The sequence below is a fragment of the Desulfobacter sp. genome (assembly GCA_028768525.1).
Taxonomy (GTDB): domain Bacteria; phylum Desulfobacterota; class Desulfobacteria; order Desulfobacterales; family Desulfobacteraceae; genus Desulfobacter.
Genome location: CP054837.1, coordinates 2,611,029 through 2,841,714, shown reverse-complemented (window position 1 = coordinate 2,841,714; position 230,686 = coordinate 2,611,029). Strand labels below are relative to the sequence as shown.

Sequence of the window (230,686 nt, the reverse complement as noted above, 5' to 3'; positions counted from 1 at the left end):
TTCTTTGTGCTAGGGGGAGTTCCCTTCTGGTTTGTTATGTGGTCTCTATGCTAATCAGATCCAAGCTAATTGTCTCCCTCCACTCTGATTTATCTGTAGGAAGGAGATTTGATAGGCTATTTGAGTTATTGATATTAAAAAGGTGCCATTTTGTTGTTGCCCACGGTCCCTTTCTATACAGACAATTATGTAAGATTAGAAGAAAAGGCATGATAGAGTATATAGCATCGTTCGACGACTTCTCTAAAATTAACTGTTTCGAAGAATCTGTTCAATCCGGGCTACCTTCTTGCATCAATGACAAAGAAAAGAAGCTACTTTTTTACGTTGGCAGAATGGAGCCTGGCAAAGGTGTATACGATCTTTACGATGCCTTTAAAGCCGTCAATAGACAAATAAAAAGTCTTGTGATGGTTTATGCTGGTGGAGGAAGTTGCTGTAAACCTCTTCAAAAAGCCATAGAGGCTGATGGTTTGAAAGGCGAGGTTTTTATCCTTGGTGAGAAATCTAGGGTAGAAGTTGCTTATCTGTTTAAAAAATCATGGGTTGCTATCAATCCCACACGAATTGCAATGTCTGAAGGTTTGTGTAAATCGGCAATTGAGGCGTTCATCCTTGGTGTCCCGGTTATTGCACCTGAAGTTGGCGCTTTCAGATATGTCATCGATGATGATAAAAATGGATTGCTATACAAGCCTGATTCTATTGTAGATCTGGAGCACAAAATAAGACATGTCATGAATCCAGAAATCAGAGCGAAACTTGCTGCCAATGCCTTGGCAAAAGGGCGGATACTTTGTTCGGACAAGCTTTCTTTCGAAGAGGCTGTGAAGCAGGGGTTTTATTCCCATAAGGTAAAATATGAATAAAGAAAGGCTCCTTTTTATTACGGGGTATTTTCCTTTTGCTCAGGGTGGGGCAGAGCTTCAGGCGTATTATTTGGCACAGAAATGCCGGGATTTTGCTAAGGTTGCATTTATATACAGGAACCACGCTATTAAAAAAAAGGGAAAAGTCGCGGATGATGGCTTCTTGCTTTATCCCATTAATCCAGTGAAAGTCTTTTTACTCAGAAGAACCTTTTTTTTCGAAGGAGCGCAGCTATGGAAAAGGGGGTTGATGAAGTTTCGTCCGACAATTATCTACTATCGTGGGATGAATGCCTATCTATATTTTGTAGCGGTCCATGCAAAATACTACAAGTCTAAGCTAATCATACATATTGCCAGTGATCCAGATTTATTACGACCGGCAAGAGTGAAAAAGAGCCCCGGATATCTGCTCAAACGCTTTTGTTTTAATATAGCACATGCAATCATCGTTCAAACTGAATATCAGGCTCACCTGCTTGAAAAAAATTTTAATCGAAGGGCTATGGTTATACCCAATGGTCATCCCATACCGCCCGGATGTTTTAAGAAATCCAATAAAGAGATATCCATACTTTGGATTGCCAACTGGAAACCCATAAAACGGCCTGAAATGTTTGTTAAGCTTGTTGAACAGATGAGCAATGTGGAAAATGTTCGTTTCATCATGGTTGGTCGAAATGAAGGCTATCCGAACTTGATTGATAGGGCTCTGAGAAATGGGATCGAAGTTATGGGTGAAATATCAAATGGCAGAGTGAATGATTTGCTGGCGAAAAGTCATCTTTTAGTGAATACCAGTCGGCATGAAGGTTTCAGCAATACTTTTGTCCAGGCCTGGATGAGGAAGGTTCCGGTTGTAAGCCTCAGTGTAGACCCTGACGGGATTATTGAAAAAAGGGGCTTGGGGTTATATTCCGGCAGTTTTACGCAATTGATCAAAGATATTAAATCTCTTATCAGCGATTCTCACCGTTTACAGCAAATTGGAGAGAATGCTCGGAAATATGCCACCCAGTATCACTCTATTGATAATTTTAACCGAATACGCAGAATTATGAACGATTCTGGGGCACCACGGGACCGCAATACTTAACGATGATTTGATGACCGTGAAATGAAGAAAAAACTTCTCATAATCAACGCCAAACAATTTGGTTACCATATTGATACTTTTTCCTATTGCAAGTATGCGAATAAGCATTTCAATATATCATATCTCGGGTTTGACTCTGGAGAGCCTAAACTTAATGTTGATGGTGTAGAGTGTATTTATATCTTGAGAAAAGGGAATGTTTTAGTTAGATATTTTAGATTCTTATTTGCATGTCTTAAAATCTGTAAGAGAAATTATGATGCAATTTTCATCAAGTATTTTATTGGATGCGCCTTGGTTAAGCTTTACCACAAGCAAAAGGTCTTTGTGTTCGACATCAGAAGTGGTTATATATCAGGCAACAAAACTATTAATAAGACAAACGATTTTATTCTAAAATTTGAAAGCAGGTTCTTTAGATATATTTCTGTCATTTCAAAATCCCTGGCAGAGAAAATGCGCTTGGCAAAGTATAAATGCCATATATTGCCCCTCGGAGCCGATCCAATAAATGCAAGATTTTCTGCTTCTGATGCCCTAAATCTATTGTACGTGGGTACTTTCGATGGTCGACAAATAGAAGATACCATCCAGGGGTTCTCTAAATTTTTTAAAAAGTATGGCGGATCTATAGAGATGACCTATGATATTGTGGGTGATGGGCATAATGGTGAACTGGAAAATTTAAAACAGTTGGTGAATAAAAAAGGGCTCAATGGGATTGTCCGTTTGCCGGGTTATATTCATCAAAACAGACTTAGCAGCTATTTTAATCGGTGCAATGTAGGCGTTTCTTATATACCGATTACAGAAATGTATGACTGCCAGCCTCCGACAAAAACGTTTGAGTACATAATAGCGGGCATGCCAGTGATTGCAACAAACACCAAAGAGAATGCTGTAATCATTAATGAGGAAAACGGAATCTTAATAAAGGATTCTGCAGAAGGCTTTTATCAAGGGTTAAAGAAACTCGTGAGGCTCAAAGCAGAATATGATCCACCATCAATACGGAAAAAAGCTTTGAAGAATAGCTGGCATCGTATTGTTCAGGATAATTTTATCCCTTTCATTGATGATATAACAGATGCAAAATTGAGTGGATAAATAGCAAAAAATGATGTGATTAAGGGCGGATGAATACTTGAATCCTGAATTGATAAAAAGTTTAAGATAATTATGGTCCCAATAATTTACATATTGTTTATTATCGCTTTCTTCAGCAACAATCTTATTCAGTTGAACATCGTTCCCCCATACGTGGCATGGGTAACCGAGCCCCTGATATATATTTTTTTCTGTATCTCCATGATCAAATCCAAGGGGAAAATTCGCCTTCCGTATTTCGGAATTTTTGCGTTGTTCTTTATTGTAGGTATTGCGTCGGCAGTTTTTAATAATAATTTAGGGGTCGCCACCATCCTCGGCATGCGTTTGGTCTTTCGCTTTTATGTCTTTTTTCTGGCTCTGGCTAATGCAGGGTTAAGCTATAGCCAGCTAAAAAAAGTAAATACGCTGATTATAGTCATTTTTTTAATTCAGATTCCTGCATCCATCGTAAAACTAGTAATTTATGGACAAGGTGAACAAGCCGTGGGTACATATGCGATGAATGATGGGGCCGCACCGGTTATCATCACCTTGGTTAGTATCGGGTTCGCCATGGCCTTTTATTTTTATTACAAACCACGCTGGAGATACATTTTAGCGGCCTTCGCTTTTATTTCTTTATCCCTGATAGGTGAAAAGCGGGCAATCATATTTTTCTTACCCCTTTTGGTTATGTTTACAATATTCTGTGGCCTGATGGATGCTCAGACAATCAAAAGAACGGTTCCGAATTTTAAATTTAAACTTGTTTTGGTCTCGGTACTTATGGTTGTGCTGACAACCATAGGGGCTGCGAGGCTCATGCGCACCTTGAACCCGGAAAGCAAGGTCGGGGGATCTATAGACTTCAACCATATTATTATCTATGCAAAAGATTATACTACATATCGGGATCCAAATAGTAAAAGGTACACCGCCGGCAGGTTTTCATCAACAAAACAGGTCATCAGTGTTTTGTACCAAAAAGGGCCTGGGCGCTTAGTTTTCGGCTATGGACCTGGGTCATATGGAAAGTCGAGGTTTGCCGACAAACGGAAAAGACTAAATTCCCCTGTTTTCAAGGATATTTTTATAAAATATGGGTTGACGTGCTTTAATTTTACTCTCATTGAGTACGGTTATGCTGGTGGATTCATCTACTTCTTATTTCTTATCTTTATAAATGCACATTTGTATAAAAACTGGCGGCTTTCACATGAGCCCTATTGGAAAGCGGTCTCTTTTGGAACTTTTCTAAGTGGATTTGTCTATGCGAGCATATGGTTAATATATTCGCCGACGATCTATTTAGGCGATTATTTGCCATTGTTGTTTTTCTACTTGTTTGGACAAAGCATAATTCAGCGAAAGATATTATACCCTTCCAGTTAGCTGTCAAAAGGAAAGATGGACGCCTATACTTTTAATCGGCAAGATCGTGATATTTTGATTCAAATTCTTTTTCCATGGATTTAAATGCTTTGGTAAGACCCTGAAGAAAATGTGAGGATCATTTAATGAAAAAAGCTAAGGCAAATTTACCTTATTATCTATACAAAACAGCGCATTTTTGTCAATGCAATAAAATACCGCTTATCCCGTTAACAATTCGACTATTTTTAAGGATCGTCTTTTGCGCAGTCATTCCCCCTGAAACTATAATTGGGAAAAATGTTCATTTTGGGTTTAATGGTTTAGGAATAATCATCCATAAAAACTGCATCATAGGAGACAATGTTCATTTCTACCAACAGGTAACATTGGGTGGAGGCAGAGGTCATGGTGTTCCTGTAATTGGCAATAGTGTCATCATCGGAGCCGGAGCCAAGGTTCTTGGAAATGTAACCATAGGAGACAATGTGAAAATCGGAGCAAATGCAGTTGTGATTAAAGATATCCCTTCAGGTTGTACGGCAGTTGGAATTCCTGCAGAGATATTAGATTGTCCTGCCATGGAGGAAAAAACAAATTGAAACCGGATACCATTAAGGTTCTTACCACAATTCCATACCTTAAGGGTAAAGGAGGAGTAACAAGCTATTTTAATGCAATTTTACCATATTTGACATCGGCGATTCCTTTAGAGATAGGTGGCCTGAGGAAAAAAGGGGCATTTTTGCACCCCCTAACCGATCAGTTCCGTTTCTGGAATAGGATGAGGCATTTAAATCCTAATCTGGTTCACATCAATCCTTCATTAGGGGTGAAAAGTTTTTTCCGGGATGGTCTTTTATCGTGGCAAGCCAAAAGAAGGGGGGCCAAGCTTCTCATTTTTTGGCATGGGTGGAGTAACAGTTTTTCAGAGAAGGTAGGGGAAAAGTATTTATCTTTTTTTAAACATACGTTTGGCAAGGCTGATGGATTTATTGTACTTGCATCTGAGTTTGAACAGAAACTGAGGGATTGGGGTGTGAAGGTGCCCATCTATATTGAGACAACTACTGTAGAGGATAGTTTGGTCAATGGAATTGATATTCGACAAAGATGGCATCAGTTAAAGCATGACTCTGTTATTAAAATACTGTTCCTTTCACGACTCGAGCGTACCAAAGGCGTTTTTGAAACGATAGACGCGGTTAAAATTCTGTTGGAAAAGGATATACGGGTTGAACTTACGATTGCGGGCGATGGCCCTATACTTGAGGAGCTTAGGAGTCATACTCGTACTATAGGTTTGACTCCGGAACAGGTTAAATTCACTGGCTTTGTTCGAGATGATGAAAAAAGAAGGGTTTTTATGCAGAATCATATTTATTGTTTCCCTACTTTCTATGGTGAGGGATTACCAATTTCAGTATTGGAAGCTATGAGTGTTGGAATGCCAGTACTGACTCGCCCAATGGGGGGGCTATCGGATATGTTTGAACACGGGAAAATGGGAGCCCTTGTCCATGGCAAAAGCGCTGCAGAAATAGCATTGTCTTTGGAAAACATATTATCGAGCAAAGACAAGATGATGGAAATCGGATGCTATAATGCTGAATATGCCAACCGTCACTTTATCGCTCCGGTCGTCGCCAAAAGACTGAACAAGATATATAGTAAGATATGAAATCCATTTGCATAGTTACAATGAATTAAAATCAGATACGTTGCATAGTAAAAATGAATACATATTGAGACTAAAAAGTGCTTCTCCGATTGAACTATTATACAGGTTGAATCGCTGGTTACAGTTAAAATACTTTAGATATGTCTTCAAAAGACGGGGAATGTTCTTTCGGGTGCCCAAAGTTGATATTGGTGTAATTAAAGATATACATCAACCCAATATCAAGCTATTGGATCTTTGTACAGAATCTACTGATCTGAATGATGATGTCGATTTCAAACCGTTTGAAAAAAGATACTGCAAAACATTTTTCTCGGAAATAAAATTTGGAGACTCCGATCCCGATATCCGGTCGGTATGGGAACCGGCAAGGTTAACATCTGTCACCCAAGCTCTTGTTTCAATAGATCCTCAGACAGATAAGGATGAATTTTATAGGCTTACGCAGAAAGTAATCTCTTGGATTAAAGAGAACCCTTTTCTTTTCGGAGTGCATTATTTATCGCCTATGGAACTGGGTCTGAGGATTCAAGTCTTTTTTCTAATTTTGAAAAGAATAGACCCTGAAGAGCATATAGATGAAATTGAGATGATTCTATCTGCGATTTATCAACATGCATGGTGGATTTCGAGGAATATGGCCCTATATTCTTCTCTCGGCAATCATACGGTCTGCGAATGTGTAGGATTACTCTTTTCAGGAGCTGTGTTCAGAGGTCATAAAGAGGGGCAAATATGGCTGAGGAAAGGATGCCGGCTGCTTGAACAGGAGCTCTATCACCAAATTCTGGACGATGGTGGGGGGGCCGAGCAGTCTATTGATTATCACCGATTTGTTTTGGACCTATACTGGCTCTCGGTAGATTTCCTTGAAACTAATAAATACTATGACTGTTCAAAATGGAAAGAGCGCTTAAAAAAAGGTGAAATATTTTGGCAGTCGTTTTTATTTAATGGATGTGCCCCCCCTATGATCGGAGACAGCGACAGTGGATACGCCTTAGGAGGGGGGATTTGCCCAAAAAGACAGCTTCCAGGAAACGTAAAAAAGAACCATCAAGGTATAGCTTACCAACAATTCAATGATTCTGGATACTCAATCATAAAAACACAAAGCGGCGTTTTTATAACTTTTGATCATGGGCCTTTGGGTATGGCACCGTTGTATAATCATGGTCATGCCGATGCCTTATCGATAACTCTTTCCAAAAATAAGTTGCCGTTTCTTATTGATCCAGGAACATACAGATATAATGGAGTTCCGGAACATAGGGCCTATTTTAAAGGAACAAAATCTCATAACACCATTTGTATTGACAATACAGATCAGGCGGAACAGCTTTCTGGTTTTATCTGGGACAAACCATATACAGCAGAACTGGTTAGAACTAATGAAAATGCTGAAAGCATTTTTCTTCGAGCACAACATGATGGTTATACTCGATTAAAAAATAAAGTTATCCATGAAAGAGACGTGTGTTTTTATGATGGGACTTGTTGCGTTATTAAAGATTTCTTTTCTGGTTTCGGAACACATGTCTTTGAGCAAAATTTTCATCTTCATCCTGATGTTGAAGTGATAAAAGAAAAGAATTGGTTGTGTCTTGATAATAATGGGGTAAGCATTTTTATATACGATCCTGGAAATTTGTTTACCCTCGTTCGAGGCCAGGAGAATCCTCTTTTGGGTTGGTATTCATCAGAATATGGAGTTTTAGAAGAAACAAGTACTCTACATGCCGTTAAGTCAGGAGTGCCAAATGAGATCCGTTTTGTGACTTTGATAGGGTTCGGTGAAGCGCAATTGGAAAAGGCCGTTAAGATTTATAGGAGTATTGATTAGTATAATGCAAAGATATCCGGTGTTAAACCTGTGGGTTGATGATTGTGATATGGACCGGGCATTGAACCGCGTTGGTGAATTTGTAGATAAAGGAGACCGGGTGCATACGATATTCGCCTCCAATCCGGAAAAGAATTATTCAGTACCCAAGAATCCGTTTTTATACAAAATGTTTCAAGAAGCCGACCTGTTGATTCCTGACGGTATCGGTATGGTGATGGCCGCTAATTGGATTCACGGAGCTTCGATAAAACGGGTTCCCGGGTGTGAGCTCATGCAGAACATCTGCAGCTTGGCCGAGAGAAGGGGATATCGGATATTCATTTACGGTGCCAGGGAAGAGGTTAATGACGCAGCTGTCGGTGAACTGATGCGAAGGCATCCTAAACTGAAAATTGCTGGCCGACAGAACGGATATCTGGATGATGACAAAACAGATGAATTGGTCCGGAGAATCAATGAGTCAAAGGCACAGATTTTATTTTTGGCTCTGGGCTCTCCTAAACAGGAATTCTGGATTGCCAAAAACCGGAATCGGCTACACCATGTTCGAGTCTGCCAAGGCATCGGCGGGACTCTTGACGTTTTGGCCGGTACGGTGAACCGGGCCCCGGAGTTCTACTGCAAAACAGGTCTGGAATGGTTTTACAGATTGATGGCGGAGCCCTCAAGAATAGGACGGCAGATTAAATTACCCATATTTGCGGCCCAAGTGGTCATGAAAAAGTTGATGTAATGAGTGCGACTAAAGAGAATAGAGTATTGAATACGGGAGCGATTCAGATTGTCCTATTGGGACTGTTGGTCGCGGGCATTTATTATTCCACATTTGAATGGCTGGTTGTTAAGGACTGGGCCAGGGATGATTATTCCCACGGTATGCTTATGCCGTTTATTGTTTTGTATCTGCTGTGGGAAAAGAAAAATTGGTTCTTTGATGTTCCTGCCAAAATCAACTGGCAGGGTTTCCTGATACTGGTGCCGGGGTTGTGCCTTTTCTGGATGGGGGATCTGGCAGGTGAATATTTCATGCTGTATTTTTCATGCTGGCTGGTGGTTATGGGGTTGTGTTGGATTCACATGGGGCTGTACCGTATAAAAAACATCTGGTTCCCACTTTGTATCTCCTTGGCCATGTTTCCTTTGCCCAATTTTTTGAATGTTAAGCTGACATTTCAGCTGAGGCTGATTTCCTCTAAACTGGGCGTCGCCATGATGCGGCTTTACGGCATGAGTGCCTACCGGGAGGGCAATGTCATTGATCTTGGATTTACAAAGCTTCAGGTGGTGGATGCCTGTTCAGGGCTGCGGTATTTGTTTCCCATGCTCATTTTGAGCATTCTGATGGCCTATTTTTATAAATCCAGGCTGTGGAAGAAAGCTGTCCTTGTGCTGTCTTCCATCCCTTTGACCATTGTTACCAATGCCTTTCGGATCGCTTTAACTGGGATATTGTCCGAGAAATTCGGCTCTGCGGTGGTGGAAGGGTTCTTCCACGATTTTGAAGGCTGGCTGATTTTCATGGTGACCCTTGGGGTGCTCATGGGCGAGATGTGGATATTGAACCGGTTGTTTCCTGAGCCCGGGGGGGCGGATAACGAGGACCAGGATGATGAGGAAGATGCGGTACCGGTAGAGGTCGAGCCCGTCAAATCAGGCCTGCTGCAGCCGCAGTTCCTGGTTTCGGTTGTATTGCTGGGGTTGACACTGATCCTTTCCCGGGGCGTTGAGTTTAGGCCGGCCATTCCCATGGTCCGGCCGTTTGCCGAGTTCCCCATGGCCATAGACGGCTGGCGGGGCGCGCCGACAACCATGGAAGAGCAATTTGTCGAGGCCCTGGATTTCAGCGATTATATCATGGCCGACTACACCGACGGCAAAGGCGCTCCCATTGATTTTTATGTGGCCTATTATGAGAACCAGCAGAAGGGTGAGTCCATCCATTCTCCGGCCACCTGCCTGCGGGGCGGGGGCTGGGTGTTCAAGGAGAGCGGCAAAGCTCTTGTGCCGCTGGGGGACGGCCGGGTGCTGCCGGTGAGCCGGGCCCTGATCCAGAACGGGCCTTATCAGCAGATTTCCTATTACTGGTTCCCCATGCGGGGCAGGATGCTCACCAATGCCTTTGAGATGAAGTGGTTTAATTTTTGGGATGCTCTGACCCGGCAGCGGACGGATGGCGCCCTGGTGCGGGTGATTGTACCCGTGGGCCAGGGGGAAAGTGCGGAAGCGGCGGAAAAGCGGCTTCAAGGGTTTTTAAGGGCGGTTGTGCCTGTTCTGGACGAATATTTACCGAAATAAATTCTCATGTATCTGTTTACCACATTCATCCTGTCGCTGTTTCTGACCATCGCCCTGGTGCCGGTGTTTAAGCGGATGGCCTTTCGCATGCACCTGGTGGATGAACCCGATGCACGGAAGGTTCATTTGCTGCCCATGCCCAGGAGCGGGGGGATTTCCATGGCCATCGGCGCCCTTGCGCCGGTGCTGGTGTGGGCCCCCATTGACGGGGCGATAAAGGCGGTGCTTCTGGGCTGTGGGGTGATTGTGGCATTCGGGATACTGGATGATGTCAAGGACCTGAAGTACTGGCAGAAGCTGGGGGCCCAGGTGGCCGGGGCCGTGATCGTGATGGTGTACGGCGGGGTGCGGATCAAGTGCCTTGGAGATATGTTGCCCGGGGGCATGGATCTGCCCTATGTATTTTCTTTGGGGCTGACCCTGTTCTTTGTGGTGGGCGTGACCAATGCCATCAATCTTTCCGACGGGCTGGACGGGCTGGCCGGCGGGGTGTCCATGCTCAGTTTTGTGTCCATCGCTTTTTTTGCATTCCAGTCAGGCAATATGGCCCTCTCCCTGATGTGCATTGCCGTGGCCGGGGCCATTCTTGGGTTCCTGCGGTACAATACCCATCCGGCCGTGGTCTTCATGGGGGATGCGGGCAGCCAGATGCTGGGGTTTCTATGCGTGGTCTTTACCCTGATGCTGACCCAGGCCAATACCCCTTATAGCGAAATTCTCCCCTTGTTTCTCATCGGTTTTCCCATTATCGATACCTTGACAGTGATGATTGAACGCATGGCCAAAGGGAATTCGCCCTTTAAACCGGATAAGAATCATTTCCACCACAGGCTGATGAAGCTGGGGCTCTACCATTCCGAGTCAGTGACCGTCATTTATCTGCTCCAGGCGATGTTTCTTTGCTGCGCCTTCCTGCTCAGGTTCTATTCCAATTGGTTGAACCTGGGCATTTTCCTGGGCCTGGCCGCTTTTATTGTTCTTTTTTTCGCCCTGGCCAGGCAGACCGGATTCAAGTTTAGGAACGGCGAGGACAGCCTGCTGGGTGCCAAAAGTTTTCTGGCCAGGTTCGGCGGGGATAAGTTTTCCATCAAGTTTTTCTTCGCCATGCTCCGCTGGGGCCTGGCGATTGTCTTTGTTCTGCAGTGTTTGATACCCAAGGCAATGCCCTGGTATATGTCGGCGGGCGGTGCGGTGTTCATTGCTCTGATTCTGGGGGCTAAATACTTTCGGCCCCAGAGCAAAAAAGCGGTGATCCGGGTCTGCCTTTATTGCAGTATCCCTTTTTTGATGTATGAATCAACGGTGAACCCGGGGAACTGGGTAACCGATAATGTACAATTGGTTAATTATGCGGCCCTGGTGGGGCTGATTCTGGCGGTGATCGGCACCTTGAACCTGACCAAGCGTCAGAAGGGGTTTAAATTCAATCCCCTGGATTTTTTAATATTTATCGTGATTATTGTGTTCCCGAACCTGCCCAGCATTCATCTGGAAATACCGGAACTCAAGGTGGCGGTGGCGTCGGCCTTGATTTTGTTTTTCAGTTATGATGTGCTGCTGGGGGAGCTGCGGCCGGAAAATCATTTCCTGGACCGGAGCCTGGTGGCGGCATTTACCATTATGGCAATCAGAGGGTTTATTTAACGGAGTTGATGCGATGCGGATGAGAGTATGGGTAGTCCTGGCGGGTTTGGCGCTTTTGCTTGCGGCCTGCGGTACGCCGGAAGAAAAGAAGATGGCTTTTTACGATAAGGGTATGGCCTTTTTTGAGTCCGGGGACCTGGTAAAGGCGCGGCTTGAGTTGAAAAATGCGGTCCAGATTGATCCTGAATTTGCAAAGGCCCACCATTTGCTGGGAAAGATTGCATTGAAGCAGAAAAACGGCAAGGCGGCCTTCCAGTCATTTTCCACGGCGGTGAAATTTGATCCCGACCTGATTGACGCCCGGCTGGATCTGGGGAAACTATTTTTTGCGGCTAAGGCCTGGGACAGGGCCAATGCCCAGGTGGCCGAGATTCTGGGGCGGCAGCCCGATCATCCTGGCGCCTTGTTTCTGCAGGCCTCGATCCTTTTGACCCAGAAAAAGGCCGATGAAGCCAGGGCGGTTCTGGACAGCCTGGGGGATGAGGCAAAGCAGGGGGCGGAGTACCATTTATTGATGGCCTCTTACTGGCGGAGCAGCGGGAATCCCCAGAAGGCCGGTGAAGTGATTCAAAATGGGCTGGCGCTGAACCCCGACTCCCTTCCCCTGATTTTGGCCCTGACCAATTATTACGGCAGCCAAGGGGATCTGGAGAAGGTTGAAGTTTATCTGAAAAAGGCGGTTGAACTGTCTCCCGGGTCCTCGGGGTTCAAGTTCAACCTGGCCGGGCTCTATCTGAGACAAAAGGAATCGGCCAAAGCATTGGCAATCGTGAATGAGGTCCTGGCGGATAATCCCGATAATGACAGGCTCCGGGTTGCCGGGGCGGTGTTGCTGTTGAGGGGCGGGCTCAAGGATGAAGGCATTGGCCTGATTAAAGAGGGGATGGCTGAAAAACCCCAGATATATGCTTACTCCGGTGTGCTCAGCGAGATTTATCTCAAAACCAATAAGATCGGGGACGCGGAATCCGTGCTAAAGGATTTCCTGGCCCTGGAGGACAAGGCGGCACGTACAGACCTGATCAAGGCCAAATTGAGCTTGAGCAAGATCATGCTGCTCCAAAAAAGGGTGGATGAGGCCGGCAGCCTCATTGACCAGGTGATTGAGGAAGATCCCAAAAGCGTGGATGCCCATTATCTTAAGGGACGGATTTACCTGGCCAAGGGAGACGGGGCCGGGGCCGTGTCCAAGTTCAGGGCGGTGATAACGGATTATCCGGATCATCTGGACGGCTACCTTGGCCTGGCCAATGCCCATGTCCTGAACAAGGATTATGACCTGGCAATGGACGTATTGAAGACGGCCCAGAAAAAGGCCCCGGATTCCACCGGGATTCTCAAGGCCATGGTCCGGATCAACCTCTTTAAAAAGGATACGGCGGCCGCCGAGAAAAATCTGAAAAAGATCGTCAGCCTGGATCCCTACAATCTGGGTGCCATTGCGGGCCTCGGGGATTTTTACCTGGCCATGAACCGGTATGACGAAGCCATTGAGCAGTATAAGCAGTTAAAAGAGAGTAAGAAAGGGGCTCCCCTGGGATACTTGAAAACGGCCAATGCCCTTGCCCGGCAGAATAAGATGGACAAGGCCCTTGACGAGATGAATACAGGGTATGAGGAGAATAAGCAGTCTTCGGTGTTTATTACCTCTCTGGCACGGCTGTATATCAAGGAAGGCCGGTACCTGGATGCCATTGAAAAACTTAAGGAAGCCATTGAAGCCGATGCCAATAACCGGTTTGCATGGTTCAGCCTGGCCAATGCCTATGAGGTCGTCAAGGATTACAAGGCGGCCATGGGGGTTTATGAACAGATCTTTGCCAACCATCCGGAATCCTGGATGGCGGCCAACAATCTGGCCTTTTACCTGACCGAACTGGGGACCTCGGAACAGGATTATAACCGGGCGCTGGACCTGGCCCAAAAGGCCGATACGCTCAATCCCGGTTCGCCCCTGGTGCAGGATACCCTTGGATGGGCACTGTATCTGAAAGGGGATATTGACAGGGCCAGGGCGAAGATTGAACAGGCATATGAGCAGATGCCGGAGAATGAATCCATTGCCGCCCACTTGGGTGAGCTATACCATCGCCTGGGTAAAAGCGAAAAGGCAAAAAGCACCCTGGAAAAGGTGGCGGCCACGGATAAAGATTTCCTGGGCCGTGACCGGGCTGTAACCTTGTACAAGAAGTTTTATGAGGGACGTTGAAGATAGGTTTTGGGAAAATAATTACATATATTGAGTATATAAATGCTCAATATATGTAATTAGAGTTATATTAACGTAGGTATTAAGGTAAAAATTCCCCTATTTTTTTTGTATTGAACCTGCAGCAGAGTATTGTTGCAGGTTTTTGCATTGCTTTGGTATACTAATTGCTTAAAAAGTTTGCTTTGTGTGCTGGTAATTGTTTGATGCTGATTATCCGAATGGAGGTAAAAGATGCTTAAAAAAATGATAAGCGGTTTGATACTGGCGATAGGTGTTTTTATACTGGCAGGACCGGCTACTGCAGCCAAGGTCGAAATCGACCTGCTCTCTGTTTTTGATGATGAAGGGGACCGCATTGTTCGATTTGGAGACAACGATGTAGACCATGAGAACCTGTTCACAGATAAAAGTATTGATTTTGATTCTTCAGATCCCATTGCAAGGCAGTTCCAGACTGGGGGGACGCCGACCGGAACCCTGACATTTGAAATGACCTATTTTGATGTGGACTATACCAATGAAAGCGGATTTTTTTGGCACTCACAGGGAAGCTTTTTATCGGTCAACGGGGTTACCGAGGATTTGGTTCCTTCAAGCAAAAAGGGAAATATCCTGACCTGGACTGCTGACGCAGATATCCTAAAATCCGAAGGAGAGTGGAATGATATCACTTTCTTTATAGGATATAGGTGGGGATTTCTTTCCGGTACTGATATCGATGACTTTGAAGTTTCGGCCTTTACTCTCTCCTGGGAGACTGAAACCAACACCGGCGGAGCAGATCCTGTACCCATCCCCACTGCGGCTGTCCTGCTGGGATGCGGCCTGATCGGAGTGGTCGGTATCCGGCGCCGCCGGGAATAAAGGAGAATTTTGATACGCCTGGAATAAATTTTGCTTTATTTCTGATGGTATGATGCCGAATAGTAAGTAATGTCATCAACATACCATTAAGAACCGGAGCAGGGCGTAATGAGCACAGAGATAGTCCAAACAGCGGTAACGACAGGGAAAACCGGCGAGGATGCTGCCCAGGGCAGGCAACCCGCCGGTTTTTTTGCGTCTGCCCAATTTGACCCCTATGCAGAGGATCTTGCGGCTGAGGCAGGGGTTGTTAAACAGGACAAGTGGTCGGTGTCCTGGGCCGATCTTATGATGACCATGTTTGTGCTGTTCACAGTACTCTATGCATACCAGGCCGGAAACCGCCGGCTGGTACTGGACGACGGGCCGGGCGTGCATTCCATTTCCGAGTCCGGCGCCGGCAGGGTCGCCGATCTCAACGCCCTTCATAATCCAACCGATATCTACGACAGGGCCAGGGAAGCGTTTCTGGATGAGTTCGTCAACGATTCCGTAGGGGTGGATATGGTGTCGGATAGAGCCGTGCGCATCTCCATCGCAGGGGACATCCTCTTTGATACTGGAATGTCGGAACTCCGGCCCCAGGCCAGGGAGCGGCTGCGCCAGATTGCCCCGGTGCTGAGGGATAGTAATTATATCATTAATGTTTCCGGGCACACCGATGCCATGCCCAATTATTCGGAAAAATATCCCACCAACTGGGAACTTTCTGCCGCAAGGGCGACGGAAACGGCCCGTTTCCTCATTGAAAAGGAAGGGATTCCGGAGGAACGGTTTTTTATCAGCGCACATTCCTGGCACCAGCCGGTGCAGCCCAACAACAGCATGATGAACCGGAGGCAGAACCGGCGGGTGGAGATTATATTGATGAAAGAAAGGCCTTATTTAAAAAGCGCACCGCAATAAATTTTAAGGGGAGGCAAATGGATACCAACACAACGGGGAAAAACAGCATTTGGAACCATGGCAAACTGAATATCATCGGGGTCTGCTTTTGCTTTCTTCTGTTCTGCACCGGTTTTGCCTTTAGCGGAAATGTCGGGCTCTATGCCAATCTGGCCGGAGCGGTTATTGTGGTGGGAGGAACGCTTACGGCGGTCTTTTTAGGGTACAGAATGGAGCGGATCGTCATTCTGTTAAAGGTGATCGCCGCATCTTACACCCGGCCTTCGGTAAGTGCAGATACCATTGTCAAGGTCCTGGTGGATCTGTCAATAAAGCGCAAGATCAAGGGCATCCTTTCCCTTGAAAAAGAGGAAGAGGAGACCACCATTGTCTTTTTGCGCCGGGCCATCGGGCTCATGGTGGACAATTACAGCCCGGAACAGATCCGGGAGGCCCTGAATGCGGAGATGTTCTTTTTCCGGAAACGGCGGGATGAGAATTTGAGGCTGCTGAGGGCCATGGGGGATGTGGCCCCGGCTTTCGGCCTGGTGGGGTCAGTGGTCGGTCTCATCGGCATGCTGGGGGGAATCGGGGATTCTGCCACCCTTATGGCGACCATCCCCATTGCCCTGACCTCCACCCTTTATGGGATTATTCTGGCCAATATGGTCTGCTATCCCATAGGTGCCAATATACGGGAGCGGACCAGCCAGGAACTGCTCCTCCAGCGGATCATCACCGAAGGGATCGTGGCCATTGCCGAGGATATCCATCCCAGGGCCCTGGATAAAAAACTTAAATCCTTTCTCACCCCTGCGGCCCGGCAAGAAAAGGTGATCTCCATCGCCAGGATCAAGGAAATTCTGGAAAAAGAGCGGCTGGAGCGGCTGCCTCCCGTGGAATAGTTTCGATTCGACGATAATACAAACGCCCCGGTGCAGAAGGCTGCACCGGGGCGTTTGTATTTTTGCGGGCGGTTGGTTTAACTGCCCTGGGTGACACCCACCTCTTCAAAGGTTTTGATGTCGGCCAGGATACGGGTGGACAGGTCCAGCAGTTCCATGCAGACGGCGGCACCGGTGCCTTCGCCCAGGCGGAAGCGCAGGTCGATGAGGGGGTCCAGCCCCAGGCGGTCGTGCATGTATTTATGGCCGATTTCCACGGATTTGTGGGAGGCGAAGAGATACTGCTTTGCCGCCGGGGCCAGTTCACAGGCGATGAGCGCCCCGGCCGTGGAGATAAGGCCGTCGCAGATCACGGGGATGGACCGGGCGGCCGCGCCCAGCACCAGGCCGGCCAGGCCGCCGATTTCCAGGCCCCCGACCTTGGAGAGGATGTCCAGGGGATCGTTGGGGTCGGGCCTGTGCAGGTCCAGGCCCTTCTGGATCACGGCGATCTTGTTGGCCAGGCCTGCATCGTCGATGCCGGTGCCCCGGCCGGTAAGGCTTTCCACGGGAATCCCTGAGAAGGCAGCGATGACGGCTGTGGAGGGGGTGGTGTTGGCAATGCCCATGTCTCCTGTGCCCAGCAGATCCACCGGCGTTTCAGCATGGAGTTCTTCCACAATCTCAATGCCGGCTTCGATGGCGGCGATGGCCTCCTCCCGGGTCATGGCCGGCTCCTTGGTAAAATTGGCCGTGCCCTTGCGCACCTTTTTGTGGAAAATGGGCAGTTCCGGGTCAAAGTCAAAATTGACGCCGATGTCAGCGGCCTTGACAACGGCGCCGGCATGGTTGCCGATGACGTTTACCGATGCCCCTCCTCCGGCAAAGTTGAGCACCATCTGGGGGGTGACTTCGGCGGGAAAGGCACTGACCCCTTCCTCGGCCACGCCGTGGTCCCCGGCACAGGTGATGATGCGTTTGTTGGTCAGGTGTACGTCAATGGTGCCTTTAATGGCGGCCAGGCGGGCACCGATTTCCTCCATGACCCCGAGGCTGCCGGCGGGTTTGGCCTGGTCGGCCAGCCGCTGTTTTGCCTGGGCCAGCACCGCTTCGTTAAGGGTGGGGCTGATGGCATTGATGGTCTGTTCCAGCAGTGACATAGGTTTACCTCTATTTTTTGTGGGTTATATCCTTTTCAAAGACTTCCATGCCTTTTTTCATGGCGCAGAAGTCCCCGCACATGGTGCAGGTCTCTTTTTGTTCCGGCGTCCTTTCCCGGCGGATGGCATTGGCCACTTCCGGGAAGAGCAGGTATTTTTCAAGATCGTCCCAGCGCATGTCCCGGCGGGCCAGGGCGGCCTGTTTTTCATTTTCCCGGCGGTCGGGGTATTTGGAAATATCCCCGATGCGGGCGGCCAGGCGGGTGGCCCTCACCCCTTCCCGGACATCGGCCACGCCCGGCAGGGCCAGGTGCTCCGCCGGGGTGATGTAGCAGATGAGGTCGGCACCGTAACGGGCCGATGAAGCGGCGCCGATGGCGGCGGTGATATGGTCGTACCCGGCGCCGGTGTCGCAGGGGATTGGGCCCAGAACGTAATAGGGAGCGTTGCCGGACATCCGTTTCTCCAGCATGATATTGCCTTCAATCTCGTCCAGGGGCACATGGCCCGGGCCTTCCACCATCATCTGGCAGCCCATCTCCCGGCCAAGTTCGGCCAGTTCGCAGTTGATGATCATTTCCGCCATCTGGGCCCGGTCGTGGCTGTCATGGATGGCCCCGGCCCGGATGCCGTTGCCCAGGGAGAGTACCGCATCATATTTCTTCATCAGGGCGCAGACCCGGTCGAACTGCTCGTACAGTGGGTTTTCCTTTTTGTTGATGTCCATCCATGCCACCATGTAGGTGCCGCCTTTGGAGGCCAGTCCTCCGTATCTAAACCCCTGTTTGCGCAGCCGCTCGATGGTGTACAGGTTGATGCCGCAGTGAATGGCCATGAAGGAAAGCCCGTCTTCCAATTGTTTTTCAATGAGGTCGAAAAGGTATTCGGGGTCCAGCTTGGCCGGGTTCCGGTATTTTTTGATGGTTTCCTTAAAGGCCTGGTAAAGGGGCACGTTGCCCACGGGCAAATTGGTGTTGGCCAGAACCGCCCGGCGGATGGCATCCATGTCCCCGGCTGCGGACAGCTCCATCAGGGTGTCCGCCCCCTCTTCTTCGGCGGCCTTTGCCTTGGCAATTTCCTGATCGATGTCGCAGATGTCAGATGAGGTGCCGATGGAGGCGTTGATCTTGGTGCGAAGGCCGGTGCCGATGCCCCTGACGATCTGGCCGGGGCGGTTGGGGTTGCAGGGAATGACGATTTCTCCCCTGGCCACTTTGTCCAGGATGAAATCGGTTGAAAGGCCTTCGGTTTCGGCCACCATTGTCATTTCTTTGGTGAGTTCGCCGCGGCGGGCGTATTCGAGCTGGGTTGTCATGATTTAGTCTCCTCGCTAAACATGCTGCCCTGCAGGCCTGAATGTAAAAAAAGGCTCTGCAAGACATACAGTCTTACAAAACCCTTTACCATCAGGTTCCACTGCTAAGGATATCCGGCTCGTCTTCTGACTTAGGGCATTAGATCCGTTCTGCGCCTTCCCGGGGATACGTCCAGTGGCATTGCAGAACCGATATTTCCCATCACAGCGGCGGGACCGTCACGGAATTTCACCGTGTTCCGTTGGCCGGAGATCCGCTATAATTTCAGTGAAAAGATCTACACCCGATGAGACCCGAGGTCAATAATTTTGTGCTAAAATGCTTTACAAATCATGGGAGTTGATCAATATTTCTGAAGCTATGGATCAAAACAGGTTTATCAAAAATAAATTTTACAAGATCTATGTGGCCAATGAGGTGCTCCTGGGCAATGCCCTGGCCTTGCTTGTGGGCGACTGGATGACCAATGTGTTTTTTAAAAACCGGGCCGGGGATGCCTCTGAGGAACTGCTGGCCAGGGTGCTTTATCTTGATTTGTCCTACGGGGCGGCCTGTGCGATTATCCTTTCCGCCCTGACTGTCTGGTATGAACAGTCCATTCGCAAATGCCTCGCCGGTTTTCACACCGGTACGCCCGTGGAACCGGCCTTGCTCGACCGCGCCCGGAGAATGGTGCTCAACGAACCATTTTTTATTGTCATGATTGATGCGGTGGCCTGGGGCATCGGGTCCTTCCTGTTCTGGAAGGCCGGATCGCCTGGCGGTATCCGGCTGGGCCTGGGGAGCGGGCTGATAACCGTTGCCCTGGCATTTTTCTGGGTGGAGCATGTCTCCCAGCATACCCGGGTGCCTTTGTTTTTCCCCAAGGGGGACCTGTCCAAGGTGGACGGCGTGGTCTCCATCAGCCTGAGGGTAAGGTTTATTGCCCTGCTGTTTGCCGTTTCCCTGGTGCCCCTGACCTTTGTCCATCTGACCATACAGCGGCTGGGCAATGTGTCCGGCCTGGATAAGGCCGGTATGGCGGCCATGGTTCAGCAACTGGAAAAGACTATTGTCATGGAAAGTTCCATTTTTATGGTGGTCTCCATTCTGCTTTCCCTGCTGGTGCTCCACCACCTCAAGCGGCCGGTGGCTGAGATTATCCGTGTCATGGGACATGCGAAAAAAGGGGATTTCTCCCAAAAGGCCAAGGTATACACCAACGATGAGATCGGATTTGCAGGAGAAATGCTCAATTCCATGAACCGCGGGCTCATGGAGCGGGAATTGATCAAGGATACCTTCGGCAAGTATGTGGACCGGCGGATAAGGGATGAAATCCTGTCCGGCCGGGTTTCCCTTGACGGGGAGCGCAAAGAGGCAACGATTCTGTTTGCGGATCTGAGGAATTTTACCCCCCTGGTGGCGGTGACCCCGGCCAAGGATCTCATCTACATGCTTAACTCTTATTTTAATGAAATTTCCAGGGTGATTGATAGGAACGGGGGCTTGATTCTGCAGTTCATCGGGGATGAGGTGGAGGCGGTCTTCGGCGCGCCGGTCGCCGGAGAGGGACATGAAGCCGCCGCCGTAAAGACGGCACTGGAAATGCGCAGCCGGATGGACCTGCTCAATAAGCGGTTTAAGGACAAAGGGATGCCACCCATCGCCCACGGGGTGGGCATTCATACCGGGTCGGTGCTGGCGGCCAATATCGGCAGTGCATACCGGTCAACCTATTCCCTCATCGGCGATACCGTGAACATGGCCTCCCGGATTCAGGACCTGAACAAGCGGTTTGGAACAGATATACTGGTTTCCCAAGCCGTGAAGGAGGCGCTGGAAGGCCGGTATGAATTTTCAGCCATGCCCGAAGCCCGGGTCCGGGGCAAAAAAGAGCCGGTGCAGGTCTATTCCTTGGGCCTTCATACATGATTCCTTTTAGATCAGGCCACATCCAGGCGGCAGGGCCCAAGAAAGCGGATGATGGACCGGATCTTATCCTGAACCCTTAGAAAGGCGGTGACCACCCTGGGGTCGAACTGGGTGCCGCTGCAGTTGATGATTTCCTCAACCGCCTCATCAAAGACCCGTGCCGGGCGGTAGGGGCGGTTCTGGAGAATGGCTGACAGGGAATCCGCCAGGGAGATGATTCTGGCCCCCAGGGGAATCTCCTTTCCTTTCAGCCCGGCCGGATAGCCGGCGCCGTCAAACCGTTCATGGTGGTGGCGGACCATGTCCACAATCCCGCTTTGGGACAGGGCTTCCACCGGACGGAGAATATCCGCCCCCATATCCGGGTGGCGCCGGATGAATGCCCATTCCCCGTCGGTGAGGGGGCCTTTTTTCTGGAGAATGTGATCGGGCACACCGATTTTTCCGATGTCGTGGAGGTGGCCGGCCACATGAATAAGGTCGGCATCTGCGGGATCAAGCCCCATGGCCAGGGCAATGGCATGGGCAACTTCGGCCACCTCTTCGGAGTGGAGGCGGGTAAAGGGGTCTTTGGCGTCTATGGCATTGCCCAAAGATTCTGAGAACTGGTGAAGCACCCGGGCGGCAATATTCTTTTTGGACTGGCCGGCTTCGTTGTCTTTCATTGGTTTTGAATTCCTTCATTATAGTTAATCAGGTTGGGGTTATACGGGTTAAAAAATATAATGTCAATAAATATTAGGCTTGACTGACATTTTATGCGTGATTATATTCTTGCCCATGCAGCCGAATGCAACCGGCGGAAAATTCAAATAAAAGAGGTAAATAAAATGTCAAGTATACCTTCAAGAGATATAAGCGGAACGTGTGACGGTGAATGCCGTAATCTGGTCAGGGAAGGCGAAGAGAGCCGCCAGGCCTGTATTGAGTCTGTGGCCTACAGTATCGAAGAGGCCGTGCCCAGTGTGTCCTGGGCCAGTTCCAGAAATGTGGCTCCAGGATTTTTCGGGGGGCATGTGTAGCGTCTGATAACGTCAATCGTTCTTTCAAAGCCGCGGCAGATCATTCTTGGAGATGCCGCGGTTTTTTATGTTTTCCCTGATATCTGATATTTCAGTTTGCGTTTGACATTCATTTTCCTTTGGTTTATGGTGTGCGGCAGTTCACTGGGGGTGCATCCTTGCTGAGAGAAGGAAAACGGTCCTTCAACCCTTGGAACCTGATGCGGTTAGTACCGACGTAGGGAAAGTGTGATCTGATTGAATTAAAATTCACCCATCTACTTCGTTGCGGCCATAACCCGAAATCCTCACGTACACATGTACGCTCCGGTTTCGAATTGTGTCCGCGCCTTGTATCTGGCCAAATTTTAATCAAATCAGGAACGCCGAGCATTGAATTTATAAATTCAATTCCGCGTTCCATCCGATACTCGATCTTCTTGATCGCCTGCCTGTGTGAATCCATCAGAGCATCCCCGGTTGATAATCATTAACTGCCGGAGGTGTTATGAAAATTACCCTGAACGGATCCGTTGTCGAGACGGATCAGACGGATCTTCTGGCCCTGGTTCATGAGCGGGGCGTTGATCCTTCGTCCCTGGTCATTGAACATAATCTGTCTGTAATCAAGCAGGACAATTGGCCCCTTACCCCCCTGCGGGAAGGGGACACCATTGAACTGCTTAATTTTGTGGGAGGAGGATGATGGAAGATCTGCTGACACTTGGACCCAAGACCTTTTCCAGCCGTCTGTTGACGGGGACTGGAAAGTTTGCTTCAAAAACCCTGATTGCACCCATGCTGGAGGCCTCTGGCTCCCAGATGATCACCGTGGCCCTGCGGCGGGTGGACCCCGGGGCGGACCAGGAGAATATCCTTTCCCATATCCCGGATACCGTGACCCTGCTGCCCAATACCTCGGGCGCCAGGACCGCCGAGGAGGCCGTGCGCATCGCAAGAATCGCCCGGGCGGCCGGCTGCGGGGATTTCATCAAGATAGAGGTGATCCAGGATATGCAATACCTGCTGCCGGAGAATTATGAAACCTTAAAGGCCACAGAGATCCTTGCCAGGGAAGGCTTCACGGTGCTTCCCTATGTAATGGCGGACATCAATATCGCAAGGCAGCTCCACGATGCCGGCGCCGCAGCCGTTATGCCCCTGGGGGCACCCATCGGATCAAACGCCGGGCTTGAGATGAAGGCCATGATCCGCCGGATCATTGATACCTCAAAACTGCCGGTGATTGTGGATGCGGGCATCGGGAAGCCTTCCCAGGCGGCCGAGGCCATGGAAATGGGAGCCGATGCCGTCCTGGTGAATACGGCCATTGCCACGGCCCAGGATCCGGCCCTTGCCGGGCGGGCCTTTGCCAAGGCGGTGGCGGCCGGGCGCATGGCCTGCCTTTGCGGGCTGGCCGGCGCCCAGGCCGGGGCCAGCGCCTCCTCTCCCTTAACCGGGTTTCTGCGGAACTGATCACAGGGAGATAGGCCATGTCTTTTTTTGAAATTGCGAACCAATACCAGGACTTTGATTTTGCGGGGTATTTTGACGGGGTGACGGACCGGGATGTGGGGGCAAGTCTGGCAAAGGCCGGTGAAATCAACCGCCTGAACGAGTATGACCTGCTTAATCTGCTTTCTCCTGCCGCCGCAGGATTCCTGGAGCCCATGGCCCAGAAGGCCAGGACGCTGACCCTCCAGTATTTCGGCCGGACCATCGGGCTTTATGCCCCCATGTATATTTCTGATTTTTGTTCCAACCACTGCACCTATTGCGGGTTCAACGCCAAAACCGGCTTCCCCCGGACGAAACTGAGCCTGGAAGAGATTGAAGCCGAGGCAAAGGCCATCGCGGATCTGGGCATCCGCCATATCCTGGTGCTCACCGGCGAGGCCCCGGCCAAGACCCCCATGGATTACCTTGAGGATACCGTATCCCTGCTGACCCGGTATTTTTCATCGGTGGCCCTGGAGATGTTCCCCATGGAAGAAGAGGCCTACCGCCGGCTGTGCCGGGCCGGGGCCGATTCCCTCACCGTCTACCAGGAGGTCTACGAGCAGGGGCTTTATAAATCGGTCCATCCCAAGGGCCCCAAGTCGGATTATGCCTTCAGGCTGCTCACCCCTGAGCGGGGGGCCAGGGCCGGGTTCAGGGCATTGAATATCGGCCCCCTTTTCGGCATTGGAGAGCCAAAGGCCGAGGCCTTTATGGCAGGGATCCACGCCCGGTATCTGGAGCGGGAGTTTCCCGATGTGGAGGTCTCCCTTTCCCTGCCCAGGATGAATCCGGTGGACGGGGGAATGGCACCGGCCCATTTGCTGGATGATGCGGGATTTGTCCAGACCATGCTGGCCTGGCGGCTCTTTATGCCCCGGCTGGGGATCAATATTTCCACCCGGGAATCGGCGCAGTTCCGGGACCGGCTCATCCATCTGGGGGCCACTAGGTATTCCGCCGGGTCCAAAACCGATGTGGGGGGCTATACGGTGCGTAATCCGGAACGCACAAATTGTGATACGACGGTGCAGTTTGACATCACCGATACAAGGAGTGTGGACCAGGTGACCCAAATGATCCGGGAGAGCGGATACCAGCCCGTATTTAAAGATTGGGAGATCTTTTAGGATGAAGGATTTCAATTTGACCATCGGCATCGCAGGGGCCGGTGGCATCGGCTCCAACGTGGCCCGGCACCTGGTTCAGTCGGGGATGACCCGGTTTAAAATCGTGGATTTTGACCGGGTGGAGGATGCCAACCTGGACCGCCAGTTTTATTTCACGGACCAGGTGGGGCGGCCCAAGGTCCTTTGCCTGGAGGAAAATTTAAGGCGCATCTCTCCCGGGATTGAGGTAGAGGCCGTGGTGCAACGGATCATGCCCGGAGACTGCCCGTCCCTGTTCCGGGGCTGCGGCCTGGTGGTGGAAGGCTTTGACCATGCCCGGGCCAAAAAAGACCTGGTGGAGGAACTGGCCGGCCAGGGCATCCCCGTGGTTTCCGCCTCGGGTATTGCCGGAAGGGAGATAAGCGGGATCCTGATCCGGAAGATAGGGAACTGCACCATTGTGGGCGATTTTGCCACGGATGTTGACGACGCCCCGCTCTTTCCGCCCAAGGTGGCGGTGATTGCGGCCATGATGGCCGGGGCGGCAATGGATGAAATCAATAAGGGAGATAATCATGACAAAAACAGGTAAACCCGTTTTCCCAAAGGGGATTTACGGCATCCTGGGGGAGGCCTTTTCCCTGGGGCGGTCCAATGTGGAAACGGCCCGCCTCCTGGTGGAAGGCGGCATCGATATCCTTCAATACAGGGAAAAGGCCCATAAAAAGGACCGGCGGGATATGCTGGCCGAGTGCATGGAAATCCGGAAAATCACCTCAGCGGCTGGTGTCCCCTTTATTGTGAATGACTTTCTGGACATCGCCATGATGGTGGGGGCCGACGGGGTCCATCTGGGCCAGGAGGATCTGCCGGTAAGGGCGGTGAAAGAGCTGGCGCCCCATCTCATGGTGGGATGCTCCACCCATTCCCCGGAGCAGGCGGCCCGGGCCGTCAGGGACGGCGCCGATTACATCGGGGTGGGGCCGATCTTTTCTACCCGGACCAAGGAAGATGTCTGCGACCCGGTGGGCTTTGACTACCTGGCCCATGTGGCGGAAAATCACAGTATTCCCTTTGTGGCCATCGGCGGCATCAAGCGGCACAATATTAAATCCGTTGCCGGCCGGGGGGCCGGGACCATCTGTCTGGTGACGGAAATCATCGGGGCCCGGGACATTCAGGCAAGAATCAAGGAAATTAGAGAAATTTTAGGAGCATAGGCGAAATGACTGAAACAAGAACATATACCACCCAGATGGATGCGGCCAGAAAGGGAATTCTCACCCCCCGGATGGCAGAGGTGCTGGAAGACGAGAATATTTCAAAACAAGACCTCATGGCCGGGGTGGCCGACGGGTCCATTGCCATTCCGGCCAACAAGAACCATTTTTCCATCCGGGCGGCCGGGGTGGGCCGGGGGATGAAAACCAAGATCAACGTGAATCTCGGGGTGTCCAAGGATGTCTGTTCCTTTGACGGGGAGATGAATAAGGCAAAGCTGGCCCTGAAATATAAGGCCGATTCCATCATGGACCTCAGTGTGTCCGGGGATACCGAAGCCTTCAGGAAACGGCTGGTGGCGGAGGTGCCGGTGATGATCGGCAGCGTGCCCATTTACGATACCCTTACCCGTACGGGAAAGAATGTGGAGGCGCTCACCGTCGACGACTGGTTTAAAACCGTGGAGATCCACGGGGAAAACGGCATTGATTTTGTGACCATCCATGCCGGCCTCAACCTCAAGGCGGCGAGGATCATTAAGGACAACCCCAGGCTCTGCGGGATTGTCAGCCGGGGCGGGGCCATTCTATACGAATGGATGGTCAAAACCGGCTCGGAAAATCCCTTTTATGAATATTTTGACCGCCTCCTGGACATCTGCGAAACCCATGATATCTGCATCAGCCTGGGCGACGGCCTGCGGCCCGGTGCCGTTAAAGACAGCACCGACGCCCCCCAGATCCAGGAATTGATCACCCTGGGGGAACTGACCAAACGGGCCTGGGCCCGGAATGTCCAGGTCATGATCGAAGGGCCGGGCCATGTGCCCCTCCACGAGGTGGAGATGAACATGAAACTCCAGAAAAAACTTTGCCACAACGCCCCCTTTTATGTGTTGGGCCCCCTGGTCACGGACATCGCCCCGGGCTACGACCATATCACTTCGGCCATCGGCGGGGCCCTGGCCGCCATGCACGGGGCCGACTTTCTCTGCTATGTCACCCCGGCCGAGCACCTGCGCCTGCCTTCGGCCGATGATGTGAAGGAAGGGATCATGGCCTCCAGGATTGCCGCCCATGCCGGGGACCTGGCCAAGGGGCTTCCCGGTGCCATGGACAGGGACCTTGCCATGAGCCGGGCCAGGAAGGACCTGGACTGGGAGGGGCAGTTTGCCGCTTCCCTGGATCCTGAAAAGGCCCGGGCCTACAAGGAAAGCTCCCAGCCGTCCAAGGAGGGCGTCTGCACCATGTGCGGGGATTTCTGTGCGGTGAAGCGGGTGGAAGGTATTCTCTAATGATATGTTAGGATTATATTAGAATTATGTTAGTATTTTCTGATTGACCTTCCCCTTAAGGGAAAGGATATAGTCTCTCTTCGGCGGCCCGGGACAGGCCCCGGGCCGCCGAAAAATTAAAAAAGAATAGGGAGACAAATCACATGTTCAATCCAAACGGCAAGAAAATGCTTAAAGCTGCGCTGCTGTCTGCCAGCTTTATTCTCGTCGCATCGGCTGCCATGGCCGCTGCTGCACCCAAGTATGTCTTTTATTTCATCGGTGACGGCATGGGGCCGGCCCAGCGTCAGTCCGCCCAGTATTTCCATAAAATCCAGACCAAGAATCCCGATGCCAAACTGGTGATGAACAGCCTGCCGGTGTCGGCCCTTGTCACCACCCATTCCGACAATACCATGATCACCGATTCCGCAGCCGGCGGCACCGCCCTGGCCTGCGGGTTTAAAACCACCAACGGGATAGTGGGCAAGCTGCCCGACGGCACCAACATCAAGTCCGTTGCCGAAGCGGCCCGGGATGCCGGCTATGCCGTGGGCCTGGCCACCACCACCCGGATCACCCATGCCACCCCGGCGGCCTTTTCCGCCCACAATATGAGCCGGGGCAATGAAAATGAAATTGCCGTGGATCAGCTTAACTCCGGGTTCGACTACCTGGCCGGCGGCGGTTTCCGCCACTTTGTGGCCAAGGGCAATGCCCAGGGTCTGAAATCCAAGCGGAAAGACGGCCGGGACCTGGTGGCGGAATTCAAGGCCAAGGGGTATAAAACCTTCATCGGCGACAAGGCCCGGGATGAATTCCGCGCCTACCAGCCCAAAAAAGGCGACAGGATCCTGGCGCCCCTCTCCTACAGCGCCCTGGGCATGGAGATCGACCGGATCAATTCCACGGAAAAGACCAACCCCATGCCGGCCCTCTCCGAGCTGACCGCCAAGGGTATTGAACTGCTTGCCGCCCAGGAGAAGCCCTTTTTCCTCATGGTTGAAGGCGGCCGTATCGACTATGCCGCCCACTGCAACGACGCCTCGGGCACCATCTACGACACCCTGGCCCTGGACGCCGCCGTTGCCAAAGCCTATGAATTTTATAAAGCCCACCCCGAAGAGACCCTCATCGTTGTGGCCGCCGACCACGAAACCGGCGGCATGGCCATGGGCATCAGCCTGGATTCCAAAGGTTATTTCCTGAACCTGGATGAACTGCTGAAGGTCAAGGCCTCCGCGGAAGATGTGCTCATGTATGTCTATCCCAAGATGATCAAGGACTACCCCGAAGTGGAAAAACGCCGGGCCGCCTACCTGTCCTATGTGGCTGAGAATTTTGGTCTCACCGGTCTCAATGAAAGAGAGCTGGCCAAGCTCACCGCTGCCATGGAAACCGAAGACCGGAACCAGACCCTTGAGGCGGACAAACAGATCACTTACGGGTATGCCTATACCCCCACCATGATCGCCGTGGCCCACCTGGTCTCCGAGCGGGCCCGGATTTCCTGGACCTCCTATGTCCACACCTCCTCCGTCATCGCTCTGTCCGCCATCGGCCCGGGTGCCGACGATTTCATGGGATTCCGGGACAATACGGACGTTCCCCGGATCATGGCAAAAGCCATGGGAGCGGCACTTTCCTCCGTTGAGACCGGGGCTTCCAAGGCGCTGCTGGGCGAGACCTTCGGCCCCAATGAAAAATACTCCAAAATTCCCTACGGGCTGACTGAAAACGTCGCCGGTAAAAACTAGGGAATCCTGAAAACGGGGGGCGGTTTTCCGCCCTCCGTCTTTTCTCCCAATGAAACAATTCAAAAGAATCGCGGAGACCGGCTTCATCCTGGCACTCCTGGCACTATTGGTATTTGCCTGGTGGCCGGGCCGGCCCCAAGCCGGCAGGGGCGGTAATGTCCAGGAGCTTTCCGGGACGGTCCTCTCCGTTGATAATTCCGAAATCCTCCAGGCCGGTGCCGGTGCCGTGGGCATACAGCGGGCGGTGGTGGTCATCCATTCCGGTCCATTCAAAGGCCTTCAGGTTGAGGCCGTCAACCATCTGAACGGGCAGCTTGAAATGGATGAAATTTATGTGCCCGGGGACAGGATTCTAACCGCCATCCATGTAAAAGAAGGAGAGATCATTGATGCCCGGGCCGTAAATACCTTTCGACAGGGATGGGAGTTTGCCCTTTTTGTCCTTTTTGCCCTGGCCCTGGTGGCCTATTCCGGGGGCATAGGGATCAAGGCCCTGGTTTCTTTTCTGGCCGCCCTGGGGGTGCTCTGGTGGTTCTATATTCCAAGTCTTTTAAAGGGGGCGGCGCCCCTGCCTTTGAGCCTGGCCGTTCTGGTACTTTTGTCCATGGTGATTGTGTTCTCCGTGGCAGGCCTTACCCGTCATGCCGTGGCTGCGTTTTTGGGAACGGTGTGCGGCCTTGGCATCACCCTTGTGTTTACCCTCTTTTTCGGGGACAAGCTGAATCTGGGGGGGATGACCCAGCCCTTTGCCGCCACCATGCTGGTCCAGGGGGGGTATGGCTTGAACTTTAGGCATATCTTTTACGCGGCCGTAATGCTGGGGGCCTCGGGCGCTGCCATGGATATTGCCATGGATGTGAGTGTCTCCATGAAGGAGATCAAGGTCAAGCGGCCGGACATGACTCTGGGGGAACTCATCCGTTCGGGCTTTACCGTGGGGCGGGCCGTGATCGGCACCATGGCCACCACCCTGCTTTTAGCCTATTCCGGGGGCTGCCTGACCATGCTCATGGTCTTTGTCTCCCAGGGGACGAGTTTTACCCGGATTCTGAATATGAAACTGGTGGCCGCCGAGATCTTCAGGGTTTTGATCGGCAGTATGGGGCTGCTGATGGTTGCACCGGTTACAGCCTGTATTGCAGGGGTGCTGCTGTGCGGAATCAACGGCGTTGAATTTAAGAAAATTTTCACAAAGAATAAGAAAATTGTTAAATCCGCCGGGCAGATAGATCCGCCGGAATGAAAAAGTGCATTAAACTTTCTTTATCTTTCGCCTTTTAGGTGGTAATGTGGCTGCCTTTTAATATCGGTATAGTAATTGCAGGACCAATGGTCTGAGATGTAACCAGGAACCGCTGCAAAAAGGGATGTCCCAGGCATCCTGATCAATACGGTTGAACCGAATAGAATAAGGAAAGTATGCAATGACAGATTTTAATGCAATGATAGACGCCCTGGTGTCCTGTGATGCCGCCAAACTCACCGGCCTGGTAAACCAGGCCCTGGCCGCCGACGTCCCTGCCAACGATATCCTTAACAAGGGCCTGATTGCCGGTATGGACATTGTCGGCGAGAAAATGGAATCCGGAGATATGTTCATTCCCGAGGTGCTCATGGCGGCCCAGGCCATGGGCGGCTGCGTGGAAATCCTCAAACCCCTTCTGGGCGACGAAGACGGCGCATCCGGGGGGGCCGTCATCATTGGTACCGTCAAAGGCGACCTCCACGATATCGGCAAGAATCTGGTGGCCATGATGATGGAAAGCGCCGGCCTTGAAGTCCACAATCTGGGGGTTGATATTCCGCCTGAAGATTTTGTTGCCGAGATCCAGAAGAAAAATGCCCAGATCGTCTGCCTTTCCGCCCTGCTGACCACCACCATGCCGGCCATGAAACAGACCGTGGATGCCATCGTTGAATCCGGCCTCCGGGATCAGGTCAAGATAATGGTGGGCGGTGCCCCGGTTACCCAGGCCTTTGCCGATGAAATCGGTGCAGACGGGTTTGCCGCCGATGCCGGCTCCGCCTCCAAGCTGGCCAAATCTTTCATGAATTAATCGTATAATCTGAGCCGGATAACTGGGCCTTGAAAAGATTATTATCAAAGGAGAACACATGTTTGAAGTCATCGGAGAGAGGATCAATACCTCCAGAAAATTAGTGCAGGCGGCCGTGACCGACCGGGATGCAGACTATATCATTGAGGATGTGAAAAAACAGCAGGATGCCGGGGCCAACTACATCGACGTCAATGCCGGTGCCCGCATCGGCCATGAGGAAGAAGACATGAAATGGCTGCTGGAGATCATTCAGCCCATCGCCACCGTGCCCCTGACCCTGGACAGCCCGGATCCCGCCATCCTGGAAATGGCGTTCAATATGGTGGAAAAGACCCCCATGATCAACTCCATTTCCCTGGAAAAAGAGCGGTTTGACGCCATGATGCCCTTCCTGAGCGGAAAGGAGTGCAAGGTGATTGCCCTGTGCATGGACGATGCCGGCATGCCCAACTCCAGCGATGACATCCTGGGCCGGGCCAGGACCCTGGTAAAGGAGTTGAACGGCATTGGCATCCCCACTGGCAACATCTATGTGGACCCCCTTGTACAGCCCATTTCCACCGACTCCAACAAAGGGGTGATGGTTCTGGATGCCGTACGGTCCATCAAGGCTGAATTTCCCGAGGTTCACATCACCGGCGGCCTGTCCAATATTTCCTACGGCCTGCCCCAGCGCCACATCATCAACCGGACCTTTGTCACCCTGATGATGGATGCGGGTATGGATTCCGCCATTATCGATCCTCTGGACAAAAAGATCATGGCCGCCATCCGTACCGCCGACATGCTGCTGGGCCAGGATCAGTTCTGCATGGAATACCTCAAGGGTGTCCGCTCGGGCGCCATTGAAAGCTGATCCTCAGATCCTTCGGTGCCGGCCGTATAAAACAGCCGTCCTTACGGCCGGTACCTTAACCTTTACGGGAAAACCGCTTGACTTGGGGCGTTTCAGGAAGCCAGGGGCGGGTTGTTTGCGCTTCGGTACTGCTGTGAGGCGCTGAACGGTCAGTTAAAATATTTTTGTGCAATCTTTTCAATCACACCTTCTTTTTTGAGTTCCCGGATTACCCGGTTTAATTGGGAGGCCAGATTTGTAATGTCGGATTTTTTGGACAAGCCCAGATACAGATCAACCGTATTATTCGGTTTATACGCCGCTTTTTCGAAATTCCCCTGGAATCCTCCTATTTTAATATGGTGATCAACCTGGCAGTTGGTGCCGATAATGACTTCCAGGCGGCCTGAATTAAGCATTCTAAGGAGTTGCAGTTCATGGGTTACGCCTTGCTTGTTCAGTTTCTCATCGTTGTCAAAGGGTGAGAAATAGGCCGAGTTGACGACATAACCGATCTTATACCTGTAAAGGTCGTCATAGGTTTTGATCCAACTGCCGTTTCCCTTTTTCAGATAGAATTCCGAAGAGCATTTGGAATAGTACGGGGGAGCGGTGTACAGGATATAGACTTCCCTTTCCTTGCGTTTGGCAAGACCGGTGATGGCGTCAATTTTTCCGATTTCCATAAAATGGAGGGCCCTGACCCAGGGAATTTTCTTGAACCTGAAGCTGACCCCGGGCAGTTTTTTCTCAATTTCCCGACACAGATCGACATCAATCCCTGAAAACATTCCGTTTTTGGTGATGGTGAAGGGGGGCCATGGATCCGTTCCAATGACAAATTCCCGGGAATCAGACTGGTGGGGTGAAAATAGACCCAATGCCAGCACAATAACCAGTACTCCTGCCATACGGTTGATCGTCATGGTATTTTTCCTCCTGCCGGGATTTATATAGAAGCGTCATGTGGTTGAATTGCGGTATATGGCTGTCATATGGCATTTCCCTGGCCAAAGTCAAGGCGTGTCCCCGGGACAGGGATTCGCTATGCGCCGGTTCAACGTCCATCACAGATATGCCGGTGATGTTCAGTACTGGTCCTTTGTGCAGACACCGGCCCCTGATGCATGGGAAATAGGGCACTTGATATCAGCCTGGCGTCTGCGCCGGTGATACGCTTCCGGCCGGTTTCGGGCCGGCCGGAAGATAAACCGCCTATCCAGCTTCGTAGGTGCAGGAGGTGAAGTCAATTTCCTCGCCGCATTTATCGCATTTATGATTCTTGTCGAATTCGTCGGAAAAAATTTCTTTTTCCGCATTACATTTCGGGCATTTGCAGGTAAATGATTTGAGTTCTTTAAAATGTTCGAAACCGGGGCAGTGCTGGGGAGTACTCATGGGATTCTCCTTTTATTTTTTGGGGTTATTTCTGCCTTGGCCTGGTTTCAGACGGCTGTCAGATCCACCAGGGTCCGGCCCTTGATCTTTCCCTTTAGGATCTGGTCGATGTATGGGTCAAGATCGGTTAAGCTGATTTTTTTTGTGAAGTCGGAAGGCAGTTCCGGCTTCCAGCCGGCGGCCAGGTTGTTCCACAGGTCCCGGCGCAGGGGCATGGGGCAATGCTGGGAATCAATGCCGAACAATGCCACTCCCCTGAGTATAAATGGAAATACCGTAATGGGCAGGTCCGGGGAGGCAACCAGGCCGCAGCAGGTGACAATGCCGCTTTCCATGGTGGATTTGATGGCCGTTGCCAGGATATCCCCCCCCACAGTATCCACTACGCCCCCCCATCGTGTTTTGAGCATGGGCGGCTTTGTGTTTTCCGTAAATTCCTGTCTGGGGATGATCTCTGTGACGCCCAGTGAACTGAGAAAACCGTCGTCGGGTTTGCCGGATACGGCTGCCACTTCATATCCCAGGCGGGACAGGACGGCGCAGGCCAGTGACCCCACGCCGCCGGTGGCGCCGGTGACCAGGACCGGCCCCATTGATTTGTCCACACCTGAGGCGATACGGTCGATGGACATGGCCGCTGTGAAGCCGGCCGTACCGAAAACCATGCTCTCAGCCAGGGTGAGGCCGTGGGGCAGATGCACCACCCAGTCCCCCGGTACCCGGATGTATTTGCCGAACCCGCCTGATGTGTTCATGCCCAGATCATAGGAGGTGACAATGACCTGGTCGCCCGGCGCAAATTTCGGACTGCTGCTTTCTGCGACGATCCCTGCCGCATCAATGCCAGGGGTATGCGGGAAGCAGCGGGTCACCCCTTTGTTTCCCGTTGCGGAAAGGGCATCCTTGTAGTTCAGGGACGAATAATGGACCCGGATCAGGACATCGCCGGCAGGCAGATCGTCAATGGAGCGCTCCTCAATGGCGCGGGTAAAGGTTTTGGGTCCGGCTTCCCGAACCACCATGGCCTGAAATTTCGTATCCGTCATGAATTGCCTCCTGTTTGAAATCAGTGAAGCGATTTTGGGAACTATAGTAAATCCATAATACCCAAACGGATATAAGTCAATATCAGGGCAGTGATTTTCCTTTTTGGCCCTCAGTTGACCGGTAAAGATTTTCAAGGGCGGAGGGAGAAAGGGAAGACCTCAATGCCATGGCTTTTTCCCGGACCCTGGGCAGCAGTGCCCCGGCGGTTTTCGTATTGATGTGAATCCCTCGTTGTGCAAGGACATGCTTGAGGGCTGCGGTTCCGGAGTGGCTGCCAATGACATAGTGTCTGGAACGGCTGCCCACCTGGCAGGGGGAAAATAATTCATAGGATGCCGGATCCTTTAGAAGCCCGGCGCAGTGGATACCGGACTCGTGGGAAAATATCCGGCCGCCCACAATGGGTTTGTCTGCCGGGATGGGCCTGTTTGAAAAACGGGAGACCATTGTGCAAAGGTCCGTGAGTCCTGAAAGCCGGATATTGCCTTTCCGGGCGCCGATCCCGAACAATGCCATGGCCGTTTCCTCCAGGGGGGCGTTGCCGGCACGCTCCCCAAGCCCGTTGACAGTGACGCTCAGGGCTGCGGCACCGGCATCCACAGCGGAAACGGCATTGGCCGTGGCCATGCCCAGGTCGTTGTGGCCGTGGAATTCAACATCCAGCCCGGGCACACCGGCCTTTAGGCCCGCAACCAGATCCATGACCGCTGCGGGGCTGGCCATGCCCACGGTGTCGGCAATTCGGAGTCGGTGGACCTTAAGCTCCCGGGCAAAGGTGGCGAACCGGTGGAGAAACAGGGCATCGGTCCGGGTGGCGTCCTGTGCCCCCACCGACACCTGGTCAAAATATTTTCGGGCATATCCCACCAGATCCTCCAGGGTATCCAGCACCCAGATCTCGTCCTTTTCAAATGTCTTGAGCAGGATGGAGGAGGTGGGAAAACTGATGTGGACACCGGGGGTGTTGCAGCCTGCGGCAAGGGCGATGTCGCTCTTCACTGCCCGGCACCAAGAGGAGAGTATGGGGGGTAGATTTAACCGGGCAAGGGCGGCGATCTCCCGGCGGGCGGTTTCGCCCATGGCCGGAATTCCCGCCTCGATTTCGTCTATGCCGCAGTCTGCAAGCTGTGATGCAATGGCTATTTTTTCCAGGGGGCGGAACACCACCCCAGGGGCCTGTTCTCCGTCCCTGAGGGTGGTATCCACCATCCATATTTTTTTGGATGTGCGGGCCTTCACAACAGATAGTCCAATGCCACGGTGCCGTCTTCCAGGGCATCCAAAATGTCGTCTATGGCCTCTTCGCTGTCCACATGGCCGTACCAGGTGTTGTCCGGGTAGACGATCATCACCGGGCCTTCGTCGCAGTACTTGAGGCAGCAGGTGGAGGATACCAGAACATCTTCCATGCCCCGGTCCAGGATTTCATTCTCAATATAAGGCAGGTAGCCCCCGGATCCTTTTCTGTGGCATTTCCCTTTGGGTTCTCCGTTGGGGCGGAAACTGGCGCAGACCATGATGTGTTTTTTGGGCTTTTTCATTTTTTTACTCCGTTTCAAGTTCTTTGATTTCAGTTTACATGCATCCTGTACCTGTCCCGCGGCATTGGCCGCCGGTATTTTCTCTGACAAGAAGGTGGTTAAGCCCCTCTCCGTTTTTCAGGGCGGTGAGCACCAGGTCGATCATCCCGTTGATTTCAAAAACGGTCAGGCCTTCCTTGGTTAGAATTTTCCTGGGATTGGCCCCGATGCCGCTGACAAGCAGACTGTGGCAGTCCCGGATGGTGTTGGCCAGGCCGTACCATCTGAAGTCTTTTCCCCCGGGGCTGGGCAGGGGCCGTTTCTCTATCATGGCCGGGGTGCCTTTACTGATGTCATAAATGTTCAGGGTACGGGCCTCCCCCAGGTGCTGGTTGACCAATACCCCTTCCCGGGTGGCCACGGCCACGTAGGGCCTGGCAGGTGTGAGTTTTTCCCTGATCGCTGCTTTTCCGGGGGCATTGGCCGTGGACCCGGGAAAGGGGATGGGGGCGTTGGCATGGTATTGAAGCCGTTCCATGAGCCGGGTGCTCATGGGATCGTCCAGGCGCCCCACCGCATCTGCCCGGCACCGTTTGCAATGGGTCATCTGGGGGATATGCTGCTGGGCTGCCTTCCTCAGTTTTTTGATGAGTTTCGGGGCCGGCTCTTTGATGTGGGAAAAATTGGCCCCTTCATTGGGAAAGTAGGGCATGCAGTTGAATATATCCGCCTTGAGTTCAGCCATTTTCTCTGCAATGGCTTCGATATGGTGATCGTTGACCCCGGGCAGGACAATGGTGTTTACCTTAACCAGGATGTTCTTTTCCTTGAGGGCGGCAATGGCTTCCAGCTGGCGTTCCAGCAGCAGTCCTGCCCCCCGTCCGGGGCCCAGGGTCCGTTTATTGTGCCGGACCCAGGCATATACCTTTTCCCCGATGCTGGGATCCACGGCATTGACCGTGATGCTGACATGGGTGACCTTGAGGGTGGCCAGTTCGTCGATATAGGGGGCGATGTTTAAACCATTGGACGCCACACAGAGCAGCATCTCTGGATATTCGGCCCTGACCCGGCGCAGGGTTTCCATGGTCTGGACCGGGTTGGCAAAGGGATCTCCCGGGCCGGCAATGCCCACCACCGATGTCTCGGGCTTGGCTTCCATGACTTCCGCCAGATAGGCCATGGCCTGGTCCGGAGAAAGGATGGATGAAGAGACGCCGGGGCGGCTTTCGTTGACACAGTCGAATTTCCTGTTGCAGAAGTTGCACTGGATATTGCAGGCCGGGGCAACGGGCAGATGGACCCGGCCGAAATCTTTACAGGCTTTTTTATTAAAGCAGGGGTGGTTTTCTATATTCATTTTTCTGTCCTTTTTTACATGTATGAGTAGCCGACCTCGGACGCTGTCTGCCGGGTCCTTAGCAGGGTGTTGACAATGGTGTCGTAGAGCTGCTGGGCGCCTTTGTAACCGATGTGCAGGATTCGCGCACCGCCGATCCGGTCATGGATGGGAAACCCCACCCGCACCAGGGGCACGGACAGCCGTCTGGCCATGGCATAACCCTTGGAATTGCCCACAACCAGGTCGGGTGACAGCGCCCTGGCCGTTTTTTCCATGCGGGCGAAATCCATGTCATCCTGGATGATCACATGGGGCAGGACGGTTTCAGGCAGGTGCTCCGCCAGGGCCTGTTTGAAGTATCCGCTTCTGCCCCCCGATGCGCAGAGCACCGGGATGATGCCGATTTCTGCGAGAAATCCGGCCATGCTGACCACGAAATCCTCTTCGCCGTAGATGACGGCCCGCTTCCGGGAGACATATTTGTTGCCGTCCACATAGGCGTCCACCAGCCGCCATTTTTGTTTTTGGTACCGCTTGGGAACCGGTTTGCCCGTGATTTCGGACAGGGCCTCAAAGAACCGGTCGCTGGCTTTCACCCCCATGGGGATGGGCAGACGGGTGCAGGGCACCTGGAACCGTTGGGCCAGCAGGGCGCCGGCGCTGGAAAATCCTTTTTCGGCTGACAGGGCCAGGACCGACCCCAACTCCAGGCTGTGGGTGCCCATGTCCATTTTTTTGATGGCGGAAATAGGGGTGCCCCCTTCCTGGATGGCCTGGTACTCCTGCCATGACGGGCCCTCCAGCCGATCGGAATAATCCGGCAGAATGGATACCGGTATACCGAAGGCCGCAAAAATTTCCTTGAGGTGGCGGATGTCCGAATTGGAGAGCATGCCCGGAAAAAGATTGATGCACTTTTTTTTCTTGGGCTTGTACGGGGCCTTTTTATGGGCCGGGTTGAACCGGTCCACAACCGCTGCCACTGCCTGGTGGAATCCGTCCATGTGGGTCCCTGTGTAGGAAGGGGTGGAAACATGGACCAGGGCCGGTCCTTTGAAATTGTTCCGCAGTTCCGACAGGATCATGGGCACATCGTCTCCGATGGTTTCCGAAAGGCAGGTGGTGGCAATGCCGATCATATCAGGGCTGTACTGCCGTGCCACATTTTCCACGGCCAGCTTGAGGTTGGCCCCGCCCCCGAATACGGCCGTCTCTTCGGTAAAGTTTGAAGACGCAATATCCACGGGCTCTTTGAAGTGGGAAATGAGATACCGCCGCATGTAGGTGGAGCACCCCTGGGAGCCGTGGAGCAGGGGGACGCAGCGTTCAATGCCCTGGAAGGCCAGGGCCGCCCCCAGTGGCGTACACATTTTGCAGGCATTCTGGGTGGCGGTATAGGGTTTGTCGTGTCTGTTGCTGTCAGGGCTGTTTTTATCGGGTCTATGGGGTGTCATATGCCTTCTCCTTTCCTGCCGGCGGGCTACTTTTTTTTGCGGCCCGCCTGGGCACCAGGTCCCAGACCGGGCTGGTCACGGTTTCATGGACTTCCCTTGCAAAGTTTTCCATGCCTTCGAATCCCACCAGGGGGATCTTGCGTTCATGGTTGTGGTCGCAGAATCCGATGCCCAGCTTATATGCAATGGGACGTTCCTTGACCCCGCCGATGAAAAGATCGGCATCCTTTTCCATGACGTATTTGGCCAGTTCCAGGGGATTGGCGTCGTCCAGGATCACCGTGCCTTGGTTGCACATCTCTTTGAGAATTTCATAGTCTTCCCTGGTGCCGGTCTGGGAACCGGCCAGGATGACTTCCATGCCGATGGTTTTAAGCGCCTTGATCAGGGAAAAGGCTTTGAAGGCCCCCCCCACGTATAGTGCCGCCTTTTTCCCTTCAAGGTCTTTTTTTACGGTTTCAAGGTAGGGAATCACTTTGTTTACCTCGTTTTTTACCAGGTCCCGGGTTTTTTCCATGATCCTTGGACTGTCCTTGAAGAATTCCGCCACCCGGTAAAGGGCGTCCGAGGTGTCTTCGATGCCGAAATAGGAGACCCGGATAAAGGGGATGCCGTATTCTTCCTCCATTTTCTGGGCCAGGTGGGTGACCGAGCCCGAACACTGAACCACGTTGAGGGCGGCATTGCCCGCTTGCATGACCTCATCCACCCGGCCGTCGCCGGTGATCACCGAGACGACATTGATGCCCATGGCCTCGTAATATTTCTTGATGATCCAGGTCTCGCCCCCGATGTTGAATTCCCCCAGGATATTGATGGACCGGGGGAGGGGGGCCGGGGCCGGGTTCCTGCGGATCAAATTGAACAGGGCGTCGCAGGCAGCCCTGTATCCGTCTTTTTTGGTCCCCTTGAACCCTTCGGAATGGACGGGGATCACCGGAATTCCGGTTTCTTCTTCCACCTGCCTGCACACCGCATCCACATCATCGCCGATGATGCCCACGATGCAGGTGCAGTAGATAAAGGCGGCCTTGGGGGTGTACTGGTCAATGAGTTCCAACAGGGCCTGCTGCAGCTTTTGCTCGCCCCCGTAAATAATATCGGTTTCAGACAGATCCGTTGAAAAGCTCATGCGGTGGAGCTGGGGCCCCGATGACAGGGCGCCGCGGATATCCCAGGTATAGGAGGCGCAGCCGATGGGGCCGTGGATGAGATGCAGGGCGTCGGCAATGGGATAGAGCACCACCCTGGAACCGCAGAATACACAGGCCCGCTGACTCACGGCCCCGGCCAGGCTCTTGGTGTCGCAGCTCATCTCAAAGGGTGCTTCCTCTCCCTTGGTGAAAATCTGTTTTTCACGGGCTTTTAATACCGATATGGAACTCATTTCTCGTATCCTTTCTACATGACTAATTCGAATTTTTCCTCGGGGGCATCCCGGTCCATCCTATCCATGAGGGCATTGAGGATTTGTTCCAGAAGCCGGATGCCGCCCCGGTATCCCACGGTGGGGAAGTAGGTATGGCCGATGCGGTCAAGGATGGGGAAGCCGAAGCGGACATAGGGGATGTCGTCGTCCCGGGCGATGTATTTACCGTAGGTGTTGGCGATGAGCAGGTCCACCGGTTCATTTTTAATCCACTGGTGTAGGGTGTACATGTCCCCGGGGCCTTTGACTTTCACCTCGTCTCCCAGACGGGCGGTGATCTCCTTGATCCTTTTTGCAAAGGCCTTGCCCGGAGTGCCCGTGACAATGTGCACCGGCTTCATGCCCAGGGTCATGAGGAATTCGGTGAGGGGAATGAGCTGGTCCGGGTCCCCGGCCAGGGCCACCCGCTTGCCGTAAAGGTGGTGGTGCATGTCCGATATGACATCCAGAAGCCGTCCCCGTTCCCGGGTGATGCTGTCCGGCACGGAGACTCCTGCCGCGCTGCGCAGGGCATCGATGAACCGGTCCGTGGCAAGAAGCCCGATGGGCAGGTCCAGTACCTGGCAGGGGACTTTGAATTGCGAATCCAGGGCCCGGACCGCATCGGCCGAGGCCAGGGGGCCAAGGCCGATACTTCCGATGCTGTCGGCGGTGCTTTTCAGTTCTTCAATGGAAACACCGCCCTTGGGGTACATGGTATATTTCCCCGTAAGCGGGCCGTTGAGGATATTCGAGGTGTCCGGGAACATGATGGGGGAAATCCCCAGGGTTTTGACCATTTCTTTGATCGCGGCCATGTCCGAGGGTTCCACAAAGCCGGGAACGATATTGAATTTCCCGTTGGATGTCCCCGACTTTTTTGCAAACTGGAGCGCCATGGACTTTGCCATATTGGCAAATCCCGTGACATGGGAGCCCACATAGGAGGGGGTTGAGGCATGGATCACGTACTTGCCTTCGGGAATTTTCCCGTCTTTCTTAGCCTTGTTCACAATCTGGTTGACGTCGTCGCCGATGGTTTCGGACAGGCAGGTGGTATGGACGGCAATGAGATCCGGGTCATAGGTGGTGAATATATTGTCAATGGCCTGGACGAGGTTGGCCTGGCCGCCGAACACCGAGGCGCCTTCTGTAAATGAGGAGGTGGCCGCCATCACCGGTTCCCGGTAATGCCGGGTGAGGGTGGAGCGGTGGTAGGCGCAGCAGCCCTGGGATCCATGGCTGTGAGGCAGGCAGCCGTGGATGCCCAGAGCCGCATACATGGCGCCGATGGGCTGGCAGGTTTTGGCCGGATTAACGGTGAGGGATTTTCGTTCTTTGATTTCTTTGGTTGTATGTCGAAGCAGCATGGCTTTTTCCTTGTGTTCTTAGTTCATGGTGAGGGCTGTTGTATCTATTCCCAAACGTATTTTGCGGATAACTGGGGACTGCTTTGCCAGGGCGCTTCAACATATTCCCAGATATTGGCGTTGAGCATCCGGTCGATTTCCTCGTAAAAGTTGACAGCGCCTTTGAATGCCGCATAGGGGCCGCCCGAGTCATAGGAGTGGAGCTGCTTCATGGGAATGCCGTGCTTCTGGATGGCGTATTTTTCTTTGATGCCGGCGCAGAAAATGTCAGGCTTGTAAATTTCCAGCAGGGTTTCGGTTTCAAACTGGCTGATGTCGTCGACAACCAGGGTGCCTTTTTCCATTTCAGGCATCATCCCGTCGTATTCCTTGAAGGGGTGGCCGGCGGCTTCAAGGTCCGCCATCTGGTCTGCGGTTTTCCGGGGGGCAAATTTGTCCGGGTCTTTTTCCACGGTCAGCTCTTCGATGTTCCGTGAATCTGCGTCGATTTTAATATCCGGGATGACCCGGCGCCCCTCGTAGTCGTCCCTGTGGGCAAATTCATAGCCTGCAGATACCACGGTCATGCCGATTTCCTTGAACAGTTCCTGGTAGTGGTGGGCCCGGGAGCCGCCCACAAAAAGCATGGCGGTTTTGCCCTCGCAGCGTTTTTTTACCTCTTTGCGTTTGGCTTCAATGTCCGGCATCTCTTCTGCAATGACCGCTTCCACCCGGTCCATGAGGGCCTGGTCTTCAAAGTAGGCGGCGATTTTCCGCAGTGATTTTGCCGTGGACTTGGCCCCGATGAAATTGATTTTTATCCAGGGGATACCGTATTTTTCCTCCATCATATCGGCCACGTAATTGATGGACCGATGGCACATCACCGTATTCAGGTCGGCGGTGTGGGAATTGGCAAACTGGCCGTAGGTGGAGTTGCCGCTGAAGGTGGAAACCACGGATATCCCGCACTTGTTGAGCACCCGGTCGATCTCGAAACCGTCGCCGCCGATGTTGTACTCCCCCAATAGATTGATTTTGTATTCCGCCTCCATGACATGATCGTCCTCTCCCACAACATGGGTGAAAATCCCGTTGTTGGCGATGTGGTGGCCGGCGGACTGGCTCACCCCCCTGTAACCTTCGCATGAAAAACCGAAAATATTGATGCCCAGTTTTTCTTTCATTTCCCGGGCAACGGCATGGACATCATCCCCGATCAGCCCCACCGGGCAGGTGGAGAAGATGGAGATGGCCTTGGGTTTGAAGTTGTCATAGGCTTCCTGGATGGCCGCCTTCAGCTTTTTCTCCCCGCCGAATACGATGTCTTCGTCCTGCATGTCCGTAGAAAAGCAGTAGGTCATGAAATTATCGTCCTGGTCCGTGGCCGGCTTGGTCTGGTTCCGGCGGGTGAGCCAGGAGTAGAATCCGCAGCCGATGGGACCGTGGGTGATGTTGACAATGTCCCTTGTGGGGCCCAATATAACGCCCTTGCATCCGGCGTAGGAACAGCCCCGCTGGGTGATGATGCCGGGCACGGTCCTGACGTTGGCGGATATCTCGGGTACATTCCCCGTTTCATCCACCGCGTTGGGCATGATCTGTTTGGCGCGTTTCCGGGCCACTTTGGCCGGGTACTTTGCCAGAATCTCTTTTTTTATCTCTTCCGGGTCAACGGAGTGGGTGCGTTCACCTGTCATATTTTTTTACCCCTATCTTCATTTGCAATATTAAAGTGTTAAAAGTCGTCGAGAACGGCGTCCCCGTGTTCGGCGGTCCTGACGGATACGGCGTCGAGGTTGGGCATGACCCAGATCACCCCATCCCCGGATTTTCCGGTTTTGTTGGCCGAGATGATGGTGTCCACGGTCTTTTTGACCAGCTTGTCCGGCACCACCAGGAAAAGGGCCCGCTTGGGGATGAGGCGGTCGGACTGGCCCAGCTGGGCAATGGCCTCTTCGTATCCCTGTTCCGCTCCTTTGAGCAGGTCCATGTTCACCAGGCCCTTCCCCCGGCCCAGAGCCTCCATTGCAGTCATGGAGGAGATGCCGGCATCCAGCAGGGCTTTTTTGGTGGGATTGATCTTATTCATGCGGATCACGGCCATTATCTCCTTCATGACGCCACCTCCGCCGCTTCGACCGACTCTTCATCGGGGTCTTTGACACCGGAACTGATGGTATAGGTCTCGGTAACCGGGCTGATAAAAATTTTACCGTCGCCAAAGGCCCCTTTTTCCCCGGTTTTGGCTGTGGACATGATGGTCTTTAAGACAAATTCCCTGTCCTTTTCATCCACCACAGTCAGCAGCATTTCCTTGGGGATTTCATCATAGGTGATTTCGCCGATTTTGATCCCCCGCTGCTTTCCCCTGCCGGCCACGCTCATCCGGGTGACCGCCGGGAACCCCGCTTCCATGAGGGCGGCCATGACGTCGTTAACTTTTTCGGGTCGGATAATGGATTTGATCATGATTTTCATATTGGCTTTCCTTTTAAGCTGTCTGTGGGTTAAGCGGCGATGCCGTATTCGATGAGAAGGGACTCCAGTTCCTCAATTTCCAGGGGCGTCGGGATGACGAACATTTCGTTTTCGTCGATCTTTTTTGCCAGTATTCTGTACTCGTCCGCCTGGGGATGGTCCGGGGCATGGTCGATGACGGTTTTACGATTAATTTCGGCATGCTGTACCATGTTGTCCCTGGGGACGAAATGGATCATCTGGGTGCCCAGTTTTTCGGCCAGGACCTCGATCATGGCCTGTTCATTGTCCACCTTCCTGGAGTTACAGATCAGGCCCCCTAAGCGAACCCCACCGGACTGGGCAAATTTCACGATGCCCTTGCAGATATTGTTGGCCGCATACATGGCCATCATTTCGCCGGAAACCACGATGTATATCTCCTGGGCCTTGCCCTCACGGATGGGCATGGCAAACCCGCCGCAGACAACGTCTCCGAGAACGTCGTAAAACACATAGTCCAGTTCCTGGTCCTCGGCGTAGGCCCCCAGCTGTTCCAGCAGGTTGATTGAGGTGATGATGCCCCGGCCGGCACACCCCACCCCCGGTTCCGGGCCCCCGGATTCCGTGCAGAGGGTGCCCCCGTATCCGATTTTTCTCACATCTTCCAGCAGCACATCCTCCCCTTCGTCCCTCAGGGTGTCCAATACGGTTTTCTGGGCCAGGCCGTTGAGCAGCAGGCGGGTGGAGTCCGCCTTGGGATCGCAGCCCACGACCATTATTTTTTTTCCGGCTTCAACAAGCCCTGCGACCGTGTTCTGGGTGGTGGTGGATTTGCCGATACCGCCTTTTCCGTAAATGGCAATTTTTCTCATTTTTTAAATCCTTTTTTATTGGGTTGTTTTATCGGAGGACTGCCGGTTTGCCGGTTTACCCCGCACTCGCCCCCTTAAGATTGCAACGGGCAGGCCAGACGGGTTTACAAGCAGCAGTTAAGTTTTAAGCGCTTTTAATTGCAGGGAAATTGGTGTGCAAAAAAAAATGGGTCGGGAGTGATGGCGTGAAAACTTCAGGTGAAAGGGATTGTTTATTACAAATATGGATTAAATTGATTACAAAAATGAAATAAATAAATTATGGTATCAAAATTATGCACAAGAATGGGATTTGGAAAGAACGGCAAAAGATGGGATGTGAAAAGGCCCCTGTTTTCATGTAGGGGCGGGCAATCCTCTTGTAAAATTACAGAATTGTAAAAAGAATAGTGCGGCCGGTTAAAGCGGCTTGACCAGACAGACCAGTGACGATGTCTGCCAGCCTCGGGCTGCGTAAAATGCGAGTCCGTTGGTGTTGTCTTTGTCGGCCAGGAGGGAAAGGGATGAAATCCCCCTTTTTTGGGCCCAGGCTTCAATGGCTTTAATCAGGCGGCTGCCCACCCCCTGCCCCCGGAAGGCATCATCCACCACCAGGTCTTCAACCACGGCGGAGATTCTGCCCTGGGCCGTGGAGATCCGGGTCTGGGCCGTGCACATGCCGATGACCCTGTCATTGGCGCAGGCCACCTTGACGGCCCGGTGCTTTCCGCAGCCGTCCAGCATCAGCCGCAGCCCCCTGGCCTGGACGGTCGGATCAAAGGTGAAATCCGCCTCAATGGAAAAGAGTTTTTCCAGCAGAGGCAGCATGGCGTCGATGTCGTTGGGTTCGGCGTCTCTAAAAATGATGGTCATGATATCTCTCCCTTTGTTCTTTAAGGTCCGGGAAAGATTTTTCCCGGGTTGAGCAGGTATTTAGGGTCCAGCATGGCTTTGAGCTGCCGGGCAAAATCCAAGGTGTCATCGTCCAGATTCAGCCCGATGAAATTCTTCTTTGCAATACCGATGCCGTGCTCGGCGGCAATCCGGCCGCCCAGGCCAACGGCAAGGGAGAAAATCTGACCGCGGATGTCGGTTTCACGGGACGGGGAGAGCGGCGCATTCGTGCCTGTGGCACTGAGGTGGATGTTGCCGTCGCCGTAATGGCCGAAGCAGGGAATGATGAGCCCCTCTTTTTCGGCCAGCCGGTTCAGTGACGCCAGCATCTCAGGTATGGCGGCGGGGGGGACGGATATGTCCTCTTCCATCCAGTGGTTGCTGATAAAGGCAAGGGCGCCGTGGATGGAACGGCGGACATGCCAGAGGTTGTCCCTGTCCCCACGGCGATGGGCCCGGCCCAGGCTGAGCATGCCCATTGATTCACAGATGTTGCTGATACTCCCGGCATCTTCTTCCACCTGGGATGCTTTACCGTCAACTTCCACCAGGAGCATGGCCCGGGTCTTTTCATGGATGAACTCCCGGCTCGCTTCCATGAGCCCGGCTTTTTTAACCGCCTCAAGGCAGGTGCCGTCAATGAATTCCAGGGTGCTTGGGATGACTCCGGCCTTGAAAATTTCGGGTACGGCCCGGCCGGCCGCTTCCATACTGTCAAAGCAGGCGGCCAGGGTGCGGACGGTTTCTGGCCGCGGAACCAGCTTGACAATGGCCTTGGTGATGACGCCCAGAGTGCCTTCCGAGCCGATGAACAGTTCGGTCATGGAGTAGCCGGCCACGTCCTTGATACATTTTGACCCCAGATTGAGGATACGGCCGTCGGGGAGGACCACTTCAAGTCCCATGACATAGGCTTTGGTCACGCCGTATTTGACGGCCCGCATGCCCCCGGCGTTTTCCGCTATATTGCCCCCTATAGTGGAGATGTCCTGGCTGGCCGGGTCCGGGGGATAGAAAAGACCCTGTTCCCCGGCAGCGGCCTGGAGTTCTGCGGTGACCACGCCGGTTTCCACCACGGCGCAGAGGTTCTGGGTGTCCAGTTCCAGGATGCGGTTCATCCGGGCCAGGGAGAGGATGATGCTGCCTGTGGCGGGCACTGCCCCGCCGGTGAGGCCGGAACCTGCCCCCCTGGGGACGACTGGGATTTCATTGGCCCGGGCATAGGCCATGACCCGGGAGACCTCCTGTGTTGATTCCGGGAATACCACGGCCAGGGGGCACCCGCCCCTGTCGTGGCCGGCATCAAATGAATAGCAGGCCGTGTCCTCGGGGGCGGTCAGGCATTTATCCGCGCCCAGAAGCGTTTCCAGTTCTTTTACCATGGCAGCGGGCCTAGTGGACCTCTGCCTTGAAATCCAGCCCCGGTACGGCCAGCTTTTTCTGCACAAAGTGGAGGGCGAGACTCATGAGTCCCACCAGTACCAGGTAGATAATGGCCACCAGGATATAGGTCTGGATGGGGGCGAAATGTTCACTGGACAGCATTTTTGCCCGGCCCATGAGGTCGGGGACGGCAATGAGAAAGATTACGGCCGTGTATTTGATCATGGCGATGAATTCGTTGGACCAGGCCGGGATGACCAGACGGACGGCCTGGGGCAGGACAATGTGGCGGATGCCTGCCAGCCGGCTCATGCCGATGGCCCGTGCCGCCTTCATCTGGCCCTTGGAGACGGAGAGGATGGCCCCCCTGAAATATTCGCACTGGTAGGCGGCGCTGTTGCAGCCCAGGGTTAGGAAGGCCGCGCCCATGCGGGAAAAGGAGATTCCGATCTCGGGCAGGCCGTAATAGACCACAAAGAGCTGGACCAGGAGCGGGGTGCCCCTGAAAAGGGTGAGGTAGGCGGTGCAGAAGGGCTGCAGCCCTTTGGCGCCGTATACCCGGACCAGGGCCATGGGCATGCCGATGACCAGGCCGATGACCAGGGAGCCCAGGGTGACCTCCAGGGTGATCAGGGTGCCCTGGAGCATGTCCGGCAGGGCAATGGCGGCATATTGAAGAAATTCGTTCATGGCGCTTTTACACCCCTTCCATCCGGTTGATCACGGAAAGAAAGGCCCGAGTCCGTTCCGATCTGGGGGTGTTGAAGACCTGGTCCGGTGTGCCCTGTTCTTCGATATATCCGTTTTCCATGAAGATGACCTGGTCGGCCACCTCCCTGGCAAAGCCCATCTCATGGGAGACAATGACCATGGTCATGCCGTCGGCGGCAAGCTTTTGCATGACGGCCAGGACCTCGCCGGTGAGTTCAGGGTCCAGGGCGGAGGTGGGTTCGTCAAAGAGCATGACCTTGGGATTCATCCCCAGGGCCCTGGCAATACCCACCCGCTGTTTCTGGCCCCCGGAAAGCTGGGCGGGGAATTTGTCCGCATGGTCGGCCATACCCACCCGGGCAAGCTCTTCCATGGCTTTTTGTTTGGCCTGGGCCGCCGGGATTTTCAATACCTTGGTCATTCCGATGGTGACATTGTTCAGCACGTTGAGGTGGTTGAACAGGTTGAATTCCTGGAAGACCATGCCCATCTGGCGGCGGACCAGATCTTCATTCATGCCCGGCGCGGTGATCTCCGTGTCTTCCAGGAAAATCTTGCCGGAACTGGGTTTGTGCAGCAGATTCAGGCATTGGAGCATGGTGCTTTTGCCCGTGCCCGAGGTCCCGATGACCACGATGACCTCCGAGGGCATGACCTCGAAACTGACCCCTTTGATGACCTCGGCATCCCCAAAGGATTTTTTCAGGTTTTGGATTCTAAGCAGGGGTTTTTTCATAATTACTTCCTTAACAATAAATACCGTAAAATTATGGTGCCTTAAAAATTTACGGCGAATTTTTTTTCAACCGCCTCCAGCATTTTGCTCAAGGTAAGTGTCATGGCCATGTAAAAAACAGCGGCGCAGCCGAAGGCCAGAAGGGGTTCCATGGTGGAGGCGGAGGCGTACTGGGCCCGGCGCAATAATTCAGGTACGCCGATGACAAATACCAGGGAGGAATCCTTGAGCACCAGGGAGATTTCATTGATCAGGGAGGGGATGGCCACCCTGAAGGCCTGGGGCAGGATGATGCAGCGGATGGCCTGGCCCCGGCCCATGCCGATGCCCCGCGCCGCCCGCATCTGTCCCGGTGGGATGGATAGAATGGCGCCCCTGAAGATTTCCGTCTGGTATGCACCCGAGGCAAATCCCAGGGCAAAGGCCCCGGACATGAAGGGGGTGAGATCAATGAATTCGGAAATCACAAAAAAGAGGATAAAAATGATGACGATCACCGGCACTGCACGGATGACAATACTATATGTCGTACCGACGGTCTTTGCGACGGGGCCGCCGTAGACCCGCATCACGGCCATGACCGCACCGAATAGGCAGCCGATGGCCAGGGCGATGGCCGTGACGGAAATGGTCACGCCCAGGCCCGGGATGAGGAATTTCATCATATTGGCTGCACTGGTTATAAATTCCATAACGTATGTCCTATTACATAAACACGCAAAAAGGAGGGTGAATGAGATCACCCTCCTTTTTAAAACACAATCGGGAAAAAATTACAAAAGGTTGTATTTTTTCGTAAGTTTGTCCATGGTGCCGTCGGCTTTGAGTGCTTCGATGGCCTTGTTAATTTCGTCCAGCAGTGCTTTGTTGCCCTTGGTTACCGCCAGGCTCTGGCCGCCGGCAATGGCTTCCTTGGAGATCAGGGCGATTTTCAGGCCGTTTTTCTTGGCCAGCTCGGTGGCGGGATCGGACTGGATGTGCAGCACGTCGATACGGCCGGCTTTCAGGTCCATGGCGGCATTGTCCACCCGTTCATAGGAAAAATAGTTTTCCTTGGGCAGTTTGCCGGTTTTCACCAGGTTGTCCATGATCCATTTTTCCTGGATGGTGCCGGTCTGCCCGCCTACCTTGTAGGCGGCCTGGTCATATACGGATGTCAGTTTGATGTCAGAACCATTTTTTACCAGCAGGGCATCGGCAATGGTGCGGTATACGGTTGAAAAATCAACCTTTTTGGCTCTTTCGGGGGTGGCCTGCATGGCAGCGATGACCACGTCGATCTTTTCTTTCTGCAGGGCGGCGATCAGGGTGTCGAAACCCATGTCCACAATTTTGATCTTTTTGCCCATTTTTTCACCGATGGCACGGACCAGGTCCATGTCGAACCCCACAAAGTTGCCAGAGGCGTCGGTGAATTCATAGGGAGGGTAATCCGCAGAGGTGCCGACAACAATTTTGTCGGCGGCAGTTGCGTTCACTGCCAGACAGAGGCCTAAAGCCAATACCAGACTTACAATTTTTTTCATCAGTGTTCTCCAGATAAAATTTAAGTTAAACCGACAGGAGTTTATCAAATTCCTGCAAAAAAGCCAGATTATCTTCACGGGTGCCCAGGGACATCCTGAAATATTCGGGAACGCCAAAGGCCGTGCCGGGCCTGACAATGAAGCCTTTGGGCAGCAATGCCTTAAAAATGTCCACCCCGTTTTTTTTCAGCGCCGCCGGCAGTTTGACAAAGAGGAAACTGGCCTGGGAGGGCGGCACCTCCATGCCCCGTTTCACCAGTTCCTGGTGCATGAATTCGCGTTCCCGCACCACCAGGTCCACATGGTTCCGGGCAAAGACCTGCTCATCCAGCATGTATTCGGCTGCGGCCAGGGCCTGGAAGTTTACGTTAAAGGGGAGTTTGACATTGTTGACCAGGTCGATGACCCCGGGCTGGGCAACAATATAACCCACACGGAATCCGGCCAGGCCGTATGCCTTGGAAAAGGTGCGCAGCCCGATGATCCTGGGATCGGTGCCCAGGTAATCCTCTGTATGGGCCGCTTCGGGATCGGTGACAAATTCGGCATAGGCCTCGTCCAGGACCACCATGATATTTTGGGGCAGCCGGGCCAGGAAATCGTCCAGTTCCGCCTTTTTCAGCAGGTCCCCGGTGGGGTTGGAGGGGGAACAGAGCCAGACCAGTTTGACCCGGTCATGGGTGGCGCAGGCGTCCAAAACTGCCTCCAGATCAATGCGGCAGCCTTTGAGCGGCAGGCAGATCTCCCGGGCGCCCATGAGCCGGGTGGCCACGGAATAGGCATCGAAAATGGGGGTGGGAATGATGGCGCCATCCCCGTGGTTCAAAAAGATCTGTGCAACCAGGCGGATGCATTCTTCCGCCCCGTTGCCGAAGATCAGGTTGGTTTCCCCCAGGTTTAATTTTGCCGCCACCTTGGCCCGCAGCCTGCGGCAGAGGGCGTCCGGGTAACGGTTGCCGGCGTTCACCGAGCCGGCCAGGGTCTTGGCCAGCCCCGGGGGCAGATCAAAGGGGCATTCATTGGATGACAGTTTTACCACACGGCCCAGGCCGAATTCTTCACGGACTTCAAGAATGGGTTTGCCCGGGATATAAGGGGCCATTTCCGCAACATGTTCCCTGGCAAGGGAAGGGAAATCAAAGGGTGGTTTTTTTTGTTCCGTCATGGGTTTTTATATCCTGCAACAGTTAAAATAAGGCCCTGATATACAACCAAAAGCAGGTATTGTCCAGATAATTGTAATCTGCCGGAATAAAGAAACCTTTGACTCTATCCGGTTTTTCTATATAAGCTAAACAATTCATCCTTAATTTTGTGGAGGGACCGGCATGGTGGCCAGGAAAGAATTCCGGCAGATGGCAAAAACATTCATGGAGGTGATTCATTCGGAGACCGGGTATGATGTGGTGATTTACGACAGGGCGGGGCGGATTGTCCAGGCCACGGACGGATCCCGGGTGGGGCATATACACGCCGGCGCCGCAGAGATGATTCAAAAAGAGGAAAGCGAAATTTCCATTACAGCCGAACAGGCCCGTGACAATGCCATGGTCCGGGAGGGGTACAGCCGCAGAATCGTCATCGACGGAAAAATTCTCGGGGGCTTCGGCATTACAGGCCCGCTGACGGTCACCCGGCCCCTGGGGCGGATTTCGGCAAAAATTCTTGAGTCCTGGATTGATGAATTTATCCTCTACACTGAACTGGAAAACCGGGTGAAGGAACGAACCCTGATCCTGAACCAGGAAATTGAAGCAAAAAAGGCGGTGGAAAAGGTGCTCCGGGAGAATCAGGCCCGGTTTGAGGCCTTTACCCGGGCGATTCCAGATATCCTGTTCGTATTTGACGAGGACGGCCGCTATGTGGAAATTTTCACGGCCTCCGATGACCTGCTGGTGATTGATCCGGAGGATTTAAAGGGAAAACTTATCCAGGATGTCCTGCCCCAGGACGCGGCCCGGATCCACCATGAGTCCATCCGGAAAGTGGCAAAAACCGGCAAGGGACAGTTCTTTGAGTATAAACTGAAAGTGCCCAAGGGGCTTCGATGGTTTGAGAGCCGGACCGCCCTGATACGGGGCATTGATGACGGGAAACGGCTGATTGCTTCTTCGGTCAGGGATATTACCCGGCGAAAAAGGGCTGAAACAGAGGTCCGTGAAAAGGCAAAGCTTGATGTGGTCATTGAAACGGCCGGGGGAGTCTGCCATGAATTCAACCAGCCCCTGCAGATCATCGCTGGCGCCTGCGACCTGCTGACCACCTATCCGGATCTGGATCCCGAAATCACCCGGATTATTGCTAAGATTTCCGACCAGGTCGAGCGAATGGGAAAACTGAATAAGAATCTCATGAACATCACGGCCTACAAAACAAAAGCGTATATGGAATCCAAGATTATCGACATTCAAAAATCAATCAAAGAATAGGGCTTATGAAAATTCTGATCACAAATGACGACGGGTACCGGGCACCGGGCATCCTGGCCCTGTACCGGGCGCTGGCCCGGGACCATGAGGTGGTCCTGGCGGCACCGGACCGGGAGCGCAGCGCCATCGGCCACGGCATCACCCTGAACCGGCCTTTAAAGTATGACCGGGTGGACCTCAACGGCGGGGGCAGCGGATACGCGGTGGCGGGTACGCCGGCGGACTGCGTCAAACTGGCATTGTTCGAATTTTATAAGGAGGGCTCCCCGGACCTGGTGGTGTCGGGGGTCAATGCCGGCTCCAACACCGGCATCAACATCAACTATTCGGGTACGGCCGGGGCGGCCAGGGAGGCGGCCCTGAACGGGATCACCGCCATTGCGGTATCCATCCAGTACGGGGATGTCATGGATTTTAAAGGCACGGCCGGTTATGTGGCATCCATGGCGGACAAGGTCTGCACCATGGGGCTGCCCCCGGGTGTATTTCTCAATATTAACGTACCCTGTCTCCCCCTGGGCGACACCCGGGGCGCCCGCGTCACCCGCCAGGCCGACAATAACCTGGCCGTGGAACTTGACCGGAGGACGGATCCCAGGGGACGGACTTATTTCTGGTACGGCGGGATGCTCCCGGTCCGGCCGGAAAACGATACGGATAACGATGCCCTGCTGGACAGCTATATTTCCATCACCCCCATTCAATGCGATATGACCGCTTACCCGGTCATGGCTGAACTTGAACAAACCGGATTCTGATAACATGACGACTAAATTCAACTCCCCGCGGGTTTCCCTGATCGCCTTTGCCCATTTTGCCCATGATCTGTACACCAGTTTCCTTTCTCCCCTGATGCCCCTGATCATTGAAAAACTTTCCCTGACCCTTAGCCAGGCAGGGCTGCTTTCCACGGTGATGCAGATTCCGGCGCTGGCCAATCCCTTTATCGGGCTTTTTGCCGACAACCGGGGACTGGCCCGGTGGCTGGTTATCCTTGCCCCCACGCTGACGGCCCTTCCCATGAGTTTTATGGGGCTGGCCCCCTCCTACGGGACGCTGCTGGTCCTGGTCTTTTTTGCCGGGATTTCCGTGGCCCTGTTCCATGTGCCGGCACCGGTGCTGGTGGCCCGGTATTCCGGTAATTTCAAGGGCCGGGGCATGGCCTTTTTCATGACCGGCGGGGAACTGGCCCGGACCCTGGGGCCCATGATCGCCGTGGCGGCCGTCTCCCTTTTGGGACTGCCCAACTTCCATTTTGTACTGGTACTGGCCCTGGTCACCTCGGTGATGCTGTTTCTGACCCTGGAACCGGCCGGGGAACAGACCTCTCTGAAGCGGCGGGGGTCTTTAAAGGCGGCCTATAAGGAAATTCGCCATGTGCTGGATCCCCTTACCGGAATTCTGGCAGCCCGGGCCTTTATGCACGGCTCCATGGGGATGTTCCTCACGGTGTACGTGGAGCAGCATACGGGCAGCCTCTGGCTGGGCGGGGCGGCACTGGCCCTGTATGAAGCCCTGGGGGTGGCCGGGATTCTCTCCGCCGGCACCCTTTCCGACCGCCTGGGACGGCAGCGGGTGCTCTTCTGGGCCCTGGTCACGGCGCCGACGGCCATTTTATTATTTGTATTAACCTCAGGGTTATTTCAGGTGCTCATGCTGCTGCTGACCGGGTTTGCCGTGCTCTCCACCACCCCTGTGATGCTGGCCCTGATCCAGGAGAACGCCCCGGAGAATCCGTCGGCGGCCAACGGACTGTTTATGATGGTCTCCTTTGCCGTGCGGTCCCTGGCCGTTGTGCTGGCAGGGGCCCTGGGGGATGCCTTCGGCCTGGACAATATGTTTATTATCTCGGCTGTGGCAGGGTTTGGCGCACTGCCCTTTTTGCTGAAACTTAAGAAAATAACAAAATAATACTGGAGAATACCATGTTGAATACCAATAAGGATAAAGTGGTGGAAATGTTCCTGGCCTGCAAGCCGGGCATGCCCCGTGTGGGCCTGGGCTGGAAGGTGGATCACCAGGGGGCGCCGTTCCTGCTGCCCGGCATCGGCGGCATTACCCTGAATGTGCAGGCGGGAGACCCGGCTTTCGGCCTGGCAGGGGACCATATCGAACCCGGGGTCTCCTGTACGGCCAATGCGGAAAAACCCAATGATTTTCCCAACAACTCCCTTCAGATTCTTTCCTGCGTGGGCAATGAGGCCCGCATCGTCTCCGGGGAGGCTGAAGGGGAGACCGGCGTGGTCATCGGCCACCACGGGGGATCGGAGCATATCATCGTGGATTTCCCCAGGGCCGTTAAAGAAAAAATGACCTACGAAGATAAAATTCTTATCCGGGCCAAAGGCCAGGGCCTGGCCCTCACCGATTACCCGGAGGTCAAACTCTTCAATCTGGATCCTGATCTTTTGGAGAAAATGAAAATAGAGGAAACCGGCAGCGGCACCCTGAAAGTGCCGGTGACCACAACGGTACCGGCGCCCTGCATGGGATCCGGGGTGGGCCGGGCCCATGTGGGGGCCGGGGATTATGATGTGATGACCTCGGATCCGGACACGGTGAAAAAATACAAACTGGACAGGATGCGGTTCGGGGATTTCGTGGCCCTGATGGACCATGACAACTCATACGGCCGGGCGTTTGTCCAGGGGGCCGTGAGCATCGGCATTGTGGTCCATTCCGACTGCAGGCTGGCCGGCCACGGACCGGGCATCTCCACCCTTATGACCTGCCCCAAAGCCCTTATTGAGCCGGTGATCGATCCCGGCGCCAATATCGCCGACCGGCTGGGCATCGGCTCTGCCCGGACGGACGGGTAACCCAGTGGCAGCCGGACCGGTCGCCTTAATCTACCTGATCTGGGGGGCGGTGTGCTCAGGGCTTTACCTGGCATGGGGCATGCTGCCTGCCGAAGTTCCCAGGGGATTTGACTACCTTTCCATCTGTATCTGCCTCTATGCCGCCGTCATGGTCACCGAGGTATATCTGGTCCGGCTGGAACCCAGATTCAGGGCCCGCCATTCCCTTCGCATGGCCTGGCTGGCGGCCGTGGTTCTGGTGTTTCTGGGCGGTTATCTCTTTACCGCCCTGACCGGATACCGGTCCAACCTGTTGTTCGGCATCCTGACCATCACCCTGATTTTTTTTGCCTGCATTCTGGGCGGCTGGCTGGCCAGCCACCTGAAGCGGCCTGCAGAGATCGTGGCTGTTGGGGTTACTGCCGGGCTGGCGGATATGTTCAGCGTATTCAAGGGGCCCACCAAGGTGCTTTCCCAGAGTATCGCGGGCTATTATGAAGGGGGAATGCAGGGCTTTCCCCCCTTTGTTGACTTTGTCCTGGTCAAGGTGCCCATGCCGGGCCAGAAGGCGTTTATGCCCCTGTTCGGCATTACCGACTGGATTCTGCTGGCCTTTCTGGCCGCGGCAGCCTGCAAGTTTAAGCTGAACGACAACCTGCTGGGCGGGAGCAGAACCTGGGATTCACCCAAATTTTTTCTCCTCCCCGCCGCCTGTGTCGGGCTGGCCGCCGCCATTCTTCTGGCCCGGGAAACCCGCATTTTCTTACCGGCGCTTCCCTTTGCCGTTACTGTCTACCTCTGCTTCATGATGGTCAGATATCCCCAGATGAGACAGATGAAAAAGGCGGAAATTTTACCCATGGTCGGCGTCTCTGCACTTCTGATTTCACTAATGATTTTTCTTTAACCATTTTAAAATGGTTAAAATCCTGGTATAAAAGACGGTTACAAAAATATACGAAATCAAGGAAGAACAGTGAATATAGAAAAAAGAGCGATCCTTCAGAAGGGAAGAGGGAAGACCCGCAAGCTGGCCAAGCTTGAATATATCTATGAGCGGGAATCCCGGTATTTCGCCCAGGTGGCGGAGAGTGTCAAGGAACTTGCCTTAAAGGAATTGGAAGAGTTGGGGGCAACGGCTCTCAAACCGGTGTTCCGGGGGATCTGGTTTAAAGCGGACAGGGCGGTGTTCTATAAAATCGTCTACCAGGCCCGGTTGATTTCACGGGTGCTGGCACCATTGGCTGAGTTTGAGTGCAAAGACAAGGATGAGCTGTACAAGGCCGCCAAAAAGATCCGGTGGGAAGAGTTCCTTACCCCCAAAAAGACGTTTTCCATCACGGCCAATGTCTCGGAATCCGAGATTACCCACTCCAATTTTGCAGGGCTGCGGGTCAAGGATGCCATTGCCGATTATTTTCGGGACCGGACCAATAGGCGGCCTTCGGTGAATGCCGAGGATCCCTGGATCACTTTCAACGTCCATATCCACAGGGACCGGGCAACCATTTCCGTGGATGTCTCCGGCGGGCCTCTGCACAAACGGGGATACCGTGAAGCCTCTGTATCCGCTCCCATGCAGGAAACCGTTGCCGCGGCCGTCATCCGGCTCAGCGGGTGGAACGGGGAACGGCCCCTGTACGATCCCATGTGCGGTTCAGGCACCCTGCTCTGCGAAGCCCTGATGCATTACTGCCGGATTCCGGCCCAGGTTTTCAGGGAAAAATTCGGGATGGAAAGGCTGCCGGATTTCAGCGCCCGGGAATGGAAACGGGTCAAAGATGCGGCTGAGGAGAATATCCGGCCCCTGCCCCGGGACCTGATCCAGGGGAGCGATATCTCCGAAAAGTCCGTGGAAGCCGTTCAGACCAACCTCATGGGAATGCATTTCGGCGGGGATATTCCCATCTGGCTGTCCGATTTCCGGGAACTGGATCCCATTGAAGATGCCGTCATCGTCACCAATCCCCCCTACGGCATCCGCATGGGCAAGGACCTGGATATGAATCAATTCTACAAGGACCTGGGTACCTTCTTCAAAGAAAAGTGCAGGGGCTGCACCGCCTATGTCTACTTCGGAGACCCCAAGTTCATCAAAAAAGTCCCCCTGGCCCCTTCCTGGAAACGGCCTTTGAAAATCGGCGGACTTGAGGGCAAGCTGGTTAAGTACGACCTGTATTGATCCCATTGAAAATACGGAGCTGAGATGGAAGATCCCGGAGCAAAGACCTCAAATTACACCTGCAACGATTACCGTGCCGAAATGATCCTGCTGGGCCTGCAAAAACAGCTGTCCCGGCCGGATCTGGCTCCTGAAGAGAAGAATGCCCTGCTCCGGCGGATTGCCGAAGTGGAAAAAGAGATGGGCATGGACTGAAGCCCCCCATAGCGGCTGGCGTAATTTTTTCAGACATTCAGGAACCCTTGGATATGGTAAGAGACAAGTGGATAGAGATTGTCATATCGATTATTTTTTTAATCGGCGGCATACTGCTTGTAACTGTGGGGATGTCGCAGGGATGGAAAGGCATCCTTGCCCTGACCTGGGATAAACACCCGGGGAAAATTACCTATGCCCATATCAACAATTTTCGTCCGGCCGGGGAGCGTTCAAAGAGTGGGTATCGGGTGGAATTTCACTTCAGTTATCGCGTCAACCGTTATTCGTTCAATGGTAAACTATTATATCCGGGATATGATTATAACGGCAGCCGTGAAGGCGCTGAAAAGTGGCTCAATAAGTTTCCCAAAAAAAAGGCCGTGGAGGTTTATGTGAATCCGGAGAAACCCCAGGAGGCAATGCTGGCCCCGGGACTGCACCTTGAATATATCGGCCGGCCCTTAAGCGGAATTGCAATGGTGATTTTGAGTCTGTTCCTTTTATCGAGACGTTTCCGAAAAAATTAAAAAAACAGAAAAATTCTGTACTGGCGCATTGAGTTCAGGTTGCCGGGCGGGGAGGGCGATCAGGTGTTTTTCTTCCTTCTGTGCCGTTGAATTTGTGACCGCCTGCGGGTTTGACACGGCCGGGAAAATCCGGTTATATTGAATAACCACGATGACCCAAAGCCCGGGGCAATCCATGAAATTAGAAGAAACCATCGCAGATGCACCGTCCATCAAGATGTATCACGAACTCATGGCCAACAAGGTGGAGAATATCCTGCTTGTGGCCAGCCCCTACGATGCGTTTATCATGGAGGAAGAAGGAAGACTCTCCACTAGAATCATCAACGAATACAAAGGGCTGAACCTGTCTAAACCCCCCCGTCTGTCCTGGGTTTCTTCGGCCAAAGACGCCTTTGAACGGCTTGAGAAGAAAAATTTTGATTTGATTCTGGCCATGCCCAGCCTGGCGGGAATGGATGTCTATACCTTCGGGGAAACTGTTAAAAAAAGATATTCGGACCTGCCTTTTTATCTGCTGCTTCACAACACCAGCGATGTAAACCAGTATGCCTGCGCCGGCCCGGACTCCGCCGTGGACCGTACCTATATCTGGGGCGGGAATGCCGACCTGCTGCTGGCCATCATCAAAAATTTCGAAGACGAGATGAATGTGGCCTATGACACGGAACGTGCAAAGGTCAGGGTGATCATCATGGTGGAGGATTCCCCCTACCATTACTCTTCTTTTCTGCCCCTGCTGTATAAGCAGATCGTGCTTCAGACCCAGTCGGTGATGGACGAATCCATCAATGAGGAGCACCGGCTTATGAAAATGCGGGGCCGGCCAAAGGTCCTGGTGGCCCATAACTATGAACAGGCCCTTGCCCTCTACGAAAGGTACAAGCCCTATGTGCTTTCGGTATTCTCCGATATGCGCTACCCAAAAGGATGCGCCGAGGATCCCAATGCCGGCCAGAAGCTTTTGACCCGGATCAAATCGGAAATTCCGGACCTGCCCGTGCTGATCCTCAGTACGGAAGAGAAAAACCGGGAGCTGGTAAAATCCATTCCCGCCACTTTTATCAACAAGAATTCCAATAATCTCCATGACCAGATCAAAAGTTTTTTTGTGACCAGCCTGGGGTTCGGCGCCTTTATTTTCCGTATGCCCGACGGCGAAGAAATCGCCAGAGCCTCGGATCTTCGGGCCGTGGAAAAACTGCTCATGGAAATCCCGGACGAATCCGTTCTCAGCCATGCCCGTAGAAATGATTTTTCAAGATGGCTGATGGCACGCAATGAGATTGATTTTGCCCTGGGCCTTAAACCCTATACCATTGACGATTTCAGTGATGCCGCAGAATTGAAGCGGTTTCTCATGGACAGCATCCGGGCCCGGCGCAGGGACACCCGGCAGGGCCGTGTCATCGATTTTGATTCCGATAAATTCGACCCCCATACCAATTTTATGAAAATCGGCACCGGATCCCTGGGGGGGAAGGCCAGGGGACTGGCTTTCATGGCCCACCAGCTCAGGAGGGACCCCTCCCTGGCCCGGCGGTTCCCGGACGTGGATATTACCATTCCCCAGACCTTTGTCATTGCGACGGACGGGTTCAAGGAGTTTATAGAGAAAAACAACCTGGCCCGGCTTCTGGAGGCCAAAGAGGAGATGGAAGACCATGAGGTGGCCACCCAGTTCCTTTGCGCCCAATTGCCGGAACTGCTCAGAAATAACCTTTTTGCGTACATCCGCAATGTCCGCTATCCCATTGCGGTGCGGTCCTCCTCCCTGTTTGAAGATGCCCATTACCAGCCCTTTGCCGGACTTTACAATACCTATATGCTTCCCAATACAGACCCCAGCCCGGAGCGGCGTCTGGAGCGGCTGATTATGGCCGTGAAGCTGGTTTATGCCTCCACATACATGAAGGCGCCCCGGTCCTATGCCCGGAGCACCATGCATAGGATTGAGGATGAGGAGATGGCCGTGGTGCTCCAGCAGCTCACGGGCATCAAGCACAAAAATTATTTTTATCCGGCCATTTCCGGGGTGGCCCAGTCCTATAATTTTTATCCCATCGGCCACCTTAAAGCCGAGGACGGAATTTCCCATATTGCCATGGGGCTGGGTAAAATCGTTATGGAGGGGGAGAAGACCCTGAGGGTCTGTCCGAAATACCCCCAGTTCCTGCCCCAGTTTTCCATTGTGGAGGATATTCTGGAAAATTCCCAAAAGCATTTTTATGCCCTGAAGCTCGATGAGTTTCCGGCCCATGAAAAGTTTGTGGGATCCAATGAAGATCCGACCCTGGCCCGGCTGGACTTCATGGATGCCAAGGACCATCCCGTGGTCCGTTCCCTGGCCTCCACCTTCCATATGCAGGATAACCGGATCAGGGATGCCTGGTCGGACAAGGGGTTTCCCGTGCTGACCTTTGCCAATGTGCTTAAATACGGGACCTTTCCCCTGGCTGATATTCTTGGGGAGGTGACGGCCATGGGGTCCCGGTGGATGGGAGCCTCCGTGGAAGTGGAGTTTGCCGTGAATCTGTCCCTGGACGGCCAACGGCGGCCGGAATTTTCCCTGCTTCAGATCCGGCCCATGGGACGGTACGCCCAGAACCTGAGGGTGAAAATCACAAAGGCAGAGATCACGCAGGCCTTCTGCTATTCCACCCTTTCCCTGGGCAACGGCGAATACAAAGATATCCATGACCTGGTCTATGTGGATCCAGACCGGTTTGATCCGGGGAAGACCGTGGACATTGCAGGCGAAATTAATAAGATCAATGCCGGTTTCAATATTTCTGGCAAAAAATACGTGCTCATCGGCCCGGGGCGCTGGGGCTCATCCGACCGGTGGCTGGGCATCCCCGTGGTCTGGAACGATATCTCCAATGTGGGGGTGATGGTGGAGACCACCATCGAAAGCATCAAGGCCGATCCCTCCCAGGGCTCCCATTTTTTTCAGAATATTACCTCCCTGGGTATTTCCTATATGACGGTGAGGGACCGTGGGGAGGATTTTATCGATTACGGATTTTTTTCCTGCCAGGAATGCACCACCCAGACCCGGTATCTGAAGCATATCCATTTCGACAGCCCCATTAAAATCCTGGTGGACGGCAAAACCGCCCAGGCCGTGATGCTGCCGGAGAGAACCGGGGACCGGGAGGATGTGATGGCCGATATCCCGGTAATAGATGATTGAGGACAATCAGATGAAGATACTCATCGTGGATGATGAAAAAATTTCCAGGAAAATCCTGATGTCAAAAATGAAAGCCCTGGGCACCTGCGTGGCCGTGGACAATTCCAGAAAGGCTCTGTCGGAAATGAAAGCGGCGGCCGCCAAGGGGGAGGCCTTTGACATCATTACCCTGGATGTCTCCATGCCGGGTATGGACGGTCCCCAGATGCTTAAGCACATCCGGCGTCAGGAGATAAAGGACAAGGTGCATAAGTCCGACCGGGTCCGGGTCCTCGTGGTCACGGCACGGATGAATATGAATACCATAAAGGCCTGCATCAAGCTGGGGTGCAGCGGCTATCTGACCAAACCGGTAAGCCGGGTGCAGCTGCTCCAGAATCTGGGTAAAATGGGGTTTGATACAAAGAAAGCATTGAAAGCCGAGGAGAAAGAGGTCTCCCATACCGCAGCCGTGGCCGATATCATTAACCGGTTTTATGCGGGAAAGATTGCCCTGCCCGTGTTCCCCAATATTGTACAGGAGGTGGAAACGCTTATTGCCGGTGAGGCACCGTCCATAGATGCCCTGGGTAAGATAGTGGAAAAGGATATCGTGATTTCCACAAAGTTGATCTCAATTGCCAACTCCCCCCTGTACAAGGGCATGGATACGGTGGCGAGCCTGAACGGGGCCCTGGTCAGGCTGGGCCTGAAAACCACCCGAACCGTGGTGACGGCAGTGGCGGCCAAAAATCTCTTTGATTCGGATAATGAGTCTTTGAAAAGGGAATTGGACCGGCTATGGCTTCATTCATTCGCTGTGGCCACCCTGTCCAAACACCTGGGGGAGGCGGCGGGCATCGAAAAAACAGAAAATCTGTTTCTCATGGGAATTGTCCACGATATCGGCAAAATGCTGCTCATGAAGGCCTTTGTTGATATGCATCCTGATAATTCCATCGCCCAAAAGGAGATCCAGCTGGCCATCCATGAAATCCACACCACCTTCGGGGCCGTTCTGATCAAAAAAATGCGGTTCCCCCAGTCCTTTGTACAGATGGCCGAATTCCACCACTGGAACCAGTATGAAAAAGATACGGAACCCGAATTGCTGGTCATCAGCCTGGCAGACCATTTGGCCCAAGCGCTGGGCTTCGGGGGGGTCACTGATGGGGACACCTCTGCCAAACAGGGGAAAGAAACGGGTGCAGGCGAGGCCTATTCTGGGGATGAGACCTGTGGCCGCAAGGCCATGGTGGAACGGATTGCGGCCCTTAGCGCCATCGTTCATCTCGGCCTGACCCCCGAGGTGGTGGTCACCATCGGGGAGAAGGTGGCCCCAACGATCAAAGAGTCGGCCCATGCCTTTTAATGCCTGCCTCAGTCTTATGCACCGGATCGTATGAATGCGAGACATACCCGGCCAACACAGATAAAAAAACTTGATCCTATCCGTACATTGGTGCTAACACTCGGGGGAACCGGCATAAACCACGAACCCGAGGATGACTCTCATGCGTTTTTTCCAGGATGGTGCAGGTTCAATTGATTCAACCCTTCCTTTTGTCACAACCATCGACTCCCATACCGAAGGTGAAGCCACCCGGCTCATTGTGGACGGTATCGGCGAACCGCCGGGCCGGACCATGATGGAGAAGCTGGCCTATTTTAAGGCACACCACGACCATGTCCGCTGTCTTCTGACCCGGGAACCCCGGGGATCAAGGGAAATCCTGGCGGCCCTGGTGACGGAGAATGTGACGCCGGATGCGGCATTCGGTTTGATTTACATGGATGCAAGACGGTATCCCTATCTTTGCGGGCACGCCACCATCGGTGCCGTGGTCAGCCTGGCCAGTACCGGATTTTTAAACCTGGATGAGGGCGAAAACCGGGTGCTTGTGGACACCCCTTCCGGTGTGATGGATGCCCGGGCCGAGGTTGAGGCCGGGCAGGTGGCGGGGGTGGCCGTCAATATGGTGCCTTCCTTTGTTCATGCCGCCGGTGAAACAGTGGATGTTTCAGGATTCGGGCAGGTTCCCCTGGATATTGTCTGCACCGGCGGGTTTTTTGCCATGGTGGACAGCGACCGCCTGGGCATCCCTCCGGTGATGGAAAACAAGGCCCGGCTGGTTGATCTGGGGATGAAGATTATTGATGCGGCCAATGCGCAGCTCTCTGTGGTCCATCCCCTGAATCCGGATGTGAATACGGTGGATGTCACGGAATTCTACACCTCCTGCAGCAATGGTGAATATCCCTGGGGCCGGGGGGTGGTGGTCTATGGTGAATCCCATATGGACCGGTCACCCTGCGGCACGGGGACGGCCGCTAAAATGGCGCTGCTCCACCATTATAAAAAAATAGACATGCACCAGCCCTATAAAAATCTGAGCCCCCTGGATACAGCCTTTGAGGCCGAACTGGTTGAAAAGACGAACATCGGCCGGACCACCGCCTATGTCACCCGCATCAAGGGCCGGGCATGGATCACCGGGCGCCATCATTTTTACCTCTCACCTTCCGACCCCTTTGAAAAAGGATATCTGATCTAATGCCTGATGTTCCGGAATATATACTCTACAATGCCAAACTCCACACATTGGATGACCGGTTTCCCTCTGCCACGGCCCTGGCCGTGAGCGCTTCCCGTATCACAGCCGTTGGCGGCGATGAAGAGATCCTTGCCAAGGCCTCACCGGATACCGTATCCCTTGATCTTGAAGGACGGCGGGTACTGCCCGGGTTCTGGGATACCCATTTCCATTTTTTCGACTGGGCCAAAAATCTTGACAGCCTTGAACTGGCGGGCCTTAAAAATTTTGACGGATTGATTGCCATGATCCGGGAACGGGCCCGGGAACGTGATCCGGGGGCATGGATCCTGGGCCAGGGGTTCAACGAATCGGATTGGCCGGAAAACCGGATACCCTCACGCCGGGATCTGGACCTTGCCGCGCCTGACCATCCGGTATGCATCTGGCGGTGTGACTGCCATCTGGCCGTGGCCAATTCCATGGCCCTGGCATCGGCGGGTATTGATAAGGCGTTTTCTCCGCCGGAAGGGGCAGTGATTGACCGGGACGGTTCAGGCGAGCCCACGGGTATTTTAAAGGAGCTTGCCCCCAACCTGGTCAGCAGCCGGGTGCCTGCGCTGACCGAAGCCGAGATCATGGACAATCTGACTGCGGCCACAAGCCGCCTCCACAGCCTGGGGCTCACTGCGGTACACGATATCCGGCTCATGGGCGGGGAGGACGGGGCCGAATCTCTGTCAATGCTCCAGCAATACCACGGGGCCGGGCGGCTCAAGCTGCGCTGCTTTGTCTCCCTGCCCGGAGAGCGTGTGGATGAGGCCTGTGATTTGGGGCTGACCACCGGATTCGGGGATGATTCCTTAAGGATCGGATGGGTGAAATTTTTTGCAGACGGCGGCATGGGGGCCCGTACCGGCTGGATGACCGAACCCTATCTGGATGCCGGGTGCGGGATGCCCCTGACCCCTGTGGAAGAGATCGAGCGGGGGGTGAAAAAGGCGGACCGTGCCGGGCTTTCCTGTATGGTCCACGCCATCGGCGACAGGGCCTGCAGGGAAATGATCGCCATGTTCAGCCGGGTGGAAGCGGCGGGCCGGAGCCGGTGCCGTCTCCCCCATCGCCTGGAGCATATTCAGATGATCCTGCCTGAGGACCTTGGAAAAATGGCCCAATTAAAGCGCCTGGCAGCTTCCTGCCAGCCCAATAACCTCAGCCTTGATATCTCCATGATTGACCAGTGTGCAGGGGAGCGGGGGAAATATGCCTATGCCCTGAGGCCGATTCTGGATACAGGGTTGCCTTTCATGCTCAGTTCCGATGCACCCGTGGCCGATCCCAGCCCCTTTGCCGGCATCTACTCGGCGGTGACCCGCAAGCGGATGGACAACACCCCGGCGGCGGGCTGGTATCCGGAACACCGGCTGACACTGGCTGAGGCGGTGAGCGCCTATACCCTGACCCCGGCCCAGGTCTCCGGCTGCGGCAGCACCCTGGGCTCCCTTTCCCCGGGCAAGTTTGCCGATCTGGTGGTGCTGGACAGGGATATCTTTGCCATTGACCCGGATGAACTGGCTGAGACCCGGGTGGAAATGACCATGTACAACGGGGAAATTGTCCATGGCGTCTGATACCTGTCAATACCTTGAAGCCATTTTCAGCCGTTCCGCCGACGGTCTGCTTATCTGCGACAGGCGGGGCCGGATTTTGAAAATGAACACTGCGGCCGAACGCCTCAACGGGATAAAGGCTGAGGAGGTCCTGGGAAAGGAAGTCAATACCCTGGTGCAGGAAGGGCAGATCAACCGGTCCGCCACCCAGGAGGTCCTGGAAACCCGGAGGCAGGTCAGTCTGGTGCAGACCACCCCCAGGTCCGGCTACACCCTGCTTGTTACCGGCACCCCGGTGTTTGACGATAACCATGAGATCGCCTTTGTGGTGGTCAATGAGCGGGATATTTCCCTGATTGAGGATATGCGCAGGGAACTGGCCCAGGTCCGCCAGGAATCCGAACGGATGAAAGAAGAACTGGCAGAGCTGGCCCTGATGGAACTAAGGGAAAACCGGATTGTGGCCCAGAGCGCCTCCATGAAGCGCACCCTTCATCTGTCCCTGAAACTGGCCCGCATTGATGCATCCAATATCCTGATCCAGGGGGAATCGGGTACGGGAAAGGGGTTGCTGGCAAAGTTTATCCATAAAAACGGGGTGAGAAATGATGCTCCCTTTATCCAGATCAATTGTGCGGCATTGCCTGAAAACCTGCTGGAAGCCGAGTTGTTCGGGTACAGCCGCGGGGCATTTACCGGGGCCAGGGAGAGCGGCAAGGCCGGCCTGTTTGAACTGGCCTCCGGCGGCACCCTTTTTTTGGATGAAATCGGGGAATTATCTCCGGGGGTCCAGGCCAAACTGTTGAAGTATCTGGATGACCACGAGGTCATGCCCGTGGGCGGCACCCGGGCCAAAATCATAGACTGCACCATTATTGCCGCCACCAACAGGGATCTGGAACGGCGGACCCGGTCCAAAAAATTCCGCCTGGACCTGCTCCATCGCCTCAATGCCTTTACCCTGGATATTCCGCCCCTGAGGGAGCGGCCTGAGGATATCCTGGAGCTTACGGCCCACTGCCTGAAACAATCCAACAAACGGTATAAACGGCGTACCCACATCGGCCGCAAAGGTTATGACGCCCTGAAATCCCATACCTTCCCCGGCAATGTCCGGGAATTGATCAATATCATCAAAGAGGCCGTTGTCATGTGCGACCGCCGGAGTCTGGATGAGTACCTGACAAATTCCCTCAGCCCGGCCTGCCCCCCTGTATCATCGGAGAGCGGCCCATCAGGGGAGAGCCTGCCTGAAAAATTATCCGCATTGGAACATGACCTGGTCGCAGGGGCGGCGGCCAGGTGCGCCACCACCCGGGAAGCCGCCGGGATGCTGGGGGTCAGCCAGCCCACTGTTGTCCGGAAGCTGAAAAAGTACGGCATTCAGATGGGGGAATAATGATTCAACATTGAATCGCTATTGTTGAAAACGTTTCCTAATCAGGCGTGTTCATCTTTTCTATCCATGATTCATAAATAAATCTATGTAAAAATTTAATTATTCCAGAATGTTGTGTGTGTTTCTGCGATTCATATTTGAATCAAAGCTGCCGGAGCTTTATTCCCTTTCAGGGCTTTAAATGTATTATCCTCAATAAATATAGTCAGTTGTCCTCACATCCCAATGGCCGGCACGGGATTTGTATCTCTAAAGGGCGTTCTGGCTAATTACTTTCTAAGGATGTCTCTATGCAGGAAAAACCGTGGAAACCCTGGCTTTTATTATCTCCTTCCCTGACAGCGGTATTTTTGCTCCTGGTGGTCCCGGTCTGTTTTGTGGTGGTGTACAGCTTCTGGCTGAGGGCCCCCAGCGGCCAGGATATCCCGGCCTTTCAAATGGGAAATTACGCTAAATTTTTTGCGGATTTTTTCTATCCCTCCGTTCTGTTAAATACCCTGAGGGTGGCCCTGGAAACCGTTATTCTCTGCCTGGTCATGGGATATGTCCCTGCCTATTTTTTTTATAAAACCGAATCCAGGCTCAAGCCCTATCTCATGCTCCTGGTCATGCTTCCTTTCTGGATCTCCTTTATCATCCGAACCTTAAGCTGGATCAATATCCTGGGGGACTCGGGGCTGATCAATCACCTGCTCATGAAAGCCGGCCTGATTACAAGCCCCATTTCCCTGCTCTACAATGAGGGGGCCGTGATCATGGGGCTGCTCCAATACCTTCTGCCCTTTATGATTTTAAATATCTACGTGAGCCTGGACGGCATTGACAAAAGTTTGGCCGAAGCGGCCAAAAGCCTGGGCTGTACAGAATGGCAGGCGTTCAGGGAGGTGACCCTGCCCTTAAGCCTGCCCGGGGTTTCCGCAGGCTGCCTCCTGGTCTTTGTACTGACCTGCGGCACCTATCTGCCCCCCATGATTTTAGGGGGGCCGGGCAACGATATGATTGCCAACCTGATTTTCAAGCGGGTCATCGGCACCCTGGACTGGCCCTTTGGATCGGCCATTTCCACCATTCTTTTGCTGCTGCTGATCATCATTGTCTATACCTATAACCGGTACATGGGCATCAACCAGATATTCAAAACCCTGAGCAAGGGATAAAAAGGGCAGAAAGAACCATGAAATCATTTATCTCCGGGTGGTCGCTGATCAAGCTTTACACGATTCTTGTCTATGTCTGGATGTTCACCCCCATTGTGGCGGTGGTGATCCTGGCGTTCAACCCCCAGCAGTTCGGGTCCTTTCCCATGGAAGGGGTCAGCTTCAAATGGTTTGTCAAACTCTCCCACAATTCCACCATCCTGGATGCCTTTAAAAACTCCATGGTGCTGGGGGCCCTGACGGCGGTATTTTCAACGGCCATCGGGGTGCCGGCGGCCATGGCCTTTATCCGGTACGAGTTCAAAGGCAAAGAGTTTTTAAACACCCTGCTCATTGCGCCCATTATGATTCCCGAGGTGGTACTGGGGGTGGCGCTGCTGCTATTCATCCGCTGGCTCCAGCAGCCCAAGAGTTTTGCCATGCTGCTCATCGGCCATGTGGTCCTGACCCTGCCCTATGTGCTGCTCATTGTCCAGGCCCGGCTGGTGGGAATAAAAAGGGTGTATGAAGAAGCGGCGCTTTCCCTTGGGGCCGGCCCCTTTCAGACCTTCAAGGAGATCACCTTTCCCTTATTGGCCCCGGCCATCTTCGCCGGCATGCTTTTTTCGTTTACCATATCATTCGACGATGTCACCGCCACCCTGTTCTGGGCCACGGCCCAGAACCAGACCGTACCGGTGAAAATATTCGGTATGCTCAGAAATTCCATCAGTCCGGAAATCAATGCCCTGGGCACGGTAATGATCGTGCTCACCGTGTCCACCCCCTTGCTGGCGGGCTATCTGACCCGGCGGTTCGCCAGGGGGGCGGTGGAAAAGAAATAATAATTCCGGTTTGCCCGATCCCTTGAGGGCCGGCAGACCTTAACGCTTAGATAAAGGAGTGACAGATGGCAAAAGAGTTGGAGAAAAGACTGGAAGAGGTTTACCACGCATACAAGGACGGACAAGTCTCCCGCAGGGATTTCGTCAAATTTGTCGGTATTGCCGGTGCTGCCCTCGGGGTAATGGGCAGCCCCTTTGGTTTGGCTCACAAGGCCTTTGCCGGCAGCAAATCCATTACCTGCCACTCCTGGGGCGGATCCACCTCCGAGGCCCTGCGCAAATTTGCCTTTGACCCCTTTACCAAAGCCTCGGGTATCAAGGTTATTGATGCGGCCTTCACCGGCATGGATGCCTTTTTAACCCAGGTCAAGGCCTCCTATCCGCCGGGAGGGGAATTCAATATCGCCCACCTCAGCGCCGTTTACGATTATGCCAGATACACCGATCTGGGGTTCGGGGTGGTTCTGGACGAGGCCAAAATACCCAATCTTAAAAATGTCATGGCCAAGATGACCGATACCCTGAAAGGGATTTCCGGCGGGACGCTCTCCGCCGTGCCCTATGACCTGGGACAGACCGGCATTGCCTATAACACCGAAAAAATTTCCAAGGACAAGGCTGAAAAACTGGGGGCCTCCCTGCTCTTTGACAAGAGTCTGAAGGGAAAACTGGGCTCCTGGGGAGGGGATTTCAGGACCAATATCTGGTATGCGGCCCTGCACACCGGCCAGAACCCCAATGATATTAAAGATATCGGTGCGGTATGGGATGCCCTCAAGGCCCAGCGCAAGCTCATGAAAAAATACTGGGCCTCGGGCTCCGAACTCATGAGCCTGTTGGGTAACGGTGAGATCTATGCCACGGTTGCCTGGTCCGGCCGGGTGGCGGCGCTTCAGGAGCAGGGGCATCCCATCGGATACCTTGCCCCGGACGGAACCTATTCCTGGATGGAGTACATGTATGTGCTCAAGGGCACCGACCTTGCCGTTGCCCAGGAACTGCTGAACTTCATGCTGGAACCCGATGCGGCCATTGCCGTGGCCAAGGGGCAGAACTATCCGCCCTCACTGGACCCTGCCCGTGTGGCCATGCCCGATGAAGTCAAAAAACTGCCGGCCTTTGATCCCACGGGCAAGCTGGACGGCTATCTCTTTGCCGACCCGGCCTATTGGAACGGCCATCAGCTGGAGTGGGCGGAGAAGTGGGACAGGATCATGGCTGGTTAGGGGGATTTGAACGAAAACTCACCCATCTGCCGCGTTGCAGCACAACTCTGAAATCCTCACGTACTCCAGTACGCTCCGGTTTCAGAGTTGCTTGCGCCTTGCATCTGGGCAAGTTTTCGTCCAAATACGGACTGATAGATACATCAATGTAAAAAAACGGAGAAACAGGTTTGTCACAGGAACAAGACCCGGCATTTGTAAAATTTTCCAATATTGAGAAACGGTTCGGAAAAGTTAAGGCGGTAAAACCCATGGATCTGGATATTCCCGAAGGGAGCCTGGTGACCCTGCTGGGGCCGTCCGGCTGCGGGAAAACCACCCTGCTGCGCATGCTGGCAGGGCTGGAAACCCCGACCACGGGGGATATTTACATCAAGGGAAAACGGATTAACGATACGCCCATACACAAGCGGAATCTGGGGATGATTTTTCAGAATTACGCCCTGTTTCCCCATAAGACCATTTTTGACAATGTGGCCTTTGGTTTGAAGTACCGGGGGTTTTCAAAATCTGAAATGCAGGCCCGGGTTGAAAAGGCCCTTGAAACGGTCCGGCTGCCCGGGGTGGGCAGCCGGATGCCCTCACAGCTTTCCGGCGGGCAGCAGCAGCGCATCGCCCTGGCCCGGGCCATCGTCATTGAGCCCGATGTCCTGCTTATGGACGAGCCCCTGTCCGCCCTGGACGAGAATCTGAGGGAGGATATGCGCCGTGAAATTGATAACCTCCAGCAGGAGCTGGGGGTGACCACCATCTTTGTGACCCATGACCAGCGCGAGGCCTTGTCCATGTCGGACAAGGTGGTGGTGATGAAGGACGGAGAGGTTCAGCAGGAAGGAAGCCCGGAAGATGTGTATAATGAGTCCGCCAACCATTTTGTGGCGGATTTCCTGGGCCATTCCAATTTTATGGAGGCCAGGGTGGAAGCCAAAGAAAACGGGTATTTCTCCGTCGGTCTTGCAGACGGTTCCAAGGTTCTGGTCAATCCGGCCGGCCCCTTTTCCCAAGGTGACCGGGCCGAGATCGTGATCCGTGCCCAGAAGATGTTTTTGGGGTATGCATCGGAGCTTTCAAGGGAAGAGGGGATGAATTATTTCACCGGCACCGTTGTGGACCGCAGCTACATGGGTGGAGAGGTCAGTTACTTTGTCAAGCTTGAGTCCGGCCAGGTGCTCCATGTGATCAATTTTGTCAAGCGGAGCCCCTTTCGCAGGGGGGACGAAGTCTATGTCAAGGTGGATCCCTACCACTGCAGGCTGTTGAAGGGCTGAGCCGGACAGGCGGCTGCCATGGAAGCGCATTCCGGCGGGTCGAAGGATCCAGGGAAACAGGGTCCTGAGAAAAAAAATTTTTTATGGATCAAACAGGGGCTGGATCCCAAATCCGGGTATGTGATTTTTGAACATGATTTAAAATACCGGGGCCAGTCCATCTTTGATACCGGTCACCGGGTTTACGCTTTTCTTAAAAAAAAGGGCCTGTCCTGGCAGCAGGTGGTGGATATGGACCTGTCCATGGAATACCTGGTGATCCGGGTGCCCCCGGGGGAGGAGGACCGGACCCTGGGCAGGATTCTGGGATACGGATTCCCGGAACATATGGTTTATTATATTTTCAAGGCAGAAGAGGTGTAGTGTGACAACAATAGAAACCAGCATCAAGGCCGCCTTTGTCCATTCGGGCAAGGCAGTGGATGTGCCCCTGGCCGGTCTTGTCCGGGCAGCTGCACAATTTTTGGATGTTTACGGCCACGCACAGTTTTGTACGCCGGCCTTTACCGGTATCATCGGGGAGGGAAAAGAAAAATTTTCCAATCTGCTGTCGGCAACCGGTTACCCGGATAATCCAGAAGGGTTTTTCAGGGAAATTCTGGATGCCGTGGGCAGCGGAAATGGATCCGGCCTTGAGGTAAATGGAATAGCCATGCCCTCCATGTTCCTGGTGGACATCCTGGAACAGGTACTGCCGGGACGGGGCTATGTGTCCATTAAAAGTACGGGACAGCTGGCTGAAACCGCCAACCTGGAGATCCCGGAAGCGGACCGGGCCGACCTGCAGGCGGTGATTGAAAAATACCCGGTAAGGATTTCCCGCCATACCATCCGGCAGATGATGGTTTCAAGGGATGTGGCCTACCAGTACCTGCCCTTTGTTGAGGAACTGGAATCCGTGGGCCATACCAATACCTGGATCGGCCAGTTCCATGACGGCCTTCTGGAACAGATGTACCAGAACCGGGTGATTTTTCTGCTGAACATGAGTTGTCCGGTATACTGCCGCTTCTGCTTCAGGAAGCACAAGGACGCCAGAAACGAGGCCAACCCAACCCCGGCCGATGTGAACAGGGCCGTGGCCCATGTCAACGCCTCTCCTGCGGTGAAGGAAATCGTGGTGACCGGCGGCGACCCCTTTATGAACCGGGCCAACATGGCCGCCACCATTGACGGTCTCATGGCGGTGGATCATGTCCAGACCCTGAGGCTGGCCACCCGGTCCGTTGCATATTATCCGGATCTCTTTTTAAAGGATGAAGGCGCCTATCTCAAATATCTGAAGCAGAAGAGCTGGGAACTTCAGCAGCACGGAAAGCGCATGGAGGTGGCCACCCATTTCATCCATCCCGACGAGGTCTCCCCGGAAAGCCTTGAAATCATATCCGATCTGGTGAGATCGGGCATTGCCGTTTATATCCAGACCCCATTTCTGAGCGACTGCAACGATACCGGTCCGGAACTGGTCCGGCTGTTCGGCCTGCTGCGGGGGGCAGGGGCCGAGCTGCACTATATCTATATCCCCTGCAGCCCTATCCACGGCAATTCCGTATACTGGAAGCCCCTGTCCGACGGCATCGATATTGCCCTGCACCTTCGTGCCGATCTCTCCGACAGGGCGATTCCCAGGATCTGTACAGCAACCCCCATCGGGAAAATGGACTGGTTCTCCAGCGGCTGGGCCGTTGAGCGGGTGGACGGCAATGAAAATTTTGTCTGGATCCGCACCCCTTACACCCCTGAGTATTTTAAGGCCTTCGCCCCCCTGGCCAACGAGTTGTCCAATATCCGGGTCAACGGCGAGGGAACCATTGACATCCAGTATATGGCCCGTATCGGGAAAGATGAGTATCTGATCGGCAGCCGTCCCGAGAAGCAAAGTGCCGTGAATCCGGCAGCATCGGATGCGGATATCAGCCGGATTCGCCAGGCCATGGCTGAATCCGAAAGGCTGGGTGCCTCAATCGTCAATACCGGACTGGACAACCTGGACCGGCTGCACAAAACCCGGGTCTGCATCCGGCCTGAGGCCGGTGAAAATGAATTCGAGTATATCCGCAGGGATCGCCGGATCACGGATGTGGTGGTGGCGGGCAAAGGGGATGTGGGAGACCATCTTTCGGATATCTGCAGGATCATCCGCCGTCTCAGGGATATTCCCCATGTCAATGCCCTGCGCCTCAGGTCCATGGCCTTTTTCACCGACCCCGGCCGATACACCCGGGCGGTGATCAACACCCTGGGGGATATGAACCATTTGTCCGTGGCCCGCCCCCTGAGGATTGAGATCGAAGCCTGGGCCATTCTCTCCGGGGATGTCACACCGGAACACCGGGCCCTGGCCCGCCGCCTCAATAACCGCGGGATAACAGTCTACGCCAATGCCCCCCTGCTGGGCGGGGTCAACGATTCCGACGGAGCAATTCATGATCTGGCCTACAGCCTGAGAACGGCAGGCATTGAATTCCACCACCTCTATCTGGCAGGCCTCCCGGTTCAGGACGAATGGAATGAAAGATTCCCCGTGGATTCATACGATGTGGTGGATATTGCCACCAAGGTCCGGCGGGAGGGGTCGGGGCGTGAAATACCCAGATACATCATTGCAACCCCGCTGGGGGAGGTCGATTACGGCCTGACCTCCCGCTTTGTCATGGATGGCGGCGCTGTTAAAATTAAGCTTGCCTGCTTTGACGCGGCCTATTATAAATCCATGGATGATGGATTTGAATTTGACGGCAGCGTTGAAACCGATGATGAGGGCTGTCCCATCGTCCAAATTAAGGGAATGATTAAAACCAACGGGTTTCCCGTATCCTGATCCGGAAAGGCGAGTAAATGAAATATCCCTATGTGGCATTCAGTGAAAAATTAGAGGTACAGCCTGTATTCAAGGGGCTGTCGGGCGATCCCTTTATTGTGAACCTCTCCGGAGGGTCGCCGGTGTTCGAAGCGGTGGACATCCTTGATCAGCGGGCCTTTCAGGCGTGGCTGGACAGGGAAATGAAGGGGCGGTTCTCATGGGGGCTGGCTTCTTACCTGGAAGACCGTGAGACCATCCTGAACCACTACCCCCAGATGCGGGAGGAAAAACGGTATTACCATTTGGGCCTGGACATTATCGTGCCACTGGACACCCCCCTCCACGCCCCCCTGGATGCTGTGGTGGCTGAAAGCGGGTATGAAGCGGGAGAAGGGAATTACGGGGGAAATGTTCTGCTCCGCCACGACAGTCCGCATTTCGAGAGCTTTTACAGCCTCTACGGCCATTTGAACAGGGAAGCCCTGCCTGAACCGGGAACCGCCTTCAACGCCGGCGAACCCTTTGCCCGCATCGGTGACTTCCATGAAAACGGGAACTGGTTTTACCACACCCATCTCCAGGTCATTACCCAAAGGGGATATGAGGACGGATGGGTGTCCAAGGGGTATTGCAGCGCAGGGGACCTGGCCGTGATGGACAATATCTGTCCCTCCCCCCTGTCCCTGTTCAGGCGGTAGCGCCTAACTTTTTTCTTGCCCCGGCCCGGTGCCGGGGCATATAATTGCCGATGTACATATGTAAACTCAAAGGAGTTGACCTATGGCACATCATCTTACCCGCCAGGGGTATTCACAACTTGTGGCCCGCTTGAACCGGTTCCCCCAGGGTGCCCCGCCATCAACGCTCTTGAACCGGATCCTTGCCATGCTCTTTTCAGAAGAAGAGGCCGGCCTGGTTGCGGACCTGCCCCTCAAACCCTTTACCGCGGAACAGGCCGCAGCCATCTGGAAGATATCCCCGGTCCGTGCGGAAGTCATCCTGGAACGTCTGGCCTCCCGGGCCATCCTTGTGGATATTGACCTTCACGGCACCACCCAGTATGTCCTGCCCCCGCCCATGGCCGGTTTTTTTGAATTTTCGCTCATGCGGGTCCGGCGTGATGTGGACCAGAAAGTCCTCAGCGAACTCTTTTACCAATACCTGAATGTGGAAGATGATTTCGTCAGGGATCTGTTTACCCGGGGAGAGACCCAACTTGGCCGGGTATTTGTCCATGAGCCGGTGTTGTCCGAAGCCAATGCCGTTCATGTATTGGACTATGAACGGGCCACCCAGGTCATTAAAACAGCGTCCCACATGGGAATTTCCACCTGCTACTGCCGCCATAAGATGTCCCATGTGGGCAGGGCCTGCGGGGCTCCCACGGATATCTGCATGACATTCAATACATCGGCAAGGTCGTTGATAAAATACGGCCATGCCCGCAGGGTGGAGGTGTCCGAAGGCCTGGAACTCCTGGCCAGGGCCTATGAAGCCAACCTGGTTCAGTTCGGCGAAAATGTCAGGGAACGGGTTAATTTTATCTGTAATTGCTGCGGCTGCTGCTGCGAAGCCATGATCGCGGCCCGGAAGTTCTCCCGTCTTCATCCGGTCCATACCTCCAATTTCCTTCCCCGGATCATTGAGGCGGAGTGCACCGGATGCGGCAAATGCGTGGACATATGCCCTGTGGAAGCCATGTCCCTGGTGTCGGCCAACGATCCGGACCATCTGAAAAAGAAGAGCGCCCGGCTTAACCCGGATATCTGCCTGGGCTGCGGTCTCTGTGTCCGGAATTGTCCTGCCGGCGCCGTGGAACTGGTTCCCCTGGGCAAACGGGTGATCACCCCATTGGATACCACACGGCGGACAGTGGCCATGGCCGTCGAAAGGGGGACCCTTCAGCATTTGATTTTTGATAACCGTGTCCTGCTCAGCCACAGGGCGCTGGCCGCTGTCCTGGGGGCCATCCTGCGCCTGCCGCCGGTGAAGCAGGCCCTGGCCAATACCCAGATCCGGTCCCGTTACCTGGAAGTGCTGATCCGCTATTTTGAAGGGCGAAACAGGACCATGCCTTGACGAACTGAGGCGGGATTTGATAAATAGTATACTCGCCCTGCTTGGCGACAGTTGGTCACAACTGCCCTATAAATCAACGAATCATACCCGTTTCGAGTGTTTATTTTTTTAAGGAATACCCATGACCCATCAGATTAACAAGATACTTTATGCCACCGACCTGTCAAAGGTCTCCCCCCGTTTTTTCCAGTATGCCGCTTTTATCGCAAACCAGCACAATGCCCATATCACCTGCCTTCACGTCATGGAGGAACCGTCCCAGGATGCCATACTGGCCTTTGCCTCCTACCTGGGCAAAAACAAGGATGAGATCATGGCCCAGCGCGGGAAAGGCGCCATCGCAGAAATGGAAACCCGGGTGAAAAAGCTCTGCTTTTCCGAACCGGGTGAGGCGCCGGTCGATCCCAAACGCCTTACCATAAAAGTCGTCAGGGGGTACCCCGAGGCTGAAATCCTGAAGGTTTCCAAAAAAATGGAAGCCGACCTGATCGTTATGGGCGCCCATGAGAAAGGGGTGACCCATACCTTCCTTGGCTCAGTGGCCAAACGCGTCCTGCGAAGGTCGCGCATCCCCGTACTGATCGTGCCGGTGGCGAAGTAGCCTGCGGCGATCCCCCAGAGTGGATTCCCGGTATCCGGCCGGGAATCTCTATTCCGCCTGAAATCGGGCAAGGTTGAGAGGCGGCAGAAGTTGGCCGGCCTCAGTGTTTTTGCAAATTGGCCGGATGAGTGCTCCTTTTTAACCGCGTTTCAAAGACAATCCTGCTTTTTATTTACATGTCGGTGCGGACCAGTGCTTTGTCTCTAAATGATGGATAAACTCTTTTGTTGATAATTTGCAGGTCGCTTTGTTCAGTGTTCCGCTAAAGGTCTTCGCAATAAAGGTGATCCGGAGTTCAGGCTGTTGTCGCAGTTCTTTTAAAAACTCGGAAAATTCTATGAAGTTTGATGAAGGCGCCCCGGTTTTTGACGGCCATGGTACAAAATAGGTCTCGTGAACGACCACCCCACCTGATTTTATCTGTACAGGGTCCGCATCTGATATTTTTTTGACTTTGAATCTGTTATCAACAAACCCCGATTCAACATACTCCTGACCTGTGAGTTCTATCCTTTTGCCCCCTAACATAAAAAATGCTTGCTCCGATTTCGTTATGTCATCATACCCCGGACTTCCTTGGTTCAGATAGATAAGCTTGGCGGAAATTCGCAAATAGTTCTTTTTATCAGGGTATTTTTCAGAGACTAATAGGACTTGCTTCGGAGGCTCAAGCCTGACATCCGGGCCCTTAATCAGATTTACCGTTTGCAGGATTAAACTCCCGATGGAAATCAAAAAGGCCGTAAAAGCAAGGATATCTGTTTTCCGTTCTACCAATATCCCTAATACATTGATTCCTTTCTTGGTGTCTTCAATTTCTTTATCGATTCCGTTTTTCATCGTTGGGCCTTTTGGATTTGATGTGGGATCGGCTCCTGATCTATTTGAAAAAAGGGGGACGATGGGAGTTTGAGGGCATCAGGATCATTGATCCTCAGGGTTGTCCGGTGCCGGCATTTTTTCAAGTTGATAGGGTTCAGCGGGCTCGGGTATGGGATTATCCCACGTCGGCATCTCGTCTATTTCATCGGGTTGGTCCGGTGCTGGCATAATGCCGTCAGGTTCATAGGCCTCCGGAATGCCTGGTGTCGGATTATCCGGCGCTGGAACCGGCATAGCAGGATAGTCCGGTGCCGGCATTTCTGTGGTCATTTCATACGCTTCCGGAACGCCGTGGTCAGGCTTATCTGGTGCTGGCATTTGCGCGATATAATAATTTTGAAAAAACAAATAAACCATAGTAACCACGGCTATGATACTTAAATAGAATATTTTTTTCATGACGGATTCTCCTTATTCGTTTTCGCTTTCTAAACTGTTCCGGCAAAATGTTTTTTTGCCGAGGGTTAATTAAGAAATAAAATTTATTCACCATGAGGCGGCTGTGAAATTTAAGTTTAGAATTAACGCTATGAGGAGACTGGTGCTTTTTCAGATGAGGCGGAGAGTTCTCTTAATCTTTAAAAAATTAACATATGTAAAAGAGGGGTGTCAATCAGGGGAACCTTATTTTCAAGGTTATGGCAAAGCACAAATAAGAAACAGGGCCGTTGCTGGCCCTGTTCTTTTGAAGTATGGCTGAGTTTCAGTTAGACAAATAGTTTGCTATATTTTTTCTTTCTGCAAAAACATACCCTTGTCTACCTTCATAAAGAAGTCTTTGTAATATTTTTCGTCATCAATCTGCTCAACTTTTATAATGCCGCCTTTATTATTGAACATTTTCAATTGGAAATTGGCCCTTACTTTGACTGTATCTATTAATTCACTTACATTCGCCGTACATTCAATAATTGATGCTTTTTTATAAACGGCATTAGGGCCTAACCAGAATGTTGCCCAAGCTGCTTCTGTTTTGTCTTCAACATCAATCGTTTTTTCTGCTGACAACAACCCCAAATCCAAAACTGCATTTTTAACGATAAAGCCGTCATCTTGCAAAACATTTAACATGGCTTTCATAGCCAGTTTTATATCTGTTGTCTGAAAGGTTTTTGTTTGAAATGATCTGATTTGCAATTGAGATTTTTGGGGTTTTGCTTGTTTGGAAACACAGCCAGTAAATAGAAAGATGAGGAGCAATGAAACAGAGAATATCGACAGTTTTTTCATAATACCACCCTTAAAATTTACTTGAATGATATGAGAAATCGTCTACCAAGCCATTATCATCATATTTGATGACGACTGTTAGTGTCTTCTGAGTAGAGCTGTATGCTCCGGCCGATTGTGAATGGTTGCCACTTAGCAATCCCAGCAACAGAACACTTCCGGCAACGCCACCTCCACCAGCAGCTCCTCCAACACTGCTGCTGCTATTGGAATATGATGCTTCTGTGGCAATTTTGTCATAGATCCATGTTTCTTTGCCATTTCCATCTTTTGTAACAATATTGGGAGAACCTAAAGCAGTAGCCACATCTGCTTGGCTCATCCCTTTTTTGATTTCTTTTTGAACAATACCAACGGTCATTTCTTTTTCATTGGTAGAATGTAAGCTTTGTTGGTGTTGGGATGCTGACACACAGCCGAACATGCTTACAGAGAGTAAAAGTAGCGTTAATCTTTTTATAGATGATTTCATAGAAGTCTCCTTGAATTATCAGATAGAACTCTGAGATTTAAATATAACTGAGCCCCTGAATCTCATTTGCTTAATATAAAGTCAAGGCAATATAATAAATTTCAATAGGAAAGTCCCTATATATCCAACGGCAAAAATTATGAATTAAAATATGCCAAAAGGTTCCCCTGGCACCTGCGGCTCATTCCAGGAGGCAAGCCGGACGTTGGCCCAGGCTATTTCAGGTTTCATGCAATCCTTCAGCTCGAAAAGAAGTCCTATTTACGGTTGTTTTGGGCTTAAAATTCTGCATTTTTCTTGCAGAAACGTACTGTTTTAGGGGCGATTAAACAGTTAGGGGGAGGTTGGTATTTGGAGCCGGTGAGCGGAGTCGAACCGCTGACTTGATCATTACGAGGTAGCACCCCTGTCAAACAATTACAGTGGGTTATAAGCAGGTGAGGCGGATTTGAGGCGGAAAATATATAGTTTGTTTTTCGAATACTCCATATCATTTTTCAAGTTTTTCCATCTCTTTTTTGAGCACCGTTTGTAACACATCGGCATATGTCTGTGTCGTTCTAATATCTGAATGGCCCAGCACCTTTTGAACAGCGACAATAGACATGCCCTTGGACAGCATGTGGGTGGCTGCAGTATGCCTTAAATCATGAAATCTTGATTTTACTCCAGCCGCCCTGGTGATCTCTCTGTAATAGTTTGAAATGGTCGACTTATGTTTGTAGGTGAAGATTTTTCCAACATCTTTGTTTTTTAGTACTTTTTTGGCATTCGAGATCAGTGGTACCAACCGTTCCTTATTACCCTTTCCAAAAAGTTTGATAGAACCGTTTTTAATGTGCTCATACTTGCATTTTATAATTTCTTCTCTCCTTGCCCCTGTGTTTAATGCAAAAATGATTATACGGGCCATTTCTGGCTTTTTTTGAGTGGCTCTGCTGATTATTTTATCAATATCATCAGGAGATATGAATCTGGGCGTTTTTTTGCTAATTTTTATTTGCTTAATCATAGGGGGTTTATCCATGTATTCATTTTCAACAGCATAGTTTAATGCCGCTTTAATACGTCGAAGGTATGAATTCACCGAAATTGGTTTATTTCCACGGGACAAGCATGATTGCTTAAATGTGATTATATGGCCTTTATTTATGTTCTGCAGTCTGATATCCCCTATGGCTTCGATAAGATTCCGCAGGGCAAATTCATCACTTCTTAACGTTTCAGAAGACAAATCCGATCTTTCGGGGTCATTGATATAGATTTCTTTAAATTCCGATAGGCTTATTCCGGATTTGGTGTTTAACTTAATGAAGTTTCCACGTAACTGTTCTCGTTTGATTTCATTGAAAATCCTTTTTGCCTCTCTAGCCTCTCTAGTCTGGAGGCTTCTTCTTTGGCCTCCTGAAAACTCAATGTAATAAATTCCTCGTTGTGTATATAATCTCATTGGCGGCATCAAATTACAGTGATTTTAAAATTGACAATGCTATCTGGCTTTCATCGTTATTAAAATGTGATAATCGATATTCATCTATGGAGTTCTTATCAAAAACCCAATCTCCTCTTTTAGAGTCCGGATCTTGATAGCCTACTATCTCTTTTTGAATTGCAAGATTTAACAATTGCAACCTCCCATATCCCGAATATTCCATAGCAAGTTTAAGTTTCATCCATCTTGGCCAATTCTTAGAAAACAGCAAATGTTCAGAAATTTCTTTCGCAATTAATTTGATATTAGTTTCGTCCAGTTTTAGCGCTCCCCCAATCTTCACAATTAGCTCAAATGATTTGTTAATATTCTTGTAATTCGTTTGAATTCTAAGGCGTTTTTATTGTTTTTAGTATCTTGGACCACAATACTAATTTTAAAATTGACAAGGCTCTCTGCCTTTCATCGTCATTAAAATGTGATAATCGATATTCATCTATGGAGTTTTTATCAAAAATCCAATCTCCTCTTTTAGAGTCCGGATCTTGACAGCCCATTATCTCTTTTTGAGCTACAAGAGTTAATAATTGCATCCTCCCATATCCCGAATATTTCATAGCAACTTTAAGTTTCATCCATCTTGGCCAGTTCTGAGAAAACAACAAACGTTCAGAAATTCTTTCCGCAATTAATTTGATATTAGCTTCGTCCAGTTTCAGCGCTCCCCCAATTATCGCAATTAGTTTAAATGATTTGTTAATATTCTTGTAATTCGTTTGAATTCTAAGATATTTTTATTGTTTTTAATATCTTGGGCCACAATACTAATTATCCTATCTAAAAAACCCGAAAGTCCGCCCTTACCACGCCCCGAGCTTAGATACGTTCGCAATAAATTAACATTACCGGGTGTTAAATAGATTTTATAAGGTCTCTTGTTTTTTATTGACATATATGCCTCCAAAGTTATAGACGATGAGTAATTTATAGATTGGGTTCCCTATGGATGTCAAGGTGTAAATTATTGATATCAGGAATCCTTTAAAGTTTTAGACACATTATTTTATCAGAGATTCTTTACTTAATTTTTTACAAAAAGTAAGAAATCCTTTATTTAATAGTTTACAAAAAATAAGAAATTCTTTATTTGCAAATTGATAGATTTTGTCTTTTTCTACTTAATAATCGAGAGGTTGCAATTTTATCAAACATAAAAGGCCCCCTACGCTCTGCTTCGGGGGACGGATTCTAATTTTTCTCCTGAAAAACCCGCTAATTTGGATTGAAGAAAACCAGGCATCAAGAAAAAAAACGGTTCCTCCCAGAGGGTCCCTCCCATTTTTTTCTTGACCCCTGGCTTCCTTCAATTCCTTTGGGAAAGCGGGTTCAGGAGAAAATTTTTTTATAACGGGCAAAGCCCTTTGGGTGTCCTGCTCGGACAGAGCCAGGGTTTAGAACCCTGGACAACACATTTAATAGGAAGGAGAAAATTCACATGTATCTTTTGTCCAAGATTGATGTTCAATCAAAACAGTTAATTTGTGATTGTGGACACAGAGCGGGTTTCGACGAGACGGAGTTGTTCGAGTGCCCATGTTGTAATTTACTTATGTTTATCTGCCCCGGATGTTCCAAGCAGTTTGTAATCAGTTCTTTAATAGCATCTCAAGTACGCAAAAATGCCGGTGATTCGATGGATGACATTTGGATTTTCGCGGAATACACAAACCGTAAAAAACTTGAAGCCTAAGGAGAAAAAATGACACTGAATAAAGGTATAGTGGGTATGGCTATTACATTTATGATTTTTGCTTCGAACGTTTATGCCGGTGGTGGCATGACAGGCGGCGCCCTGGAAATCACGCAGCTTGCGAATAATGTGCAACTGGTTCAATCACAGATTGAACAGGCAATGCAGACCCAACACCAGTTGAATATGTATATGGCCATGCTCAAAAACATGAAAACCCTTGGAATCGGGGGCATTTCCAACCCTCAAGCCACCCTTTTAGACCTGCAAAATGTTATTAAGCAGGCATTTGGCGTAAGCCATCAGATGGGCATGGCAGATGAATATTTTAAGGGCATGTACCCGGATTACACCGTCCTGATGGACGGCGAATCATATTCCAAACAGCATTCGGAGTGGACGGATGCCGTGGTTAAAATATGTGAGGCCTCGCTGAACCAAGCGGATCTCAGCATGGCCAATGTGGATACCGACGCCAAGCTCCTGGGTGCTTTGATAGAGAAGTCCCGGACGGTCGAGGGCCAAAAGGCCGCGATCCAGGCCGGCAATGAAATCAACGCCCAATTGGTGACGAAGCTTGTGGAGCTTAAATCCCTGACCGCTGCCCAGGTCAAAACCCAAAACACCTACATGGCCACCCAACAAATGGACAAGGAATATAAGGAAAAGAACACCAGATGGCTTTTCAGGGATGTGGGCGAAGATATTAATTTAGACGACAATAAGGCGTATTAATCCATGAAAAAGACTCTATCCGTTATCCTGATTATCGTTTGCTGCGCCATTGTTGTTGAAATTGTGGCCCCGGATCTGGCCAGTGCAGCCCCCTCAAAAAATAATATTATCGAACAAATCCTTGATCAATTCATACAGGCTTCGAGCCAGTGGGAAGATGAAATCAAGACCTTTTCTTCCCGGCTATTCTGGCTTTTGGCAGGGGTTAATTTTGCCTGGGTAGCCACCATGTTGGTCTTACAAAATGGGGATATTGGCGACTTTGTAAGGGAACTTATCAAGTTTATTTTCTTTGTCGGTTTTTGGTGGTGGGTACTGTGTAATAGTGGGGATCTTACCACCCGGATCATTGATTCTTTCCGGCAAATTGGCGCTTCTACCTATGGCGGCGTCAAGGGCATAAGCCCTAGTAATATCTTAGAAACGTGCTATAATATTTTCATAACGGCCACCAAAAAAATTGAGGTCTTTGAAGGGGAAACCTGGATGATTGGCATTGGCGCTCTCGGCGTGCTTGCGTTCGGTGTTTTAATTGCCGCACAGCTTACGCTCAGTATTGTGAAAGCGTATGTGGCAATCGCCATCGGGACTGTCGCTTTGGGGTTCGGAGGATCCAAATGGACCGAGGATATTTCTAAAAATTACCTCAAGATGGTGGTGGCCACCGGCATGGAATTAATGGCCATACAAATGCTTGTCGGCTTGTCCCTCAACCTGTTTAAGATTTGGTCGAACATTCCAAGTGAACAATTTGGGGTGCAAACCACCTTTTCCCTGCTGATCGGCCTGGCCTTTCTTTTCGTGATCATGAAGGAGATCCCGAGCATGATCAGCGGCATCGTCTTTGGTATGCAGTTTGGCGGGGGTGGTATTGATATCGTCGCAAAAGGCGTATCCACGGGCATTGCCGTGGCATCGGCGACCTTGGGCGCGGGCGCCCTGGCGGCTAAAGCCGGGGCGATTGCTGCAACGGCCAGAGGTATGCAGGGCGGGGCCATGAGCAACATTGCCGGCGCTGCATACCAAACAATGAAGGATAATGTTGGTCAGCCAGCGGCCATGAAGCGGTCCATGATGGGCGGCACCATGTCCAATTTGATGTCAATGAAACAAGAGCAGTCGCAGCCTGGCGGCGAGGGGGGCGGTGGGCAGACAAGATCCCCCTCCCAGGAATTTAATAATATGCCGCATGCAGGATCTTCAAGCTTAAATAATATCCCAGGAGCAAAGTAATGATAGGCGTTGAAAAAAGCTATGAGGCAAAGGTTGAACAGGGGCAATGCCGCACCAGGCTTACATTAGGTTTAAAAAGGTAAAATTGTGAATCAAGAGCGATTGCATTTTCATTTCTTTATGGAAATGCAATCGTTTCAAATTACATTTATCATGCTTTGTTTCCAAAGCGATAAACCTTGGGGTTTGGGGCAAAGCCCCATTCAATTTGATTTTTAGAATGGTTTATACTTTTTTTATAGCAAAGCATATAGCGATTCATAGTGATTTATAGCTTTTTATAACTAACTATAGAAAAACTATGAAAAATTTCAAATCACTATAAAAAGTTATAGATTACAATAAAAAGAATTATAAAACAGTACAATGAATTTGGAAAATATCATGTATTTATAGCGGGTTATATAATATTCTTTATGCTTAAAAACGATACTTTTTCTTAATTTCAATACGGTTTTCGTTAAAAGAACACTAATTTTAGGAAAAAAGACCGGATTTGTTAAAAATAGAGGGCAAGGTATGTGGCGGTATTACCGCCACCCCTTTTCAAACTTATTCGCTACCGCTCAACGAGGTTAAAATGAATGATACTACGAAAAAGAAAAGGTCAGAAAAACGCCAGCGGAAAAAGATAATTCCAGTAAGAGTTTCTGATGATGAAAAAGAGATGATATTATTCCAGGCCAATAATTGCTCATTACGTCCAAGCACATATTTAAGGCGAGTTGGTTTAAAAAAACGGATTAAGTCGACGGTCGATATTCAGTTTTTTCTTGATGTTTGTAAGATTAGAGGGGATTTGGGCCGAATAGGTGGTTTATTAAAAGCCTGGCTTTCACCCAACGTAAATGACATAGGAGCCCATGAAGGAGGCAGGGAGTATTTGAAAGGTAATAAAAATGAAATCAATAAGATTCTAAAGAGCCTTGAACTTAAAATTCTTGATGTTGAGGAGGTAGTCAGAAAATTATGAGCATTAAAGCACAGACAGATCTTGAAAGGAGCTACAAAGCTAAGGTTGAAGCACTGGAACGAACATTAAAGAGTTTTGACAACTATTCCATGGTTGAGCTATGGGCCAGAATGGATTTGGCAGACGATGAAATCATGTATCTCTCTGCACTTGAAATCCAAAATGAAGAAAACAACATGGAGTGGGAAGGTTTTGGGAGCTATAATGAAAATGAACGTGAATCTTTGATAAAAGACAGATTTGTGCAAAATAAATTTTTAATCCGGGATGAAAAACAAAAGATTACGTTAGACTAAAAGTTAATTTGAGGCTTTCTTCATGAATAACAAGAAACCAGAATCGTGGAATGATTTTTTCGAATCAGATGAAAAATCAGATCATGATTTTTTAAAAGATAGGAACGATGATCAACCCCAGGAGAGAGAATCTATCAATGATCTTTCTCAAGATAAGAAGGCGGTGGGAGAGCAGGAATTGTTAGACATTGCCCATGAGAAAGTCATAGAAGCCGTATCCCGAACAGAGCACACTATTGAAAAAGTCGATAATTGCCTGGATTCCCTCTTAAAGAACCATAAAACAACAAAACTAACAAAGAGGATAAAGCGTGGTTAAACGCCAAGCCGAAAGGTAAAGAATATTGGTAGAGACAATCTTCTTTGTTGGAATCAAGAATCTGGGATACCCAATACCTATCCAGGTAGACACTACCCAGACAGACACTATCTGGGTAGTGGATAGGTAGGATCATTACAAAGCAAAAATTTAAACTCTTTATACAATGGCAAATCCCGGACTTTCGGATAGTATCAGCTAATTAGGGGCTCTAGAAATGGCTAAGTGTAGGCCGGGCCGAATATGAAATCACGCTGTTGAAATTCAACTGGCATACTGGATTTTGAGCTCTTCGATTCAATCTAAATCATAATTTCAAGGGAATTTAATGTGTTTGCCTGGCTCAGCTTTGGCTCAGCTTTGGCTTGGCTTTGGCTTGGCTATGCCTTGGTTTTGAAATCTAATGATTTGTGATACCCAGTATCGACCCAGTATCCAGTATCTACCCAGTACCCAGCACCTGGGGAATGGGTAGCCAGGGGATTAAGCAGCTAATCAAGTGTTCATCAATGATCGGTGCTTGATCGATGCTTGACGTGAAATGTATAAAAGTAGTCGGCACCGAGCAGGGCCTGGGGCCGATTATTCAACATCTGGTATTGCGGCTTAGGGAAAATGAGCAAAAAACGGTCCTTTTCTGTACCGTTTAAAATTAAGCCGGCCCCTTGATAAATTCGCATTGTTTCTTGTCAAGAAAACCAGTACAAAAAACAAGGTCAAATAATATTAAGGGGTTTATGGTTTTTTTTACTTTTTGAGGTTCTTTTATGCAAATTGGTTATGCCCGGGTTTCAACCCATGAGCAAAATTTAGATTTACAGATAGATGAATTAAAAAAGGCCGGCTGTGAAAAAATATTTCAAGATAAGGTTAGCGGCGTGGCTGCGGCCAGGCCAGGAATAAAAGAGGCCGTTTCTTTTTTAAGGGAAGGGGATACCCTTGTGGTTTGGCGACTGGATCGCCTGGGCCGCTCCCTTAAAAACTTAATTGAATTAGTGGGGAGGTTCCAGGAAAAGCAAATAGGCTTTAAGAGCTTAAAAGAATCTATAGATACAACCAATTCAAGCGGGAAATTGATTTTTCATCTTTTTGCCGCCCTGGCCGAGTTTGAGCGGGATCTAATAAGCGAAAGGACAAAAGCCGGTCTTGCAGCAGCCAGGGCCAGGGGAAAAAATGGTGGCAGGCCATCTAAGCACAGTGAAAAAGATAAAAAGATGATTGTTGAGCTTTATAATAGCCGAAAACACAGCATCAAAGAAATTTGTGAGACTTTCGGAATATCAAAAACAACGATGTATAATTATTTAAGAGAACACCGGGAACGGTTTATTTTTCCTAAAAAAATAGAAGATTTATAGAAAAAGAATAAGGGGAATTTATTTAAAGGCCGTAGGTGCAGAAAAAAGAAAGATGGTTTTAAATGCCTGAGGGTAGAGCATATTTTTAAAAACACATACTATATACCCTTGCTATATACGCACCTTTGCTATATACTCTGCATATATAGCAAATTGAATATAAGGAGCTTTTATTATGGAAACAGGGACCGTTTTTGTAAATAATAGAACCCAAGCGGTAAGGTTGCCGGTTGACAGTAGATTCCCCGATGGTGTGAAGAAAGTTGTTGTGCGTATCGTGGGCAAAGATCGGGTGCTTTCCCCTGTAGAAAACACATGGGATAGTTTCTTTCTTGCTGACGATGGTGTGACGGATGATTTTATGCAGGAACGTGCTTCACAAGAACAATCCGAAAGGGAAACCTTTTAATGCTGAAATACATGCTGGATACCAACATCGTTATTTATGTGATTAAACGGCGACCTATTGAGGTTTTAGACGTTTTTAATGCCCATGCAGGGCAAATGTGCATAAGCTCAATTACATTGGCTGAACTCTTACACGGGGTTGAAAAAAGCTCTATGGTGTCCCACAACCTACGCAAAGTTGAAGATTTTATATCCCGCCTGGAAGTCTTGTCTTATGATGATAATGCCGCTGCCCATTATGGGCATATCAGGGCAAACCTGGAAAAGAAAGGTACACCTATTGGGGTGAACGATTTACACATTGCCGGACATGCCCGGAGCGAATCTTTGATTTTAGTCACTAATAATATGCGTGAGTTTGAAAGAGTTGAGGGCTTACGGTTGGAAAATTGGATTTGAAATAAAGGATTTTAACGATGTTCACCCATCATATTGTCAAACTGAATACTTACGGCGATGGTTACGGCATCATTTCCAGCCATAAGACTTTCAATGCAGCCAAGAAAAAAGCAGACCAGGACGATGAATTTAAAATCGTTAATTTTGATTCTGAAATTGTTGATAAGAACGATACACCAACGGGTGAAACCGTTGATATTCAATTCATTAAAGAGCATAGAGTGCGCTGGACCCCAGAGTATGAACAACCACGGTGCTGGAATAAGCTCTGATTCTAAAAAAAAATAATTAAAAATCGAAAAGTTTCCCGTGGGTGGCTGGTTTTTATGCGCCCGTAGGGCGTGTAAAAAACAGCCAGCAGCAACCTTATGCTACCGCCTTTCGCTCTTGGTTATTATAGTAAATTTCATCCGGTGTCCAGTTCTCCAGAGCCTGATGAAAGCGTTCCCGGTTGTAGTACTGAAACCATTGTGTCAGTCCTTGGCGGAGCTTGAGGCCCCCTTCAAAAGCCCTTAAATACAAATAGTGATACTTCAGTGTCCACCATAGCCGTTCAATGAAAATATTGTCACGAAACCGCCCACGGCCATCCATGCTGATCCGGATGGCATGTTCCTTTAAGACCCCAGTGAAAGCCTCACTGGTGAACTGGCTGCCCTGGTCTGAATTGAATATTTCAGGACAACCATATTGATGTATCGCATCCTCAAGGGCATCTATGCAGAAGGCTGTCTCAAGGGTGTTGGAAAGCCTCCAGGATAATACTTTCCGGCTATACCAGTCCATAATTGCCACAAGATACATAAACCCTTTGGCAAGAGGAATGTATGTGATATCCGCACACCAAACCTGATTGGGACGGTTTATTGTCAGTTTACGAAGCAAATAGGGATAGACCTTGTGCCTTGGGTGCTTCTTACTCGTTTTCGGCTTTGGAGATATGGCCCGCAATCCCATTTGCCTCATCAGCCTTTGGACACGTTTACGATTTATTTTATAGCCCAACCTTTGAAGAAAGGTACGCATTGATCGACTTCCATAATTCGGGGTTTTCAAATATTGCTCATCAATCACTCTCATCTGCTCAAGATCCAGGCTACGAGCCTTTTGGGGACGGTAATATACCGAGGTCCGGCTTACCTTAAGCAACTTACATTGTTGAACAATACTGATCCGGGGATTATTGAAATCGACCATTTTTTTACGTTCAGTTCGACTTAAAAGTTGAGCTTTTTGGACAAAAAATCGTTTTCCACCTTTAATCTGCCAATTTGGCGGTAAAGCTCATCTACTTTGGTATCCATATGCTTTTTTTGATTCTGATTTTTATCGAATACATCTGCGGCGCCGTTAAGTAGATTCCGTTTCCAGGTGTTTATCATTGTTGGATGGATTTCATACTGTGCTGCCAACTCGGCTACTGTTTTTTCATTTTTCAGGGCAGCCAACGCAACTTTCGCTTTGAATTCAGGTGAAAACTGTTTCCGTTTTCTGGTGGTCATTGCCAACTCCTTTCATGTTAGTGAATCAGAGCTTAGCACATTGTTCGGATTCTGGGGACCACCGCAGAGAACGGTTTATTTTTCCTGAAAAAATGGAAAAATTGCTGGAAAAAGGCGATTCAGCTTCATCTGCCAGCCAATATTGTTGTCCGAAGCCGCCAACTGTGGATAAAAATTAAGCGTGACCATCCGATGAGGCTAATTTTTTATCAGGCCATGAGGGACTTGGCCTAACATCAAATGGAATTTACCAGGTGAGCCATGGATAAATGCGTCTGGTGGTCATCAGAAAACTATATTGCCTGCTCAATATCGATCTCTGAGCTTTCGATCTCATAAAAAATTTCATGCCATTTTACTTCAAGGAAGTATTTTCTCATTTTTGAACAGAAATTTTACTGTATCTGATATCGGATGCAGAATCTGGGTTCATATATACTTCGGCTTAGGAAAAGCTATAAGGTCACAATCTGTGACCATTAAAACATAGCAAGGTCTATACTCTCGGATCGAAATTTATAATCAAACTTCGTACAAGAAAGTTCGCAAAGAATCCCCAGTCTTCTTTTATTTGCTTTCAACTTTAGTTTTTAGCATGTTGGATCTGACAGAATATTTGAGTTCAATAATTTGTGAATCTGGGACTACAATAGCAATTTTTTGTTTAACATCAAAAAAAGCAATCTTATTTCCATAATATCTTATTACTTTCCCTTTTAATCCGTTTGGGTATTTGGGGGTGTATAGAAGGTCAAAAGTCTTTTGTTGAGGCACATTTTGATATTCTGCAAATTCATTAGCCCCATCCTTTAAAACCCGGTAAGAAAACAGAAACATAAATAAGGGGATTGTAAAAAGAAACATGCGAAACAGTATTTTTATAGTTTTAATAGTTTCTTGGATTTTTAGTTTGTTTTTAAACCAATGAAACAGAAGATCTTGAACTGATAAAATCGTAATTGAAAATACCATCAGCAGAGAGGTTAAAACAAAAAAATGTGTGAAATATTTTGTATATATATATTTAAACCCAATAGAAATGAATTGTGTACTAGAAGGCAGTAGCTCCTCGTTGCTTAAACCAAATTTCTCCAGAAATGGTACTTCATGCAAGTATCCAATAATGAATAAAATGGCGGTAATCGTGGTTATCAAAATTGCAGAGTCAAAGAACCAGGAAGGTGTTGAACGATTATTATCCATATTCGATTTTTTACCTTTTAAAGAACCATAAGCTATTTATATAAACCTGGATCAGACTATACACGAAAAATAGATCAAAACCATTGGTAATGTATCATTTGGGGTGGTTTTTCAAAGGACCACTTATTTCCACGACGCATATGCTGAGGTAATCAAACAATTTTTCCCTTTTTTATAATGTCTGAGTCAAATTGTAATAAGGGAGGCTTGAAGGACTTATAATACAAGGGTTTAAGAGCTTGCTCGGCGTCCTTCTTCTATTTGGTTTAAAGGCTTCTTGGTTACGTAGAGCAGAATAGGGAAAATTAAACATTGTTATTCGATTTTATCCTTGATAACAATAATGCCCATTGTGTTTCGTTCAGATCCATGAAAGGCATGATCAGGATATTTATAACTCTTTTTTCCTTGGAGATTCGATGCCGCCAATCATATCCATGAAAGAATCCACAAAAAAGTTGCTTAATGTAACTAAGGTGCATAAAACATTTGATGGGGGGCAGAAATATGTATTTATTGCAACATGTGGAGATGTAAAATGTGCCATAAAAATGTTTAAGTATGGTTTTGGGAGAAGAGAAGAACGAGAGTTGGAGTTCTACAAGGAGAATGCGGCCCTCAATGGTATCCCGAAAATACTTGATGTAATAAATGAAAAAAACGAAACTATCGTTGTCGAAGAATACATCAAAGGCAACTGTCTCCAGGACATAATTTCAGATTACAGAGAATCCTCAAGCCTCATATCAAAATTGGTCTGCGATATAGCTGATATAATGGAACCAATTTGGAATGAAGGTAAAACGCACCGGGACTTAAAACCATTAAATATAATCATTACACCGGAGGGCCTACCTGTCGTTTTAGATTTTGGAATATTCAAAGATCCCAGTCTCACAACTATTACTGATACAGGTGTTCAGCCTAATACCTGGATGTTCGCTGCACCGGAGCAATTATTAGGAAATAAAAGGCACATATCCTATCGAACCGACTTTTTTTCTTTGGGTGTTATGGCTTATTGTCTGTACTATCAAACGCTTCCTTTTGGAGATAACCGAGATGATGTCATCGCAAGAATGGTTGAACAAGATTTAACCTATCCTACAGTTGAGAATTGTTCTTTGAATGTTTTTTTTGAGCAGACACTGAATTTCGACGTTTCCGTTCGACCAAGAAATGTCACTTTATTAAAGGAGTCTTTTGTCTCATGAAGATATATCATCAGCTCGGGCATAATCATAAATGGGCGTTAGATGCCTATTTTGAAAATGGAATAGGAGATGGTTTTGTTTTTTGTGCCTACAGTTTCCCTTATGGCAAGATCGAAACAGGTGTGAGTAAGTATGGTCCCAGTGAATATATGGATAGATCAATGATTGATCTTCAATTTTATGGAAGTAAACGAACAACAGAGAATGGAAAGCTACACACATACCCTTTCAATCCCATCAATTTAGAGCCAACAGACTCAACAATGATTTCTGGGACTGAACTGATAGAAAAGGCGATTAGATATCAAGAGACCTTGTCTATTAAAGACATCATAGTCCCTGTATTCTATCACGAACTATCGGATCTCGATCAATACTTAACGTACTTAAGAAAAATTAATAAAATTATCATTAAAAGGAAAAAACAAAACGGGGACCATAGGTATTATATGACAGTCCCATTTAGTAATGATGCCATCATTGATGAAGATTATGTTGAAGATTTATTGCAAGCTTTGACAGATATGCCAATTGCTTTTGATGGGTATTACATAGTTTGTGATGCAAAGCCCGAATATAAGAAGAAAGTAAGTATAGATTATGATTATTATGAAAATCTTATAAAAACTTTTAATGTACTTAATAAACAGGGCTTTAAGACGGTTTATGGCTACGCCAATTGGGATGCTTTAATATTTGCTACTCTCTGTAACATTGATTGTATAACCATTGGCACATATGAAAATCTTCGTAATTTCAATATTCAAAGATATACTGAAATTATTGCTGGTGGTCCTTCCCAAGGTTGGTATTTTTCTGAAAAACTACTTAATTTTATCCGGGCACAGGAGTTGAAGAACCTAAGACGTAGAAAGTGTTTGGATTTAATAGCCAATGATAAAAACATTTTTTCTGATATCATATTGAAGGATGACTTTCCTTGGAATACTCACAAACCGGATGTGCACAAGAACTATCTACTGGCTATTTCAAGATTGTATCAAGATATAAGCGGTCAAAAATCGATTCGGAAAAGGGTTAAATTCTTGCAGAAGCGTATTGATGCCGCTCGAAATCTATATGCAACATTGGAAACAAAACATAGAGTATTTTTAAATGATGAGAGTAGTGACTACCATCTCGGGGCTTGGGATTCGATAATTAAGATGCATGCATAGTGTTTAGAACTTTTTCATTAAGTAGAATGGCCATCTCATCACTTATCGGTTCTTCGCTTTCATGATTATAGAGCATTTGAATGCCGTTTTTTTCACAACAACCGATCAAGCCAACTCCCATTCGCTGAAAGCTTTCAATGTTTTTAAGCGCTGGGTTTACCCTATTGAGTGGTAGACATACAAAAGACTTATGAGAAAACCATTTGTACCTATATGCCTGTTTTAAGGCTCTCTTCCAGTTTGTTAACTTAGCTTCAATTGCAATAGTTTTTGTCACTGTTCGGACATACTCTTCTTGGGGGTATACTGCATCCCCCTTAGTAAGAATCAAGTTTAAGTTGCTAAGACCTTTAAGAGAACTAAGGATTTTTTTTCTACGGAGTCTTGTTCTGTCCGAAATATCCTTGATTCTAATTCCAGGGTGTTTATTAACAATTTTGAGTAGCTTGATTTCAATCAAATTTAGAAAGAAGTCTCTTTTCACAATAGAGTCTTTAGTATGCGTCAGAACTATATCTGCAATCCCATACCCAAGATTAACTTCTTGTAATAGAACTTGATGATCACTTTGTAAATCAATAGGAACCTCAGTCGCTAAAGGGGACTGTAGAAAGAATAAAATTTCATCAACTAACTGTTTTTCTGATTCAAACATGCGACCACCTCGCTAATAGGTACGTTGCGTCATCATTATTTGAACCAACGATCAATTTTTTTATACCTTTTTTGATGTAATATGAGTGTTTCAAGTTCGATAATCTATGCAATTCTCTTAGCTTGTATTCGCTACTCTCCATAACAGAATAAAAACCATCTGTACATATCAAAAGGTTCTGAGATTCGCTTCCTACAGGGAGTTCTGATTCGTTAATGTCTTCATTTATTAGCTGCTTTGACCCTAAATATTTCGTTAAAATATTTTTATTAATTGGATCAGAATCATCTGCGGTAAGTTGGAATATATACTGTTTAGAGATAGAATATATCCTTGAGTCCCCTAAATTTAAGAATTTAATTTTTTGTGAGGGTTGATTAGGTATAAAAACTAAACTACATGTCAGGTAAGGATCAATAAGATTCGCTGTTAATAATCTTTGGTTTAAATCCCTTATCAATCCTGCTAAATCGAAAGATTCATCGTACGCATAGCTTGAGTGATTTTTACCAATATATGAAACTGAGTATTTTACTGCTTTTAGAGCTCCTTTGGCAGAGCTCACCCCATCAAGTACACCTAAGATATGGTAGTTCTTTCCATATGCAGAGATAATCCCATCTTTATTATGAGTTCGAGTTCTTCCTTTAATGGAATCACATATATATTGTAAAAATCTACTTTGCATTATTTGAGATTTTGCTTTCTGGTGGTCATAATATTCACTGTAGCCTTTATCATGAACAGTTATCATCTAAAAGGCCTTCTCTCAATAACATAATTATTCTATAGAAAAATTATAGCTTTAGGCGCGGCTAATTTTTCTGACGTTTCATACGAAACGTCACAATATGTTATGATTCTCGTGTAAATATTATGTTCTTTGTGTACATATATATAATACTTTGGACATTTTGGGGTCATCCGATTTCATTCATCAAAATGCTATGGACCTCTTTGTCCTCAATCCCCAAATATAGCATGGTGGTCTTAGGATCTGAATGGTTATAGCGTTTAGCGATCACATCAAAACCCACACCATACTTTGTCCGTTGTTGATATCCCCAAGTCTTTCTTAAAGAGTGTGTTCCGTAATTACCCTTCAGGTTAATAGTCTGCGTCCATTTTTTTATAAGTCCATGCACTGCCTGGACTGAGAGAGGTGCATTCTCACCTTTCCGGCTCCGGAACAAATAATGGTTGATCAGCGTCATTTATAATTCCCGCCAAACGACAATTAAAATTCCCGAAATTTAAGAATCAAAAAAAATGGTAGAAACATCCAAATTGAACAGAAGGAGAGATTTGGATGGTAACGGACCAGCAAGTGAGGAGGTTGTTCAAGTTGATTCAGTCAGAGAAGAGTTTCGGGATAGCAGCAATGAAAGCTGGAATGGATGAAAAAACAGCTCGAAAGTACCGTGAACACGGGAAGTTGCCGAGTGAACTCAAAACGGATCATACATGGCGCACACGCAAAGATCCGTTTGAGGAGACCTGGGATGGTATCAAAGGCATGTTGACCATAAATCCAGGTCTGGAGGCCAAGACACTGTTTGAGGATTTGCAACGCAGACACCCCGGCCGGTTCGCCGATGGACAATTACGGACCCTGCAACGGAGAATAAAGCAATGGCGTGCTACAGAGGGGCCGCCCAAAGAAATCTTTTTTGCTCAAATTCATAAGCCTGGCGAATTATGCCAGTCAGACTTCACCCACATGGATAAACTGGGCGTCACTATAGGCGGCGTCCCTTTTGACCACCTGATCTACCATTTTGTTTTGACCTATTCCAATTGGGAGACAGGTACAGTCTGTTTTTCAGAGAGTTTCGAAAGCCTGAGCCAGGGCCTGCAAAATGCCCTATGGGAACTTGGTGGTGTGCCGCAGCAACATCGCACCGATTGTCTGACATCCGCTGTTAACAAGGTAAGTCACCCTGAGGAGTTCACCAGCAGGTATCAGGATCTTGTTGACCATTACGGTATCATTCCTTGCAAAACTAACCCTGCCAGCCCCAATGAAAATGGAGACGTGGAGCAGCGCAATTATCGGTTCAAAAAAGCCGTTGACCAGGCCCTGATGCTGAGAGGACACCGGGATTTTAAAGACCGGGAAGAATATGACTTGTTCCTGGCCAAACTGTTCGCACAGCTAAATGCCGGTCGTAGGAAACGGTTTACACAAGAACTGGATCTCCTACACCGGTTGCCCAAACGCCGGCTTGATGCATGTAAAAAGATGGATTTAAAGGTTGGTCCCAGCAGTACCATTCGGGTCAATCACAACGTTTACTCTGTAGACAGCAGGCTCATAGGAGAAAATATCCAGGTCCGCCTCTACATGGAATGCCTGGAGGTCTGGTACGGCCAGAGAAAGGTCGATACTTTGCCAAGGTTGCGGGGTGAGGGCAAATATAAAATCAATTACCGGCATATCATTGACAGCCTGGTCAAAAAACCGGGGGCATTTGAAAATTATCGTTATCGTAATGCCATGTTCCCCACCAGCCGGTTCCGGATTGCCTACGATCATTTAAGAAAGCGTTATACCGTTAAAAGCTCAGCAGCAAGGTATCTGAAAATATTATACCTGGCAGCAAAGACAAGCGAGGTGGCAGTAGACAGCGCCCTGATGGTTCTAATAAACGAGGATCAGGAAATCAGCAAAGAGGCTGTTAAACGCCTTATTGAGTCCAACGCCTCTGTCAGCAGGCCGGATGATGTTCATATCCAGGCAGTTGATTTGACTCGTTATGACCAATTGCTCAAGGGGGTGGCGGCATGATCAATGATCGGGATCAGATAGACACCAATCTTAAAAGCCTCCATATGCCGACCATGCGCCGCAGTTATGAAGAAATGGCGGATCAGGCCAGGGCGGAGGCATGGGGATATGAAAAGTACCTCTTACAATTGTTGAGTCTCGAATGCGAAGTCCGCTGGCAGAACCGGATATCACGTAACCTGAGGGCATCCAAGTTGCCATCTTCCAAGACATTTGAGAATTTTGATAAAAAGCGCCTCCCCTTAAAGGTTGCCAATCATTTAAGTGTCCTGGTCAACGGCGCTTTTTTAGAGCGCTGTGAAAACATCCTGGCCTTTGGTAATCCGGGTAGCGGGAAAACCCATCTGCTCTGTGCCATTGGCCATGAATTAATTGCAAAGGGTAAGCAGGTTCTTTTTATCTCATGCAGTCAGCTCGTCCAGGATCTGCTGATTGCCAAAAGGGATCTTGAGCTAACCAAAAAACTCAAATCCCTCTCCAGGTTTGATGCTGTGATTATAGATGACATTGGGTATGTCCAACAAAGCCGGGGAGAAATGGAAGTGCTGTTTACCTTTTTGGCGGAACGGTATGAACAGGGCAGCCTGATGATCACGAGCAATCTTCCGTTCTCTAAGTGGGAACAGATTTTTAAGGACCCTATGACAACGGCAGCAGCCATCGACAGACTCGTTCATCACAGTATCATCCTTGAATTGAATGTGGAAAGCTATCGCATGGAACAGGCTAAAATGGAGGCCGAATAATGATCGAGACCAGATATACCAGGCAGGAGATTGTTGAGATTATTAAAATGATCCGACTGGATTTATACAATCGAGGCCTGAACTGCGGTGCCGGTGCTATCAGCAAGGAGATGGAAGCGGAAAATATTGAACCAATGCCGTCAGCAAGCACTATCGGACGGATACTATCGATAGAGGGCTTAACCCATGGAAGAACCGGGTTTTGTGATGGTAATTAAAAGGACTTTTTACCGGATTATAATGGGGGCCAGCCCCCAAACCCCCGGAGTTTAGCGCATTATAGACCAAAGTATGAGAGCAAAAAGCGAAAGGCCGTACGTGGAAAATACGGCCCCTCATACTTCAGTCACCTTCTCGGCGCTCAGGTTGCTCTCCAGCATAGCCTTATCCTCCGGAAGGATGGTCTTAAAAAACATAATCAGAATTGTTTTGCAAGTATTTTTTAATGAAATTAAATGGTTACGCAGGTTGGGGAACGGGAGTTTTAATTGTCGTTGAAGGAAAAAAATATTTGTCGTTGATCAAATGGTGATCTTCTATTTCTCGGGTGCTACTTAAAAAAAAGTTATTTAGCGCCTTCCGGACAGATTTATTTATAACTACCACATTCTTTTTTTTCGTTTTGCTCTCGGTGATCTGATGAACTTGACCAGGCTTCAGGTAACGAACATCTCCTACCTTAATTTGGAGAAGGTCTCCAGAGCGGATACCGTTGTTTATTCCCATCACAAAAAGCAAAAGGTCTCTTGGGGATCCGGAGAGAAGTTGAATGATTGCTTTAATATCTTTCTCTCGCCGGATCGGCTCCACCTCGATTCTTGACCCCTTCTTTGGATGATTGAAATTCTGTCCTTTCTCCATTGCTTTTCCTTTATCGTCAAATCTTAAGTTATAAACATTTTAACACATATAACTTAAGATTTAAAATGGGAGTTGGGAGATGTTTTATTGCCAAAACAGCGAAAACCATCATGAACAGAGGTGCTTTTGCAAGTTGACGAATCTTAACTTTTTGTCAAAAGTTAAGATTCGAAGAGGTGGGAGTTTTCTTGCCTAAAATTCAAAAACTGGGTGTTCACAGATTGAACATCCAGTTTTTGCGGAGATAGAGTAGTCGCGCTTTCATGTTAAATAATATCTTTACTGGAACCAAAAATTCTATCAAGATTGTTCCAGAAGAATATTATATATATCATTAGGTTCCAAACCAATTTTATGGGAAAGGGATTCGTCCAATTCAAAAAGCTGCTCACATAATTTTATCGCCCAAGTAGAATCATTATTTATTCGATTTATAAGAAACCATATCATAAAATAAGCAACACATGGTGAATTCGGAGGGCCAGTATACTGAGGTACAACATTTTTTAAAACAGTTTGAGCCGGCGGATATGATATTTTAACATTCCAGACTCTTTGATGATGGGCACTTTTATTTCTGATTACGGTTAATGATAATAAGATTGCTTCCAGGATCTGCCAGCTGGTTTTAAATTTTTTTGCAATTTTTCGTTTATACTTGGTTTGTAGTATCGAATAAATTTTAGATACCTGACCAAGCGTTAAAACTTCCATCACCACCCATCCCGGGGGATATTCCGGATCAGAATACTTCGAATAATAATGGTCTATAGGAATAGCGTCTCGATTCCTATCAATATTGCTGCATATAGATTGAAAATACCCTTCAAAATTTTGGAAAGATTTCCCTTTATCAGGTGAATAATTATCAAAGAGAGTTTCATCTAAGAACCAATGAGCATCATTAGTTCTTAAGCTCATATAATTTGAGATTGCTGCCCTCACAGCAACCTCAATTCTTTCGACAGCATCCATTAAGACCAATTTTAACTTTCGGTCAAAAATATAGAGATTCAAAATATCATCGAACTTAACACCGTCTCGAAATTTATCTTTTTCATATTGATAAGGAAGAAAATATGCAGATAATCTATAATATCCAATAAAGTTTAGATATCGATTTGCTTTTTCAACATCTTTAATATCTAATCCTCGATTTTTTAATTGTTCTAATAGCTGATTATTCGAGTAAGGAACTTTATTATATGGGATTTTAGAAGTCAATTTATTGAGCGATAGCCAATAACTTTAATATGGATATAAAAAACCCACTTAGCCTCTCTTGACAGAGATAGTTACCTGCAAAAAATTTGCAGAGCTAAATGGGTATTATTCAGTGCCAATATATTTGGCTATAATATATAGATGTGCAAAAAATAAGTCAACAATTGATCATGATGCATGCTAAAAAACTTCGACCGGAGTTTTTTAGCATGCATCATGACGAAAATCAACGCTTAATCGCTGCGGCAATTTTAGAAAACGGATTTAACCTGGGCGTGTTTATGGCTCTGAGCTCATTATTCTTGCTATTTAACATAACGAGCGGATTAAATATATGTTCAATTCGCTTTCCTCTAAAATTAGCCCAGATCCTGCATAGTTGATTAGAGGTTGCCCTAAAAAGAGCACTCTTTTATAATGATCTTGGGGACTTAACCGCAGACCACCTGCGAAAAAGAGATCACCAAAAGGGTGCATATGAAACATACCAGAAAAGGTAGAAAACGAAAAGTATTCAAACAGGGATCGGCTCATATTTCGTTCACAGGAAAATCTGTAGCTGCCAACGCCGGAATGGCTCTTGTAAGCCGTGTATTCGACAAATTTCATATCCCTGAGTTATTGGAAGGAGTCACAGCCGATCTTGATCAGGATAAACGCCATCCCACCCACGAACTTTTACAACAGTTGATTGTATTGAGACTCATGGGCGGAGAAGCTATCCAGGATGTCCGATTGTTAGCTGAGCCCGCCCTGATCGGGATGTTTCAATGGAAAGACATTGTTCATCCGACAACTTATGGCCGGAGGCTGAAAACAATGACATGGCGACACAACCTGAATCTGGAGAAAATCAGCACCGGATTGAGTTACCGTGTTGCCAAACCCGGCAAGTTATTTATCACCGTCGACTCATCTGTCTGCACCGTACATGGCCAAAAGATTGAGGGTGCTGATACTGGATACAATCCTCATAAGCCTGGAAGAAACAGCTACCATCCCCTTATAGCCGTTGATATAGGCTCGAGATCTGTTATTGATGGATACCTCAGACCTGGTTCATGTGCTTCAAACGATGGGCTTGATGGCTTTGTCCGTAAGATTGTTTCAGAAGCCGACCGGCCTGCAAAAGATATCATTTTCCGTTTTGATAAAGGGCTTACATCCGGATCAATTCTGGATACAATCGAGGAACTGGGCGCAGGCTATGTGGCTAAGGCAAAATTATCTTCAACGATCATGGGACGAATTTCAAAGATCAAAAACTGGAGAAGTATTGGCAATGGCCATTTTGCAGCCAACTTTCATTGCAAGCTATCGGGATGGTCCCGGTCAAGGCGATTTGCTGCAATAGAGCGGAATCTTCCGCCAGCCAATGTTGCTGTCCGAAGCCGCCAACTGTGGATAAAAATTAAGCGTGACCATCCGATGAGGCTAATTTTTTATCAGGCCATGAGGGCCTTGGCCTAACATCAAATGGAATTTACCAGGTGAGCCATGGATAAATGCGTCTGGTGGTCATCAAAAAACTATATTGCCTGTCCAAAATCTACGTCTGAGCTTTCGATCTTATAAAAATTTCATGCCATTTTACTTCAAGGAAGTATTTTCTCGTTTTTGAACAGAAATTTTACTGTATCTGATATCGGATGCAGAATCTGGGTTTAATAAATGAGGGTCAGGAGATCAGCATAGAAGCTGCTGAACGCCTTATTAAGTCCAACACCTCTGTCAGCAGACCGGATGATATTCATATCCAGGCCGTTGATTTGAGCCGCTATGACCAATTGCTCAAGGAGGTGGCGGCATGATCAATGATCGGGATCAGATAGAAAACAATCTTAAAAGTCTCCATATGCCGACCATGCGCCGCAGTTATGAAGAGGTGGCTCTTTGCGACATTGTTGAGAAGACCATCCCAAGATGCCAAGGAGGTCCATTTTGCAAATCTTTTATACACAGTTTGCAAAGGCCCTAATCTTTCAGGAATATCACGCCAAAGAACCCCAGTTTTTAAAAACTACAAAATTCCATTAAACATTAATAGGTTATCCTTGGGTCTCCGTCCTCGTGTTTCTTTTCTCGGTGGTGCAAGTATCGGTTCTATTTGCTTCCATTGTTTATTTGAAATAGAGTGTCTGTTCATAAACAAGACGAAATCATGCTCCATTTCAAATGTATAGATTATTTAAAATACAGTCCTTACGGGCTGTTTCTAAATAAATCATGCTAACCAAACCAAGCAAGAAGCAATAAGCACCATTGCATGGTAACTGCTGGCGAGTTTCTCATATCGAGTCGAAACTCGCCGACAGGATTTTATTTTTGCGAAAAAGCATTCCACCAAATGTCGTTCCTTATAAAGGTGTTTATCAATTTTTCTCTGAACCGTTCTGTTTCTTCTTGATGGGATAATGACCTTAGAACCTTTAGATTCAACAATTTCAATAAGTTTGTCAGTATCATATGCTCTATCAGCAAGGAATTGATCTGCTTCTATGTCTGCCATTAACTCATAAGAAGGTACCATATCATGAACATTACCCCCGGTCAGTTTTATTCGTACTGGATTACCAAGGCCATCAACCACAGCATGGATTTTTGTTGTTAAACCACCTCGACTTCGCCCAATGGCCTGAGAGTATTGTCCACCTCGTGCCCCGCAACCGTGTTGGTGAAGTTTTACGTAGGATCCGTCTATCATACCGGATTCTTTATCCTGGTTCTTTGCGACATTATTGAGAAGATCATCCCATGCTTCCAAAGAGGTCCATTTTGCAAATCTTTTATACACCGTTTGCCAAGGCCCGAATCTTTCAGGAAGATCACGCCAAGGAGCCCCTGTTTTTAAAATCCACAAAATCCCGTTAAACATTAATCGGTTATCTTTGGGCTTCCGCCCTCGTGTTTCTTTTTTGGGTGGTGCAAGTATTGGTTCTATTTGCTTCCATTTTTCATCTGAAATAGAGTGTCTGTTCATAAACAGGACGAAATCATCCCCCATTTCAAATGTCTAGATTATTTTAAACTTTTTTGGAAACAGCCCCTAGTGAGGACCCTTTCCTATTTTAATTTGATCAAAAACTTTTTTTAAATCTAACCCCATATTTTTACACAAAAAGATTATTCTTGATTGGTGCAGTGAAAATTTTGTGAATATAATAATTTGGTCATTTGTATACCATGTTTTAAAAGTATGGCTTTGCTCATGAGGGTGATTGAAGGTTGTATACAAGAGGTCTAAAATTTTTTTACCTTTACTTTTCTCATTTATGTAAATTGCATAGCCTACGTATTTATCTTTCCAAAAAATATAAGAAATAGGATGGAATTTTATATTATTTATTTTTATTCGCTCATCATTATTTTTGTTTTCGTAATATTTCAAAAATGGCTTATACCTATGTGAAGAAAGATACTTCAAATTCTGAATACTGTTTATATTTTGTGAACACTCATATTTATGCTCATTAAATGAATAGGCATAGCTTTGATTAAATAAAAGGCAGATGCAGAATAAAAGACTATAATTAATTACGTTTTTCAAAAAACTCTCCTTGTATATTTTATCGAGTTTAAACCCGTACATGGTAGTTTTCTTTTTAAGCTCCTGCCCTAAAGGGATCTAACCACCAATGCTTTTCAAAAAAATTGTTTATTTCTTCTTCTGACTTAAGAGCCCTATCTATAAGGTTTTCAAAAAAATCACTTCTATCCCAGTATGGTTCGCCAAAATTAGGATCATGTTCTAAATCGTCTGGATCTGTGGGCCAACCAAAATCCAAATTGGGTAATCTTTGATCACGTAAAGGGCTAGGCAATCGAAGGCTATTGCTATTCGATTGACTCTTTGAAAAACCATACCCCCAAGCCCCCCAACCACCTCCTGAGCCTCCTATGTTGGTACTTTTATTTGATTCCATTTGATTGTCAGAGTCCCATCCCCATCCTCCGGCATGCCAGCCTTGATCTTCATTGTTTTCGGCTTGGGTTCCGTAAGGTCCTCTCCCCCAACCTGTGCCATCTTTGCCTCCGAGATCAGCCATATCACGGCTTGAGTCTTCTCCGCCGTTATGTGCAGCTTCAGAATCAGCAATTCCCCAACCACCATTAGACTGATCTGCATCACCATCGGGTTCATGCCCGGTGGGATCCACATACCGAACAGGATTATTAAGGCAATAAGCATACCGGTTCAAACTCTGGGGGTTGAACGGTTCCGGCACAATGGTATCCGCCATGATGAACTGACCGATCACCGGGTCATAGAGCCGGGCGTCGTAGTTGTAAAGCCCCGTGCCCTCGTCCTGCTCCTGGTCGGTGAACTTGTAGGCGCTGTGTTGTAAAAGAGCATTGAGTTCCTTGTCCAGACCATAGGGAAAATACCCCCCATAGTCAATAACGCTTCCGTCCTCCCGGGACATAGCTTCAGTGGAGCCCAGATGATCCTTATGGAAAAATACCATCCCCGTATCTGTGACCTGGGCCACCCTCACATTCCCGGCAAAGACATAATAAGTCGAAGTGCCGTTAACAATCTCAAAATTATCCCCGAAGTAAAGGGTGGAGGATGCCCCCCGGATTTTTTTAACCCGTTTATTGTCTGCATCATATAAGAATTGGGTATCATCAGTTCCCACGGTGATGCCGGAGATCATATTGTCGGTATTAGATACGTAATTTGTTGGGGTTACCCCGTCATTTTTAAAGGACCGGTTGCCTGTGGCCGTATAAGCATACTCGGTCAGGGACCCGTTTATCCGTATTTCTTTAGGGGCGTGGATGGGGGTGCCCGGGACCTCGTCATAGGTAAACTCGATCACCTCCACACTGGTTCCGGCAACGGCACCGGTCCCGGATGTCTGCTCCGATATGATCCGGTGGTTATGATCGTAAACGTAGGTGGTTGTTGTATTGGTCCGGTTGTCCGTGATGGTTTCAACGTCCCCGGCTTTTGTATAGGTATACCCCTTATCCATGATGGTTTCGGTGAGATTGTAAGAATGGATAAGGATGAGCCGGGAGGTGGCAAAGTCATAGATGTAATTGGTCACCGTGCCGTTCAGATGGTTGAGGAACTCTATTTTACCCTGGGGGGAGTACTGGGTAATCTCGGTGACGGAACGGTTGTCCTCCTGTTTGACCCGGGCAAGCAATCGGGTGCCGGGGTAAAACTCATAGGCCAGGGTTTTAAACAAGGCGTTGTTGTGGGTGACGGCCTTTGAGGCGGGACGCCCGGCCATGTCCCAGGTATAATCAAATTTCACCGTTTGTGCATCCACAGTCCGGGTTTCGGAGAGCAGCCGCCCGGTCTGGTCATAGGCTGTATGCCGGGTGGTGGCATTGGCGTTGGACGTTTCATAAAGAAGGCCGATGCCGTTGGCGCCGGCGTCATAGGCCCATGAGGCAAAACTGCCGTCGGGGTATGTTTTTCGGGTCAAGCGGTTGAGTTCGTCATAGGCAAAGGCCAGGGTGACGTTCCGGGCGTCGGTCTGGGTGGCCAGGTTGCCGTTGAGGTCGTAGGTATAGGTCCAATGGCCCATGTCCGGGTCGGTCATGAAGGTCTTTTGGCCCAGGGTGTTGTAAACCACGATGTTTTCAATGGGATTGCCCGTGGCAGGATTGTTCCGGGAGACCTTCACCAGATCCCCTGCCGGGGTATAGGTGTATGAGGCCGTAAAATCCGTGGGACCGTGTTCAATTACCGTAATGACCCGCCCCAGAACGTCCAGGACCTGGGACTTGCTGTGGCCGTCGGGGTCGGTCACCCGGGTGGTGAGGGCATTGTGGGTAAACAGGGTATTGATCCCCCCGGACTGTTCCAGTTTAATGATCCGGCCCTTGTCGTCATAATGGTTCCTCAGCCAGGTGGTGGTGACGCCGGTGCTGACGACTGCAGGATCGGCAGACAGGGCCGTGTGGGTGCTGTTCAAAAAGGCATTGGTTGAAGTAAAAAAGGGCCCTTTGACACAGGCTGCCCGGCCCATGTTGTCAAAGGTAAATAAAGTGGCGGTGTATTCATCCTTGGACTTTGCCACCGTCTGTACGGTGCGGCCCAGGCCGTCGGTGTAGGTGATCGCATCGATGAAGGAGTTCGCGCTCTCTTTGGTTCTGCGGGTCAGGGACCGGGGCATGGATGTGTCGTCGTAAATATAGATTTCCTGGCCGCTGTCCGGGCGATCGGTCTGGATAAGGCGGCCGTGGACGTCATAGGCATATGTTGTCTGGAACCCGTTTTCGTTTTCAAAGGTCAGGGGGGTGCCGAACCGCAGGTCGATATCCGGGTATCGAACCACGTGGGTATGAATCCCTGTGGCCGGTTTTTCGATACGCACCGGCCAGGCGGCAATGGTGGGATCGTAATCGAACAAGGTGACATTGTCCCTTGGGTCCCGGATGGAGGCCAGGTTGCCGTGGACATCATAGGTATAGGTGGTGACGGGGTTGGTGCCGCCAACATTGACCTGCTCCCGTGTGAGCAGGTTGCCCGTATGCAGCTCGTAGGTGTAATTGGTATCCCGGACCATGCCGGAGATTGAGCCGGTGAGGGTAGCCCGGATGGTGCGCAAAGGATAATCCAGGCCAGCTCCGTAATAGCCGTATGTATAGCCTGTGGCTACGGATTCGGTGAGGTTGGTGCCTGACACCGTGGATGTCAGCAGGCTGCCATGGTTGGTATCGTAGGTATAATCCTCCTGCCGGATTGCCTGGCTGCCGGTGTCGTACTGGATTTCTTTTTGGGATGCAAGCCGGATAAATGAGGTGTCGCTGTCGTATGGGGTGCTCTCCCAGGTATAGTCGGTTCCGGAGAGCAGGGCCCCGTCCGGGGCTTTGAATTCAAAGCGCTTTGTGCGGCCGTCCAGGAAGCGGTCCTGGTGAAACAGTCGGGTTTCCGTGGTGCCGTCTGGATTGGTTTTGACCACGGATTCGAAGGCCCGCAGTTCCCTGTCTTCATAGTCGTAAAGGCCGCCGCTGTATGAATATTCGGTGGTGGAGGTGTTGCCCAGGCCGTCCTTCACCGTCAGCTTTGACACTGTCCGGAGCACCATGGGCAGCCGGGTGTCGGCCCAGGCCGTAGAGGGGGTGTATTCGATGTCTGTAATGCTGCCCGATGCGGCCGAAATCCTGTGCATCAGGTCGTTGCCACCCCCCTGGGGGGAATAAAAAGAAACGCCGGAGGTCGACGCCCGGGCAATGCCGGTTCTGCCGTCGCCGTTGAAGTCTCCGGTGACAAGGGGATATTGATGATTTGTGGAAAACCACTGGGCCGGGCTGAAGTTGGATATAGGGCTGCTGTGGAGGGTAAAACCCGTACCTGTAGATATATAGACAGCCAGGGAGGTTGGTTTGACCCGGCCGATGTCGGTACGGCCGTCGTCGTTGAAATCCCCGGTGAAGATGGGATGGGTGTTGTAATCCGTGCATCCCTGGCCCATTGTCAGGTCATTGATCTGGCCGCCCTGGGCAAACCCTGTGCCTGTGGACAGATAGGTGAAGACCTGGTTGGCGCCGGCCCGGGCGATATCCGTCATGCCGTCCCCGTTGAAGTCTCCGGTGACAAGGGGGTACAGCCCCTGGCTGTTATAAACATGGGTGGACCACCCGAAAACCGGCAGGGAACCGTAATATCGGAAGCCTGTCCCGGTTGATATGTATGCCTTAACCCCGACACTGCCCGCCCGGGCCACATCGGTTCTGCCGTCCCCGTTGAAATCCCCGGTAAAGGCAGGGTGGCGGCTGATATCGGCATAGCCCTGCTGGCCTGCCAAATCCGAAAATCCGTTATAGCTCTGCCAGCCGGTGCCGGTGGACACATAAAAGACTGCTGCATCGGCGGTGATCCTGCCCACATCGGTTTTGCCGTCTCCGTTCCAATCACCGGTAAACACCGGATGTTGGCTCTGCTCCCCGTATCCCTGGTATATGGAGAGCGCATTCAATTGGGGATAACTTTCCCAGCCGGCACCGGTGGAGGTATAGAACACCATGCCTGAATTGCCGACCCTCCCTATGTCTGTTTTGCCGTCCCCGTTCCAGTCGCCGGTGAGGACGGGGTTGGTATTGGCATTGGTGTATCCCTGGCCCTCTGACAGGTCGAAGAGAGAATCCATGGCCTGGAATTCATTGTTGCCGGAGATATAAAAATCAACACTGCTTGCACCGGCCCGGCCCAGATCTGTTTTGCCGTCCCCGTTCCAGTCGCCGGTGACCATGGGATGGACATAGGTATTGGTAAACCCCTGACCCATGGCCAGGTCCGATATTGGTCCGGAGGAGGGGGCCAAGGAGGCCCGTTCGTGGGCGTAGGTGATTTGTGTGGGCGGCAGGGAGGATCCTCCGGTAATTTGATTTGCCGCATCCAAAGAGTAATCCGATCCGTACCGGGTGATTTGGGTCAGCAGGGAGCGGCCGGTATTGGCACTTGGGGTATAGGCCAGGCCATAGGCCCGGATCTGGTCTACGTTGGAAAAGACCGCCACTGTTTTAAGGCGTTTGGCCGTCACCACCCTGGCGTTTGAGCTATAATTGATGATGGGGTCGGGCCTGTTTTCATAATAAAAAGCGACCGTATAATAATTGAGGTATTGGATGGCAGAAAGATAAACCTGCCCCTGATCCTTAATGTAGGAATAGGTTAAGGTGTTTCCGTTGGTGTCTAATACTGATGACAGCAGCCATTGGAATGTGCCGTGGCTGTTGTCCTGCCGGGTCTCCGGGGCGGGGCCGAATTCTTGGACCGTACCGTTTTTAAGGGTGACGGACCATGAGTTGTCTGTTTTGAATTCAATAACAGAAAATGCCTGTTGTTTTTCAGGGCGGTAGGTGCCGTACCCGTTTGCATCCACGCTGACGGGGAAGATCTCTTCGCCGTTGTAAGTAAAGCGGTTGCAGGTATAGCAGGCCCCTCTCTTGGTGGACCGTTTGATGGAAGATGTGGTCATGGCCCAGCCCACGCCGGCCGTGCCGTTTCTTCTCGATGAGTTATAATTGAGTGCAACGGCCGGGGTCAGGCCGTTTCTGCCCGACGGCACCCGGATGGGATACTCCAGGACTGCGGCACCGATGCCCATGGCTATTTCCGGAACAATGACAGCGCTGCTTGTATCGAAGACAGATTCTTCAAGGCTGGGCGGTACGGGTTCGGTGGGTGACTCCGCCATGGAAGCCGCTGCTTCCATGGCGGAAGATTTTAGCAGGCGCTCCGGCGCCTGTTCACCCTCTGAGGTTTCGCTATCCTCTTCTTCGTCCGTGCTTTCAAGGTCTTCAATCGCCCCCTGTTCAGTCAGGTCTTCTTCCACCATTTCAATAACGGTATCGCCGGCACCGGTTCCGGTGTCCTCGGCATAGGCGGGAAAAGCAATAAAAATGAAAATGAGGGAAGAAACCATCCATGTTGAGAGTACAGATACCAGCGTGTTCATTTTCAGCTCCAGAAAGATTTATTTGATACGGACTATTTTTTTGATTCGGCCCAGCTCGTCATATTCGTAATAGGTACCCTTGGGCGGGAGGCTGTTTGCGTCATGAGGGTCGGAGACCTTGAAATAATACTCCATGTAATTGGTCAGCCCGTCCCCGTCGGGATCCAGTCCTGCATCATCGGCCAGGGGATTCAATCCATGGTCTATTTCCCATTTATCATTCATCTTATCCCCGTCCGTATCTGCATTGCAGGGGGAAGTTTCGTTGAGTTCAGGTTCGTGGATGCCGTTGCGGTTGGTGTCTTCCTGGCTGTCCGACAGGCCGTCGCCGTCGGTGTCCTCAAGGTTGGGGTTCATGCAGCCGGCGTCAGAGCGCCGTTCCACGACATCGTGGATACGGTCCCCGTCGGAATCCGGGCTTGCCACAGCCCTGAGCCTGCCGCCGGGCAACACCCTAAAACCGGGATTGAGTTTCACCCGGATCTGGGCGACCAGGTCAAGGTAGACGCCCGGATTGATGGTGGTGATATCTTTGGAAGCAATAATGCCGTTTATATAGTGCCAGCCCGAGGGGAGATTGCCTGTCAAGATCAGATGCTGGTCCGCATCGGCCACCAGGGGATTCAAGCCGTTGTCGATTTCCCACTTATCCCCGATATTGTCCCCATCCGTATCCAGCTTGCAGGCGCTGGTTTCGTTGAGTTCCGGCTCATAGATGCCGTTCTGGTTGGCGTCTTCCAAATTATCGGCCAGCCCGTCGCCGTCGGTATCCGCCGCCTGGGGATTCATGCAGCCGGACCGCTTTTCCGCCAGGTCAAGGATGGTGTCCCCGTCGCTGTCCGGACTGACAAAGGCCTTAAAGCTTCCCCCGGGAAGCACCTTGAATCCCGGCATCAGCTGGACCCCGGTTTTGGACATCAGGTCCAGGTCGGCCCCGTCACGGATTTCGGTGTCTCCCTGGAAAGTGATGCTGCCGTGAATATAATGCCAGGCCCTTATGGTCTGAGGACCGGATAACACCAGATCCTGCCCTATTGCGGAAGTAGCGGTCAGCAAAAAAATGATGAGAGCATTCAATTGCAAATTTTTCATTGGGCGTTCCTTAATTGGAAAAGATATTCGGTTCCCAACCGAAATGGGTATTCAATAAAATACAATATTCTAACGTTCCCAGTCTTTACCGAAAATCTAAGATGTCCCGGCATTGTCTGTTATGGGCAGGTAGACGCCCTAATAAAATTTCATATCTTTGATATCAACTACCATATAAGTTTGATTAGATATAAATTTTGAAGGGGGCTTAAATCACTTAAGCCCTCTTCATATTGAAATTTATTGATATATAGAAAGTGTTCCAAATCTTAAATCGCCTATACGGACAACCATAGAAGTCGATGTTGGTATCCGGATGGCCGTAGTAGAGTGGTAAGAACTCACGTTTCCAGTTATAACATAACCTAAACTATGCCCCGCCCCTCCCACTTCATTGTCTACCGAAAAGTATAAAAGAGTTGGCTTGCGCTGTGCATTGTTCTTTCTTAATACAAAATACACGGGCTTTAATGGAATCAATTCGGACAAAGTAAACTCCGTATAACAACCGCTTTGAGCGCAAGCATAAGTTTTTTTAAGGGTAAGGCCAAGAGCGGCAATGGATTGATCCAAATGAGCCTTATTCACCGCATCCGTATTATTTGTCGGTGCACTGCTGACTTTTATCTTTTGCGCCTGAATTTCATCCGTGATGGTGAGGTTGCCCGTAATTTTGGTGTTGCCGTTGACATCCAGCGTGGCCGAGGGGGTTTCGGTGCCGATACCCGTATTGCCGTTGGCATCGATGGTAATACCGCCGTCCTGGGCCATGGCAGTGGCCGTTGTTATAAAAATAAAGAAAAAATAAACACCCCATTTGATCAATGAATTCATCTCCTTACTCCTTCTTTCACAATTCAGGTCAACAATAAATCAGTAATTCGGCATATTTCCGAAAATATTTCCCAATCAAGAATAGCAGAGGTTTTCATAATATACTCATGCTGAAAACGCAATCAGGGATTCCCTTAGTTTTCTCTTCTTTTTAGCAAAATGTTAAAATAGCTAAATTTTTATTTAAAAAAAATTTGAGGTTAACTGCCGGCGGAATGGGTAAGGTATTTTTTAAACCGGAAGGAGAAGCGGGGCAATGGTCCCAGGACGGTACAAGAGGGGATTGAAATCCATGACGGGCCGCGTTTTTCAATCGATTTGCAAGCCTTTTGGGCCTGCCGAATGCTTTCCCCTTTTCCCAGATGTTGCAGGTCTTAAACCACCTGTTTCTCTGCAAAAATTCTGTGGGCCGTTGCCGTTGGTAATAGGGGAGATGAAAATATCATTATATTCATGTGGGGTGGCGTTACAAAAAAAACTGCGCCAGCCTCCAAGACCGCAGCCAGTGCCGGCAAACCGGGTGAGCTTCACGGGACGGATGACGCAGTTTCGTCTAAAAGTATATTGCACGCACTGTAACTGTCAAGCCAACCTCACCCCACCGAATTTAATAAAGCCTGAATTTAGGCCTTTAAACATACAATCTGGCGCAGGCATACATCGGGAAACTGGATTTCCGGCCCTTTCAACGTTTTGGTATACCCACCCCTTCCCACACCGTCTATGCCCCGGAAATAAACCTTGCCGCATGGTCCGGCAACAGCATTTTTTTGTATAGGGTGTTGAAGGACCCGACCTTACTCCTGCCACCGCCTGATCAGGTGCCAAAGAACATAGACCCCAATAATGGTGCCTATCGGAAAAGTGAGTAATGATAAAACCCCAAAAACTATTCCTGCATAACGCCCCCAATTTTTATGAGCAGCAATTGCTGAACTCAATTTAAAATTGAATATCAGCAAACCGCCAATTGCAGAAAGGTAAAGAATATCCAATAGAAGTGGTTCGAAATCACCAGCATGTAATTTTCTTAGTGTCGAAGGAATTATTACTAAAACGACCAAAAAAAAGGCGATTGACACTAAAATACCAAGAAAAGTGATTAATCTGGCGACTTTTTCATGCGATTTCATATATAATCCCAACTGGTTAGATTTAGTCTTGTTAAATAACAAAAAGCGACTTGGTAATTTGATAATAGTTCAAATTATTTCTGGTTAAGGTCAGAGGCTTTCGATTTTTCTTATAGATTTTACAATTATCTTCCAAAATCACCTGCTCCTCCATAGTCATTTCCACCGCTTCTACCGGCATAACCTTTCCCAAAACCTGAACCTTTATCTCCAGATGGTGTTCCAGAAACACTCCCTTCAAATGAAAAATCTGCAGTTTCACTTATCTGTGAAACAGGTTCTATTGTATCCTTATGTGATACATTTTTTCGTTGGCTATTATCGATCACACCGACAAAAACGTCTTTGTTTTTCTTAGTTCTTCCCAATTTGGTAACGCCAAAATAGCTTGTGTCGTCATACTCTTGCGTCTTGTCGTATGCCGTACGGGCAGTCGCATATGCTCCGAGGACATCACCAACGGCCATACCTACAATGCCCAAATTACCAACTACTTGGCCAATAAAACCAATCGAAGTGTTAACTGCTTTACGCTGTGCTTTCTCTGACATGCCTGGTGTATGACAATTACCACAGGCCATATCTCCAGGCGCATGCCCGCTCGGATCAGTATACCGAACCGGATTATTCAAACAATAAGCATACCGGTTCAAGCTCTGGGGATTAAACGGTTCCGGCACAATGGTGTCGGCCATGACAAACTGGCCGATTTCCGGGTCGTAGAGCCGGGCGTCGTAGTTGTAAAGGCCCGTGCCTTCGTCCTGTTCCTGGTCGGTAAACTTGTAGGCACTGTGTTGTAAAAGAGCATTGGCGCTTCGGTCCAGACCATAGGGGAAGTAGGCCCCAAAGTCAATGAGGCTGCCGTCTTCCCGGGTGATGGCTTCGGTGGAGCCCAGGTGGTCCTTGTGGAAAAAGGCCATGCCCGTGGCCGTGACTTGGGCCACCCTCAGGTTCCCGGCAAACACATAATAGGTGGGCCGGCCATTGACCACCTCGAACCGGTCCCCGAAATAGAAACTGGCAGCGGGGCCGCCGGCCTTTTTGACCCGCTTGTTGTCCGCGTCGTAGAAAAATTGGGTTTCGACGGCGCCCACGGTGATCCTGGAGATCATATTGTCGGCATTGGACTCGTAATTGGCAGGGGTGACCCCGTTGTTTTTAAAGGACCGGTTGCCCGTGGCCGTGTAGGCGTATTCGGTCAGGCTGCCGTTGATTTTCACTTCCTTGGGGGCATGGACGGGCGCCCCCTGGGCTTCTTCATAGGTAAACTCGATCACTTCCACGCTGGTGCCGGTAACGGCGCCGGTGCCGGCGGTCATTTCCGATATGAGGCGGTGGTTGTGGTCGTAGGCATAACTGGTGATTTTGTTGGTCCTGTTGTCCGTGATCATCTCCACATCCCCGGCCTTGGTATAGGTGTACCCCTTGTCCATGATGGTTTCGCTAAGGTTGTAGCTATGGATCAAGATCAGCCGTGAGGTGGCAAAATCATAGATATAATTGGCCACGGTGCCGTTGAGGTGGTTGAGGAAGACGATCTTGCCCTGGGGGGAGTACTGGGTGATCTCGGTGATAGACCGGTTGTCCTCCTGCTTGACCCGGGCCAAAAGCCGGGTGCCCGGGTAAAACTCGTAGGCCAGGGTTTTGAACAGGGTGTTGTTGTGGGTGACGGCCCTTGATGCCGGGCGGCCGGCCGGGTCCCAGGTATAGTCGAATCTCACCGTCTGGGAATCCACGGTCCGGGTTTCGGAGGCCAGGCGCCCGGTCTGGTCATAGGCCGTATACCGGGTGGTGGCATTGGCGTTGGACGTTTCATAGAGGAGGCCGATGCCGTTGGTGCCGGCGTCATAGGCCCAGGAGGCAGAGCTTGCGTCGGGATAGGTTTTCCGGGTCAGGCGGTTGAGTGCGTCGTATTCGAAGGTCAGGGTAACGTTCCGGGCGTCGGTCTGGGTGGCCAAATTGCCGTTGAGGTCGTAGGTATAGGTCCAATTGCCCATGTCCGGGTCGGTCATGGCGGTTTTCTGGCCCAGGGTATTGTAGGCAACAACGTTCTCAATGGGGTTGCCCGTGTCCGGGTTGGTCCGGGAGACCTTCACCATGTCCCCGGCCGGGGTATAGGTGTACGAGGCGGTAAAGTCTGCGGGGCCGTGCTCGATGACCTTGATGATCCGGCCCAGGATATCCCGGACCTGGGACTTGCTGTGGCCGTCGGGGTCGGTGGCCCGGGTGGTGAGGGTGTTGTGGGTGAAGCGGGTGTTTATCCCCCCGGATTGTTCCAGTTTGGTGATCCGGCCCTTGTCATCGTAATGGTTCCTCACCCAGGTGGTGGTGACGCCGGTGTTCACGGTGGCGGGATCGGCGGAGAGGCCGGTGTGGGCTGCGGCCAGGAAGGCATTGGTGGATGTAAAAAAGGGGCCTTTAACGCAGGCCTGGCGGCCCATGGTGTCAAAGGTAAACAGGGTGGCGGTGTATTCGTCTTTGGATTTTGCCGTGGTCTGGACGGTGCGGCCCAGGCCGTCGGTGTAGGTGACGGCGTCAATGGACGAAGAATCGCTTTCTTTTATCCGTTGGGTCAGGGACCGGGGCATGGCGGTGTCGTCGTAAATATAAGTTTCCCGGCCCCCGTCCGGGAAATCGACCTGGACGAGCCGGCCGTGGACATCATAGGCATAGGCCGTCTGGAACCCGTTCTCGTTTTCAAAGGTCAGGGGTTTGCCGAACCGCAAATCAATATCCGGGTGGCGGACCACATGGGTGTAGATCCCCGTGGCCGGTTTCTCGACGCGCACCGGCCAGGTGGCGATGGTGGGGTCGTAGTCGAAGAGGGTGACGTTGTCCTTGGGGTCCCGGAGGGAGGCCAGGTTGCCGTGAGCGTCATAGGTATAGGTGGTGATGGGGTTTATTCCCCCGGCATTAACCTGCTCCCGGGTGAGCATATTGCCGGTGTGCAGTTCATAGGTGTAGAGGGTCTCCCGGACCATGCCGGAGGTTGAGCCGGTGAGGGTTTCCTGGATAGTGCGCAAAGGATAATCCAGGCCGGCCCCGTAATAGTCGTATGAGTAACTTGTGGTGACGGATTCAGCCAGATTGGTGCCGGACACCGTGGAGGTCAGCAGGCTGCCGTGATTGGTGTCGTAGGTATAATCCACCTGCCGGACCGCTTGGCTGCCCTCGTCGTACTGGGTTTCTGTTTGGGAGGTGAGGCGGATAAATGCCGTGTCGTTGTCGTATGGGGTGCCTTCCCATGTGTAGTCGGTTTGAGACAGGAGGGTGCCGTCCGGGGCCTTGAATTCAAAGCGCTTTGTACGGCCGTCCAGAAATCTGTCCTGGTGGAACAGCCGGGTGTCGGTGGTGCCGTCGGGGTGGGTTTTGACCACGGATTCAAAGGCCCGCAGCTCCCGGTCTTGGAAGTCGTAAAGGCCGCCGCTGTATGAATACTCGGTGGCGGAGGTGTTACCCAGGCCGTCCTTCACCGTCAGCTTTGACACTGTCCGGAGCACCATGGGCAGCCGGGTGTCGGCCCAGGCCGTAGAGGGGGTGTATTCGATGTCTGTAATGCTGCCCGATGCGGCCGAAATCCTGTGCATCAGGTCGTTGCCACCCCCCTGGGGGGAATAAAAAGAAACGCCGGAGGTCGACGCCCGGGCAATGCCGGTTCTGCCGTCGCCGTTGAAGTCTCCGGTGACAAGGGGACATTGATGATTTGTGGAAAACCACTGGGCCGGGCTGAAGTTGGATATAGGGCTGCCGTAGGCGGTAAATCCGGTGCCTGTGGACACATAGACGGCCAGGGAACCAGCCTTGACCCGGCCGATGTCGATACGACCGTCGTCATTGAAATCCCCGGTGAAGATGGGATGGGTGTTGTAATCCTTGCATCCCTGGCCCATTGTCAGGTCATTGATCTGGCCGCCCTGGGCAAACCCTGTGCCTGTGGACAGATAGGTGAAGACCTGGTTGGCGCCGGCCCGGGCGATATCCGTCATGCCGTCGCCGTTGAAGTCTCCGGTGACAAGGGGGTACAGCCCCTGGCTGTTATAAACATGGGTGGACCACCCGAAAACCGGCAGGGAACCGTAATACCGGAAGCCTGTCCCGGTTGATATGTATGCCTTAACCCCGACACTGCCCGCCCGGGCCACATCGGTTCTGCCGTCCCCGTTGAAATCCCCGGTAAAGGCAGGGTGGCGGCTGATATCGGCATAGCCCTGCTGGCCAGCCAAATCCGAAAATCCGTTATAGCTCTGCCAGCCGGTGCCGGTGGACACATAAAAGACTGCTGCATCGGCGGTGATCCTGCCCACATCGGTTTTGCCGTCTCCGTTCCAATCACCGGTAAACACCGGATGTTGGCTCTGCTCCCCGTATCCCTGGTATATGGAGAGCGCATTCAATTGGGGATAACTTTCCCAGCCGGCACCGGTGGAGGTATAGAACACCATGCCTGAATTGCCGACCCTCCCTATATCTGTTTTGCCGTCCCCGTTCCAGTCGCCGGTGAGGACGGGGTTGGTATTGGCATTGGTGTATCCCTGGCCCTCTGACAGGTCGAAGAGGGAATCCATGGCCTGGAATTCATTGTTGCCGGAGATATAAAAATCAACACTGCTTGCACCGGCCCGGCCCAGATCTGTTTTGCCGTCCCCGTTCCAGTCGCCGGTGACCATGGGATGGACATAGGTATTGGTAAACCCCTGACCCATGGCCAGATCCGATATTGGTCCGGAGGAGGGGGCCAAGGAGGCCCGGTCGTGGGCGTAGGTGATCTGTGTGGGCGGCAGGGAGGAGCCGCCGGTAATTTGATTTGCCGCATCCAAAGAGTAATCCGATCCGTACCGGGTGATTTGGGTCAGCAGGGAGCGGCCGGTATTGGCACTTGGGGTATAGGCCAGGCCATAGGCCCGGATCTGATCTACATTGGAAAAGATAGCCACTGTTTTAAGGCGTTTGGCCGTCACCACCCTGGCGTTTGAGCTATAATTGATGATGGGGTCGGGCCTGTTTTCATAATAAAAAGCGACCGTATAATAATTGAGGTATTGGATGGCAGAAAGATAAACCTGCCCCTGATCCTTAATGTAGGAATAGGTTAAGGTGTTTCCGTTGGTGTCTAATACTGATGACAGCAGCCATTGGAATGTGCCGTGGCTGTTGTCCTGCCGGGTCTCCGGGGCGGGGCCGAATTCTTGGACCGTACCGTTTTTTAGGGTGACGGACCATGAGTTGTCTGTTTTGAATTCAATAACAGAAAATGCCTGTTGTTTTTCAGGGCGGTAGGTGCCGTACCCGTTTGCATCCACGCTGACGGGGAAGATCTCTTCGCCGTTGTAAGTAAAGCGGTTGCAGGTATAGCAGGCCCCTCTCTTGGTGGACCGTTTGATGGAAGATGTGGTCATGGCCCAGCCCACGCCGGCCGTGCCGTTTCTTCTCGATGAGTTATAATTGAGTGCAACGGCCGGGGTCAGGCCGTTTCTGCCCGACGGCACCCGGATGGGATACTCCAGGACTGCGGCACCGATGCCCATGGCTATTTCCGGAACAATGACAGCGCTGCTTGTATCGAAGACAGATTCTTCAAGGCTGGGCGGTACGGGTTCGGTGGGTGACTCCGCCATGGAAGCCGCTGCTTCCATGGCGGAAGATTTTAGCAGGCGCTCCGGCGCCTGTTCACCCTCTGAGGTTTCGCTATCCTCTTCTTCGTCCGTGCTTTCAAGGTCTTCAATCGCCCCCTGTTCAGTCAGGTCTTCTTCCACCATTTCAATAACGGTATCGCCGGCACCGGTTCCGGTGTCCTCGGCATAGGCGGGAAAAGCAATAAAAATGAAAATGAGGGAAGAAACCATCCATGTTGAGAGTACAGATACCAGCGTGTTCATTTTCAGCTCCAGAAAGATTTATTTGATACGGACTATTTTTTTGATTCGGCCCAGCTCGTCATATTCGTAATAGGTACCCTTGGGCGGGAGGCTGTTTGCGTCATGAGGGTCGGAGACCTTGAAATAATACTCCATGTAATTGGTCAGCCCGTCCCCGTCGGGATCCAGTCCTGCATCATCGGCCAGGGGATTCAATCCATGGTCTATTTCCCATTTATCATTCATCTTATCCCCGTCCGTATCTGCATTGCAGGGGGAAGTTTCGTTGAGTTCAGGTTCGTGGATGCCGTTGCGGTTGGTGTCTTCCTGGCTGTCCGACAGGCCGTCTCCATCGGTGTCCTCAAGGTTGGGGTTCAAGCAGCCGGCGTCAGAGCGCCGTTCCACGACATCGTGGATACGGTCCCCGTCGGAATCCGGGCTTGCCACAGCCCTGAGCCTGCCGCCGGGCAACACCCTAAAACCGGGATTGAGTTTCACCTGGATCTGGGCGACCAGGTCAAGATAGACGCCGGGATTAATGGTGGTAACATCCTTGGAAACAATCATACCGTTGATATAATGCCATCCCGAGGCGGGAGTACCCGTTAAAATTAGATGCTGCCCCGCATCGGGCACCAGGGGGTTGAGCCCGTTGTCGATCTCCCATTTATCCCCGAAATTGTCCCCGTCCGTATCCAGGTTACAGGCGCTGGTCTCGTTTAGTTCCGGTTCATGGCGGCCATTGCAGTTGATGTCTTCTTCGTTGTCTGCCAGCCCGTCCCCGTCTGTGTCCGTCGATTGGGGATTCATACACCCGGAACGCGTTTCCGCCAGATCAAGGATGGTGTCTCCGTCGCTGTCCGGGCTGACAAAAACCTTCAAAGCCCCGCCGGGAAGCACCTTGAACCCCGGTTGTAACTTGATCCCGGTTTTAGACATCAAATCCAGGTCTACCCCGGCGCCGATTTGGGTGTCCCCCTGGAAAGTGATGGCGCCGCTGATGTAGTGCCAGGCGGATGTCGTCTGGGGGCCGGATAAAACCATGTCTTGGCACCAAACCGGAACGGCGGCCAGTAAAAGACAGATCACAACATTGACTTGCAATCTTTTCATTGGGCATTCCTCATGAACTGAGTATTTTGTTGTTTTGATAAATTCGAAAAAAAATACGGCAGCTTATTTTCCGCCTGCGCAATTGGTGAAAAATGATTTTCCATAGCCCGGTTTGACACATATCTTTAATCCATTCGTGCAGCTACTGGCCGAAAGCAAAACATACCCGCTCGGGCAACTGTTTCCATTATTTGTCATCAGCCCCAAGGTTCCATTGGACAAAGTATTGACCTGGGCCTGAAGCTGTGAAATCTGAGCCTGAAGCGAGGCAATGGAGGGGTCAACATAGGATTTGTTCACGGCATCCGTGTTTTCCACCGGAGCGTTCGTCACTTTAACCCTTGGGGCCTCAACATCTCCAGATACGGTGAGGCTGCCCGTAATTTTGGTGTTGCCGTTGACATCCAGGGGCGCCGAGGGGGTTTCTGTGCCGATACCCGTGTTGCCGTTTGCATCTATGGTAATCCCGCCGCCCTGGGCGATTGCTGTCGTTATTGCTGTAAAAACAAATAAAACACCCACGCTCCATTTGGCCAATAATTTCATTGCTTTACTCCTTTTTCTCTATACAAGTCAGTGCTAATTTAGTAATTAATAACAGTGCCAAAACTCCATCCTTGCCTAAGTATCCAGCACAATAGAAAGAGTTTCATAATCTGACCGGATCGAAAAATCAATCAGGGAATTCCTTATTTTTTGTGTTTTTTTTAGCAACTCGTTGAAAACATTAAATTTACTTTACAAATAATTTTTAATGAAGGTTTTTGGAGGGGGATGTTTTAACAAACATATGTTTTTTCAACACTGGCCCCGGCCGGGGGCAGGCCATGACTCATGGTCAGCGTCCTCCGAACAGGATGGCCCATGGGGCATCTTTCGCCGTCGGCGGTGGAGATATGATCCTGGAAAAACTTAATTATGGTATTTTTTTCTTCATCGGGTTCCATTAAACATTTAGGGTAAATCCGTCACGGGTGGTTTTCGATAAAAACTCTCTCGTTTTGACAACCTCCCTTTGCCACTTTTGCCCATTTTATAATCGATTCCATTTTGGTACCGTCCCGATTCGTGCGTGAATGCACTCCAAGGGAAATCGGCCAGCAGGAAATCGAACATTAACTGGTACAGTTAATATTAGAGATGGCCATTGAATTAACTTAGAAGAAATCTCATTTAAAATGGGGAAAACCCCGGCAGATCAGGGAACCTGCCGGGGCGAGATCAAATGTTACACAGCCGCAATTAGAGAATTGTTCACTTTCTCATCGGTCTGCGCCAAAGTAGACAAATCGCCGGAACTGTCTATACCTTCTGTATCTGACAGGTAAAGACCTGCATTCATAGAGAATGTTGAATAATCCGAGTCACTGCCAGAAGATTCCTGAACCAAGGCGGGTTGGGACATGAGAGGTAACGGTGCCGGCAGGTCCCATGGGTCCAGCGGTTCTCCTTGAACCATTGCGTTGATATCAGACGGTGAAATAGCGCTCTCACCATCAGGCTTGATTGAGTCTATCTGGTAGCTTTACATCCGGAACGGACATACCACCGTATTTCTTTTTCCAGCGGTAATAGCTTTGCTCGGAGAATCCTCCCAGCTTGCAGAATTCAGCGATAGGTCTTTCCTGTTTCTCGGCTTCAAGCAGAATTTTGACGATCTGTTCTTCAGAATAGCGTTTCTTTTTCATCTTGATCTCCTTTTTAGCTCGGAGATCCTAACATATCACATTGTACTGTTTTTGGGGGGCATGCCCGATGGTCATGGACTTCAAGCGTTCACTAACATTCTTGGAAATCAATTCAGACTTACAACGGACAGTAAAATACTTCGGCCATAACCCAAATTGCTGGATGATTGTGATAGATGATACGATCTATTACCAACCCTATACATTTGGAAGCAATCTACGTATTAACAAAAATTACCCGGAAGAACACTCTACACATATCATCGGGGGAGAGTTCCCAGTTTTTAAGATTATAATGAATGAAGACCACCCGAATGAGACTGGGGCTATTCTACTTGATCACTTTCGAAAATTGTGGCTGACATCAAATGTTGATTATCATAACATGCTGTATCGATACCAGGATAAGCATGAAATCATCAAAAACATATTCCAAAAGAGACGCCCCTGGTTCAACCATGTGTTCGGCGCATTATATGTCAGGGTCAATTGTGATCCGAATAAAGACCGCCGTGCTTTCCCCAGATGCTGTGCGGGGAACATCCCTAAACTTAATGTTAAAATTAATGGTTGCGAGCGTGGTGAAGGGATCGTGGAAAATCATTGTAAAATTGGTATTTTATTCAGTATAAAGTGTGAAGAAGATATCAAGGTAACCAAAGGGGATCAAATTCAAATCACATCCAAAGAAGCAGATAAACCGAGTAGTGCAGCAATTGTTAATTTGATTGAAGAAAGCCAAGGTTTTATCGTAAAACACGTTTCGACAGAAAAAGACAAACTTTACATTGGAGTAGCTCCCGCGACGCGCTATCGCCAGAAAAAATGACTCTTTTCTAGTGGCAAGAAGGACAGAATTGCCTGCGCTTGCAGGTGAATTCCAAGAGGTTTGGTGGGCGTATTCCTCGCATCGGATTCCATATTGATTAGATATGGGTATCGCAGACATGGTTTCAATTGCTTTGTTCCGATTCGTTGTTATCAGACTGAATATAATAAAATTCTTTATGCAACATGAGGTACAATTTGTCGTTCATTTGTCCTGTTCTGAAATAGGTATTGATGGCATTTTTTTGTCCTGTTGATATTGGAGAATATTTTCTTTTAAATTTATTGATTAAGTGGCTGATATTACTTTTTTTTTCAATGAAGGTTTTGAATTGAGGTTCTACAGCCTTGAGATGATTATGCATACTTGGTTCCTTCTCCTGTGGAATTTGTGTTTCTTGTCTTTTTAGCTTTTTTTGTCGAAGCCTTTTATCTCGCTCTTGTGGCAATTCAAATGGTCGGTTTGTTTGTTTGCCTTCAAGGTCGCGAAAGAATTTGGGACGATCAAACGCTCTATCTGTTAAGCCTCCGAGAAAGTAATCTACAGGATACTTTGCGTTTATGACCCCTTTGTTGTTTGCCGCATAAAAGAGCTGGTTGTCGATAGTTTGAAGCATATCGGGTGGAATTTTATGGAGATATTTTTTGGACAGTATTCTTTCAAATCTTGGTTGAGTTGTTACTCTGCTCCAGAATTTTGTTTCACTGAAAGAAAAAGAGATTTTCTTTTTAATCTCTCTTTCTATCTTTCTATAGGATTTGTGTATTTGTTTGCTTTCATGAATATACTTTTCTGGGGTAACATTTTCAATGTGCGTTGGTCCAAAAATTGGCTCACATTTCATTGCATCAATCCTACAATTAGTTCCTAATGTTCGGCCGCAAGAAATTCGCTTTATATTGGAGATGTAGCCACGATTTTTTAATCTTTTTAGTATGTTTCTAACGGTTCCATACCGAATTGGGAATTGGGGGGAGCTACCTATTCTATCTTCTCCACTGACTTTGAATGGCCTTTGAAAATATATCTCATATAGGATTCTGTACTCATTTGGATTGAGGTCGGCAGGTCGTTTGGAAAGGTCAAAATCAGGCAGTTTTGTGTAAAACATTTGGGGGATTTGTTCAGTTGTTTGTTTAGGCATTTGTTTAGACAAATGCTTATTTGTTTGTCCATCTGTTTTGATAAGATTCTCGTCAGGAAATAGCATTGGGGTTGAGAAGATTTCCATCCTCTTTGAGGCATATTCTCTGTTTTTTTCTTCTATCAAAGCGTCTAAATCAAACTTCACAGATTTGCTATTCATGAACTTTGCTTCCTTATTAGGATATCGTTTGAGGTTACTGATACTGGTTGATCAGAAAATCTTTTCGGTTCTGATTGGGAACCCAGATCAGGGCTTGAAAAATGAGGCGGATTTGAGGCGGATTTCCCGCCTTTTTTTGTGCAAAATAGAGAGAAATAAACAAAAAAGGCCCTCCGCCCGAATAGACGAGGAGCCTCTATGTGCTTGAAATTACTGGAGCCGGTGAGCGGAGTCGAACCGCTGACTTGATCATTACGAGTGAACTACTCTACCAACTGAGTTACACCGGCTTCCGAACCGTAAAACTAAATGATTTCTTTGTGGAAAGCAATAAAAAATCTTGAATTTTCATCATGGATGTGGCTTAACCCCTGAAGTTTTTTAATGTTAACCACCCGTTCCCTTGTCATGGAAGAAAATACGGACAGAGGCAGGAAACGGGTTTATATATATTTTTAGGTGCAAGATGAGCATAAACGGATATCCAATACTTTCAACAGATGAGGTAACCTCTCTTATCAAACACGGTGACACCGTGGCCTTTTCCGGGTTTACACCGGCGGGCGGGGCCAAGGCTGTTCCGGCCATGCTGGCCGACCATGCCAGGGCAGAACAGGCACAGGGACGGGAATTCCGCCTGAGGGTTTTGAGCGGGGCGTCCTCCGGGGACTATATTGACAACGGGCTGGCGGAAGCCAATGCCATATCCTGGCGGGCGCCTTACCAGGGCGGCAAGGCGCTCCGGGACCAGATCAACCGCCAGGAGGTGGAGTATGTGGATATGCATCTCTCCCACATGGCCCAGACCGTGGGGGCGGGCTTTTTCGGCAAGGTGGATGTGGCTGTGGTGGAAGCCACGGAGATTACCCGGGACGGCCGTGTCTACCTGAGTTCCTCCATCGGCGCCTCCCCCACCTGGCTGGCCTGTGCGGATAAGGTGATCATTGAAATCAACCACTGCCATTCCCAGCGCCTGCGGGAACTGGCCGACATTTTCATTATCCCGGCCCCGCCCCGGCGCAGCCCCATCAACGTTCACACTCCCCTGACCAAGATCGGCTGGCCCTATGCCCAGGTGGATCCCAAAAAGGTGGTGGGCATTGTGGAGAACGATGAACCCGACCAGGTGAGTGCCTTTACCGGCGAAGATGAGGTCAGCCAGAAAATTGCCGGCCATGTCATCGAATTTTTGCTGGCCGAGCGGACGGCCGGCAGGATTCCCGAAGAATTTTTTCCCTTCCAGGCCGGGGTCGGCAATACGGCCAATGCGGTCTTGGCGGGGCTGGGGTCCCATCCGGATATCCCGCCTTTTTACATGTATTCCGAGGTGTTCCAGGATTCCATGATGGACCTCATTGATGCAGGCAAGCTGCTGGGAGCGTCGGCCACCTCGCTGACCATTGTGCCGGAAAAGCTCAAAAAACTGACGGATAATATGGATTTCTATTCCCAGAAAATCGTGCTCCGGCCCCAGGAGATCTCCAACCATCCCGGGATTATCCGGCGGCTGGGGGTGATTGCCATGAATACGGCATTGGAAATGGATATATATGGCAATGTGAACTCTTCCCATGTTCTGGGCACCCATATCATGAACGGGGTGGGGGGCAGCGGGGAATTCACCCGGAACAGCCATCTTTCCATTTTTATGACCCCCTCCATCGCCAAGGGCGGCAAAATTTCCGCGGTGGTGCCCATGACCCCCCATGTGGACAACAATGAGCATTCCGTGCAGATTGTGGTGACAGAGCAGGGTCTGGCCGATTTACGGGGGCTGGGGCCCCTGGAACGGGCGGAAAAGATCATCAACACCTGCGCCCATCCGGCCTACCGGCCCTATCTGCACAAATACATTGAAACCAGTCCCTGCGGCCATATCTGCCACGATCTGGGCAAATGCTTTGAACTCCATCAAAATTTTAAGGAGTTCGGGACCATGCTTCCCAATCTTTAATCATGCGTCTGGACCGGATATTTCCGGCTTTTGCTTGAATTTTGGGTGCGGAACCGATATGGGTAATTTGAGTTAGATCGTGGTGGAGAGATATATGCGATTTGAGTGCAGAGGTCTGACATTTACATATCCGGGGGCAAACCGGCCGGTGCTGGAAAATTTAAGTTTTTCCATGGCTGCCCCGGGGTTTAATGCGGTGTTCGGTCCGTCAGGGGTGGGGAAGACTTCTTTTGCCCGGCTGGTGGCCGGAAATGGGAAACAGGGGAGCGGTTGGTTCACCTATGAAGGGATTTCCACTATTCTCTATTCCTATAACCAGGAACGGCTGCCGGGCTGGTCAAGTACGGGCAGTCACCTGGACAAGGTCTGTCCCCCGGGAAAAGAAGGGCTCAAACAGGAACTGATCCGGATTTTCGACGTGGAATCCCTGATGAGTTCCCGTTTTTCGCAGCTTTCCATGGGACAGCAGAACCGGATGAACCTGATCCGGTATCTGATTCAGGACTTTGACATGCTGATTCTGGACGAGAGCCTGGCCAACGTTGACGAGGCCCTGCGGGAGACCATCATTCTGGCGGTGAAGCAGATTTTTCCGGACCGGCTTTTCCTTTATATTTCCCACAATTTGACTGAGGTGGCCCGGTTCTGCCGGGATATACTGATTCTTGGGCACGGGGAGAACCTGGTGGTCAGGGGCCGGGATTATTGTCAGGGATATCTTCCTGATAAAGAGGGGCTGGACCGGACCATGCTGGAGATCATGAATGCTGTTTAGACGGATTTACCAGTTTCTTATCGTCTATGTCCTGGCCTTGGCCGGGCTCATGGCCATCAAATATACCGTGGGGTTGTCGGACTATGTGATCCCCGGATTGGAATTAATACGTGAGACGGCGGGGCGGGTGGCCTCCGGATATTTTTTTGATGTGATGAACACTCTGTCCGTCACCGTTCTCGGGCAGTTGATTTCCATTATCATGGCCTTTACAGTGGGGATCCTGGGCAGAAAATCTTCCTGGGTGGGGTCCTTTATCAAGGTGATGGCTTACAATATCCAGGCCTACCCCATTGTGGCGCTGGCCCCCATCATTTTCATCCTCCTGGGAGACGGATTCCTTTCCCGCCTGCTCATCGCGTCCATGATCTGCTATTTCCCCCTGCTGCTTTCCGTCCTGGGGATTATGGCGGCGCCGATTACAGACATCGAGCACTTTTATATCGCCACAGGAAGGATGCGATGGCAGCTTGAGGTAAAGATACGGGCCTTTGAGAATTTGAGCAAACTGACCACGGTGATCGCCGGTTCCGCCACCCTGGCCATGGCCGGCACCATTGTGGCGGAATTCATTGCTGCCGATGCCGGCATCGGCTATAGTATCCGTATCGCCCTGTACCAGAGTGATCTGGCCGGTATCCTGGTGGCCCTGTTTATGATCGGTATCATCATTTCAATCTACCAGGGCATGCTTGAAACGCTGGGGGAACAGATGAAAACCAAATGGTCTGCACCAAAAGGAGGGGAGCTTTTATGAAGATGATGAGAAAGATTTTAATTGCAACCGCCGGAATCACACTCTGCCTGGCCCTGAGCATATCTCCGGCCTTTGCCAGGGATACTGTAAACTACCGGCTTAAGTGGCTGTTCAATACCTCTGTGGCCGGGGACATCATGGCCGATGCCGGCGGATTTTTCAAGGCGGCCGGCCTGGACGTGAAGGTGAAGGAAGGCGGGCCCGAGAAAAACGCCATCAAGGAATTGGAGCTGGGATATGCCGATTTCGGTGTGGCCTCTGCCGACCAGGTGATCCGTGCCCTGGACAAGGGGGCGGACGTGGTGGTTCTGGCCCAGCTTTTTCAGATCAATCCCATGCAGTGGATCTACCGGTCTGAGCTGCCTGAGATAAAGCGTCTTGTGGATTTAAAGGGCCGCAACATCGGGGTGACCTTCGGCGGCAATGACGAGACCATCATGAATACCCTGCTGGCCAAGGCCGGGCTCACTTACAACGATGTGAGTATTTCCAGCGTCCGCTTTGATTTCACCCCGTTTTTGAAAAAAAAGGTGGAAATCTGGCCGGTGTACAGAAATTCCCAGGGGGTGATCCTGGAGGATAAACTGGCCAAGGAAGGCGAATCGGTCCGCTTTTTCAACCCCGCTGACTACGGGGTTTCATTTGTGGCCAATTCCGTGGTCACCTCGGGAGAGGTGATCAAGAAAAATCCGGAACGGGTAAAGGCATTCATGACCGCATTGATGGCTGCCTGGGAATTCTCCATGGACCCGGCCAACAGGGATGAGGTGCTGGCCGAGATCAAAAAGCGGGACAAAAATACGGCGGACCACATCCGGGAGCGGCAGTTGGGTGTGACCCGGCTGCTGATCAAGCCCAATGCCGGAGTAAAGATCGGGACCATCGACCGGGCCGCCTGGATTCAGACCGAAACCATCATGATCAAGGAAAAACAGGTAAAGGGCCCTGTTCATGTTGAGACCCGGCTGGCGGGATTTTAGGGTTCAGTTTCCTGAGCTAGTGTAAGACCACCCGTGCCGTAACCCCCCGGAGCGCGTGGTCGATCTCTATTTCTATCCGTCCCTTTTCCATGTCCGGGAGGCAGTATCCCGCAATACATTCTTCAAGGGTGAGGCGCTGGCTGTCCAGGGGCGGGAAGAGGCAGGCGGTGACGGCGGCCTCAACCCCGTGGGGCGGCCCGTCGGTGCCGAAGAACAGATCTTTTCCCGGCACAAATCCGGCCTGGTCGATGAGCATGCGGAAGGGGTTGTTTCTTTCGGCATAGCCCCCGGGCAGTCTTTCCTTGTACTGGATGGAATCTTCGCTGAAATTGGGCTGCATGGACAGGACAGCGCCTAAGGATTTTGCCGTTTCGGCCATGTCCGGGGTGATGTACTGGCAATGCTCCAGCCGGACCATGGGGGGCAGCTTGCCGGTGTTTTCTTTGAGGGCCGTCAGCGATGAAATCACCTGGGCCGTGGCCCGGTCCCCGATATTGTGGATGGCAACGGGTTTATTCCATTCAAGGGCCTGTGCCAGGTCCCGGTACAACTCCCGGTCGGTTTTCAGCAGCAGGCCGGCGGTACCGGTATCATAGGGCTTGTTCAGGGCGGCGGTTCTGGCCCCCACCGCACCATCCATGAAGACTTTAATGCCGAATACCTTTGCCCGGTCCTCCGGATCAAGGGCGCTGAATGAGTCGGGATCCGCCCAGAGCCGGGTCCGGCTGAGACATCCGGCCGCTTCATAAAGGGCAATGACCTGCCGGCCGGGCAGGAGCATATCGTCAGCCCCCCATACCCCTTCTTCGGCCAGTCCCCGGTAGAAGGCCTTAATCCCATCGGCGGTGACCCCGGCATTTGCAGCAATGAATTTCAGGATCTGGTAAAGGTTCCGCTCCACCCAGTCCGTATCGTCAATATTTTTGACAACCCCGGGATGGGCATCTGCAAAATGGGTCCGGGCCGGGGTGTTCAGGATAAATTCATGGAGTGAAACATTGCAGACCAGGGCCGGTGCCAGGTGGTCCAGCTCCGTTGGCTCAAAGGTATACCGGGTGCTGTGCCACCCCAGAACCAGTATGAAATCCCCGGTGTGGGCGTCCATGGCGGCCAGGGCCTCTGCCTTGGTTTGGGCGTTGCTGATGTCCACTCCGGTTTTCATGGCGGCAAAGATGGAGGGGTGGGTGTGGGTATTATGCAGCAGGGGGAGGGTCTGTTTCATTTTTCTTCCTTTGCACTGGGTTAATAGGGGCTGTTGTGGCAGGCCACCAGGTGGCCGGTGCCCACCGCCTTGGTTTCGGGGTAACTTTCCCTGCAGGCGGCTGAGGCATGGGGGCACCGGGGATGGAAATGACAGCCCCGGGGCGGGGAAATGGGGCTGGGGACATCGCCTTTGAGCAGAATCCGTTCCTGCTGTTTTCTGGGATCGGGAATGGGCACAGAAGAGAGCAGGGCCCGGGTGTAGGGATGGGCCGGATGGGTGTAAATTTCCTCGCAGGTGCCGGTTTCCACGATTTTTCCCAGGTACATGACGGCGATCCTGTCGCAGAGATGCTCCACCACGGCCAGGTCATGGGAGATGAGGACCATGGAAAGCCCCAGCTCCTCCTGGATATCCATGAGCAAATTGATGGTCTGGGCCTGGATGGAGACGTCCAGGGCGGAGACCGGTTCGTCCCCGATGATGAGCAGGGGATTGAGCCCCAGGGCCCTGGCAATGCCGATGCGCTGGCGCTGTCCCCCGCTGAATTCGTGGGGGAAGCGGTTCTGGTATTCCGGGGGCAGGCCCACCTTTTCCATGAGGGCCCCGACCTTGTCTGCCTTGTCCTGTTTATTGCACAGCCCGTGGATCTCCATGGGGTCGCCGATGATCCGCCTGACAGACATCCTGGGGTTCAGGGAGGAGTAGGGATCCTGGAAGATGAGCTGCATCTCTTTTCTCAGGGCCGGGCAGTTGGCCGTTGCATTGTCCGAATAGTCCCTGCCGTTGAAGCGGATTTTTCCTTCGGTGGCATCGATGAGCTTGAGCATGGCCAGGCCGGCGGTGGTCTTTCCGCAACCGCTTTCCCCCACAATTCCGAGGGTTTCCCCGGAATTCAGGGAAAGGCTGATACCGTCTACGGCATAGACGGTCTGGGCATTTTTTGAAAACAGCCCTCCGCCCATGGGGAAGTGGACTTTCAGGTTTTCCACTTCCAGAAGGGGGGGCGTGGTTGTTTCACTGTTTAACATGGTCATCTCTCTTTGGTTTGCCTTTGAATTAGGCATTGTTCATCCAGCATCTCACCCAGTGGCCCGGCCTTCGTTCCTCGAAGGGCGGCATTTTTTCTCTGCAGATTCCCTGGGCCCGGTCGCACCGGGGGGCAAAGGCACATCCCGGCGGCAGATTGGAGAGGCTGGGCACCATGCCTTTGATTTCTTTGAGCCGGGAACGCTGTCCAGGTATTTTGGCACCCAGCACCGGGACGGATCCCAGGAGCCCCTGGGTATAGGGGTGGCAGGGATTGTCGAAAATCTGTGTGCAGGCGGCCGATTCCACGGCCTTGCCCGCGTACATGACCATGACCCGGTCGGCAATGTCGGCAATGATGCCCAGGTCATGGGTGATCATGAGAATGGCCGTGCTAAAATCCTGCCGCAACCGTTTCATCAGGTCCATGATCTGGGCCTGGACCGTTACATCCAGGGCCGTGGTGGGTTCGTCGGCAATGAGGATTTCCGGTTCGCAGGACAGGGCCATGGCAATCATGGCCCGCTGGCGCATCCCCCCGGATAATTGGTGGGGAAAGGCCCGGATCCGTTTGGACGGTTCGGGAATCTGGACTTTTTCCAGCATCCGGACCGCGGCTTCCATGCTTTGTTTTTTGTTCATTCCCTTGTGCAGCCGGAACATCTCCCCGATCTGGTAGCCGATGGTTTTCACCGGGTTCAGGGAGGTCATGGGCTCCTGGAAAATCATGGAAATCCGGTTTCCCCGGATGGTTTTCATCTCTTTCATGGGCAGGGCGGCAATGTCCAGGCCGTCAAACCGGATCTGCCCTCCCTCGATTTTTCCGGGGGGGCAGGGGACCAGCCGCATGAGGCTCTGGGCGGTGACGCTTTTGCCGCATCCGGATTCCCCCACCAGACCCAGGACCTCTCCCCGGCTGAGGGAAAAGGAAACATCGTCCACTGCCCGAACCACCCCCCTGGGGGTGTGAAAATAGGTCTTTAAATGGTCTACGCTTAGCAGTTTTTTTTGGGGTGCCATGCTGCCTTCCCGGTTTTATAGGTTGCTGAATACAATGCTGCCGTCCACCATGGTTGCCGCGGCCCGGATATCCTTGATTTCATTTTCCGGTACCCTTAGGGGACTTTTTTCCAGGATGGTGATGTCTGCCTTCCGCCCCGGGGCAATGATTCCGAATTCCTTATCCCGCCCCGTGGCCCATCCCCCATGTTCAAAATAGGCCTTGAGCGCCGTTTCCCGTGAGAGGATCTGGGCCGGATACCAGGCCGGATCCGGGGGGGCGCCAAATCCCTTGCGGGTCACTGCGGCCTGGATGCCTTCCGTGGGGCTGATGGGTTCGATGGGGGCGTCGGATGAAAACATCAGGCGCAGGCCCAGGTCTTCCATGGTTTTCCAGGCATAGGCGGTGTTGCACCGCTCTTCCCCCCAGATATTCCGGGCCACCTCCCAGTCCGTGAGAATGGCCATGGGCTGGACGCTGGCGGCGATGCCCATCTCCTTCATCCGTTTGAGGTCCGAAATGCGGGTGAGCTGAAGGTGTTCGATGCGGTCCCGGTATTCTCCGTTAAAGGGGCCGGGCACGATTTTTCTGGCCGCCTCAATGGCATCCAGGCTCTGGGACAGCGCCCTGTCGCCGATGGCGTGGAAGATAACCCCCCGGCCGGTTTCATAGGCCGCAACCACCGCCGCCGTCATCTGCTCCGGGGTCATGCAGGAAATGCCGCAGTTGCCGGTCCCCTCATAGGGCTGATGCAGATAGGCGGAGCGGGCCCCGAGAGACCCGTCGGCAAAGAGTTTGATATGGCCGTGCCAGAGCATTTCCGACTGGAAGCGGTCCTGTTTATTTTTCCATTGGTCGAATTCTGCCATCTCCTCGGGGTGGACGGTGTGGTATACCCGGATGTTGAGCAGTCCCCGTTTTTCCACCTCATGGATGACACGGTAATCGGCCGGGGTTTCAAAGCTGTGGACACAGGTAATGCCCTGGGAGAGGAAGATCTCCTGGGCGTTTAAAAATGCCTGAACCCTGAATTCCAGGTCGGGTTCCGGGATAAAATTCTCCACCACCTCCCGGGTCTCCCGGATCATGCCCGAAGGGAAATTGGTGCCCGCTTCCCTGTCGATCTGCCCGCCGAAGGGCTCCGGGGTGTTTTCATCCACCCCGGCTGCGGCCAGGGCGCGGGTATTCACCCAGCTGGCATGGCCGCAGATCCGGATCATTACGGCAGGATTATCCGGGGCCACGGCATCCAGGTCGTGGCGTGTGGGTTCCCGGCCCTCTTCCCAGATATTCTGGTTCCAGTGCCGGCCGATGATCCACTGGCCGGGTTCAGCGTCTTCAGCAGCACGGGCAATGGCCGCCTGGCAGGCATTCAGCGAGGTCAGTCCCCGCAGGTCCACCATGGTCAGGGTATATCCCAGGGACCAGACATGGGTGTGGGCATCCACAAATCCGGGGCATAGGAACCGGCCGTGGAGATTGATTTTCTCTGTCGTTTGGGGACAGAGGGCCTCTATTTCTTCATTGCTGCCAACGGCGGCAATGGTGTTTTCTTTGATCAAAACCGCTTCGGCACGTGGGCGTTCCGGGTCTCCGGTATAGATGTCAGCGGATAAAAATGCGGTTGGCATGGATACTCCTGTTTATTTTTGGTTCTTCAGCACGGAATGGGGATCCAGTACATCCCGGAGGCCGTCCCCCAGTAAATTGAAGCCCAGTACGGTGAGAAAGATGGCGATGCCCGGGAAGATGGAAATCCAATAGGCTGTGAAAAATTGTTCCCTGGCATTGGAAAGCATGCCGCCCCAGGACGGGTTGGGGGGCTGGGTGCCCAGGCCCAGAAAAGAGAGCGAGGCCTCGATGAGGATGGCATAGGCGATTCCTAAAGTGCCGATGACCAGGATGGGCCCGAGAATATTGGGCAGAATCTGTTCAAACATGATCCGGATCCGGGGATAGCCCAGGGCCCGGGCGGCGGTCACATAGTCCATTCCCCTGGCCGACAGCACCTGGGACCGGGCGATGCGGCAGGTATAGGCCCAGTTGGTCAGTCCCAGGGCGATGAATACATTCACCAGCCCCGGACCCAGCAGGGCCATGACGGCCAGGGCGAATACCAGGGAGGGGATGGAGAGCATGATGGAGGTGAATCCCATGACCAGGTCGTCCCACCATTTGCCGAAGAACCCGGCGGTCACCCCCAGGATGATGCCGATGATGGTGTTGATCACCTGGGTGACCAGGCCGATGGACAGGGAGATCCGGGAGCCGTAGATCACCCGGGAGAGGATGTCCCTTCCCTGGCTGTCCGTGCCGAACCAGTATGCGGCACTGGGGGGCTCTTCAGCCACCATGAGGTCGGCATCGTCCACGGGATGATAGGGGGCCAGCACCGGTGCAAATACAGCCATGGCTACGAAAAAGAGGACAATCAGTCCGCCGAGGGCCAGATTGATCCGTTTTTTGAAAAAATTAAACAGTTTCATTGGTATTTAATCCTCGGGTCCACCACGGCGTAAAGCAGGTCCACAATCAGGTTGACGATGAGAAAAATCAGGATGATCACCAGGATGCACCCCTGGGTCACTGGAATATCCCGCTGGTAAATGGAATCCACCAGCAGGGAGCCGATGCCGGGCCAGGAAAAAAGCTTTTCCACGATCACGGTGGACCCGATGAGGGAGCCGAACTGCAGTCCCACCGTGGTGAGTACCAGGATCATGGTGTTCTGGAACACATGGCGGCTGTTCACCAGAAGCTCGGACAGCCCCTTGGACCGGGCCGTGCGGACGAAATCCATGGTCAGGACGTCAATGACCGCGGCCCGGGTGGTCCTGGCGATCAGGGCCATATAGCCGACCCCCAGGGAGATGGCCGGCAGGACCAGGTACATGGGGTTCCCCTCCCCGTACCCCGATGTGGGAAATATCCTCACCTTCACCGATAAAAAGAACATCAGCAGAATTCCCAGCCAGAACTGGGGCATGGAGATCCCGGACACGGCGCCTATCATGGACAGGGAATCCAGCCAGGACCCCTGGCGCAGGGCCGATAAAAATCCCAGGGGCAGCCCCACGGCCACGGCAAGGCCCAGTGAGGCCAGGGCCAGCTTCAGGGTGGGCCAGATCCGGTCGGCAATGATTTTTGAAACGCTTTCCTTTCGCAGGAAGGATTTGCCAAGGTCCCCGGTGACCAGTCCCTTTAGATAGTTGAGGTAGCGGATGTGCATGGGCTTGTCCAGGCCCCATTCCTTTTCCAGCTGGGCAATGAGCTTGGGGTCCGGCGCCTTCCTCTGGTCCAGGGCCAGGTACGCGGCCGAGCCGGGCAGGATGTTCAGCAGGACGAACATGATCAGGGTGATGAAAAAAATGGTGGGGATAAACTGGAGTATCCGTTTGAGTGCATAAAGATGCATGGTCAATCTTTCGGTATAAAAATGGTCCGGACAGGGGGAAATGCGCCCTGCCCGGAGTTTTCATCTGCCGGCAATGATCTATTTGGCAGTTGCCCTGGGAGAGGTTTCATTGAGCCACAGGTTGGTAAAATCCTGGAGCATCATCTCAATGGCAACGGCTTCCACGCCGTTGACCCAGGGCTGGTAGGCGATGATGGCCTTGTTGTAGTTGAAGAACCAGCCCGGGGCATCTTCAAAGAAGAACCGGTCGGCCTGTTTGAGCAGGTCCAGGCGTTTTGCCGGATCCTTTTCTATTTTTGCCTGGTCCAGGAGCCCATCGAATACGGGATTCGCATAAGCAATATAGTTGCCGGAAGAGGGCAGGGTCCTGGAGTGGAACCGGTTCAGGGACGCCAGGGGGTCGGGGCCGGATTCCAGGGACCAGATAAAGGCCTGGTAATCGCCTTTTTTCAGGCGCTGGGAAAGCATGCCGCCTTCAAGCTGCTGGGGTTTGACCCGGATGCCGATTTTCTTCAGGAAGGGGATGATGGCTTCCACCACCCGGACCCCGTAGGACTGGGAGTTGGTGGCCAGAACTTCAAGGTCGAATCCACCGGCATAACCGGCTTCGGCCATCAGTGCCTTGGCCTTTTTCAGGTCATAGGCATAGGGGGCCAGTTCCGGATCAAAAGCCGGGGAGGATGTGGGCAGAAATGAGGTGGCTTTGAAGGCCTTGTTCTTGAGCAGTTTTTTGATGATCAGCTCGGAGTTCAGGGCATGGTTGATGGCCTGGCGGACCCGTTTGTCGGCAAGGGGGGCATAGGCCTGGTTGAATCCCATGAACCGGGTGTACATTTCAGCCACTTCGATCATGTTTTTGGAAATTTCAGGATCCCGCTGGTAGACATCGTACTGGGCGCCGCCCACCAGGTTGGCATCCAGTTCCCTGGCCCGGAAAGCCATGTCCCGGGCAGAGCCTTCGGGCATGATTTTATAGACCAGTTTGTCGATATAGGGTTTGCCCGGTTCAAAATAACCGTCGAATTTTTCCAGGACGATCTCGCTGCCTTTGATCCATTTGACGAATCTGAAGGGACCGCAGCCCACGGGTGCGGTTCCGAAGGCGTCCCCTTTGGCCTGGATTTCCTCTTTGGGTACAATGGCGGCTTCGATTTTATAAAGCTGGTATCCCAGGTCCGCAACGTGGTCCAGGGTGATTTGAAGGGTGAAATCGTCTATCTTTTTCAGGCCGGAAATGGTCTGGGCCTTGCCGTCCTGCACCGCCTTTGCCCCTTTGATGACTCCCACATATGAGGCCGCGGAGGAGGCGGTTGCGGGGGCCATGATCCGGTTATAGGAGTAGATGATGTCGTCGGCGGTCATGGTCCTGCCGTTGTGGAATTTAACATCGTGTCTGAGTTTGAAGGTGTAAACCATGCCGTCTTCGGAGACATCGACGGCAGTCGCCAGTGCAAGAACCGGTTTGTTCTGGGCCGCGTCCCATTTGTAGAGGCTTCGGAAAATGTTCAGCCCCACGATGTAATCCTGGGTGTTGCCCGTGCGCTGCATGTCAAGGGAGAATACATCTCCTCCGTAGGGGGCGCAGAAAACAAAGGTGCCGCCGGTGCGGGCGGCCCATGCATTGGTGCAGGCCAGCATGCCGATGGCAAGAACCGACAAAAGAATCGTTAACTTTTTTTTCATGGTTTCTCCATTTCAATAAAGGTGGTTGTCAACCGGCGTTCAGGGTCGTGGCTGCCGGCCGCAATCGGGACGGCGGCCGGCAAATCCGCCAGTGCTGCCGCTTACTTAACTAAATGCATAATATAATTTTCATAAAATTGATTAATTCATGCGATATGTGCTTGTCAAGAATAATTTTTTCTAAGATATCTTAGATATATCGCAGAAAATATTCTTATCGCGATGGTGCTACCTTGGGCGCGACGCAGAGAAATGGGATTGATTTCGCGTACATTATAAATTTGTCTGGCCAGGTCCCCCGGGATGCCGGGGGCGTGACCGCATAAATAAAAAAATATTCTTGATGGGAAATTTTCCCATGTGATATGAAAAAAGCAAAGGGAATTAGATTAAATTTACACAGGGAGGCACATGGCACAGGAAACGGCAGATCAGAGCGAGCTGAGAATTCAGGAAAGTGTGGGATCCAAGATCCGTGAACTCAGAAAGGCAAAGGGCCTGAGCCTGATCCAATTGTCCGGCCACATCGGCATCTCCCAGGGGCACCTGTCCAAGATTGAGACCGGAAAAGCTGCCATTTCCATCAAGGCCCTTTCCCTGATCTGCCGGTTTTTTCGCCGGCCCGTGGATTATCTGTTTCAAAAGGAAGAGACCACCCACATCATCGGCACCCTGAATCTGGGGGAAGGGCCGGAAAAGGAGAGTGTCATACGGCTGGCCAAAGATGTCCGTAGCGCAACGGATGGACAGCTCTCCCTGGTGCGGCTGGAGGCGGATCAGTTGGGCGGCGGCGTCAATCCCGTCGAGCACCTGAAAAACGGTTCCATCCACCTTTTCATGGATGATCTGGCATTGTTTCGGGCCTGTGTACCGGATTTTGACCTGTTTGCCCTGCCCTATATATTCCCCGCCATGGACCATCAGCTAAGATTCCTGGCGTCAGATTTTTTCCGGGATAACTTTACCAGACCCCTCACGGACCAGGGGGTTCGGTTCATCAATCCGAGGTGGAACTGGTTCCGTGGGGTGGAGCGGGTGTTGGTCTCCAGAACCCCCGTGTTTTCTCCCGCAGATATCCGGGGACGGCGGGTGCGGATCTATGAGTCAGAGGTGCTTAAGCTGTATTGGCGCCTGATGGGGGCCGAGCCGGTCTCCGTACATTGGGAGGACCTCAACCGGGCCTTTGATGAGGGAGAGATCGACGTGATTCCCTGCCATAAATCCCATGTCTATCCCATGGGCTTTTCCAGGCAGGCCAAATATGTCACCCGGATCGGGGATATGCCGGACATCGTCTGCGTGGCCATGAACGAGGCCCGCTATCGGATGCTTTGCCCTGGCTCCCAGGAGGCGCTCACCGCCTGCAGCGATAAAACAGGGGACATATTCACCGGCCTGGCCCAGGAGAAGAACGAACCCTATGAATCCATGAATATCCGGGAAAACAGCGCTGCCTATATCCGGGTGGATCACCGGCCCTGGCAGGCACCCGTAAAAGAAGCCCTGAAGCGCTCTGTTGCGTCAGGGCTTTTGTCCGGGACGGTTGTCAGCGCTCTGGAAAAAAATAACAGGCAGCAGGATTCTATCTGAGTTTTTGAATTTTTACTTTGAACCTTGGCCATACTTGGCGGCATCCGCCTCTTTCTGATTGGGCCGCAAGATCATTCCCAATGCCCCAGCATTGCTCACAACAAATTTGCTTTACGCTAAGATTTGCTATAGTATAGATTCATATCTCCATCCAAATGGAAGTTATGGGTTTTTCAATTCCAATTTGGGACACCTGCTCAAGCAACATCAGGTTCATATTCATCTAGTTTGTTAAGTATTTTCGCTTTTGGCTATTCTTTTTTCTGTAAATGGAAGTTTAATTTTTTCACATACAGGACAGAACTATGAAAAAATGCGAATGGGAACTTGTAATTGATGAAAATGAAACGCATTATGAATCCGAGTGCGGTGGTGAATGGTTTTTTTTCGAGGGGAGCAGAGAAGAGAACCAAATGGTCTTTTGCCCGTTTTGCGGTGAACTGATTTACGAGCAGGAATCAGCAATATAACCATCGGAATATCCAACGGCATTATAAATACGGCCATTGCCGTATCCGCACCATTCTTTCTGAAGTATTCCCAGGTACCATAAATCTGCTTTTCAGCAAGGGATACAATTTTTAAATCATTGTTTTGTATCCTGCCCAAAAAAATTTTTTTTAAATTGTATCCTATTTTTATCTGCGGAATTGTATCTTGTTGTTTAATCAAAAGATTATAAAATTTCAGGCATAAGCCAATAACCAGACTCAAAGGAAATGAAAAGCCGTGAAAAACATTATTTACTATGCGTTGACTGTTTTGATATGGGGATCGACCTGGATCGGTATCAAGTTCCAACTGGGGCGGGTTGACCCCATCCTTTCGGTGGCCTATCGATTCTCCCTGGCTGCGGTTATGTTGATGATCTGGTGTGCCCTCCGGCGCCTGAACATGCGCTTTACCTTAAAAGAGCATTTGTTCATGGCGCTCCAGGGCCTTTTCCTCTTTGCATTGAACTATTGGCTGTTCTATGTGTCGGAACTTTATATCACCAGCGGTCTGGCCGCCGTTATTTTTTCCACGGTTCTCATTTTTAACATGATTAATGGCGCCGTTTTTCTCAAGTCCCCCTTTGACGCAAGAATCATCGTGGGCGGGATTTTCGGATTATGCGGCATTGTGCTGGTTTTTAAGCCGGAGTTCCATGCCTTTCATTGGGAAGACAAGGCCCTGGTAGGCATTGCCGTTGCATTCGCTGCCACCCTTCTGGCCTCCCTGGGCAACATCATCTCCGCCAGGAATCAAAAAAATGGCCTTCCCGTTGTTCAAACCAATGCCTGGGGAATGACTTACGGCGCCTTGCTGATGCTGGCCGTTGCGTCCCTGTCAGGTAAGCCATTTGTATTGGATCTGTCCTTGGAATATTTAGGGGCCCTGGTTTACCTTGCCCTTTTCGGCTCAATTGTGGCCTTTGGCTGCTACCTGTCCCTGATCGGGCGCATCGGAGCGGACCGGGCTGCTTACGCCACCCTGATTTTTCCCATTGTCGCCCTTATCATTTCAACCATCTGGGAAGATTACCATTGGAGCAGCGAGGCCTTTGCCGGTGTCGGATTGATTCTTTGCGGGAACCTGTTTATGATGAAAAAAATCTCCATTGAGGAGATGAAAACAGGCGTAAAGGGCCTTGCGGGAATTCTTCCATGGGGAGCAAAACCCTCTGCGCTGCCTTCGGATTTCATTGCCAGCACCCCACGCCCCTGCAGGGAGAATTATGAGAAAAAAGCCTCTGTATGAAAATGTTGCGGAAAAAATTTTAAGCCTGGTGGATGAAGGCACCTTTCAGCCCGGCGAGCGGATCCCGTCCATCCGGGCCTTAAGCCGTCAGTTCAAGGTCAGCATAAATACGGTGAAAACGGCTTACGGATTTCTTGAAGACCGGCGCGCCATCGAATCCAGGCCGCAGTCCGGCTACTATGTCTGCCCGCGCCTGCCCGGTATCCCTGCAGGCCCCCAATACAGCCATAGCCGCAGGCCGCTGAATCCGACTGAAATCACAGACAGCGAAGTGGTGATGCGGGTGATGGGTGATGTGATGAATCCCGATCTCATTCAGTTTGGAGCGGCCATACCCGATCCGGAACTGATTCCGGTAAAAAAACTGAACCGCATGCTGGCTTCGGAGAACAGGCGGTTCCCCGGGGCAAGCATTGGTTATGCCGTGACACCCGGGAACAAACGGCTGCGCACACAGATCTCCAAACGGATGGTCCGGGCCGGGTGTTCCGTGAATCCGGAGGAAATCATCATCACCAATGGGGCCAGCGAAGCGGTTTTTCTGGCCCTGAAAACCCTTTGCCAAAAGGGGGATACCCTTGCCATCGGCACCCCGATTTATTTTAATTTCCTGCAGATGATTCAAAATTTGGGGCTTAAAGTGCTTGAAATCCCCATGTGCCCGACCCGGGGCATTGAAATTGATCTGCTCGAAAAGGCCTTGGAACGGCACTCCGTGGCCGCATGCCTCATTCTTTCCAACTTCAATAATCCCCTTGGCAACTGCATGCCGGATGAGGCGAAGCAGGCGCTTTTGCAAGTGGTGAAACGGGCCGGGGTGCCTCTGATTGAAGACGATATCAACGGTGACCTTTCTTTTTCCGGCCATCGCCCCTCAATGATAAAATCCTGGGATGACCAGGGCCATTCCCTGCTCTGCGCTTCATTTTCAAAAAGTATTGCCCCGGGATACAGGGTCGGCTGGATTGTTCCGGGCCGCCATTTTGATGCGGTGATGTATCAAAAACTGGTGATCAATATTGCCACGCCTACCCCGACCCAGCTGGCCATGGCGGAATTCCTTGTCAGCGGCGGGTATGACAACCATCTTCGAAAAATCCAGAAGGAATATGCCAAAAAAGTCCTTCAGATGTCCAATGCCGTCGGGCGTCACTTTCCTTCCGGGACCAGGATTACGCGGCCTGAGGGCGGGTTTACCCTTTGGATTGAGCTTCCGGGGTCGGTGGACAGCCTTAAATTGTACAGTATGGCCGCCCGTCAAGGGATCTCCATTGCACCGGGAGCCATTTTTTCCACCACGGATCAATTCCGGCATTTCATCCGCTTGAATGCGGCCATGTGGTCTGACACCACCCGGTGGGCGGTCAAGGCGCTGGGTAAGATGGTATCCGATCTGATTTAAGGCGTTGACCCGGTTGCCGTGTCCTTTTCCTTTGCCAGGTAATGGCGTGGCCAGGCTGCAATGCTTCCCCGCCCGGATTTCCATGAGGTCCCGCTTCCGGGGCATGGGCGACAACGCCTTAAAGCCCTTTAATCCAGAATCTCTTTTTCTCTGAAAACGTCCCGGGCGGCATTGACCCCGTTGATTGCCGCCGGGAATCCGGCATATACGGCCATTTGAAGAATCACCTCAATGATCTGCCCTTTTTTGCATCCGACATTGAGGGCGCCGTGGATATGCACCTTTAACTGGGGAGCCGCCGTGCCCATGGCCGTTAATGCCGCAACCGTGGCAAGCTCCCTTGATTTCATGTCCAGGCCCGTTCTTGAAAAGACCTCACCATAACCGAAATCGATGATCCAGTCGGCCAGTTCCGGGGCGGTATCCTTGAGGCTCTCTATTACCTGCTCTCCCGTGGCCCCGGTGATTTGTTTCAATGCCTTTAATCCTTTTTCACGTGATGATGGCGTCATGATTTCTCTCCTTTTTTATCGGGTTCAGGGCCAGGTTAAACCAGGTGGAAAAATACATCCAATATATTTATAGACTTTCAGTAATATGTATTTTGTATTATATACAGGGAATGGAATTGCGCCTTTTACGATATTTTCTGGCCGTGGCCCGGGAACTGCATTTCGGCAGGGCTGCAAAAACCCTGAATATCTCCCAGCCGCCCCTGAGCCAGCAGATCATAAAGCTGGAACAGGAACTCGGGGTGCCGCTTTTTATCCGGAACAAGCGGATGGTAAAACTGACTGAGCCCGGAAAGGCGCTTGTCCGGCATGCGGAGAAGATACTGGGTATGGTGGAAAATGCCCGGACGGATATTTCCCGGATTTCTGCGGGGGACAGGGGAACCATATCAATAGGCTATGTCGGGCCGGCCATGGATTCCTTTCTGCCTGATATTATCCGGGGATTTAAACAAGAATATCCTGAGGTGGAATTAAGGCTTGCGCAGATGAACACCTGCGACCAGCTGTCGGCGATACTGAACGGGTCGGTTCAGGCCGGGATTGTCCGGCTGTTCGGCCAGGACACCTCCGGCTGCCATACCCGCGTTATTCACAGAGAGGCCTATATGCTGGCCGTTCCCTCCCACCATCCCCTTGCCGGCAAAGCACAGGTGCCCCTGGGCTCGCTGAGGGGGGAACAGATTATATTTTTTTCCCGGAAGATCCAGCCTGCCCTGTTTAACGAATGGCTGCGTATTTTTTCCCTGGCCGGTTTTACCCCTGATATCGTCCAGCAGACATCCTCGTACCACAGTGCCATCCCCCTTGTGGCGGCCGGGCTCGGCCTGGCCATTGTCCCCCGGTCCAGTACGCTGAGCCGGCGGAAGGGCGTGGTATTCAAGCCGATAAATGGAGAAACGCCGAGGCTGTCCCTGCACCTTTGTCATTTAAAAGGGACTGCCCATCCGGTACTGGCCAATTTCAAGCAATACATCCGGAAAACCCTGCCGGACGTATCCGCCGCAGGTCCTTTCTAACCGGCTCCGGTGGAGGCGGGTTCCGGAAGTCAATAAAGATTGCAGGGGGTGAAACTGTGGTGCACTTTTTTTCATCATTCTGTATCTGGACAAATACAAAGAAATATTGATAGGTGGGGCAGAAGGGTTGAATTCTGGGCCGAAAGACTATCATTTGTCGGAAACAGGAGGATATATGGAACACGTTTTCAGCAGTACCGGACATGAACTCAAACTTCCGAATATTGTCGGCGGCCAGGGCGTATACCTGTTCGACGATAGGGGAAAACGGTTTATTGACTTGGAATCGGGGACCTGGTGCATGGCGTTGGGTCACAATAATGAACAGGTAAACAGAACGGTTAAGAAACAAATTGATTCATTGGTGCATGCCGGATTCTGTTACTCCAACCACATCCTTGAAAAAGCCTCAAAATCCATATTGCGGCGGATCGGTTTTGATGACGGAAAATGCACCTTTCTCTGTTCTGGCAGCGAGGCCATAGAGATACTGAGACAGATATCAAAACATCTCACCGGAAAAAATATTTCCATGACACTTGAGGATTCATACCTTGGCGCCTATTCTTCTGTTACCGACAGAAACCGGTCCTGGTATGTTTTCGACTGGGAACCATGCAAAGCATGCAAAAAGAATGCGTGCTGCGACCCAGCCTGTCCGCTGCTCAAGGAGATTCCCCATGATATATCGGAGTTTATTTTTGAACCGGGAAGCTCGTCGGGATTTGTGCGGTTTCCGCCAAAAGCGCTGATTCAAAACATCGTTACGATCATTCGGAAGAATAAGGGCAAGATAATCGCAAACGAAGTCACCACAGGGGTTGGCCGGACGGGCAAATGGTTTGGATACCAGCACTATGATATCGAACCGGACTTAATTGCCATGGGTAAAGGAATCGGAAACGGATACCCGGTCAGTGTGGCGGCAATCAACCGTGAGACACTCGGGCAACTTGAAAGGACTCCCTTTAAATACGCCCAGTCCCACCAGAATGATCCCTTGGGGGCTGCGGTTGTGCATGAGGTGGTGCAGGAGATTGAGAACAACGATCTCATAAGGGCGGCTGAGGAGAAAGGCGTCCGATTTCTGTCCCAGCTTCATTCCCTTGTGGATAACGAAATAGTCCTTGATGTCAGGGGCAGGGGAATGATGTTTGCCGTGGATCTGAGAGATAAGGATATGGCGGATGCAATTTACAGCGGCCTTATTGAGCAGGGATACATCCTGGGGAACAGAGGGGCGGCGTTCAGGATTGACCCCCCGTTGATTCTTTCCGAAGCCGATTTTACCGGGTTTATCAATACATTTAAGGGTCTCCTGTCCTCTATTCAACTGAAGAGATAGCCATTGTTTTCACCCGACTTCGGCCAAAAGGGCGGCCCCCGGCCTCTATCGGGGTCCGGGAAGCGGGGCGTATCAAGCCGGCCGGATGCGGGTTTTGATATGGAAACGGAGCATCATGAGCAGGGCGGAGGCTGTTAAGCTGATGAGCAGGCCGTACCATATTCCGTATATGCTCAGCCCCCAGTGAAAGGCAAGGGCGTAGCCCGAGGGCAGGCCGATGAGCCAGTAAGCGGCCAGGGTGAGGGCGGTGGGAATCTTCATGTCCGTGAGACCTCTCAGTATGCCTATCCCGACGGCCTGGGTACCGTCGGATATCTGGAAAAAGGCCACGATGACCAGGAGCAGGGCGGTGATCCGGATGACTTCCGGGTCGGATACATAAAACCCGGGCAGGGTATCTCTGAAAAGGACAAAGGCCAGGCCGGCCAGGGCCATGAAGCCCATGCAGAGGAATACGGCACTGAAGCCTGCGCTCCTTACATTGGGCCCGTCGTTGCGGCCCAGGGCGTTGGAAACCCGGATGGTGCCGGCGGCGGAGATGCCCATGGCGCACATGAATGAGATGGAGGCCAGGTTCAGGGCGATCTGGTGGGCGGCCAGTTCCCGCACCCCCATCCACCCCACAATCACCGATGAGGCAGTAAAGGCAGAGACCTCGAAGAAGTATTGGCAGGCCCCGGGGATGCCGATGGCCAGCAGCCGTTTGATGAGGGCTGTGTCCAGTTTTCCGGAATACCGCCCCGGGTCATACCGTTTGAGGGCCGGGGCGTTGAGCAACACCGCCATGAGGCAAATCGCCATAAAGGCCCGGGATGAAAAAGTGGCGATGCCGGCGCCGGTGAGCCCCAGGGCCGGGGCGCCGAGGTTGCCGAAAATGAACACCCAGTTGACAAAGATGTTCACCAGGTTGGCGGCCAGGGTGATGACCATGGCCGGCTTGAGTACGCTTATCCCTTCGGCAAACTGCCGGAAGGACTGGAAAAGCATCAGGGGCAGCATGGAAAGCCCCAGCACCTCCATGTAGACCATGGCCGGCCCTACAATGGCCTCGGGCTGGTTCAGGAAGGGGATAAACCGGGCCGCAATAAAGGTGGCCAGGCAGAGGAGGATTCCCGTGGCCATGTTGACCATGAGGCCCTGCCGGAGGATGGTGCCGCACTCCCTGTCCCGGCCGGCGCCCTTGGCCATGGACACAAGAGGGGTGATTGCCATGGATATGCCGATGCCCGTTACCATGATCAGGGTGAACAGGCCGTTGCCTAAGGCTGCGGCGGCCAGGGCGTCTGCACCCACGCGGCCCACCATGGCGTTGTCGGCCACGGACATGGTCAGCTGGCCGATCTGCCCCACAATCATGGGCAGGGAGAGGACAAGGGTATCTTTGATGTGTCTGGTATACATTCTGGATTCCGTCCCTTTGTTTTAAACCTTTTTGAAAATCGGCCATTAAAGACTAAATGGCGGCATAAATCAATGATTATTAACCACATTTTTCATTTTTTGGTTCTCTCCCCTCTGTTAATTCGGACCTTCTTGTGGTATGTTTCTATGTTTTGAAGATGACAAGCCCTGAAATTTCCGGAAAGCGTGTAGGAGATAAGACCACATGGGACGGTTGAACCTGTTTGAACTGAATGTAAAGAAAATAAATGATCTGCCCCTGATTTACGAGGCCCTGATTCCAGGGGACTGCAATTTTTTTCAGGATGTGCGGCGGTACCAGAGCATCGGCCCCCACCTGGAGATCCGGGTCATCGGCGTGGATGGCCGCATGGAACTGGATCCGGATATGGAACCGGTGCCCATGAACAAATTGAACAATTCCGAGCGCAAGGCGCTTGTGGACTACCTCACCGTACGTGCGGCCCGGGGAGACAACATCGGGCATGCCTGGGCCTTTTTCCGGCCCCTTGACAAAAAGAAACCCATTGTGGCTTTCGGTGGCAATGTGGTCCACAGCGACGCATCCGTGGGCAAGGAACGGGTGCGGCAGCTTCTGGCCTACCTTCAAAAGGAAAAAGGGGTAAGCCAGATGAAGCAGTTCTGGTTCCCCAGAATCGCCGTTGCTGTTTTAATTCTGGCCGCCCTTTTTGCCGGGATCAAGTACGGCAATCTCATGGATAAATTTCCTTTCAGCTTTAAGCGGCTGACAGGCAGCAGTACCAGCAGTGGCCCTGAAATGGAATTTTATGCATCGGTATTTCCAATGGTGAGTGAATGGATGGCCGATGATACATCAGAAAATTACAGCATTGCCGAGGACCTGCTGCGACCTGAATACATCTCCGGGATGCTGGCCACCATGGATTTGGATGCCTACCGGGCGGCTGATGCAAAGGACCGGAACCAGGGCAGCCGCCTGGTCCTTTTTGCCTATTTCAATTACAATAAACAGGTGAATAGTGTCATATCCCGGCACCAGGCCGTCCTGGCCGGCACGGAATTCATGCGTCTGGCACGGATTTATTCCACCGACAGGTCCGGTTATGCCTCAAACATTTTTTATTTCAAGGTGGGGGACCTGGACATCCGGCCGGCGGAGATTTCCAAATACATGAAGCAAAACATGATCTCCTACCGGGATTTTAAAAAAATCAGGGATGAAAACGCCTTTGCCGCCCTCATGGAAAGCGACAATATCAGCTACAAAATGAAGGGGTTCCTTGAAAATGTCTATACATTTACCCCCCTGCGCATCGAAACGCCTGTCAAGGGGAACCAATGGTATCTGTTGACCCAGAAGGATCAATCCGGCAACCTGGAGTTTGCCGCATTTTTCAATGCAGATAAGGCCACCCTGTTGCCCAAGCGCATGGGCAGCCTGCTACTGGGAAGGAAAAAGCTGGACAAGAGCCTGACCTGGTACGGGCTCGACGAAGGGCAGGCCACGAAACTGAAGCTCTCCGACGATGCGTTGACCTATTTTACCCGGACCACCGGCCATGCCCGTCAGCTTGAGATCGTGAGGGAAAAGATCAAATCCCTGGGTCTCAATGCCCTGAAGGGCGGGCAGATCAGCGTGGCCGTTCACCGGGAGCTGCTCATGGGCGATACCCGGGGGAAATACGGGATCCAGACCCATGATCCCCTGGCCAGCCTGGTGCTTTCCAACCTGATCACCAAATCTTCCTTTGAGAAAGAGGCCCGCCTCTCCCTGAAGCGGGATCCCATCCAGGTGAACACCACCCTGGTGCAGCTGTCTAAAGAAGACAGCCTATCGGTGCAGTCTTTGACCATCACACCGGGCACCACCAATATCATCCGTCTTTTCGAGCCCCTGGACAGCTTCAGGGCCACCTTCAAGGACGGCAAAAAGGCTGTATTCGAAAAGGCCAGCGTGAACCTTTTCAATCCCTTTACATTTATGATTTCCAAGGACAGCATCACCTTCAGTTTCCGGGATAATATCGAGGATATGGAAATTGACCTGGGGGATGCCCAACTCAAGATCGTAAGGGCAACTGACGGTAACTACCAGATTATAGACGCATTTTAATCGCCAAGGAGTTTAGACCATAACATGTACGATAAGCGAGACCGCCTTTTAAAACTGCAGCAGGAAATTGAAGCCGTTGTCCAGCAGCTGGAGACCATCCCGGCGGAACATCAGGTAAATGCCGGCGGCATTATCGAGCGGTGCAGAAACTGCCTCAAGGCCGTGCCGGCCATTGACACCCCCGTTTATATCCACATCACAGGCACGGACAAGTCATTCAAAACCAGTTATCTGCTGGACCTCTTTGACAATGATGATTTAAAAGCGCTGTTTTCCGTTAAGAAACGGAATACCTCGGAGAATACCGCCGTCCCCTGCCTGGTGGATCCGGTGACCTGGACCGACGAGGTGGTGGTTTCCCAGGTCTCCATCAGCACGGGACGGGTGCTTCGGGACCGGCTGACCTGGGAGCAGTTCAACCGCCTTTACGACCTCTCCTCCGGGGCCGAGCCCGAGGATTACCTCATCCGGGTGGCCGTGCCGGCCGACAAAACCCCCATGACCCTGCCGGTGATCGAATACCCGGGCATCAAGGAGGGGGCCGACGCCCTGGAGAGCCAGAAGGACAGGCACCTCAAATTCCAGCAGAACATGCTGGACTGCCTGGTCCGCTACCCGGGTGTCCTGGTGGCCTGTTTCCAGCATAAGATCGCCATTCCCCCGGGCCATCCCCTGGACGCCATCCTGAAAAAATACGGGGATGTGCTGAAAACCAATTATTCCTACCACAAGCTGCCCCTGGTGCTTTCCCTCCAGGGGGACAGCGCCATTGCCAGCTACTGCGGGAATACGGATGTGGAAAGCGACCTGGCAGCGGACTTTAAAAGTTATACTTCCTTTGAATCCATTGTCCAGCTGGTCAATCCCTGCAATGGCGAATATCCGGTATCCTTTATCTCACCGGGGCCCCATGTGGATTCCTGGATCCGGAACCTTTCCAATTACAAAGACCTGCGGGAGATTAAGGATCAGGTCAAAAAGGACGGGGGCATCTCCTGGTCCAGGAATATGTTGGCCCAGCTCTGCTCCTCCTCCCATATCCAGGAAGCCCTGGACAATATTTTCCTTGCCCCTTGGATAAAGGAGGCGGCAGAGGTCCATGCCCTGGCCCTGGACAGCATCCACGACATTGAAAATTACGACGAGGTCACGGAAATAAAGGAACGGGTCCGCAAGGCCATCCTCAACGAGTCCTACCAGGGCATCCGGGAGTTTTTCAACACGGAGATGGCCTATACCCACAACGGTGAGATTCAGGACCACAAGGAATTCTGGACAACGGTATTCTCCCAGTATCTGGACCAGTTCCTGGGGGACAACACCAGGAGCCGCACCATTGCCGGCGTCCTCTGGGACAACCTTTACCGGCGCCTGGATCCCGACAGAAAGGGGTTCTTAAGCGCCAAGGAATCAGACCTGCCCCATATCATCATGAACATGGCTGAATTCTACGTGCCCAATACATTGGCAAGGGGGGATTACACCCTTCTGGAAAGACGTTTAATGGAGGAAGAATCCCATGATCTTTAAACTTTTCAAGAGAAAACCCAAGGAAGTGGACCAGTTCCAGCTGGAGCTGGAGGACGACGGCAAGCTCTACTATGAGACCATTGCCGGCCGGACCCCCAGGGATACCAACAACCACGAGGAATATATCCTCTTTATCGATTTCGGCTCCTACCGGACATCGGTGCTCTGCTGGCCCTGCAGTTTCGGCCGGGATAAGATCACCGATTCCTGGCAGTATGTGGTCCACGGGGATTCCGATGCCCAGGGCGGTTTCCCTTCGGCCTTTATCAATCCGCCCTCCGGGGACGAGCGGGACTTTGCATTCGTGCCCAATGTGGGGGAAAACAACGTCAGCTCCAGCCAGGTGGTGAGAAGCGCCAAATACGCCTTTGCCTCCAAGTTCGCCGCCTACAAGGGGGATGTGCCCCAGTTCAAGCTCTATATTAAAAAAATTCTTGAGGAGAGCTTCAGGTTCATCACCGAACCCAACAAGGAACGACCCTGGAACGGCCCGGCCATTCCCGTGATCACCGAGATCCGGGTCACCGTACCCGACCTTTTTATCGAGAACCTGAGGAACGGGTACCGGGAGAACATCTATTCGGTCTGCATGGAACTGGCTGCGGACCGGAAATGGAAGTGGCTGTTTCCTTCGGACCTGCGCCATCTGCGGAAAACCTTTGTGAATATCTCCGCCGACGAGAGCGGGGCCTGTGAACTCTACTTTCTCAATCTCATCAAACTTATGCCCTTCTGGGAACTCTCCGGCCACAAGGACCGGCGGCCGGATCTCAGGGAGGTGGATTTTCTCTTTTCCCAGGCCCCCTACCGGGACCCCGACGCCGAGAACCTTAATTTTGTGGTCTGCCATATCGATATCGGGGGGCTGACTTCCGATGTCAGCGTACTCCTGGCATCCACCTACCAGGATGAGGACCTGGGCATCACCACGGCCCTGAAGCGCAAGGAATCCTTTTCCGAAAGAAAGGCAGGGGAGTATTTTGCCGATGCATTCACCCAGACCCGGCGGCCCGAGGACGAGGGGCCCTGGTGGGAAAACGACCGGTTCCTGAAAAAGGAGTTTGCCCGGTTTCTGGAGCTGCTCTGCAACAAGCAGGCCGCCCTGGTCAATGAATGGCGGCGGGACCACGAGGTCTCCGGCATTTATTTCCTGGTTTCAGGCCGGCCCACCAAGGGCGAAAAGGTCAGGGCCGCCATCAAACACCACATCCTGAAAGAGTTCAACAAGGAGGAACTGCTGCTTCTGCCGGAGAACTGCCTGTTCATGGCCGAATACCGCCATGTGGGCAAAAACCAGGAAGGCGAAAGATACGCCAAGAAGATCAACCATTTTGAAAAGCTCATCACCCTCCTGGGCAATGTCTACACCCTTTACGACGGGTATGAGATCAGCTTCGAGGATCATAAGTATTATATATCCGTGGATACGGATACCCGCACCGATACCCAGATGGAAGTGGTGCCGGGGCGGATCTACAACATGGAGGAATTCGAAACCTACAAGAAATCCGCCATGCACAATAACGTAAACCACCTGGCCTTTACCCGGCTTCCGGCCAGTGATAACCACACCCGGTTTCTTACGGTAAAGACCATTGCCCGCCAGACCGCCTTTCCCGTGATAAAGGTGGCCCAGCCCACGGACGGCGACGGCCAGGCATGGATCATGCCCTCCCTGGTCATCACCAACCTGGAGCAGAACGACCAGGCCTTTGACCTCTCCTGGGGGACCTTGGTTTAAATACTTAAAACCGGGGAGATTTCTGTCTCCCCGGTTTTTTAGCAATTTCCATCCATAGACCGGGCCGCCCGGCCCCGGTGCCGACCTTCGGCAATTGAATGTTTCCATCCCGCCCGGCGGTTGAACTCTTTGCCCCGGAGAAACAGCTCCGGTAAAGAAGAATTGATTTTCAAGACAAATACCACCATAATGCAGCCCAAATACTTGTATTGGATGTTCTCTATGGGACAGATATAAAATTGAATGATTCGAGATATTATTCTAACCCCCTCCTTTGAGAAGGAATAACACCATGAAACCCCTTCGTATTTTTCTTTTGTTTATCTTTGTTTTTATCCTGCCGGCATGGGCGTCGGCCGCCGAGTTTGAGGCCCTGTTTGCCGGGCAGCAGACCGTGGACGGTGAAAATGCCCTGGCCGTTACCTTTTCCAAAGCCGTTGACGGGCGGCAGGACATGTCGCCCTACCTTAAAATCATGACAGACGGTGAGGAACCTGTGGAAGGGGCCTGGATACTGGCCCAGGATCCCCAGGTGGTTTATTTTACCCAGGTTGAGGCGGATACCGCCTACAAAATCCGGGTGAAAAAAGGGCTGAAGTCCGAGAGCGGAGATACGCTTGAGCAGGAAACCCTATATGAAGTCAGAACCCGTTCCGCGGAACCCATGATCGCCTTTGGCTCCAGGGGCTTTATCCTGGCCTCCAAGCTCATCCGTGGACTGCCCGTGGACAGTCTGAACATTGACAAGGCCGATATCGATTTTTTCCGGGTCAGGCCGGAGATGACCGCGGAGTTCAGGAAAAATTTCAGGTCCTCGGATTATATGAATTATTACCAGAGCCGGAACCTGGCCGAGGTGGCCGACCTGGTCTACTCCGGCCGCTGGGACCTGGAGATCAAAAAGGATCTGCGCACCCAGGTCAATATCCCCATCACCCACATCAAAGAGCTGAAGGCGCCGGGGATTTATTTTGCCGTCCTGCGGGGGGCTGGCCGGTATGAATACGGATACAATACTACCTGGTTCACCATATCGGATCTGGGTGTCCATGCCCGGATCTACAAGCAGAATTTAAATTTCTATGTCCAGAGCTTGGAAACGGCTAAGCCGGTGAATAAGGCGCGTGTGGAAGGCTTTGACAAAAAGGGGCGTTCCCTGTTTGCCCAGCCCACGGACAAATCCGGCCGGGCCATTATCCCCGGCCGTTTTGAAAAGCTGGCACTGGTGTCGGTGACCCGGGGCAACCATATCACCCTGATGCCCATGGATGTGCCTGCCCTGGATCTTTCAGAATTTGCCATGGGACAGGATCTTCACCGGCCGGTGCAGTTTTTTGCCTATGGACCCAGGGATATTTACCGGCCCGGGGAAACTGTTGTCATGGACGGCATACTGAGAAACCATGACGGGGGGGCGACCCCTGGGCTGCCCATCCGGGCGAAAGTGAAGCGGCCCGACGGTCGGATGGTCCGGGAATTCACCCTGAAACCGGGGGCCGGCAACCATTTCAGCACCAGCTTTACCCTGCCTGAAAACGCCCTCACCGGTAAATGGCAGGTGGCTTTTTCAGGGGGGGCGGGTGACCTCGATCCCTATGAATTCGTGGTTTCCGAATTCCTGCCCGAACGGATGAAGCTGGAGATTGCCAAGGATGAAGCGGCCGCTGCCTCGCCGGACACCCCCATGGCCATCCAGGTGCAGGGGGACTTTTTGTACGGTGCCCCGGCCGCCGGCAGCCGGGTCAATGCCCTGGTGCACATAAAGCCGGCCCGGGAACTCTTCAAGGATCAATGGCCCGGATTTGAATTCGGGGGTATTAAACATCTGATCAATACCTCGTTCACCACGGATGATGTCCGGCTGGATGATGCCGGCAAAGGGGTGATTCCCGTGGAGAACCGGTGGAAGGGCGTCACCTCCCCCCATTGGGTCACGGCCAATGTCAGCCTCTATGATTCCGGGGGGCGGCCCGTCGTGCGCAATACATCCAGACAAATCTGGCCGGCGGACGGACTGGTGGGGATCCGCAACCTGTCTCCCCTGAAAGAGGATGCCGGCCGGGTGCCCTACGACAGCACGGCGGAGTTTGAGGTGATCCTGGCCGATGCCGGCGGAAAACTGCAGGGGGCCAAGGGGCTGAAAGCCACGGTGATCCGTGAACACCGGGAATACTATTGGGAGTATAAAAACAACGAGTGGCATTGGGGATTTACCAGCCAGTTTTACCCCGTGGACCGGTTTAAAGTGGATATTGATGCGGCCGGGGAAACGGCGGGCCGGGCCCGGGTCGCCTTCCCGGTAAAATGGGGGGGATACCGCCTGGAAATCCTCAATCCCGCCACCGGACTGACCACGGCTTACCGGGTCAGGGCCGGATGGGATCCCGATCCGTCGGGCCGGGGCGGTATGAACCGCCCGGACCGGGTGGACCTGGCCCTGGACAAGCCCGCCTACGGGGCCGGAGATAAAGCCCTGGTTACGGTGAAGGCCCCCCAGGGGGGCAGGGGCTGGCTATTTGTGGATGCCCAGGAAAATCTGCTCACCCTGCCCATTGACCTGCCGGCGGCGGGCAAGGCCTTTGAAATTGATATCGATCCCGCCTGGAACCGCCATGATATCTATGTCTCGGCCCTGGTGGTGCGGCCGGGAGAAAGCAGGGACGCCCGGCTGCCCAGGCGGTCCGTAGGCCTGGTTCATCTACCCCTGGACAGAAGCAGCCGGCAGCTTGCCGTAAAGATCCAGGCCCCGGATAAAACCCAGCCCAATAAAAAGGTTGATGTGACCGTCTCCCTGAAAACAGCGGCGGGCAAGGCACCGTCAAAGGCCATGGTGACACTGGCTGCCGTGGATGTGGGCATCCTTAATCTCACCGGATTCAAAACGCCCTCTCCATTTGACTATTTTTTCCGACCCCGTAAATACGGGCCGGCACTCCAGGATGTCTACCAGAAGCTCATTGAGGCCAACAAGGGCGCCCATGCCCGGCAGCGGTTCGGCGGCGACGCCCCCACCCTGACCCGGGGCGGCGACCGCCCGTCCACGGACGTGCAGATTGTGGCCCTCTATCACCGGGCCGTTGAGGCCGATGACCAGGGGAATGCCGGGTTTACACTGGACCTTCCGGATTTTGACGGGCGGCTGCGCCTCATGGCCGTGGCCCATACGGCGGGTGAGTTCGGCGCCGGTGAACGGGAAATGATCCTGGCCTCGCCCCTGGTGGTCCAGGCCACCATGCCCAGGTTCCTGGCTGCCGGGGACAGGGCAAAGATCATGCTGGATCTCCACAACCTCACCGAAATGTCCCAGTCCCTCACCCTGGAGGCGGATATTTTCGGCCCCATCTCCTTTGAAGGGGAATCGGTCCGGCACCTTGAACTGGCCCCCTCGGCCAAAGCCGTGGCGGAGCTGCCGGTGGCGGCCGGGGCTGTGTCAGGCCGGGCCAGGATTACCTGCCGCATAAATGGAATAAAGGCCCAGGGCGCTTCCGGTGAATTGGTGAAAAACTGGTACCTGGAGACCCGGTCGCCTTACCCGCCCCTGACCAAACGCTGGAAACGGCAGCTTGCCCCGGGGGAGACCCTGTCCCCCGGGTCTTCGGATCTGGAGGCCCTGGTGTCGGGGACCATTGCCGTACAGGCCGGCCTGGATACGGAACCACCGGTTAACCTGGCCGACCATGTGGGCCGCCTCATGGCCTACCCCTACGGATGCCTGGAACAGACCGTATCCGGACTGTTTCCCCATGTCCTGCTCACCGGCGAGCAGTTCGCCGGCCTGGGGGTGGCCACCACCTCCCAGGAGGAAAAGACCAGAAAGATCAACACCGGTATCCAGCGGCTCATGGAAAAGCAGAAAAGTTCCGGCGGGTTCGGGCTATGGAACAGCAGCAGCCCCGAGGAGGCCTGGCTGACGGCTTATGCCGTCCATTTCATGGTCAATGCGGCGGATGCCGGGTTTGAGATGCCGGAGGCGGCTGGGAAAAAGGCCTTCAAGCGCCTGGTCACCTATGTGCGGCGGCCCAATATGATTCCCGTATCAAGATATGTGGAAAAGAATGCTTTCAGGGCCGCGGTAAGATCCTATGCCGCCTTTGTCCTGGCCCGGACCCAGTCCCTGAGCCTGGGGGATGCCCGGTCGGTATTCGCCTATGCCAGAAAACATGCCAAAGGGCCACTTGCCCTGGTTCAGGCCGGAGCGGCCCTGGGGCTGGCCGGTGACCGCCACCGGGCCGGGCAGGCCTTTGCCGAGGCCGTTGAGACTGGGCGGGACCGAAAATTCTATGTCGGGGATTACGGGTCCCGGGTCAGGGATATGGCCGTTGCCTATTATTGCCTGACCACCTGGTTTCCCGATTATAAATACCGCCATCTTTTTCTGGAAGAATTGGACAAGGCCCTGGCCGGCCGGGAGTGGCTCTCCACCCAGGAGCGGAACGCCCTGGTCATGGCAGGGGCCGCACGGCTGGCATCCGCGGGAAAACCCTGGCAGGCACAGGTTACGGTATCGGGTAAAGCCGGAACCTATTCCGGCGACCGGCCGGGGCAGGTTATTTTTACCCGGGGGGCGGCCGCCAGCGGATTTGAGGTTAAAAATACCGGCACTGCCAGCCTCTATGCGGACCTGGTGCTGACGGGCTATCCCAATGCCATGCCAGCCCCCTCGTCCGAAGGGGTTGAGATCCGCCGACGGTTTCTGGATGCCAAAGGCCAGCCCATGGATCCGGCAAAGGTGAAATCCGGGGACCGCATCATTGTGGAATTGTCTGTCACGCCATCGGAACGGATGCCGCATGCCCTGGTGGTGGATATGGTGCCTGCCGGGGTGGAACTGGAAGATCCCAATGTTGCCGGGGCCTTTCTCATCGACGATGTGCTGGTGGATAAAAAGCGGATCCGGGAATGGCAGACCCGGTACACCACCGCCCACACCGAGTACCGGGATGACCGCTTTGTGGCGGCCTTGAATCTGGTGGGCGGCAGAACCAGCCGTGTTTTCTACGGGGCCAGGGTGGTCAGTCCGGGCAGTTTCAAGGTGCCGCCCCCATTGGTGGAGGACATGTACCGCCCCTATATCCGGGGCATCGGGAATACCATTGAAAAAATGGAGGTGGCCGCGCCCTGAGCTGGTTGATGACAGGCCGACTGAATCGCCTTAAACTTGCCGGCCTTGCCGCCGTTGCATTGATTTTCCTGTTTGGAACGGCTGGGGGACTTCTCGACCGCTTGTTTCCCCTTCCCCTGGCCGGCCGGCCGGTGTCCACGGTGGTCACTGACCGCAGCGGTATCCCGTTGCGGGTATTTGCGGACCAGCGGGGGATATGGCGGTTTCCCGCTGTGCCGGACAAGGTTTCTGACCTGTATATCGAGGCGCTGCTGGGCTATGAGGACCGGTGGTTCTATTACCATCCCGGCATCAACCCCCTGGCCATGGCCCGGGCCCTGGCCCAGAACCTGATCCAGGGGCGGGTGGTTTCCGGGGGGTCCACCATTACCATGCAGGTGGCCCGGATCTTAACTTCGGGCACAGGCCGTGGAGGGGCAGCCGGCCGGGGGCGCCTCACAGTAAAGCTGATCCAGATTCTCAGGGCGGTCCAGCTGGAATACCATTTCACCAAAGATGAAATCCTGGGCCTTTACCTTACCCATGCCCCCTTTGGGGCCAATATCGAAGGGGTGAGGGCCGCAGCCCACACCTGGCTGGGAAAGGATGCTAACGATCTTACCCACGCCGAGGCCGCATTGCTGGCGGTGCTGCCCCAGGCGCCCTCCAGATACCGGCCGGACCGCCATCCCGGGCGGGCCGCCCGTGCCAGGAACAAGGTCCTGGACCGCATGGCAGGTTTCGGGATCTGGTCCCGTGAGGATATCGAGGCCGCAAAGCAGGAGCCCGTAGTCCCTTTCCGGTTTCCCAATCCCATGTCTGCCCCCCTGGCGGCCCGGCGGCTGAAAACCCTGGCGCCGGATGCCGGTATCATAAAGACCTTTCTGGACCAGGAAACCCAGCTTCATACCGAAGAACTGCTCAGTAATTATATGGCGACCCTGCCCCCGGAGCAGTCCGGGGCCGTTCTGGTGGTGAACCATAAAACCCTGGAGGTTCAGGCATATGCCGGGTCCGCAGATTTCTTCAGCATCCGGCGCCGGGGCCATGTGGACATGGTCACGGCCATGCGGTCCCCCGGATCGACTCTGAAACCCTTTGTCTATGGGCTGGCCCTGGATGAGGGGCTGGTCCATTCCCATTCCCTGCTCATGGATGTCCCCCGGTTCGGCCAGGCCTATGATCCGGGTAATTTTACCAAAGGATTTTCAGGGCCGGTGACCCTGACCCGTGCCCTTCGCGATTCTTTGAACCTCCCGGCGGTCCAGGTCCTTGCGGCCTACGGCCCGGCCCGGTTCCACGACCGCCTGAAAAATGCGGGGGCCCGGTTTGCCTTTGCCGGCAGGCCCAATCTTTCCATGGCCCTGGGCGGGGTGGGGACCTGTCTGGAATCCCTGGTCACCCTGTACACCGCCCTGGGCAGGAAGGGGGTGGCTGGCAGGCTCCGGCTGAGGCCATCCGACCCGGTAACGGAACGCTATCTCATGAGTCCGGGGGCGGCCTGGATTATCCGGCGGATATTGTCCCGGCCATTGCCGGGGCAGGAAAATATCGCCAGGCTTTCAGGGAACTGGCCCCTGGCCTGGAAAACAGGCACCAGCTATGGGTTCAGGGATGCCTGGGCGGTGGGGGTAAAAGGCGATTTTACGGCAGGGGTCTGGGTGGGGCGGCCGGACGGCTCCCCCTGCCCGGGGCAGTACGGGGGCGTCACGGCCCTGCCGCTGCTGGCCCAGGTCATGGAAAGCCTTGAGACCCCCGGCAGGATCGTTCCCCAGCCGGCTTCTGTGGCCCGGGAGCCGGTCTGCTGGCCGTCGGGCCTTGGGGAGAAAGCTGTCCGGGGCCGGGCGGCAGGGGCCTGTGCCCGGCGGTTTTCCGCATGGATCCTGGATCATAAAATTCCGCCAACCCTAACGGGGGAGGCGGGCCCTGCGGCCTCCCTGGTCCGCACTCTCTGGGTGGATGCCAGCGGCAACAGGGCCGCTCCGGTATGCGGAGGGGTGAAAAAGAAGGCCTTTGCCCTGTGGCCCTGGCAGGTTGAACCGTTTATACCGGCCCGGTTACGGCGCGCTTCAGTGATCCCGAGGGATTCGGAATCCTGTCCGGACCTGGCCCCCATGATTCTGCCAGCCCTGAGGATCGTTTCCATAGCAGATCACAGCGTGATTTCAAGCCAGCCCGGCCGCGGCGGTGCCTTCCTGCCCCTGAAGGCCCTGGGCGGCAATGGGAAACTGGTCTGGTTCCTGAACCGGCGTCCCCTGGGCAATTCTGCTGCCATGGCCATGCCTGAGCCCGGGGAATACCAGCTGGCTGTCGCCGATGAAACCGGAAGAAGTGACCGGATTCGTTTCAGGGTGATTCGAATCGCCCCCTGACCGGGGATGGCCGGTCTGCCACTTTTGACTTTTCCTCTGGTTTCATATAGACTTCCTGGAAAGATCAAAAGTTCCCGAAAAAACGGAAAATACTACAAATGAATCTGGTGAATGTATTTGACGCCGAACCCGGAATGGTTCTGGCCCGTGAGGTGAAAAACAGGGAAGGGCGCCTTCTGATGAAAGCCGGAACTCTGCTTGGGGAAAAGGAGATCAGGATTCTCCGGATGTGGGGCATCCTTGACGTCCATGTCGTTTCAGAGGGCGGTAAGAAAAAAACAAAATCAGAAGAACCCCTGGCGGAACGAGATGAATTCCTGGAAAAATGGTTCAGGAATAATGATCTCGACGATCCGGTGGTCCGGATGATCCATGACCTGGCCCGGGAGTGGTTTGAAGATCATCCTGGGATTTTCAGCGCCCTGGCGGCCCGCACAGGGGCCGCTGCAGAGGATGAAGAAATCCCTGCACCGGCCGGACCGGCGGACCCTGCGGCCCTGCTGGGGGATGAGGTCAAGCTGCCCTCCCTGCCCAAAATCTATTTTGAAATTGAGGCCGCGGTTGAGGATCCGAGGTTTTCCGGCAGGGAAATCGCAGAAATCGTCAGTAAAGATACCGCCCTTTCCGCCTCTCTGTTGAAAATCGTCAATTCCGCCTTTTACGGGTTCAGAGAAGGAATCAGTTCCCTTGCCCAGGCCGCTGTGGCCCTGGGCAGCCGGCAGATCTGCACCCTGGCACTGGGGGTGACCGTGATCAATTATTTCAAGGCCCTGCCGGGCCGTGCCCCGGATATGGAAGCCTTCTGGCACCACAGCCTGGGCTGCGCTGTCCTCTGTGCCAACCTGGCCACCCACATCCCCGAGGCAGACCGCGACCGGGTTTTTACCGGGGGACTGCTCCACGATATCGGCCGTCTGGTTTTCTTAAGCTATTTCCCCGATGCCTGCGGTGCCGCACTGGCCCGGGCCGGGAATTTGGAAAAGCCGCTGGTGCAGGTGGAACCGGATTTTTTTAAAATGGACCACGCCCGGTTCGGCAGCCTGCTGGCGGATTCCTGGAATTTTCCCGAACAGATTTCCCATTTGATCCGGAACCACCACAAGGCCTTTACCACCCTGCCGGAGACTGAAACTGCCGTGGTCTATTTTGCCAATTGGATGGTTTCGGCCCTGGGCATCGGATTCACAGGGGAAGCCGTCCTTCCGGCACTGGACCTTCATGCCTGGGAGGCCATGGGTATCCCGCCGGCGGCCCTGGTGCCGGTCCTCAGGCAGACAGACCGCCAGATCACTGAAGCCATAAGGTTCTTCTATGGATGATCCCAAAAAAATAAAGGCACGCCTTGAATACCTGGAAGAGGTCAACCGGTCCAGGATTCAGGCCCTGGATATGATCCGGGATATCGGCGGGATCCATGACAGCATCAGTCGGTTAGAAGATCCCGGAACCATACTGGAAACCTGCCGGAAGCAGGTCCGGAAGTTGATTCCCGCCACCACCCTGGCCTTCTATCTGGTGGATGAAAAGAGTTCTGATTTCAACCTTGAGAGCTGCACGCCGGCAGCGCAGCGGGACATGGTCGAAGCAGAAATTGAAGAATTCATCAAAGACGGCACCTTTTCCCGGGCGGTTCTTGAAAAGGGGCCGGTGATCGCCGGCTCCCGGGATTTCTCCGCCAATTTTCTCTTCCATGTCCTGGCCACAACCTCCCGGGTAAGGGGCATGTGTGTGGTTGTGCTGGAGGGAAATACCCGGAAGGTGCCCGATGCCGCCCTGGGGCTTATCTCCATCCTCATGACCCATTGCGCCAATGCCCTGGAAAGCCATGCTCTTTATACCCAGCTTAAATCCGCCAATGAGATGCTCAGGGAAAAGGTGGGCCAGCTTTCCAAATCCCAGTCCTATCTGCAGAATGAGGTGGCCGCCCATGTCAAGACCCTGGATGCCCTGGGTAAAAGCGAGTTACAATACCGGCTTCTGGCGGAATCCGCCCGGGAAATTATCATGACCATCTCTGAAGAGGGGCGGATCCTCTATGTGAACCCCTATTGCATCGCCCTTGGGAAATACGGCAATGGCGATCTGAACGCAATGGATGTCAACGATGTACTTGAGGGCGTCGGCCGCCTGGACCACCGGTTTTCCCAGGGGGCATCCCAGGTTCGGCAGGCCTCCCTGGTGGTAAAGGACGGGGGCCGGGTGCCCCTGGAGATATCCATTGTCCCCATTGCCGCCGGCAATGGGGGGGAGCTGCTGGTCACGGGCCGGGATATTTCAGAGCACCTCAGGGCCGAGGCGGAGAAAGAACGCCTGGAAGAACGGCTGTGGCAGGCCCGGAAAATGGAATCCATCGGACTGCTGGCCGGGGGAACGGCCCATGATTTCAATAATCTGCTGGGGATCATTTTTAATTATACCGACCTCGCCGTTGAATGCCTGCCCGAAGACCATCCGGCCGTCTCCTATCTGGGCCACGTGGAAACCGCATCCAACCAGGCCCGGGACCTGGCCCGCCAGCTCTATGCCATCGGCCGGGAGGACCATCATCAGACCTCTCTGATTGATGTGAACAAGGAGATGATGCAGTTGATGAAACTGCTGAAATCCTCCCTGGGCAAAAAAATGACCTTTGTCTTTGAGCCCGGCCCGGATCCTTTGATGGTCCGGGCTGAAGCGACCCGGATCCGTCAGATTCTGATGAATTTGATTTCCAATGCCTCCCATGCTACCGTCCGGGGCAAAATCAAAATGGGGGGAGAGCGTGTGGCGGTTGAAACCGGATCTTTTCAGGAGGGATTGGGGATTACCCCCGGACCATTTGTCCGGTTCTGGGTAAAGGATTCAGGTACGGGCATTGATCCGGACACCCTGCCCCATATTTTTGAGCCCTATTATTCCACCAAAAAAGAGGAGGGAAATGCCGGCCTGGGCCTGGCAGTGGTTCACGGTATTGTCAAAAACTACGGCGGGGCCGTGGATGTGGAGACCAGCCCCCCCCAGGGCTCCTGCTTTTTTATTTATCTTCCCGAGGCCGTTTAGCCTTGCCAGGCTTCGCGGAGAACGGGTATAATAATATGTTTTTTGCCGTCCTGGCAGCCAGATTCGGGGGGGGGAGGATGATCTAAAGTCAATTGGGCCGTATCATGCCGCACCCAGTAAACAGTCGTTTAAGCGACGGTGGTATAGCTGGGTGCGGCTTTATTGTCAGGGTGAAAAAGTGAAAAACAAGCCGGCCGGCTGGGTTCCGGCCGGATCATATCAACGATGGGAAAAATTCGATGAAGATCCACTATTCTGTTTTGGTTGCGGTGAGTTTGTTCCTGATTCTGCTGCCCGCCTCGGCCCCGGCCAAGTCCGGCTATAAAATAGCAATTATCACCAGGGTGGCGGAGAATGCCGCCTACCGGCACCAGGTGGTCCGGGAAATCAATGCCCTTCTGAAAAGCCGGGGGCGGGTGGAATACCAGGAGATCCAGGTGGCGCCCTATCCCCTGGAAAAAAGCCTGGCAACAATCCGGGCTCTCACGGCCGATGATACCATTGACTGTATTGTGGGGGTGGGGCCTGAAATTTCCGATGTCCTTATCCGCATGGGGGATTTTAAAATCCCTGTGGTTGCGACCGGCATCATAGACCGGAAACTCCAGGGGCTGGCCATGACGGCGGCGGGCACCAGCGGCATCCCGAATTTCAACTATATTGAAACCCACTTTGATGTGGAACGGGATTTCAGGACCTTCAAGAGCCTGTATGATTTTCATCACCTTGCCATCCTGCTGCCCGTCGATCAGACCACCATGTTTCATACCCTTTATACCTATTTCGGGCGCACCCTCGAACAGGTTGACCCGGCGTCAAAACTCTCCATAGTGGACATTGATCCGGCCAGGATTGAGCCGGGATTTCCAGACATTCCCCCGGAGGCGGATGCGGTCTACCTGCTGCCGTTTTTTTCAGAAAACAGCGACGAACAGATGAAAAATATCATCCAGGCGGTGAACGAGAGAAAGCTGCCCTCCTTTGCCCTGATGGGGGAGAAACATGTCCGCATGGGCGCCATGGCATCCATTGCGCCGGAGCGGAATTTGAACGCAGTCTCCCGGCGGGTGGCCATCAATGTGCTGGACATTCTGGAGGGCCGGGATGCCGGCACCCTGCCCGTATCCGTGGTGACATATACGGAAAATTTTGTGGTGAATGTGGAGACCCTGCGGGAAATAGATGTTTATCCCGGTTGGGAGGCTTTGGAGGGGGCCCGGCTGCTGAATCTGGAAAAACTCAGCCAGGGGCCGGGGCTGCAGCTTAAACAGGTTATTCTGGAAGCCTTGGACCGTAACCTGGATCTCTTGTCGGCCCGGTCCGATACCCGTATCCAGGAGATGGAAGCCGGCATGGCCGGGGCGGCCCTGCTGCCCCAGGTTAACCTTTCTGCGGGGCTGACCCAAATTGATGAAAACCGGGTTGAGGTCTCCCAAACCCATCCGGCCCGGACCACTGTGTCCGGCAGTGCCGGTGTCACCCAGGCCGTGTTTGCCGATGATCTGCTGGCGAATTTTTCGGTCCAGAAGTTACTAACCGAGTCCCGGCGATGCCAGGAAAAAACCGTATTGATGGATACGGTGGTTGCCGCCGGCCGGGCCTATATCCAGGTACTCTTTGCCATGAGCTCCCAGGCCATTCAGAACAATAACCTGGAGATGACCCGGAAGAATTTTGATATTGCCCGGAGCAAGGCGGCCGTCGGTGCGGTGGACGCTTCGGAGGTCAGCCGGTGGGAAAGTGAAATGGCCGCCAATCTCATCAGTCTCAACGATGTCTTCCGTGATCTCCAGCTGGCACGGATGAGCCTGAACCAGGTGCTGGACCGGCCCATCGACAGGGAATTCACCCCGGAGGATGTCGGTCCTGTGGCCGGAATTGAACTCATGATCACAGACCCGGAGGTTTACGGGCTGCTGGGGAATCTTAAGCGGTTAAAGCGGTTCAGCGATTTTCTGATCCTTGAAGCCGACAGAAATCTGCCGGAGCTCAAGGGGATCAAAGAAGATATCCGGTCCCAGGAACGGGTGGTCCTGAACCGGGAACGGGCGCTCTACCTGCCGGACATAAGCCTTAAAGGGAGTGTGGACAAGATCGTGGAGGAATTTGATGCCCGGCAGAAAACCCCTGGGGAGCTGGATCATCCCTGGTCGGTTTCCCTGATGGCCTCCTGGCCCATTTTCAGAGGCGGTGCGGACAAGAAGGATCTGGCCCAGAGCCGGGAACGGCTCCGTCAATTGTATATAGCGGAACGGAACCTGAGAAGCCAGCTACACCTGAACATCCGGTCAAAACTTGAAACCGCATCGGTTTCTGCCCGGGAGATCGAATTGTCGGAGAAAGGGCTGGCAGCGGCATTGAAAAATTTTGAGATCGTCCAGGCCGGATATGCCGAGGGGCGCAATTCGGTGACGGATCTTATTGACGCCCAGAATGCCAGGCTGCGAAGCGAACGGGCCGCGGCCGCGGCCAAGTATCAATTTGTATTGGATTTTCTGGAACTGGAACGGGCCATGGGCCGGTTTTATTTCCTGGACACACCTGAACAGAAATCGGCGTTTCTCAGCCGGCTCAGGGAATATATGGATACAACCCCAACCAAAGACGACAGGAAAAACGGATGAAACCCTTTTTTGTAGCTTTAGTGACCTGTGCTGTATTGGCCTGCAGCGGATGCTCCCAAAATGAACCCGTTGAAACCGAGAAGCCCCAGGCCCGCCCGGTGCGGTATACGGTGCTCAAATCCCAGACCCGGACCCTGAAACAGACCTTCAGCGGGACGGCCGCCGCCGACAGGGAAGCTGTACTCAGTTTTAAAGTGGCCGGCACCCTTAAGAACATCCCCGTTAAAGTGGGGGACCGGGTGGTGTCCGGCAGCCTTTTGGCCCGGCTGGACGAAACCGATCTTAAAGTGGATCTGGAATCGGCCCGGGCCGGCCTGAAAACCAGCCAGGCTGACGCCAAATCCGCCCAAACCAATGTGTATACCGCCAGATCAAATTATGACCGGATTCAAAAACTCTATGAAAACGACAATGTCTCTTTGAGCGAATTTGAGCAGGCCCGCGGCAATTATGAAACGTCCCTTGCCCAGCTTCAGGCGGCCAAATCGCGCATCACCACTGAAACAAGCAAGCTTCGGGCGGCAGAAAATCAGCTGCGCTATACCCGCCTCACCGCACCCTTTGAGGGGATTATCAACACCATTGCTGTTGAGGAAAATGAGGAAATTTCTCCGGGAAGCCCTGTGCTTACCCTCAGCGGTTTGGGAGAGCTGGATGTCAATGTCGATGTATCTGATCTGCATATTTCCGAAATCCGGGCGGGGATGCCCTGCCGGGTGACCTTTCCCGCCCTGGCCCACCAGGCCTTTGAAGGCCGGGTGACCGAGGTCTCCTATGGCGCTTCCGAAGCCCCGACCTATCCGGTCACTGTCAGCATATTGTCCCGGGATGACCGGTTGCGTCCGGGGATGGCGGCCGAGGTCCGGTTTGATTTCGGAAAGGCCGGAGAGGAATCCGGGATCTATCTCCCCGTTGACGGGGTGGGGGAGGAGCAGGACGAAAATTTTGTATTTGTCATTGTAAAAGGTGAGGGGAACCTGGGGACGGCCCGTAAACAAAAAGTGGTTGTCGGTCCCCTCACCGGAAAGGGGTTCCTTGTGAAACAGGGGGTGGCCCCGGGCGATATGGTCGCCACTTCAGGCCTTCAGCTTCTGATGGACGGCATGGCGGTGAAACTCCTGGATGACCCGGTGAACCAATGGTAATGCGCGAGCAAATTGCCGGTCTGCAATGGATCCTAGGGTAACTTCTAAATCATAAATCCGGATATATAATGAATCTTACAGCCTTTGCCATCACGAAAAACCGTATTTCATTGAGCCTTCTGGCCATTGTGGTCCTTTTGGGCATCTCCATGTACAAGGGGCTTCCCCGGGACAGCATGCCGCCTTATGTGGTACGGGTGGCCACCATTGTTTCCAGCTTCCCCGGGGCCAATCCCCAGCGGGTGGAGCAGTTGGTGAGCAAAAACATTGAAGAGGTGGTCCAGGAGATCCCCGAGGTCAAAACCATTACCTCCCAGTCCAGAACAGGGCTTTCGGTGGTCACGGTCACCCTGAAGGATGAGGTGAAAAAGGAGGGGCTGCAGGATATCTGGGATGACTTGCGGCGGAAGCTGGAGAATATGGACACCCTGCCCCAGGGGGTGACGCCCAATTTAAAGGATGATGATGTGGGGGTGGTCTACGGCATCATCCTGGGCCTGGTTTCCCATGAGTTTTCCTATGCGCAGATGGAGGATGTGGCCACACGGATCAGGGACGATCTCATTACCCTGCCGGATTCGGCCAAAGTGGTTCTCGGGGGCGTACAGGAACAGCAGGTGGTGGTGGAGTTCGACACCGCCCGGCTCAGTGAATACGGCCTCACCGTGGGCAAACTCAAGCAGATCATCCAGGAGACCAATATCCTGGAATCCGGGGGTGAAATCAATGTGGGAGACAAGCGGCTGATTCTGGAACCCACGGGGAATTACGACACCATCGACGCCCTGAAAAAGACCATCATCCCGGTGGGTAACGACGGGGAAACGGTTTACCTGGAAGCCATCACAAGGATAAGAAAGACGTATAAATCCCCGGCCACGGGCCTGGTCCGGGTAAACGGGAAGCCGGCCATTTCCCTGGCCATTTCCCTGAAGGAAGAGGCCAATATCATCGCCCTGGGCAAAATGGTGGATGAAAAGCTGGCAGACTACAACCGCCGCCTGCCCCTTGGATTTGAGGTGATCCGCCTGGCCTCCCTGGACGGATACGTCCAGACATCCATCAATGATTTTGTCAGCAACCTTTTGCAGAGTATCGGCATCGTCATGGCGGTCATGCTGGTCTTTCTGGGGCTGCGCACCGGCCTGGTGGTGGCCGCCCTCATCCCCCTGGTGACCATCATGACCCTGATGCTCATGGGCGTCATCCATATGGGGTTAAACCAGGTGACCCTGGCCGCCCTGATCATGGCCCTGGGCATGATGGTGGACAATGCCATCGTGGTCTCGGAATCCTTTATTGTGAAAATGGAAGGGGGGCAGGACCGGATGGCGGCTGCCGTGGAAACCTGTAAAGAACTGATGATCCCGCTGCTTATTTCCACCCTGACCACTTCGGCCGCCTTCCTGTCTTTTTTCCTGGCGGAATCTGCCATGGGGGACATCATGGGGCCGCTCTTTGTGGTCATATCCTTTGCCCTGATCTCTTCATGGGTGATGAGTTTAACCATCATCCCCCTGCTGGCCTATTACTTTGTGAAGGTAAAGACAAAGGATAATCAGGCGGCCCAAAAATCAATTTTTGACCTGCTTAACAAGGGGTATATTATTATGCTGGGCTGGGTGCTGAAGATGAAAATCGTTTTCATCGCCCTCATGCTGGCTGTCTTTTTCATTTCCCTCAAAGGCTTCGGCCTTGTCCCGTTTATCTTTTTTCCGGACAGCGACCGGAATATGATCACTGTGGATATCAACCTGGCCCTGGGCACAAAAATAGAAAAGACCCAGGCGGTGGTCAAGGCCATTGAAGACCATATCATTGAAAATCTGAAAACCGGACCGCAGCGGCCCAAGGGGATTACCGACTGGTCTTCCTACATCGGTGAGGGACCGGAATCCTATGACCAGGGATACTCGCCGGATGAGGCCAACTCCAGCTACGCCCACATCCTGGTCAATACCAGCAGCGGGGAAGACAATGCATGGTTGATAAAGGACCTTGATTCCTTCTGCTTCAACGCATTCCCCGAAGCCGATATCCAGGTCTCCCTTCTGGCCCAGGGCGGGGGCGGCACCCCTGTGGAAATCCGTATCCTCGGCAGGGATCAGGATGTCCTCTACAGGCTGGCGGGTGAAACCAAAGCCGAACTGGGCCGGATTAGGGGCACCAAAAACGTGATGGACGACTGGGGGCCCAAACTCCTTAAGTTCGTTATTGATATTGATGCGGCCAAAGCCCGGAAAGCCGGGGTGACCAATGAGGATATTGCGGTGAGCCTCCAGACCGGCCTGTCCGGCGTGCGTGCCGGAACCTTCAGGGAAGGCCAGGATAGCCTGGCCATTCTCATGCGCAGCCGCCAGTTCAGCAGCCAGACCCTCCAGGATCTGGAAAACACCAATGTCTTTGTCCAGTCTTCGGGCAAGGCCGTGCCGTTAAGCCAGGTGGCCCGGATTATCCCCCAGTGGGATTATGCCAAGATCATGCATTATGATCTTTTCCGGAGCATTACCATCACCTCGGGCCTCCGGCCGGAAATCACGGCCAGCGAGGTTGCCGGGCAAATCCGGTCCTGGCTGGACGAACAGTCCGAAGAGTGGCCGCCGGGCTATGGATACGAAATGGGCGGGGATGCGGAAAACACCCAGGAGAACATGGCCGCCGTCACCAAATACCTTCCCCTGTCCGGATGCATCATCCTCTTTCTGCTGATTCTCCAGTTCAATGCCATGCGGAAAACATTCATGGTCCTGGCCACCATTCCCCTGGGCATCATCGGGGTGGTCATCGGCCTGATTGTTTTCAGGTCCTATTTCGGGTTCATGGCATTCCTGGGGGTGATTTCCCTGGCCGGCATCGTCATCAATAACGCCATTGTGCTCATCGACCGTATCGACATTGAGCAGAGCGAATTCGGGCGGCCTCCGGCAGAGGCGGTGACAGAGGCCTGCCGCCAGCGGTTCCGGCCCATCCTGCTCACCACATTGACCACCACCCTGGGATTGATCCCCCTCTACCTGGGGGGGGGATCCATGTGGGAGCCCATGGCGGTCTCCATCATGGTGGGGCTGCTTTTCGGCACCTGCATCACCCTGCTTTTTATCCCGGCATTGTATTGTATCCTGTATAAGGTTAAGTTATAGATCCGGGCGGGGCGCTAATTGTTGTCTCCGGTTTCCCGGCTGATGATACGCAGGCCGTCCAGGGTCAGGGACTGATCCACGGATTCGATGGCATTGGAAACCTGGCTAATTAGGGGGGCCAGGCCGCCGGTGGCGATGACCTTGGGAGTGATGCCCATCTCTTCTGCCATCCGGGCAACCATCCCGTCCACCATGGCGGCGTTGCCGTGGATGATGCCGGATTTGATGCTTTCAATGGTATCGTCGCCGATGACCCGTTCCGGAGCCTTGAAAATTTCCACCCGGGGCAGGCGGGAGGCGCGCTGGAAAAGGGCCTCTGAAGAGATCATCACCCCGGGGCAGATGGCGCCCCCCAGGTATTCCCCCTTGGCGGTGATGGCGTCGAAGGTGGTGGCCGTGCCGAAGTCGATGATGATCATGGCGGTTTTATATTTATCATAGGCGGCCACGGCATTGACGATTCGGTCCGCACCCACCTCATTGGGATTGGAGTAGAGGATGGGCATCAGCTGTTTCACCGAGGCCGGATTGATCCACAGGGGGGAAAGGTTGAGGTAGCGTTCGCAAAAGGCGTTGAGTATCCGCACCGAGGACGGCACCACCGAGGAGATGACGGTTTTGGTGATGTCGGTGAGTTGGATGCCCTTGTCGGCGAACAGGGCACGGGCCAGGATGTTGAATTCGTCGGCCGTGTTTTCCCTCACCGTACGGATCCGCCAGTCCTGTTTGAGTTGGTCGTTTTCATATACACCGATAACCGTGTTGGTATTGCCCACATCAATCACCAGCAGCATTGTTCTCTCCTTTTTTATTCATTTTACTTGATTGTGACGGTAAAGACCTGGGGGGATGCTTTTGTCATGACCAGATCCACAGGGATGTCAATATAGGCGTGGCGGGCATAGACACCTGGTTTCAGGCCGTTGAGGTCCATGAATGCGCAGATTTGCTCCAGCACCGCCTTGGCGCCCAGGGTATCTTCCGGGCCCTTGATTTCAATGTCGATCCGGTCCGGTTTGATACTGACCCTGCCGGTCCGGTTGCGCAGTTCAATGGGAATGCCTTCAATGGTCCGGACCGCTGTTCTGGGCTTTATGGGCACCGTAACAATGAACATGGGGCGGTCTGCGGAAAAGAGCAGCGGATTGTCCAGGTCCAGGGGAATTTCTTTTTTGAATGCCTCGGCCGCATTTCCCAGGTCTACGGGTTTGGTTTTCAGGGTTTTGATGCCGTCTATCAGCGTGCGGGCCCCGGTGAGATCCACCGTGGGCGGGTCGACGGCCGGCGCCAGGGCCATGTATCCCTTGGCCGGTTCTCCGGAATAGGGGACGGTGACCTTAAAGGTCCGGGTGATTTTTTTATCCAGGCGGACGCTGAGGTAGGACGGGCTGATGTCCAGGATGGTGATGGCCGGATCCAGGGGGATCCGGGTCCGGTCCACCGGCAGAAGATAGTGGCCCGGTTCGATGGAGTCCGATGCGCCGGCCGGGTCAAATTCCAGGTCTGTGTAGAGGTCCGCCGGGTAGAGGATGGTTTCCGTGTTCAGCTTTTCAATGCGGCCCGGGTTGCCCTTGATCCGCAGTTCGATTTTATTGGTATGGAACTGGGTGATCACCATGCCCTCGGGGACATTGGCGAAGTCCACAGGCAGCAGGATATCCGTTTCCACGGGCTCCACCGTGCAGCCCGAGACCTGCAGGACGGCCAGGAACAGAAAGAAACATATCCCGGCGGCGGCGAACCGGGCCGGGATATGTTTGAAATCAGGCATTCCGGATGGCATCAATGATTCGGGTGAATGAAAATACCGTTTCCACGTCGTGGACCCTGACGATGTGGGCACCGTTCATCAGGGAGGCGGCACAGGCCGCCAGGGTCCCGTATTCGGTCCTGGGGTCCCCGGGGCCGGCGGATTTGCTGGTGGTATCCGTTAGAATGTTCTGGATAAAAGATTTTCTGGACGGGCCCATGAGTATGGGGAATCCCAGGGCGGTGAGCCGGTGGAGTTCCTTGATGAGCACCAGGTTGTGGTCCACGGTCTTTCCGAATCCGATACCCGGGTCCAGGATAATTTTTTCCCTGGCCACCCCTTTTTCCATGGCAAAGGCCACCCGTTTTTCCAGGTAGGTGGAGATCTCCCCCATGAGGTCGTCGTAACTGGGGTTGATCTGCATGGTTTCAGGGGTGCCCCTCATGTGCATGAGAATGGCGGGCGCCCCGGTTTCGGCGGCCACATCAACCATTTCCGGATCCTTTTCAAAGGCTGAAATATCATTGATGATGGCGGCCCCGGCCGCCAGTGCGGCCCGGGCGACCCCGGATTTCACCGTGTCAATGGAGATGGGAATATCAATTTCATTGGCAATGGTTTCAATCACCGGAATGGTCCGGTCCAGTTCCTCCTGCTCAGAGACGGGTTCGGCAAAGGGGCGGGAAGACTCTCCGCCAATGTCCAGGATATGGGCCCCGGCGTCCACCAGGGCCTTTGCCTGGGCCAGGGCGGCATCCAGGGAGTTGTACCGTCCTCCGTCGGAAAAGGAATCCGGCGTGGTGTTTAAAATACCCATGATGCAGGCCCTGGTACCCAGATCAAGTCGAAAACGGCCGAATTCAAGTGAAAATGTGGTAGTCGTCATGGGCACTGCTCCTATTTGTCTTTATCCTCAGGGGGGTGGTTTTCAGCATCCTCATCCGCATTTTTGCCGCCGGGGAATTCAAGGATTTCACCGCTGTCGCTGCTGTCTTCCTCTTCCCCTTTTTCTTCATCAGCCCCGTCTTTTTCCTTGGCCGCAGCCTGGGCTGCCGCCTCCTCTTCCGCCGTGGGCGGTTCCGGCTCGGTGCGGACATTCCGCCGGCCGAAGAAATCGAAATCCGGCCGCAGTTCAGCAATGAGATCGTCCAGCTCCGGCCCCATGATGGTTTCCTCTTCCATGAGCAGGTCGGTGAGGGCGTGGAGGATATCTATATTGTCTTCCAGGATCTGTTTGGCCGTGGCGTAGGCCTTGTCGATGATGGCGGCCACCTCGGCGTCGATCTTCTGGGCCGTGGCTTCGGAGTAGGATTTTGCCTGGGTCATTTCCCTGCCGATGAAGATGTTGTCGTCATGGTCTTCATAGGAGAGGGGGGCCAGGCTGTCGCTCATGCCGAAGCTTCTGATCATCCGGTTGGCCAGCTTGGTGGCCTGCTTGATGTCGTTGGAAGCACCGGTGGAGATCCGGCTGAAAATGATTTCCTCGGCCACCCGTCCGCCAAAGGCAATGGCCAACTCGTTTTCCAGTTGGTCCTTGTACTTGAAGTCCCCTTCCTCGGGCAGGAACCAGGTTACGCCGGCGGCCCGTCCCCGGGGAATGATAGTGATCTTGTTCACGGCATCGGTGCCGGGCAGGAACCTTGCCACCAGGGCATGGCCGCCTTCGTGGTAGGCCGTGGTTTTTTTCTCTTCTTCCTTGAGGACTTTTGATTTTCGTTCCAGGCCCATGTAAACCTTGTCCTTGGCATCTTCAAAATCCCTCATGGACAGTTTCTCGTGGTCCCGCTTGGCCGCCAGCAGGGCGGCTTCGTTGCAGAGATTTTCCAGGTCAGCGCCGGAAAATCCCGGGGTGCCCTTTGCCAGGATGGCCGGATCCACATCGCCGGCCAGGGGGCTTTTTTTCATGTGAACGCGGAGGATCCCTTCACGCCCCTTGATATCGGGCATATCAACCACCACCTGGCGGTCAAACCGGCCCGGACGGAGCAGGGCCGGATCCAGGACATCGGCCCGGTTGGTGGCGGCCATGAGGATAACCCCCTCGTTGGACTGGAACCCGTCCATTTCAACCAGGAGCTGGTTCAGGGTCTGTTCCCGCTCGTCGTGCCCGCCGCCCAGGCCTGCGCCGCGCTGGCGGCCCACGGCATCAATTTCGTCAATGAAGATGATACAGGGGGCGTTCTTTTTACCCTGGGCAAAAAGGTCTCTGACACGTGATGCGCCAACGCCCACGAACATCTCCACAAAGTCGGAACCGGAGATGGTAAAAAAGGGAACACCGGCCTCCCCGGCCACCGCCCTTGAGAGCAGGGTCTTGCCGGTACCGGGGTTGCCCACCAAAAGCACGCCTTTGGGGATTCTGCCCCCCAGACGGGTGTATTTGTTGGGGTTTTTCAGGAAATCAACGACTTCCTTGAGTTCTTCCTTGGCCTCATCAATACCCTGGACATTGGCAAAGGTGACCTTTTCACCCTTGTCATCCATGAGGCGGGCCCGGCTTTTCCCGAAAGAGAGCGCCTTGCCGCCCCCGCCGCCGCCCTGCATCTGGCGCATGAAAAATATCCACACCCCGATGAGCACGATCATGGGCAGCCAGGAGACAATGATGGACATGAACCATGAGGATTCCGCAGGGGGTTTGGCCTTGATGGCCACGCCGTTGGTTCTGAGCATGGGAATAAGTTCTACGTCAGCAGGGGCAAAACTTTTGAAGCGGCCACCGCTGGAATCGGTAATATAAAGGTCCTGCCCCTGGATCACCACGCTCTGGATCCGGCCGTCTTCCACAAGGGACAGGAATTCTGAATATCCGATATCGGATTGTCCGGCCTGCTGCTGGTTGAAGATATTGTAAAGCATCACCATCATCAGCACGATGACCAGCCACAGGGAGATGTTTTTATAAAATTGATTCAATGTTTTTCCTCTCTTAAGGTTAATAAACCGATAAAAACTTTACTATATATAAACATAAAAAAGGATACATCAAGGGGACGGAGGGCAGGTTTTGTCCCCCGCCGCCTTCTGACGGCGACCCAGTTCCCGCAGGGGGAGTTTCTCTTTTTGAATACAGAGTTGCCCCCGTCGTTTATATACCCTGATCCGGCCGGGAAGGTCCAGGCTTTTACCCGGTTCCCCGGTGCAGAGGGTGATGATGTCCCTGATATGGGTGTGGCTGATCCGGCGCAGGTCCTGTTTCACTTTTTGCAGTCCCCGGCGCAATACCCTGGCGGCCAGGGCCGGGTGGAGGGCCGACAGTTCCGGTGCGGACAGGGCGAGCCGTTCCGGGGACTCCTCCTGAAGTATGCTGTGCAAGGCCTGTGTGGTTTCGGTTTCAAGATAATCGTCTTCCTGGGCCAGTATGCCGGAGAGGCGGTCCAGCCCGGTTCTGATATCCGGGTTGTACTCCGCCTCCAGCAGGGGGATGAGCCGGGTCCGCACCCGGTTTCGCAAAAAGGCCGGGTCTGTATTGGAAGAGTCCATGACAAAGGGCTGGTCCACGGATGCCAGAAATGCCAGGATATCGGCTTTGGGCATATTGATCAATGGCCGGATGAACCGGCCTTCCCGGACAGGGGGGATCCCCCGGAGTCCCGTTGGCCCGGTGCCGCGGATGAGATTCATGAGCACCAGTTCCACATGGTCGTCCCGGTTGTGGCCGGTGGCGATACGGGTGTATCCCCCGGCCGCCGCCGTCCGGCTGAAAAAATCATACCTGGCGTTCCGCCCGGCCTCTTCCAGAGACAGCTTCTGCTTTTTTGCAAAGGCCTTTATATCCCGGGATTCAACTGAGAGGTCAATGCCGGCGTCTGCGGCAAATTCCCGGACAAAGTTTTCGTCCCTAACGGATTCCTCTCCCCTCAGGTTGTGGTTGAGGTGGGCTGCCCCCAGGGAGAACCCCATCTCATCTTTCAGGGCCAGGAGCACCCGGGCCAGGGTCACGGAATCCGGGCCGCCGGAGAGGCCGATGAGGAGTTTGTCTCCTTGTCCGGCCATGGCGTATCCGGCAATGGTGCGCCGTACCCGGTCAATAAAACCGGTATGGGGTTCAGCAGGCAAAGAGGGCCTCCGGATCCACCGGCGGCATCAGGCCGGCCCGGGCGGCATGGTCGAAAAAGGCGAGTACGGCCCGGGTCCCCAGGTCGCCGATATCCTTTGAAAATTCATTGACGTAGAGGCCGATGTGCTGGTCAATCACATGGTCTTCCATCTCCTGGGCGTAGGCCTTGATATAGTCCCGGCCCTGGGCCGGGTGGGCGAATCCGTGGTCAATGCTTTCCCGTATCAGGGTTTGGATTCTGCAGGCGGTGTCAGCGGACAGCTCTTTGTGGACGGCAATGCATCCCAGGGGGATGGGCAGCCCGGTGGCCTCTTCCCACCACTGGCCCAGGTCGGCCGTCATTTCAAGACCCTGGTTTTGATAGATGAACCGGCCTTCATGGATGATGACGCCGAAATCGGCTTTTTCCCCCTTAACCGCTGGCATGACCTGTTCAAAGGGCATGGGCACCGCTTCAAACGCCATTCCGGGAAAGGCCTCGGCCATGTAAAAGCGAAAGAGGTGGTAGGCGGTGGTACCCAGGCCCGGCACCGCCACCCTTGGTTCCTCTTTCCCATCCAGCTTTCGGCCGGGCAGGGAAATGATCAGGGGGCCGCAGCCTTTTCCCAGGGCCGCCCCTGTCCTGAGCAGGGCATAGCGGTCCAGAAGGGTGCCCAGGGCGGCAAAGCTGAGTTTGGTGATCTGGTAGGCTTCCTTGGCTGCATTCTGGTTCAGGGTTTCCACATCCTCCAGTACAATGCTGAAGTCCATGCCATGGGTGTCTATAAGCTGGCGGGCAATCCCCTTGAAAATAAAGGTGTCATTGGGACAGGGGGAGTAGGCAAGCGTGTATGGGGTTTTCATTGCGGTTTTCTTTCAGGGTTATCTGGTCCCCGGATATTTTGGTAGTTTTAAATTACCGGGTCAGTCAGTTTGTTCATACGGGTGCAACGGACATCGGCCTTTTCCGGAATAAATTTTGGCGGAAAATAAAGCGCTGTTTATTAAAACATGATATAATAACGGATTGCAATACATGGAGGAAGAAAGAATGAAAGGTTTTTTTAACCAGATATTATCCGTTGACCTGACCCGTGGGACCTTCCAGCGGGAGGCGGTCAATGACAGAATATACCGGGAGTATCTCGGAGGAAAGGGCCTGGGCACCTGGCTGCTGTCCCGGCGAAACCCCGTGGGCGTGGATCCCCTTTCGCCGGACAACCATATTATTTTCGCCACCGGCCCTGTGACCAATACCATGACCTGGGGCAGTTCCCGGTACGGGGTCTTTACCAAATCCCCCCTCACGGGGTTGTATGCGGAGTCCTATTCCGGGGGGCGGCTGCCCGAGGCCATATCCGCCACCGGGTTTGATGCTGTGGTCATACGCGGGAAGGCAACGGGACTCACCGTGCTTGAAATCAATCCCGACGGGGCGGTATTCCACGATGGCAGCCACCTGGCCGGCCGGGACACCTTTGCCGCCGAAGAGGCGGTCCGGGCGGCCTTTGCAGGGGATAAGAAAAGCGGCTGGAAATCCGGAACCTGTGTGGTGGGGCCGGCGGCCGAGGCCGGGGTGGCCTGCTCGGTGATTAAGAACGACGGGTGGCGGTGCGCCGGCCGGGCCGGCACCGGTGCGGTACTCGGCTCCAAAAATGTGAAGGCAGTATATTTCACCGGCGACCGGAAACAGGAGATTCATGACCCCAAGTCCCTGGCCGGGCTGGGGAAAACCATGGCAGCAGAGGGTAAGGACCATCCCGTGGTCCATGCCTATAAAACCATGGGCACCCCCCAGATGGTGAAGATCATGAATTCGGCCAATGCCTTCCCCACCAAATACTGGACCCGGGGCAGGGCGGACCATTGGGAAAAAATTTCAGCCGACGCCCTCCACAGCCGGTGCGAGGTTCGTCCCCATGCCTGTGCCAAGTGTTACCTTTCCTGCGGCCGGATGACCCGGGTGCTGGAGGGGGAACATAAGGGCCTGGTCCTTGAGGGGCCGGAGTATGAGACCCTCTACGCCTTCGGCGGACTGTGCATGGTGGAATCGGTGGAGGAGGTCGCCCGGCTCAACCATGTCTGCGACGGTTTGGGCATTGACACAATCAGCGGCGGGAACCTCTGCGCCTTTGCCATGGCGGCATACGAACAGGGAAAATCAGACTACCCCATTGCCTTCGGGGATGCCCGGGGCGTTGAAACCCTGTTGAACCTTATCGCTCGGAAAGAAGGTCCCGGCGCCCTGCTGGCCAGGGGCATCGTCCATGCCGCCCGGGCCTGGGGCATGGAAGACCAGGCCGTCCATGTCAAGGGCATGGAACCGGCGGGGTATGATCCCAGGGTGCTCAAGGGGATGGGCCTGGCCTATGCCTCTTCGGACCGGGGGGCCTGCCATCTGCGGTCCACATTCTACAAACCCGAGCTGGCCGGAATGATTCCCAAGGAGCAGGTGCGGGGCAAGGCAGAAATGTTCATTGATTTTGAGGACCGCCTCACCCTTTTTGACGCCCTGATCCTCTGCAAGTTCTACCGGGATCTCTACCCCTGGGAGCGGCTGGGGCAGATGATCCGTGCGGCCACGGGCATGGAAGGGTCAAAGCGCGAGCTTTCGGCTGTGGCGGCCAATATCTCTTCCCTGGTCCGGGAATTTAACCTCAGGGAGGGGATGACGCCGGAGGATGAAAAACTGCCGCGGCCCTTCCACAAACCCCTTGAGGACAGCGGGGCGGTCATCACTGAAGATGATATGGCTGTACTCATGGATGAATACCGTGAACTGCGGGGCTGGTCATCATAGATGGATAAAATTCATGGGCTTCTGGTCTCCAAAGGCCAGGCCCATGTCGATCCGCTCCAGCACCGTTTCCTTTTCTTCGGGGAATTTATAGCCCTCGTAATCATGGGTAAATACCAGATCCCCGGTGGCCGTGCGCCAGTGGTTGCCCATGTGGTCGAAACAGACCTTTGAGGTGACCGTCAGGGCCGAAACCATCCGTTTCAGTTCCAAAAGCTGCTCCCTGGGGGAAAGTAGGGTGAGTCCCCCCTGGTTTACGTCATTGTAAATGGGGGTGCCGGGGATGGGCCGAAAGGGCCTGGACCGGATATAGTGGGGATTTACCGCGTTGAGTACCTCTGCGGTGCTGTCAGCGTGGGCCTCCCACCTCTCTTTGCCGCCCAGGCCGGGCATCCAGTACTCCGATACCTGGAATCCAGCGGCCATGGCCTTTTGCCCGCCTTTTATATGCCCCTGGCTGTCCACCCCCTTTTTAATCTGTTTGAGCAGGGTGTCATCCCCGGTTTCCAGCCCCAGGTGGACCCGGTCCAGGCCCGCTTCCCGGATGGCTTTCAGGTTTTCTATGGATCGCTGGGAAAGGGTTCTGGCCCGGGCATAGGTGGTGATCCGTTCAATGGAGGGGAAGGTGGTTTTCAGATAGGACAGGGCCTGGATGAGGTCCGCCGGTTTCATGATCAGGGAATTTCCGTCCTGGATAAAGGCGGTTCTGCCCCCGGCGGCCAGCCACTGGATGAACATATCCGCCCCCTGGTGACAGTTGAGGCCGGGGTGTTTTTCAAGCAGGGCCATGACCGCTTCCCTTGTCATCCGGCCTTCCTGGCCCAGACGCCGGGATTGGGCCTTCAGGTCCGAGGCCATGGCAGCCATGGCGTCAATATCGGCCTTGATCTCTCCAAGGGGCCGGAGCTCAAATTTTTCCGTTTTGTACATGGCGCAGAAGGTGCAGTGGTTCCAGGGGCAGTTCCGGGTGAACCTCACCAGGAGGGAGGCGCTGCCCCCTTCGCTGGGCGGGCGGTATACCCCGGTTTCAAATGGATATGGATTTGAATTCATGGCGTCTCCCTTTTTTCGGTGGCCTAAAATTCGTGGTTAAAGGTGATGAGGTAAGCCCCGTTCCCGGGATCAATGCCTGCGGTCAGGTTGAAGTGGCGGTCCAGGATTTTGATCTGCTGGGTCTTGTTGTACTTGTGGGCAGCGGTGATGGATCCGTAGATATTGCCGGCGTAGAATCCGGATTCCACAAAGGAGACCACCCCGCCCAGGGCGGGATTGCCACTGTCAAAGGCTTCGTACGCCCCCCAGATCAGGCCGGCGTTGAGGCAGAAGGTGACAAAGGCATCTTTGTACCGCTCGCAGTAGAGAAATCCCCCGCCGGGGATAAGGGCCAGAATACCGGCCGCTGCGGGATTCTTTTGGGGGGCGGCTTTCACCTTTTCAAGGGCGGCCAGCCGGGCCGGGACATTGTATTCTCCTTTCCGGTCCGGTGAGATCAGGGTCAGGTATTTTTGGGCCTCTTCCAGCTGGTTTTTCCCCAGCTCCCGGGTTTCCCGGATGTGGAGGCGGGCCAGTTCAAGATAAATCCGGTCCCGGGTTTCCGGGTCTTCGGTGAGCTTGAGGTAATTCTGGAGAACGATCCCGGCATACCCCGGGTTGTCCATGGCCTGGAACGCTTTGCTCTGCATGAAATAGGATTCCCTGGTGTAGGGGGACTCTTTCTCTTTAAGGATGATATCGTTGAACCGCCGGGCCGCCTCATGGAACTGCCCGGAATGATACAGGGCCATGGCCGTTTTGAATTCCGCCTCTGCCACCCTGGCATCCCCGGGAAAAAAGTGGATGAACCGTTTCAATTCCACCTGGGCGGCGGTGTAATCCCCTTTTTTAAACAGATCCAAGGCGTATCCGTACTGAATATCCGGGGTAATGACCAGCCCGGGGGCACCGGATGCGGTTCCCGGTGTCGGCAGGCAGAAACAGGCCAGAAAAAGGAGGGCGGCGGCAAATCGGCTTCTGCCGAAGCGGCTGGGTAAACGGGATTGCATTTTATTTGTCCTCCTTTTTTGAGAACCACCAGAAATCGTTGGCACTGACGGGATCTGAAATATATTCCCGGCCCTTGATCCGGATGTGGGGAGAAATCCTGGCTTCATCCCTCCCGCATCTGACCAGGCGGTCACAGGCCATTATCCAGCCGATGACCAGGCCGTGTTTTTGGACGGCCCGGGCGGCATAGGCCGAACAGGACGGGGTCATGGGGCAGCGGTTGCCGTCGGCCGCCGAGATATGGTCCTGGAAAAATGCAATGGCCGGGTTCCGGCGGGCTGTCTCATCGTCGCCTGCAGCCGCCGGGGCGGCGGGCAGCATCCAGGCAGAAACGGTACAAATAAGCAGGATATATATTGTGTTTTTCAAAGCGATGCTCCGGAACGGGTTCGGGTATACGGTCCAAAAAATTCAACATAATTGAACCTTTTTTTAAATTCAATAAAAATTAAGTGCATGGCCGGGCCGGCTATGGTAGATTCCGGTCAGGCAGATTAATCCTGAAGCCTAGGGCCGGGCGCTTCCCGGTCCAAATCGTTAAAAATTTTAGAATACTATTAGGGAGACCCGTGCCCCATGAACCGAGATTTAATCCATCCTTCCTTTTTGCTGCTCATGATATTTTTTATTTCCGCAGTATTTCTGGTCATGATCAAATCTTTTCTCATGGCCATTCTGCTGGCCGGCATTTTTTCCGCCCTGGCCCATCCCCTTTACCGGCGGCTCAATGCCTGGACCGGCGGGCGGCAGGCCCTGGCCTCCTCCGTGACCATACTGATTATCATTTTAATGGTACTGCTCCCCTTGAGCGGGCTGCTGGGCATTGTCACCTCCCAGGCCATAAAGGTGGGGCAGTCGGCCACCCCATGGGTCCAGGAACAGCTGGCCTCTCCGGCGGCCTTCTCCCAATGGCTGGAGAAAATTCCCTTTTATGAAGATATCCTGCCCTACAGGGAAACCATTTTCCAGAAGGCCGGCGAGCTGGTGGAGGTGGCGACCCGGTTCCTGGTATCCGGGCTCCAGGCCGGGGCCATGGGCACGGTGAACTTTCTTTTTACCGTGGCCATCCTGCTGTACACCATGTTCTTCTTTCTCATGGACGGCCACCGGCTCCTGGAAAAAATCCTTTTTTATATGCCCCTGGACGACGAGGATGAGCGTCGCCTTTTGGACCGGTTTACTTCGGTGGCCCGGGCCACCATCAAGGGAACGGCCATCATCGGGATTGTTCAGGGCGGAGCCTCGGGGGCTGCGTTTGCCGTTGTTGGAATCCACAGTTCAGTATTCTGGGGGACGGTGATGACGGTACTTTCCATTATTCCGGGCATCGGCACGGCACTGGTCTGGGTGCCGGCGGCGTTCTGGCTTGCGGCCAAGGGGCTGTGGCTCAAGGCGGCGGGCCTGGCACTGTTCTGCGGCCTGGTGGTGGGCAGCGTGGATAATCTGCTCCGCCCCCGGCTGGTGGGCAAGGATACGGAGATGCACGATCTGCTCATCCTTTTTTCCACCCTGGGCGGCATCTCCATGTTCGGGATCATCGGATTTATCATCGGGCCTATTATTGCGGCCCTTTTTGTCACTATCTGGGAAATCTACGGGGTGGTATTCAAAGACGTGCTGCCCAAGGTCCGTGCCTTTGAAAACAATGGCGATGCCGGCCCGAAGTAACTCTTTTCTAACTTGCCTCAATGGGCTATGTTGATTTAATTTGGACCGTGCAAAAATGAATAATTTATAATTGAGGCATACATATGCGTTTAAATGATAAGGGGTTTTCCTTCATTGAATTGATGGTCGTGGTGGTGATCCTGGGAATCCTGGCCGGCATGATTGTGCCCCGGTACATGGGCCGGACCGACGACGCCAAGGCGGTCAAGGCCAAGGTGGATATTGCCGCCATTGAAACCAGCCTGAAGATGTACCGGCTGGACAACGGCAGCTATCCTTCCACGGAGCAGGGGCTCATGGCGCTCATTGAAAAACCGTCCACAGATCCACCGGCGCCCAATTGGAATGCAGACGGGTATCTGGATAAAAAGAGTCTGCCCAAGGATCCCTGGGGACGGGAGTACCTATACCTCTCTCCGGGAGTCCATGAAGAGTTTGATATCATCTCCTACGGCGCGGATGGCGCCCCCGGGGGAGAAGGGAAGAATGCCGATATCAACAGCTGGGAAATAGACTAGAACATATCCGTATCTTTACATTTTTTTCTGGGTGATTATGGTATGAGATCCAAAGATAAAACCAAGAATTGCCCAGGAAAAATATGAAAAATAATTCCGGTACAGCCGCACATATACCCGAACCCGTTGACGCCGATACCACCCTGGTTCCGTTTTCTCCACTGCCCGGCCAGGGCGGAAACGCCACCAAGGAACTTGACAGGATAATCGTCCGGGGCGCCAAAGAGCATAACCTGAAAAATATTGATGTGGAGGTCCCCAAAAAGAAGCTTGTGGTGGTCACGGGGGTCTCGGGCTCGGGCAAATCCAGCCTGGCCTTTGACACCATTTTTGCAGAGGGCCAGCGGCGGTATGTGGAATCCCTCTCCTCCTACGCCCGTCAGTTCATCGGGCAGATGGAAAAGCCCAAGTACGATACCATCCGGGGACTTTCCCCCACCATTGCCATTGAACAGAAGGCCGCCTCAAAGAACCCCCGGTCCACGGTGGGCACCATTACGGAGATCTATGATTACCTGCGGGTGCTTTTTGCCCGGGTCGGCACCCAGTACTGCTGTAAATGCGGGCAAAAGGTGGGGCGGGGCCATGCCCAGTCCATGGTTTCCCAGATCCTGGACCTGCCCCAGGGATCCAAGATCCTTATCCTGGCCCCCATTGTGGAAAACCGCAAGGGGGAACACCGGGAGCGGCTGGATGAACTAAAAAAGGACGGCTATGCCCGGGTGCGGGTGGACGGGGTGGTCCAGGACCTTGAAAATGTCCAGACCCTGGCCCGGAACAAAAAGCACCATATCGAGGTGGTCATCGACCGGCTGGTGGTGAAATCCGGGGGCAAATTCGAGGAACGGCTCACCGATTCGGTAGAGGCGGCCCTGAAACTGGGGAACGGCCAGCTCATTGTTCACATGATGGGCCGGGAGGACCTGAAAATGAGCGAGGCCCGGTCCTGCTGCGGCATCGCCTATCCCGAACTCACCCCGCAGATTTTTTCATTCAATTCCCCCCTGGGCATGTGTCCGGACTGCAACGGCATCGGTACCCTGCTGGCCATGGATCCGGATAAGGTGGTGCCGGATCAAAACCTAAGCATCCGTGAAGGGGCGGTGATTCCCTGGAAAAATTATTTCATCAAAAATCCCCGGTTCAACAATGACAACTCCTGGGGCAAGGGCCAGTTGCTGGCCATGGAAGAGCAGTGGGGCATTGATTTTGACACCCCCTGGAAAAAGCTGCCCAAAAAGCAGCGGGACCTGCTCCTTTACGGGTCCGCCACCAAGCAGATGACCGTGAACTGGAATTCCGCCAAGATCCAGGGAAAGTTTTCCCGGACCCATGAAGGGCTGATCCACACCCTCATGCGCCGGTATCGGAATACCCAGTCCGAGCACCAGAAAAAGTATTATGCCAATTTCATGACCGCCTCCACCTGCCCGGCCTGCGGCGGGCGCCGGCTCAAGGAGGAAATCCTCCATGTCATGATCAACGGCAGGTCCATCATTGATGTCACCGAAATGACGGTGAAGGATGCCTACGCCTTTGCCTCTTCCCTGGACCTGGAGGGGAACCGGCGGCTCATTGCCCAGGAACTGCTCAAGGAGATCTCCGACCGCCTGGGGTTTCTGGTGAATGTCGGTCTGGATTACCTCTCCCTGGACCGGTCCGGCCCCACCCTCTCCGGCGGGGAATCCCAGCGCATCCGCCTGGCCTCCCAGGTGGGCTCCGAGCTCACAGGGGTGCTGTATATCCTGGACGAGCCCTCCATCGGCCTGCACCAGCGGGACAATATAAAACTGCTCTCCACCCTCAAGCATCTGAGGGATATCGGCAACACCCTGCTCATTGTGGAGCATGACCAGGAGACCATGGAGGAATCGGACTGGATCGTGGATATCGGCCCGGGTGCCGGCCACCTGGGCGGTCAGATCGTGGCCCAGGGAACCCCGGAACAGATCCGGAACAATCCGGCCTCCATCACCGGCAAATTCCTTACGGGGAGAGAGGCCATATCCCTTCCCAAAAAGCGGCGGACCCCCAAATCCATGGGCAATAAATGGATTACCATCTGCGGGGCCGCGGAAAATAATCTGAAGAATATCACGGCCAAGATTCCCGTGGGACTGCTGTCGGCGGTCACCGGGGTTTCCGGAGCGGGCAAATCCACCCTTATCAACCAGATCCTCTATCCGGCCCTGGCAGTGGCGCTTAATAAATCCCAGATGACCGTGGGCAGGCATGAGAAAATCACCGGCCTCTCGCACATCAACAAGGTGATCAACATCGACCAGAAGCCCATCGGAAGGACGCCCCGGAGTAATCCGGCCACCTACACCAAGGTCTTCGACCATATCCGGGACTTCTTTGCCATGCTGCCCGAATCCCAGGCCCGGGGGTATAAGAAGGGGCGGTATTCATTCAACGTCAAGGGCGGCCGGTGCGAGGCCTGCAAAGGGGACGGCTACATCAAGGTGGAAATGCATTTTCTGGCCGATGTCTTTGTGCCCTGCGAGGTCTGCCACGGCAAGCGCTTCAACAAGGCCACCCTGGAAATCCGTTACAAGGACCATTCCATTGCCGATGTCCTTGATCTCTCGGTGGTCCAGGCCCGGGAACTCTTTGAAAGCCACCCCAAGATCACCCATATTCTGGCCACCCTCATTGATGTGGGGCTTTCCTATATAAAACTGGGGCAGGCCGCCACCACACTCTCCGGGGGGGAAGCCCAGCGGATCAAACTGGCCCGGGAACTGGCCAAGCGGGATACGGGGGAGACCCTGTATATACTGGACGAACCCACCACCGGTCTCCATTTCCAGGATGTACGCATGCTCCTGGCTGTTCTCCAGCGGCTCACCGACGCCGGCAACACCGTGGTGATCATCGAGCACAATCTGGATGTGGTGAAAACCGCGGACTGGGTCATTGACATCGGACCCGAGGGCGGCAGCAGCGGCGGGGGCGTGGTGGCTGCCGGTTCGCCGGAAAAGGTGGCACAGCATCCGGAGAGCCATACCGGGCGCTACCTTAAGGAAATGCTGGCCTGATCACACCGTCTCCAACCGGGGCGTCAGGACTGCTGTTTGCGCTTTTTTTCCAGGTCCACAAGCATGATTATGGTTCTGTAATTGTTGACCAGGATTTCAAAAAACCGTTTTTCATAATCGGATATTTTTGATTTGTAATTGAAGGCAATGATGGAAAGATCGGCCTCATTATAGGTGATAAAATTGTGGATGGGGCCTCCAATGAAATCCAGTACCCTGGGATCCAGGGGGTTTTTTTCGAGAAACTCAGCCTCGGACCCGTAGCCCTCCATATCGTCGCTGATGATCTGTGCCTCTTTCCTTGAGATGTTTATGGGGGCAGGGGATTCATTGTGGATAAGGATAAGGCATGACCTTTCTATACGGGTTTCGGACTGCTTGAAAACATATCCGGAGAGGTTTTTCCCCTGGTCCGCCCGGGTGATGAATACCGCTTCATAATCCTTGAGCAGAAAAGAAGAAAGGTGTTCAAACTCCTCACCGGTGTCAACAATATCCGCAAGATCCTGCATCAGGGCCGATGAATAGCGAAGCAGGTCCTGGAGTCTAAAATCGTATGTTTTTCTCAGGGAAATATCCTGGAACCAGACCAGTATATGTTCCGCCCCTTTGTCCTGGCCCATGCGGGTGGCCTTTATTTTGTACCATTTCATTGTGAGGCCTGAAAAGGCCTCGGTGGAGTGGGCGTGGGATCCTGCCCCTGCGACGTTCAGAATTTCCTCCAGCGCTTCCAGGCTCAGAAAGTCCTTTATATTGGTGACGGCCCGCTGCTCAAACAGTTCAAATGTTTTTCCCACTGATAAAAGGATGCTGCCCCGGGTGTCCATGATGAAAACGGGATCTTCCGCCTGGGCCGGGAGTTCCACCAGGGCATTTAAATGGCGCTGCTGGTATTTTACCTTTGATTTGGAAAGGACCTGGACAAAGAGGGGCACGATAAATGGAACCAGGCTGTATTTGCCGGTGAAAAAGCAGATGATAAAGCCGATAATGGCCGCATTGATGTACAGCTGAAGTTCGGATATCTCTTTCAGGATAAAACTGAAATAGGTATCCCATTCAATCTTTTTTTTTTCCGGCGCCATATTCCGTTATACCTTATATTCGGGAATTTAAAGAATCCCTTCAGTCATACCATATCCTGGCGACGAAGCTCAAGGGGCGGTAAAAAGATCCAAAATTATGTAAAAAAAGTTATAATTATGTAATTCTAAAGAAGTATTTTACCCAAAATATGGAAAAATATTGACAAGTTGGTGTTTTTTTTATAGTTTTGCGCTTTTAATAGTTTCTTATAGCCATACGCGCATATGATATTTACAGGGAGATAACATGAAGTACCTTAATCGAATTCATCATTTCGTTTTGGGCGGTCTATTGGTCTTTTTGGCCTTTTCCCCCCAGAATGTAAGAGGGGAATCCCTTTCCAGGGTGATGATTCTCCACAGCTATCATGAATCGAGTCCATGGGATATTTCGGTGGAGAAAGGGGTGAGGGCCGCCCTTGCCGACGAAAATTATATTGCTGACGATACCTTGATGATATCGTCTTTTTACATGGACACCAAACGGCGCTCCTCAAAGGAATGGAAAATAGATGCCGGGAAAATGGCCCGGGACGCCATTGAAAAAATGAATCCCCATGTGGTGATCGCCTTGGACGATAACTGCCAGGAATATGTTGTCCGCCGCATGCTGGAGACGGATTATACCTTTGTCTTTGCCGGGGTTAACCGTGAGCCTGAAGAATACGGCATCATTGCCGACCGTGACCGGCCCGGCGGCCGGATCACCGGCGTACTGGACCGGGAGCGGTTTTCAGAGAGCCTGGCCCTGCTCCGCAGAATGGTCCCCGGCGTCAAACGGCTGGCAGTGATCTCTGACGGCTCAATAACCGGCCAGCCTGTCGTGGAACGAATCAAAGCCCAGGCGCCGGCCGAGGGGGCTGAAATCGTGGCCTCACTTCGGACGGACTCCTTTTCCGAGTGGAAAGAATTTGTCACCGCCGTGCAGGACAAGGCCGATGCCCTGATTGTGGTTGTCTACCATACCATAAAAGATAGGGACGGCGACCATGTGCCGGCGGAGAATGTCCTGGCCTGGACTTCCCGGAACAGTTCCCTGCCTGATATGGGGTTCTGGACAGATACCGTATCCGATGGCCTGCTCTGTTCTGACGCCATAGACGGGTATGAACAGGGGTATCAAGCCGGTACAATCGCTGCCTATGTTCTGGGCGGACAGTCTGCTGGCGATTTCCCTGTCGACGCTCCCCGTACCGGCCTGCCCTGTATTAATACAGCCCGTGCGGCCAGCCTGGGGATTGAGGTGCCGGCCCACCTGACCAAAACAGCCAAAGTTTTCAGGAAAATGACAGCTCAGCACTGATCAGAGCGCCTGATAGAAAAGTCAAATAAAAGCTAGGATAACAAGGACCTTCCCATGAAAGTGACATGTACCCATTGCGGTAAAAACTATAGTGTCGATACCCATAAACTGCCCCAAGGCAGTTCAAAGGCAAAATGTGCCGGCTGTGGAGAATGGATTTTCATTACCCACCCCGATGCGGCAGCGCCCGTTGAAGACCCCTTTGACGGCGGCCTGACCCTTCCCGATTCCCCCCAGGACTTTGGCGGGGACGGATTTGAAACAGATCCCTTTGAGGCGGATCCCTTTGAAGCGGATGATTTTGACAATACTGGCGCTTTTGCCGGCAGTCCAGGTGACTCCGACTTTGAGACAGGGATGGATTTTTCCGACATGCCTTCAGCAGAGGCATCTGAACCTGCAACTGAACCTGCAAAGGAATCTTCGGCGTCACCTGCCACACCCCGGTCCCGAAAAAAGGGTTCCGGTATTACCACGAAGTTTCTTCTTTTTTCCATCCTGCCCTTTATCATTATCTGCGGACTGAGCTTCAGCTATTTCCGTTATTTTGTCATGCCTAAAATGGATGACCAGGTTACCGGAACCGTTTCAGATGCCATCTGGAGTATCGAGCAAAAACACCTTCACCAGCAGGCCCTGACCACAGCCCGGCAGGTGAGGCAGTATCTTTTCAGCCATCCCGACCTCATGAGCCGCGATTTCAACCGCGACATTTATTTCAAAAAGACAGCGGTCAGAAAGATGGGGACGTCGGGCTATACCTTTTTATACGAACTGCCCGGACCGGACCAGGTATGGCGGTTCTGGGCCCATGCCAACCCCAGGCTGGCCGGAAAGGATATCACCACACTCAAGTCATCCCAGGCGGATTTTCAGGCATATTGGAAGATTCTGACCTCTGCCAAAAGCAAACGGCCGGCCCCAGGGTTTTATGACTGGAAAGACAAGGACGGTGTCAGCCAGTGGTACATGACCACCGCCAGGGTTCGGGGCACCCCCTATGTGGTGGGGGTTACCTCAAAGGCCTCTGAGATTGACGCAAAAGTCGCAGAGGTCAGAACCACCACCCAGGCCGTTATCACCGACGCCATGCAGTGGACGCTCACGGTCATGGGCCTCGGCGCCCTGCTGGCCGCCCTGATTTTTATCTTTTACGGGAGACGGATTGCCAGACGCATCGTTCACCTGGCCGATGTGGCCGACCGGATCAGCCTCGGGGAAGTGGATATCGAAGTTGACGGCGGTGCCAAGGATGAAATCGGAGAACTGGGAGAAGCCATCTCCCGGCTGCGGGACAGCATAAAGGTGGCCATGGCGCATTTAAAGCGCAGGTAATCCGGTTCGGCCAATCCCATATAACATCTAATGGCAGTCAGGCGGGCCGGCGAGGCCGCCCGGCTGTCCAAGGAATGATTAAATGAAAACCCATCGTTGTTATTTAACCCTGTGCATCTGCCTGGGCCTTTGCCTGCTGGCATCCCCGGCCTGGTGCGCAAGTGTAAAACGGATTCTCATTATCCACAGCTACCACGAGGATTTTATCTGGTCAGAGGTGGTCAACCAGGGCATTTTTGAGGCCCTGGAAGAAGAGCGGTTTATTGTCGGGGACAACCTCGAGGTGAAGGCCTTCTATATGGACACCAAAAACCATCCTGAAGTCTCATGGAAGCAGGAGAAGGCCAGGGAAGCCCTGGCCCTGGTCAAGAGCTACGGCCCTGATGTCATTATTGCCTGCGACGACAATGCCCAGGAGTATGTTACCCGTCAACTCAAAGATACCCCCTGGCCGGTGGTCTTCGCAGGGGTGAGTGCCGACCCCACCACCTACGGAGTTGTAGACAGCCTGGATGAGCCGGGACACAATGTCACCGGCAGCCTTGAACGGGAGCGGTTCATCGGGTCGCTCAGGCTATTGAAACGGATTGTGCCGGGGATCTCCAGCATTGCCGTTGTCAGTGATGACGGCCCCACGGCCCTGCCCATTCTCCAGCGTATACGCGCCCAGGTGCCTGAAACCGGCATGACCCTTAGCGGTATTAAAGCCGCCGCCAATTTTGACGAGTGGAAAGCCTTTGTCACCGACATGCAGGATAAGGCCGATTTATTGGTGGTGGCCTCCTACCATGTGGTTAAGAATATAAAGGGCGGTAAAATACCTGCCAATGAGGTTCTGAAATGGACCATTGAAAACAACCACCTTCCGGATGTGGGCTTTTTCCGCTTTGCCGTGGAGGGGGGGCTGTTGTTCTCCGAGGCCATTTCCGGTTTCCAGCAGGGATACCAGGCCGGCAGCCTTGCCGCTTTCATTGCCGATGGCCAGCCACCGGCAGACTTTCCCATCACATCCCCCCGCCGGGGCGAAATCTGCATCAACCTGGCCCGGGCCAAGCAGCTGGGCATCCGGGTGCCGTCGGATATCCTGGGCACGGCGACCCGGTTCGACACCATGGGCGCCCTGAAGTAGTCCAGAGCCCCGGTTCCACACCAAAGATAAAACAAAAAAGAGAAGGGCGGGATCTTGCTTCCGCCCTTCTCTTTTTTTATGCCTTCTGCCCTTTGGGCCTTGCAAAAAAAGGAGACGGCCCGTTCTCCCGGGGAAAGGAGATCGGGCCGTTCCTTTTAAACGAACAAGGAGGTAATATCAGCTACATTCTTTCGAATACAGCCGCAGCACCCATGCCGCCGCCGATACACATGGAAACCACTCCATATTTACCGTTCACCTCTTTGAGGTTGGCAAGACAGGTCGCTGTGAGTTTAGCACCGGTGCAGCCCAGGGGATGACCCAGTGCAATAGCTCCGCCGTGAATATTGATTTTATCCATGTATTTTTCCAGATCCAGTTCCTTAATGCAGTGAAGGGCCTGGGAGGCAAAGGCTTCATTGATTTCATAGATATCAATGTCGTCGATGGTCAGGCCGGCCTGCTTCAGGGCAACGGGGATGGCATATTTGGGGCCCACGCCCATTTCGTCTGACTTGCAGCCCACGGTGGCATAGGTCACCAGGCGCCCGATGGGGGTGAGGCCGAGTTCTTCGCATTTTTCCTTGGAGGCGATGATGGTGGCGGCCGCGCCGTCGGTGGTCTGGGAAGAGTTGCCTGCGGTTACGGATCCGGCTGCGGCAAATACGGTTCTCAGCTTGCCCAGTCCTTCCGGGGTGGAAAGCCGGATGCCGTCGTCATGCTCTACAATAAAGCTTTCTTTTTTGTAGGTGCCGTCTTCCTGCTTTACATATTTGTAGGCAGGGGTGGGGATGATTTCGGTGAATTTGCCGTTATCCCTGGCCGCAGCTGCCTTGGCCTGGGAGGCCGCAGCAAACTTGTCCTGCTCTTCCCGGGAGACGTTGTAGCGGTTGGCCACGTTTTCTGCAGTGATGCCCATGGAAATATACATTTCAGGGTTGGTTCTGGAGTATTCGGGATGGGGGCGGGGCACATTGCCGCCCATGGGCACGAAGGTCATGGATTCGCAGCCCGCACCCATGCAGACCTCGGACCAGCCTGCAGATACCCGCATGGAAGCAAGGGCGATGGCTTCAAGGCCTGAGGCACAGAAACGGTTTACGGTGGCGCCGGAAACCTTGTCGGGAAAGCCGGCCATCTTGGCAGCCACCCGGCCCAGGTTCAGGCCCTGCTCCGCTTCGGGGAAGGCGCAGCCCAGCATGACGTCGTCCAGATCCTCGGCGTTGAGGTTGGGGGTTCTATCCACGGCTTCCTTCATGATGAAGGATGCCAGTTCTTCGGGCCGGGTCTCTTTGAACTGACCTCTTTTCTGCTTGCAGCCCGGGGTCCTTACGGATTGTACAATATATGCGTCTCTCATTTGAATCTCCTCCTTAGTTTCTGGGCGGCCTAGTTTCTAAGCGGTTTGCCGGTTTTCAGCATGTGGTCGATTCTGGCAATGGTCTTTTCTTCCTTACAGAAATCGACAAAGGCTTCACGTTCCAGCTTCAGAATGGTGTCTTCATCCACTTCGGAACCGGTTCTTACATCACCGCCGCTCATGACAAATGCGATCCGTTTGGCCAGGAAGGCATCGTGCTCACTCATGAAGTTGCCGTTGAGCATGTTGAACAATTCTGCGTTAACCATGCCCTGGCCGGCGTTGCCGATGACACGAAGCGGCTTTTTCATGGGGGGAACATATCCGTCGTCCACCATTTTCAAAACTTCTTTCTTGGCTTCGCCGATGAGGTTGTCGCGGTTCATGACGATGCGGTCGGCAAGGCCGAGGTACCCATTGCCCTGGGCCTGGGCAGCAGACATGGAAACGGCGGCCATGCCTATTTTCATGAAGGCCGGGATGAAAATCTTGGCCAGATCGGTGTCTTTTGCCACCTTGCCGGGAAGGGCATCCACATGTTTTTTCCACAGGTTCATGGTGCCGCCGCCGGCGGGCAGGAGGCCGACGCCGATTTCAACCAGGCCCATGTAAAGCTCGGTGTGGGCCACGATGCGGTCCGCACCCAGACAGGTTTCACAGCCGCCGCCCAATACCATGCCGTAGGGGGCTGCAACAACGGGGAAGGCTGCATATTTGGTTGCCTGGATGCCGTCCTGGGCTTTTTTCAGAAAGGCGTCGATTTCAGCATACTTCTTATCGTGGCAGAGCTTGGAGACATAGCCCAGGTCGGCACCGGCAGAGAAGGCTCCGGGCATGCCGCCGGCTTCGTTGCCGATGACAAGGCCGCAGCCGTTTTTATCTACATACTCAAGGGCTTCGCCTATGGTATCAACGATCTCCGCGTTGATGGCGTTCATCTTGGTATGGAATTCAACACAGAAGACATCGTCTCCGATGTCCACAAGGGAAGCGGAGGCATTTTCAAGGACGGTCTTGTTGTTGCCCTTGGCAGCAGCAATGGAGACCATTGATTTGGAAACGGGAACCGCTTTGTAATCCCCTGCTGCAAAGTCAAAGTAGTAACGGATACCGTTTTCAAGTTTGTAGAAGGAGGTGGCGCCCTTTTCCAGCATGGCCATTACATTGGCGGGAACTTCCAGGCCTTCGACCTTCATTCTTTCAACGGCTTCCGCAACGCCGTAAGCGTCCCAGGCTTCAAAGGGACCCATTTCAAAGTTGTAGCCCCATTTCATGGAGTTGTCGATTTCAACGATGGTGTCTGCAATTTCAGGTACGCGGTTGGCGGCGTACTGGAAGGCGTTGGCCATGCATCTCCAGGCAAACTTGGCGCCTTTGTCGTCGCCCTTGAGGACGCAGGCCATTTTTTCAACCAGGGTCCCTTTTTTCTTGGCTTCATCCAGGCAGGGGAAGGTGGGTCTTTCCAGATCTTCGTATTCCAGGGTCTCTACGTTGAGGACCTTTCTGAGCTTTTTCCATTCCGGCGTCAGTTCTGTTTTGTAGAAACCGCCCTGGGTCTTGTTGCCCAGCATGTTCTTTTCAACCATTTTGCCGATGAATTCCGGCAGGTTCATGGTCTCTCTCTGCTCGTCGTCCTCGCAAAGATCATAGGAGTTTTTGGCCACATGGGCCATGGTGTCCAGCCCGACCAGGTCGGTGGTTTTGAAGATGGCTGTTTTGGGGCGGCCCAGGGCCGGTCCGAACAGGGCGTCCACTTCAGGAACGGTGAGTCCGTCTTCAACCATGAACTGGATGGCGGCGCCGATGCCCTGGATGCCGATTCTGTTGCCCACAAAGTTGGGGGTGTCCTTGGCCCAGACAATGCCCTTGCCCAGGTTTCTTTCACCGAAGGTGGCGATGAAGTCCAGGATTTCGGGTTTGGTTTCTGCGCCGGGGATCAGCTCCAGCAGGTGCATGTAGCGGACGGGGTTGAAGAAATGGGTGCCCATGAAGTGCTCTTTGAATTCCTGGGAAAAGCCTTCGCTGATGTCTTTAAGGGGAATACCCGAAGTGTTGGTGGTGACGATGGCACCTTCTTTTTTGATCTTGGCAACCTTTTCAAAAAGGTCTCTTTTGATCTTCAGGTTTTCGACGACTACTTCCACGATCCAGTCGCAGTCGGCCAGTTTTTCAATGTCGTCGTCCAGGTTGCCCAGAGAGATGCGGGCTGCATCCTTTTTGTTGAAGAATAAAGAGGGTTTTGATGCAAGGGCTGCATCCATACCGGCTTGAACAATGCGGTTCCTGGCAGCGGGATCATTTTTTTCTTCGTCTTTCAAGTCAAAAGGAACGATGTCCAGGAGCAGCACATCAACACCGGCGCCGGCGAGAAGGGCAGCAATTCCGCCTCCCATGATTCCGGACCCGATGACTGCAGCCTTTCTGATCTTTCTTACCATGATTTCCTCCTAAAGTTCGGGTATATATTCAACTTTTATGAATGACCATTCATTCCCATTTATCCGAATGGTTTTGGATTGTCAAGGAAAATAATTTTTATTTGCCCTTTGGGGTGTGCGTGAAAATATTAATCAATTTCAAACGCTTGTGATGAATTTTATCGCCGGACACCTGTTCGCTTTATTAATGGGGTCTGAAAAAAGACTTGGTGAATTACCATTCATGAATTAATCTGTATGCTGCTTGTAAAAATAAAACGGGTTTGATAGGTTGAACCTGCATTTTTAAAGGTCATTACAAATTTGAGAGATGGATATGCCCCGTATACATGCAAAGCTACATCCTGATTCACCTCTGAACATTGACTCAGTCGCACGGTCCATTGCAGGGCTTCAGCGGGATAACGGAGATATCCCCTGGCATGCCAACGGAAAAACCGACCCCTGGGATCTTGTGGAATCCGTCATGGGGCTGAATATCTCAGGGTACCATGAACAGGCCCTGGCCGCCCTGGACTGGATGGTGGAAAAACAAAACTCCGACGGCTCCTGGTTTTCCTCATATATGGACGGCGTTCCGGAAGACCGGACCACTGAAACCCACATGGCCTGCTATATGGCGGTGGGGATTTTTCATCAGTATCTCATCACCCGGGATAAGATTCTTCTTGAGCGGTACTGGCCGGCCATGGCGGCAGGGGTCGAATTCGCCCTAAGCCTCCAGGCCCGGTCCGGGGAAATATACTGGGCCAAAAGCCCGGAGGGGAAAACCGATCCCATGTCCCTGCTGGCAGGTTCCTCATCCATTTTCATGAGTCTGAAATGCGCCCTGGCCGTTGCCGGCCTTCTGGGAAAACAAAAAACATTGTGGTCCGATGGCCTGAACCGGCTGGAAGTGTCGCTGCAGGAAAATATCCACACCTATAATGTCTCCAAATCCAGGTTTTCCATGTACTGGTTTTACCCCATTCTTTCCGGGGCCCTGCGGGGTGAAAAAGCCGAGGCCCGCATCGATAAGTACTGGAACAAGTATATGATCGAGGACCAGGGATGCCGGTGCGTATCGGACCAGCCCTGGGTCACCATTGCCGAAACCTGCGAGCTGGTCCTGGCCCTCCACGGCATGGGGAGGAAACAGAAGGCCGGCATTGTCTTTTCCTGGATACAGAACCGGGTATTTGAGGACAATACATTCTGGTGCGGGTATACCTTTCCGGATATGGTCATCTGGCCCGAAGAAAAAATTTCATGGACCAATGCCGTCGTTCTCATGGCGGCGGATGCCCTGTACGGCCTGACCCCGGCGGGTCGGCTTTTTGACCACGATTCCTGGGACGGATACCGGTACAGGGGGCTGGACCGTGATTAAGGACCGCCGCCCCTATTATATCAAGCAGGCCTGGTATAAACTCCAGGCCTTTTACGTCCGCCGTTACCTGGAACCCCAGCTTTTATCCCTGGGGCCCCATCCTTATATTGTAAAACCCTGGCACATCGAACTTTTCGGCGGGCCCATCTCCATCGGCAGCCATGTCACCCTGCTGGGATGTTCCGACAAGAAAACCCGGCTCACGGTCTGGTCCGAAAAAAAGGATATTGAGGGAATCCGCATCGGGGACCATGTACTGATTTCCCCGGGGGTGAGGATTTCCGCGGCCAACAGCATTTCCATTGCCGATTCCTGCATGCTGGCCAGCCATGCCTATATCACGGATTCGGACTGGCACGGCATTTACGACCGGTCCCTGCCCCCGGATACGGTTTCCCGGGTGGTGCTGGAGGAAAATGTCTGGATCGGGGATTCCGCCATTGTCTGCAAGGGGGTGACCATCGGGAAAAACAGCATCATCGGCGCCGGCGCCGTTGTCACTTGCGATATCCCGGCCAATGTGATTGCCGCGGGAAATCCGGCCCGGGTGGTCAGGGAACTGGATGCCGACAGGGAAATGATCACCCGAAAGGACCGGTATTCGGATACGGAGAAAATGACCCGGGTGCTGGAAGCCTCGGAAAAAGCCTTTCTGGACGGCAATACATTTTGGGGATGGGTCCGCAGCTTTATCGCTCCGAAAAAGGAAATGCCCTAAAACGGGTTATAAAAATCCCGGGGATCAATCCGCCAGCATATCTGAAAATTGTTTCAGGCTGAGCCGGATATTTTCAATATCAAAGGTCTCTGCCTGGTGGAAGAGGTCTTCACCGAATGCGGCAAGTTCCCGGTGGGCGGTGTGGGCGGCCAGTTTGTTGATCTCCCTGGCGAAATTCCTGATATCGGATATTTTCATGGCATCCTGCAGGGCCGGCAGGTGGGGAAGAATCTCTGTTTTAAGCCGTTGGGTTAATTCCGGGGACAGCCGTTCATTGACCAGGCCGTGGGCGGGTTCCGGGCCGGGGGTGATCTCTGTTTTTTCAACGGGGCATGGGGAGAGGTGACGGGTCAGCACCTGCATGAGTTCCTCAATGACAATGGGTTTGGTCAGGCAGGAAGAAAAATCGCTCCGGCTGAAGTCCTCATTGAAGGAGGCGTGCATGGAGGCCGTCATGCAGCAGACAGGAATCTCGCCGGTGGCCGGGTCGGCCTTGAGCCTGGCGGCAGCATCAATGCCGTTGAGTACCGGCATTTTTGCGTCCATGAAAATTATTGCAGGCATGTGGGCCCGTGCTTTTTCCACTGCCTGCTGCCCGTTCTCCGCTTCGATGACCCCGAGATTCAGTTTGCCGAGCAGTTCCCGGAGCAGAAAACGGATATCATGCTGGTCGTCCACCACCAATACCGTTTCCCCGGAGAATTGGATTTTGTTCAAATTCACCCTGGGTTTGGCCGGTTCCGGCATCTTTCCCCGGCTGATTTCCACCCCGGGCAGGCGGATGGTAAAGATACTGCCGCCGCCTTTGGCCCCGTCCACTGAAATGCCGCCGCCCATGAGTTCCGTCAGCTGTCTGCAGATGGCGAGTCCCAGTCCTGTTCCCCCGAATTTACGGCTGGTGCCGGCGGATTCCTGCCGAAAGGATTCAAAGATGATTTCCCGTTTGTTTTCCGGTATGCCAATGCCGGTGTCCTCCACCGTGATATGGAGATCGATCCGTTTTTGGGTGCCATCGGATACCGGGTTGGCTTCTGCTTTCAGTGTGATGCTGCCCGCTTCGGTGAATTTTACGGCATTGTCAATCAGGTTGGTGATGACCTGGCGCAGTCTTATTTCGTCCAGGAATAGGGCGTCAGGGATATCCGGGGCCAGGTGAGCGGGAAATGCCAGATTCTTTTTTTCGACTTTTACCTTGAACAGGTGGAATATTTCGTTGAATAGCCGCTCCAGAGAGACCGGCACCCGGTTAATCTGCAGTTTCCCCGCCTCCATTCTGGACAGATCCAGGATATCGTTGATCAATGCCAGCAGGTTTTTGCCGGCGGTGGTGACGGCGGCAAGATAGCCGGCCTGCTGTTTTTCCGTGATCATAGTGGATAAAAGCTCGCTGAATCCGATGACAGAATTCAGGGGGGTCCGGATTTCATGACTGACATTGGCCAGGAAGTTGCTCTTGGTCTGGTTGGCCCTCTCCAGTTCTTTTTCCTTTTCCCTTCGGATGAGGATTTCATTGTTCAAGGCCTTGTTCAGTGCCCGAAGTTCCCGGGTCCGCTCCTCAACCCGGATTTCAAGTTCCTGGTGGGAGTTCTTCAGGGCTTCTTCGGCCTGCCGCCGCTTGGTGATGTTTCTGGAGTTAATGACCATGCCGGATATGGCCGGGTGGTCCAGCAGGTTTTTGGAGATGGATTCCAGGGTGCACCAATAGCCCTCTTTGTGCCTGAATCGGTGGACCATGGGCTGACTCTGAATCAGGGCCTGGGTCCTGAGTTTAAATCTTGGAATGATCTCTTCCAGGTCATGGGGGTGAACGTAGCCGGCTCCGTTTTTTCCCAGAAGGGTTTGGGGGGGATATCCCAGAATCCTTTCGGTGGAGGGGCTGACGTATAAAAAGTTCCCCTCTTTATCAAATATCCATATCAGGTCGCTGGCATTTTCAATGAGGGCCCTGAAATGCTCTTCGCTGTACCGCAGGGCGGTCAGGGTATCCTGGAGCCTGAAAGCCATTTGGTTGAATTCTTTTGCCAGGTGGCCGAATTCATCATCCGAGGTGATTTCAATCCGGGTCTCCAGATTTCCCTTTCCAATGTCTTCGGCCCCCCGTACCAGATTTTTCAACGGCCGGGTCAACTGCCGGGTCAGCAGCATCAGTGCCAGGGATGTGATGAGGGCGGCACAGATGATCAGGGCACAAAGGTAGGGCCTCATCCGGTTGGAGACCCCGTAGACCTCATCCATGGGGTCCACGGCAAGGACATACCAGTTCCAGGCCGGGAAAAATTCGAATCTTGCCAGGCTGTGCCTTCCTTCGAGGGTGATGAACAGGCGCCCCCCTTCACTGGTCATTTTGGCGAACCAGGGCTCCTGGCTCATATCTGTATCTGTCAGGTATTTGTTGGGATGAAAGACAATCGTGCCGGAGTGGTTGACAGCAAAAATATACCCCTGGCGCCCGACCCGGATGTCCCTGATCTGGGATATGGCATCCAGCTTGGCTTTGGCAATGCTGGCGGTAATGGTTTCAAGGCCGTATTCGTGAAGGATGGTTTCCTGGGTCTCCACCATGTCAAGGGCCATGGCCAGCCGGGTGTCCAGCCATGTTTCGCCGAGGTCCAGCAGGGCGGACCTTGAAAAATAATAGGTGGTGCCGGCGGTGGCGATTAAAAAGAAAAATACCAGGGGAAGGGTGGTAAAAAGTATTTTTGTGTAGGTATTCATCGTTTAGTTGTATTAGTATGCCGGATATGAAGAAATCAAGCAAAAACAGATTAATGCCCCTGCACAGGGATCGGTTTCCGGGCAATACCCTTTTCGACAAAATAGCCAGAACGGTGTGCATGGCCGGGGTACTGCCCCGAAAGGAATTGTACGAGGCCTGGGAAACGGCCAAGCGGATCCGCCGGAGATTCAGGGGGGGCAGGGTGGTGGACCTGGCCTGCGGCCACGGCCTGTTGGCACATATCATGATCCTTCTGGACAATACCTCCCCGGGAGCGCTGGCCGTGGACACCGGCATTCCCGACAGTGCACTCCGGCTCTCCCGGGTGCTGGCGGACCAGTGGCCCCGGCTGGCGGAGCGGGTGGAATACCGGTGTGCCGATTTGGCCGATGTGGCGCTGCTGCCGGATGATCTGGTGGTGTCGGCCCATGCCTGCGGCAGCCTGACCGATGCGGTCATTGAAAAAGCCGTGGCCGCCCGGGCCAGGGTGGCGGTGCTGCCCTGCTGTCATGATTTGACTACCTGCGACGACGGCGGACTCTCCCCTTGGATGGCAGGGGATCTGGCCGTGGATGCAGTGCGGGCGGTGAAGCTGGCCGCTGCCGGCTATGAGATCCGGACCGCAACCATCCCCTCCGAGGTCACCCCGAAAAACCGGTTGCTCATGGGCCGCCCTTGCTCTTAAAACGAAAAAATTATGCCCGTCCGGCCCTTGACTGTTGAAAGGACCTGGGCACTCTAGTTCTGGCACCGCCGGTCAGATTAACGCCCCGGTTTTAGGGTTTAATCATCTCCGCCGCCATCTCCGTCATCGTCGGAATCGCCGTCTGAGCTTCCCATGCTGAAAGAGAACAGGCCGCCAGAGCCCTCTTTTTCCTCATCCGCCCAGTATTCATCGTCCCTCAGCCTGCGTTCCGCATCTGTAATTTTCCCTTTTTTGCCCCCCTTCCATACGGCAAAGGCAATGAACAGGGCCATGAAAATGGCGCCGCCGATAATTTCTCCCATTGGACTTCCTTTCCTTTGGTTTTTTGTTCATTTTCCTGTGGTTTCTATATCCTGCTGGATCAAAGCCCATCAAAATTGATGTGGCCCCAGCCACCGCTGGACTGGTCCACAATTCTGACCTGGGCGGACCTTCCCTGGAAGGCGGATACATCCCATTTAACAGGGGATAGGGTTTCCCTGCATTTGCCCGTTGCCTTTTTAACTGCCTTGCCGTCAACCAGCAACTCAACCCGGACTTTGCCCATATCACACCCCCCGCCGATGAGGAATTCCAAACTCGTGTCGGAGATGACAAAGGGCTGGGAGACCAGGGTGCCCTGGGGGCCGTCCCCCTGGACGCTGCCGGCAGGTGAGGCGGGGGTGGGCCTATTTTCAAATCCTCCGATCCAGAAATTCCCCCTGTGCTTTGAGGGCTGGCCCCGGTGGCGGGCTGTGGGATTGTCCCCGAAGGTGGGCTGATGATCAAAGGCCGTACCGGTTTTGTTCCACCCTTCAAGGGTACCGGTTTCAAATCCAAAGTTCACGGGCCCGGCATCAGGCCTGGCATCAGGCCCGGCATCAGGCCCGGCATCAGGCCTGGCAAGAGAGGCCGGCTTAAGGGAACCTGATTTCAGGACTGAATCAGGCCTGCCCGAACCGGCCACGGTTACGCCCACAGCCCCGCCGGGAATATTTCCCCAGTCATTGCCCTTCCATTCATATATGCCAAAGCCCCCGTAGACATGGTTGATGCCAATTACCAGGGCACGGGAAATGCCCAGGCCAATGTCCCTTGCTTTGCCGGGCAATTCATCCCAGGCCCTGCCGTTCCATCTGTAGATGCTTCCGGCATTGTTCAGGACCCAGGGCATGCCCTGGTGATCCACATCAATTCGTATTGCCCCGCCTCCCGGGTTTTTGGCCCAAGCCCCGCCGTTCCATCTGTAAATACCAAATCCTCCGGGCATGGAATCCACCCCGATGACCCAGACCGAGCCATCCGGCCCGATTCCGATATCACTGGCTTTGCCGGGTAATTCATCCCAGGCCCTGCCGTTCCATCTGTAGATGCTTCCGGCATTGTTCACGACCCATGGCATACCCCTGTGATCCACATCAATGCGGGTTGCCCCGCCTTCTGGATTTTTGGTCCACGTTCTGCCGTCCCATTTGTAGATACCAAATCCTCCGGGCATGGGATCCACCCCGATGACCCAGACCGAGCCATCCGGGCCGGCTCCGATATCCTTTGCCAGGCCGGGCATCTGTTCCCAGTTGCTGTGGTTCCATTTATAGATGCCGTTCTGGGAATTAACCACCCAGGGGGTATCCATCCGCTTTGGCGGGGCTGGCGGCGCCGGATACGAAGTGCCCAGTGCCTGTTGCTTTTCTGGTACAGGTTTGGCGCTTGCCTCCCCCGGAGCAACTGCTGCGACAGGGGCTGGAGATGGCGTTGACGGTTTGGTCCCGGCCTTTGGGGAAGCCGGTTCTCCAGAATCCGGAACCGGCAGGGTTTTGTTGATTTTTTGGAGTTGCCGGATATCCACAACCGCCTTATTTTTCACTTCTTTGGCGGCTTCCTTGGCGGAAGAGGATTGGTGTTCCCTGATTTCAGATTCAGTGGGGATCCCCCAGGGAGACGTATCCGCCAGGGCCGCCTGGGCAAAGGAAACTGCCAGGATCAGGGTCAAGGTGAGTGTTCTCATGGTTATTTTCCCTCCCCGGGTGGTGTTGGCAGGGCGGTCCAGTGGAATGCCTTTGCCTTGCCGTTGTCAATATATCCGTTGATCTGGTTGTTTTCCATTTTTCCAAGGACCCGGGTCTTGGTGGACATGCCCTGGGGGGGACCGCCAGGATACCATTTGCCGTCCACTTTTTTAAAAAACCACATATTCCCGTTGGTCAGCTTGGTCTCAAGGGCGCCGGTTTCCGGATTAAAGGCCCCTTGAAATGTCCCTTCAAGAACAGCCTTGCGGGATTCGCTTCCACGGGTTTTAATCTGTGTGCATTTGAATTCTCCGTCCACAGATGTCTGGTCCTTGCCGATGCGAATCTTGATTTTACCTGTGAACCCCTCTTCTTCTCCCATGGGGCCTTCAAAATAGGACCCGCCTGAAGCCGCCTTTTTCCGGGCCTTCTGAGCCGCTTTTTTCTGGGCCCTGACCTCTTTTTCCCTGGCCCATTTTTGTTCTTGAATCTCCTGGCTCATCCTGAAGTGGATCCGGGGGGGAGGCATGTGGACCACCACCTTGGAATTGCTGGCCCTGGCATCCCCAAGTACCTGGGGGGTGCCATAGGTCCTATAGGTGCCTTTCTTACGATCGAATTCTGCCTTCTGGTAGGTTCCGTAGATGTCCTTGTTGTCATCGTCCATGACATAGTAGGCATGGGTGGGCTGGGTCAATGTTTCTTTATCCAGTGAATAGAGGACAAAATTTTTGAGTATCACAAGTTCCTTGAACTTGTTTCTGCTTTCCCAGTCGTAAAAGGTTTCGGCCACCACTTCTTCAATGCGTCTGCCATCGGCGCTCATTTTTATGGTGACATGTCCCCATTCCTTGTCCGTGGTGCCGGTGTTGGCTTCCCAGTCATAATCGATCACCCGGGCCGCCCCTTTGGTCCTGGTGATTTTCCCTGCCATGTCCGTGACTGTGGTTTTTCTCAGTTCCGGCCAGATGCCTTTGGTGTAATCTGCATCCCCGCCTGCCGCCACCACTTCCACATTCTCATATACCGGGCGGGTAAAGTCATGGGCCAGGGCCGCCAGGGGACTGTCAGGTCCCGGGCCCTTGATTTTGACATCCACCCTGGCCGGCACAGGATAGATACCGGCGGTTTTGGGGCTTTTGGTGTACCAGATATTGGGTGTTGCTCCGGGTTTGCCTGGAATGCCGAAATTATAGTCCACTATGACTTTGGCCGGAGTCCCCGTGATATTCTGGAACAGATTTTCCATGGAACCGGCCACCATCAGGAAATTGTCCTGGGGATTGTCCATGGAAAATTCAACCACCACAGATTCCCCTTCGCTGGGAATTTCAATGGGAGAGGGCTCCCGGTTCAGGATCAGGGGGGTTGATTTTAGAAATTCCAGGTAAACCCCGTACTGGTGCAGCCCTTTTTCAAGCCTTGCGGCCTGGTCCTGGATATAAGTTTCAGCCGCTTGGGCCTCTTTCCTGGCCGCCTCCTCTTCTGCCTTGATCCTTTCCCTGGTCTCTCTGAATAAGGCGCGCAAGGGGGCTAGGTCATTATTTTCATGGGCGTTTATGGCGGCCAGGGCTTTTTGGGAAGGGACCCCGGCACTGATCAGCTTCTGAAAAAGGGTGGACCGGCTCCCGGCATCCTGCTCCCGGGTATAGGCCGCCAGGTGTGCCTCTTTGAGTTCTCCTTCAGCCCAGGCATCTACCATGCGTCCCGGGGCGTTTATGGAATAGACCGCACCGTCATATATTCCCGTGGCCATTCCCTTTCCCGTGGCCTTTGTTCTTTCCCACAGGGTATCGTCTGCCTCAAAGGTTTCCGTCACCAGGACAGGGGCCTCAACCTGCCGGCCTTCAGCCCTCAGAAGGTTTGCCTTTCTGTCCAGAAGGGTGAGATCTCCTGACAGCATGGCATTGGAGACGTAGGCCCTGGCCTTATCTGCAGGCATGCCGGCCCGTCTGAACCCAAGCTCCCACCGGGTCAGATAGGCGGCCATATTGTTCCGGTTGGCCATGGCTATTTTGTCCCGGGCATCCATATAATCCTGTGAAGTCTGTGCAATGTGCTTTCCCGTGCCAATGGCCCCCTGGGTCACATACTGGTCCGCAATGGTCAGGGCGGCATCCGTGAGGGGGATTTTACCTGCCACATAATCTTCCACGGTCTGGCAGGTCTGGCCGATATCGGCGATCTGCATGATTGCCCCAAAGGCTTTGGCAGCCTTCTGCTTTACAGAAGCCGGCCGGGACAGTTCCATCTGCCGGATTTCAACATCTATGGCCTCGGGGGTGATCTTTTTTTGGGGCGGCGGGATCTCCTTGACCACTGCCTTGTTGTTCTGCATTTTTTTTGCGGATAAAAATTCTTCGTTGGCGGCCCGGGTCTGCTTCATCTTGGTCACCGTATCAACGATTTCCTCTTCGATCTTAAGGCGGACCGGGTCATCAGGGGACATGGATGCGGCTTTGGCCCTTAAATCCACAATATCTTTTTTGGCCTGGCGGAAGACTGTCTGCTCTGCTGCGGCAAATACATCTTCGCTCACCCGCCGCATGCGCTCGGCCTGTCCGGCATCGCCAATGGATATCTTTCCCTCCTTTACCGCCTGGAGCCTGCGCTTAAACTCTGCCGGGCTCTCTTTAATGCCGTTCTGCCTGAGGATTTTTTCCAGGGTATCCCCATCCACCCGACCCATGTCCAGGGTCTTTTTGGTGCCCTTGGCCATGCCCTGCATCTTTGAAGGCTCCCTGACCAGCCCCTCTCCATCTGCGGCAAGACCTTTTGAGGCTTTTTTTCTGTGGTCCTGAATCTCCACATATTCAGTACCCACCTGCTGTTTTACCAGTTTTCCGTCCTTCCGGATCTTCATGGATTCCGAGACATAGGTTTCCGGGTTACGGGCATCCACCTCAACCTGGATCTGGTGGTACTGGGTCCCGGCCCTGGGGGCCATTCCCTCTTTGTTGATGGTCAGGTCAAATTCTCCTTTGATTTCCAGGGTGCCGGCCTTGGATTCCACCGGTACAATGGATTTTTTACTGGGATCCGGGTTATACAGCCCCATTTCCCTGAGCACGTCTTTGACCTTTTCCGCGGTATTGGATCCGCCTCCCATATCCCGGTCACCGGCCATTCCCCGGTGGCCTTTTTCACCGAATTTGGTGCCGGCCGTATCCTTGAGCTGGCTTGAGGCCTTTCCCTGGCTGCCCTGCACCCGGGCATTGGCCTCTTTGATCAATACCTCCTGGATTTCGTTTCGCTGCCCGGCAAGGTCGTGATTCCGCTTCCCATGGCGGGCCATCTCCCGGTCATAGAGAAATTGTTTCTGGGCATCACTGGCCCTCATCGTCTTGATTTGGGTTAGGCGTTTATTGTGAAAATCAAGTTCGCTTTTCCACTGGGTGCTGACGCTCACGTACCTGATCCCTTGGGCCATGAGTTCTTTGGAAGAATAATGGATACCCGCATTCAGAGCGGGGGGTGAAAAAAAAGAAAAGAAGAAAAAAAGAAGCGGCAGAATATAAAGGGGAAAAACAGGTTTCTGCATACAGGTCTCCTTTGAGTTCAGGTGTCAGTTGCGGTCCGCATCAAGCCGCCAGCATCTGTTGGATTTAGGAACAATTGCGCTGAAACGTATTAAATGCTTATAGGGGACCTTCAAGGGCATTGTCAATGATTTTGAGGCCCTGGCAGGTTGGGGGAAGGTGTTTTCGTCCCGGTCTCAGAAGGCTTTGATATCCCCCAGGGCAGAAAAACCCACTATATAGTCCAGGCTGATATGGACCCGGTCACGGTTGGCCTTGATGCCACCGGTCCGGCTGTCGTAGATATACCGTTCCTTTGATACCTCGGTATCGGTGATGTCGTGGGCATCGGCATCGGTCAGTACCAGGGAACTTTCCGTGACCCGGTCCAGAATTCCCAGGTAGACCCAGTTGGAGCGGGTATCCACCACCACCTCTTTTCCCGTGAACCGTGATAAATCTTCTTTCATAATTCCTCCTGTTGAGCCATAGGCTATCACATGGAAATTTTCCCTGAAAGGGGGCGGGGAATAAATTTTGTTTGATGCAAGGACCGGGTTTCCGCTATATTCATCCGATGGCGACTTTGTCGAAATCATTGGGGAATACGGGGGCAGACAGGCCGGTTGCTGTGGCTGCCTGCCCGGACTGCGGGATGGCCCAGGCGATTCCTGACCTGCCCTTTGGGGCGGCTGCCCGCTGCTGCCGCTGTGATGCAAGGCTCGCCGGTCACCGCGGGGATACCGTCCAGAGGACCCTGGCCCTGGCCCTGGCCGGGCTGGTTCTCTTTTGCATTGCCAATGCCTTTCCCTTTCTTTCCCTTAGGCTTGAGGGCCAGATCCGGGAGACCTGCCTTTTGACCGGGATTGTCGAACTTTACCGCCAGGGATTTGCAGGGCTTGCCGTTCTGGTGCTGGCCACCTGTGTGGCGGTGCCCCTGGCGCAACTGGCAGGGTTGGCCTATCTGATGGTGCCCGCTGCAGCCGGCAGGGCGGCCCGTCATACCGCACCGGTCTTCAGGCTCCTGGTACGCTTGAAACCCTGGGGGATGATCGAGGTGTATATGCTGGCCATTCTCGTGGCCATGATTAAATTGGCCAAGATGGCCGATATTGTGGCCGGCCCCGGCTTATGGGCCTTTGTGGGGCTGATCGTGGTTGTGGCGGCGGCCTTTTCCGGATTAAATCCGGAGGATGTCTGGCAGCGGCTGCCCCGGCAAAAGGTTCCGGAGCCCTGGGGGGGGGCATTGACCGCCTGCCATTGCTGCGCATTGACGACGCCCCTGGCGCCGTCAGGGGAATCCGGCAGATGTCCCAGGTGCGGGGCCCGGCTCCGTGCGGTAAAACCCTTGAGTCTCCAGCGGACCTGGGCCCTGGTCCTGGCGGCCGTTGTCTTTTATGTGCCGGCAAATATCCTGCCCGTCACCATTACCCGGACGCTGGGGGCCGAGCAGGCGGATACCATCATGAGCGGCGTTATTTATTTCATGCTGTCCGGCTCATGGCATATTGCCCTGATTATTTTTACGGCCAGCATACTCATCCCCATGCTGAAGCTGTTGATCTTGATTTATCTTTTGTTGTCGGTGCAGTTCAGGTCCCGGTGGAAGCCCGGGGATCGGACCCGGCTCTACCGGTTCACCGAAGCGGTGGGGCGCTGGTCCATGGTGGATGTCTATGTGGTCACGGTATTGGCGGCCCTGGTCCGGCTCTCCCCCCTTGCCTCGGTGGCGGCCGGTCCGGGCGCTGTTTATTTTGCCGCAGTGGTGGTGATCACCATGGTTGCGGCTGAAAGTTTTGACTCCCGGCTGATCTGGCAATATGGGGATCCCGGGGAAAACCCAAGGATATGAGATGAAAGAGAGTTCCTCCCTTCCCAGGGCGGCCGTGAGCCGGAAAAAAGAGATTTCCCTGGTGTGGATTGTGCCCATTGTGGCCCTGGTGGTCGGTGCCGGCCTGGTGTACAAGGCCGTTAAGGAAAAAGGCCCGGTGGCTGTGATCAGTTTTGAGTCGGCAGAGGGGATTGAGGCCGGAAAGACCCGGGTGAAATACAAGGACGTGGATATGGGCAAGGTCAGGGCCGTCCGCCTTACCCCCGGGCTCAACGGTGTCCGGGTCACCGTGGACCTGGACCGGGAGGCCGAAGGCTACCTCACCGACCAGACCCGGTTCTGGGTGGTCCGGCCCCGGCTTTCGGGCACCACGGTGAGTGGGTTGAGCACCCTGCTCTCAGGGGCGTATATTGCCATTGAACCGGGCCGGGAAGGACGGCCCAAAAGCGAGTTTAAAGGGCTGGAAATCCCCCCCCTGGTCACCCGGGATTCCCGGGGATCTCTTTTTACCCTGAAGGCCGGGGAACTGGATTCCCTGGATTACGGATCACCGGTTTATTTCAGGGGGGTGAAGGTGGGGCAGGTGACGGGATACGGTCTTGAAACCGGCGGGAAAGGGGTTGATGTCCAGGTCTTTATCAACGCCCCCCACGATGGGATGGTCACCCGGGCATCCCGGTTCTGGTCTGCATCGGGGCTGGATATGGACCTGGGAGCCAACGGCCTGAAAATAAATACAGAATCCCTGGTCTCCATCCTGCTGGGCGGGATCGTGCTGGCCAACCCGGATGCAGAAACACCCGGTCCGCCTGTGCCTGCAGGCACAGTGTTCTCCCTGCATTCCTCCCGGGAGGCGGCCATGGCCAAACAATTTTCCCGGAAAATACCCTATCTGCTTAAATTTTCCCATTCCGTCCGAGGGCTGGACATCGGGGCGCCTGTGGAGTTCAGGGGCTTTGTGGTGGGGCGGGTGGCTGATATCAGTATTGAATTCGATTCGAAAAAGAACCAGGTGCTGGTGCCTGTGCGCATTGAAATAGAAGAGGAACGGCTGGCCCAGGTCTCCCCGGGCAAAGAAATGCCGGAGGCAGAGGATATCCTGGAGATACTTGTCCGCCACGGGATGCGGGGGCAGCTGAGAACGGGCAACCTGCTGACGGGTAAGCTTTACCTGGCCCTGGACTTCTTTGAAAACGCGGCGCCGGCCCAAATTCTTGACCACGGGGATATTCTGGAAATACCCACTGTGGCGGGATCCCTGGAGGCCCTGACCAGCCACCTTTCTGCAGTGCTGGTAAAGCTTGAGAAGCTTCCCGTGGCTGAAATAAGCCGTCAACTCATCGGGGCGGTCCAAAGTGTTAAAAAAGCCGGGGATACCGTCACCGCCCTGGCGGGGTCCGGGGATACCACCGGTGCGGTCAACTCCTTTAATCTGGCCCTTCAAAAGATCGGCATCCTGGCGGACAGCCTTTCCTCGGAACTGCCCCCGGCCCTGGTCCAGGCCCGGCAGACCCTGGACGGGGTGGGCGGGGTCCTGGCAAAGGATGCCGCCGTGGTGGCCGATCTTCAGCGGACCCTGGCGGAACTGGCTGAAGCGGCAAAGGCGGTGAGGGCCCTTGCCGAAGAATTGGAACAACATCCGGAATCCCTGCTCAGGGGAAAGGAAGGTCAATAATGAAATCGTTTTTGGCACGGGGGCTGGGGCCCATCTGCCTGGCCGTCTGTCTCATGGGGATGGCCGGTTGCGGCGGGGTCTCTCCCCGGTCCTCCTTTTACCGGCTGGAAGGGCCGGGGAGCTGGAATGAAACCCTGGAAGCTGGTGAGGACTTTTCCGTGGGCATCGGCTCCGTGGCGCTTCCGGGATACCTGGACCGCCCCGAAATTGTGACGGGGAGCGGTGAAAACGGGATCCGTATCAATGAATTCCACCGCTGGGCTTCCCCCCTAAGCCGGCAGGTCCGGGAGTCTTTGCTGGGGTATCTGTCCGCCCGGCTTCACACCCCAAGGGTGGTACTCTATCCCTGGGAAAGGTCCAGGCGGCCCCGGTTCCGGGTGGATGTGACCCTTCTCCGGTTTGAATACCGGGGAAACAACGCGATTTTTGAAGCCCTGTGGCATATTAAGGATGTGGAAAGGGATCGCTCCTGCCTTAACCGGAAGTTTGCCCATTCCCAGGCTGTGGCCGGGGATGGGGTGGGGGCCTATGTTGCCGCCCAGGGCCGGGCTGTGGAATTAATGGGAGACGATATTGCCCATGGCCTTATCCGGGCCGCATCAGGCGGCCAGTCCCCGGGCCAGTGAAAGGGCAATGGCCCACATGATGAATCCCACGCAGGAATCCAGAATCCGCCAGGACATTCTTTTTTGAAACAAGGGGGCCAGAAATCCGGCCCCGATACTCAGGGTAAAAAACCATAAAAAGGATGCGGTAACTGCCCCCGCCCCGAAGACAAGGTGCCCCGGGGCCTGGAACTGGCCGGCAATGCTTCCCAGCAGCAGCACCGTGTCGATGTAGACATGGGGGTTGAGCAGGGTGACGGCAAGGGTGGTCAGGACGACCGCCTTCAATGAGGTGGCCCCGGAACTGTTGGTGTCAAGGCTGCTCCCCCTGGCTGCCGAGGCAAAGGCCCTGGCCCCGTAGAGAAAGAGAAAGGCGGCTCCGCCGATCCCTGCGATTTTTGAAAACAGCGGACTGGACTCAAGCAGGCGTCCCATGCCCGTCACACCGGCGCCGATGAGCACCGCATCACAGAGGGCGCAGATCAAAGGGATCACCAGATAATGGTTCTTTCTGACCCCCTGGCTCAGGACAAAGGCGTTCTGCGCCCCGATGGCAATAATCAGTCCCGCCCCTGTTCCCATTCCCTGAATATAAACCGGCAGCATTGTTTTTCCTTATTGTTAGTGTTTATTAATTTCCCGGAAAGATAGATCAAACTGCCTGAGAAGTAAAATTAATGTTTTTTATACAATATTAGTTTTGGTAATTATTATGGCCAGGGGGGAGAGCATATCGGTACTGGCTGGTCCGGTCCCGTTCAAGGAGAGGCCCGGCGGTTCAGGCATCCAGTTGTTTAACAAAGGCCTTGAATTTCGTAAAGGTGGCATGGCTCATGGCATGTTCCATTCTGCATGCGGTTTCATCTGCGGCGGTTTCATCTAATTCCACATATTTAAATAGAAAATGCTTGAACACGTTATGGCGGGTTGTGATTTCTTTTGCGATTTTTTCCCCTTCAGGGGTGAGCGTAACGAATCCGTAGGGTTCATAATTAATTAAGTTCCGGGCCTCCAGTTTTTTGAGCATCCCGGTGACGGATCCCCTTTTTATATCCAGTTTTGCGGCAATGTCTTTTGACCGGGCAACGGTATTTGTAACCTGCAGTTCCAGTATGGTTTCAAGATAGTCTTCAAGGCTTTCGGAAAGTTCAAGTTCTTTTGTCACATTGAATCTCCATTTTTCTTATTCCGGTTTGTGCGGGTCTTCTGGAAGCTTATTCAGTCCATTTTAACCGCCCTACCGCCGGTTCCAGGGGGCTGGATATGGCATGGTTATACGCTTTTGATTAAACCATATTTCTTCTCCCGGGGCATGTCAAGAAAAATAATGATCATTTGACCAAAATTGATCCTGGTACCTTGGCATAGGGTTTCCCAGGAATTAAAAGGGATTGGGCGGGCGCAGCAGGATCGATTTAGGGGGTGGCGGGAGGTGTATTCTGAATGGGGCCGGTCACCAAAATCGGGGAGGCTTCGATCTCTTCGGCAGCCATCAGGCTCACAACACGTTCAAAGGCGCTCATGATCATCAATTGTTCCCAATTTTCGAGTTTTGAAAACCGGTCGGTGAATGTTTCCTGCAGCAGTGGCGGCAGGTTTTTTATAATTTCTTTTCCTTTGTCCGTGAGGAATAAGCTGACAGCCCTTTTGTCGTCCTCTCTCTTTTTCCGGGCGATATACCCCCTGGTTTCGAGCCGTTTTGTAATATCGGTAACCGTTGCCTGGCTTAAACTGGTTGCCCGGGACAATGGGGTGATAGAAATCTGGCCGTTTAAGGAAATCTCATGGAGAACAATGAGCTGCGGTCCTGTCATACCAAATTTTTTGTTAAGTTTTCTGGAGTGGATATCAACGGCCTGAATGATTTTTCTGATTGATATCAACAGGTTCTGACAACGTTCCTCATTCAATGTTTTTTGTGGCATGAACTCTTTCCATTCTTGTTGATGTTAAAGTTCATTTTATATCATTATTTACGAATTGGAAAAACTGTATTTTTATTGGGCGATTTTGTGCGGGCCGGCCGGGAAGGCACCCGTTGGCGTTTCCCTGGCCGGTTGCCAATATGGAAATCAGGCGTCAAACCACCATCTTTCAATGGCTCTGTGGGAATCGGTCTCCCAAAGGCCGGAAAGCGGCTCGTGCTTTACTTTTTTTGCGGCGGCTTCGACATAGTCTTTGAACAGCGGAACAATGGTACCCCCTTCGTCTCTGACGATCTGCTGGCATTCCCTGTACATGGCTTTGCGTTTTGCTTCATCCAGTTCAGATCTGGCCTCTGACAGAAGATGGTCGAACCGTTGGTTTTTCAAATGGGTGTCATTCCATTTTGCATCCCCGGAATAGGCCACGGAAAACACCATGTCCGCCGTGGGACGGGCCCCCCAGTAGCAGTTGCAGAAGGGCTTCTTAAGCCAGACATTGCTCCAATAGCCGTCTTCCGGCTCTTTTTTGATATGAATGGCGATGCCTGCCTTTTTGGCGCTTTCGCTGAACAGGGTTGCCTGATCCATGAATCCGCTGAGTTCGGAGGTATACAGATCAAATGCATTGGTTGAAAGCCCTGCTTTTTTCAGGTGAAATTTTGCCTTGTCAGGGTCATACTGCCGCTGGGGAATATCCGAGGCATGGTATTTATTAAGTTTTGATATGGGGTGGTCGTTGCCGACGGAACCGTAGCCCCTCAGCACATTTTTTACCATGGCCTCCCGGTCAATGGCATACTTGAGTGCCAGCCGGACGTCATTGTTATTGAAGGGCGCCACATCCGTGTGCATGGGAAGGGTGTAGTGAAATCCGCCGTCCACCCTGAGGACATTTACGCCGGGGGTCCGTTTGAACAGATGGGCGGTCTTGAGTTCAACCCGGTTCATATAATCAATCTGGCCGGTCCTCAGGGCGTTTGTCCGGGCATTGGCATCGGCAATGGTAATGATTTCAACGGAATCGAAATGGGCCCTGCCGGATTTAAAATAATTAGGGTTCCGCTTCAACAGGGTTTTAACCCCGGGCTCCCAGACCTCCAGAATATAGCCGCCCGTACCGATGCCCTTTTCCCATTCCTCTCCGGCGGTGCCTGCCGGTACAATGGTCAGGTGGTAGTCGTTTAATACATAGGGGAAATCGGCATTCCCGCTTTTAAGGGTAAAGACCACCGTATCCTTTCCATCTTTTTTGATATCCTGGATTTGTTCCAGAACGCCCTTGGCCCCTGACTTGGAATCCTTGCCCATGTGGTGGCGGATGGAAAAGATCACATCATCTGAATCCATGGTTTTCCCGTTGTGGAATTCAACATCTTTTCTCAGTTTAAAGGTCCAGTGGATCGCATCCGGGGTGACATCCCAGCTTTCGGCCAGTTCCGGAACGGCATGGCCATTCCGGTCGACTTCCACCAGGTTGTTCCGCAGGGCGTAATCCGTACTCATTTCAACCTGGTCGGCTAACAGGGCCGTGTTCAGGGTGTCTGTGGTGTGGCCGCCGCCCATGCCCATTTTAAAATGCCCCCCCTGTTTGGGGACTGCGGCCAAGGCCTTTCCGGATAAAAATGACGGTATCAGTGCCGCAGAAATGCCCAGGGCGGATAATTGGGTGACAAACTGGCGCCGGGTGATCTTTTTTTGTTCAAACATTTGGGTGAATTTGTTTAGGTCCTGCATATTTATTCTCCTTGGTCTATAGCGCTTAAATAAATGAGGCGGAACGTTCTTCCAGAAGATTATCCAGCCAGTCCGGATCCATTTTGGGCACCGAGGCCAGAAGTTTGTCCGTGTATTCGTGGTGGGGCGGTGCCAGCACCTTTTTCTTTTCCCCCTGTTCGATGATCCGGCCTTTAAGCATGATGACAATCTTGTCTGCAATGGCCTTAACCGTAGCCAGATCATGGGTGATGAACAAATAGGAAACATTTGTCTTATTCTGCAGATCCTGGAGAAGGTCCAGTATGCCTTCGGCAACCAGTTGGTCCAAAGCGGAGGTGACTTCATCGCAGATGATCAGGTCCGGCTCGGCGGCCAGGGCCCGGGCAATGCAGACTCTCTGCTTCTCTCCGCCGGACAGCTCGGTGGTCAGGCGGTCCATGTAAAGGTCGGGATCCAGTTCTATCTTTTCCAGAAGTTCGCGGATTCTTGCCTCAGCCGCCTTCCCTTTGAGGCCGAAATAGAATGCAAGGGGGCGTCCGATGACTTTTTTTACGGTGTGCCTCGGGTTCAATGCCGTATCCGGCATCTGATAAACCATCTGCATTTTCCGCAAATCCTCTTTTTTACGGCTGGCCAGTTCCCTGGGGAGGCGTTTCCCTAAAAATTCGATCTCGCCGGCGGTGGCGGGCAGAAGTCCGGTGATGACCCTTGCCAGGGTACTTTTACCGCTGCCGGATTCGCCCACCAGTGCAACGGTTTTTCCTTCCCGGACGGTAAGATCAATATTTTCGAGCACATTGGTCCGGCCCGTATATGTGGCGGTCACCCCTTTGACCCTGAGTAAGGCGTCGGTGCGTTCGCAGGCCTCTTTTTCCTCTCTCAGCTGCCTGACATTCAGCAATTGGCGGGTGTATTTTTCTTTAGGTGATTGGATCAAGGCGCGGGTTTCCCCCTCTTCAACCAGCCGGCCGTTCCGCAGGACCATGATCCTGTGAGCCACCTGGGCCACAACGGCGAGATCATGGGTGATGTAAAGGGCCGCCTTGTTCATTTTTTCCGTAATTTCTTTGACTGCCGCCAGCACTTCGATCTGGGTGGTGACATCCAGTGCGGTGGTGGGTTCGTCAAATACGATGATATCCGGTTTGCAGGACATGGACATGGCCACCATGGCCCGCTGAAGCTGGCCCCCGGACAGTTCGTGGGGATAGCGGAATCCTATTTTTTCAGGATTCGGCAGGAAGAGGCGGCGGTAAATTTCAACGGCTTCCTTCTGGGCTTCATTATATCCCATCAGCCCGTGGTGGACCGGGGCCTCGGCATATTGGCGGATGATCCTGTGGGAGGGGTTGAAGGAGGCGGCCGCACTCTGGGCCACATAGGCAATCTTGGATCCCCGGATGGTGCGCAGGCTCTCCTTGGAGGCGCCGAAAAGTTCTTCTCCTTCAAGATTAATGGCGCCTGAAGCCAGCCGGCACCCCTGCCGGGTGTACCCCATGGCGGCCAGGCCGATGGTGGACTTGCCCGCACCGGATTCTCCGATGAGGCCCAGCACCTCCCCCCGTTTCAGATTCAGGTTAATATTTCTGACAATGGGTTGCCATTGCCCTTCATAGAATCCTTCAATCCTAAGGTTTTTTATTTCAAGCAGCTTGTCCATGGATGATCCTCAATATTAAATGTGTACTCACATTGCCGGCCGTCTTAATCATTAAGCCCGCTGGAGAGATGGAGAAACCAGTCTACAATCAGATTGACCCCCACCGTTAAAAATGCAATGGCCGCTGCCGGGATCAGCGGGATAAAAATACCAAAGGTGATGGCCCCTGCATTTTCCCGGACCATGCCGCCCCAATCCGCATAGGGCGGTTGAATCCCCAGGCCCAGAAAACTTAATGAGGCGATGAATAAAAAAACAAAACAGAATCTGAGGCCGAATTCCGCCACCAGCGGCGGCAGGGCATTGGGCAGGATTTCCTGGGTCATGATCCACCAGGTCCCTTCCCCCCTCAGCCGGGCCGCTTCCACAAAGTCCATCACTTCTATATCCATGGCCACGGCCCGTGAAAGCCGGTACACCCGGGTGGCGTCCAGCAGGGCAATGGTGAAAATCAGCACCGGTATGGACGAGCCCAGTACAGATAAGATCATCAGGGCAAAAATTAATGTGGGAAACGCCATGATAATATCAATTGTCCGGCTTATCGCCTGGTCAATCCATCCGCCCTTTATGGCGGCGATGAAGCCCAGCAGCGAACCGAATACAAATGAAAGCATGGTTGTTGCAAATGCAAGGGCAATGGTATTCCGGGCTCCGTATAACATCCTTGTGAACAGGTCCCTTCCGATATGATCGGTTCCCAGGTAGAATTGGGTGGAAAAGGGTTCCCAGACTTCACCGACGATGTCGGTTTCACCAAAGGGTGCCGCAAAAGGGGCAAAAACAGCCACAATGATATTGAAGGCGACGATGCACATACCTATTCGGGCGGAAAGCGGGGCGCTTTTTAATAATTTTAACACAGGACGGACCTCACTGGATGGCGGATTGCCTTAATCTTGGGTTGGAAAGCATGGACAGGATATCTGCAAAAAGATTGAGAAATATATAAACCATTGAGAAAATAAGTCCCGATGCCTGAACCACCGGCAGATCCCTTTTAGCAACGGAATCGACTAAAAGCTGTCCCAGGCCCGGATAGACAAACACCACCTCCACGATGACCACCCCGACCACCAGATAGGCCATGTTCAGGGCAATGACATTGATTACAGGGGAAAGGGAGTTGGGAAAGGCGTGGTGGATGATAATCCTCAATCGGTTGATGCCTTTGAGTTCGGCCATTTCAATATAGGCACTGGCCAATACGTTGATGATGGCTGCCCGTGTCTGTCGCATCATGTGGGCCGTTACCACGCAGGTCAGTGTCAGGGCGGGCAAAAGGATGGTGTACAGCCGTGTGGCCAGCCCCATTTTAGGGTCAATGACGGCCAGGCTGGGAAATATATTGAGCTTTACCGACAAGAGGCTGATGAAAATATAGGCGATAAAAAATTCAGGGAAAGAGATAAATGACAGGGTGGTTACGGATATGATTTTATCAAAAAGAGAATTCCTGTAAAAGGCGGCGGTCATTCCCAAAAGTATGGCCAGGGGAATGGCAATGGCGGATGTGGCCAGGGCCAGAAAAAGCGTATTGCCCAACCGCCAGCCGATAAGGTCGGCAACCGGCCTGCCGTTTGAAAGAGATGTGCCGAAATCCCCGTGAATAAAATCATTCAGCCATGATCCGTATCGGACATGGGCGGGGAGGTCCAGTTTGAGTTCTTTTCTGAAGGCCTCTACTGTTTCAGAGGTGGCCGATTGCCCCAAAACGGTTTCCGCAACATCCCCCGGCAGTACCTCCACACCGATAAAAATGATGACAGAGATGATAAGGAGGGTAAACAGGCTTGCGGCACATCGTTTGACAATGAGTGATATTACATTTTTCATAGTGTCCAAACAAAAAACTAACGTATCAAAATTAAAACCAATCTTATTCCAAATCAAAATAGCATATCGAACACGATGCAATTTGTCAAATCTGCAAATTCGGCATATTGCTGTATGTCTTGATATATAAAGCTCTTTTGGTTTGTAGCTGGCTTTTCTCTATGCGAGAAAAAGTCTGTTCACTAAATAAGTAAGATCCATTGGGGAATAAATTTAGCCCCGGGTTCACCGGCGGTTCTGGTTTTCAGAGTAATTTGTGTTCGATGTATGCCCGGCCGGTGCAGGAAGCGGCATTGCCGGGCATGGGCACCGCCCTTGCCTCTCCGGTAAAGGTGGTTATATTCTCCTGAACCGAGAATGAACACAAGGAGCCCAAAATGGCTGATACCCATGTGCTGGAAATATTTTCAGATTATGTCTGACCCTGGTGCTATTTCATTACCGGGAGTATTGAGAAACTAAAGAAAGCGTATGATATCCAGGTGAAGTGGCGGGCCTTTCCCCTGAATCCCGGCCTGCCCCCGGAGGGCATCACCTTGGATGACCTGTTTAAAAAAAAGGGTTACCCTATCCGTGCGGACAAAGCCGTGGCGGAACTCCAGGCAACGGCGGCCCGGTTCGGCCTGCCCATGGGGAACCGGAAAATGGTTTATGACAGCCGGCCGGCCCAGGAACTGGGGCTCTGGGCTGAATCCAGGGGCCGCGGACATGCGTTCCACAATGAGGCCTTCAATGCCTATTTTGTCCGGGGGGAGAATATCGCCATGGCCCCGGTACTTCTGGATATGGCGACCGCCGTGGGCCTCGACCGTGACGAGGCCGGCAATGCCCTCGAAAAGAGGCCGTTCAGGGATGCCGTGGACAAAGACTGGGAATTGTCCCGGGCCAAAGGCGTGCAGGCCGCCCCCACCTTTTTCATGGGCCTGGACCGCCTGGTGGGGGCACAGTCCTATCAGATCCTGGAACGGATGGTTGCCAAATATGCGGCGCCGGCCGAACCGGAAAAAAGCGCCCGGGAACAGGCATAATTTACCCGATATGGGAGCGGCCCGGAATGGGACCGCCGATGGGATTTTTTTTGAATTCAGTGGGATAGGGGTGCGGGTACGGGAATTGCTTGAATCAGGATAGGCCCGGCGGAAAGGGATGCCGCCGGTGTGTTCTATTTCTCGGCCCGGATTCAGGATGATGATGCCGCCGTTGAGTTTAGGCTTTAGGAGGCGACATTGAAGATTGATACTTTTGATCTGGGCCTTTCTGCATTGAGGACCTATAAACAATCTCTTACCCGGGAGGTTTCCAGCCAGTTTTCATTTACCGAGATCATGGCCGGGATTCAGTTGCCCGACCTGGACACCATCGTAACAGAAAATGCGGACGGGGATTTGCTTGTGCCCGTATCTGTCAACGGCGGGGAGGCCCTGTCTGTTACGGACCGTTTCAGGACAGAACTGGAAAAGATGCGGCAGATCATGGAGGCCCTGATGGCGTATCTGGACAAAATGACGACGGGAAGCTGTTCATGCAATACCTTTCGGGCCTCGGATATTTACCTGATGCCCATACAGACCGTGACCGCCTGGGAGTACACCGAAACCAGCAGTTTCAGGTATGAAGAATCCGAGCAGACCCGGGTGTCGGCCGGCGGCACCGTAAAGACGGCGGACAACCGGGAAATTGATTTTACCTTTGACCTTTCCATGGACCGGTCGTATATCAGGGAGGAAACCATGACCCGGACCGCCACGGGGTATGCCTTCATGGATCCGCTGATCATCAATACGGGAATGGCTGCGCCCGAGCTGGCCGGCGCCGGATTTGAGTTTGACCTGGATATGGACGGGGAGGAGGAAGATCTGCCCCTGCCCGGGACGGGCGTGGGATTTCTTTCCCTGGACCTGAACGGGGACGGCATAATAAACGACGGCAGTGAATTGTTCGGGCCAACCACCGGGGACGGATTTGGAGAACTGGCCGCCTATGACCTTGACGGCAATGACTGGATCGACGAAAATGATCCGGTATTCGACCGCCTCACCCTTTGGGAGCGGGCCGAATCAGGGGAGGATCCCGAGGGGATGGTGCTGACCCGGATAAAGGATGCCGGCATCGGGGCCATCTACCTGGCCGGCGTAGCCTCCCCCTTTGATCTCACCGACGGGAACAATGAACTGCAGGGCCGGATTACCAAGACCTCCCTTGCACTGACGGAGGAGGGAGAGGTGCTGCCGGTGCAGGAAATGGAATACAAGGTATGATAAAAAGGAAATATGCTGGACTATAAACTGCTGGAATCCCTGGCCCGGGTGGCCGAAGAAGGGGGCTTTGACAAGGCTGCCCGGCGGCTGAACATCACTCAGTCGGCGGTGTCCCAGCGGATCCGGCTGCTGGAGGACCAGGCCGGGATGGTGCTGCTGACCCGGACCCTGCCCCCGGCGCCCACCAAAGAAGGCCGGGAGCTGATCAAGCATTATTTGAAGGTGCGGCAGCTGGAAGGCGATCTTTCCACCCGGCTCATGCTGGAGGGGGTGACCTCCTTTCGGACCCTGGCCCTGGGCATCAACGCCGACAGCCTGGCCACCTGGTTTTATCCGGCCGTGGAATCTTTGCTTGAGGACCGGAAGGTGCTGCTGGACCTGAGGGTGGATGACCAGGATGAGACCCACAAACTATTGAGAAAAGGGGAGGTGCTCGGATGCATCTCCTCTTTGGATACGCCGGTCCAGGGCTGCAGAATTTCTCCTTTGGGAACCATGAATTACCGGATGGTTGCCTCGCCGGCCTTCAGGGAGGCCTGGTTCCCCAAGGGGATCGTGCCGGGCTGCCTGGACCGGGTGCCGGCGGTGATTTTCAACCGGGTTGATGATCTTCATTATAAATTTCTTGAAAAAAAATTTAACCGGGACAGCGTTCCGGAACTGCCCATCCACTATATCCCTTCTCCGGAAGCCTTTGTTAAGATCATTGTATCGGGAAAAGGCTACGGCATGCTGCCGGATCTCCAGTCCATGGATTTGCTTGAAAAGGGCTGCCTGGTGGACCTGGCACCGGATACTCATATCCGCGTCCCCCTCTATTGGCACCGGTGGAATCTGGGGTCATTCCTTTTGGATGAATTCTCAAAGGCAATTGTGCAAAATGCCGTGATTTGTTAAAACCAGGCATGAATTTTTCATTGAAAGAAATTATTGATCTGGATTTTTTTCTGAGCCTGGATGAGGGGATGGAGGACCGGAAGGAAACCGCTGCCCGGGACAGGGAAATTTTCCGGGAAATTGAAGGTGCCGGGCCGGGCTCCGGCATCGATAATAAAATTGATATCAAAGACGACAGATCTTTGCTTCTGGCCTGGCTGAAACGTCGCCGGCAAATGGCTGACCGTGGCGATGGCCGGCTGCCCGGAAGCCTCTATCATTCCCTGTACCGGTGGACCCTCAGGATCATGGCGGTCCTGGGGCTTGCGGCGGGATTTATAACGGCCTATTCCTTTCTGGCCTACCACGGCAGCCGGCCTGTAAATGTCACCCTGTTCATTGCTTTTTTTATTCTGTTTCAGGCCCTGCTGGCCCTGGCCGCCGGTATCGTCATGGCCCGCCGGATCCGGCCCGGCGGCAGCAACGGCTCCCGTTATTCATTTTTCCACACCCTGATATTCGAAGCTTTTTTGGGCAGATTACGGAGCGTGATTGAAAAGGCGGGAGATCTGCCCGGGAGCGCTGTTTTTAAAGATGCGGGGGCTTCCGGCCTGGTGTCCCGGTTCCGGTCGGGAACCTATAAGGGGCTCCTGTTCTGGCCTGTATTTACGGCTTCTTCGCTGGCCGCCCTGGGGTTTTCCCTGGGATGCCTGGGAGGGACTCTGTTCCGGGTCATGGTTACGGACCTGGCCTTTGGGTGGCAGTCCACTTTGTTTACATCGGGGGAGCAGATCCATAAAATGGTTTCGGCCCTGGCCCTGCCCTGGTCCTGGATACTGCCCGACGGCGCGGCCCTGCCCACTCTGGCCCAGGTTCACGGCTCACGGATCATCCTCAAACAGGGGATGAGCGGTCTGGCCACAGAGCATCTGGCGGCATGGTGGCCATTTCTATGCATGGGCATCCTGGTTTACGGGGGCATTCCCCGGCTGGCATTGCTCGGCGGAGCCGTGGGGGCGGGCAAAAAAGCACTCAATGCATTTGATATGAACCGGCCCCGGTACCGGCGGCTGCTCATGCGCATGCGGTCTCCCCGAATGAATATGGAAATCAGAGAGACCGGCGGCACCCGGGCACACACCCGGCCGCCCCTGCCTGATCCGGCCCTGGCCCGGGGAGCGGCCATTGAAACTGCACCCGTTTTACCCCCCACGGACCCAGGGGGCGGCGGACCGCAGGAAGTTACTGAACCCCGGACAGCGGAACCGCAGGCGGCTGAACCTGAGATCCGGCAGAAGACACCGGCCCTTGTCCTTGCCTCGGCGAGGAGCTACCCGGACGGGGCCATGGATGATATTGCCGGCGCCCTGGACCGGCAGCTGGGCGTTGATATTGCCGGGATCGCCAGAATCGGGTTTGAGTTTGAAGGGGATGAGCCGGCCCTGAAGGCTGCGGCGCCGCCGGAAAACGGGGTGGTGATCCTTCTCCAGGAGGTCTGGCAGCCCCCCATCCGGGGCCTGCTTTATTATTTGACCCAGCTTCGGAAGGCGGTGTTTCCGGATCATGATATATGGATATTTCTCACCCGGACGCCGGGGGAGGGGGCAATGGCAGTGGCAGCCGGGGATATGGATTTCCAGGTCTGGCAGACCGCCGTGGCCCAGCTCAAGGATCCCGGCATCATTGTGGAAAGGTGGATGCCGTGACTGAGTTCTCCCTACCCGAATTTGCCGTGCTGGGCCATCCCAATGAGGGAAAGTCCTCGGTGGTCTCCACCCTCACCGAAGACGACCGCATCGGCATCAGCAGCGTGCCCGGAGAGACCACCGTCTCCCGGGCCTATACCGTAAAAATAGACGACCGGGAGATCATCCGGTTTGTGGATACCCCCGGCTTTCAGATGCCCCGGCAGACCCTGGCCTGGTTCAGGAAACACCCGGGGCCGGATCTCATCGACCGCTTCATTGCCGTCCATGCGTCGGATCCCTTTTTTGCCGATGAGTGCGAACTGCTGACCCCGGTGGCCGGGGGCGCGGGCATCATTTACGTGGTGGACGGCTCCCGGCCGGTGAGAGAAGACGATTTGGCGGAAATGGAAATCCTCAGGCTCACGGGCCGTCCCCGCATGGCCGTGATCAATTCCAAAACCGATGCCCGGGACTATACGGACCAGTGGAAAGAAGAGTTCCGCAGGCATTTTAACGTGATCCGGGTCTTCAATTCCAATCGGGCGGATTTTTATGAGCGGATCCGCATGCTGGAAAGCCTCAAGGCCATTGACCAGGAGTGGGAAAAGGGGTTGGAAAATGTGGTGGCTTCATTCAAGGCGGAGTGGGAGAAACGCCACCGCATGGCCTGCGCCCATATCACCCACGGCATTGAGCAGGCCCTGGCCTTTTCGGTATCCGGAAAAGTCAGCCGGAAGCTGGACCCGGTATCCCTGAAGGAGAAACTGGCCAAGGAGTACAGGGAAGAGATCCGGAAAATGGAAAAACAGATGTTTGAACGGATACGCACCCTTTACCGCCACCGCCATTTTGACTATAGCCTGCCTGACTATTCAGCCCTCCACCATGACCTTTTTTCCGAACGGACCTGGGAAATTCTGGGACTGACCCGGGGACAGCTGACCGCGGCCGGCGCCCTGGTTGGGGGCACTGTGGGGGCGGTATTGGATACGGCTGCCGCCGGCCTCACCTTCGGCGTGTTCACGGCCATCGGATCGGCCATCGGGGCGGGGTCCGCCCTGGCCGGTGCCCGGAAACTGGCCCAGAGGGGGCCCAAAGGGGTGGGCGGGGACCGCATCCGGGTGGGGCCCAATGAGAATATCCAGTTTTTATACATCCTCCTGGACAGAGCCGTACTCTATTACACCCAGATGGTCCGGCGTCCCCACGGTCGGCGGGACCTGCCCGATGCACCGCCGGAAAACGGACAGGCTGAAAAAGGGGGCAAGCAGGGAGTTTCCGCCACATTGAACCGGGATCAGCACAAGGTCTGTGCCCGTTTTTTTAAAGCCGCCCGGGGAAAAGCCATGATTCCGGACAAAAAAATCGGCCCGGAATTTGCCCTTCTGGTGGAGTCCCTGCTCAGGACAGAGGATTAATCCGCATCACCTTTCATGGTTACGCGCTTTCTGTGTTTGCCGAATAATTTGTAAATGATCACATAAAACAGCGGTGCAAAGAGGACTACCAGCAGGGTGGAGGTGACCACCCCCCCCAATACACCGATGCCGATGGCCCGCTGGGCCCCGGCCCCTGCGCCCGATGCCATGGCCAGGGGAAGCACCCCGAATCCAAAGGCCAGGGAGGTCATGATAATGGGCCGCAGCCGCAGCCGGGATCCTTCCAGGGTGGCCTCCACAAGCCCCATGCCCTCGTCCACCTTCGCCCGGGCGAACTGGACGATGAGGATGGCGTTTTTCGTGGTCAGCCCCAGGATGGTGAGCAGTCCGATCTGGAAATAAACATCATTGGGCATGCCCATCCAATAACAGGCCGCGACCCCGCCGATAACCCCCAGGGGCAGGGTGATGAGGATGGATACGGGGATGGGCCAGCTTTCGTACAGGGCCGCCAGGCAGAGGAAAATGACCAGAATGGAAAATGCGTAGAGCAGGGGCGCCTGGGAGCCGGACATCCGTTCCTGGAAGGAAAGCCCGCTCCAGTCAAAGCCCACCCCCCGGGGGAGTTTGCCCACGGCCTCTTCCATGGCGGCCATGGCTTCGCCCGAGCTTTTTTGCGGGGCGGCCTCTCCCCAGATGTTCATGGACGGGAAGCCGTTGAACCGTTCCAGCTTTGGAGAGCCCGAGGTCCAGTGGCCCGAGGCAAAAGAGGCAAAGGGCACCATTTTCCCGATATTGTTCCTTACATAAATTTTTTCAAGGTCCGAAGGCAGGCGCCTGAAACGGGCGTCGGACTGGACAAATACCCGTTTGACCCGCCCCGATTGGATGAAATCATTCACATAGGCCGAGCCAAAGGCCGCCGCCAGGGTGTTGTTGATGGAGGACACGGGTACACCGAGGGTGCCGGCCTTTTCCCAGTCCACGTCAATACGGTACTCGGGCACGTCCTCCAGGCCGTTGGGGCGCACCCGGGTGACCCTGGGGTCCTGGTGGGCCATGCCCAGCAGCTGGTTCCTGGCCTGCATGAGTTTTGTATGGCCCAGGCCGCCGCGGTCCAGGAGCTGGAAATCGAACCCGTTGGCCTGGCCCAGTTCCACCACCGCCGGCGGGGGAAAGGCAAAGACCATGGCATCCCTGAATGTGGAAAAGAAGCCCATGGCCCTGCCGGCCACCGGCTCCACCTTGAGGCCGGGATTCTGGCGCAGTTCCCAGTCCTTCAGTCTTACAAAGGCCAGGCCCACATTCTGGCCCCGGCCGGAAAATCCGAATCCGGAGATGGTGAGCACCGATTCCACGGCGTCTTTTTCATGGGTCAAAAAATGTTCTTTTACCCGGTCCAGCACGGTCCGGGTCTGTTCCAGGGTGGAGTTGGCCGGGAGCATGGCCTGGACATAGAGAATGCCCTGGTCTTCCGAGGGCAGATAGGCTGTGGGCAGCTGCTTGAACAGCCAGCCCATGGTGCCGGTAATGATGAGGAACAGGGCAATATACCGCAGCTTTTTGGACAGGACCCGTCCCACAAGCTTAATGTATATCCCCCTGATCCAGTTAAAGCTTTTGTTAAACCACCGGAAAAAGGGGCGCATGAAAAATATGGCATTGTCCTCGGGACGGTGGCCGGCCGGCATGGGCTTGAGCAGAGAGGCACAGAGCACGGGTGTCAGGATCAGGGCCACCAGGACCGAGAGTAGCATGGCCGCGATGATGGTCACGGAGAACTGCCGGTAGATGACACCGGTGGAGCCCGGGAAAAAGGCCATGGGGCCGAACACCGCCGACAGCACCAGGCCGATGCCGATGAGGGCGGAGGTGATCTCTTCCATGGATTTGGCTGTGGCGTCCCGGGGGGAGAGGCCCTCCTCCTCCATGATCCGTTCCACATTTTCCACCACGACAATGGCATCATCCACCAGCAGGCCGATGGCCAGCACCATGGCAAACATGGTGAGCATGTTGATGGAAAAGCCGAAGAGCCCCAGCACGGCAAAGGTGCCCAGGAGTACTACGGGCACGGCAATGGTGGGAATGAGGGTGGCCCGCAGGTTGCCCATGAACAGGTACATGACCAAAAAGACCAGGATCACCGCCTCAAGCAGGGTTTTAAATACCTCGGATATGGCCACCCGGACAAAGGGGGTGGTGTCGTAGGGATAGACCACCTTCACACCCTGGGGAAAAAAGTTGCTCATTTCTTCCAGTTTGGCCCGGACATTTTCGGCGGTTGCCAGGGCATTGGCCCCTGCGGCCTGGCGGATGGCCAGGGCGCCTGTGGGCATGCCGTTGTATTCGGCCTCCACATCGTACCGCTCCGTCCCCAGTTCCGTGCGTCCCACATCCCTGATGCGCACCCGGGAACCGTCGGGGTTGATGCGCAGGGGAATATCGGCAAATTCCTTCGGGGTTTTAAGCAGGTTCTGAACCACGATGGAGGCGTTGAGCCGCTGGCCTTCCACCGCAGGGGCCCCGCCGAACTGGCCGGCGGAGACTTCCACGTTATAGCTCTTCAGTGCGGCAATCACATCTGCAATGGTGAGGTTGTAATTGGTGAGCTTGTTGGGGTCCAGCCAGATGCGCATGGCATACTGGGTGCCGAAGGTGGTGACCTCTCCGACCCCGGGGACCCGGGCCAGCACCTTCTCCAGGGTGGACTGGGAATAATCCCTCAGATCGTTGCCGTCCATGGACCCGTCCTCGCAGATCAGGGAGACCACCATGAGATAGTTCCGGGTGGACTTGCTCACCTGGACCCCCTGGCGCTGAACCACCTCGGGCAGGCTGGACATGGCCAGCTGGAGCTTGTTCTGGACCTTTGCCCAGGCCAGGTCCGGGTCGGTGCCCGGGGCAAAGGTCAGTTCGATCCGGGCCGCTCCGGAGGAATCAGAGGTGGCCGAAAGGTAGAGCATGTCGTCAAAACCGGTCATCTTCTGTTCGATGATCTGGGTGACGCTGTTTTCCACTGTTTCAGCGGAAGCCCCCGGATAAAAGGCGTCAACGGCGATGGAGGGGGGCGCAATGGGGGGGTATTGGGAAATGGGGAGATTATAGATTCCCAATCCCCCGGCCACCATGAGGATAATGGCGATGACCCAGGCGAATACGGGCCGGTCCAGGAAAAATTTTGACAGCATTAGCGGTCTCCTTCCTTCTGGGAGGGCGGCGTCGTTTCAACGGCTTTAACCGTTGCCCCGGGCCGGACCTTCTGTATCCCCTCCACAATGAGCCGGTCCCCCTGCTTAAGGCCCGATGCCACCAGCCACTTGTCATGGATGGCCCGGTCCAGGGTGAGGCGCCTGGCGGTGACCTTGCTGTCCTTATCCACCAGGAAGGTCATGGGATCGCCCTTGGAATCCCGGGACACGGATTGCTGGGGAATGAGGATGGCCGCGGGGCTGGTCCCTTCCTTGATCACGGCCCGGACAAACATGCCCGGCAGAAGGATGTGGTCGGGGTTGGGGAACTCGGCCCTGAGGATGACGGAGCCGGTGGTGGGGTCCACGTTGATTTCCTGGAAAGCAAGGGTGCCCTCCATGGGGTATTGGGACCCGTCCTCGAGGATGAGCCGGACCCGGTTCTGGGTATGGCCGTTTCGGTTGAGCTGGCCCTTGTTCAGCCGTTGGCGGAGCCTGAGCAGTTCCGTGGTGGATTGGGGTACATCAACGAAGATGGGGTCCATCTGCTGGATGACGGCCAGGGCCATGGACTGGTAGGCTGTTACAATGGCCCCCTCGGTCACGGCGGACCGCCCGATGCGTCCGGAAATGGGGGCGGTGATGGTGGTATAGGAGAGGTTGATTTTGGCGGTTTCCACCATGGCGTGGGATTGCTCAATGGCGGCTTCCGCCGCTGCCACGGCATCCCGGCTGCTTTCCACCTGGGCCAGGGCGGCATTGAGGGCGGACTGGGCCGCCTTGGCTTCTGTCACGGCCTGGTCCCTCTGGATGGCGGAAATGAACTTCTTTTCAAACAGGGTTTCGTATCTTTCCCGGTTGGTTTGGGCCAGGTCCAGGTTGACCTGGAGCCGGTCTTTGTCGGCAATGCCGGCCTTGAGGGCCGCCCGGGCACGGTCCGCAGATCTTTTTGCGGCCTTGAGGTTGGCCCGGGCATTGTCCAGAGCCGCCTTAAATGATGAGGGGTCGATCTGGTAGAGGACATCCCCGGCCGTAACATTGGACCCTTCTTTGAAAAGCCGGCTCTGGACGAGGCCCGACACCTGGGGCCGGATTTGGGCCGTGCGGCAGGCCGATGTCCGGCCCGGCAGTTCCGTGGTCAGCATGAGCTCCCGGGGGTGCACCGTTTCAACGGAGACTTCGAGCGCCTTGGGCGGCGGCGGGGCTGCTTCAGGGTTTCCCCTGCACCCGGCCATGGAAAAAAGACCGGAAATAAGAATTAAACTGGATAAACTCCGAATAATGATGCTGTTTACATGGCCCATGATTGCGTCCTCTATTTAATTAAAACGCTTGTTTTAAACGAATGTTTAAGATACCATATTCCCTGAACTGAAAATTGTCAATCCAATAAAATGTTTGGTCGGATAAGAGGAGTTGCTGAGATGGCAAAACGGGAGGATGGAAAGGAGACCCGCCTGCGGGTGCTGAAATCGGCCTGCGATATGTTCTCCGCCAGGGGGTTCCGCAAGGCAACCGTGGCGGATATCTGCCTCAAGGCCGGGGCAAACCGGGCATCGATCAACTATTATTTCGGGGATAAAGCCGGCCTTTACATGGAATGCTGGAAGTATGCCGTGGACCTGTTCGGCGAGGATCTCTTCGACTCTGCGGCGGAGCGTTCGCCCGAAGAAGAGCTCCGCCACTATATCCATACCCTGATCAAGAACCTCATGGATCCCGGAGAAAAAGGCCATTTCAGCCGGCTTTACATGGCCGAACTGGTGAACCCCACCGGCCTGATCCAGGACGCCTGGTATGAGACCATCGAACCCCGGCGCCGGGCCCTCCACGAGATTATCACCCGGATCATGGGGGGACGGCCCGACGAGGAGACCCTTATTTTCTGCGAAATGGGGATTGCCAGCCAGTGCCGGATCCTGTTGAGCATCTCCCCCAACGATATGGAGTATTTCCTGGGCCAGACCCCGGACCCGGCCATGATCAAGCGTCTGGTTGACCATGTCACCAGGTTTTCACTGGCCGGCATCAGGGCGGTGGGACCTTAATCTTTTCTTATGCCCCGGCTGCTGTCATCATATTTGCAGACGTCCACCCATTCTTTGCAGTTTGAGTGTTTTTCAAGTTCTTCTATTGTCAACCGGATTGAAGAATAGGGGTCTCCGGCTGCCGGAATGACTTCCAAATGCTTTTTCAGTGATACATCCAGGTAAACATCCACGGGGGCCTTTAATCCGAAAGGGCAGACGCCCCCGATGGGATGTCCGGTATGCAACAGGGCTTCATCCCTAGTGAGCATTTTTGCCTTTTTGGAAAAAAATTTTTTATACTTTTTATTATCAATCTTCGCTTGGCCGGCGACCACAATTAGGATGGGAAGGTCATCAATCTTAAAGGACAGGGTTTTTCCGATTTGGTCAGGATCAACGCCGTGGGCCCGGGCCGCTTCTTCGACGGTTGCCGTGGATCGTTTTAAAACCATCACACGGTGGGCCATATCGTATTTTGAAAAGTAATCAAGAACGGTTTCTAAAGACATTTATACACCCTTTGTTTATTCATCCGATGCATGCCAAGGGGCGGCTCATCATCATGATGTCCATTTTCAGTCATTCTGCACCGGATCTCCTGGTTGTCGGGTCTGCCAAGGCCGGAATACCCAATTCGGGACGCTGATGGGATATGAATGGTTTTCCACCTTGACCATTGACTGCTCTCCCCACCCCATCAACAGGACTGGAGATTAGTCTGATTCCCACCGGGATTGCAAGCCCATTTTCAGGGGGCAGAGCCGTTCGGGAGATCCAGGTTAACAATAAGCAAGGGGGCCAAAAACCCAAAAAGGCTGCCAGGTCATCCCGGCAGCCGCTTTCGGAAAAGGAAAAAAAGATGAAAAAATTTATCTTGATAAGTAACATAGCAGTTTTTGTGCCATAAAAAATGAAAATTTGATAACTACTTGTTTTTATAGCAATGAGGGCTATATGTTGACTCTTTTGTCCCCATTTATCTTTTCCCTGAAGTTCATGATTTTGAACCCGTATACCCCCGAATTATCTAACTTGCTAATTTGAAACGGAATTTAAGGTTCATGTCCGTAAACCCCTTTTCGGCCATTTGAAAATCATCACCAGTGTTATTCGGTCAATATTATGGTTTCGTTTTTATTGATTTGTCCGCAGTTGCCTGATATAGCTTTTCAGGTCTTCTAACTGCTAAGGATGGTTGATGATATGACTCTGTTCCCCATTGCCGTGATCCTGATGTCTATTGCCGGCGGACTGGTCCTGGTTTCTTTTGTCCGTTATTTTTCCATCAAACAAAAATATATCCTTTCGCTTGGCGATTCCCGGGAGGAAATGGATCTGCCGGTGGCGGACTTTGCCGGATTCGTCCGGCGGCTCTCGGGGATGATCAGGATACCCACAATTTCCTGGACCGACAGAAGGCGTCGGGACCTCTCCCAATTCAAGCGGTTCCGGGAGGAATTGGAAACCATGTATCCCCTGGTCCATAAGCAGATGGACCGGGAGGTTATCGGGGATTTCGGCCTGGTTTTTCACTGGAAGGGAAAAAATTCTGGAAAAAAGCCGGTGCTGTTCCTGGCCCATTACGATGTGGTGCCGGCCCAGGAGGAGGGAAATGAAAAATGGACCCACCCACCCTTCAGCGGACTGGTGGAAGATGGGATACTCTGGGGACGGGGCGCCCTGGATATCAAGTGCCAGCTGGCATTCCAGATGGAGGCGGCCGAAACCCTTCTGGCAGAGGGCCGGGTGCCGGATCGGGATATCTGGTTCGCATTCGGCGGGGACGAGGAAATTTCAGGCATGGAGGGGGCCGGAAAGATTGCGGCCCTGTTCAGGGAGCGGAATCTGGCCTTTGATTTTGTTCTGGATGAGGGGGGGATTATTGCCAGGGACCAGCTGGCTTTTTTAAAGGGAACCCCCGCAGCCCTCATCGGCCAGGCGGAAAAGGGGTTTGTCACCTTTAAGGTTACCGCCCCCGGGGAGAGCGGTCATTCTTCCATGCCTCCCCTGGAAGGGACGGCAGTGGGGCGCCTTGCCCGGGGCATTGTACGGCTTGAAAAGCGGCCCTTCCCCAAACGCCTGGACCCGGTGCTGGCCAATATGCTGGAGCGCTTCGTTCCCCATGTTCCCATGGGCCTGGGCCTGGTCTTCGCCAATCTCTGGCTGACACGCCCCCTTATTCTCCATATTTTTTCTAAAAACCGAACCACGGACAGCCTGGTCTGCACCACCCGGGCCGCCACTGTCTGCCGGGCCGGGGAGCAGGAGAATGTCCTGCCCGGGGAAGCCGCCTGTCTGGTCAACCACAGGATTCTGCCCGGGGATTCCATTGCCCGGGTCCGGGAATACCACCGCCGGACCCTGAAAGATGATGGGCTTGAGGTTGCCCAGGCCGGGGACTGGATGGCCAATGAACCCCTGGCCGCCGCCCAGGCCGGGGGAAGGGCCTTTGAATTGATTGAAACTATCCTGGCCCACACCCATCCCGATGCCGTTGCCGTCCCCTTTCTTGTCAACGGCTCCACCGATTCAAAACATTACCGGGGCCTGACGGAGAATATCCTCAGGTTTACCCCTTTGGTGCTCACCCCGGAAGATGTGTCCACCATCCACGGCGTCAATGAGAGGGTCTCCCTTGAGAATCTGGAAAAGGGACTGGCCTTTTATATCCGTCTTTTCTGCCACCTTTAACCCAGAGGAGAAAATATGACAGAGATCACCGCAAGCCAGGAAATGGAAACTCCTGCCCCCCGTGAGGATTCGAATGACGATTCCATGCTCAAAATAGGGGTCAAACCCTTTCTAACGGCATTGGGGATCCTCCTGCTCCTCATTATATTTTCAGGGGGGCTGACCCAGTGGATTCCGGCCGGGGCCTATGAGCGGGTGGCGGCTTCGGGCCGCATGGCCGTGGTGCCCGGTTCATTCCACTATCTGGAAGATGTTTCCTTTCCCTTCTGGCGCTGGTTCACGGCCCCTGTGGAGGTGATCTGGGGGGACAATTGGCTGATGATCCTGGTCCTCTCCCTGTTTATGATTTTTCTGGGGGGCTCCTTCACCGTTCTGGAACAGGGCGGGGTGCTACGGGAACTGCTGGCCTGGACCGTGGCCCGGTTCCGGCACAACAAATACCGGCTCATGGGGGTGCTCATTTTCGTCATGATGTTCCTTGCCGCCTTTGTGGGGGTGTACGAGGCCCTGGTGCCCCTGATCGTGATCATTGTGCCCATGTCCCTGGCCCTGGGCTGGGACTCCCTCACGGGCCTCGGCATGAGTATGCTGGCCCTGACCTTCGGGTTTTCCGCAGCCGTGACCAATCCCTTTACCATTGCCGTTGCCCAGGAACTCTCCGACCTGCCCCTCTTTTCCGGGGCCTGGTTCCGGATCCTCTTTTTTATTGCCGCCTTTATTCTCTGCTACTTTTTTGTCAGCCGGTATGCCCGCAAAATAGAAAAAGAGCCGGCCCTTTCCCCGGTGTTTGAGGCAGATGCCAGGATACGGGGGCGGTTCAGCGTGGAAAAGGTGGTGGGAGACGGGACGGGGGATGACCCCAGAAAGGTCCGGGCGGCGCTCTGGTTCGGGGCCTGCATGGCCATTGCCATTGTCTTCATGGTCCTGGCCGGACTGGTCCCGGCCCTGCCGTCGGATGCGGCCTTTCCGGCGGTGGCCCTGCTTTTTCTCATCGGCGGCGCCGGTGCCGGCCGGATCATCGGTTATTCCTGGAGAGAGCTGCTCAAGGTGCTGGGCAAAGGCGCCATGAACATGCTGCCCGGTATCCTGCTGATCCTCATGGCCATGAGCGTCCCCCACATCATGACCCGGGGGCATGTCATGGATACCATCCTTTTTTACGCCTCCAATGCCATTGAAGGGACAAATCCTTACCAGGCCGGTTTTTATATTTACCTGCTCACCCTGGCCCTGAATTTTTTTATTTCCTCGGCCTCGGCCAAGGCCTTTCTGGTCATGCCCATTATTGCCCCCCTGGCCGATCTGGTGGGGCTGACCCGTCAGACGGCGGTATTTGCATTTGACATGGGGGACGGGTTTTCCAACATGGTCTTCCCCACCAATGCCCTGCTCCTCATCGGCCTGAGCTTCACCGTGGTCTCCTATCCCAAGTGGATCCGGTGGACCTGGAAGATGCAGGCCGGCATTGCCGCCCTGTCCATGGCCTTTCTCATGGCTGCCGTGGCCATCGGGTTCGGGCCTTTCTGATGAAATGGCATTCGGCGAATGCCGGATTCCCCGGCCGCATAGAACGAAGGGTTATCATCCAGGCTGCTGGTCAGGGCCTTTTTCCCATATGAAAGGCCCGGTCGCGGGCTGAAGTGGTGCATATCTTATTGAACACCAAAGTGGATGTTTCATCCACTTTATAGTTGAGGGGCTTTTGGCTCCGGGCCCATAGGGTGCCCAGCTTTACGCCGTTGATCCAGACCATACGGTACATGCTGTTCTTTTCCCGGTGATAACCGTCTTCTGTTTTAATGTCCAAATTTGAAACATGGTAAAACCGGGTTTCGATAGTGCTTTTCCCTTTTTTGGTTTTATGGAGGCGGACGGTGCCGGTCCGGTCATAATAAACGGCATCGGATAGAATGTGTCGTTTTTTAAAACCGGTTTTGGGGGGATCGGATGTACGGTTCCCGGTTGCGGATAGGCTGAAACTCTTTTTAATTGCATCCAACGGAGAGGTGAACCCCAGTCTGCTTTTATATTTAATGGACTTGATGGGGACACCCTGTTGATCGTAATGATCCTCAACCGTCTGGCCGTTTTCTTTTTTCCTGTTAATATGGTGGGTCTCCCTGTGGTGATGCCACGGTTCCCATACCTTCCACATTTTTGAAATATGCTGAGTCAACAGACCGTTTTTATCGTATCTTTTTTCGGATAAAAGGCTGCCGTTTTCATATTTGCGTTGGTTCTTGATCCGGCCGTTGTCATAGAAATATTGAACGGTTCCATTCTTCCGGTCGTCTGTGTCCCATTCAGAGCGCC

187 protein-coding genes, 1 tRNA gene, 5 pseudogenes and 2 riboswitches (2 of these 195 only partly in view) are annotated in these 230,686 nt (G+C 52.9%); of the genes and pseudogenes, 105 read left to right on the top strand and 88 right to left on the bottom strand.

Translation table 11 applies throughout. The annotated features are described in order from the left end of the window. From HUN04_12935 to HUN04_12870, 14 genes are all read left to right on the top strand, one after another. Positions 1 to 869, top strand: partial view of a glycosyltransferase family 4 protein gene (locus HUN04_12935; GenBank protein ID WDP90546.1) — the 3' portion only. Its footprint begins 325 nt before the window's first position; the window shows 869 of its 1,194 coding nt (coding positions 326-1,194); its start codon lies off the left edge, out of view; its stop codon occupies positions 867 to 869. Continuing rightward, the gene (locus HUN04_12930; GenBank protein WDP90545.1) at positions 862 to 1,965 is read left to right on the top strand and encodes a glycosyltransferase family 4 protein; all 1,104 of its coding nucleotides are present in this window, start codon (positions 862 to 864) and stop codon (positions 1,963 to 1,965) included. Before HUN04_12935 ends, HUN04_12930 begins: the two co-directional genes overlap by 8 nt. A gap of 21 nt (positions 1,966 to 1,986) precedes the next feature. Next, a complete protein-coding gene (locus tag HUN04_12925) occupies positions 1,987 to 3,072 on the top strand; it encodes a glycosyltransferase (protein ID WDP90544.1) in 1,086 nt (361 codons plus the stop codon). 201 nt (positions 3,073 to 3,273) lie between these two features. Continuing rightward, positions 3,274 to 4,446, top strand: coding sequence for a hypothetical protein (locus HUN04_12920; protein WDP90543.1), 1,173 nt, complete (start codon positions 3,274 to 3,276; stop codon positions 4,444 to 4,446). 125 nt (positions 4,447 to 4,571) lie between these two features. Beyond that, positions 4,572 to 5,027 (top strand): serine acetyltransferase, encoded by a 456-nt coding sequence (locus HUN04_12915; protein ID WDP90542.1) that lies wholly within the window; start codon positions 4,572 to 4,574, stop codon positions 5,025 to 5,027. After that, a complete protein-coding gene (locus HUN04_12910) occupies positions 5,024 to 6,106 on the top strand; it encodes a glycosyltransferase family 4 protein (GenBank protein ID WDP90541.1) in 1,083 nt (360 codons plus the stop codon). The genes HUN04_12915 and HUN04_12910 overlap by 4 nt, the downstream gene beginning before the upstream one ends. A gap of 172 nt (positions 6,107 to 6,278) precedes the next feature. Next, the gene (locus HUN04_12905; GenBank protein WDP90540.1) at positions 6,279 to 7,949 is read left to right on the top strand and encodes an alginate lyase family protein; all 1,671 of its coding nucleotides are present in this window, start codon (positions 6,279 to 6,281) and stop codon (positions 7,947 to 7,949) included. Positions 7,950 to 7,953: 4 nt separating this feature from the next. Next, positions 7,954 to 8,685: a WecB/TagA/CpsF family glycosyltransferase gene (locus HUN04_12900; GenBank protein ID WDP90539.1), complete on the top strand. Its 732-nt coding sequence runs from the start codon at positions 7,954 to 7,956 to the stop codon at positions 8,683 to 8,685. Further along, on the top strand, positions 8,685 to 10,247 hold the full coding sequence (xrtD, locus tag HUN04_12895) for a VPLPA-CTERM-specific exosortase XrtD (GenBank protein ID WDP90538.1): 1,563 nt from the start codon (positions 8,685 to 8,687) through the stop codon (positions 10,245 to 10,247). The genes HUN04_12900 and xrtD overlap by 1 nt, the downstream gene beginning before the upstream one ends. A 6-nt stretch (positions 10,248 to 10,253) precedes the next feature. After that, positions 10,254 to 11,891, top strand: coding sequence for an undecaprenyl/decaprenyl-phosphate alpha-N-acetylglucosaminyl 1-phosphate transferase (locus HUN04_12890; GenBank protein WDP90537.1), 1,638 nt, complete (start codon positions 10,254 to 10,256; stop codon positions 11,889 to 11,891). A gap of 19 nt (positions 11,892 to 11,910) precedes the next feature. Then, a complete protein-coding gene (locus HUN04_12885; GenBank protein WDP90536.1) occupies positions 11,911 to 14,100 on the top strand; it encodes a tetratricopeptide repeat protein in 2,190 nt (729 codons plus the stop codon). Between the two features lie 234 nt (positions 14,101 to 14,334). Continuing rightward, a complete protein-coding gene (locus tag HUN04_12880; protein WDP90535.1) occupies positions 14,335 to 14,967 on the top strand; it encodes a hypothetical protein in 633 nt (210 codons plus the stop codon). 108 nt (positions 14,968 to 15,075) lie between these two features. Next, positions 15,076 to 15,873, top strand: a complete 798-nt coding sequence (locus HUN04_12875; protein ID WDP90534.1) for a flagellar motor protein MotB — start codon at positions 15,076 to 15,078, stop codon at positions 15,871 to 15,873. Positions 15,874 to 15,890: 17 nt separating this feature from the next. Continuing rightward, positions 15,891 to 16,757: a MotA/TolQ/ExbB proton channel family protein gene (locus tag HUN04_12870; protein WDP90533.1), complete on the top strand. Its 867-nt coding sequence runs from the start codon at positions 15,891 to 15,893 to the stop codon at positions 16,755 to 16,757. Positions 16,758 to 16,834: 77 nt separating this feature from the next. Here the strand turns inward: HUN04_12870 and cobT are convergent, their stop codons facing one another. Further along, a complete protein-coding gene (gene cobT / locus HUN04_12865) occupies positions 16,835 to 17,896 on the bottom strand; it encodes a nicotinate-nucleotide--dimethylbenzimidazole phosphoribosyltransferase (protein WDP90532.1) in 1,062 nt (353 codons plus the stop codon). A 10-nt stretch (positions 17,897 to 17,906) separates the two neighbouring features. Further along, positions 17,907 to 19,211 (bottom strand): phosphomethylpyrimidine synthase ThiC, encoded by a 1,305-nt coding sequence (gene thiC, locus HUN04_12860; GenBank protein ID WDP90531.1) that lies wholly within the window; start codon positions 19,209 to 19,211, stop codon positions 17,907 to 17,909. A gap of 98 nt (positions 19,212 to 19,309) precedes the next feature. Then, a riboswitch (cobalamin riboswitch) is annotated at positions 19,310 to 19,477 on the bottom strand. 95 nt (positions 19,478 to 19,572) lie between these two features. Here thiC (HUN04_12860) and HUN04_12855 point away from each other — a divergent pair. Then, complete coding sequence (locus HUN04_12855) at positions 19,573 to 21,126, top strand: adenylate/guanylate cyclase domain-containing protein (protein WDP90530.1); 1,554 nt, start codon at positions 19,573 to 19,575, stop codon at positions 21,124 to 21,126. 11 nt (positions 21,127 to 21,137) lie between these two features. Here HUN04_12855 and HUN04_12850 read toward each other — a convergent pair whose 3' ends face one another. Next, the gene (locus HUN04_12850) at positions 21,138 to 21,791 is read right to left on the bottom strand and encodes an HD-GYP domain-containing protein (protein WDP90529.1); all 654 of its coding nucleotides are present in this window, start codon (positions 21,789 to 21,791) and stop codon (positions 21,138 to 21,140) included. Between the two features lie 165 nt (positions 21,792 to 21,956). Here HUN04_12850 and HUN04_12845 point away from each other — a divergent pair, with 165 nt between their 5' ends. The 11 genes from HUN04_12845 (at position 21,957) to HUN04_12795 (ending at position 31,900) form a co-directional block, all read left to right on the top strand. After that, positions 21,957 to 22,148: a hypothetical protein gene (locus HUN04_12845; protein WDP90528.1), complete on the top strand. Its 192-nt coding sequence runs from the start codon at positions 21,957 to 21,959 to the stop codon at positions 22,146 to 22,148. Positions 22,149 to 22,284: 136 nt separating this feature from the next. Beyond that, positions 22,285 to 22,390: riboswitch (TPP riboswitch) on the top strand. Positions 22,391 to 22,635: 245 nt separating this feature from the next. Further along, entirely contained in the window at positions 22,636 to 22,833 is a 198-nt protein-coding gene (thiS, locus tag HUN04_12840; protein ID WDP90527.1) for a sulfur carrier protein ThiS, read from the top strand. An 8-nt stretch (positions 22,834 to 22,841) separates the two neighbouring features. Further along, positions 22,842 to 23,603, top strand: a complete 762-nt coding sequence (locus HUN04_12835; GenBank protein ID WDP93281.1) for a thiazole synthase — start codon at positions 22,842 to 22,844, stop codon at positions 23,601 to 23,603. A 17-nt stretch (positions 23,604 to 23,620) separates the two neighbouring features. Further along, complete coding sequence (thiH, locus tag HUN04_12830; GenBank protein ID WDP90526.1) at positions 23,621 to 24,754, top strand: 2-iminoacetate synthase ThiH; 1,134 nt, start codon at positions 23,621 to 23,623, stop codon at positions 24,752 to 24,754. A 16-nt stretch (positions 24,755 to 24,770) separates the two neighbouring features. Beyond that, complete coding sequence (gene thiF, locus HUN04_12825; protein WDP93280.1) at positions 24,771 to 25,325, top strand: sulfur carrier protein ThiS adenylyltransferase ThiF; 555 nt, start codon at positions 24,771 to 24,773, stop codon at positions 25,323 to 25,325. Beyond that, positions 25,309 to 25,953 carry a thiamine phosphate synthase gene (gene thiE / locus HUN04_12820; GenBank protein ID WDP90525.1) on the top strand — a complete coding sequence of 215 codons (645 nt, stop codon included), beginning with the start codon at positions 25,309 to 25,311 and terminating at the stop codon, positions 25,951 to 25,953. Before thiF ends, thiE begins: the two co-directional genes overlap by 17 nt. Positions 25,954 to 25,988: 35 nt before the next feature. Then, positions 25,989 to 27,248, top strand: coding sequence for a phosphomethylpyrimidine synthase ThiC (gene thiC, locus HUN04_12815; GenBank protein WDP93279.1), 1,260 nt, complete (start codon positions 25,989 to 25,991; stop codon positions 27,246 to 27,248). Between the two features lie 143 nt (positions 27,249 to 27,391). Next, on the top strand, positions 27,392 to 28,984 hold the full coding sequence (locus HUN04_12810) for an alkaline phosphatase (GenBank protein ID WDP90524.1): 1,593 nt from the start codon (positions 27,392 to 27,394) through the stop codon (positions 28,982 to 28,984). A 49-nt stretch (positions 28,985 to 29,033) separates the two neighbouring features. Next, positions 29,034 to 30,227, top strand: coding sequence for a YibE/F family protein (locus HUN04_12805; GenBank protein ID WDP90523.1), 1,194 nt, complete (start codon positions 29,034 to 29,036; stop codon positions 30,225 to 30,227). A gap of 181 nt (positions 30,228 to 30,408) precedes the next feature. Continuing rightward, entirely contained in the window at positions 30,409 to 31,041 is a 633-nt protein-coding gene (locus HUN04_12800; GenBank protein WDP90522.1) for a corrinoid protein, read from the top strand. A gap of 58 nt (positions 31,042 to 31,099) precedes the next feature. After that, the gene (locus tag HUN04_12795) at positions 31,100 to 31,900 is read left to right on the top strand and encodes a dihydropteroate synthase (protein ID WDP90521.1); all 801 of its coding nucleotides are present in this window, start codon (positions 31,100 to 31,102) and stop codon (positions 31,898 to 31,900) included. Positions 31,901 to 32,049: 149 nt separating this feature from the next. On the opposite strand, the gene HUN04_12790 is transcribed toward HUN04_12795, so the two are convergent. The 20 genes from HUN04_12790 to hisC all read right to left on the bottom strand — a co-directional run bounded on the left by HUN04_12790 (position 32,050) and on the right by hisC (position 51,126). Further along, the gene (locus HUN04_12790; GenBank protein WDP90520.1) at positions 32,050 to 32,805 is read right to left on the bottom strand and encodes an amino acid ABC transporter substrate-binding protein; all 756 of its coding nucleotides are present in this window, start codon (positions 32,803 to 32,805) and stop codon (positions 32,050 to 32,052) included. 289 nt (positions 32,806 to 33,094) lie between these two features. Continuing rightward, positions 33,095 to 33,277 (bottom strand): hypothetical protein, encoded by a 183-nt coding sequence (locus tag HUN04_12785; GenBank protein ID WDP90519.1) that lies wholly within the window; start codon positions 33,275 to 33,277, stop codon positions 33,095 to 33,097. Positions 33,278 to 33,324: 47 nt separating this feature from the next. Continuing rightward, positions 33,325 to 34,323: a YhdH/YhfP family quinone oxidoreductase gene (locus tag HUN04_12780; protein ID WDP90518.1), complete on the bottom strand. Its 999-nt coding sequence runs from the start codon at positions 34,321 to 34,323 to the stop codon at positions 33,325 to 33,327. Between the two features lie 82 nt (positions 34,324 to 34,405). Further along, positions 34,406 to 35,533, bottom strand: a complete 1,128-nt coding sequence (locus HUN04_12775) for a hypothetical protein (GenBank protein ID WDP93278.1) — start codon at positions 35,531 to 35,533, stop codon at positions 34,406 to 34,408. A gap of 26 nt (positions 35,534 to 35,559) precedes the next feature. Then, entirely contained in the window at positions 35,560 to 35,865 is a 306-nt protein-coding gene (locus tag HUN04_12770; protein ID WDP90517.1) for a (2Fe-2S) ferredoxin domain-containing protein, read from the bottom strand. Between the two features lie 34 nt (positions 35,866 to 35,899). Next, the gene (gene nifB, locus HUN04_12765; GenBank protein ID WDP90516.1) at positions 35,900 to 37,204 is read right to left on the bottom strand and encodes a nitrogenase cofactor biosynthesis protein NifB; all 1,305 of its coding nucleotides are present in this window, start codon (positions 37,202 to 37,204) and stop codon (positions 35,900 to 35,902) included. 14 nt (positions 37,205 to 37,218) lie between these two features. Continuing rightward, on the bottom strand, positions 37,219 to 38,640 hold the full coding sequence (locus HUN04_12760; GenBank protein ID WDP90515.1) for a nitrogenase: 1,422 nt from the start codon (positions 38,638 to 38,640) through the stop codon (positions 37,219 to 37,221). Further along, entirely contained in the window at positions 38,627 to 40,027 is a 1,401-nt protein-coding gene (nifE, locus tag HUN04_12755) for a nitrogenase iron-molybdenum cofactor biosynthesis protein NifE (GenBank protein ID WDP90514.1), read from the bottom strand. The genes HUN04_12760 and nifE overlap by 14 nt, the downstream gene beginning before the upstream one ends. Positions 40,028 to 40,041: 14 nt before the next feature. Continuing rightward, positions 40,042 to 41,418: a nitrogenase molybdenum-iron protein subunit beta gene (nifK, locus tag HUN04_12750; protein WDP90513.1), complete on the bottom strand. Its 1,377-nt coding sequence runs from the start codon at positions 41,416 to 41,418 to the stop codon at positions 40,042 to 40,044. A gap of 44 nt (positions 41,419 to 41,462) precedes the next feature. Further along, positions 41,463 to 43,097 (bottom strand): nitrogenase molybdenum-iron protein alpha chain, encoded by a 1,635-nt coding sequence (nifD, locus tag HUN04_12745; protein WDP90512.1) that lies wholly within the window; start codon positions 43,095 to 43,097, stop codon positions 41,463 to 41,465. 38 nt (positions 43,098 to 43,135) lie between these two features. Further along, positions 43,136 to 43,516: a P-II family nitrogen regulator gene (locus HUN04_12740; GenBank protein ID WDP90511.1), complete on the bottom strand. Its 381-nt coding sequence runs from the start codon at positions 43,514 to 43,516 to the stop codon at positions 43,136 to 43,138. Continuing rightward, positions 43,513 to 43,878 (bottom strand): P-II family nitrogen regulator, encoded by a 366-nt coding sequence (locus tag HUN04_12735; GenBank protein ID WDP90510.1) that lies wholly within the window; start codon positions 43,876 to 43,878, stop codon positions 43,513 to 43,515. Before HUN04_12735 ends, HUN04_12740 begins: the two co-directional genes overlap by 4 nt. Positions 43,879 to 43,907: 29 nt before the next feature. Beyond that, positions 43,908 to 44,732, bottom strand: a complete 825-nt coding sequence (gene nifH / locus HUN04_12730) for a nitrogenase iron protein (GenBank protein WDP90509.1) — start codon at positions 44,730 to 44,732, stop codon at positions 43,908 to 43,910. A gap of 399 nt (positions 44,733 to 45,131) precedes the next feature. Further along, positions 45,132 to 45,584: a GNAT family N-acetyltransferase gene (locus tag HUN04_12725; GenBank protein ID WDP90508.1), complete on the bottom strand. Its 453-nt coding sequence runs from the start codon at positions 45,582 to 45,584 to the stop codon at positions 45,132 to 45,134. Between the two features lie 20 nt (positions 45,585 to 45,604). After that, a complete protein-coding gene (locus HUN04_12720; protein WDP90507.1) occupies positions 45,605 to 46,987 on the bottom strand; it encodes an FAD-binding protein in 1,383 nt (460 codons plus the stop codon). A gap of 10 nt (positions 46,988 to 46,997) precedes the next feature. Next, a complete protein-coding gene (locus tag HUN04_12715) occupies positions 46,998 to 47,678 on the bottom strand; it encodes an amino acid ABC transporter permease (protein ID WDP90506.1) in 681 nt (226 codons plus the stop codon). A gap of 7 nt (positions 47,679 to 47,685) precedes the next feature. Beyond that, positions 47,686 to 48,423, bottom strand: coding sequence for an amino acid ABC transporter ATP-binding protein (locus tag HUN04_12710; protein WDP93277.1), 738 nt, complete (start codon positions 48,421 to 48,423; stop codon positions 47,686 to 47,688). A 53-nt stretch (positions 48,424 to 48,476) separates the two neighbouring features. After that, the gene (locus HUN04_12705; protein ID WDP93276.1) at positions 48,477 to 49,100 is read right to left on the bottom strand and encodes an amino acid ABC transporter permease; all 624 of its coding nucleotides are present in this window, start codon (positions 49,098 to 49,100) and stop codon (positions 48,477 to 48,479) included. Positions 49,101 to 49,208: 108 nt separating this feature from the next. Then, positions 49,209 to 49,961 (bottom strand): amino acid ABC transporter substrate-binding protein, encoded by a 753-nt coding sequence (locus HUN04_12700; GenBank protein WDP90505.1) that lies wholly within the window; start codon positions 49,959 to 49,961, stop codon positions 49,209 to 49,211. Between the two features lie 25 nt (positions 49,962 to 49,986). Further along, a complete protein-coding gene (gene hisC, locus HUN04_12695; GenBank protein ID WDP90504.1) occupies positions 49,987 to 51,126 on the bottom strand; it encodes a histidinol-phosphate transaminase in 1,140 nt (379 codons plus the stop codon). A 163-nt stretch (positions 51,127 to 51,289) separates the two neighbouring features. On the opposite strand from hisC, the gene HUN04_12690 reads away from it, so the two are divergent. From HUN04_12690 to HUN04_12585, 22 genes are all read left to right on the top strand, one after another. Then, the gene (locus HUN04_12690) at positions 51,290 to 52,390 is read left to right on the top strand and encodes a PAS domain-containing protein (protein WDP90503.1); all 1,101 of its coding nucleotides are present in this window, start codon (positions 51,290 to 51,292) and stop codon (positions 52,388 to 52,390) included. Positions 52,391 to 52,395: 5 nt separating this feature from the next. Further along, a complete protein-coding gene (gene surE, locus HUN04_12685) occupies positions 52,396 to 53,148 on the top strand; it encodes a 5'/3'-nucleotidase SurE (protein ID WDP90502.1) in 753 nt (250 codons plus the stop codon). Positions 53,149 to 53,152: 4 nt separating this feature from the next. Next, a complete protein-coding gene (locus tag HUN04_12680; protein WDP90501.1) occupies positions 53,153 to 54,301 on the top strand; it encodes an MFS transporter in 1,149 nt (382 codons plus the stop codon). Positions 54,302 to 54,315: 14 nt separating this feature from the next. Continuing rightward, the gene (locus HUN04_12675; GenBank protein ID WDP90500.1) at positions 54,316 to 55,209 is read left to right on the top strand and encodes a DUF4438 domain-containing protein; all 894 of its coding nucleotides are present in this window, start codon (positions 54,316 to 54,318) and stop codon (positions 55,207 to 55,209) included. A 4-nt stretch (positions 55,210 to 55,213) separates the two neighbouring features. Further along, the gene (locus tag HUN04_12670; GenBank protein WDP90499.1) at positions 55,214 to 56,095 is read left to right on the top strand and encodes a hypothetical protein; all 882 of its coding nucleotides are present in this window, start codon (positions 55,214 to 55,216) and stop codon (positions 56,093 to 56,095) included. A gap of 69 nt (positions 56,096 to 56,164) precedes the next feature. Then, on the top strand, positions 56,165 to 57,370 hold the full coding sequence (locus HUN04_12665) for a class I SAM-dependent RNA methyltransferase (protein ID WDP90498.1): 1,206 nt from the start codon (positions 56,165 to 56,167) through the stop codon (positions 57,368 to 57,370). Positions 57,371 to 57,394: 24 nt separating this feature from the next. After that, positions 57,395 to 57,565, top strand: a complete 171-nt coding sequence (locus tag HUN04_12660) for a hypothetical protein (protein ID WDP90497.1) — start codon at positions 57,395 to 57,397, stop codon at positions 57,563 to 57,565. A gap of 53 nt (positions 57,566 to 57,618) precedes the next feature. Then, a complete protein-coding gene (locus HUN04_12655) occupies positions 57,619 to 58,095 on the top strand; it encodes a DUF3592 domain-containing protein (GenBank protein ID WDP90496.1) in 477 nt (158 codons plus the stop codon). A 175-nt stretch (positions 58,096 to 58,270) separates the two neighbouring features. Beyond that, on the top strand, positions 58,271 to 61,291 hold the full coding sequence (locus HUN04_12650) for a phosphoenolpyruvate synthase PpsA (protein ID WDP90495.1): 3,021 nt from the start codon (positions 58,271 to 58,273) through the stop codon (positions 61,289 to 61,291). Positions 61,292 to 61,301: 10 nt separating this feature from the next. Then, positions 61,302 to 62,642: an HDOD domain-containing protein gene (locus tag HUN04_12645; protein ID WDP90494.1), complete on the top strand. Its 1,341-nt coding sequence runs from the start codon at positions 61,302 to 61,304 to the stop codon at positions 62,640 to 62,642. Between the two features lie 142 nt (positions 62,643 to 62,784). Next, positions 62,785 to 63,825 carry a proline racemase family protein gene (locus tag HUN04_12640; protein WDP90493.1) on the top strand — a complete coding sequence of 347 codons (1,041 nt, stop codon included), beginning with the start codon at positions 62,785 to 62,787 and terminating at the stop codon, positions 63,823 to 63,825. After that, on the top strand, positions 63,825 to 65,435 hold the full coding sequence (locus tag HUN04_12635; GenBank protein ID WDP90492.1) for an amidohydrolase: 1,611 nt from the start codon (positions 63,825 to 63,827) through the stop codon (positions 65,433 to 65,435). Before HUN04_12640 ends, HUN04_12635 begins: the two co-directional genes overlap by 1 nt. Beyond that, positions 65,425 to 66,813, top strand: coding sequence for a sigma 54-interacting transcriptional regulator (locus tag HUN04_12630; GenBank protein WDP90491.1), 1,389 nt, complete (start codon positions 65,425 to 65,427; stop codon positions 66,811 to 66,813). Before HUN04_12635 ends, HUN04_12630 begins: the two co-directional genes overlap by 11 nt. Before the next feature lie 290 nt (positions 66,814 to 67,103). After that, the gene (locus HUN04_12625; GenBank protein WDP90490.1) at positions 67,104 to 67,970 is read left to right on the top strand and encodes an ABC transporter permease; all 867 of its coding nucleotides are present in this window, start codon (positions 67,104 to 67,106) and stop codon (positions 67,968 to 67,970) included. Between the two features lie 17 nt (positions 67,971 to 67,987). Then, a complete protein-coding gene (locus tag HUN04_12620) occupies positions 67,988 to 68,794 on the top strand; it encodes an ABC transporter permease (GenBank protein ID WDP90489.1) in 807 nt (268 codons plus the stop codon). A gap of 65 nt (positions 68,795 to 68,859) precedes the next feature. Then, positions 68,860 to 70,020, top strand: a complete 1,161-nt coding sequence (locus HUN04_12615; GenBank protein WDP90488.1) for an extracellular solute-binding protein — start codon at positions 68,860 to 68,862, stop codon at positions 70,018 to 70,020. Positions 70,021 to 70,190: 170 nt separating this feature from the next. Continuing rightward, positions 70,191 to 71,288, top strand: coding sequence for an ABC transporter ATP-binding protein (locus HUN04_12610; GenBank protein WDP90487.1), 1,098 nt, complete (start codon positions 70,191 to 70,193; stop codon positions 71,286 to 71,288). Between the two features lie 18 nt (positions 71,289 to 71,306). Continuing rightward, the gene (locus HUN04_12605) at positions 71,307 to 71,651 is read left to right on the top strand and encodes a hypothetical protein (GenBank protein ID WDP90486.1); all 345 of its coding nucleotides are present in this window, start codon (positions 71,307 to 71,309) and stop codon (positions 71,649 to 71,651) included. 1 nt (position 71,652) lies between these two features. Continuing rightward, positions 71,653 to 74,109 (top strand): radical SAM protein, encoded by a 2,457-nt coding sequence (locus tag HUN04_12600; protein WDP90485.1) that lies wholly within the window; start codon positions 71,653 to 71,655, stop codon positions 74,107 to 74,109. A gap of 17 nt (positions 74,110 to 74,126) precedes the next feature. Next, positions 74,127 to 74,789: a peptidoglycan DD-metalloendopeptidase family protein gene (locus HUN04_12595; GenBank protein ID WDP90484.1), complete on the top strand. Its 663-nt coding sequence runs from the start codon at positions 74,127 to 74,129 to the stop codon at positions 74,787 to 74,789. Positions 74,790 to 74,871: 82 nt separating this feature from the next. Then, on the top strand, positions 74,872 to 76,170 hold the full coding sequence (locus HUN04_12590) for a 4Fe-4S dicluster domain-containing protein (protein ID WDP90483.1): 1,299 nt from the start codon (positions 74,872 to 74,874) through the stop codon (positions 76,168 to 76,170). Between the two features lie 121 nt (positions 76,171 to 76,291). After that, positions 76,292 to 76,771: a universal stress protein gene (locus HUN04_12585; protein ID WDP90482.1), complete on the top strand. Its 480-nt coding sequence runs from the start codon at positions 76,292 to 76,294 to the stop codon at positions 76,769 to 76,771. 168 nt (positions 76,772 to 76,939) lie between these two features. Here HUN04_12585 and HUN04_12580 read toward each other — a convergent pair whose 3' ends face one another. From HUN04_12580 to HUN04_12550, 7 genes are all read right to left on the bottom strand, one after another. After that, entirely contained in the window at positions 76,940 to 77,611 is a 672-nt protein-coding gene (locus HUN04_12580) for a hypothetical protein (GenBank protein ID WDP90481.1), read from the bottom strand. Between the two features lie 84 nt (positions 77,612 to 77,695). Next, positions 77,696 to 78,052, bottom strand: a complete 357-nt coding sequence (locus HUN04_12575; GenBank protein WDP90480.1) for a hypothetical protein — start codon at positions 78,050 to 78,052, stop codon at positions 77,696 to 77,698. A 324-nt stretch (positions 78,053 to 78,376) separates the two neighbouring features. After that, entirely contained in the window at positions 78,377 to 78,883 is a 507-nt protein-coding gene (locus tag HUN04_12570) for a hypothetical protein (protein ID WDP90479.1), read from the bottom strand. A 10-nt stretch (positions 78,884 to 78,893) separates the two neighbouring features. Continuing rightward, positions 78,894 to 79,307: a hypothetical protein gene (locus HUN04_12565; GenBank protein ID WDP93275.1), complete on the bottom strand. Its 414-nt coding sequence runs from the start codon at positions 79,305 to 79,307 to the stop codon at positions 78,894 to 78,896. 538 nt (positions 79,308 to 79,845) lie between these two features. Then, a complete protein-coding gene (locus tag HUN04_12560; protein ID WDP90478.1) occupies positions 79,846 to 80,805 on the bottom strand; it encodes a site-specific integrase in 960 nt (319 codons plus the stop codon). Between the two features lie 13 nt (positions 80,806 to 80,818). Continuing rightward, positions 80,819 to 81,130: a hypothetical protein gene (locus HUN04_12555; GenBank protein WDP90477.1), complete on the bottom strand. Its 312-nt coding sequence runs from the start codon at positions 81,128 to 81,130 to the stop codon at positions 80,819 to 80,821. A gap of 46 nt (positions 81,131 to 81,176) precedes the next feature. After that, positions 81,177 to 81,422 (bottom strand): hypothetical protein, encoded by a 246-nt coding sequence (locus HUN04_12550; GenBank protein ID WDP90476.1) that lies wholly within the window; start codon positions 81,420 to 81,422, stop codon positions 81,177 to 81,179. Positions 81,423 to 82,546: 1,124 nt separating this feature from the next. On the opposite strand from HUN04_12550, the gene HUN04_12545 reads away from it, so the two are divergent. From HUN04_12545 to HUN04_12505, 9 genes are all read left to right on the top strand, one after another. Next, entirely contained in the window at positions 82,547 to 83,272 is a 726-nt protein-coding gene (locus tag HUN04_12545; GenBank protein WDP90475.1) for a hypothetical protein, read from the top strand. A 3-nt stretch (positions 83,273 to 83,275) separates the two neighbouring features. Then, the gene (gene trbL, locus HUN04_12540) at positions 83,276 to 84,505 is read left to right on the top strand and encodes a P-type conjugative transfer protein TrbL (GenBank protein ID WDP90474.1); all 1,230 of its coding nucleotides are present in this window, start codon (positions 83,276 to 83,278) and stop codon (positions 84,503 to 84,505) included. 496 nt (positions 84,506 to 85,001) lie between these two features. Next, positions 85,002 to 85,478 (top strand): hypothetical protein, encoded by a 477-nt coding sequence (locus HUN04_12535; protein WDP90473.1) that lies wholly within the window; start codon positions 85,002 to 85,004, stop codon positions 85,476 to 85,478. Further along, a complete protein-coding gene (locus HUN04_12530; GenBank protein WDP90472.1) occupies positions 85,475 to 85,774 on the top strand; it encodes a hypothetical protein in 300 nt (99 codons plus the stop codon). Before HUN04_12535 ends, HUN04_12530 begins: the two co-directional genes overlap by 4 nt. Before the next feature lie 22 nt (positions 85,775 to 85,796). Beyond that, on the top strand, positions 85,797 to 86,093 hold the full coding sequence (locus HUN04_12525) for a hypothetical protein (GenBank protein ID WDP90471.1): 297 nt from the start codon (positions 85,797 to 85,799) through the stop codon (positions 86,091 to 86,093). A 767-nt stretch (positions 86,094 to 86,860) separates the two neighbouring features. Beyond that, entirely contained in the window at positions 86,861 to 87,451 is a 591-nt protein-coding gene (locus HUN04_12520) for a recombinase family protein (protein ID WDP90470.1), read from the top strand. 175 nt (positions 87,452 to 87,626) lie between these two features. Continuing rightward, positions 87,627 to 87,860, top strand: coding sequence for an antitoxin (locus tag HUN04_12515; GenBank protein ID WDP90469.1), 234 nt, complete (start codon positions 87,627 to 87,629; stop codon positions 87,858 to 87,860). Continuing rightward, positions 87,860 to 88,258, top strand: a complete 399-nt coding sequence (vapC, locus tag HUN04_12510) for a tRNA(fMet)-specific endonuclease VapC (GenBank protein ID WDP90468.1) — start codon at positions 87,860 to 87,862, stop codon at positions 88,256 to 88,258. The genes HUN04_12515 and vapC overlap by 1 nt, the downstream gene beginning before the upstream one ends. A gap of 17 nt (positions 88,259 to 88,275) precedes the next feature. Next, entirely contained in the window at positions 88,276 to 88,530 is a 255-nt protein-coding gene (locus tag HUN04_12505; protein ID WDP90467.1) for a hypothetical protein, read from the top strand. Between the two features lie 94 nt (positions 88,531 to 88,624). On the opposite strand, the pseudogene HUN04_12500 reads toward HUN04_12505, so the two are convergent. After that, positions 88,625 to 89,760 (bottom strand): annotated as a pseudogene (locus tag HUN04_12500) (IS3 family transposase). 567 nt (positions 89,761 to 90,327) lie between these two features. After that, a complete protein-coding gene (locus tag HUN04_12495; GenBank protein WDP90466.1) occupies positions 90,328 to 90,963 on the bottom strand; it encodes a hypothetical protein in 636 nt (211 codons plus the stop codon). A 419-nt stretch (positions 90,964 to 91,382) separates the two neighbouring features. Between HUN04_12495 and HUN04_12490 the strand changes: the two genes are divergently transcribed. After that, on the top strand, positions 91,383 to 92,177 hold the full coding sequence (locus tag HUN04_12490) for a protein kinase (protein WDP90465.1): 795 nt from the start codon (positions 91,383 to 91,385) through the stop codon (positions 92,175 to 92,177). Beyond that, entirely contained in the window at positions 92,174 to 93,355 is a 1,182-nt protein-coding gene (locus HUN04_12485) for a hypothetical protein (protein ID WDP90464.1), read from the top strand. Before HUN04_12490 ends, HUN04_12485 begins: the two co-directional genes overlap by 4 nt. Here HUN04_12485 and HUN04_12480 read toward each other — a convergent pair. The 3 genes and pseudogenes from HUN04_12480 to HUN04_12470 form a co-directional block, all read right to left on the bottom strand. After that, positions 93,339 to 94,010: a hypothetical protein gene (locus HUN04_12480; GenBank protein ID WDP90463.1), complete on the bottom strand. Its 672-nt coding sequence runs from the start codon at positions 94,008 to 94,010 to the stop codon at positions 93,339 to 93,341. The two genes, HUN04_12485 and HUN04_12480, sit on opposite strands and share 17 nt — an antisense overlap. Further along, the gene (locus HUN04_12475) at positions 94,003 to 94,764 is read right to left on the bottom strand and encodes a protein phosphatase 2C domain-containing protein (GenBank protein WDP90462.1); all 762 of its coding nucleotides are present in this window, start codon (positions 94,762 to 94,764) and stop codon (positions 94,003 to 94,005) included. The genes HUN04_12480 and HUN04_12475 overlap by 8 nt, the downstream gene beginning before the upstream one ends. Before the next feature lie 166 nt (positions 94,765 to 94,930). Beyond that, a pseudogene (locus HUN04_12470) lies at positions 94,931 to 95,212 on the bottom strand (tyrosine-type recombinase/integrase). Positions 95,213 to 95,358: 146 nt separating this feature from the next. Between HUN04_12470 and HUN04_12465 the strand changes: the two are divergent. From HUN04_12465 to HUN04_12455, 3 genes are read left to right on the top strand one after another with little or no spacing between them, the layout of a single operon-like run. Then, a complete protein-coding gene (locus HUN04_12465; protein WDP93274.1) occupies positions 95,359 to 96,798 on the top strand; it encodes an IS21 family transposase in 1,440 nt (479 codons plus the stop codon). Continuing rightward, complete coding sequence (locus HUN04_12460; GenBank protein WDP90461.1) at positions 96,795 to 97,544, top strand: ATP-binding protein; 750 nt, start codon at positions 96,795 to 96,797, stop codon at positions 97,542 to 97,544. Before HUN04_12465 ends, HUN04_12460 begins: the two co-directional genes overlap by 4 nt. Continuing rightward, on the top strand, positions 97,544 to 97,762 hold the full coding sequence (locus HUN04_12455; GenBank protein WDP90460.1) for a hypothetical protein: 219 nt from the start codon (positions 97,544 to 97,546) through the stop codon (positions 97,760 to 97,762). Before HUN04_12460 ends, HUN04_12455 begins: the two co-directional genes overlap by 1 nt. A gap of 310 nt (positions 97,763 to 98,072) precedes the next feature. Here the strand turns inward: HUN04_12455 and HUN04_12450 are convergent. Both HUN04_12450 and HUN04_12445 read right to left on the bottom strand, forming a co-directional pair. After that, positions 98,073 to 98,405: pseudogene (locus tag HUN04_12450) on the bottom strand (site-specific integrase). Positions 98,406 to 98,705: 300 nt separating this feature from the next. Further along, positions 98,706 to 99,629: an Abi family protein gene (locus HUN04_12445; GenBank protein WDP90459.1), complete on the bottom strand. Its 924-nt coding sequence runs from the start codon at positions 99,627 to 99,629 to the stop codon at positions 98,706 to 98,708. A 477-nt stretch (positions 99,630 to 100,106) separates the two neighbouring features. Between HUN04_12445 and HUN04_12440 the strand changes: the two genes are divergently transcribed. Further along, positions 100,107 to 101,099: a transposase gene (locus tag HUN04_12440; protein WDP90458.1), complete on the top strand. Its 993-nt coding sequence runs from the start codon at positions 100,107 to 100,109 to the stop codon at positions 101,097 to 101,099. 179 nt (positions 101,100 to 101,278) lie between these two features. Further along, the gene (locus HUN04_12435) at positions 101,279 to 101,440 is read left to right on the top strand and encodes a hypothetical protein (protein ID WDP90457.1); all 162 of its coding nucleotides are present in this window, start codon (positions 101,279 to 101,281) and stop codon (positions 101,438 to 101,440) included. Here HUN04_12435 and HUN04_12430 read toward each other — a convergent pair. The 11 genes from HUN04_12430 to HUN04_12380 all read right to left on the bottom strand — a co-directional run bounded on the left by HUN04_12430 (position 101,407) and on the right by HUN04_12380 (position 120,766). Continuing rightward, complete coding sequence (locus HUN04_12430) at positions 101,407 to 101,619, bottom strand: hypothetical protein (protein ID WDP93273.1); 213 nt, start codon at positions 101,617 to 101,619, stop codon at positions 101,407 to 101,409. The two genes, HUN04_12435 and HUN04_12430, sit on opposite strands and share 34 nt — an antisense overlap. Before the next feature lie 234 nt (positions 101,620 to 101,853). Further along, entirely contained in the window at positions 101,854 to 102,609 is a 756-nt protein-coding gene (locus HUN04_12425; GenBank protein WDP90456.1) for an IS5 family transposase, read from the bottom strand. 66 nt (positions 102,610 to 102,675) lie between these two features. Beyond that, the gene (locus HUN04_12420; protein ID WDP90455.1) at positions 102,676 to 103,176 is read right to left on the bottom strand and encodes a hypothetical protein; all 501 of its coding nucleotides are present in this window, start codon (positions 103,174 to 103,176) and stop codon (positions 102,676 to 102,678) included. 55 nt (positions 103,177 to 103,231) lie between these two features. Next, entirely contained in the window at positions 103,232 to 109,051 is a 5,820-nt protein-coding gene (locus tag HUN04_12415; GenBank protein WDP90454.1) for a VCBS repeat-containing protein, read from the bottom strand. An 18-nt stretch (positions 109,052 to 109,069) separates the two neighbouring features. Beyond that, positions 109,070 to 110,071 carry a hypothetical protein gene (locus tag HUN04_12410; protein WDP90453.1) on the bottom strand — a complete coding sequence of 334 codons (1,002 nt, stop codon included), beginning with the start codon at positions 110,069 to 110,071 and terminating at the stop codon, positions 109,070 to 109,072. Between the two features lie 312 nt (positions 110,072 to 110,383). After that, the gene (locus tag HUN04_12405) at positions 110,384 to 110,977 is read right to left on the bottom strand and encodes a hypothetical protein (protein WDP90452.1); all 594 of its coding nucleotides are present in this window, start codon (positions 110,975 to 110,977) and stop codon (positions 110,384 to 110,386) included. A gap of 797 nt (positions 110,978 to 111,774) precedes the next feature. Next, positions 111,775 to 112,110, bottom strand: coding sequence for a hypothetical protein (locus HUN04_12400; protein ID WDP90451.1), 336 nt, complete (start codon positions 112,108 to 112,110; stop codon positions 111,775 to 111,777). A 125-nt stretch (positions 112,111 to 112,235) separates the two neighbouring features. Further along, on the bottom strand, positions 112,236 to 117,986 hold the full coding sequence (locus HUN04_12395) for a VCBS repeat-containing protein (GenBank protein WDP90450.1): 5,751 nt from the start codon (positions 117,984 to 117,986) through the stop codon (positions 112,236 to 112,238). A gap of 18 nt (positions 117,987 to 118,004) precedes the next feature. Further along, a complete protein-coding gene (locus HUN04_12390; GenBank protein ID WDP90449.1) occupies positions 118,005 to 119,078 on the bottom strand; it encodes a hypothetical protein in 1,074 nt (357 codons plus the stop codon). A 63-nt stretch (positions 119,079 to 119,141) separates the two neighbouring features. Beyond that, entirely contained in the window at positions 119,142 to 119,624 is a 483-nt protein-coding gene (locus HUN04_12385) for a hypothetical protein (GenBank protein ID WDP90448.1), read from the bottom strand. A gap of 950 nt (positions 119,625 to 120,574) precedes the next feature. After that, the gene (locus tag HUN04_12380) at positions 120,575 to 120,766 is read right to left on the bottom strand and encodes a transposase (protein WDP90447.1); all 192 of its coding nucleotides are present in this window, start codon (positions 120,764 to 120,766) and stop codon (positions 120,575 to 120,577) included. Between the two features lie 73 nt (positions 120,767 to 120,839). On the opposite strand from HUN04_12380, the gene HUN04_12375 reads away from it, so the two are divergent. Further along, the gene (locus HUN04_12375) at positions 120,840 to 121,595 is read left to right on the top strand and encodes a hypothetical protein (GenBank protein WDP90446.1); all 756 of its coding nucleotides are present in this window, start codon (positions 120,840 to 120,842) and stop codon (positions 121,593 to 121,595) included. 124 nt (positions 121,596 to 121,719) lie between these two features. Here the strand turns inward: HUN04_12375 and HUN04_12370 are convergent, their stop codons facing one another. Both HUN04_12370 and HUN04_12365 read right to left on the bottom strand, forming a co-directional pair. Beyond that, complete coding sequence (locus HUN04_12370) at positions 121,720 to 122,901, bottom strand: hypothetical protein (protein WDP90445.1); 1,182 nt, start codon at positions 122,899 to 122,901, stop codon at positions 121,720 to 121,722. Positions 122,902 to 123,115: 214 nt separating this feature from the next. Further along, positions 123,116 to 123,191: transfer RNA gene (locus HUN04_12365), tRNA-Thr, on the bottom strand. A 176-nt stretch (positions 123,192 to 123,367) separates the two neighbouring features. On the opposite strand from HUN04_12365, the gene HUN04_12360 reads away from it, so the two are divergent. The 4 genes from HUN04_12360 (at position 123,368) to HUN04_12345 (ending at position 127,367) form a co-directional block, all read left to right on the top strand. After that, positions 123,368 to 124,855 (top strand): succinate CoA transferase, encoded by a 1,488-nt coding sequence (locus HUN04_12360; protein ID WDP90444.1) that lies wholly within the window; start codon positions 123,368 to 123,370, stop codon positions 124,853 to 124,855. A gap of 94 nt (positions 124,856 to 124,949) precedes the next feature. Then, entirely contained in the window at positions 124,950 to 125,630 is a 681-nt protein-coding gene (locus tag HUN04_12355; GenBank protein WDP90443.1) for an ATP-binding cassette domain-containing protein, read from the top strand. Beyond that, a complete protein-coding gene (locus tag HUN04_12350) occupies positions 125,620 to 126,387 on the top strand; it encodes an ABC transporter permease subunit (protein WDP90442.1) in 768 nt (255 codons plus the stop codon). The genes HUN04_12355 and HUN04_12350 overlap by 11 nt, the downstream gene beginning before the upstream one ends. Beyond that, on the top strand, positions 126,384 to 127,367 hold the full coding sequence (locus HUN04_12345; GenBank protein WDP90441.1) for an ABC transporter substrate-binding protein: 984 nt from the start codon (positions 126,384 to 126,386) through the stop codon (positions 127,365 to 127,367). Before HUN04_12350 ends, HUN04_12345 begins: the two co-directional genes overlap by 4 nt. A 16-nt stretch (positions 127,368 to 127,383) precedes the next feature. On the opposite strand, the gene HUN04_12340 is transcribed toward HUN04_12345, so the two are convergent. The 7 genes from HUN04_12340 to HUN04_12310 form a co-directional block, all read right to left on the bottom strand. Then, entirely contained in the window at positions 127,384 to 128,589 is a 1,206-nt protein-coding gene (locus tag HUN04_12340) for an amidohydrolase family protein (GenBank protein ID WDP90440.1), read from the bottom strand. Positions 128,590 to 128,609: 20 nt separating this feature from the next. Next, positions 128,610 to 129,605, bottom strand: a complete 996-nt coding sequence (locus HUN04_12335; protein WDP93272.1) for an ATP-binding cassette domain-containing protein — start codon at positions 129,603 to 129,605, stop codon at positions 128,610 to 128,612. Positions 129,606 to 129,627: 22 nt separating this feature from the next. Beyond that, positions 129,628 to 130,617: an ABC transporter ATP-binding protein gene (locus HUN04_12330; protein ID WDP90439.1), complete on the bottom strand. Its 990-nt coding sequence runs from the start codon at positions 130,615 to 130,617 to the stop codon at positions 129,628 to 129,630. Between the two features lie 15 nt (positions 130,618 to 130,632). Further along, positions 130,633 to 132,228: an amidohydrolase gene (locus HUN04_12325; GenBank protein WDP90438.1), complete on the bottom strand. Its 1,596-nt coding sequence runs from the start codon at positions 132,226 to 132,228 to the stop codon at positions 130,633 to 130,635. Positions 132,229 to 132,240: 12 nt separating this feature from the next. Beyond that, positions 132,241 to 133,083, bottom strand: a complete 843-nt coding sequence (locus tag HUN04_12320; GenBank protein WDP90437.1) for an ABC transporter permease — start codon at positions 133,081 to 133,083, stop codon at positions 132,241 to 132,243. Beyond that, positions 133,080 to 134,012 carry an ABC transporter permease gene (locus HUN04_12315; protein ID WDP90436.1) on the bottom strand — a complete coding sequence of 311 codons (933 nt, stop codon included), beginning with the start codon at positions 134,010 to 134,012 and terminating at the stop codon, positions 133,080 to 133,082. The genes HUN04_12320 and HUN04_12315 overlap by 4 nt, the downstream gene beginning before the upstream one ends. Positions 134,013 to 134,090: 78 nt before the next feature. After that, positions 134,091 to 135,695, bottom strand: coding sequence for an ABC transporter substrate-binding protein (locus tag HUN04_12310; GenBank protein ID WDP90435.1), 1,605 nt, complete (start codon positions 135,693 to 135,695; stop codon positions 134,091 to 134,093). Positions 135,696 to 136,106: 411 nt separating this feature from the next. Here HUN04_12310 and dctP point away from each other — a divergent pair, with 411 nt between their 5' ends. Further along, the gene (gene dctP, locus HUN04_12305; protein WDP90434.1) at positions 136,107 to 137,285 is read left to right on the top strand and encodes a TRAP transporter substrate-binding protein DctP; all 1,179 of its coding nucleotides are present in this window, start codon (positions 136,107 to 136,109) and stop codon (positions 137,283 to 137,285) included. A 303-nt stretch (positions 137,286 to 137,588) separates the two neighbouring features. Here dctP and HUN04_12300 read toward each other — a convergent pair whose 3' ends face one another. Beyond that, positions 137,589 to 137,999 carry a hypothetical protein gene (locus HUN04_12300; GenBank protein WDP90433.1) on the bottom strand — a complete coding sequence of 137 codons (411 nt, stop codon included), beginning with the start codon at positions 137,997 to 137,999 and terminating at the stop codon, positions 137,589 to 137,591. 15 nt (positions 138,000 to 138,014) lie between these two features. On the opposite strand from HUN04_12300, the gene HUN04_12295 reads away from it, so the two are divergent. Together HUN04_12295 and HUN04_12290 are read left to right on the top strand one after the other, a co-directional pair. Next, positions 138,015 to 139,025: a DMT family transporter gene (locus HUN04_12295; GenBank protein WDP90432.1), complete on the top strand. Its 1,011-nt coding sequence runs from the start codon at positions 138,015 to 138,017 to the stop codon at positions 139,023 to 139,025. After that, positions 139,003 to 140,427, top strand: a complete 1,425-nt coding sequence (locus HUN04_12290; protein ID WDP90431.1) for a PLP-dependent aminotransferase family protein — start codon at positions 139,003 to 139,005, stop codon at positions 140,425 to 140,427. Before HUN04_12295 ends, HUN04_12290 begins: the two co-directional genes overlap by 23 nt. A 128-nt stretch (positions 140,428 to 140,555) precedes the next feature. Here the strand turns inward: HUN04_12290 and HUN04_12285 are convergent, their stop codons facing one another. Continuing rightward, the gene (locus HUN04_12285) at positions 140,556 to 140,939 is read right to left on the bottom strand and encodes a carboxymuconolactone decarboxylase family protein (GenBank protein ID WDP90430.1); all 384 of its coding nucleotides are present in this window, start codon (positions 140,937 to 140,939) and stop codon (positions 140,556 to 140,558) included. Positions 140,940 to 141,055: 116 nt separating this feature from the next. Here HUN04_12285 and HUN04_12280 point away from each other — a divergent pair, with 116 nt between their 5' ends. Beyond that, the gene (locus HUN04_12280) at positions 141,056 to 141,958 is read left to right on the top strand and encodes a LysR family transcriptional regulator (GenBank protein WDP90429.1); all 903 of its coding nucleotides are present in this window, start codon (positions 141,056 to 141,058) and stop codon (positions 141,956 to 141,958) included. A gap of 175 nt (positions 141,959 to 142,133) precedes the next feature. Next, the gene (locus HUN04_12275) at positions 142,134 to 143,303 is read left to right on the top strand and encodes an aminotransferase class III-fold pyridoxal phosphate-dependent enzyme (GenBank protein WDP90428.1); all 1,170 of its coding nucleotides are present in this window, start codon (positions 142,134 to 142,136) and stop codon (positions 143,301 to 143,303) included. A 72-nt stretch (positions 143,304 to 143,375) separates the two neighbouring features. On the opposite strand, the gene HUN04_12270 is transcribed toward HUN04_12275, so the two are convergent. Further along, a complete protein-coding gene (locus HUN04_12270) occupies positions 143,376 to 144,704 on the bottom strand; it encodes an MATE family efflux transporter (GenBank protein WDP90427.1) in 1,329 nt (442 codons plus the stop codon). Positions 144,705 to 144,909: 205 nt separating this feature from the next. Here HUN04_12270 and HUN04_12265 point away from each other — a divergent pair, with 205 nt between their 5' ends. The 10 genes from HUN04_12265 to HUN04_12220 all read left to right on the top strand — a co-directional run bounded on the left by HUN04_12265 (position 144,910) and on the right by HUN04_12220 (position 167,491). Beyond that, entirely contained in the window at positions 144,910 to 146,799 is a 1,890-nt protein-coding gene (locus tag HUN04_12265; GenBank protein WDP90426.1) for a hypothetical protein, read from the top strand. A gap of 24 nt (positions 146,800 to 146,823) precedes the next feature. Further along, on the top strand, positions 146,824 to 148,329 hold the full coding sequence (locus HUN04_12260) for a hypothetical protein (GenBank protein ID WDP90425.1): 1,506 nt from the start codon (positions 146,824 to 146,826) through the stop codon (positions 148,327 to 148,329). After that, positions 148,319 to 150,070, top strand: a complete 1,752-nt coding sequence (locus tag HUN04_12255) for a hypothetical protein (protein WDP90424.1) — start codon at positions 148,319 to 148,321, stop codon at positions 150,068 to 150,070. Before HUN04_12260 ends, HUN04_12255 begins: the two co-directional genes overlap by 11 nt. 292 nt (positions 150,071 to 150,362) lie before the next feature. Further along, positions 150,363 to 155,192: an alpha-2-macroglobulin family protein gene (locus HUN04_12250; protein ID WDP90423.1), complete on the top strand. Its 4,830-nt coding sequence runs from the start codon at positions 150,363 to 150,365 to the stop codon at positions 155,190 to 155,192. Positions 155,193 to 155,200: 8 nt separating this feature from the next. Next, entirely contained in the window at positions 155,201 to 157,543 is a 2,343-nt protein-coding gene (pbpC, locus tag HUN04_12245; GenBank protein WDP90422.1) for a penicillin-binding protein 1C, read from the top strand. A gap of 98 nt (positions 157,544 to 157,641) precedes the next feature. Then, positions 157,642 to 158,862 carry an HDOD domain-containing protein gene (locus tag HUN04_12240; GenBank protein WDP90421.1) on the top strand — a complete coding sequence of 407 codons (1,221 nt, stop codon included), beginning with the start codon at positions 157,642 to 157,644 and terminating at the stop codon, positions 158,860 to 158,862. Then, the gene (locus HUN04_12235; protein ID WDP90420.1) at positions 158,855 to 160,582 is read left to right on the top strand and encodes a PAS domain S-box protein; all 1,728 of its coding nucleotides are present in this window, start codon (positions 158,855 to 158,857) and stop codon (positions 160,580 to 160,582) included. Before HUN04_12240 ends, HUN04_12235 begins: the two co-directional genes overlap by 8 nt. 239 nt (positions 160,583 to 160,821) lie before the next feature. Next, on the top strand, positions 160,822 to 163,206 hold the full coding sequence (locus HUN04_12230; protein WDP90419.1) for a TolC family protein: 2,385 nt from the start codon (positions 160,822 to 160,824) through the stop codon (positions 163,204 to 163,206). Continuing rightward, positions 163,203 to 164,351: an efflux RND transporter periplasmic adaptor subunit gene (locus HUN04_12225; protein WDP90418.1), complete on the top strand. Its 1,149-nt coding sequence runs from the start codon at positions 163,203 to 163,205 to the stop codon at positions 164,349 to 164,351. Before HUN04_12230 ends, HUN04_12225 begins: the two co-directional genes overlap by 4 nt. Positions 164,352 to 164,419: 68 nt before the next feature. Beyond that, complete coding sequence (locus HUN04_12220) at positions 164,420 to 167,491, top strand: efflux RND transporter permease subunit (protein ID WDP90417.1); 3,072 nt, start codon at positions 164,420 to 164,422, stop codon at positions 167,489 to 167,491. Between the two features lie 14 nt (positions 167,492 to 167,505). Here HUN04_12220 and HUN04_12215 read toward each other — a convergent pair whose 3' ends face one another. The 6 genes and pseudogenes from HUN04_12215 to HUN04_12190 all read right to left on the bottom strand — a co-directional run bounded on the left by HUN04_12215 (position 167,506) and on the right by HUN04_12190 (position 174,144). Then, entirely contained in the window at positions 167,506 to 168,285 is a 780-nt protein-coding gene (locus HUN04_12215; GenBank protein WDP90416.1) for a type III pantothenate kinase, read from the bottom strand. Between the two features lie 23 nt (positions 168,286 to 168,308). Then, positions 168,309 to 169,274, bottom strand: a complete 966-nt coding sequence (locus HUN04_12210) for a YbbR-like domain-containing protein (protein WDP90415.1) — start codon at positions 169,272 to 169,274, stop codon at positions 168,309 to 168,311. Further along, positions 169,255 to 170,127, bottom strand: a complete 873-nt coding sequence (gene folP, locus HUN04_12205) for a dihydropteroate synthase (GenBank protein ID WDP90414.1) — start codon at positions 170,125 to 170,127, stop codon at positions 169,255 to 169,257. The genes HUN04_12210 and folP overlap by 20 nt, the downstream gene beginning before the upstream one ends. A 200-nt stretch (positions 170,128 to 170,327) precedes the next feature. Next, positions 170,328 to 172,157: pseudogene (locus tag HUN04_12200) on the bottom strand (ATP-dependent metallopeptidase FtsH/Yme1/Tma family protein). Positions 172,158 to 172,226: 69 nt separating this feature from the next. Further along, complete coding sequence (tilS, locus tag HUN04_12195; GenBank protein ID WDP90413.1) at positions 172,227 to 173,300, bottom strand: tRNA lysidine(34) synthetase TilS; 1,074 nt, start codon at positions 173,298 to 173,300, stop codon at positions 172,227 to 172,229. Continuing rightward, positions 173,290 to 174,144, bottom strand: coding sequence for a 1,4-dihydroxy-6-naphthoate synthase (locus HUN04_12190; protein ID WDP90412.1), 855 nt, complete (start codon positions 174,142 to 174,144; stop codon positions 173,290 to 173,292). Before HUN04_12190 ends, tilS begins: the two co-directional genes overlap by 11 nt. Before the next feature lie 187 nt (positions 174,145 to 174,331). Between HUN04_12190 and HUN04_12185 the strand changes: the two genes are divergently transcribed. Further along, on the top strand, positions 174,332 to 176,080 hold the full coding sequence (locus HUN04_12185) for an aldehyde ferredoxin oxidoreductase family protein (protein WDP90411.1): 1,749 nt from the start codon (positions 174,332 to 174,334) through the stop codon (positions 176,078 to 176,080). Here HUN04_12185 and HUN04_12180 read toward each other — a convergent pair. Genes HUN04_12180 through HUN04_12170 form a run of 3 tightly spaced genes read right to left on the bottom strand, consistent with a single transcriptional unit; the run spans position 176,075 to position 178,441 of the window. Then, positions 176,075 to 177,130, bottom strand: a complete 1,056-nt coding sequence (locus HUN04_12180) for a radical SAM protein (protein ID WDP90410.1) — start codon at positions 177,128 to 177,130, stop codon at positions 176,075 to 176,077. The two genes, HUN04_12185 and HUN04_12180, sit on opposite strands and share 6 nt — an antisense overlap. A 23-nt stretch (positions 177,131 to 177,153) precedes the next feature. Next, entirely contained in the window at positions 177,154 to 178,119 is a 966-nt protein-coding gene (locus HUN04_12175) for a hypothetical protein (protein WDP90409.1), read from the bottom strand. A gap of 1 nt (position 178,120) precedes the next feature. After that, entirely contained in the window at positions 178,121 to 178,441 is a 321-nt protein-coding gene (locus HUN04_12170) for a membrane protein insertion efficiency factor YidD (GenBank protein ID WDP93271.1), read from the bottom strand. Between the two features lie 255 nt (positions 178,442 to 178,696). On the opposite strand from HUN04_12170, the gene HUN04_12165 reads away from it, so the two are divergent. From HUN04_12165 to uvrA, 3 genes are all read left to right on the top strand, one after another. After that, a complete protein-coding gene (locus HUN04_12165; GenBank protein ID WDP90408.1) occupies positions 178,697 to 179,788 on the top strand; it encodes an AI-2E family transporter in 1,092 nt (363 codons plus the stop codon). Positions 179,789 to 179,871: 83 nt separating this feature from the next. Continuing rightward, positions 179,872 to 180,306 carry a type II secretion system major pseudopilin GspG gene (gene gspG, locus HUN04_12160; GenBank protein ID WDP90407.1) on the top strand — a complete coding sequence of 145 codons (435 nt, stop codon included), beginning with the start codon at positions 179,872 to 179,874 and terminating at the stop codon, positions 180,304 to 180,306. Between the two features lie 83 nt (positions 180,307 to 180,389). Continuing rightward, positions 180,390 to 183,347 (top strand): excinuclease ABC subunit UvrA, encoded by a 2,958-nt coding sequence (gene uvrA, locus HUN04_12155; protein ID WDP90406.1) that lies wholly within the window; start codon positions 180,390 to 180,392, stop codon positions 183,345 to 183,347. 23 nt (positions 183,348 to 183,370) lie between these two features. Here uvrA and HUN04_12150 read toward each other — a convergent pair whose 3' ends face one another. After that, complete coding sequence (locus HUN04_12150; GenBank protein ID WDP90405.1) at positions 183,371 to 184,432, bottom strand: hypothetical protein; 1,062 nt, start codon at positions 184,430 to 184,432, stop codon at positions 183,371 to 183,373. A gap of 247 nt (positions 184,433 to 184,679) precedes the next feature. On the opposite strand from HUN04_12150, the gene HUN04_12145 reads away from it, so the two are divergent. From HUN04_12145 to HUN04_12135, 3 genes are all read left to right on the top strand, one after another. After that, positions 184,680 to 185,735, top strand: coding sequence for a hypothetical protein (locus HUN04_12145; protein ID WDP90404.1), 1,056 nt, complete (start codon positions 184,680 to 184,682; stop codon positions 185,733 to 185,735). A 54-nt stretch (positions 185,736 to 185,789) separates the two neighbouring features. Further along, positions 185,790 to 187,070 (top strand): zinc-ribbon domain-containing protein, encoded by a 1,281-nt coding sequence (locus HUN04_12140; protein ID WDP93270.1) that lies wholly within the window; start codon positions 185,790 to 185,792, stop codon positions 187,068 to 187,070. Positions 187,071 to 187,152: 82 nt separating this feature from the next. Next, complete coding sequence (locus HUN04_12135) at positions 187,153 to 188,199, top strand: hypothetical protein (protein ID WDP90403.1); 1,047 nt, start codon at positions 187,153 to 187,155, stop codon at positions 188,197 to 188,199. A gap of 181 nt (positions 188,200 to 188,380) precedes the next feature. Here HUN04_12135 and HUN04_12130 read toward each other — a convergent pair whose 3' ends face one another. Then, positions 188,381 to 189,559, bottom strand: a complete 1,179-nt coding sequence (locus HUN04_12130) for a thiolase family protein (GenBank protein ID WDP90402.1) — start codon at positions 189,557 to 189,559, stop codon at positions 188,381 to 188,383. A gap of 29 nt (positions 189,560 to 189,588) precedes the next feature. Beyond that, positions 189,589 to 191,997: a 3-hydroxyacyl-CoA dehydrogenase/enoyl-CoA hydratase family protein gene (locus HUN04_12125; protein WDP90401.1), complete on the bottom strand. Its 2,409-nt coding sequence runs from the start codon at positions 191,995 to 191,997 to the stop codon at positions 189,589 to 189,591. Positions 191,998 to 192,313: 316 nt separating this feature from the next. Between HUN04_12125 and HUN04_12120 the strand changes: the two genes are divergently transcribed. Beyond that, positions 192,314 to 193,366: a phenyltransferase domain-containing protein gene (locus HUN04_12120; protein ID WDP90400.1), complete on the top strand. Its 1,053-nt coding sequence runs from the start codon at positions 192,314 to 192,316 to the stop codon at positions 193,364 to 193,366. Next, a complete protein-coding gene (locus HUN04_12115) occupies positions 193,359 to 194,084 on the top strand; it encodes an acyltransferase (GenBank protein ID WDP90399.1) in 726 nt (241 codons plus the stop codon). Before HUN04_12120 ends, HUN04_12115 begins: the two co-directional genes overlap by 8 nt. 24 nt (positions 194,085 to 194,108) lie before the next feature. Here HUN04_12115 and HUN04_12110 read toward each other — a convergent pair whose 3' ends face one another. After that, positions 194,109 to 196,799, bottom strand: a complete 2,691-nt coding sequence (locus HUN04_12110; protein WDP90398.1) for a PAS domain S-box protein — start codon at positions 196,797 to 196,799, stop codon at positions 194,109 to 194,111. Positions 196,800 to 196,825: 26 nt separating this feature from the next. Between HUN04_12110 and HUN04_12105 the strand changes: the two genes are divergently transcribed. Next, positions 196,826 to 197,485 carry a methyltransferase domain-containing protein gene (locus tag HUN04_12105; protein WDP90397.1) on the top strand — a complete coding sequence of 220 codons (660 nt, stop codon included), beginning with the start codon at positions 196,826 to 196,828 and terminating at the stop codon, positions 197,483 to 197,485. Between the two features lie 98 nt (positions 197,486 to 197,583). Here the strand turns inward: HUN04_12105 and HUN04_12100 are convergent, their stop codons facing one another. From HUN04_12100 to HUN04_12085, 4 genes are all read right to left on the bottom strand, one after another. After that, positions 197,584 to 197,808 (bottom strand): hypothetical protein, encoded by a 225-nt coding sequence (locus HUN04_12100; protein ID WDP90396.1) that lies wholly within the window; start codon positions 197,806 to 197,808, stop codon positions 197,584 to 197,586. A gap of 59 nt (positions 197,809 to 197,867) precedes the next feature. Continuing rightward, entirely contained in the window at positions 197,868 to 199,493 is a 1,626-nt protein-coding gene (locus tag HUN04_12095; GenBank protein ID WDP90395.1) for a hypothetical protein, read from the bottom strand. A gap of 2 nt (positions 199,494 to 199,495) precedes the next feature. Beyond that, a complete protein-coding gene (locus tag HUN04_12090; GenBank protein ID WDP90394.1) occupies positions 199,496 to 203,035 on the bottom strand; it encodes a hypothetical protein in 3,540 nt (1,179 codons plus the stop codon). A 174-nt stretch (positions 203,036 to 203,209) separates the two neighbouring features. Further along, positions 203,210 to 203,482, bottom strand: coding sequence for a hypothetical protein (locus tag HUN04_12085; protein WDP90393.1), 273 nt, complete (start codon positions 203,480 to 203,482; stop codon positions 203,210 to 203,212). A 107-nt stretch (positions 203,483 to 203,589) separates the two neighbouring features. On the opposite strand from HUN04_12085, the gene HUN04_12080 reads away from it, so the two are divergent. Genes HUN04_12080 through HUN04_12070 form a run of 3 tightly spaced genes read left to right on the top strand, consistent with a single transcriptional unit; the run spans position 203,590 to position 207,144 of the window. After that, positions 203,590 to 204,864, top strand: coding sequence for a paraquat-inducible protein A (locus HUN04_12080; protein WDP93269.1), 1,275 nt, complete (start codon positions 203,590 to 203,592; stop codon positions 204,862 to 204,864). A gap of 1 nt (position 204,865) precedes the next feature. After that, entirely contained in the window at positions 204,866 to 206,518 is a 1,653-nt protein-coding gene (locus HUN04_12075; protein ID WDP90392.1) for an MCE family protein, read from the top strand. Beyond that, the gene (locus HUN04_12070) at positions 206,518 to 207,144 is read left to right on the top strand and encodes a membrane integrity-associated transporter subunit PqiC (protein ID WDP90391.1); all 627 of its coding nucleotides are present in this window, start codon (positions 206,518 to 206,520) and stop codon (positions 207,142 to 207,144) included. Before HUN04_12075 ends, HUN04_12070 begins: the two co-directional genes overlap by 1 nt. Here HUN04_12070 and HUN04_12065 read toward each other — a convergent pair. The 7 genes from HUN04_12065 to HUN04_12035 form a co-directional block, all read right to left on the bottom strand. Continuing rightward, positions 207,118 to 207,729 (bottom strand): amino acid transporter, encoded by a 612-nt coding sequence (locus tag HUN04_12065; protein WDP90390.1) that lies wholly within the window; start codon positions 207,727 to 207,729, stop codon positions 207,118 to 207,120. The genes HUN04_12070 and HUN04_12065 overlap by 27 nt on opposite strands. A gap of 172 nt (positions 207,730 to 207,901) precedes the next feature. Beyond that, complete coding sequence (locus tag HUN04_12060) at positions 207,902 to 208,288, bottom strand: metal-dependent transcriptional regulator (protein ID WDP90389.1); 387 nt, start codon at positions 208,286 to 208,288, stop codon at positions 207,902 to 207,904. A gap of 250 nt (positions 208,289 to 208,538) precedes the next feature. Beyond that, on the bottom strand, positions 208,539 to 209,048 hold the full coding sequence (locus HUN04_12055) for a MarR family transcriptional regulator (GenBank protein ID WDP90388.1): 510 nt from the start codon (positions 209,046 to 209,048) through the stop codon (positions 208,539 to 208,541). 147 nt (positions 209,049 to 209,195) lie between these two features. Next, positions 209,196 to 210,782 (bottom strand): ABC transporter substrate-binding protein, encoded by a 1,587-nt coding sequence (locus HUN04_12050; GenBank protein WDP90387.1) that lies wholly within the window; start codon positions 210,780 to 210,782, stop codon positions 209,196 to 209,198. Between the two features lie 25 nt (positions 210,783 to 210,807). Then, a complete protein-coding gene (locus tag HUN04_12045; GenBank protein WDP90386.1) occupies positions 210,808 to 212,424 on the bottom strand; it encodes an ABC transporter ATP-binding protein in 1,617 nt (538 codons plus the stop codon). A gap of 44 nt (positions 212,425 to 212,468) precedes the next feature. Then, positions 212,469 to 213,242 carry an ABC transporter permease gene (locus tag HUN04_12040; protein ID WDP93268.1) on the bottom strand — a complete coding sequence of 258 codons (774 nt, stop codon included), beginning with the start codon at positions 213,240 to 213,242 and terminating at the stop codon, positions 212,469 to 212,471. 55 nt (positions 213,243 to 213,297) lie between these two features. Beyond that, complete coding sequence (locus tag HUN04_12035) at positions 213,298 to 214,260, bottom strand: ABC transporter permease (protein ID WDP90385.1); 963 nt, start codon at positions 214,258 to 214,260, stop codon at positions 213,298 to 213,300. Between the two features lie 437 nt (positions 214,261 to 214,697). On the opposite strand from HUN04_12035, the gene HUN04_12030 reads away from it, so the two are divergent. The 5 genes and pseudogenes from HUN04_12030 (at position 214,698) to HUN04_12010 (ending at position 220,558) form a co-directional block, all read left to right on the top strand. Then, positions 214,698 to 215,288, top strand: a complete 591-nt coding sequence (locus tag HUN04_12030; protein WDP93267.1) for a DsbA family protein — start codon at positions 214,698 to 214,700, stop codon at positions 215,286 to 215,288. A gap of 198 nt (positions 215,289 to 215,486) precedes the next feature. Continuing rightward, positions 215,487 to 216,518, top strand: coding sequence for a hypothetical protein (locus HUN04_12025; GenBank protein WDP90384.1), 1,032 nt, complete (start codon positions 215,487 to 215,489; stop codon positions 216,516 to 216,518). Positions 216,519 to 216,530: 12 nt separating this feature from the next. Continuing rightward, positions 216,531 to 217,415 carry a LysR family transcriptional regulator ArgP gene (locus tag HUN04_12020; protein WDP90383.1) on the top strand — a complete coding sequence of 295 codons (885 nt, stop codon included), beginning with the start codon at positions 216,531 to 216,533 and terminating at the stop codon, positions 217,413 to 217,415. A gap of 8 nt (positions 217,416 to 217,423) precedes the next feature. Further along, the gene (locus tag HUN04_12015; GenBank protein WDP90382.1) at positions 217,424 to 219,100 is read left to right on the top strand and encodes a DUF2868 domain-containing protein; all 1,677 of its coding nucleotides are present in this window, start codon (positions 217,424 to 217,426) and stop codon (positions 219,098 to 219,100) included. Continuing rightward, positions 219,097 to 220,558: pseudogene (locus tag HUN04_12010) on the top strand (GTPase and DUF3482 domain-containing protein). Before HUN04_12015 ends, HUN04_12010 begins: the two are co-directional and overlap by 4 nt. On the opposite strand, the gene HUN04_12005 reads toward HUN04_12010, so the two are convergent. Continuing rightward, positions 220,497 to 223,649, bottom strand: a complete 3,153-nt coding sequence (locus HUN04_12005) for an efflux RND transporter permease subunit (GenBank protein ID WDP93266.1) — start codon at positions 223,647 to 223,649, stop codon at positions 220,497 to 220,499. The pseudogene HUN04_12010 and the gene HUN04_12005 overlap by 62 nt on opposite strands. A gap of 2 nt (positions 223,650 to 223,651) precedes the next feature. Further along, positions 223,652 to 224,956 carry an efflux RND transporter periplasmic adaptor subunit gene (locus tag HUN04_12000; protein WDP90381.1) on the bottom strand — a complete coding sequence of 435 codons (1,305 nt, stop codon included), beginning with the start codon at positions 224,954 to 224,956 and terminating at the stop codon, positions 223,652 to 223,654. 120 nt (positions 224,957 to 225,076) lie between these two features. Here HUN04_12000 and HUN04_11995 point away from each other — a divergent pair, with 120 nt between their 5' ends. Continuing rightward, positions 225,077 to 225,700, top strand: coding sequence for a CerR family C-terminal domain-containing protein (locus HUN04_11995; protein WDP90380.1), 624 nt, complete (start codon positions 225,077 to 225,079; stop codon positions 225,698 to 225,700). Here HUN04_11995 and HUN04_11990 read toward each other — a convergent pair. Further along, positions 225,697 to 226,191, bottom strand: a complete 495-nt coding sequence (locus HUN04_11990) for a YbaK/EbsC family protein (protein WDP90379.1) — start codon at positions 226,189 to 226,191, stop codon at positions 225,697 to 225,699. The genes HUN04_11995 and HUN04_11990 overlap by 4 nt on opposite strands. A 694-nt stretch (positions 226,192 to 226,885) precedes the next feature. Between HUN04_11990 and HUN04_11985 the strand changes: the two genes are divergently transcribed. Both HUN04_11985 and HUN04_11980 read left to right on the top strand, forming a co-directional pair. Next, on the top strand, positions 226,886 to 228,373 hold the full coding sequence (locus HUN04_11985; GenBank protein WDP90378.1) for a M20/M25/M40 family metallo-hydrolase: 1,488 nt from the start codon (positions 226,886 to 226,888) through the stop codon (positions 228,371 to 228,373). A 15-nt stretch (positions 228,374 to 228,388) separates the two neighbouring features. Beyond that, a complete protein-coding gene (locus HUN04_11980) occupies positions 228,389 to 229,900 on the top strand; it encodes a YfcC family protein (GenBank protein WDP90377.1) in 1,512 nt (503 codons plus the stop codon). Between the two features lie 70 nt (positions 229,901 to 229,970). Here the strand turns inward: HUN04_11980 and HUN04_11975 are convergent, their stop codons facing one another. After that, positions 229,971 to 230,686, bottom strand: the 3' portion of a protein-coding gene (locus HUN04_11975; protein WDP90376.1) for a hypothetical protein. The gene runs 175 nt beyond the window's last position; 716 of the gene's 891 nt are visible here — the last part of the coding sequence; the start codon falls outside the window, past its right edge; the stop codon is at positions 229,971 to 229,973.

Bases quoted from the DNA above. Each gene is read 5' to 3' on its own strand.
- HUN04_12930 (WDP90545.1), top strand. From the start codon at position 862: ATGAATAAAGAAAGGCTCCTTTTTATTACGGGGTATTTTCCTTTTGCT.
- HUN04_12925 (WDP90544.1), top strand. From the start codon at position 1,987: ATGAAGAAAAAACTTCTCATAATCAACGCCAAACAATTTGGTTACCAT.
- HUN04_12920 (WDP90543.1), top strand. From the start codon at position 3,274: ATGATCAAATCCAAGGGGAAAATTCGCCTTCCGTATTTCGGAATTTTT.
- HUN04_12915 (WDP90542.1), top strand. From the start codon at position 4,572: ATGAAAAAAGCTAAGGCAAATTTACCTTATTATCTATACAAAACAGCG.
- HUN04_12900 (WDP90539.1), top strand. From the start codon at position 7,954: ATGCAAAGATATCCGGTGTTAAACCTGTGGGTTGATGATTGTGATATG.
- xrtD (WDP90538.1), top strand. From the start codon at position 8,685: ATGAGTGCGACTAAAGAGAATAGAGTATTGAATACGGGAGCGATTCAG.
- HUN04_12890 (WDP90537.1), top strand. From the start codon at position 10,254: ATGTATCTGTTTACCACATTCATCCTGTCGCTGTTTCTGACCATCGCC.
- HUN04_12885 (WDP90536.1), top strand. From the start codon at position 11,911: ATGAGAGTATGGGTAGTCCTGGCGGGTTTGGCGCTTTTGCTTGCGGCC.
- HUN04_12880 (WDP90535.1), top strand. From the start codon at position 14,335: ATGCTTAAAAAAATGATAAGCGGTTTGATACTGGCGATAGGTGTTTTT.
- HUN04_12875 (WDP90534.1), top strand. From the start codon at position 15,076: ATGAGCACAGAGATAGTCCAAACAGCGGTAACGACAGGGAAAACCGGC.
- HUN04_12870 (WDP90533.1), top strand. From the start codon at position 15,891: ATGGATACCAACACAACGGGGAAAAACAGCATTTGGAACCATGGCAAA.
- cobT (WDP90532.1), bottom strand. From the start codon at position 17,896: ATGTCACTGCTGGAACAGACCATCAATGCCATCAGCCCCACCCTTAAC.
- thiC (WDP90531.1), bottom strand. From the start codon at position 19,211: ATGACAACCCAGCTCGAATACGCCCGCCGCGGCGAACTCACCAAAGAA.
- HUN04_12855 (WDP90530.1), top strand. From the start codon at position 19,573: ATGGATCAAAACAGGTTTATCAAAAATAAATTTTACAAGATCTATGTG.
- HUN04_12850 (WDP90529.1), bottom strand. From the start codon at position 21,791: ATGAAAGACAACGAAGCCGGCCAGTCCAAAAAGAATATTGCCGCCCGG.
- HUN04_12845 (WDP90528.1), top strand. From the start codon at position 21,957: ATGTCAAGTATACCTTCAAGAGATATAAGCGGAACGTGTGACGGTGAA.
- thiS (WDP90527.1), top strand. From the start codon at position 22,636: ATGAAAATTACCCTGAACGGATCCGTTGTCGAGACGGATCAGACGGAT.
- thiH (WDP90526.1), top strand. From the start codon at position 23,621: ATGTCTTTTTTTGAAATTGCGAACCAATACCAGGACTTTGATTTTGCG.
- thiE (WDP90525.1), top strand. From the start codon at position 25,309: ATGACAAAAACAGGTAAACCCGTTTTCCCAAAGGGGATTTACGGCATC.
- thiC (WDP93279.1), top strand. From the start codon at position 25,989: ATGGATGCGGCCAGAAAGGGAATTCTCACCCCCCGGATGGCAGAGGTG.
- HUN04_12810 (WDP90524.1), top strand. From the start codon at position 27,392: ATGTTCAATCCAAACGGCAAGAAAATGCTTAAAGCTGCGCTGCTGTCT.
- HUN04_12805 (WDP90523.1), top strand. From the start codon at position 29,034: ATGAAACAATTCAAAAGAATCGCGGAGACCGGCTTCATCCTGGCACTC.
- HUN04_12800 (WDP90522.1), top strand. From the start codon at position 30,409: ATGACAGATTTTAATGCAATGATAGACGCCCTGGTGTCCTGTGATGCC.
- HUN04_12795 (WDP90521.1), top strand. From the start codon at position 31,100: ATGTTTGAAGTCATCGGAGAGAGGATCAATACCTCCAGAAAATTAGTG.
- HUN04_12790 (WDP90520.1), bottom strand. From the start codon at position 32,805: ATGACGATCAACCGTATGGCAGGAGTACTGGTTATTGTGCTGGCATTG.
- HUN04_12785 (WDP90519.1), bottom strand. From the start codon at position 33,277: ATGAGTACTCCCCAGCACTGCCCCGGTTTCGAACATTTTAAAGAACTC.
- HUN04_12780 (WDP90518.1), bottom strand. From the start codon at position 34,323: ATGACGGATACGAAATTTCAGGCCATGGTGGTTCGGGAAGCCGGACCC.
- HUN04_12775 (WDP93278.1), bottom strand. From the start codon at position 35,533: ATGGTGGATACCACCCTCAGGGACGGAGAACAGGCCCCTGGGGTGGTG.
- HUN04_12770 (WDP90517.1), bottom strand. From the start codon at position 35,865: ATGAAAAAGCCCAAAAAACACATCATGGTCTGCGCCAGTTTCCGCCCC.
- nifB (WDP90516.1), bottom strand. From the start codon at position 37,204: ATGAATATAGAAAACCACCCCTGCTTTAATAAAAAAGCCTGTAAAGAT.
- HUN04_12760 (WDP90515.1), bottom strand. From the start codon at position 38,640: ATGACACCCCATAGACCCGATAAAAACAGCCCTGACAGCAACAGACAC.
- nifE (WDP90514.1), bottom strand. From the start codon at position 40,027: ATGAGTTCCATATCGGTATTAAAAGCCCGTGAAAAACAGATTTTCACC.
- nifK (WDP90513.1), bottom strand. From the start codon at position 41,418: ATGCTGCTTCGACATACAACCAAAGAAATCAAAGAACGAAAATCCCTC.
- nifD (WDP90512.1), bottom strand. From the start codon at position 43,097: ATGACAGGTGAACGCACCCACTCCGTTGACCCGGAAGAGATAAAAAAA.
- HUN04_12740 (WDP90511.1), bottom strand. From the start codon at position 43,516: ATGAAGGAGATAATGGCCGTGATCCGCATGAATAAGATCAATCCCACC.
- HUN04_12735 (WDP90510.1), bottom strand. From the start codon at position 43,878: ATGAAAATCATGATCAAATCCATTATCCGACCCGAAAAAGTTAACGAC.
- nifH (WDP90509.1), bottom strand. From the start codon at position 44,732: ATGAGAAAAATTGCCATTTACGGAAAAGGCGGTATCGGCAAATCCACC.
- HUN04_12725 (WDP90508.1), bottom strand. From the start codon at position 45,584: ATGACCATCATTTTTAGAGACGCCGAACCCAACGACATCGACGCCATG.
- HUN04_12720 (WDP90507.1), bottom strand. From the start codon at position 46,987: ATGGTAAAAGAACTGGAAACGCTTCTGGGCGCGGATAAATGCCTGACC.
- HUN04_12715 (WDP90506.1), bottom strand. From the start codon at position 47,678: ATGAACGAATTTCTTCAATATGCCGCCATTGCCCTGCCGGACATGCTC.
- HUN04_12705 (WDP93276.1), bottom strand. From the start codon at position 49,100: ATGATGAAATTCCTCATCCCGGGCCTGGGCGTGACCATTTCCGTCACG.
- HUN04_12700 (WDP90505.1), bottom strand. From the start codon at position 49,961: ATGAAAAAAATTGTAAGTCTGGTATTGGCTTTAGGCCTCTGTCTGGCA.
- hisC (WDP90504.1), bottom strand. From the start codon at position 51,126: ATGACGGAACAAAAAAAACCACCCTTTGATTTCCCTTCCCTTGCCAGG.
- HUN04_12690 (WDP90503.1), top strand. From the start codon at position 51,290: ATGGTGGCCAGGAAAGAATTCCGGCAGATGGCAAAAACATTCATGGAG.
- surE (WDP90502.1), top strand. From the start codon at position 52,396: ATGAAAATTCTGATCACAAATGACGACGGGTACCGGGCACCGGGCATC.
- HUN04_12680 (WDP90501.1), top strand. From the start codon at position 53,153: ATGACGACTAAATTCAACTCCCCGCGGGTTTCCCTGATCGCCTTTGCC.
- HUN04_12675 (WDP90500.1), top strand. From the start codon at position 54,316: ATGTTGAATACCAATAAGGATAAAGTGGTGGAAATGTTCCTGGCCTGC.
- HUN04_12660 (WDP90497.1), top strand. From the start codon at position 57,395: ATGGAAGATCCCGGAGCAAAGACCTCAAATTACACCTGCAACGATTAC.
- HUN04_12655 (WDP90496.1), top strand. From the start codon at position 57,619: ATGGTAAGAGACAAGTGGATAGAGATTGTCATATCGATTATTTTTTTA.
- HUN04_12650 (WDP90495.1), top strand. From the start codon at position 58,271: ATGAAATTAGAAGAAACCATCGCAGATGCACCGTCCATCAAGATGTAT.
- HUN04_12645 (WDP90494.1), top strand. From the start codon at position 61,302: ATGAAGATACTCATCGTGGATGATGAAAAAATTTCCAGGAAAATCCTG.
- HUN04_12640 (WDP90493.1), top strand. From the start codon at position 62,785: ATGCGTTTTTTCCAGGATGGTGCAGGTTCAATTGATTCAACCCTTCCT.
- HUN04_12635 (WDP90492.1), top strand. From the start codon at position 63,825: ATGCCTGATGTTCCGGAATATATACTCTACAATGCCAAACTCCACACA.
- HUN04_12630 (WDP90491.1), top strand. From the start codon at position 65,425: ATGGCGTCTGATACCTGTCAATACCTTGAAGCCATTTTCAGCCGTTCC.
- HUN04_12625 (WDP90490.1), top strand. From the start codon at position 67,104: ATGCAGGAAAAACCGTGGAAACCCTGGCTTTTATTATCTCCTTCCCTG.
- HUN04_12620 (WDP90489.1), top strand. From the start codon at position 67,988: ATGAAATCATTTATCTCCGGGTGGTCGCTGATCAAGCTTTACACGATT.
- HUN04_12615 (WDP90488.1), top strand. From the start codon at position 68,860: ATGGCAAAAGAGTTGGAGAAAAGACTGGAAGAGGTTTACCACGCATAC.
- HUN04_12605 (WDP90486.1), top strand. From the start codon at position 71,307: ATGGAAGCGCATTCCGGCGGGTCGAAGGATCCAGGGAAACAGGGTCCT.
- HUN04_12595 (WDP90484.1), top strand. From the start codon at position 74,127: ATGAAATATCCCTATGTGGCATTCAGTGAAAAATTAGAGGTACAGCCT.
- HUN04_12590 (WDP90483.1), top strand. From the start codon at position 74,872: ATGGCACATCATCTTACCCGCCAGGGGTATTCACAACTTGTGGCCCGC.
- HUN04_12585 (WDP90482.1), top strand. From the start codon at position 76,292: ATGACCCATCAGATTAACAAGATACTTTATGCCACCGACCTGTCAAAG.
- HUN04_12580 (WDP90481.1), bottom strand. From the start codon at position 77,611: ATGAAAAACGGAATCGATAAAGAAATTGAAGACACCAAGAAAGGAATC.
- HUN04_12575 (WDP90480.1), bottom strand. From the start codon at position 78,052: ATGAAAAAAATATTCTATTTAAGTATCATAGCCGTGGTTACTATGGTT.
- HUN04_12570 (WDP90479.1), bottom strand. From the start codon at position 78,883: ATGAAAAAACTGTCGATATTCTCTGTTTCATTGCTCCTCATCTTTCTA.
- HUN04_12565 (WDP93275.1), bottom strand. From the start codon at position 79,307: ATGTTCGGCTGTGTGTCAGCATCCCAACACCAACAAAGCTTACATTCT.
- HUN04_12560 (WDP90478.1), bottom strand. From the start codon at position 80,805: ATGAGATTATATACACAACGAGGAATTTATTACATTGAGTTTTCAGGA.
- HUN04_12550 (WDP90476.1), bottom strand. From the start codon at position 81,422: ATGAAACTTAAAGTTGCTATGAAATATTCGGGATATGGGAGGATGCAA.
- HUN04_12545 (WDP90475.1), top strand. From the start codon at position 82,547: ATGACACTGAATAAAGGTATAGTGGGTATGGCTATTACATTTATGATT.
- trbL (WDP90474.1), top strand. From the start codon at position 83,276: ATGAAAAAGACTCTATCCGTTATCCTGATTATCGTTTGCTGCGCCATT.
- HUN04_12530 (WDP90472.1), top strand. From the start codon at position 85,475: ATGAGCATTAAAGCACAGACAGATCTTGAAAGGAGCTACAAAGCTAAG.
- HUN04_12525 (WDP90471.1), top strand. From the start codon at position 85,797: ATGAATAACAAGAAACCAGAATCGTGGAATGATTTTTTCGAATCAGAT.
- HUN04_12520 (WDP90470.1), top strand. From the start codon at position 86,861: ATGCAAATTGGTTATGCCCGGGTTTCAACCCATGAGCAAAATTTAGAT.
- HUN04_12515 (WDP90469.1), top strand. From the start codon at position 87,627: ATGGAAACAGGGACCGTTTTTGTAAATAATAGAACCCAAGCGGTAAGG.
- vapC (WDP90468.1), top strand. From the start codon at position 87,860: ATGCTGAAATACATGCTGGATACCAACATCGTTATTTATGTGATTAAA.
- HUN04_12505 (WDP90467.1), top strand. From the start codon at position 88,276: ATGTTCACCCATCATATTGTCAAACTGAATACTTACGGCGATGGTTAC.
- HUN04_12495 (WDP90466.1), bottom strand. From the start codon at position 90,963: ATGGATAATAATCGTTCAACACCTTCCTGGTTCTTTGACTCTGCAATT.
- HUN04_12490 (WDP90465.1), top strand. From the start codon at position 91,383: ATGCCGCCAATCATATCCATGAAAGAATCCACAAAAAAGTTGCTTAAT.
- HUN04_12485 (WDP90464.1), top strand. From the start codon at position 92,174: ATGAAGATATATCATCAGCTCGGGCATAATCATAAATGGGCGTTAGAT.
- HUN04_12480 (WDP90463.1), bottom strand. From the start codon at position 94,010: ATGTTTGAATCAGAAAAACAGTTAGTTGATGAAATTTTATTCTTTCTA.
- HUN04_12475 (WDP90462.1), bottom strand. From the start codon at position 94,764: ATGATAACTGTTCATGATAAAGGCTACAGTGAATATTATGACCACCAG.
- HUN04_12460 (WDP90461.1), top strand. From the start codon at position 96,795: ATGATCAATGATCGGGATCAGATAGACACCAATCTTAAAAGCCTCCAT.
- HUN04_12455 (WDP90460.1), top strand. From the start codon at position 97,544: ATGATCGAGACCAGATATACCAGGCAGGAGATTGTTGAGATTATTAAA.
- HUN04_12440 (WDP90458.1), top strand. From the start codon at position 100,107: ATGAAACATACCAGAAAAGGTAGAAAACGAAAAGTATTCAAACAGGGA.
- HUN04_12435 (WDP90457.1), top strand. From the start codon at position 101,279: ATGCAGAATCTGGGTTTAATAAATGAGGGTCAGGAGATCAGCATAGAA.
- HUN04_12425 (WDP90456.1), bottom strand. From the start codon at position 102,609: ATGAACAGACACTCTATTTCAGATGAAAAATGGAAGCAAATAGAACCA.
- HUN04_12415 (WDP90454.1), bottom strand. From the start codon at position 109,051: ATGAACACGCTGGTATCTGTACTCTCAACATGGATGGTTTCTTCCCTC.
- HUN04_12405 (WDP90452.1), bottom strand. From the start codon at position 110,977: ATGAATTCATTGATCAAATGGGGTGTTTATTTTTTCTTTATTTTTATA.
- HUN04_12400 (WDP90451.1), bottom strand. From the start codon at position 112,110: ATGAAATCGCATGAAAAAGTCGCCAGATTAATCACTTTTCTTGGTATT.
- HUN04_12395 (WDP90450.1), bottom strand. From the start codon at position 117,986: ATGAACACGCTGGTATCTGTACTCTCAACATGGATGGTTTCTTCCCTC.
- HUN04_12390 (WDP90449.1), bottom strand. From the start codon at position 119,078: ATGAAAAGATTGCAAGTCAATGTTGTGATCTGTCTTTTACTGGCCGCC.
- HUN04_12385 (WDP90448.1), bottom strand. From the start codon at position 119,624: ATGAAATTATTGGCCAAATGGAGCGTGGGTGTTTTATTTGTTTTTACA.
- HUN04_12380 (WDP90447.1), bottom strand. From the start codon at position 120,766: ATGAAAAAGAAACGCTATTCTGAAGAACAGATCGTCAAAATTCTGCTT.
- HUN04_12375 (WDP90446.1), top strand. From the start codon at position 120,840: ATGGACTTCAAGCGTTCACTAACATTCTTGGAAATCAATTCAGACTTA.
- HUN04_12370 (WDP90445.1), bottom strand. From the start codon at position 122,901: ATGAATAGCAAATCTGTGAAGTTTGATTTAGACGCTTTGATAGAAGAA.
- HUN04_12360 (WDP90444.1), top strand. From the start codon at position 123,368: ATGAGCATAAACGGATATCCAATACTTTCAACAGATGAGGTAACCTCT.
- HUN04_12355 (WDP90443.1), top strand. From the start codon at position 124,950: ATGCGATTTGAGTGCAGAGGTCTGACATTTACATATCCGGGGGCAAAC.
- HUN04_12350 (WDP90442.1), top strand. From the start codon at position 125,620: ATGCTGTTTAGACGGATTTACCAGTTTCTTATCGTCTATGTCCTGGCC.
- HUN04_12345 (WDP90441.1), top strand. From the start codon at position 126,384: ATGAAGATGATGAGAAAGATTTTAATTGCAACCGCCGGAATCACACTC.
- HUN04_12340 (WDP90440.1), bottom strand. From the start codon at position 128,589: ATGAAACAGACCCTCCCCCTGCTGCATAATACCCACACCCACCCCTCC.
- HUN04_12335 (WDP93272.1), bottom strand. From the start codon at position 129,605: ATGACCATGTTAAACAGTGAAACAACCACGCCCCCCCTTCTGGAAGTG.
- HUN04_12330 (WDP90439.1), bottom strand. From the start codon at position 130,617: ATGGCACCCCAAAAAAAACTGCTAAGCGTAGACCATTTAAAGACCTAT.
- HUN04_12325 (WDP90438.1), bottom strand. From the start codon at position 132,228: ATGCCAACCGCATTTTTATCCGCTGACATCTATACCGGAGACCCGGAA.
- HUN04_12320 (WDP90437.1), bottom strand. From the start codon at position 133,083: ATGAAACTGTTTAATTTTTTCAAAAAACGGATCAATCTGGCCCTCGGC.
- HUN04_12315 (WDP90436.1), bottom strand. From the start codon at position 134,012: ATGCATCTTTATGCACTCAAACGGATACTCCAGTTTATCCCCACCATT.
- HUN04_12310 (WDP90435.1), bottom strand. From the start codon at position 135,695: ATGAAAAAAAAGTTAACGATTCTTTTGTCGGTTCTTGCCATCGGCATG.
- dctP (WDP90434.1), top strand. From the start codon at position 136,107: ATGGCACAGGAAACGGCAGATCAGAGCGAGCTGAGAATTCAGGAAAGT.
- HUN04_12290 (WDP90431.1), top strand. From the start codon at position 139,003: ATGAGAAAAAAGCCTCTGTATGAAAATGTTGCGGAAAAAATTTTAAGC.
- HUN04_12285 (WDP90430.1), bottom strand. From the start codon at position 140,939: ATGACGCCATCATCACGTGAAAAAGGATTAAAGGCATTGAAACAAATC.
- HUN04_12275 (WDP90428.1), top strand. From the start codon at position 142,134: ATGGAACACGTTTTCAGCAGTACCGGACATGAACTCAAACTTCCGAAT.
- HUN04_12270 (WDP90427.1), bottom strand. From the start codon at position 144,704: ATGTATACCAGACACATCAAAGATACCCTTGTCCTCTCCCTGCCCATG.
- HUN04_12265 (WDP90426.1), top strand. From the start codon at position 144,910: ATGGGACGGTTGAACCTGTTTGAACTGAATGTAAAGAAAATAAATGAT.
- HUN04_12260 (WDP90425.1), top strand. From the start codon at position 146,824: ATGTACGATAAGCGAGACCGCCTTTTAAAACTGCAGCAGGAAATTGAA.
- HUN04_12255 (WDP90424.1), top strand. From the start codon at position 148,319: ATGATCTTTAAACTTTTCAAGAGAAAACCCAAGGAAGTGGACCAGTTC.
- HUN04_12250 (WDP90423.1), top strand. From the start codon at position 150,363: ATGAAACCCCTTCGTATTTTTCTTTTGTTTATCTTTGTTTTTATCCTG.
- pbpC (WDP90422.1), top strand. From the start codon at position 155,201: ATGACAGGCCGACTGAATCGCCTTAAACTTGCCGGCCTTGCCGCCGTT.
- HUN04_12240 (WDP90421.1), top strand. From the start codon at position 157,642: ATGAATCTGGTGAATGTATTTGACGCCGAACCCGGAATGGTTCTGGCC.
- HUN04_12235 (WDP90420.1), top strand. From the start codon at position 158,855: ATGGATGATCCCAAAAAAATAAAGGCACGCCTTGAATACCTGGAAGAG.
- HUN04_12230 (WDP90419.1), top strand. From the start codon at position 160,822: ATGAAGATCCACTATTCTGTTTTGGTTGCGGTGAGTTTGTTCCTGATT.
- HUN04_12225 (WDP90418.1), top strand. From the start codon at position 163,203: ATGAAACCCTTTTTTGTAGCTTTAGTGACCTGTGCTGTATTGGCCTGC.
- HUN04_12220 (WDP90417.1), top strand. From the start codon at position 164,420: ATGAATCTTACAGCCTTTGCCATCACGAAAAACCGTATTTCATTGAGC.
- HUN04_12215 (WDP90416.1), bottom strand. From the start codon at position 168,285: ATGCTGCTGGTGATTGATGTGGGCAATACCAACACGGTTATCGGTGTA.
- HUN04_12210 (WDP90415.1), bottom strand. From the start codon at position 169,274: ATGCCATCCGGAATGCCTGATTTCAAACATATCCCGGCCCGGTTCGCC.
- folP (WDP90414.1), bottom strand. From the start codon at position 170,127: ATGACGACTACCACATTTTCACTTGAATTCGGCCGTTTTCGACTTGAT.
- HUN04_12190 (WDP90412.1), bottom strand. From the start codon at position 174,144: ATGAAAACCCCATACACGCTTGCCTACTCCCCCTGTCCCAATGACACC.
- HUN04_12185 (WDP90411.1), top strand. From the start codon at position 174,332: ATGAAAGGTTTTTTTAACCAGATATTATCCGTTGACCTGACCCGTGGG.
- HUN04_12180 (WDP90410.1), bottom strand. From the start codon at position 177,130: ATGAATTCAAATCCATATCCATTTGAAACCGGGGTATACCGCCCGCCC.
- HUN04_12175 (WDP90409.1), bottom strand. From the start codon at position 178,119: ATGCAATCCCGTTTACCCAGCCGCTTCGGCAGAAGCCGATTTGCCGCC.
- HUN04_12170 (WDP93271.1), bottom strand. From the start codon at position 178,441: ATGCTGCCCGCCGCCCCGGCGGCTGCAGGCGACGATGAGACAGCCCGC.
- HUN04_12165 (WDP90408.1), top strand. From the start codon at position 178,697: ATGAACCGAGATTTAATCCATCCTTCCTTTTTGCTGCTCATGATATTT.
- gspG (WDP90407.1), top strand. From the start codon at position 179,872: ATGCGTTTAAATGATAAGGGGTTTTCCTTCATTGAATTGATGGTCGTG.
- uvrA (WDP90406.1), top strand. From the start codon at position 180,390: ATGAAAAATAATTCCGGTACAGCCGCACATATACCCGAACCCGTTGAC.
- HUN04_12150 (WDP90405.1), bottom strand. From the start codon at position 184,432: ATGGCGCCGGAAAAAAAAAAGATTGAATGGGATACCTATTTCAGTTTT.
- HUN04_12145 (WDP90404.1), top strand. From the start codon at position 184,680: ATGAAGTACCTTAATCGAATTCATCATTTCGTTTTGGGCGGTCTATTG.
- HUN04_12140 (WDP93270.1), top strand. From the start codon at position 185,790: ATGAAAGTGACATGTACCCATTGCGGTAAAAACTATAGTGTCGATACC.
- HUN04_12135 (WDP90403.1), top strand. From the start codon at position 187,153: ATGAAAACCCATCGTTGTTATTTAACCCTGTGCATCTGCCTGGGCCTT.
- HUN04_12130 (WDP90402.1), bottom strand. From the start codon at position 189,559: ATGAGAGACGCATATATTGTACAATCCGTAAGGACCCCGGGCTGCAAG.
- HUN04_12125 (WDP90401.1), bottom strand. From the start codon at position 191,997: ATGGTAAGAAAGATCAGAAAGGCTGCAGTCATCGGGTCCGGAATCATG.
- HUN04_12120 (WDP90400.1), top strand. From the start codon at position 192,314: ATGCCCCGTATACATGCAAAGCTACATCCTGATTCACCTCTGAACATT.
- HUN04_12110 (WDP90398.1), bottom strand. From the start codon at position 196,799: ATGAATACCTACACAAAAATACTTTTTACCACCCTTCCCCTGGTATTT.
- HUN04_12105 (WDP90397.1), top strand. From the start codon at position 196,826: ATGAAGAAATCAAGCAAAAACAGATTAATGCCCCTGCACAGGGATCGG.
- HUN04_12100 (WDP90396.1), bottom strand. From the start codon at position 197,808: ATGGGAGAAATTATCGGCGGCGCCATTTTCATGGCCCTGTTCATTGCC.
- HUN04_12095 (WDP90395.1), bottom strand. From the start codon at position 199,493: ATGAGAACACTCACCTTGACCCTGATCCTGGCAGTTTCCTTTGCCCAG.
- HUN04_12090 (WDP90394.1), bottom strand. From the start codon at position 203,035: ATGCAGAAACCTGTTTTTCCCCTTTATATTCTGCCGCTTCTTTTTTTC.
- HUN04_12085 (WDP90393.1), bottom strand. From the start codon at position 203,482: ATGAAAGAAGATTTATCACGGTTCACGGGAAAAGAGGTGGTGGTGGAT.
- HUN04_12080 (WDP93269.1), top strand. From the start codon at position 203,590: ATGGCGACTTTGTCGAAATCATTGGGGAATACGGGGGCAGACAGGCCG.
- HUN04_12075 (WDP90392.1), top strand. From the start codon at position 204,866: ATGAAAGAGAGTTCCTCCCTTCCCAGGGCGGCCGTGAGCCGGAAAAAA.
- HUN04_12070 (WDP90391.1), top strand. From the start codon at position 206,518: ATGAAATCGTTTTTGGCACGGGGGCTGGGGCCCATCTGCCTGGCCGTC.
- HUN04_12065 (WDP90390.1), bottom strand. From the start codon at position 207,729: ATGCTGCCGGTTTATATTCAGGGAATGGGAACAGGGGCGGGACTGATT.
- HUN04_12055 (WDP90388.1), bottom strand. From the start codon at position 209,048: ATGCCACAAAAAACATTGAATGAGGAACGTTGTCAGAACCTGTTGATA.
- HUN04_12050 (WDP90387.1), bottom strand. From the start codon at position 210,782: ATGCAGGACCTAAACAAATTCACCCAAATGTTTGAACAAAAAAAGATC.
- HUN04_12045 (WDP90386.1), bottom strand. From the start codon at position 212,424: ATGGACAAGCTGCTTGAAATAAAAAACCTTAGGATTGAAGGATTCTAT.
- HUN04_12040 (WDP93268.1), bottom strand. From the start codon at position 213,242: ATGTGCATCGTCGCCTTCAATATCATTGTGGCTGTTTTTGCCCCTTTT.
- HUN04_12035 (WDP90385.1), bottom strand. From the start codon at position 214,260: ATGAAAAATGTAATATCACTCATTGTCAAACGATGTGCCGCAAGCCTG.
- HUN04_12020 (WDP90383.1), top strand. From the start codon at position 216,531: ATGCTGGACTATAAACTGCTGGAATCCCTGGCCCGGGTGGCCGAAGAA.
- HUN04_12015 (WDP90382.1), top strand. From the start codon at position 217,424: ATGAATTTTTCATTGAAAGAAATTATTGATCTGGATTTTTTTCTGAGC.
- HUN04_12000 (WDP90381.1), bottom strand. From the start codon at position 224,956: ATGGGCCATGTAAACAGCATCATTATTCGGAGTTTATCCAGTTTAATT.
- HUN04_11995 (WDP90380.1), top strand. From the start codon at position 225,077: ATGGCAAAACGGGAGGATGGAAAGGAGACCCGCCTGCGGGTGCTGAAA.
- HUN04_11990 (WDP90379.1), bottom strand. From the start codon at position 226,191: ATGTCTTTAGAAACCGTTCTTGATTACTTTTCAAAATACGATATGGCC.
- HUN04_11985 (WDP90378.1), top strand. From the start codon at position 226,886: ATGACTCTGTTCCCCATTGCCGTGATCCTGATGTCTATTGCCGGCGGA.
- HUN04_11980 (WDP90377.1), top strand. From the start codon at position 228,389: ATGACAGAGATCACCGCAAGCCAGGAAATGGAAACTCCTGCCCCCCGT.